Raw genomic sequence first — 230,686 nt, 5'->3', positions numbered from 1 at the left:
CCAGATACATATAAGGTAACTATCTCGATGGGGGATGGTGGTCGCGAAGTGGTTGGGTTTACTCTGGTTTTTAGTTCGCAAGCATACAGTGAATGGGTGGACTTGCTTGAAGGCTCAAGGCTGATGGCGACTAACACTGGTTTTTATGATGGTGACTATGATTTCTATACTTTTAACTCTTCAGGAGATGCACTTTCAAAACTTATTGTTGATTGGGGGGGCGGGATAGATTTACAGTTGATAAAACTCCTTCAGGAGGGTCTGTTGCACTCAGTCGTAAAGCTATACACAGATCAACGTTAGAAATCCTGCTGCAGGATCCAACACGCCTCGTTTTAAAAAGATTGGTCCGGTTTGATGACCACTTTGGAGGAAATAAACCTCCAGATTATTTAACTCTTGATCACATTGCAGTTGACGTTGATGGGCCTTTTGCATATCAGCAAGTCATTATGCATCCCATGGATGTTATTAATCTTCCCAGCAGATTTGAACAGTTGCGTCCACTAAAACAGGCGGCTATTGATTCGGAAGTTCGCGAAAGCGATGAGTTAGCTCTGCGGATCTTTATCAATCAGGAAACTCATCAGCCCGACTCTTGGCCGGTTACCTGGCCATCAGGTCATAATTCAATTCCGCTGATCCACGGTGTGTTAATCTATAAAAAGCATTCTTCTTTCCGTGAATATTTGGGTGGGGCGCTTAAAATGGTTTCGGTGGGCTGGAGAGAAACTCCCGACGCCACTCCACAGATCGCGCCGATGATTAAACAGATGGAAAGTTTTACGTTGGGTAAGGCCGAGTTTATTGACTTTGTTGGATCCGCCATCCAGTACAACGATGCGACCAACGATGTGGATATCAGTGTCCAAAAGATCAATCGTGCCCCTATTCGCATGAATACCACTTTTGCCAGAAATCTGATTCAACGTGCTGAAATGGGTATGGATGAATTATTGTCGTGGGAAACCCAGCATCTGAATGAACCGCCTATGTCGTTACATGCGGGAGAGGAGGCAATGGATTTTTCAGGTGCCTACTACCTGTATTTTCTTGAATTGTTTCTGTACCTGCCCTGGCTCGTCGCCCATCGTTTGAACCTGGAGCAAGAGTACGACGGAGCGCAACGCTGGCTCGCCTATGCCTTCGATCCTATGCGGAATAAAGGTGCAACAGGCCATCCACCGTTCTGGAACGTAGTGCCCTTAGTACCGGATTTACTGAATACGCCCGAACAGTTGAGCCACGCCACCTGGCGGCCGAACGACCCTCAGCAGATTGCTCTCAGTCACCCGGTACACTTGCGCAAAGCGCTCTATCTGCTGTATTTGGACATCCTGTTGAACCGGGCGGACAGCGCTTATCGCAAACTGACCCCCGATGGACTGGCCGAGGCCAAGCTCTGGTATGTGCGGGTACTGGACCTCTTGGGCCCGCGTCCGAATATTCAACAAATCGACTCTTGGTTGCCGATCACCCTCAAGACGTTGAGTGACGCGACAAATCCTGAAATTCGTGAGTTCGAGCAACGGCTACTCACCCAACAACAGCAACGCCTCGACCACCCTTCGCCGGATTTTGGCGGGACACACCCGCAAGTCGTACCACAGTTGTGCTTGCGTCCGTATGGCGATGACTCGTCATTACCGACGGTCGACAACCCTTACTTGCGTCTACCCTTCAACCCCGAGCTGATCCAGCGCTGGGACCAGGCCGAAAGCCGCCTATATAACCTGCGGCATAACCTCGACATGGCTGGCAATGCCTTGAACCTGCCGCTTTTCGCTACATCGCTGGACCCACGTGCGCTGCTCGCTGCCTGGGGCCAGGGCTTGTCCGGCGCGGCGCTGAGTCGCCTGCTGAGCCCGCAGATTCCTCATTACCGCTTCAGCTTCATGTTTGCCCTTGCGCAGAATGCCGTAGAGAGCGTGATCCAGTTTAGCTCGACCCTCTTGTCATTGATCGAACGCAAAGAGCAGGCGCAGTACCTGGAACTGCAACAGCAACAGGCCTGGAACCTGGCGAAAGTGGCCGTGGATATACAGGTTCAGGCCGGGAATATCGATGAAGCCAACAAGCAAGCGCTAGAGGCCAGTAAGGCCGTCATTGCGGGTCGGGTCAGCTATTACGAGCAGTTGGTCGACGAAGGAGTGAGTCGAGGAGAAAAGGCTGCCGGTGCCTTGCACCTTTATGGCCGTCTATTGGAGGGCGAGATGGGGGCGTTGGGATTTGCCGGCGAAGTCGCCAAGGTGCTACCTAACATATATGGACTTGTGATCGGTGGTCATCGCTTAGAAGGGGTGTTCCAGGCGCCCATGCACTTGCTTCAGGCCGTGGCCACCGCTTCCCATGGTGCAGGCGAAGCCATCGGGCTCTATGAACAATATCGCCGCCGCGCTGTGGAATGGGCACAGGCCCTTGACCAGTCAAAACTCGAAGCCAAACAAATCGAAGCCCAACTCGCCGTCTACGAAGCCCAACACAAAGCGACCCAACTGCAACTGCGCCAGGCGCAAACCGCACTGGAGCAGGCCAAGGCCACCCATGACTTCCTGCTGAGCAGCAACCGCTTCAGCAAATCCCAGACCTATGACTGGCTCAACAGCAAGTTCGCCAGCTTCTACTACACCGCCTACACCACCGCACAGTCGTTGTGCCAGGCGGCCGAAGCCTGCTGGCAATACGAAATGGGCGATTACCGGCAGACCTTTATCCAGGCGGGGGCGTGGAACTCGTCCTACCGTGGCCTCGGTGCCGGTGAACAGCTGAAAACCAGCCTGCAGCAGATGCACCGTGAATACCTGCAAAACAACAAACGCGAACTGGAAATCCGCAAGACCGTGTCACTGAGAAATCTGAAAGCCAAAGATTCCACTTCGACGATCAATAAGGAATGGGATGGGACTGGGGGCTTCCACTCCCAGTTGAAGGCCGGGACCTGCACCTTCGAATTGACACAGCCAATGTTTGACGATGATTACCAGGGACAAAACCATTACCTGCGGCGGATCCGCAGCATCAGCGTGTCATTGCCGAATGTTCGCGGGCCCTATGAGGATATTTGCGCGGTACTGGAGCAGACCTACAGCAAGGTCGAGATGTCGGCCACGAAGGGGGCCAACCCCAAGGACGACCTGCGTCCCCACCAACAGATTGCCCTCTCCACCGGCTTGGATGACAACGGGTTGTTCCAGCTGAACTTCCAGGATGAACGTTACCTGCCCTTCGAATTCTCCGGGGTCGTTTCAAAATGGACACTGACCTTTCCCAACCCCGAGGCGCAGAAAGGTCTGCTTGAGAACCTTAACGACGTCATCATTCACATCCTCTATACCGCCAGGCGCGGTGGGGGTACGCAATGAACGAACAACCCAAACTCGAAATCAACCCACCCTCCCTCCCCAAGGGCGGCGGCGCCATCCAAAGCATCGGCAAAGGCTGGGGCGCGGTGGGCACCGATGGCGGTGCGTCGCTGGAGTTGCCCTTGCCGATTTCCCCTGGGCGTGGTTTTTCCCCGCCGCTGGGGCTGGGTTACCGCAGTGGCGTGGGCAACAGCCCTTGCGGTATCGGCTGGACGTTCAGGACCAACGCCATCACCCTGCGCACCACCAAKGGGGTGCCGACCTACGACGGTAAAGACCAGGTGGTCGGCCCCAGCGGCGATGTGTGGATGCCGGAGCGGTATGACGACGGCAAGGTCATTTCCAGAGAGGTCAAGGAGTACAACGGTACAGCGTTCGATGAACCCTACCTTGTCGTGCGCCATTGGCCCAGGGTCGAAGGCGGGTTCGACCTGATCGAGCACTGGTCCACCACCAAAGACCCCGCAGGGTTCTGGCTGATCCATGGCGCCGATGGCAGCTTGCATATCTATGGGAAAACCAGCGACTCGCGCCGGGTCGACCCGAATGAGCCAACGCATGTCGGTGTCTGGATGATCGAGGAAAGCCTCGACACCCGGGGCGAACATATCGTCTACGAGTACAAGGCGGAAGAGGACGACCCGGCACCGCCGCAGTTGCGCGACTACCGCGCTCAGCGCTACCTCAAGCGCGTGTGCTATGGCAATGAAAAGGCTAATCCCCATCTGTATGCCTGGGTCACCGACAGCTGGAAAGCCCAGCACTGGCACTTTCACCTGGTGTTCGATTATGGCGAACGCAGCACCGATCTCGAACAGGTGCCGACCTTCGACGAACAGCAGCCATGGCCTGAGCGTAGCGACCCATTCTGGAACTTCGCCTACGGCTTCGGGCTGGGCACCCGGCGCCTGTGCCGACAGGTGTTGATGTTCCATCACTTCGTCAAGGAGCTGGGGGACAAACCGGTGCTGGTCCAGCGCCTGTTACTGGAACACCGGCAAAGCCCGTTGGGCTACAACCACCTGACGGCCGCTCACGTCCAGGCCTATGACAGCCTGGGTCAGGTAGAGAGCCGCCCACCGATGGAGTTCAGCTACAACGATTTCGAACTCGATTCGCGCCACCCGGATTGGATGCAGTTCCCGGACATGCCCGGGCTTAACGACGGGCAGCGTTACCAACTGGTGGACCTGTATGGCGAAGGCATGCCGGGGGTGTTGTGTCGCTATGACGATGCCTGGTATTACCGCGAACCGTTGCGCGCTGAAACCGGGAGGGATGGTGTGCGCTATGGCGACTGGCAACTGCTGCGGTACATGCCGCACGCCGACAGCGGCAACCCGATCCGTCAGACCCTCACGGACCTGACCGGTAACGGCAAGCTGGATTGGGTGGTAGCCAAGTCTGGGATGTGCGGTTTCTTCACCCTCGGTCCGGACCGAAACTGGTCGAATTTCGTGCCTTTCGAGGCCTTCCCCATTGAATTTTTCCACCCTATGTCGCAAATGGCCGACCTGGTGGGCGATGGCCTGAGCGACATGGCGCTGATCGGCACCCGCAGCGTGCGCCTCTACGCGAACCGTCGCGAGGCAGGGTTCGCCGACGGCATCGATGTGCAACACAACGAAGATGATCTGCCACTGCTGAGCAACACCCCGACCGAACTGGTGGCCTTCGCCGATGTGCTCGGCAGTGGGCAAGCGCACCTGGTGCGCATCCGTCACAACGAGGTCAAGTGCTGGCCGAACCTGGGTCATGGGCGCTTCGGCAAGGGCTTTGTGTTGTGTGCCTTGCCGTTCGATTACGCCACGTTCAATGCCTCGCAGGTGCTGCTGGCCGATCTCGACGGCTCGGGGGCGGCCGACCTGATCTACCTGGAGGCTGAGCACTTTCTGGTGTTCATGAACCACGCCGGTAACGGTTATCAACGGGACCCGGATGAAACACTGCCCTGGCCAGACGGGGTGCGTTACGACTCACTCTGCCAGGTCAGCACCGCCGACCTGCAGGGGCTGGGTTGCTCCAGCCTGGTCCTGACCGTGCCGCACATGGAGCCACGGCATTGGCGCTACGATTTCGTCAAGGCCAAGCCCTACCTGGTTAACGGGACCTGCAACAATATGGGCGCCAGCAGCCGCGTGACCTACCGCAGCTCGGCCCAGGAATGGCTGGATGAGAAGCAGGATCAGCACAAGGCCGGGGTGGAAAATCCCGAATCTCAGCTGCCGCTTACCATCTACCTGGTGAGCCAGCAAATCCAGATCGATGACATCACCGGTAATCGGCTGACCCAGGGCTTCAAGTACCGAGGCGGTTATTACGACCGCTTCGAACGAGAATTCCGCGGCTTTCGCCTGCTGGAGCAGACCGACACCGAAGCCACTCAGGCTGAACGCGCAACTGCGGGCTTCAGTGCGCCTATCCGCAGCATGACCTGGTTCCACACGGGCAAGTCCATCGACGCGTCGAGGGAGGGTTATTACGTTCGCGATCTGCGGGCCGTTCCCCTCGAACCCACCCTGCTGCAGAACTACCACTTCAACGACCGCGCGGCGCAGCCACTCGGCCTGCCGGACGAAAACACTGCCCGAGAAATAGCCCGCTGCCTGAGCGGCAGGGTCGTGCGTTCGGAGGTTTACGCGGCGGACGACGACAGGGACAGCGCCGTGCCCTACGTCGTTCAGGAGAACCGCGCACTGGTGCGGGTATTACGCCCCAAAGGCGAGCATCAGCCTTACGCGGTACTCCAATCCATGGAGCTGGAATCGATCAGTTACCAGTATGAGCCGCACATCGCGGACGATCCGTTGTGCCAGCACACGATCAATCTGGAGTGGGACGAGTACGGTAGTCTCGTTCACGGCTTCACCGTGCATTACGCTCGTCGCAAAACTCCCGGCGACTCACCGCCCTTCACCGATGAACATGAAATACGCTACTGGACGGACGCCCATGACCCTGCTCAGCAATGCTGGTACCTGACACAGGTCAAGGCATTGCCCATCCACCATATGGGTAATGACCAGCCGAACCCTGAGGCCTGGCGCCTGGGCCTGCCTTATCAGCAGCGCAGCAATGCCCTGGTGCTGGAAAAATCAGAGCTGAGCGCCGAGGAGATCAACCATGAAAGCTTCCTTGATAAGAGCAAGGACGATGGCGACTGGGCGAAACAGTCGGTGCTGACCGGTTTGTCGTTGCAGCGCTACATGGACCCGCTCAGTGGTCAACCCCTGACGCCGGGCAAAGCGACCTTCGAAGGATTACCGGCCTATGCGGAAACGGCGGAACTTGATGAAGTCGCCCTGAGCGCTTACGACAAACTCAAGGATGAGCAGGGCAACATGCCCTTCAATTTGAAGGAAAAACTCGAATCGCCCGAGGTCGGTTACCACATCATGGAGCTGTTCTTGCCCGCGGTTAAAAAGGAATCGGTTCCGGACCCGGAGGACGCGAAAAGTTATTTGTGGTCCGTGCACCGGGGCTTCCCGACCTACCATGGGCTGGATGGTTTTTATAACGTCAAGGAGTACCGGGAGACGCAAAGCCACGGCATTACCCGGATGACCTACGACAACTACTGGTGTGTGATCACCGCCGTCACATTGCCGGACGGTTGTACCACCCGCAGCCTTGACATTGACTACCGCTCATTCCTGCCAGCGGCTATCGAGGATGCCAACCGCAATATCCAGGAGGCGCGTTACAGTGCATTCGGCGAGCCGATGGTGACCAGTTTCCACGGCACAGAACTGGGAAAAGCCGTAGGCTTCGATCCTCTGGAGACCTATGTGGCACCTTCAGACCGCGACCCTGCTATCGCCATTGCCGAGCCGAAAGACGCCATTGGCAATTTCGCCAGTGCCGGTTTCTGGGACACCTTCTGCTGGATGGGCCGCGTCTCCCGCGTATCGCCACGGTCCGCTGAATGGCTGGCCTGGGCCAGAGCCGAAGGTTTTATTCTGCCCAGCGGACATATCTGCGAAAGGGCTCGACAGCATCTTCAAGGCTTGGAAAGCCCTGATGCGAACGAGCAGATCCTGAAGAACGAGATCGATGCGGCACACCGTGAGCCGGTGTACGCCGCCACCCTGCGGGCCGATCGCTACCCCGGTGATAAAGAGATGCAAGTGAGGGTGAGTATCAAGTGCCTGGACGGTTTCGGTCGGCCGTTGCAAACCAAGGTGGAGGTCGAATCGGGCAAGTCGTGGCTGGTCGATGCAAAGGGCGAGTTGATCCTCAAGGGCGACGGCACACCGGAAGAAGCCGAGGTGTTGCGCCGTTGGCGGGTCAGCGAACCGGTCGAGTACAACAACAAGGGCGAGAAGGTGCGGATCTACCGACCGTATTTCGCCGACCAACCGCGCTACATCAATGATCAATCGATGCGCCAGCATGCCTATCACGATCAGCAGTTCTACGATGCGGCAGGCCGACCGACCGAGACCGTACTGGCGAAGAAAATGCTGCAAGGCACCCCGCCGCAATTTCAACCGTTGCGCCGGGAGATCTGGTACTGGATCTGGTGCAACGTGGTCTTTGATGAGAACGATCTGTTTGTAGCACCCTCTGAACAACCACGAACGAGCAGGACGCTTCATTGAACCCCGGTACTCATTCACATACCCCACAGCTATCGATCATCGACAGCCGTGGTTTGCTGGTGCGCCAGGTGGCGTACTGTCGGCGGGACGTCAGCGAGCTTGTCCCTGAGGCACGGGTTACGGTCCAGCAGCATGATGCCGTCGGGCGGTTGGTGACGCAGCGTGATCCACGGTTTCTGGCACCCACGGCCCGGCCAAACCTGACCACGATTTACAGTCTGTCTGGCGCGGCGTTGTTCAGCCGGTTGTTCGGAGGCTGACTATTCGGCTGTCGATCAGTGCCGTTGATCGACACTGTAATTTCTGACAGTAGCCAAACGCAGTGTTTCAGCATTAGCTGTTGTGAACCTCAAGGATGACCACAGGCCATGCCGGTTCAGGCGTTCACCGTACACAGCCACTCCCCGACGCTGACCGTTACCGGCTCGCGTGGTTTGACGCTGCGTTCAGTCGGCTACTGCCGCCGTACCCTCGCAGAACCTGCCGAAGTGCGCATCAACCACACCACTTATGACCCTGCCGGGCGAGCGATTGAGCAGCGGGATCCACGGTTGGTAAAGGACGCTTCGGCCCTTGCCAACCTGAGCACGGTTTATTCCCTGTCCGGCAAGGTGTTGAGCACAACCAGCGTCGACGCCGGGTGGCGCGTCAATCTGTCGGGCGAAGCGGATCAGTCCGTGCACAGCTGGGATGGCCGGGGCAGCCAGCGCTGGACGGAATACGATGACCAATTGCGCCCGCTGGCAGTGTTCGAGCAGGCCAAGGGTGAGCCATCGTTCTGCGCGGAACGTTACGGCTATGGCGGTGCTGATTTGGCATCCGTTGCACACAACCAGTGTGGGCAACTGATTCGTCACGATGATCCGGCGGGTCGGTTGTTGTTCGCGGAGTTTGGCTTGAGTGGCGGGCTGCTGGAGCAGACCCGGGATTTTCTGCGGGAGCTGAAGTCCCCTGACTGGCCTGAGCTTGTGGCAGATCGTGACAAGCTGCTGGAATCGGTGGCGGGTGCAACCACCCGCTCGCGCTTCAATGCGTTGGGCGAGACGCTCGAACAGACCGACGCCAAAGGCAACCGGCAGTTGTTCAGCCAGACCGTCGCCGGCCAGTTGCGCGAGGTGCGCCTGCAACTGGCGAAAGACAGTGCGCCAACCCCCCTGGTCAGCGCCATCCAGTACAACGCCCACGGCCAGACCGAGCGGGAAGCGGCGGGCAACGGGGTGATCACCGCGCTGGAATACGCGGCCGAGGATGGTCGTTTGACTCGGCTTCAGGCCGCACGCGGCAACACCACGCTGCAAGACCTGCGCTATGCCTATGACGCGGTGGGCAACGTACTGAGCATCGAAGACGCCGCCTTGCCGATTCGCTTTTTCGCCAACCAGCGCATCGAGCCGATCAGTTGGTATGACTACGACAGCTTTAATCAGTTGATCGCAGCCACCGGCTGGGAGGCGGGTGGTGCCAATCGAGGCCCGCACTTTTCGACTTTCGACGATCCCGCCCCGTGTGCCAATTACCGCCAGACCTATCGCTATGACGCGGGCAACAACCTGCTGAAACTGACTCACTTCGGCCCGCAAAGCCACGGCCACCGGCTGGTCGCGGCGGCGCACAGCAACCGTTGTTTGCCGGTGCGCGAGGGCGTGGAGCCAGGCGAGGAGGACTTTCGTAAGGGCTTCGACGCCAACGGCAATTTGCTCAACCTGCAACCGGGGCAGTCGTTGAGCTGGGACCTGCGCAACCAGTTGCGCGAAGTGCGGCCGGTAGCGCGCAATTCCAGAGCCGACGATAGCGAGCGCTACGTCTACGGCGCCGACGGCATGCGCGTGCGCAAAGTCCGTTCGACGCAAACCAATGCCCAAACGCTGATCGCTGAAGTGCGTTATCTGCCGAATCTGGAACTCCGTACCCACAGCGGCACCGGCGAAGTGCTGCAGGTAATCAGCGTCCAGGCCGGGCGCAGCAACGTGCGCGTGTTGCACTGGGAGTCGGCACCGCCCAAGGACACGGCCAACGATCAATACCGGTACAGCCTGAATGATCATCTGGGCTCCTGCACCCTGGAACTCGACAGTGCGGGGGAGGTGATCAGTCAGGAGCGTTATCACCCCTTTGGCACCCCCGCGTGGTTTGCCGGCCGGGGAGAGGTCGAGGCGAGTTATAAAACGGTGCGGTATTCGGGGAAAGAGCGGGATGCGACGGAGCTTTATTATTATGGGTTCAGGTATTACGTGGCGTGGTGGCAGCGGTGGTTGAATCCGGATCCGGCGGGTCAAGTTGATGGACTTAATATTTATAGGATGGTTGGAAATAATCCGCTGGGTTACACAGATGCAAATGGGTTGGGGTTAGAGCCTACTAATAAAAAAGCAGACCGTTTTGTTTCAAAAAACGCCAAGGAAATGGTAGTGGAGGTGGATATTTTTAAAAGGTTTTTCTTTAGTGCTAGATTGTCGCAAACAAGGGTAAAGGCATTGGATGGTGCGTCGGGTGTATATGAGGCTAGTAATGATTTTGAGGTTGTCGAGGTTGGGGTGGGTTCTAGGGAAGAGCTTCTTAGGCGAAATAGAAAAGGGGTCGTGGCCAGCGATGAGGTGAGAGATACGTTAAAGAGTTACAAGAAAAAATATACAAGCTTAATGAGCTCGTCTGGCCATAAGTGGTATGAGTGGGGTGGTGACGCTGCGAAACAGAGAAGGAATTTTACGGCTGGAGAGTATGTTTCTCGGCAATTTGAAACGTGGTTTATTCGGGGTGAGCAAACGCGGCAGATGGAGGTGGATTTTGGTGGGGCGCCGAATAATAGACTGTTTGCGTTAATCAAAAAGGCTGATCGGATTAAAGATCCAGCTGATCGAAAACTATATGGGCTCACGCTGATATCTTTGAGTCGTGAAGGTGAGGATAATAATGATACTGATTTGACGGTAGACTTCACTATTGTTGATCCTGATTCGCAACTAGGTAGTACGCAATTGCATGATGCAGTGAACGAAGTGGGTACTCCGGAAAGCGAATTGAGGCTCCGTGGAGCAGGGACGTTCTTGACAATGAACGCTTTGAATCAGGTCAGTAAAACTGTAAACATGAAAACAATTAGAACAAACGCTATAAACCCTCGATCGGCAGCTATTGCCATGGGGTGGGGAGAAAGCTCGCCCTACTAAGCCGAACACCAATTCCTCTTCCAGCAAAAGCCCCTCACCCAACCCACTGCGGACAGGGCGCGCAGTGGGCTGGACAGGGGCTTCTTGTATTACCCATCAATCACTGCGCAATAGTCTTCACCGACACCCCTCTTTCAATAGGCGTAGACCGACCATAAATATCCTCAAACCGCTCGATATCGTCCTCCCCCAGATAACTCCCCGATTGCACTTCGATAATTTCCAACGGAATCTTCCCCGGGTTGCGCAGGCGATGAACCGAGGCGATCGGGATGTAGGTCGACTGGTTCTCACAGAGCAGGAACACGTTTTCGTCGCAGGTCACTTCGGCGGTGCCGCTGACCACGATCCAGTGTTCGGCGCGGTGGTGGTGCATCTGCAATGACAGGCAGGCGCCCGGTTTGACCGAGATGTGTTTGACCTGGAAGCGACCGCCCATGTCCACCGAGTCGTAGGAGCCCCACGGACGATAGACCTCGCAGTGGTTCTGGGTTTCGCTGCGGCCCTGTTCGTTGAGGGTGTTGACCATCTGCTTGACGCCTTGGACCTTGTCCTTGTGGACGATCATCATGGCGTCCTTGGTTTCGACCACCACGATGTTCTCAAGGCCAATCACCGACACCAGTTTGCCGTTGCCGTGGATCATGCAGTTGCGGCTGTCCTGGATCACCACGTCGCCTTTAGTGACGTTGCCGTTGGCGTCTTTTTCATGCACGTCCCACAGCGACGACCAGCAACCGACATCGCTCCAGCCAGCGGACAGCGGCACCACGCAGGCGCGTCGGGTTTTTTCCATGACCGCGTAGTCGATGGAATTGTCCGGGCAGCAGGCGAAGGTGGCTTCGTCGAAGGTGATGGTGTCGGCGTCCTGTTCGCTGCGTTCCAGGGTCAGCAGGCAGGTGTCGTAGATGTCCGGATCGTGCTTTTTCAGCTCTTCGAGGAAGCGGCTGGCGCGGAACAGGAACATGCCGCTGTTCCAGAAATAACCGCCGGCCTCGACGAACTCGGTGGCGCGTTTCACGTCAGGTTTTTCGACGAAGTGCGAGACCCGGCTGACGCCTTCGGGCAGCAACGCATCGTTGGCGGACTTGATGTAGCCGTATCCGGTTTCCGGTTTGGTTGCCGGTACGCCGAACAGCACCATTTCACCGCGTTCGGCAGCCACGGTGGCCAGGGCCAGGGCACGTTGCAGGGCTTTCTGGTCTTCCAGTACGTGGTCAGCCGGCAGCACCAGCATCAATTCGTCACGACCTTCATTGACCAGCATCATCGCGGTCATGGCCACCGCTGGCGCGGTGTTACGGCCAAAGGGTTCCATGAGGATGCGCTGGGCTTCCAGTTTACGGTTGCTCAGTTGCTCGTTGACGATAAAGCGGTGGTCCTTGTTGCAGACCACGATGGGGCTGTCCATGCCTTCGAACACCAGGCGTTCGAGGGTTTGCTGGAACAGCGTTTGTTCCCCCGTCAGGGCGAGAAATTGCTTGGGGAACTGCTTGCGCGAAAGCGGCCAAAGACGTGAGCCGCTACCACCTGACAAGATCACTGGAATCATGGTGTTACTCCTTCAAAATCGTAATGGGTTAGAGCGACGAAGTTCTGTCGTTTCACTCTTGTTCTTATTCCGTGTCGGGCCGGCATACACAGTCCCCGTAGCAGCTGGCGTAGCCTGCGTTCGGCCGCGCAGCGGTCGTAAACCCAGACAACTCGGTCTTACTGAATGACCGCATTCATCAGATTTACGACCGCTTCGCGGCCGAACGCAGCCTCGCAGGCTCGGCAGCTGCTACGGGGGGCTTGTGTGGCGCCCCGACAAATTCATTAGCGCGTCGAAACCGGGCGTTTTACCCAGACTGGCGACAGGCTGCTGCCGTTTCCGGTGACGTAGAGCACTGCCGCTTCACCACGCTCCAGGGCGACCGGCTTCACGTCGCCGACCTTCTTGTCGCCTTCGAACAGCGCCAGGCTGACTTTCACCGGGTTGATTTCACGCTCGCCACGGCTCTTGGCAGCGACGGCCTGGACCACTTCGGTCTTGCCGTCGGCGGTCTTCAGGGTCAGTGCCTTGTCGCTGAGGTTCTGCACGCGGACCAGGGATTTCTGCTTGTTCTTGAACGGTGGTTCTTCGATCAGTAGCGGCTGGCCGCTGGCGTTGTTGACCAGGGTGTAATAGTGGTCGGCGGCGAGTTTCAGCGGCAGGCTCTGGCTACCGACCTTGGCGCTGTAGTCGCCACCGGGCATGAAGCTGAAGTCACTGCTGCCCAGTGGCGCGACATCGCTGATAGCGGTGCTGCCGACACTGGCGCTGACTTCGGCATTACTGGCGTTGTAGATGCGCACAAAGGTTGAGCCTTTCGGCGCGACTGGGCCGTAGAGCGCCGCGTCGCCGCCAGCGAAGGCCTGGGACAGCAGACCCATACCGGCTACGAGGACGAAGGTCTTGGCGAGACGACGAGGAGTTTTGGTGAAAGTCATAGGAGTTACCTCTTTCAGTTTTGCGCCCGGTCGGGCGTCTCGGATTTGCGGTTAATTGCTACGTTTTGCTGGCGGGCACCGGCTTGTTTGAGCTCTGCGACCCACTGCGGGTCGGCGTCGCCGATTTCGTTGTTCACAGGCAGATAGCGTTCAGGAAACTCCCAGATCAGCACCTGTGGCGGGCTGTTCTTGAAGGCGTCGCTGTTCAGGTAGCTGAGCATCGGCAGGATCGGGCCATGGCCGTCTTCGGCGTAATTGACCACGTCGCTGTGCAGCGCTTGCTTGAGCGCGCCGACGAAGTTCCAGTTCGGGTTGGCGCTGTAGCTGGTGCCGATCAGCGCTACCGGTACTTCGTTGTTGGCGAACAGGGCGTCGTCACCGGCAGGCTGGTTTTCAACGGCATGGGTGTTGCGCTTTTGCAGGGGCTCTGGCGCCGGCATCAGGTTTTCGAACAGTGGGTCCAGTGGCAGGAACAATCTCAGGTCGCCCTTGTGGCTGACTTGCTCCGCCGGCTCGGTGACAAAGCGCTGCGGTTGGCCGCTGAGCGGGGTTTTGTCGGCGATGGTTTTGGCCAGTTGTTCGGCGGCAATTTGCGCGCCCTCTGGCGTCCAGTGCGTGTCGGTGCGCAGGAACACTTGCTGGCCGTTCTGCTTGGCTTTTTGCAACGGGCCGAGCAGATCGGGGGCGAGGATTTTGTCGGCGGCGACACGGGCGTGAAAATCCTTGTAGAGGTCGGCATGGATGCGCGCCGGTTTTACTTCACCCAGGTGTTCCGGGTACAGGCGCGTCTTGGCCGGGACAATCGCCATCACCAGTTGCACGCCTTTGGCTTTCAGGGTTTGGCGTACACCTTCGACCAGCGCGTAGTTGCCTTGCAGGTTCAGCTCTTCATTGACCACCGGGTTGAATTCTTCATCGCTGTACAACCACTGATCGCGACCGAGCACCACGCCCGGACGACCTTCGTTGAACAGTTTGAAATCAAGTAGCGCCCAGAGGTTGGTGCCCAGGCGCTTGATCGGGAAATGGTCGTCGTAGTGAGTCTCTACGGCTTTGCTCCAGCGGCCGTTGAGCACGGTTGCATCGGCGTTGGAGCTGAAGCCAAAGAAGCTGCGTACCGACCACAGGCCCAGGACCAACAGGGTCACGAGGAACAGGGCGATGTAGAACATGCGTAATGAGCGGGTCATGGTCAGATCCCTCAGAACTGGAAGTAAAGGAACGGCGAGAAGCTTTGTGCCGAGAGTTTCAGGATTGAAGCGATGAACAGCAGCAGCACCAGCGCACGCATGGCATAACGCGGCCAGTCCGCGACCCAGTAGGCCGGTTGCACTTGGGCATCAACGCCCACGCTGTAACCCGGTGTATGGAGGCTGTCGGGGTTGTCGCCCGGGACGGCCTTGATCAGACCTGGTTGCGCAGTGGCTGGACCGTCAGCTTCGACAGGCTTGCTCTTGACGGCTGGCCGATTGCTGTAGAAATCGCGCAGGCCGAAGAACGCCAGCGTTGCGTACGCCACCACCAAAGTCGCGACTTGCAGGCCGGTGAGGCTGGCGCGGTTGAGTTCCGACAGCGACCACTCGCTGAAGCTGAACATCGCGCCATACATGCGGCCGGCAACGTGCAGGTTTTCCGCACGGAAAATCACCCAGCCCATCACCACCAGCAGGAAAGTCAGCGCCCAGCGGATCGGGTTGAAACTGCGTGGCGAGGTGTTCAGGCCGATGGCTTTTTCAATCGCCAGCCACATGCCGTGCCACGCACCCCAGACGATGTAGGTGATGTTCGCGCCGTGCCACAGACCACCGAGCAGCATGGTCAGGAACAGGTTGCGGTAGGTGATCAGCGTGCCTTTGCGGTTACCGCCCAAGGTGATGTAGAGGTAGTCGCGCAGCCAGGTCGACAGGCTGATATGCCAGCGGCGCCAGAACTCGGTGATCGACTGGCTGATGTACGGCTGCTTGAAGTTTTCCATGAAGCGAAAACCCATCATCAGGCCCAGGCCGATGGCCATGTCGCTGTAGCCGGAGAAGTCGAAATACAGCTGCGCGGTGTAGGCGAGGGCACCGAGCCAGGCATCGCCCGTGGTCGGGTTTTGCAGGGCGAAGCAATGGTCGGCGACCACCGCCAGGGTGTCGGCGATGAACACCTTCTTGATGAAACCCTGCATGAACCGCGTCGCGCCCTCGGAGAATTTGTCGAGGGTGTGGGTACGGTTGTTGAACTGATCGGCCAGGTCGCGAAAGCGCAACACGGGGCCGGCGATCAGGTGCGGGAAGATCGCCACGAACGCCGCGAAGTCGATCAGGTTGCGGGTCGCCGGGGTGTCGCCACGGTAGACGTCGATGATGTAGCTGATGGACTCGAAGATGTAGAACGAGATACCGATCGGCAATAGCACGTGGGTCAGGATGAACGGCGACAGGCCCATGGAGGTCATGATCGCGTTGAGGCTGTCGACCCCGAAGTTGGTGTACTTGAAGTAGCCGAGGATGCACAGATCCACCGCTACGCCGAGCAACAGCCAGCGCTGCGCCGGTTGGGTCCGCACGCCGGCGGCACCGACTTTCAGGCCGATCCAGTAGTTCCATAACGTGACGCCGGCGAACAGTGCCAGGAAGTCCACGCGCCACCAGGCATAAAACACATAGCTGGCGATCAGCAGCAACAGGTTGCGATAGCGTTGCCCGCTCAAGTAGTACAAGCCGAGAAAGATCGGCAAGAACAAAAACAGGAACACATTGGATGAAAACACCATCCTGATCTCTCCTTGTGTAACCAACAGTCAAGGGCCAACGGCCCCCCCAAACCCCCCGTGAAATTCTGGGGGCATATCACTCGACTCACGTCTTGCACTGACCCTGTGGGAGCGAGCCTGCTCGCGATTGCGGTTCAACATTCAGCGTCGATGTCGACTGACACTCAGTCATCGCGAGCAGGCTCGCTCCCACAGGGGTTTTGTGTTCGGCTTATGAACCTTTATTGCCCTTCTCATGCGAAGGGTCGTAGACCTTGGTCAAATCCCCGCCCAGTCGAAAACTCTTGAACGGCTGCATCGCATGCTTGCGTTCCAGTACGTCCGCCGGGCAGGTGTAGAGCGTGCAGAAGGGTTCGAGCCAGGCGAATTTCGAGTCGACTTTGAGGTCGGTCATGTCCTGTTCCTTGCCGTTCTTCTGCTCGAACGTTTGCGGGTCTTTCACCCCGGCGAGCACCCGGTCAGCGAGGCGTTTCAGCGCGCCGTTGTTTTCCTGGCGCAAGTCGACACCGTTGACCTGAGCAAAACTGGCGATCATCGCCAGCGGTGGCAGGGCGTAGTTGTGATAGGCCAGTGCCCGTTGCTGGCGCTTGAGCTCGTTGGGCAAGAAGCCCTGGGCGTCGACCTGATTGGCGCCGACCTTGTATTCCTTCACGGCCCAGTCGAACAGGTCGCGGCGGTTGGTCGCGACCGACGTCGCCATCACCGACCAGGCGGCCCAGTACGAGTGGTTGTTGGTTTGTTCGAGCGGCAGGTTGTCCCAGTCGCTGACCACCTGATCGGCCATCTTGCTGAACCAGGCCTCGATCACCTGTGCTTCCTGCTGATGCGTTGCCAGCGGATGGGAGTCGGAGAACTTCAGGCGGATGTAGGCCGAGGCCATGCTGCCCAGCGCCCATTTGCGCATCGACTTGCCGGTGTGGTTGAAGTCCCTGGACATCAGCGCATCGGCCCTGGCCCAGGCGGTGAGCCAGTTGAGCGTGCATTCCAGCTGTTCCGGACGACCGTCGCGCATGAACTGCATCACCCGTTTGCTGGTGCCGCGTTCGAGTGTGGTGATGTCGGATGTGGTGTCGCGGAAGGCTTTTTCCGACGCAACGTTCAGGGTCGAGCGCGCCTTGTCGGAGCCTTCGTATTTGCTGCGAAATTGCAGGGCGCCGGTGTACGGCGTCGGCATCGCATCGCAATCGTTGCTGTCGTCGCCGTTCTTGAATTTTTCCACAGGCGCAAAATAACCCTGCGGCGGGCGTAGCGGTGCAGCGGCTTGAGTTGCCCCGGCAAACATCGCCAGGCTCAAGAGCGAAGGAGCAAGCAGGGTTTTCAGTTTCGAGTTTCGCATGACTGACCTCATTGCCCGACCTGAGCGGTACGTTGCTCAGCGCCCGGGAACACGTTGCGTTTGCAGATTTTCGCTTCGACTTTTTGTGGCGCAGCACCCGCTTCCGGGCCCTGGATTTCGACCGCCAACAGGTTCTGCGTGGCCCAGTCTTCATCGGTGCGCAATTCAAAGGCGAAACGTCCGTCGGTATCTGCGGTGTGGGGTTTGTCGATCTTGATGTCTTCGTGGCGACCGTTCATGTACCAGAGCGTGGCTTGCAGGGTTTTCACCGAGGGATCGGCGAAACGGATGTCGACCTGATGGTCGCTGTTGCGCAGGTCCATGTTCTTGCTGTTGACCATCAACTCGTTTTTTCCCGGCTTCAACGTGGTGCTGCCGGACATCCGTGCCTCTTTGCCTTCGCAGCCGTTATCGAGCAGCGCCATCATCTGGCGGTAGATGGTTTGCTGGTCGAGGCGATAGAGCGGCGAGAATTCCCAGATGAGGATTTTCGGCGGCTTCTTCTGGAAGTCTTCACTGCCCAGGTACTGCAGCATCGAACCTTCCAGACCACCGCCGGGGAAAGCGACGTTGAGAATGTCGGCACCGATGGCCTCTTCGAGGAACCCGGCGAAGTTGTAGTTCTTGCCACTGTGGCTGGTGCCGACCAGGGTAATTTCCGGGTTGCCGGAATCGCCGAACAGGTCGCCATCTGCTGCTTCGCCTTTGGGCTCGGTGGTGAACTGGTCCATGTACTGGATCGCGTAACTGGTACCGCAGAGCTGCCCGGCCATGTTGTGCAGGGTGCCGGTCTTGCCCATGCGCCCGGACCTTTTGGTCTCGAATTCGCGCTTGGGAATGCCGGCGAAGGCCGGGAGCTGCTTGACCTTCTCGGCGACGATTTTCGCCGTGCGCTGGGCACCGTAAGGCGTCCAGTGCTGGTCGCCACGGAAGTAGAAATCGTGGGCGGGCAGGGTGTCTGGCAGCGATTCGTTGGTCAGTGGCGACAGGTCCGGCACCACGTAGCCCATTTCGGCGAAACGCCCGAGCATGCCCTGGTAATTTTTCAGCGCCTTGTCGTAGTCGAACGCGGCTTTCTCTTGCGGGTTGAGCTTGTTGCGATTCACCAGACCACGGGTCGGCTGATACACCACCACCAGTTCAACACCTTTGCTCTTGAAGGCGTCGTGCAGTTGCTTGAGCCGGCGATAGCCTTCGGGTGTTGTATTGAATTCGGTGCGCAGGTCTTCCTGGGTGCGGAACAACCAGTCGCCTTGCGCTTGCACCAGGGTGGTGAAGTTTTGCTGATAACGCGTGGTGTAGTTCTTCGCGTCGTGCGCTTGCGGGCACAGGTTGCAGCACGGTTCGGCGCTGAAAGTCGGCGCCTTGGAGTCGTCTGCACTCGCCGTAAAGCTTGCGGCAGACATCGCGGCAGTCAGGCCGGCGAGGCTGAACAGTTTGATCAAATGGGGTTTCATGAAAGTCATCCTCAGTCGCGCATTTCGGTCTGGCGTTCGACGGGGTCGATCAGCACGGCTTTCTGTTGGCGCACCAGCAGGTCGAGGATTTCGTCCTGGCGCTCGCCAAGGATTCCCGAGAAGCTGATACCACTGGATTTGGTCGGGGCGAGCATCGACACCCGGTACAGCTCGACGCTCAATGGCGAGTCGATGGACAGCGGTCCGCTGCCGTTGGCTGCCAGTTCGCCGCCGACGACGATCAGCGAGACCTCGGCATCGAACGGGTCGAGCTTGATGTCGCGGTCGGTGTCGGTGAGGTCCTTGATGTGCCCGTAGACCCCGGTCAGGCCGTTGTTCATGGCGACGTTTTCGTAAAGGCGAATGTTCACGCTGTTACGAATGCGGATGCCGTGGCGCTGGTTGCTGATCACCTTGTTGCCCCACAACAGGTTGTCGGCACTCTCGTAGAGGGTGATGCCGTCGGTGTGGTTGCGGTAGATCTCGTTGTAGGCGATCAGGTTGTTGACGCTGTTACGGTCGATCACCAGCCCCGAGAGGTGGTTGTCGTAACTGCGGTTGTTGAAGATGAAGCTGTCGTTCACTTCGCGGGAAATGATGATGCCGTGCTTCTTCTTCGTTCCATGCACCGTGTTGTCGGCGATGATCAAGCCGTGGGAACGGTCGTGAGGGTCGATGCCGTAGACGATGTTGTCGCGGTAGGTGTTGCCCTTGACCACGAAGTCGCGGGTTTCATAGCAGTAGAAGCCGTACCACATGTCCGAGAACTCGGAGCCGATGATCCAGCCGGTCGGTTCCGGGCGCTTGAGCACCTTGGCCATGTTCGGCGTGTACTGGGAAATACTCACGCCGTAGGACTTACTGTTGGAGTAACCGAAACTGGCCAGCTTGCTGTTGACGATGTAGGTCTGCGTGCCGCCCCAGGACAGCAGGAACGGGCGGAAATCCTTGGGCGAACGGAAGGTCGCCGGGCCGTTGTCCTTCTCGCGCCAGCCAGTGATTTTGCTGTCACGCACAAACAACTGACCGTCGTTGATCATGAACGAGCCGGCCTCTTCGGAGAGGCGCAACTCCTGGGTCTGTTGGTCGATTTCGAGGATGCCTTTTTGCCCGACCACAATCGGCAGCCTGGCGAGGAACACGCCCGGTGAGGTCTCGCTGAAGTACTGCTTGGGCAGCTTCTGAGCCAGGTCCTTGAGGTTGATGTAACCGTCGTCGATGAAGATCGCCTGAGGAATGCCGTGTTGACGTACCACCCATTCAGCCATCTTGTTATCGCCGCCGATGAAGTCCTTCAAGGCGTCTTCCTGCATCATCCGGCGCACGCTGACTTTGCCGGCCTTGCTGCGCACGATCTTCGCCGCGACAGCTTGCGCGGTGTAGCCGGACAGGTCGGGCAGTTTTGGAGTCGCCAGTTCCAGTGACGCGGTCGGCGCGCTGCTGACGGTGTAGGTCTTGGCCTGTTGCAGTCCTTTGGCCACAGTCGCCTGCTGCCCTTTTGGGACAGGTGCTGGCGGCTCGACGTTGGCGAACACCGCTGAGCTCGCCAGCAGCATCGCGCCGACCAGCAGGCTGAGCGAGCCTTTGAGCGCTGGGTTGTTCATCTGGGGCACTCCCTTGGCGGCTCGCATCAGAAGCGCCAGATCACGTCGATGAACGCACGGTGCATGTACGAGTCGACCTGTTTGCCGTAGGCGTCGCCCGGCTTGAACACGCCGCCACGAAAGCGCACCAGCGCCGAGGGTTCATCGATCGACTGACTCAGGCCGGCCGGCAGCAGGCCTTGCTTGAAGTACTTGGTGACCACCAGATCCACTTCCTGGCCGAGATCGGTCTTGCCATCGACCAGCGGCAACGAGGTGCTGGACAGCAGTGCGCCGGTGACGTCGTCGAAGTTGTTTTCCACCGCGTTGATGCCGTTGCTGCCGACGGGCTTGTTGCCGTCGACGCGCCAGAACTTGTGGTAGACCAGGCTGGCGTCGTAATCGTCCTGCAGCATCCAGGAGCCGAACAGGCTGGCGCTCTGCATGTTGTTCATTTCGCCACGGAAGGCTTCGCCGAAACGGTGAATCCGCGAGCGCGTACCGGTGTAGTTCGAACGGTTGCTTTGCAGGCCGTTTTGCTCGTAGTCAGCGCTTGCACGGGCGTAAGCTGCACCGACTTGCCATTGCGGATCGAGGCGCAGACGCACGCCGAGGTCGGTGGCCCAGCCGCTGACGTCGCGGTTTTTCGAGGCATCGATCGGGCGGCTGCCATCGGCATTCAATGGGTTGACGGTGTCACGGTTGCCGCTCATGCCGGTGACGCTGGCCCAGTAGTTGACCGTGTTGGTGTTGCGCCAGTTGTAGGCGTCGCTGTTGGCTTCGACGCCGAGCCAGCTCAGGTCACCGTTCTGTTTCTTGGCGAGCGAGTCAGGCGCTTCGCCGGGTGTCGGGAAGTCGAGCTTGCCGTCATCATGGGTGTGATGGGCACGCAGCCCGACCCATTGACCGGGCGTCCATTGGGTTGCGATATCGCCGAACACGTGCAGGCGATCCTTGTCCTTGGGCGCCAGTTCGGTGAGGTCGGTGCGGTACTCGCTGAAGCGTTCGGCGACGCCGACGTTGGCCCGCAACAGGGTGGTGTCGAAGGTCCAGTTCAACGCTTCGATGTTGGTGTCGCGCCATTGGCCATCGTCGTTGCGCAGGCGTTGGCGACCGAGTTTCAGCTGCTCGCCGGGGTAGGGCGTCAGGCCGCTGTAGCCGATCCAGAACTCACGCATCGCCAGGTAGTTTTTCTTGCTCTGGCGACCGTTGTTGCCGCTGCTCTGGGCGTCTTGCGTATCGGACTGCAAGGTGTCGGTTTCGATGATGTCGGTCGCGGTCACGGCCTGGCCCATTGCGTAGGCACTCCAGTTGCCGCTTTCACCGTAGACCCATGGACGCAGGTCCAGGCCCACACCGTTGACGTCGCCGCCGGGCTTGGTGCCAAGGTCGCTGTCGTCTTCGGACTGGCCAGTGACTTTCACTTCCAGGCCGTAGTTCTTGGTGTCAGTCATCGCGGCCAGTGTCGGGCAGGACCACAACAGGGCGAAGGTCAGGCCGATTCCGGCTTGAACGAATGGATTGAGCTTCATAGGGATTCCTCGCCGTCTTTTTCTTGCAGGGCCTCGACTTGCAACGTGCTATGGCTCAAGGCGCCACGTGTGGCCTGTTCCTGTTTCAACAGGCGTTGGGCCTCGGCCAGCTGCGCAGGCGGCAATTGGGCTTCGAGTGTTTGCGCAAGCTCAGTGGCTTGCGGGGTGTTTTGTGTCTTGGCCAATTGGCTGAAGACATAGGCGTTGAGCGGGTTGGGCTTGGTGCCCTTGCCTTGGGAAAACAACTGGGCGATGGCGAAGTCGGCACTGTTCTGGCCGTTGCGCGCAGCGGTCAGCAAGTGGTCCAGGGCTTTTTGCGAATAGACCTTGCCCAGGTAGCCACGGCGGTAGATCTGGCCGAGGTAGTAATCGGCGGCGACTTCCTTGCCCACGGCTTTCTGGAAATGTGCTTCGGCGACCTTGGCGTCGGCCGGCACCCACTTGCCTTCGTAGTAGAGTTTGCCCAGCAACAGTTCGGCGCGCGGCTGATCGGCGGCTCGGCCGTTTTCGAGGTATTCCATCATCTTGGCGACGTCACCCAGTTCGGGGAAGTCGTAGAGCAACTGTGCCAGGCTGACCCAGGACGCCGGGTAGCCGGGGGCGATTTGCTCGAGCATGGCTTGCGCGGTTTTTTCGTCCGGTTTGCCAAGGCTGGCATCGCCGAGCACGCGGGCCACGCTGTCCATGCGTTGGGCGGACACTTTGCCAAGGCTGTAGCTTGCTTGCAGTTGCTTGAGCAGTTGCGCCTGTTGTTCCGGTTGGGCACGTTTCTGATAGACCGTGGCCAACTCGACGTAGCAGATGTCGGTGGTGTTCAGCGACGCTTTGCAGATGCGTTCGACGTCATCCAGGTGCTGGTCATAAGTGCCTTGTGTGCGATACAGCAGCACTTGCGCCAGGCCGGCTTCCGGGTAGCGGGCGGCGCGCCATTGGTTGATCTGCTGCTGGGCGTTGATGTTCGGGAAGCTGTGGGGATATTGCAGGTACAGCATGGCCAACGGGATCAGGGTGTTGCCCTCGCCATTGGCAAAGGCTTTCTTCAGCAGGCCTTCGGCCTCGTGTTGCTCGGCTTCGGTCGATCCCGGTTTGGCCACCAGCAGACGGCCCAGGCGCGCTTGCGCTCGCGGCGAGGTATCGGCGGCAGCGCGGTAGGTCGCTTCGGCGGCTTTGATCTGCGCCGGGTCGCGGCTTTCCACTTGAATATCGGCCAGCCCGACCTGTGCTTCGCTGTAACCCAGGTCGGCCAGTTGTTTGTAGTTCTGCTGCGCGAGCGCGGTGTCGCCGCGCTTCAGGGCTTCATTGGCCAGACGCTGGTCGGGCAGGCCGGCGCAACCGGCCAGGCTCACCGCAAGGGCGACTGCGCACAATGTTCCCATGTGGGAGCGAGCCTGCTCGCGATGCGGGCGACTCAGTGCATCAGACAGACCGCGCTGATCCCATCGCGAGCAGGCTCGCTCCCACAGGGATTGCGGTGTGTTGAGGAGAGGTGGAGTGGTCACAGGCATGTCCTCCGCTTAAAGACCTGCGGCCATGGCTTTGTCGATCAGCCAGTTCAAGGAAGGGCCGCGGTTGCTGCTGACTTCTGCCGGGCGACCGGCGAAGGTGCTGTCCAGCGGCGCATCAGGTTTGATCTGCACGCGGATGTCGGACGACAAGTCTTCGCTTTTCAGGCTGGTGCTGCTGACGATGGTGCCGGTGCGCGTAGTGTCTTCGCCGGCGATCTGGAAGCTCACTTTCGTACCCGGGCGCACGTCAGCGAACTGGCGATAGGAGAAACGCGCTTCGACACTGGCCTGGCTGCCCTGTGGCACCAGTTTGAAGATCACGTCGCCTTTGCTGGCGTACTGACCGTCGGCGACCATTTGTTGGGCCACGGTGCAATCGCACGGCGAGGTGAGGGTGCCGGTCATCTGCTTACCGAACAGCTCTTCAACCTTGGCCGGTTGCAACTGGTTTTCGTCCAGATGCCCTTTGAGTACATCGAGCATGCTGGTGCTGAACGTCGCCAGTGGCGCACCCTTGGCGGCAATGCCATCGGTCTTGATCAGGCTTTGTACGGTGCCGTCGCGGGGCATGGTGACGTTCATGCCGGAAACGCTGACCAGACCGGCCTGGGCGTGGCTGACGAAGTACATGCCATACACCGATTTGAGAACGAACCCGAACGCTGCGAGGCCGACGACGAAAATCCCCAGGCTGAAGGTCACTGCCCGCAAGCGCCCGAAAGCAGTCATGCCGTGACCGCCGTCCTTGACCTTGCGCGCCTTGGTGAAGTTGTCCCGTTGCAGGGTCGCCAGCACATCGCCCATGGTCACGATGTCACCAGACAGGTGCGAAGTGATCAGGTGGCGCAGGGTCGAGATGTCCTGCGGTTCGAGGTTCTGGAACTGGCAGCCGGTGCGACCGGTCTGGCGGTCGAACGAGCGAATCAGTATCTCGACGTCCATGGCCAGGCCGAGGTTGTCGATCAAAAATTGCAGTCGACCCTTGTGCACGTCGCCGACCTTGAGCGGTATCTGCCCGGCATTGAAGCTCAGGCCTCCGGCGGACAGGTCGATGAGCCGTGCGTCCACAGGCGTACGGTCGGGTCCGAAGAAGCGCAGCTTGGCCGGGATTTTCACGCGGGCGTGTTGGCGTTGGGCTTCGGATTCATGCACTACGTTGATGTTCGCGGCGGTATTCATAGGGGGTATTTCCTCGTTAATTCAGGCAAGGCAGGTCAGACCATCAACAGCAGCACGGCGACGAAAATGCTGCCGGCGGAGAAGGTCATGGTCCGAGACGACCAGGTGTTGAACCAACGTTGAAAGCTGGCCAGATCACGGGTCAATTTGGTGTCCTGACGGGTCCAGGACTGTTGGTCGAGGCGGAAGAACACGTAGATCTTCACCAGCGCGCCAACGATCTGGTTGTAATAAAGAATCGCCGGGTAGGCCGGGCCGATCTTGTGTCCCGAGCAGGAGAGCAACAGGGTCAGGATCAGGCGGGTGATGCCGATCCACAGCAGGTACACGAGGATGAAGGCGGTGCCGTATTTGAAGCTGGCGATCAGTGCCACGGTCAGGCCCAGCAGCGAGGTCCACATCGACACGCGTTGGTCGAACAGCACCACCGAGGTGAACAGGCCCAGGCGTTTCATCCCCAGGCCCAGTGCCCGGGAGTTCTGCCGCAGGTTGTTGCCGTACCAGCGGAACATCAGTTTGCGGCTGGCCTTGATGAAGCTCTTTTCCGGCGGGTGTTCAACGGTGTTGATCGCCGCATCCGGCACGTAGAAGGTGTCGTAACCCAGGCGCATCAGGCTGAACCAGCTGGACTTGTCGTCGCCGGTGAGAAACTTGAAACGGCCCAGGCGCCAGTGTTGCAGCGAGTCGCTTTCGACGTCGGCGATGAAGTCCGGGTTGGTGACCACGCTGGCACGGAATACCGACATGCGTCCGGTCATGGTCAGCACGCGCTTGGACAGGGCCATCGAGCACATGTTGATGTGACGCTGGGCGAAGCGCAGCTTGTGCCATTCGCTCATGATGTAGCCGCCGCGCACTTCGCAAAATTCGTTGGTGGTCAGGCCGCCGACATTGCCGAACAGCTGGAACCACGGCACGGTTTTGCGCACTACGCCTTCGGCGAGCACGGTGTCGCCATCGATCACCGCCACGACCGCGCGGTCGTCTGGCAGGTGGCGCGAGATGGCGCGGAAACCGAAGGCCAGGCCATCGCGTTTGCCGGTGCCGGGGATGCGCACGAAGTCGAGCTTGACCCGGTCCGGCGGGTTCATTTTGGCCCAGAGGCTTTTCACCAGCAGTTCATCGGACATTTCCACGATCGAGCAGACCACGGTGGTCGGGAGCTCGCACTCGATCGCTTCGCGAATCACCGAGCTGTAGACCTGCGCGGTGGTCAGCGCGTCGATACGAAAACTGGTGACCATCAAAAAGACATGGGACGGGTCTGCCGCCTTGCCGAGCTTGCGCACTTTGCGCCGCAGGTGCGGGTAGACCACGTAGAGAAACAGCATGCCGCGCAGAAAGTGCGTGGCCCCCATCGAATAGCGCCAGATACCGACGACACCAATCAGGAAAATGAAGTCCTTGGACTGCGAGTCGAAGGTGGTCACAGGCAGCGCCATGGCGATGCCCATCAATAAACTGAGGTAAAACAGCCAACCGGCAGCCTGAAGTAGGCGGTGCTTTAGCCTGTGCATAATCTGCATCCATTGTGTTTCGGCGATGAGCAGTCCGTGGGCGCTGGCGCAGCCTGCGCCCACGGGGAACGGCGGTTACCAGCAGATACCTTCGGTGCGGCCACTCACGCTGGTGGCTTTGGACATGAACCCGACCAGGTCGACCACTTGCTTGCCGTGTGGCGCGGTCTCGGCCAGGGCGCGGAACTTCTCGTCACGGTTACCGAGGATGATCACGTCGGAGTTGTTGATCACCGAGTCGAAGTCCGCGTTGAGCAAGGACGAGACGTGAGGGATCTTCGACTCGATGTAATCCTTGTTCGCACCGTGGACGCGGGCGTATTCGACGTTGCTGTCGTAGATGCTCAGGTCGTAACCCTTGCCGATCAGCATTTCCGCCAGCTCCACCAGCGGGCTTTCGCGCAGGTCATCGGTGCCGGCCTTGAAGCTCAGGCCGAGCAGGGCGACTTTGCGTTTGTCGTGACTGGAAACGATGTCGAAGGCGTTCTGCACCTGGGATTCGTTACTGCGCATCAGCGAATTGAGCAGTGGCGCTTCGATGTCCAGGGAGCTTGCGCGGTAGGTCAGGGCGCGCACGTCCTTCGGCAGGCACGAGCCGCCAAACGCGAAGCCCGGGCGCATGTAGTACTGGGACAGGTTGAGGGTCTTGTCCTGGCAGACCACTTCCATCACTTCGCGACCATCGACACCGACCGCTTTGGCGATGTTGCCGATCTCGTTGGCGAAGGTCACTTTGGTGGCGTGCCAGACGTTGCAGGTGTACTTGATCATCTCGGCGACTTCGATGTCCTTGCGGATGATCGGCGCGTCGAGTTCTTCGTACAGCGATTGCAGAACGTCACCGCTGGCCTTGTCGAACTCGCCGATGACGGTCATCGGTGGCAGGTCGTAGTCCTTGATCGCGGTGCTTTCACGCAGGAACTCAGGGTTCACGGCAACGCCGAAATCGACGCCGGCCTTTTTGCCCGAGCAGTCTTCGAGGATCGGAATCACCACGTTCTTCACGGTGCCCGGCAACACGGTGCTGCGGACCACGATGGTGTGGCGGGTGGTTTTGTCACGCAGGACAAAGCCGATCTCGCGGCACACCGATTCGATGTAGTTGAGTTCCAGATCGCCGTTCTTCTTGCTCGGCGTACCGACGCAGATCATCGACAGGTCGGTGTCACGGATGGCTTCTGCGAAGTTGGTGGTGCCGCGCAGACGACCGGTCTGAATGCCCTGGGTCAGCAGTTCGCCCAGGCCCGGTTCAACGATCGGAGATTTACCGGCATTGATCAGGTCGATCTTGTCTTTGGAAATGTCCACGCCAACCACTTCGTGGCCTCGTGCAGACAGGCAACCGGCACACACTGCGCCGACGTAACCCAAACCAAATATGCTGATGCGCATCGTAATTACCTCTGTATTGATCACGCCATTAAAGGCGCGAAGTTAATAGTGTTCAGCGGTCGAAGTGCACTCGGAAGTGTGGATGGCAGGCGCCACAATACCGTGTGCAGGCATACTCAATTCCGAGTGTCTAAATAAGTGCACTCAAGGTGTGCGAAACTTGGCCTGATGATGATGGCGTGCCCTGAACTGCAGCCGGCATTTCTTCTGAATACCGTGGTGCAAAAGGCTTGTGGTACTTGAAAGTTTGCATAAAGCCAGCAATATCAAGCACTCAGGTGCTCAGGTGAGCACGTTTACAGGGGGGCAGCCTTGGCCTTGTAGGGGATAGTAATGGTGCGTTATCTCCTGTTACTCCTAGTAAGTGGCCTGAAAGCAAAGTTGAGCATGACAACTTGGCGATAGGGTCGGCACGCTGTGTAAGTTATCTCGTACACGCTCAGAGATAATCGTTACCGGTGGTATGAGCGGTGTATTTTCAGATAGTTCATGGCGGCTTATCCCGATTTTTGAAATTTCCTGAAATATTGCAAAAGATGGCACTGCTCTCATATTGATAGCACTTGCCGTTTCGGCCTTTATTAATGGGGAGTTAATTAACGTAAATAGTTTTTTGCCACTACGCTTGAAAAAAATGCGTGCCACTACTGAAAAAATTCACGCTTGTCGAGTGAAAGAAATTTCATAAATTGAAAAGATGTATTTTTGGCGCCAAAAAAATGACGAATTGGGTGGGGAGATGTAGGGGGGAAACCACGTTTCGGCGCACGCACATTGATCAATGCCGTGCGCCATCGTGATGCGTTATTCGGGGGCGTGGTCGCGCAGGAAAACCAGGTTGTCGGGTTTCGACTGTTCGGCGCTGTAGCGGTAACCCTGCACGTCAAATTGCTTGAGCGCAGCCGGGTCGTTGATGCGTTCCTGGATCACGAAACGGCTCATCATCCCGCGGGCCTTCTTCGCGTAGAAGCTGATGATCTTGTACTGGCCGTTCTTCAGGTCCTTGAACTCGGTATTGATGATCCGGGCGTTCAAGGCGCTGCGTTTGACCGCCGAGAAGTACTCGTTGGAGGCGAGGTTGAGCAGCACGTCATCGCCTTGCTCGGCCAGGGCTTCGTTCAGCCATTCGCTGATTTGTGTGCCCCAGAAGGCGTACAGATCCTTGCCGCGGGCATTGGCCAGTCTGGTGCCCATTTCCAGCCGATACGGCTGCATCAGGTCCAGCGGGCGCAGCAGGCCGTAGAGGCCCGAGAGCATGCGCAAGTGTTGCTGGGCGTAGTCGAAATCGGCTTCGCTGAAGGTCTGGGCATCCATGCCGGTGTACACGTCGCCCTTGAACGCCAGCAGCGCCTGCTTGGCGTTGGCTGGCGTGAACGCCGGGGTCCAGCTGCCGAAGCGCGCAGCGTTGAGGCCGCCGATCTTGTCGGAAACGTGCATCAGCTCGCTGATCTGTGCCGGGCTCAGCTCGCGCAATTGCAGGATCAGCTCCTGGGAATGGTCCAGGTATTGCGGTTGAGTGAAACGCTGGGTGGCCGGCGGTGTTTCGTAATCGAGGGTCTTGGCGGGGGAAATCACCATCAGCATGAAGTCGTCTCCTTTAATCGTGCGGGGATTCTAGGGGGTTGTCCCGGTTGACTCCAGCTATGGAAGTGATAGCTGATCGGTGGTGTCGAGTCCTTTGTGGCGAGGGAGCTTGCTCCCGCTCGATCGCGAAGCGGTCGCAAAGCCAGCGACCACGATTTGCCTGACATGATGAAGTTGCAAGCCTCAGGGCCGCTTCGCAGCCCAGCGGGAGCAAGCTCCCTCGCCACATTGGGTACGCAGGCGCAGCGGGGAAGGTCGCGAGATCAGCTATAGTGCCGCGCGGGTTTTGTTATGGAGACATCCCTTTGCGTATCGCTTTACTGTTTTGTGCCTGGTTGTTCAGCGTGAGTGCCTATGCCGCGCCCAACGACCCCGCCACGCTGGACCGCAGCACGTGGCCGGAGCAACTCGGCAACCCGACCCTGTTCGATGTCGCTTCACGCGCGGAAATCCTCACCTTCGCTCGGGCCTTGCTCGCCAGTGAAGCGCTGGATGAGGCGGCTTTAAAGCAGCGCCTGGGGTTGCGGATGATCAACCTGGAGTCGATCAACACGCTGCGCGCGCGCATGTGGCAACGCTTGCTTGCCAACTATAATTTTGCCCAGCGCAGCTGCGATCAGGATGCGTCCTTCTGTTTTCTGGTCGAAGACATGGACACCCTGCGCGAGCAGGCCGCCAAGTTCGAACTCGGCGAAGATTCCTATTACGCCCGATGGGCCGAGCCGAGCCGGCGTTTTCACGAGCGCTATCTGGACGAACAATTGCGCAAGGCCGCGCTGTTTCCGCAGACCAGCAGCGAAGTCGAACTGTTCGGCGACCACGAGCGTAATGGCGATGAACTCAACGATCGGCTGTTTGTGCTGAGCTTCGACAGCGCCGCCAACCTCGCGCCGGACAACACCGCGTGGCTGGCCGAGTACCTGCGCAAGGCGAACCTGAGCGGGACCTTCTTTGTGCTGGGCAGCGATATCCAGAACCGCCTGGCACAGCATTCGGTGGCCGAACTGCAAGCGTTGTACTCAAAGCAATGCATTGGCGTGCAGGGCTGGGAATTCCGCTCCCACAGCCATTGGCAGGATTGGCAGTACTCAGTGACTCGCAGCGTCGAACTGGTGAAGAGCAAACTGCCAGAGAACTTCGTGCCGTTGTTCCGTCCGCCCAATGGCCAGCGTCGCGCCGATGCGCAGGGTTTCTTCAAGGCTCAGGGGGTGCAGGTTGCGCTGTGGGACATCGATCCTGCGGATGGCAGTCGGCAGCTCACGGCTGAGCAGAGTGCGCAGCGGGTGCTGACCTTGATGCTGTTGTGGCGCCATGGGGTGATCAATTTCAACGCCAAACAGGACGTGGTGAAAACGGCAATGCCCTGGCTGCTGATGCACACCGCGCAAAGCGGGATCGGCTGGGAAGATTGTCAGGATGCTTTTCGCTGAAACGGGCCCTTCCCCAAAAAAAGCCGGAAACACTGGGGCAGGGGAGTATTTCAGGAGGGATTTCGATACAGACGGACTTCCGACTTTAACGGTGCCGGCGCGGCGCGCCAAGGGCTTTTCGTCACTCTGAAAAATAAACTTCAAAAAAGCGTCAAAGTGCTTTTTTCTGTCATGGGTTTTGGAGTATTACGAAGACAGACCGCCGAAACCTGCAACACAGGTGGCGTCTTCCAAGACCCCGTGTGTGCAGTTCACTTGAGTCGTGCAGTTCATTTCAGTACGGCAGGTGAATTCGGTGGCCACTTCGAGGCGCAGCACTGTCATGGTATTGCGTCGACTGGCTCCCACAAAGGTGACCGAGTATGGATGATCACGGACGTAGCCCCTCCAACCTGCCAATCCTTTATGTACTCGATACCAACGTATTGATCCACGATCCAAACGCGCTCCTGAACTTCGAAGAACACCACGTTGCGATCCCGATGACCGTCCTTGAAGAGCTGGACAAGCTCAAGAGCGGCCATCACAGCGTTGCGGCCGAATGTCGCCAGGCCATTCGCCTGATCGACAACACGCTGGGCGATGCCTCTCCCGAAGACGTTGAACTGGGTGTACCGATCCAGCGCGGAAAAAGCGGGCCCAAGGGTTTGCTGTCGATTCTGATGAGCAAGCGTACCGAGCCGAACATCGTTCTGCCCGAACACCTGAACGACAACATCATCATCAACCAGTTGATCGACCTGCACACGCGTGACAAGGAACTGCGTGTGGTACTGGTGACCAAAGACATCAACATGCGCCTCAAGGCTCGAGCCTGCGGGATTGCGGCCGAGGACTACAGCACTGACCAGTTGGTTGACGACGTGTCGTTGCTGCCCAACGGTTATCACAACATGACGGGCTCGTTCTGGGACCGTGTGAGCAAGGTCGAAACCCGTCAGGACCATGGCCGCACCTGGCATCAGGTGCAACTGATCGACAACCTGCCGGCCGTGCATATCAACGAGTTCATCATCGACGAACAGGGCTTTGTTGGCTGGATCAAGGAAATCCAGGTCGACAAGCTGCTGATTCTCGACCTGCATCAGGAACCCCTGTTGCACCAGGAAGCCTGGGGCCTGAAACCACGCGACATCTATCAGAGCCTGGCGCTGTATGCCTTGCTTGACCCGGACATTCACCTGGTCAACCTGTCGGGTGCTGCGGGTTCGGGTAAAACCATCCTGGCGCTGGCTGCGGCAATCGAGCAAACCATGGTCAGCAAGCGCTACCGGCGCATCATCGCCACTCGTAGCGTGCAGGGGCTGGACCAGGAGATCGGTTTCCTGCCGGGCACCGAAGCAGAAAAAATGGAGCCTTGGCTGGGCGCCATCACCGACAACCTCGAAGCCTTGCACATGGATGACGAAAGCACCCATGGCAGCGTCGACTACATCCTCAGCAAAGTGCCGTTGCAGTTCAAATCCCTCAACTACATACGGGGCCGCAGCTTCCAGCAGAGCCTGATCCTGATCGACGAATGCCAGAACCTCACACCGCACCAGATGAAAACCATCATCACCCGTGYCGGCGCCGGTTCCAAAGTGGTGTGCCTGGGCAACCTGGCGCAGATCGACACCCCTTACCTGTCCGCGACCAGCTCCGGGCTGACTTACCTGACTGAACGCTTCAAGGACTTCCCTAACGGGGTGCACATCACCCTGCAAGGGGTACCACGTTCGATTCTGGCCGAATACGCCGAATCGCATTTGTAACCTTCACCCAAACCGGGCGGCCCCAAAGCCGCCCGGTTTTTTATTGCACAGCGAATTCCCCTGTAGCAGCTGGCGAAGCCTGCGTTCGAGCGCGCAGCGGTCGCCATCCGGAACCCCCGTTGTTTCTGAAGGAACGCAGCGACTGATTTACGACTGCTGCGCCCGAACGCGGACCGAGCCGAACGCAGGCTTCGCCAGCTGCTACGAGTACGTGGACGGCCTTAATAATCAAACTCGCGAAAATTTGACCCACGGGTTTACAATCGGTGCTCCTGATCAGGAGTAAGGCTGTGCTGACTCATCTCGATTCCCAAGGTCGCGCCAATATGGTCGACGTCACCGAAAAAGCCGTGACGTTCCGTGAAGCCACGGCCGAAGCGCTTGTGCGTATGCTCCCTGAAACCCTGCAGATGATTGTCAGTGGTGGTCACCCCAAAGGTGATGTATTCGCTGTGGCGCGCATTGCCGGCATTCAGGCAGCGAAGAAAACCTCCGATCTGATCCCGCTATGCCATCCGTTGATGCTCACCAGCGTCAAGGTCGAGCTCAGTGCCGAAGGCCTCGATGCGGTGCGCATCGTCGCCCGCTGCAAACTGTCCGGGCAGACCGGGGTTGAAATGGAAGCACTGACCGCGGCCAGTGTCGCTGCACTGACGATCTACGACATGTGCAAGGCCGTAGACCGTGGCATGGTCATCGAAACCGTGCGCCTGCTGGAGAAGCTCGGCGGCAAGAGCGGGCATTATCAGGTGGCCGATCAATGAAGCTGACAGTGAGGTTTTTCGCCCGTTACCGCGAGGCACTGGGCGTTGATTGGTTGAGCGTCGAAGGTGATTTCGCGTCAGTCGATGATGTGCGCTTGCTGTTGGCGCAACGTGAGGGCGCCGAGGTGCTGAGCGAGCAGAACCTGATGTGCGCGCGTAATGAAGACTTGTGCCAGCTCGACGAACCGCTCGTTGATGGTGATGAAGTAGCGTTTTTCCCCACCGTTACCGGAGGCTGATCCATGGCGATTCGCGTGCAGTCCACGGCGTTCGACCCTGGCGCTGAAGTCAATGCGATGCACGCAGCGAATGTCGGCGTCGGTGCGGTGGTGAGTTTTGTCGGTTATGTTCGCGACTTCAACGATGGACTCGATGTGGCCGGGATGTTTCTTGAACACTACCCGGGCATGACCGAAAAGGCCCTCGGCAAGATTGCCGTCGAGGCCGAGCAACGCTGGCCGCTGCTCAAACTGGAAGTGCTGCATCGCATCGGCGCATTGGAGCCGGGCGAACCGATCGTCTTCGTCGGTGCGGCAAGTGCCCATCGCCAGGCAGCATTCGACGCCTGTGCCTTTGTCATGGACTACCTGAAAACCCGTGCACCGTTCTGGAAAAAAGAAAACACCAGCGACGGCCCGCGTTGGGTGGAAGGGCGCGACAGTGATCATGCGGCGGCTGATCGCTGGAAGAAGTGAACATCCGTTGTTTCTTCATTGACGGTTAGTCCGCTATCGCGAGCAGGCTCGCTCCCACATTGAATTATCGTCGTACACAAAAATTGTGTCTGATGGAGACCAACTGTGGGAGCGAGCCTGCTCGCGATAGGGTTATCAACAACACCGAATTTTTCCCTGATTCGCCTCCTGCCGACCAGAGGCTGAAAGAACTGCGCACGCCCGATTGACGGGAAATACATAAAAGTCCAGTATGGAATTATAAGTACAAAAAAGCCGTTTCTCGTTTCACTTTCTTCTGTCTTGCCAAACCAACAACAACCCGCGAGAAAAATAAACATGAAGAAGCTCCCCCTGATCGGTGGCCTGGCCCTGAGCCTGTTGGCGTGCAGCAGTCTGTTTGCCGCCGAGAAAACCCTGCGCATCGGTATCGAAGCGGCGTATCCGCCGTTTGCCTCCAAGACCTCGGATGGAAAAATCACCGGTTTCGACTACGACATCGGCAACGCGTTGTGCGCGCAGATGAAGGTCAAGTGCGAGTGGGTCGAGGGTGAGTTCGATGGTCTGATTCCTTCCCTCAAGGTGAAGAAAATCGACGCCGCGCTGTCGTCCATGACCATTAACGAAGACCGTAAAAAATCGGTGGACTTCACCCACAAGTACTACTTCACCTCATCGCGGCTGGTGATGAAGGACGGTGCGGTGGTTGATGACCAGTACGCAAGCCTCAAGGGCAAGACTATTGGTGTGCAGCGGGCAACCACCACGGACCGTTACGCCACGGAAGTCTTCGAGCCCAAGGGCATCAAGGTGGCGCGTTACGGCAACAATGAAGAAATCTACATGGACCTGGCCGCCGGGCGTCTGGACGGCGTTTTCGCCGATACCATTCCGCTGAGCGACTTCCTGTCGATGCCTCGCGGCAAGGGCTACGCGTTTGTCGGACCGGAGCTCAAGGACCCGAAATACGTGGGCGAGGGCGCCGGGATTGCAGTGCGCAAGGGCAACACCGAATTGGTTAGCCAGCTGAACAATGCCATCGACGGCATTCGCGCCAACGGTGAATACCAGAAGATCGAAGCCAAGTACTTCAAGTCGGATATCTACGGCGATTGATTGATCGCCATCGTCGGAACGCCGCCCGGAGCAGGCTCGCTCCCACATTTGATCTCCACAAGACACAGATTTTGTGATCGATACAGAACCAGTGTGGGAGCGAGCCTGCTCGCGATGAGGCCCTACCAGCCAACACACCTCTCAGGTCAGGTTTCAGCCTTTCAACTCCTTCAAATGCTTGTACACCGTCGCCCGTCCCATGTTCAGCACGTTGGCCACATAGTTGGAGGCGCTTTTGCCTTTGAAGGCGCCTTCGGCGTGCAACGCCAGCACCAGTTCGCGCTTGTGCTCGCGGGTCAGCATATTCAGACCCAGTTGCCGCTCTCGCAGCCAGTTATGCAGGAAGGTGTTGATGCGCTCCTGCCAGTCGTCGCGAAACAGCGCGTCAGGTTGCGGGATCAACTTGCTCGGTGAGAGAAACAGATCCAGCGCCGCCTTGGCGTTTTCAAACAGCGAAATATTCAGGTTGATGCACAGCACGGCAATCGGACGCCCTTCGCTGTCGCGCAGCACGCTGCTGAGGCTGCGGATCTTTTGCCCGTCCCAATTGAGCTTTTCGTACGGACCGATATTCCGCTCGCTGATTTCTTCGCTGAGCATGTCTTCCAGCGCGGCATCGTCACCGACTTCACGCTTGGACAGGTTGTTGGCGATGTAGTCGATTTTCTGCGTGCGCAGGTCGTGCAGCACCACCTCGGCGTGGGGGAAAAACAGCGTGGCAATGGCGTCGGCGATCGCCCGGTAGTTATCCAGTGCAGGATCTTGAAGAGGTGGGGTCATGGGTGTTGCTCCAGGCAATCAGCGCCCTGTAGAAAAAGGGCGCTGGGAGTTTGCCGTAATCGGGGGCAGACGTCACCCCGCAGGCCGGTTCAGCCAAGGCGGGAAGGGGAGAGCATCGCAGCGCTGAGGCCAAAGCGGCTGAGTTGCTCCGGCAAGGCTTCGCCACATACCAGCGCGGCACTGGCCTGGCCCATGGCGGGCGAGGTCTGAATGCCGTAACCACCCTGCGCGGCCACCCAGAACAGACCCGGCACGTGCGGATCGAAGCCGCTGATCAGATCGCCGTCGCCGACAAAACTGCGCAAACCCGCCCAGGTGCGGGTTGGTCGGCGGATGCTCAGGGTGGTGGCTTCTTCGATCTGGTAAATGCCCATGGCGATGTCCAGCTCTTCGGGCTGCACGTCATGCGGCTCGACCGGGTCGGCATTGGCCGGTGAACCGAGGAACATTCCGGCATCGGGCTTCATGTAGAACGATTCGTCGAGGCTGACCAGCATCGGCCAGTCGTGGATATCCACACCTTCGGGGCCGGCGAAGATGAAGGCTGCACGACGCTTCGGGATCAGCCCAAGAGGCTTGGCGCCGGCCATCTCACCGAGTCGGTCAGCCCAGGCACCGGCCGCATTGATAATGACCGGTGCGCTGAAGGTCTGCTCGGCGGTTTTCACTTGCCAGAGATTGTCGGCATCGCGCGTCAGGCTCAGGACTTCGCTGTCGGTGTGCACTTCGCCCTGGTTGCGGCGGATGCCGCGCAGGTAGCCCTGATGCAGGGCGTCGGTGTCGATGTCCGAGGCGGTGGGGTCGTAGATCGCTCCGTGAACCTTCTCGCGACGCAGGATCGGCATGCGGGCACAGGCGTCGTCGGCGCTGAGCAGTTGCATCTGCGGCACGGTCGCCTTGGCACTCAGGTACTGATTGTTCAGCTCGTCCGGGTCGCCAGTGAAGTCGACTGTCATCTCGCCGCGCGGGGTCAGCAGCGGGTGTTCGCAGAAACCGGCCGGGGGTGCATCGAAGAAGTCCCGGCTGGCCTGGGTCAGTGCGCGCACTTGCGGCGTACCGTAAGCGGCGGTGTACAAAGCGGCCGAACGCCCGGTGGAGTGATAGGCCGGGTGGGATTCGCGTTCGAGCACGATTACCCGACCGTGTCGTGACAGCCAAAAACCGGTGGAAGCACCGGCAATGCCACCGCCGATGATGATGAAGTCTGCCTGGGTCATGAACGTCTCCTGATGGGCGTAAATGCCGAAGTTGTAGAGGTCCCCTGTGGGAGCGAGCCTGCTCGCGATGCAGGCGCCGCAATCCGTCAGGCGAACAGCGGTGACGCAATCGCGAGCAGGCTCGCTCCCACAAGGGAAAGCGTTTCGTTTCAGTTCTGCTGTTGCAACTGATAAAGGGCATTGGCCAAGGCGATGTCTTCCAGGCCCAGACCGATGGAACGGAAGAACACATGGCGATCATAAGCCGGACGGGGCGTCTGTTCGCTCAACAGTTCGGCCAGGTCGCCGGCAATCGAGTTTTTGTCCCAGCCGTGTTGCTCTCTGGCGATCAGCATTTCGCCGGCGGAATCTGGAGTAGTCAGGCGGTAGTCGCAATAGACCTGCATTTCGCTGAGCGTTGCAGGCGGCACCTCGTGGGCACGCACTGCGTTGGTACTGATGGAGGTGATCAGTGTCGGTTTGCTCAAGGTCCGTGGGTTAATCACAGGTCCCGCAGACGAGGTGCAGAGCATGATCACGTCGGCGTCCTGGATCGCGGCTTCGCGGCTATCGAACACCTTCAGGCGCGAGTCGATGGCCGTCAGTTGGGCGAGCAATTGCGGATCCCGGCTCGCCAGATTCGGTGAATAAAGGCTGATGCTTTGCCATTCCCGTACGTTCCTCGCGTAATGCAGGTGAGCCTGGGCGACCGGGCCGCTGCCGATGATTGCCAGATGCCTGGCGTGCGGCAGGGCGAGGGCATCAATAGCAACGGCAGTGGTCGCGGCGGTGCGCGCGGTGGTCAGTTCACCGGCATCGCAGAGCAACAGCGGCTGGCCGGTTTGCATTGACATCAGCAGCGTCCAGGCGGTCACCAGCGGGCCTTCCTGGCGCACGATGTAGGGCGAGGTTTTAATGCCGTACACACCGTCTTCGGCCAATACCCCGAGGTAATTGATGAAGTCTCCGGCACCTTGCGGAAACTCCACCAGTTGCTGCGCCGGTTGTACCGCCTGACCCGCGGCCAGGTCGCGGAACAGCTTGCGCAGGATCTTCGGCACGTCGACTTGCTCAAGCAGTTCGCGGGCCTGGGGTTTGGCGATCACATAAGGTGTGCTGGGCATGCGGGTGCTCCGTGGATTCGCAAGTAAACTAATTTGTCCATTGTGGACTTATTGTTCCGTTTGGCAATATCCAGGCGTAAAAAAAGCGCAGTCCGTTTCCGGCTGCGCCTTCTTTTGGGGGAGAGCTGTGTGACCGAAATTTACGGACGCTTGCGCTCTACAGGGCGTAACAGATGAGTCGGCGGGGTTTCGCAACTGATCTTGCGACCCAGCAATGCCTCGATGGACGGTAACTGGTAGGAATCGTCTTCACCGGCGAAGCTGATGGACACGCCTTCGGCACCCGCGCGACCGGTACGACCAATGCGGTGGACGTAATCGTCCGGCACTTCCGGCAGGGTGAAATTGATCACATGGCTGATACCGTCGATGTGAATCCCGCGACCGGCAACATCGGTGGCCACCAGCACGCGGATCTTGCCTTCGCGGAATCCTTCCAGGGTCTTGATGCGCTTGTGCTGCGGAACGTCGCCCGACAGTTGGGCCGCGTTGACGCCATCACGCACCAGGCGTTCTTCGATGCGCCGCACTTCGTCCTTGCGGTTGGCGAAGACCATCACCCGCTCCCAGCCGTTGTCGGTGACCAGGTTGTAGAGCAGCTTGTACTTATCGGCGCCGGCAACGGCGTAGATGTGTTGTTCGACGTTTTCGCTGGCAACGTTCTCGGATTCGATTTCAACGATGGACGGGTCGGTGGTCCATTGCTTGGCCAGGTTCATCACGTCTTCGGTGAAGGTGGCGGAGAACAGCAGAGTCTGACGTTCGCTTTTCGGTGGCGTCTGGCGAATGATCTGACGCACTTGTGGGATGAAACCCATGTCGAGCATCCGGTCAGCTTCGTCGAGCACCATCACTTCGACCATGTCCAGGTGCACGTCGCCGCGCTGGTTGAAGTCCAGCAGGCGGCCCGGGGTCGCAACGAGGATGTCGCAGTGGCGGGCTTCGAGGTGTTTGAGTTGCTTGTCGAAGTCCATGCCGCCAACGAAGGTCATGACGTTGAGACCGGTGTACTTGGTCAGGTCGGCTGCATCCTTGGCGATCTGCACCACCAGTTCACGGGTGGGTGCAATGATCAGCGCCCGCGGTTCGCCCATGTAGCGCTCTTTCGGCGGCGGGGTTTGCAGCAGCTGGGTGATGATCGAGATCAGGAATGCGGCGGTTTTACCAGTGCCGGTCTGGGCGCGACCGATGGCGTCTTTGCCGGCCAGGGTAAAACCCAATACTTGCGCCTGGATCGGCGTGCAGTACGGGAAACCCAGGTCCTGGATGGCGTGCATCAGTTCCGGGGCCAATTTGAAATCATGGAAACGGGTTTTGCCTTCCTGGGGTTCGACGACGAAATCTTCGAGTTTCCAGGCGACTACGGGCGGTTTCGGCGCACGTTCACGGCGCGGTTGTGCAGGTTTTGGCGTCTCGCTGCGCGGTTTGTCCGCAACAGGCTCGGTGGCCGGTGTGTTCGCGGGCGTATGTTTCGGTGCCGCGACTGCTGCGGTCCGGCCAGGCTGATGACCGTCGGTGCGGCTGCCGGGTGTGTGGGAAGGTGCGCTGGAGCTGGGCGCGAGCTGCTCAGCCTCGCTTTTACCGAACATTTTTTTGAGTGCTTTGAGCACGGTCATCTCATCAATTGGTTAAGGAATGTACGCCGGCCAGTGTAATGCAAGAAACCGGCGCGGCGTAGTGTGTTGCTCATACAGCTACAGGAAGTTTCTGTATTAGCGCAAGCGGTCCGCGAGCCAGACGCCAATATCGCGGATTTCTTCGGGTAACACTTCGTGACCCATTGGGTATTCCTGCCATGTCGCGGTGACACCACGGGTCTTCAAATGCTCGTACGCACTGCGTCCCATGGCGTTCTGGACGACATCGTCGTATTGACCATGCAGGCACAGCACCGGGATCCGCTGTTGGCTGGCTGAAAGCTCCAGTTCATCGCTGAATGTCGGCGCATAGGTAGAGAGGGCAAGTACGCCACCCAGCGGTCCCTGCCATTTCAGGAAAGCGCTGTGCAGCACGACGGCGCCGCCTTGGGAAAACCCTGCAAGAAATATCCGCGAGGCGTCTATTCCGCTGGCTCGCTGCTCTTCGATCAGCGTTATGACGGTTTGGGCCGACACCTCCAGCTCTTCATGATTGATGCTCCGGGCGGGGCTCATGGCCTTGATGTCGTACCAGCTCGGCATCTCGTAACCACCATTGATGGTCACTGCGCGAGTCGGCGCCTGGGGCAGGACGAAGCGGGTGGTCAACAGGTTTTCCTGCAGGGCTTCGGCCACCGGCAGGAAGTCGTAGCGGTCGGCGCCCAGGCCGTGCAGCCATATAACGCAGGCATCGACAGGCTTGCTGGGCTGAAGAATCAAGGGCTCGGTCATGGTTGCTCCATTGTGGTGCGCATACTCCCGTGCGGTGCGAGAAGATGGGGCGCGGCTGGTTGATTGGTTAATAAAATGTCGTAAATCTATAAATTTTTCTATTGATCTGTGGCTGAAACGCTTAAGCCGCAACTGTGGTACGGGCCTTGCTATGGGGAAGGCGAAGTGATTGCTCTCAGCCACGGCGGTAACACTATCAGTCACTGTCGGCTGTGGGATAGCAAGAATCCGGTGATGGATGTTCGCCAGTGGCCGTTACGGGCTTCGCGAACGTAAAAGGGGCTACAGCCCGTTCGGCCGATTGGTGAGAAGCGAGTTTTCCATTATGTGGATTTTCTCCTACTAGACTCATAGCTAAGGTCTTACGCCGCTTGACCCAAAGAAATGCCAACACGGGTCAACAGCGCCTCATAAGGGTGCGGCAGGACTCAAGCTCCGACACAACAAGAGCAAAACTGGAGGTTTGAATGAAGATGTTGAAATCCACCCTGGCAGTCGTGACTGCGGCCGCAGTACTCGGTGTCAGTGGGTTCGCTCAGGCGGGTGCAACCCTGGATGCGGTACAGAAGAAAGGCTTTGTGCAATGTGGCGTGAGCGACGGTTTGCCAGGTTTTTCGGTTCCGGACTCCACCGGCAAGATTGTCGGTATCGATGCTGATTACTGCCGCGCCGTTGCCGCTGCCGTATTCGGCGACGCGACCAAGGTCAAATTCAGCCAGTTGAATGCCAAGGAGCGTTTCACCGCGCTTCAATCCGGCGAAATCGACATGTTGTCGCGTAACTCCACCATGACCAGTTCCCGTGACGCGGGCATGGGCCTGAAATTTCCTGGCTTCATTACTTATTACGACGGCGTAGGCTTCCTGGCCAACAGCAAGCTGGGCGTGAAAAGTGCCAAGGAACTGGATGGTGCGACTATCTGTATTCAAGCCGGTACCACCACCGAGCTGAACGTGTCCGACTACTTCCGTGCCAACGGCCTGAAGTACACCCCGATTACTTTCGACACCTCCGATGAAAGCGCCAAGTCGCTGGAATCCGGTCGTTGCGACGTATTGACCTCCGACAAGTCCCAGTTGTATGCACAGCGCAGCAAACTGGCTTCGCCTAAAGATTACGTAGTTCTGCCGGAAACCATCTCCAAAGAGCCTCTGGGTCCAGTCGTACGTAACGGCGACGACGAGTGGCTGGCGATCGTTCGTTGGGTTGGCTACGCCATGCTCAACGCCGAAGAGGCCGGTATCACCTCGAAAAACGTCGAAGCTGAAGCCAAGTCGACCAAGAACCCGGACGTTGCCCGTCTGCTGGGTACAGACGGCGAGTACGGTAAAGATCTGAAGCTGCCGAAAGACTGGGTGGTGAAAATCGTCAAGCAGGTCGGTAACTACGGCGAAGTCTTCGAGAAAAACCTCGGCAAGAGCACTCCGCTGGAAATCGACCGTGGCCTGAATGCGCTGTGGACCAACGGCGGCATTCAATACGCACCACCAGTGCGCTGATGGTTCTATCACCCGGTGGGCCAACCACCGGGTGATGTTCTGTTCCATTATTTCTGGGGCACTTCATGCAAAATTCAATCGGCGCACCAAAGCAGAGGCTCAGCCTCAGCGATCCGCGAGTGCGTGCGTGGCTGTTTCAGATCATCACGATTGTCGCGGTGATCTCGATGGGTTGGTACCTGTTCAACAACACTCAAACCAACCTGCAACACCGGGGCATTACCTCCGGTTTCAGCTTTCTGGAGCGCAGCGCCGGGTTCGGCATCGCGCAACACCTGATCGACTACACCGAATCGGACAGCTATGCCCGGGTGTTTGTCATCGGCTTGCTCAACACCTTGCTGGTGACCTTTATCGGCGTGATCCTGGCGACGATTCTCGGGTTCATCGTTGGCGTAGCGCGGCTGTCGAAGAACTGGATCATCAATAAGCTGGCGACGGTTTATGTTGAGACTTTCCGCAACATTCCGCCGCTGCTGCAAATCCTGTTCTGGTATTTCGCGGTGTTCCTGACGATGCCAGGGCCGCGCAACAGCCATAACTTCGCCGATACCTTCTTTGTCAGCAGCCGTGGCCTGAACATGCCAGCCGCACAGATGGCGGGTGGGTTCTGGGCGTTTGTGATCAGCATCGTGGTGGCAATCGTCGCTATCGTGCTGATGTGCCGTTGGGCCAACAAGCGTTTCGAGGCGACCGGCGAGCCGTTCCACAAGTTCTGGGTCGGCCTGGCGATGTTTCTGGTGATTCCAGCCTTGTGCGCGCTGATCTTCGGTGTGCCACTGCATTGGGAAATGCCGAAGCTGCAAGGCTTCAACTTTGTCGGTGGCTGGGTGCTGATTCCGGAACTGCTGGCTCTGACCCTGGCCCTGACGGTGTACACCGCGGCGTTCATCGCCGAGATCGTGCGTTCTGGGATCAACTCGGTCAGCCACGGCCAGACCGAAGCGGCGCGTTCGCTGGGACTGCGCAACGGCCCAACCCTGCGCAAGGTCATCATCCCGCAAGCGTTGCGGGTGATCATTCCGCCGCTGACCAGCCAATACCTGAACCTGGCGAAGAACTCCTCGCTGGCCGCCGGTATCGGTTATCCGGAAATGGTTTCGCTGTTTGCCGGCACGGTGCTGAACCAGACCGGGCAAGCGATCGAAGTTATTGCCATCACCATGAGCGTGTACCTGGCGATCAGTATCAGCATTTCCCTGCTGATGAACTGGTACAACAAGCGCATTGCGCTGATCGAGCGGTGAGGAAACGCGCATGACGACTCATATTTTCAAACCTGACATGCCACCGCCAGGTACCAGAATCGGTATCGTGGCGTGGATGCGCGAGCACATGTTTTCCAGTTGGATCAACACGCTGCTCACGCTGTTCGCGTTCTACCTGATTTATCTGGTAGTGCCGCCGATCCTGCACTGGGCGATTCTGGACGCCAACTGGGTGGGCACCACGCGTGCCGACTGCACCAAGGAAGGCGCTTGCTGGGTGTTCATTCAGCAACGCTTCGGCCAGTTCATGTATGGGTATTACCCGCCTGAACTGCGCTGGCGTGTCGACCTGACCGTGTGGCTGGCGATCATCGGCGTGGCACCGTTGTTCATCTCGCGCTTCCCGCGTAAAGCGGTGTACGGGCTGAGCTTTCTGGTGCTCTATCCGATTGTTGCCTACATCCTGCTGCACGGTGACATATTTGGCCTGACCAACGTTGCGACCAGTCAGTGGGGCGGCCTGATGCTGACCCTGGTGATCGCCACTGTCGGTATTGTCGGCGCGTTGCCGCTGGGGATCATGCTGGCGCTGGGGCGTCGCTCGAACATGCCGGCGATTCGTGTGGTCTGCGTGACCTTCATCGAGTTCTGGCGCGGCGTGCCGTTGATCACGGTGCTGTTCATGTCCTCGGTGATGCTGCCGTTGTTCCTGCCAGAAGGCATGAACTTCGACAAGTTGCTGCGGGCCTTGATCGGGGTGATCCTGTTCCAGTCGGCCTACGTGGCCGAAGTGGTGCGCGGTGGTCTGCAAGCGATTCCCAAAGGTCAGTACGAAGCCGCAGCAGCGATGGGCCTCGGTTACTGGCGCAGCATGGGCCTGGTGATTCTGCCGCAAGCCCTGAAGCTGGTGATTCCGGGCATCGTCAACACCTTCATTGCGCTGTTCAAGGACACGAGCCTGGTGATCATCATCGGCCTGTTCGACTTGCTCAACAGCGTCAAACAAGCCGCCGCCGACCCGAAATGGCTGGGCATGGCCACTGAAGGCTATGTATTCGCGGCCCTGGTGTTCTGGATTTTCTGTTTTGGTATGTCCCGCTATTCCATGCATTTGGAACGCAAGCTGGACACAGGCCACAAGCGTTAGGAGCGTAGTTTATGAGTGAAGCGATCAAACAGCCTGTGAGCCCTGAAGGCATTATTCAGATGCAGGGCGTGAACAAGTGGTACGGCCAGTTCCACGTACTGAAAGACATCAACCTGAACGTCAAGCAGGGCGAGCGTATCGTTCTGTGCGGGCCGTCGGGTTCCGGCAAGTCGACCACAATTCGTTGCCTTAACCGACTGGAAGAGCACCAGCAGGGCCGCATCGTGGTTGATGGCGTAGAGCTGACCAACGACCTGAAACAGATCGAGGCGATTCGTCGCGAAGTCGGCATGGTGTTCCAGCACTTCAACCTGTTCCCGCACCTGACCATCCTGCAGAACTGCACGTTGGCACCGATGTGGGTGCGCAAGATGCCCAAGCGCAAGGCGGAAGAAATTGCCATGCATTACCTGGAGCGCGTACGCATTCCAGAGCAGGCGCACAAGTTTCCGGGGCAATTGTCCGGTGGTCAGCAACAGCGTGTGGCGATTGCCCGCGCGCTGTGCATGAAGCCGAAAATCATGCTGTTCGACGAACCGACTTCGGCACTCGATCCAGAGATGGTGAAAGAGGTTCTGGACACCATGATCGGCCTGGCCGAAGACGGCATGACCATGCTCTGCGTGACCCACGAAATGGGCTTTGCCCGGACCGTGGCCAACCGCGTGATCTTCATGGACAAGGGCGAAATCGTCGAACAGGCTGCACCGAACGACTTCTTCGACAACCCGCAGAATGATCGCACCAAGCTGTTCCTGAGCCAGATCCTGCATTGATCGAAGTCAGGCAGTGAAATAAACCCGGACCTGTTCCGGGTTTATTTTTGTCCGGGGTTTAAGGCGTGGTAACACCTTCGTGTTCTTGATCCCTCATTTCCAGCCGTTGGCGCAGATCCTGACCTTCGTTCAGCGATTGCACTTCAGCCATCAGGTGAGGGTGACGATCAAGCAGACGCATCAGCATGAACAGCGGCTGAGGAGGAGCGATTTCGCCACGCTCGTAGCGGGAAAAGGCATTGTGCCCACCGCCTGACAGCAATTTCACTGCCTCCTTTTGCGTAAGGTGCAGTTTGCGGCGGATGCGTTTCATCTCGGCTGCCATGAGCTGCCGGGAGTCCTCGAGCAATTGATCACTCGCCTCGGAGTAACGTTCTGCACTGCCGTCGTCGAATTCGATTTCACTACAGGCTTGGCATTCCCATCCGGAAATATCGTGCACCTGACGTGTCAACTGTCTGAAGTCGATGGTGAAGCTTCGCCCGTCGAAATGCTGCATCCCGTCCTGGGTACCGCAGCTGAAGCATTGCCGTGTTTTCATGTGTCTCTCTCCTTGAAGGAGATTACCGGCGGGCCACCGCCTGGGCGGCACGTCACCTTGAGGTAAATCTCCCTATCACGAATTCTTGCGTGGTAGACGTCCTGCCATATCTGATAGTCCGCGTAAGTTGTCATGGATTTGTAGAGCATCTTCTGCTCCAGGGTGCAGACGATTTGCTGCATTTGGGCAAGGCTCAAATCGAGCCTTCGACCACCATCCCGTGCACTCCCGGTAAACGCTTTTGGACCTAGCCTTACTACCTCCGCCTTGACCACTGACAGGTCGTAATGAGGTGTGTTCTTTTCCATAAGAGACCTTTCACCTTGAAATTCAAATTACCCTTAAAGGGTAATTTTAACAATCGAAAATCCCGCTCCATTTCCTGCCTCCTAACCCTAGAAGCTTGTCCTCTCGGACAAACCTGACTAACATGTCAGAAAATTCATCCTATGATTGGATGAAAGGGCGAATTCAATGACAGACACATCCCCACTGGTGAAGCGTTCTCTGGTCGATCAGGCCCTGGAGCAGTTGCGCCTGCGCATCAACAACGGCACCTGGTCAGTCGGCCAACGCCTGCCCACTGAACCTGAACTGGCGACCGAGCTGGGTATCAGCCGCAACACCGTGCGCGAAGCCATGCGGGTGTTGGCGTTTTCCGGCTTGATCGAGATCCGGCAGGGCGACGGCAGTTACCTGCGGGCGGTCGTCGACCCGCTCGACACGATGAAAGCCTTGTCCCGCTGTTCCCATGAGCAGGCTCGGGAAACCCGTCACATCCTCGAAGTCGAGGCCATCGGTCTGGCGGCGTTGCGTCGTACCGATGAAGACCTCATCGCACTGCGTGAAGCCTTAGGTGTCAGCGGCAGTCACTACCACGGCGATCTTGATAGCTACATTGCCTGCGACCTGGTGTTCCATCGTCGTTTGGTGGACGCCGCGCATAACCCGACGCTCAGCGAGTTGTACCGCTATTTCTCCAGCATCATCGGCGCGCAACTGCGCCAGACCCTCAACATCACTCCCAGGCGTCAGGAGGTGTTCGACCTGCATATCGAACTGCTTGATGCCGTCGAGCAGCGCGATCCGGAACGGGCCAAAGCCATTTCCCGGCAGTTGATCAATGAACCTTGAAACCGAGAACCTCATGTCCAGCCAGCAGGCGAATACCCACAGCACGACCCCACTCAAACGCACGGCTGAGCTCGAAGAGCTGTTGATCGATGCCGAAGCTGATGACGAACAGGTCCAGCAAAGTCATCCGGTTTTGCGTCGCCCGTGGTTATTGCTGCTGGGGCTGATTCTGGTGGCGCTGAACTTGCGTCCGGCGCTGTCGAGCATGGCGCCGCTGCTTAGCGATGTGTCGAAAAGCCTCGGGCTGTCGGCAGCTCAGGCGGGTTTGCTGACCACCTTGCCGGTGCTTTGCCTTGGGCTGTTCGCGCCGCTGGCACCGCTGCTGGCGCGGCGCTTTGGCGCCGAGCGAGTGGTGCTGGGGATTTTGCTGGCGCTGGCTGGCGGGATCATTCTGCGCAGTTCGTTCGGTGAGATCGGCCTGTTTGCCGGCAGCGTTCTGGCAGGCGCGAGCATTGGCGTAATCGGTGTGCTGCTGCCGGGCATCGTCAAGCGTGATTTTGCCAAACACGCGGGCACCATGACCGGCGTTTACACCATGGCCCTGTGCCTGGGCGCGGCCATGGCGGCGGGTGCGACGGTGCCCTTGAGCCAGCATTTCGACGAAAGCTGGGCGCTCGGCCTGGGCTTCTGGGTGATTCCGGCGCTGGTCGCGGCGCTGTTCTGGTTGCCGCAAGTTGGCCAGAAACACGGCGCGCACAATGTGGCGTATCGGGTACGCGGTTTGCTGCGTGATCCACTGGCCTGGCAAGTGACCCTGTACATGGGCCTGCAATCCTCGCTGGCCTACATCGTTTTCGGCTGGTTGCCGTCGATCCTGATCGGCCGCGGCCTGACCCCGACCCAAGCCGGGCTGGTGCTGTCCGGTTCGGTGATCATCCAGTTGGCCAGCTCATTGGCCGCGCCGTGGCTGGCGACGCGCGGCAAAGATCAGCGGCTGGCAATCGTCATCGTCATGCTCCTGACCCTCGGCGGTCTGTTCGGCTGCCTCTATGCACCGATCGAAGGCCTGTGGGGCTGGGCGATTCTGCTCGGACTGGGGCAGGGCGGTACGTTCAGCCTGGCGCTGACCCTGATCGTACTGCGTTCGCGCGATGCCCATGTGGCGGCCAACCTGTCGAGCATGGCCCAGGGGTTCGGTTATACGTTGGCCTCAATGGGTCCGTTTGCAGTCGGTTTGGTACATGACTGGACTGGCGGCTGGACTGCGCTGGGCTGGATCTTCGGGGTTATTGGCCTCGGCGCGATCATTGCCGGTCTCGGTGCCGGGCGTTCGCTGTACGTACAGGTCGAAAGCGAGCGCGTTTGAAGTCTGCGCAGTACCGGTATTCCTGGTGCGAATGTCAGTAGTTTTCCCTGCATTGGCAGATTATCGTGCAGGCATCTTTCGAAGCCATTTTTACCAATGCAGGGAGCCTGCTCATGAGTGATGCCAACCGCGTCTTGATCACCGAGTTCTATCAAGCTTTTCAGCGGCTGGATGCCGAGGCCATGAGCGCCTGCTACACCGACGACGTGGTGTTCAGTGATCCGGCGTTCGGCGAACTGCGTGGACGCGATGCCGGCGATATGTGGCGCATGCTCACGACTCGCGCCAAAGACTTTTCCCTGACCTTCGATAACGTCCGCGCCGACGAGCGCACGGGCGGTGCGCATTGGGTGGCGACCTACCTGTTCAGCCAGACCGGCAACACGGTGGTCAACGACATTCAGGCGCGATTTGTTTTCCGTGACGGCAAGATCTGCGAGCACCACGACCATTTCGATCTGTGGCGCTGGTCGCGTCAGGCGTTGGGTTTCAAAGGTCTGTTGCTGGGCTGGACACCATTGGTGGGCAACGCTGTGCGCGCGCAGGCCTTGAAAGGCTTGAAGGCGTTCCAGGCCAGTCGCTGATAAGATCGCGGCTTGTTTCCTACAAGTCTTGATCGTCACGTGAACACCTTGAGCGAAGTCTCCGTCAGCGAACCTGCAACCCCAGCCACGCAGAGCAAACCCTGGTTTGTCTATCTGGTTCGTGCGGCCAATGGTTCGCTGTACTGCGGGATCAGCGACGATCCCGTTCGGCGTTTTGCCACTCATCAAAGCGGCAAAGGTGCGCGTTTCTTCCTCTCCAGCCCAGCTGTCGCATTGGTGTACACCGAAGCCTGCCGCGATAAGAGCGAAGCGCTGCGTCAGGAGCGCCTGATCAAAAAACTCAAAAAAAGCGCCAAGGAGTGCCTGGTGGCGAGCGCCTCTGCAGGTTTATCAATCTGACTGATAAGTGCCCATCAGGCAGATGGGTAGGCCGCTATTCGATTGCGCGCTAAGCTGCTGACATCTAACACCAGCGGCGGGCCCAGCATGCCAGAGTTGATTCTTCACCATTACCCGACTTCCCCCTATGCGGAAAAAACCCGTCTGTTGCTCGGTTTTAAAGGCTTGTCCTGGCGTTCCGTGATGATCCCGCGAATGATGCCAAAACCCGATTTGACCGCACTGACCGGTGGTTACCGCAAGACCCCTGTGTTGCAGATTGGCGCCGATATCTACTGCGACACAGCGTTGATTGCCCGCCGTCTGGAACAGGAAAAGGCTTCGCCTGCATTGTTCCCGGAAGGTCGGGAGATGATTACTGCGAGCTTCGCTGCCTGGGCTGATTCGGTGATGTTTCAGCACGCGGTGAGCCTGGTGTTCCAGCCAGAATCGGTGGCGGTGCGTTTTGCCGGGTTGTCTCCAGAGGCGATCAAGGCTTTTGTTGCTGACCGTGCCGGGTTGTTCAGCGGTGGCAGCGCTGCGCGGTTGTCAGTCGAGCAGGCCAGGCATCAATGGCCGACGATCATGGCGCGGCTTGAGCAGCAGTTAGAGCGCGAGGACGGTGACTATCTGTTTGGTGAACCTTCGATTGCCGACTTCGCCATGGCTCACCCGTTGTGGTTCCTCAAGGGCACATCGGTGACAGCGCCGTTGGTCGATGTTTATCCGGCGGTGTCGGCGTGGTTGGCTCGGGTCATGGGCTTCGGGCACGGGGCGTTCAGCGAGATGACCTCTGAAGAGGCGCTGGAGGTTTCGCGTCATTCAACACCGGCGGCCCTGCCGGATGAACAATTCGATGAGCCCAACGGCTTCAAGGCCGGCCAGCAAGTAGTCATTGCGGCGATTGACTATGGCGTTGATCCGGTCGCAGGCGAGTTGCTGTTTGCGGGGCGCGAAGAACTGATCCTGCGCCGCGAAGATGAGCGCGGCGGGCGGGTGCATGTGCACTTCCCGCGGTTTGGTTTTCGCATCGAAAAAAATTGACATGCAAATGTGGGAGCAGCCGGTCGAAGCTCGACTGCTCGCGATGGCGGCGGCACATTCAACATCAATGTGACAGACACACCGCTATCGCGAGCAGGCTCGCTCCCACAGTAGTTATTTCAGGGCCGTGAGGATCGCGTCAGGCTCATAACCGCGAATCAATGTGCCGTTCACGTCCAGCATCGGAATCCCGCGTCCGCCCAACGCTTCATAAGCCTTGCGCGCTTCGGCATCTTTCTCGATGTCGAACTCGCGGTAAGGAATGCCTTTCTGGTCAAGAAAGCGCCGGGTCAGTTTGCAGTAACCACACCAGTCGGTGGCGTAGAGCACAACCCTGGCATTGGCCTGGGTCTGCTCGGACACCACTTGCGAGGGGTTGAACACCCGCTCGATCTTGCCCCAGTTCTGGTAGGCCACAACCACCAGCAGGATCAGCAGGAATTTCTTCAGTACGCCGTTCAGCATCAGTTGCGGCGCTTCAGCTGATCGGTCAGCTGGGTCGGCAGGCCCTTGATGATCAGCGTGCCGGCTTCTTCGTCATATTCGATCTTCGAGCCCAGCAGGTGTGCTTCGAAACTGATGGACAGGCCTTCGGCGCGACCGGTGAAGCGGCGGAACTGGTTCAGGGTGCGTTTGTCTGCCGGGATCTCTGGCGACAGGCCGTAATCCTTGTTGCGGATGTGATCGTAGAAAGCTTTCGGGCGTTCTTCGTCGATCAGTTCCGACAACTCTTCGAGGCCCATCGGCTCGCCGAGCTTGGCCTGGCTGCTGGCGTAGTCGACCAGGGTTTTGGTTTTTTCGCGGGCGGACTCTTCCGGCAGGTCTTCGCTTTCGACGAAGTCACTGAAGGCCTTGAGCAGGGTACGGGTTTCGCCCGGACCGTCGACGCCTTCCTGGCAGCCGATGAAGTCGCGGAAATACTCCGAAACCTTCTTGCCGTTCTTGCCCTTGATGAACGAAATGTACTGCTTGGACTGCTTGTTGTTCTGCCACTCGGATACGTTGATCCGCGCTGCCAGGTGCAACTGGCCAAGATCCAGATGGCGGGACGGTGTCACGTCGAGCTGGTCAGTCACCGCCACGCCTTCGCTGTGGTGCAGCAGGGCGATGGCCAGGTAGTCGGTCATGCCTTGCTGATAGTGCGCAAACAGCACGTGGCCGCCGGTCGACAGGTTGGACTCTTCCATCAGCTTTTGCAGGTGTTCCACGGCAACGCGACTGAACGCCGTGAAGTCCTTGCCGCCGTCGAGGTATTCCTTCAGCCAGCCGCTGAACGGATGCGCGCCAGACTCGGCATGGAACAAACCCCAGGCCTTGCCTTGTTTGGCGTTATAGCTTTCGTTGAGGTCGGCGAGCATGTTCTCGATGGCCGTGGACTCAGCAAGTTCGGAGTCGCGGGCGTGGAGAACTGCAGGAGTGCCGTCGGGTTTTTTGTCGATCAGGTGGACGATGCAATGACGGATCGGCATGGGCTTCTCGGCTGATTGAAGAGAGGAGGGCGTGCTCCCCCAAAAAAGTGCCCAGTGTACCGCACCTGCTGGTTTTGGCGGTGCTTGAAGGGGATTCGAGGCGTGTCTGACCGGGCTTATGCGCTTTTTTCCGGATTTAGAGCAATAAAGCTGACCAAATGGGTAGGTAGAGGCGGATATTTCCCCGTCTCTGTGCTAGTTTTGCCCGGTCTTACGCGAAGTCACTGCGTTAAGCGTGCATTCAGCATTTGTCAGGTCGAACCAAACCCTGATTTCGGCATCTATAACCCCGACCCGTCGGTGTTGTAGCCGAGGGTGCCAGATCCAGAAGATCGGGCTCGATGGCTGACACTGCACTCTGCAATCCATATGAATTTGATAGGGAAGGAACACCACATGGCTCTTACTAAAGACCAACTGATCGCCGATATCGCTGAAGCTATCGACGCGCCAAAAACCACCGCGCGTAACGCTCTGGACCAACTGGGCCAAATCGTTGCTGATCAACTGGAAAACGGCGGCGAAATCACTCTGCCAGGTATCGGTAAGCTGAAAGTGACCGAGCGTCCTGCCCGTACCGGCCGCAACCCTTCGACTGGCGCTGCCATCGAAATCGCTGCCAAGAAAGTTATCAAGCTGGTCGTGGCTAAAGGCCTGACTGACGCTGTTAACAAGTAAGACCGCAGTAAAAAAAACCGTGCGCCGGGACAGCCCGGGCACGGTTTTTTTGTGCCTGCGATTCAGCAAATGCTGCAAACCAATGTGGGAGCGGGCTTGCCCGGCCCTTCCCACAGTTGATCTGCGTCGGTCAGTTACTCAGCTTTTGCGAACCCAGCGTTCGCGCCAGACCTGCTGCTCGGATTTGGTCTGGAAGGTCCAGGCGACAAAACGGCTTTGCTTTTGCCCCTGAGACATTTCCACGACCTGGCTTTCCAGTACGCCGGCCTTTTTCAGTGCGGTCTGGATGGCGGGCAGGTTTGAGGCTTTCGAGACGAGGGTGCTGAACCACAGCACTTTGTGCTGGAAGTGCGCGCTCTCGGCGATCAGTTGCGTCACAAACCGTGCTTCGCCGCCTTCACACCACAGTTCGGCCGATTGACCACCAAAGTTCAGCACCGGCAGCTTGCGCTTCGGATCGGCGCGGCCCAGTGCGCGCCATTTACGCTCGCTGCCCTTGGTAGCCTCGTCCATCGAGGCGTGGAACGGCGGGTTGCACATGGTCAGGTCAAAGCGTTCGCCGGGTTCGAGCAGGCCCAGCAAAATGTGCTTGGGATTGCTTTGCTGGCGCAACTGGATGGCTTTGTTCAACCCGTTGGACTGCACGATGGCTTTGGCGGCGGCCACGGCGGTCGGGTCGATTTCCGAGCCGAGGAAGTGCCAACGGTAGTCGCTGTAGCCGATCAACGGATAGACGCAGTTGGCGCCCATGCCGATGTCGAGCACCTTGACCGGTGCGCCCCGAGGGATCTCGCCATCGTTGACGCTAGCCAGCAGGTCCGCGAGGAAGTGCACATAGTCGGCACGCCCCGGCACTGGCGGGCACAGGTAATCGGCTGGAATATCCCAATGGGCAATGCCGTAGAACGCCTTGAGCAGCGCCCGGTTGAACACCCGCACCGCATCCGGGCTCGCGAAGTCGATGCTCTCTTTGCCATAGGGATTGATGATCACGAACTTCGCCAGCTCAGGCGTGGTCTTGATCAGCGCCGGGAAGTCGTAACGGCCCTGGTGGCGGTTGCGTGGGTGCAGGCTGGCCTTCTCACGCGGCTCGACGGCTTTGGCCGGGGTCGCAGGCTTTGGCTTTTGGCGCGGGGCTTTGGGTTTGCTAGGGGCGGTCATGGGAAGTCGATTCAGGGTTTTGGCTCAAAGTGGCGGGTATTGTCCCACATCTTCGGCTGGAAAACGGGACTCCACTTCTGGAAATGCGAGGCGCGGTAGTGGGCGCTCCTTTTCCTGGAATAGCATAGTTAGGATTGAGGTTATTTCTTATTGGTCTAATTGGCTGTTAGTTCTGACAGTAGACGATATTTTTAGCGGTGTTAAATTTTTGTTGAGGAACAATAGTTGCCTCTCTCGCATGTTAGATGACTAATAAGGATGTTGGATATGAACAGATTTTTTTTACTGGCTGGAGCAATGTCATTGTCAATGAGCGCACTGGCCATTGACGGTTCTCCCAAAGAGAACAATCCTCCAGGCACCGTAAAGACAGAGTCAGGCGCGGGGACCAATATTTACTCTCTGGGTGATGAGTGGAGTGGTTATACCAACCCGCTTACTATTGAGGCAGGCAAGCCAACGTACATCGTTGGCACCATCCTTCAAATCGAGAATAAAGGAGAAAAGCCTACGATTGTTAAATCGGTTAATACTAATTTGAATGCTGATGTCGAATTGCCCGGAAAAGCGAATCTGCAATTTAAGTTTGATGGGAAAAAGTGGGTGTCTCAAGGGGTGCGTAAATACAGTGAACCTCTTCCTCCTGGCGCTCAGCCTAACGGTCAGCAGAATACTCCTCCGTCAAGCGCGGGTTGAGTAGAGTTGATTAGCACTATTAATCGACCTGATTAATGTGCTGGGCCCTGAAATAGATACAAATCTGTTTCAGGGGCCGACACGCTCAACCGGTCGGTGCAACAAGATATTGCAATCTATCAGCCGGTGTTTCGAAATCCAAGGTATTGCGTGGCCATTGATTTATTTGTAATGCGACGGCATTGAGATCGGACTGAGAATACTCACTAAAATTGGTGCCGATGACTTCATGCTGTGCACCATTGACGCTACCGGAATATTGTTAGGGGTGTCAGTTTTTTATAGTTGAATACCATATGAAATTTTCAATAAACAACCATTTGTATTTAAAGTCGTCTGTCCAGAAAGTCCTGAATCTATAAGGAATCCATGCAGTCGAACCTGGGACGGGACAAGGCTCATAAAAAAGGGAGGCCTGAACAGGCCTCCCTTCTTTATTTCATTGTGCCTTTTACAAACTGGCAATCCGCGCATGCTGCTCGGCCAGCTTGCCCAAAGCCTGTTCAGCTTCAGCCAGTTTGGCGCGTTCTTTCTCGATGACTTCGACCGGAGCCTTGTCAACGAAACCGGCGTTGGACAGCTTGCCGCCAACCCGCTGCACTTCGCCTTGCAGGCGCTGGATTTCCTTGTCCAGGCGCGCCAGTTCGGCGTTTTTGTCGATCAGGCCGGCCATCGGCACCAGCACTTCCATCTCGCCCACCAGTGCGGTAGCAGACAGCGGTGCTTCTTCGCCTGCAGCCAATACAGTGATCGACTCGAGCTTGGCCAGCTTCTTCAGCAGGGCTTCGTTCTCGGTGAGGCGACGCTGATCTTCGGCACTGACGTTCTTCAGGAACAGCGGCAGTGGCTTGCCCGGGCCGATGTTCATCTCGCCACGAATGTTGCGTGTGCCGAGCATCAGGCCCTTGAGCCATTCGATATCGTCTTCGGCGGCCTGATCGATGCGTGCCTCAACGGCCACTGGCCAAGGTTGCAGCATGATCGTCTTGCCTTGAATACCGGCCAGCGGCGCAATGCGCTGCCAGATTTCTTCGGTGATGAACGGCATGAAAGGGTGAGCCAGGCGCAAGGCGACTTCCAGCACGCGAACCAGGGTGCGACGGGTGCCGCGTTGACGCTCTACGGCTGCGTTTTCGTCCCACAGCACAGGCTTGGAGAGTTCCAGGTACCAGTCGCAATACTGGTTCCAGATGAACTCGTACAAGGCTTGCGCCGCCAGGTCGAAACGGAACTGGTCGAGTTGACGGGTCACTTCGGCTTCGGTGCGTTGCAGCTGCGAAATGATCCAGCGATCCGCCAGCGACAGCTCATAGGCTTCGCCGTTCTGGCCGCAGTCTTCGCCCTTGTCCAGCACGTAGCGCGCAGCGTTCCAGATCTTGTTGCAGAAGTTGCGATAGCCTTCGACGCGGCCCATGTCGAACTTGATGTCGCGGCCGGTCGAGGCCAGCGAGCAGAACGTGAAGCGCAGGGCGTCGGTGCCGTAGCTGGCGATACCGTCGGCGAACTCGTCGCGGGTCTGCTTCTCGATCTTTTTCGCCAGTTTCGGCTGCATCAGGCCCGAGGTGCGTTTCTGCACCAGCGCTTCAAGCTCGATACCGTCGATGATGTCCAGCGGGTCCAGGACGTTGCCCTTGGACTTGGACATCTTCTGGCCCTGGCCATCACGCACCAGACCATGCACATACACAGTCTTGAACGGAACCTGCGGCGTGCCGTCTTCGTTTTTCATCAAATGCATGGTGAGCATGATCATCCGGGCAACCCAGAAGAAAATGATGTCGAAGCCGGTCACCAGCACGTCGGTGGAGTGGAACTTCTTCAGGAACTCAGTCTGCTGCGGCCAGCCGAGCGTGGAGAAGGTCCACAGGCCCGAGCTGAACCAGGTGTCGAGCACGTCGTTGTCCTGTTGCAGTGCAACGTCCGGGCCGAGGTTGTGCTTGGCACGTACTTCGGCTTCGTCGCGGCCGACGTAGACCTTGCCCGACTCGTCGTACCAGGCTGGAATCCGGTGGCCCCACCACAGCTGACGGCTGATGCACCAGTCCTGGATGTCGCGCATCCACGAGAAGTACATGTTTTCGTACTGCTTGGGCACGAACTGGATGCGGCCGTCTTCAACAGCAGCAATCGCAGGCTCGGCCAGCGGTTTGGTGGACACGTACCACTGGTCGGTCAGCCACGGCTCGATGATGGTGCCCGAGCGATCGCCTTTCGGTACTTTCAGGGCGTGATCGTCGACGCTGACCAGCAGGTCGGCGGCTTCGAACGCGGCGACGATCTGCTTGCGTGCTTCGAAACGGTCAAGGCCGGTGTATTCGGCCGGGATCCTGGCGTCGATTTCGGTATTCAGCGTACCGTCCAGATTGAACACCTGGGCCGCTGGCAGAACGTGGGCGTTCTTGTCGAAGATATTCAGCAGCGGCAGGTTGTGGCGCTTGCCGACTTCGTAGTCGTTGAAATCGTGGGCCGGGGTGATTTTCACGCAGCCAGTGCCGAATTCAGGGTCGCAGTAATCGTCTGCGATGATCGGGATGCGGCGGCCAACCAGTGGCAGCTCGACATACTTGCCGATCAGGGCTTTGTAGCGTTCATCGTTCGGGTTAACCGCCACGGCGGCGTCGCCGAGCATGGTTTCCGGGCGAGTGGTCGCGACGATCAGGTAATCGTTGCCTTCAGCGGTCTTGGCGCCGTCGGCCAGTGGGTACTTGAGGTTCCACAGGAAACCTTTTTCGTCGTGGTTTTCCACTTCGAGGTCGGAAATCGCCGTGTGCAGCTTGGTGTCCCAGTTGACCAGACGCTTGCCGCGGTAGATCAGGCCGTCTTCGTGCAGGCGCACGAAGGCTTCCTTGACCGCTTCCGAGAGGCCGTCGTCCATGGTGAAGCGTTCGCGGCTCCAGTCGACGGACGAGCCGAGGCGGCGGATTTGACGGCTGATGTTGCCGCCGGACTCATCCTTCCACTCCCAGACTTTCTCGAGGAATTTTTCGCGGCCCAGATCGTGGCGATTCTGGCCCTTGGCTTCGAGCTGACGCTCCACCAGCATTTGCGTGGCGATACCGGCGTGGTCGGTGCCCGGCTGCCACAGGGTGTTGCGACCCTGCATGCGGCGGAAACGGATCAGGGCGTCCATGATCGCGTTGTTGAAGCCGTGACCCATGTGCAGGCTGCCGGTGACGTTCGGCGGCGGGATCATGATGGTGTAGGACTCGCCCGCGCCTTGCGGGGCGAAGTAATTCTCTGACTCCCAGGTGTTGTACCAGGAAGTTTCAATGGCGTGCGGCTGGTAGGTCTTATCCATGCGCGGCGGGACCCTATTGGCATTTATTCAGGAAAAGCCGGGAAGTATAGCGGGGCGGGGGGCGAAGGGCGAGTGACGTGATGACCCGGCTACCCCTTCATGAGGGTATTGGGTCTGAGCATGATTTTAGCCTGATGGGGAAGGGGAAAGACTTGCTCATCTTGCTATAAGACTTCTCAAGGAGCGTTGAGAAGATATTGGTTTGGTTATTACGCGTTGTTAAGTTATTTCTAATTGTTCTGTCGGACTGTTATTTCTGACAGTAGTCGTCGATTGTGGCGGTTGGTAGTGTTGAAGGTGATCGGGTTTCAATAAAACTTGATTGAGTCTTTTCGAAGGATAAAACTATTTAATGCAAGGAGTCTGGTTATGAAACGAATGATTATGATTGCCGCTTGTATGATTTTTGCTGTAGGTGCGTATGCTGCCGAATTGACAGAAAGAGAAAAAATAGACGTTATGCTTCAAGCGAGGATGGCTGAGTATTATCTGACCGATGCGGATTGGCGACCAGAAACAGTCTTGCCGAGCGAAGACAAAATGGGTCCGACTTATAATCTTGTTACTGTTAGTAATGCTTCATCAAAAAGCACCTTTATTGTTGGTCAGAGCTTTGAACGGCTTGAGGTAAAGCCTGGGCAGCGTATTTCAGTATCGTTTAACAAGGGTCTGAAGAAGTGGGAGATTTACAGAAATCAAAAACTAGAAAGTGAAAGTGGTATGGTGACTGTGTCACCTCCCCAGTAAATAATTATCTTTACTGTTTTTGGTTGCCGGGTAAACCATGTGTCTAAGCCAGGAATAAATGTTCGCTTGTTTCGCCCGGCGCCCGATGTATTGCATTGGGCGTTTTAAAGTCTGTGGTGGTAGAAGCTAGCGAGTCAATGTTGGTGATTTTCAATCAGCTGTGCTGAAGTGTTACAGGCTATGCTCTCCCTTTTCCTCTCAAATATAGACGGTGGCGTTGGCGGCATCCTTTCCCGTGAGTTCAAGGTATCGGGGTTGATGATGGTAGGGGGGCTCATGATATTTCTCCAAGTACAGGAAGTGTTATGTGAGCGTTATTTTTTGGGGGGGCGTGTAACTACTATCAGAAATGGCAGTTACGACAGGCGGTGTCAGAGGGGCATCGCAATAGCATTGAATGCGAAGGAAGCAGGGAGCGAAGTTTAAGAGGGGCGCACGGCAGCGAGCTGCCGTGGGTACTTAAAGCCAGCCGAGCTCAGGAGTGATATTGACTGAGCAGCCGCTCCATCCGTGCATCCAGCCGACGTTTGATTTCGGTTTCGATGTGCGGGGCGAAGTCGTCGATCACGTCTTGCATGATCAATTGCGCGGCGGCACGCAGTTCGTCGTTCAGGTGCAGCATGACATCGGCGCCTTGCTGGACGGATGATGCCGGAGCCGGAGCCGGAGCCGCGACAGGTGCAGGTGTCGGTCTTGGAGCAGGCGGTTCGATGATTTCAGCCTGCGGTTTGCCGCCGACCTGATCGAACAACATCGGAATTTGGCCCTCATCACTGCCTTGCTCGACGGTGTCGGTCAGCAGGGGGGGTTGAAGGTTATCATCGCCGAGCAACTGGCGGATCGACTCAAGGTCGTCCAGCAGATGCGCGGACTTTTGCAGCTGGTTTGACGTGTCCATCGTATGCTCAGAGTCGCTGTAAACGGTGATCTTGCAGAGGATAGCCCTGTTCGCGGTAGAAACGGAAACTCTCCCGCGCGGCCTGACGAATAGTCGGGTCTTCAACCACCACTTCGGCCACACGGGCAAAGCGTTGGGCAAAAGACGGGACTTTGAGGTCGAGATTGACCAGCAAGTCCTGGTGTTGTCCTGGATCGTCTCCCAGGCCGAGCACTACCAAACCGTCCGGTTCGTTTTCGGCGGGGCCGTGAGGCACGAAACTTTCGCCTTTGAATGCCCACAGGCGTGCATCGAGATCGTCACGCTGGGCGGCATCGCTGCAATGCAGGTAGATACGGTGGCCCATGCGCCAGGCTTTTTCGGTGAGTTTGCAGGCAAAATCCAGCCGCGCTGAAGGATCGGCGCTGGGCAGGATATAGAAGTCGACTTTGGTCATTGCGGTTCCTGATGCCTGCGCGGCGTCATCCGCGGATGACGCCGTTCAGGATCTTCAGTTTCAGGCTTTGGCGCGGTCCAGCAGGTATTGGGTCAGCAATGGAACCGGGCGGCCAGTGGCGCCCTTGTCCTTGCCGCCGCTGGTCCAGGCCGTGCCGGCGATGTCCAGGTGCGCCCACTTCAGGTTCTTGGTGAAGCGCGACAGGAAGCAGGCTGCCGTGATGGTGCCGGCTTTCGGGCCGCCAATGTTGGCGATGTCGGCGAACGGGCTGTCCAGCTGTTCCTGGTACTCATCGAACAGCGGCAGTTGCCAGGCGCGGTCGTCGGCCTGTTGGCCTGCACTCAGCAGTTGGCCGATCAGTTCGTCGTTGTTGCCCAGCAGGCCCGAGGTGTGGGCGCCGAGGGCGACGACGCAGGCACCGGTCAGGGTCGCGATGTCGATCACGGCCTGTGGCTTGAAGCGTTCGGCGTAGGTCAGGGCGTCGCACAGCACCAGGCGGCCTTCGGCGTCGGTGTTGAGGATTTCCACGGTCTGGCCGCTCATGGTGGTGACGATGTCGCCAGGACGGGTCGCGCCGCCGCTTGGCATGTTCTCGGCGCAGGCCAGGATGCACACCAGGTTGATCGGCAGTTTCAATTCGAGCACTGCGTGCAAGGTGCCGAAGACGCTGGCCGAGCCGCCCATGTCGTACTTCATTTCATCCATGCCGGCACCCGGCTTGAGGCTGATGCCGCCGGTGTCGAAGGTGATGCCCTTGCCGACCAGCACGTAAGGCTTCTCGGATTTCTTGGCGCCGTGGTATTGCATGACGATCAGGCGTGGCGGTTGATCGCTACCCTGGCCCACGGCGTAGAACGCGCCCATGCCCAGTTCCTTGATCTTCTTCTCATCGAGGATCTCGACCTTCAGGCCTTTGTTGGCCTTGCCCAGGTTCTTGGCCTGTTCAGCGAGGAAGCTTGGGTGGCAGATGTTCGGCGGCAGGTTGCCCAGGTCGCGGGTGAAGGACATGCCGTTGGCGATTGCAGTGGCGTGAGTCACGGCGCGTTCGACTTCAGCCTGCGCAGCCTTGATGGTCAGCAGGGTGATTTTCTTCAGGGCGCGCGGATCGGACTTCTGGCTCTTGAACTGTTCGAAGGTGTATTCGCCGTCGACCAGGGTCTCGGCCAGCAGGCGGGTCTTGCCATAGCTGTCACGTCCTTTGACCGCGACTTCGTCCAGCGCCAGTGCGGCATCGTTGCCACCCAGGCCTTTGAGGGTGTTCAGTACGCCGGCGATGATTTTGCGGAACGGACGGTCGCCCAGTTCGGCGTCTTTACCCACGCCAACCAGCAATACGCGTTCGGCCTTGAGGTTTGGCAGGCTGTGCAGCAACAGGCTCTGACCCACTTTACCGGCCAGGTCGCCACGCTTGAGGACTGCGCTGATCGCGCCACCGCAGAGCTCGTCGAGCTGTTTGGCGACAGTGCCGAGTTTGCGGTCTTCGCCGACGGCGACCACCAGAGTGGCGGTTTTCAACGTTTCTGGGCTAACGCTTTTTACAACCAGTTCCATGTCCGGGTCCCTGAATAAATGGTCAAAGTGCAGCGTGTTACGCGATGCGCGCACACGTTTGCCTATCTATAGAAAGACGCTGGTGCAGGCCAGCGACAAAGGCCGCAGTTTGAACCTCGCTTCGTGCGCCTGACAACCCTCGCGCAGGTGATCTTTACGCCATTGCACGGCTGCTTGAGCGTGCGCAGTGACAGGCGCGTTCAATCACAGGATAATGCGCCATCTTTTTTGGCGGCTCAGCCCTGCGGGCCGCCCGATATGTTTGCTTGTTTGGCCGCCTTAGCCTGACAGCCCTGGAGTGTCTGGTTTGATTGTCTTCCGTTACCTGTCCCGCGAAGTCCTGTTGACCTTGAGCGCCGTCAGCGCTGTGCTGCTGGTCATCATCATGAGTGGGCGCTTCATCAAGTTCCTGGCCCAGGCCGCTTCGGGCGCCCTGGACCCAGGCTCGCTGTTCCTGATCATGGGCTTTCGTCTGCCGGGTTTCCTGCAACTGATTCTGCCTTTGGGGCTGTTTCTCGGGATCCTGCTGGCCTACGGTCGCCTGTACCTTGAAAGCGAAATGACCGTGCTCTCCGCGACCGGCATGAGCCAGCAGCGTCTGCTGGGCATGACCTTCTTTCCAGCTGCGCTGGTGGCCGTGATCGTGGCCTGGCTGAGCCTGAGCCTGGCACCGCAAGGCGCCAATCAGTTCCAGTTGCTGCTGAACAAGCAGGATGCCATGACCGAGTTCGACACCCTGGTGCCGGGCCGTTTTCAGGCGTTGCGCGATGGTTCGCGGGTGACATATACCGAGCAGATGTCCGATGACCGGATCAATCTGGGCGGTGTATTCATCTCGGAGAAGCGTCTTTCCGCCGATCAGAAGGATCGCGGCATTTCCGTATTGGTGGCCGAGAAGGGCCGTCAGGAAATCAAGGAAGACGGCAACCGCTACCTGATTCTCGACAATGGCTACCGTTACGACGGTCAGCCTGGGCTGGCCGACTATCGGGCCATCAAGTACGACACCTATGGCGTGCTGCTGCCCAAGCCGGATGTCAGCGACGAGGTGACCGATCGCGATGCGATGCCGACCCGCACCCTGCTGGACAATCCGGATATTCGTGCACGTGCCGAGCTCGAGTGGCGTGTGTCGCTGCCGTTGCTGGTGTTTATCGTGACGTTGATGGCGGTGCCGCTGTCGCGGGTCAATCCGCGCCAGGGACGTTTCCTCAAGTTGCTGCCGGCGATTCTTCTATATATGGCTTATCTGACGATCCTGATCGCCGCACGCGGTGCTCTGGAGAAAGGCAAGATCCCCCCGGCACTGGGTCTGTGGTGGGTTCACGCAATATTCCTGGCCATTGGCCTGGGGCTGCTCTATTGGGAACCGTTGCGTTTGAAAATGGCGAGTCGCCGCAGTGCGCTGGAGGTGACCCGTGGTTAAGCTCGATCGCTACATTGGTGGCAGTGTTTTCATGGCGATCCTGGCGGTACTGGGGATCATTCTGGGCCTGGCGACCTTGTTTGCCTTCATCGATGAGATGAGTGATGTCACGGATACCTATACCCTCACCGACGTATTGAGCTACGTGGCGCTGACAGCGCCACGTCGGGTCTATGACATGCTGCCGATGGCGGCACTGATCGGTTGCCTGATTGGCCTGGGTAGCCTGGCCAGCAGCAGTGAATTGACCATCATGCGCGCCGCGGGCGTGTCCATCGGTCGAATCGTCTGGGCGGTGATGAAGCCGATGCTGGTGTTGATGCTGGCAGGCGTGCTGGTCGGCGAGTACGTTGCGCCCGTTGCGGAAAACGTGGCCCAGGCCAATCGCTCCCTGGCTCAGGGCATTGGTGATGCGCAGAGCGCCAAGCACGGTATGTGGCACCGCCAGGGTGATGAGTTCATTCACATCAACTCGGTGCAGCCGGATGGCATTCTGTACGGTGTGACTCGCTATCGTTTTGACCGCGAGCGTCACATGCTGACCTCGAGCTTCTCCAAGCGTGCGCAGTTCGAAACGGATCATTGGCAGCTCAATGACGTCACCACCACGGTGTTCCACGATGGCAGTACCGAAGTGGTCACAGCCCCGCAAGAACGCTGGGAAGTCCCGTTGAGCCCGCAACTGCTGAACACCGTGATCATGGCGCCGGAGTCGTTGTCGATCAGTGGTTTGTGGGGTTACATCCACTATCTGGCGGATCAGGGCTTGAACAATGGCCGTTACTGGCTGGCGTTTTGGGTCAAGGTGTTGCAGCCACTGGTCACTGTTGCCCTGGTGCTGATGGCGATTTCCTTTATTTTCGGCCCGCTGCGCTCGGTGACCCTGGGGCAGCGCGTATTCACGGGTGTACTGGTCGGTTTTACCTTCCGTATCGCTCAGGATTTGCTCGGGCCTTCAAGTCTGGTCTTCGGCTTCTCGCCGTTGTTCGCGGTGCTGGTTCCGGCCGGTATCTGTGCGGTGGCCGGTCTCTGGATGCTGCGCCGAGCCGGTTGATCGCAGGTATTTCCTGCCCCGGCTGACACTCAAACGCCCCGTTCGCAAGAGCGGGGCGTTTTTGTATCCAATACCGTTGACCTGCGAACGTGACGCTTGCGTCGTGTATCAGGTACAATTCCCGGCTATTTTTCGGCGGGCTATGCCTGCAGCCTTTTTGAGTGTTGATCCGTGAGTGATTTGAGTCATATCCGCAATTTCTCCATCATCGCCCACATTGACCATGGCAAGTCGACTCTGGCCGATCGCTTCATCCAGATGTGCGGCGGCCTGGCCGAGCGCGAAATGGAAGCCCAGGTACTGGACTCCATGGACCTTGAGCGTGAACGCGGGATCACCATCAAGGCTCACAGCGTTACCCTGTATTACATCGCCCGTGATGGTATCAAGTACCAACTGAACTTCATTGACACCCCTGGCCACGTTGACTTCACCTACGAAGTCAGCCGGTCGCTGGCGGCCTGTGAAGGTGCCTTGTTGGTGGTCGATGCCGGTCAGGGAGTCGAGGCTCAGTCGGTTGCCAACTGCTACACGGCGATCGAGCAGGGCCTGGAAGTGATGCCGGTCCTGAACAAGATCGACCTGCCACAGGCCGATCCGGACCGCGTCAAAGAAGAAATCGAAAAAATCATCGGCATCGATGCCACCGATGCGGTCGAGTGCAGTGCCAAGACCGGCCTGGGCGTCGATGAAGTGCTCGAGCGCCTGGTACACACCATTCCTGCGCCGACCGGCAACATCGAAGATCCGCTGCAAGCGTTGATCATCGACTCCTGGTTCGACAACTACCTGGGCGTTGTTTCCCTGGTTCGCGTGCGCCACGGCCGCGTGAAAAAGGGCGACAAGATTCTGGTGAAGTCCACCGGCAAGATCCACCTGGTCGACAGCGTCGGTGTGTTCAATCCGAAGCACACTGCCACCGTTGATCTGAAAGCGGGTGAAGTGGGTTTCATCATCGCCGGCATCAAGGACATTCATGGCGCGCCGGTAGGTGACACCCTGACCTTGAGTTCGACGCCGGACGTTGACGTGCTGCCAGGTTTCAAACGCATCCAGCCGCAGGTGTATGCCGGTCTGTTCCCGGTCAGCTCTGACGACTTCGAAGACTTCCGCGAAGCGCTGCAAAAGCTCACCCTGAACGATTCGTCGCTGCAATACACCCCGGAAAGCTCCGATGCCCTGGGCTTCGGCTTCCGTTGCGGGTTCCTCGGCATGCTGCACATGGAGATCATCCAGGAGCGCCTGGAGCGCGAGTACGACCTGGACCTGATCACCACCGCGCCGACGGTTATTTTCGAGCTGTTGCTGAAAACCGGTGAAACGATTTACGTCGACAACCCGTCCAAGCTACCGGACCTGTCGTCTATTGAAGACATGCGCGAGCCAATCGTTCGGGCAAATATTCTTGTGCCGCAGGAGCACCTGGGCAACGTCATTACCCTGTGCATCGAGAAGCGTGGCATTCAACACGATATGCTGTTCCTCGGTAGCCAGGTCCAGGTGACCTACGATTTGCCGATGAACGAAGTGGTCCTGGACTTCTTCGATCGTCTGAAATCCACCAGTCGCGGCTATGCTTCGCTGGATTACCATTTCGATCGTTATCAATCAGCTAATCTGGTGAAGCTGGATGTATTGATCAACGGTGAAAAAGTCGACGCCCTGGCGTTGATCGTGCACCGTGACAACGCGCACTACAAAGGTCGTGCGTTGACCGAGAAGATGAAAGAACTGATTCCGCGGCAGATGTTCGACGTGGCAATCCAGGCCGCCATTGGCGGGCAGATTGTGGCGCGGACAACCGTCAAGGCACTCAGAAAGAACGTATTGGCCAAATGCTACGGTGGTGACGTTAGCCGTAAGCGCAAGCTGTTGGAAAAGCAGAAGGCCGGTAAAAAACGCATGAAGCAGGTCGGCAACGTGGAAATTCCACAAGAAGCCTTCCTCGCTGTGCTCAGGTTGGATAGTTAGGTCCTATGTCACTAAATTTCCCGCTGTTGCTGGTCATCGCCGTTTTCGTCTGCGGTCTGTTGGCGTTGCTCGATCTGATCTTTCTGGCGCCGCGTCGGCGTGCTGCCATTAGCTCTTATCAGGGCAGCGTCGGCGAGCCGGACATGATGGTGGTCGAGAAACTGAACAAAGAACCGATGCTGGTCGAATACGGCAAATCGTTCTTTCCGGTGCTGTTCATCGTGCTGGTCTTGCGTTCGTTCCTGGTGGAGCCGTTCCAGATTCCGTCTGGTTCGATGAAGCCGACCCTGGACGTTGGCGACTTCATTCTGGTGAACAAGTTTTCCTACGGGATCCGCTTGCCGGTGCTCGATACGAAAGTCATCCAGGTCGGTGATCCTCAGCGCGGCGATGTGATGGTGTTCCGCTACCCAAGCGACCCGAACGTCAACTACATCAAGCGTGTAGTGGGCTTGCCGGGTGATCAGATTCGTTACACCGCCGACAAGCGCCTGTTCGTCAACGGTGAGTCGATCGCCGAGCTGCTGGTAGGCTCCGAGCCGGGTACGTTGGGCAGTGCCGAGCTCTACAAGGAAAAACTCGGCGCCGTCGAGCACCTGATCCGCAAGGAAATGAGCCGCTACCGCGCAACCCCGGACCATCAATGGACCGTGCCTGCCGGGCACTACTTCATGATGGGCGACAACCGCGACAACTCCAACGACAGTCGCTACTGGGATGATCCAACTATTCCCAAGGATCTGCTGGGCATGGTTCCCGACAAGAATATCGTCGGCAAGGCCTTCGCGGTCTGGATGAGCTGGCCGGAACCCAAACTCAGTCACCTGCCGAATTTCTCGCGGGTTGGCCTGATCAAGTAATCACCCACGGCGCTGTTGAACACAGCGCCGAATGCATTTCTGGAGCCTGCAGAAGGTCACCGCAGATGCATGAAGCCAACGATATTCAGGATGTAATTTTTGAACACAGCGTTAATTGTCCAAGAGCCTAACAGCGTTGCTGTGATGGGCGTCGACCACGAACTCAGCGTGGGTAAACCGTGAGCGTCTCTTTAAGCCGTCTCGAGCGTCAGCTCGGTTATACCTTCAAGGACCAGGAACTGATGGTCCTGGCCCTGACGCATCGCAGCTTTGCCGGGCGCAACAACGAACGCCTGGAATTTCTCGGTGATGCCATTCTCAACTTCGTCGCCGGTGAAGCGCTGTTCGACCGCTTTCCGCTGGCTCGCGAAGGCCAGCTGTCGCGTTTGCGCGCACGCCTGGTCAAGGGTGAGACGCTGGCAGTGTTAGCGCGTGGCTTCGACCTGGGCGAGTACCTGCGCCTGGGGTCCGGTGAGTTGAAGAGCGGCGGTTTCCGCCGTGAATCGATCCTGGCCGATGCCCTCGAAGCGCTGATCGGTGCGATCTACCTGGATGCCGGCATGGACATGGCGCGCGAACGCGTGCTGGCCTGGCTGACGTCCGAGTTCGACAGCCTGACGCTGGTCGACACCAACAAGGATCCAAAGACCCGCCTGCAAGAGTTCTTGCAGTCGCGTGCCTGTGAACTGCCGCGTTACGAAGTGGTGGATATCCAGGGTGAGCCGCATTGCCGGACGTTCTTCGTCGAATGCGAAATCACCTTACTGAACGAAAAAAGCCGAGGTCAGGGTGTGAGTCGTCGTATTGCCGAACAGGTAGCGGCCGCCGCAGCACTGATTGCCCTGGGCGTGGAGAATGGCCATGACTGATTCAACTGCAACTCGCTGTGGCTATGTCGCCATCGTCGGCCGTCCGAACGTGGGCAAATCCACGCTGCTGAACCATATTCTGGGTCAGAAGCTGGCGATCACCTCGCGCAAACCGCAAACCACTCGTCACAACATGCTCGGTATCAAGACCGAAGGCGATGTGCAGGCGATCTACGTCGACACCCCTGGCATGCACAAAGGTGGCGAGAAAGCCCTCAATCGCTACATGAACAAGACCGCCTCGGCCGCGTTGAAAGACGTCGACGTGGTGATCTTCGTGGTTGATCGCACCAAGTGGACCGAAGAAGACCAGATGGTGCTCGAGCGCGTTCAGTACGTGACCGGTCCGTTGATCGTGGCGCTGAACAAGACCGACCGCATCGAAGACAAAGCCGAACTGATGCCGCACCTGAGCTGGTTGCAGGAACAGCTGCCGAATGCGCAGATCATTCCGATTTCAGCGCAGCATGGGCACAATCTCGACGCGCTGGAGCGGGTGATCGCCGATCACCTGCCGGAAAACGATCACTTCTTCCCGGAAGACCAGATTACCGACCGCAGCAGCCGTTTCCTCGCCGCCGAACTGGTACGCGAGAAAATCATGCGCCAGATGGGCGCCGAGCTGCCGTACCAGATCACCGTGGAAATCGAAGAGTTCAAGCAGCAGGGGAAAACCCTGCACATCCATGCATTGATCCTCGTCGAACGTGACGGTCAGAAGAAAATCATCATTGGCGACAAGGGTGAGCGGATCAAACGCATCGGCACCGAAGCGCGCAAGGACATGGAGCTGCTGTTCGACTCCAAGATCATGCTCAACCTTTGGGTCAAAGTGAAAGGCGGCTGGTCCGACGACGAACGCGCCCTGCGTTCGCTGGGTTACGGCGACCTGTAATCGCTTGATCCTGGATGCGTAAATTCCACTGTGGGAGCGAGCCTGCTCGCGATAGCGGTCTGTCAGTCAACATCTATGTTGAATATCAGGCCCTCATCGCGAGCAGACTCGCTCCCACAGTGGTTTAGGGCTGTCAGTAAAACTGCGCTTACCCATAGAGAGCTGCGATTTCCATGTCGACCACCGCTCCAACCGGCCAACCCGCCTACGTGCTCCATAGCCGCGCCTACCGCGAAAGCAGCGCGTTGGTGGATTTCCTCACGCCGCAAGGTCGGCTGCGGGCGGTGTTGCGCAGTGCGCGAGGCAAGGCCGGAACGCTGGCGCGGCCATTCGTGCCGCTGGAAGTCGAGTTTCGGGGGCGGGGCGAGTTGAAAAACGTCGGACGCATGGAAAGCGCGGGCGTTTCCACCTGGCTCAACGGTGAAGCGCTGTTCAGCGGTCTCTACCTCAACGAACTGCTGATCCGCCTGCTGCCGTCCGAAGATCCTCACCCTGCGGTATTCGATCATTACGCCGCGACCTTGTTGGCGCTGGCCGAAGGGCGTCCGTTGGAGCCCTTGCTGCGTTCGTTCGAATGGCGGTTGCTGGATGACCTGGGCTACGGCTTTGCGCTGAACGCGGATATCCATGGCGAACCTATCGCGCCCGACGGCCTGTATCGCTTGCAGGTCGATGCAGGTCTGGAGCGGGTTTACCTGTTGCAGCCCGGTCTGTTCAACGGCACCGAACTGCTGGCGATGGCCGACGCCGACTGGAGCGCCCCGGGTGCCTTGTCGGCCGCCAAGCGCTTGATGCGCCAGGCGTTGGCCGTTCACTTGGGCGGTCGCCCATTGGTCAGTCGCGAGTTGTTTCGAAAGCCGTAAGCCTGACGTGTATGCTGTGCACCGAACTTTCTCTTCTTCTGGAGCGCTTCCGTGACCACCAGCAATCGCATTCTTCTTGGCGTGAACATCGACCACGTTGCCACCCTGCGTCAGGCCCGGGGTACGCGTTACCCTGATCCCGTGAAAGCAGCGCTGGACGCGGAAGAGGCGGGCGCTGACGGCATCACTGTGCACTTGCGTGAAGACCGCCGGCACATTCAAGAGCGTGACGTGCTGTTGCTCAAGGACGTGCTGCAAACCCGCATGAACTTCGAGATGGGCGTCACCGAGGAAATGATGGCGTTCGCCGAGCGCATTCGTCCGGCGCACATTTGCCTGGTCCCGGAAACCCGTCAGGAACTGACCACCGAAGGCGGTCTGGATGTGGCGGGGCAGGAAGCGCGGATCAAGGCAGCGGTGGATCGCCTGGCGAAAATCGGCTGCGAAGTGTCACTGTTCATCGACGCCGACGAGCGCCAGATCGCAGCCTCGAAGCGCGTTGGCGCACCGGCCATCGAATTGCACACCGGCCGTTATGCGGACGCCGAGACGCCGACTGCGGTGGCTGAAGAACTGAAGCGCGTGGCGGATGGTGTGGCGTTTGGCCTGACGCAAGGCCTGATCGTCAACGCCGGCCACGGTCTGCACTACCACAACGTTGAAGCGGTTGCGGCGATCAAGGGCATCAACGAACTGAACATCGGCCACGCGCTGGTGGCGCATGCACTGTTCGTCGGGTTCAAGTCGGCCGTTTCGGAAATGAAAGCGCTGATCCTGGCCGCTGCAAAAGCCTAAGCACCAAACCCAAAACCCATGTGGGAGCGAGCCTGCTCGCGATGGCGTCTTACCATTCAACGAAGATGTTGGCTGAAGGACTGCTATCGCGAGCAGGCTCGCTCCCACATTTGATTGGGGGTTGTCCTGATTAAAGCGGTGGGTTTTCTTCAGGCGGCTTGGTCTTGTCGATGCCCGGCACATGCAGGTTACCTTGCACAACCTGCTCGCCCTCAAGCTGCGGCTGCGTGACCCACGTCAGGATGTCGTAGTAGCGCCGGATGTTCGCCACAAAATGCACCGGCTCACCGCCGCGGGCGTAGCCATAGCGGGTTTTGCTGTACCACTGTTTCTGCGACAGGCGCGGCAGGATCTTTTTCACGTCCAGCCACTTGTCCGGATTCAGCCCTTCCTTGGCCGCAAGTTTGCGTGCGTCATCCAGGTGACCGCTGCCGACGTTGTAGGCTGCCAGCGCAAACCATGTGCGATCCGGCTCCTGGATCGAGTCGTCGAGTTGATCCTTCATGTAAGCCAGGTACTTCGCGCCGCCCATGATGCTTTGCTTGGCGTCCAGGCGATTGGACACGCCCATGGCCTGCGCGGTGTTCTGGGTCAGCATCATCAAGCCGCGAACGCCGGTTTTCGAGGTGACCGCCGGTTGCCACAGCGATTCCTGATAACCGATTGCGGCGAGCAGCCGCCAGTCGACTTTCTCTTCCTTGGCCGAGGCCTTGAAGTGCTTCTCGTACTTGGGCAGTCGTTGCTGCAAGTGCTGGGCGAAGGTGTAGGCGCCCATGTAGCCAAGTACATCGACGTGCCCGTAATAGCGGTCTTTCAGCCGTTGCAGGGTGCCATTCTTCTCGGCCTTGTCGAGGAAGTCGTTGATCTCGTTGAGCAGGCTGTTGTCATCACCGGCGGCCACTGCCCAGCTCTGATTGCTGGCGTCGCCCAGGTCGAAGGCGACCCGCGCGTTAGTGAAGTACACCTGGTTCATCGCGACTTCGTTGGAGTCGACCAATGTCAGGTCGATCTGGCCTTCATCGACCATGCGCAGCAGGTCAACGACCTCAACCGCGTCGGATTCTTCGTATTCAATGCCGGGGTATTTCTTTTTCAGCGCGGCCAGTTGGTCGGCGTGGGTGCTGCCCTTGAGCACGATGATCTTCTTGCCGACCAGATCGGCTGCCGAGGTCGGCCGGGACTGACCGTTGCGGTAGATGATCTGTGGGGTGACTTCCAGATACGAGTGGGAAAACCGCACTTGCTGTTTGCGTTTCTCGCTGCTGACCAGACCGGCAGCAGCCAGCACCGGGCCGCCAGGTTTGCCTAGCTGACCGTAAAGGTCGTCGAGGTTGTCCGCGGTTTCGATCTTGAGGGTTACCCCCAGATCGTCGGCGAAGCGCTTCACCAGCTCGTATTCGAAGCCGGTTTCACCGTTGCGATCCTGAAAGTAGGTAGCGGGGCTGTTGCGGGTAACCACACGCAGCACGCCATCCTCCTTTACGCGCTCCAGTGTGTTGGGTTTATCAACACAGCCACTGAGCATCAGGAAGAGTCCGGTTGCGATGAGCCATTTGGCGAATCGCGGACGCAAAGCCGTTGGGGAAAACATCTGCGCAGTATACGCAAAGGACCACGACCGCCATATCTCGACAGTAGAGGGCTTGTCTGCTAGAGCGTGCACAACCCGGCGCAAGCCCGCAAGAACAGGCATTCGGGCCTGACTGTGACAACAAAAATAACCCCTGGCGCGCACCTTGATGGGCATGGGTTATAGGCTTTGAGCCCCGGACCGACGTTCGGACAATACCGGGTGTAGCGTTTCGGGTGCTGTCGCGGGCGGTTTAGGCTAGAATGCACGGCCTCAAAGCACACCCCCTTCCGAGGCTGTCCCGAAGATGTTGATCCTGCGCGGCGCTCCTGCCCTTTCTGCCTTTCGCCACAGCAAACTCCTTGAGCAACTGAGCCAGAAGGTTCCGGCTGTCAGTGGCTTGTATGCTGAATTCGCTCACTTCGCCGAAGTCACCGGCGTCCTGACCGGCGACGAACAGCAGGTGCTAGCGCGCCTTCTGAAGTACGGCCCTAGTGTTCCGGTACAAGAGCCGACCGGCCGTCTGTTCCTGGTGTTGCCACGTTTCGGCACCATCTCGCCCTGGTCGAGCAAGGCCAGTGATATCGCACGCAACTGTGGCCTGGCGAAAATCCAGCGCCTGGAGCGTGGTATCGCTTTCTACGTGACCGGTGAATTCACCGACGCACAAGCACAGCTGATCGCCGACGGTCTGCACGACCGCATGACCCAGATCGTGCTGGAAAACCTTGAACAGGCGGCTGGCCTGTTCAGTCACTCCGAACCGAAGCCGTTGACGGCGATCGACGTTCTGGGTGGCGGTCGCGCTGCACTGGAAACCGCTAACGTCGAGCTGGGCCTGGCCCTGGCGGAAGACGAGATCGACTACCTGGTCAACGCCTTTATTGGCTTGAAGCGCAACCCGCACGACATCGAACTGATGATGTTCGCCCAGGCGAACTCCGAGCACTGCCGTCACAAGATCTTCAACGCCAGTTGGGACATCGACGGCGAGAGCCAGGAAAAAAGCCTGTTCGGCATGATCAAGAACACCTACGTGATGCACAGCGAAGGCGTTCTGTCGGCATACAAGGACAACGCTTCGGTGATCGTCGGCTCTGTCGCCGGCCGTTTCTTCCCGGACCCTGAGACCCGCCAGTACGGCGCGGTGCAGGAACCGGTGCACATCCTGATGAAAGTCGAGACGCACAACCACCCGACCGCGATTGCCCCGTTCCCGGGTGCTTCCACCGGCTCCGGTGGCGAGATCCGCGACGAAGGCGCTACCGGTCGCGGCGCCAAGCCAAAGGCTGGCCTGACCGGTTTCACCGTGTCCAACCTGCAAATCCCTGGCTTCGAACAGCCGTGGGAAGTGCCGTACGGCAAGCCTGAGCGCATCGTTACCGCGCTGGACATCATGATCGAAGGCCCATTGGGCGGCGCTGCATTCAACAACGAATTCGGCCGTCCGGCGCTGACCGGTTATTTCCGTACCTTCGAACAATCCATCACCACCCCGCGTGGCGATGAAGTGCGCGGTTACCACAAGCCGATCATGTTGGCCGGCGGCATGGGCAACATCCGTGAGGAACACGTCAAGAAAGGCGAAATCCTCGTGGGCTCCAAGCTGATCGTGCTGGGCGGCCCGGCGATGCTGATCGGTCTGGGCGGCGGCGCGGCTTCCTCCATGGCCACCGGCACCAGCTCGGCCGACCTGGACTTTGCTTCGGTACAACGCGAAAACCCGGAAATGGAACGCCGTTGCCAGGAAGTCATCGACCGTTGCTGGCAACTGGGCGACAAGAACCCGATCAGCTTCATCCACGACGTGGGTGCAGGCGGTCTGTCCAATGCCTTCCCGGAACTGGTGAACGATGGCGACCGTGGTGGCCGCTTCGAACTGCGCAACATTCCAAACGACGAGCCGGGCATGGCCCCGCACGAAATCTGGAGTAACGAATCCCAGGAACGCTACGTCCTGGCGGTCGGCCCGGCCGACTTCGAACGCTTCAAGGCAATCTGCGAACGTGAGCGTTGCCCGTTCGCCGTTGTCGGCGAAGCGACTGCCGAGCCGCAACTGACGGTCACCGACAGCCACTTCGGCAACAGCCCGGTCGACATGCCACTCGAAGTGCTGCTGGGCAAAGCCCCGCGCATGCACCGTTCAGCTGTTCGTGAAACCGAACTGGGCGACGATTTCGATCCGTCGACCCTGGCCATTGCCGATTGCGTCGAACGCGTTCTGCATCACCCGGCCGTGGCCAGCAAAAGCTTCCTGATCACCATCGGCGACCGCACCATCACCGGCCTCGTGGCCCGTGATCAGATGGTCGGCCCGTGGCAGGTTCCAGTGGCTGACGTTGCCGTCACCGCCACCAGCTTCGACGTCTACACCGGTGAAGCCATGGCCATGGGCGAGCGCACTCCGCTGGCCCTGCTGGACGCTCCGGCGTCGGGTCGCATGGCCATCGGCGAAACCCTGACCAACATCGCGGCCTCGCGCATCGGCAAGATCTCCGACATCAAACTGTCGGCGAACTGGATGTCGGCTGCCGGTCACCCGGGCGAAGACGCGCGTCTGTACGACACCGTGAAAGCGGTCGGCATGGAACTGTGCCCGGAACTGGGCATCACCATTCCGGTGGGCAAGGACTCGATGTCCATGGCCACGCGCTGGAATGACGAAGGCGTCGACAAGACGGTGACTTCGCCAATGTCCCTGATCGTGACCGGTTTCGCGCCAGTGACTGACATCCGTCAGACCCTGACCCCGCAACTGCGCATGGACAAAGGCACCACCGACCTGATCCTGATCGACCTGGGTCGTGGCCAGAACCGCATGGGCGCTTCGATCCTCGCTCAGGTTCACGGCAAGCTCGGCAAGCAGGCACCGGACGTCGATGACGCCGAAGACCTGAAAGCCTTCTTCGCGGTGATCCAGGGCCTCAACGCCGACGGTCACCTGCTGGCTTACCACGACCGTTCCGACGGTGGTCTGCTGACCAGCGTGGTGGAAATGGCCTTTGCCGGCCACTGTGGCCTGAGCCTGAACCTCGACGGTCTGGCAGAAACTTCTGCCGACATCGCCGCGATCCTGTTCAACGAAGAACTGGGTGCTGTCATCCAGGTTCGTCAGGACTCGACACCGGACATCCTTGCTCAATTCAGCGCCGCAGGTCTGGGTGACTGCGTGTCGGTGATCGGCCAGCCGATGAACAACGGCGAAATCAGCATCACTTTCAACGGCGACACCGTGTTCGAAGGTCAGCGTCGTCTGCTGCAACGTCAGTGGGCTGAAACCAGCTACCAGATCCAGCGTCTGCGTGACAACGCCGACTGCGCCGAACAAGAGTTCGACGTGCTGCTGGAAGAAGACAACCCGGGCCTGAGCGTCAAGCTGAGCTACGACGTGAATCAGGACGTTGCCGCGCCTTACATCAAGAAAGGCATTCGCCCACAGGTTGCCGTACTGCGTGAGCAGGGCGTCAACGGTCAGGTGGAAATGGCTGCAGCGTTCGACCGCGCCGGTTTCAACGCGATCGACGTGCACATGAGCGACATCCTTGCTGGCCGTGTCGACCTGAACGAGTTCAAAGGTCTGGTGGCGTGCGGTGGCTTCTCCTACGGTGACGTACTGGGTGCCGGTGAAGGCTGGGCGAAATCGGCGCTATTCAACAGCCGTGCTCGCGACGCGTTCCAGGGCTTCTTCGAACGTACCGACAGCTTCACCCTCGGTGTGTGCAACGGTTGCCAGATGATGTCCAACCTGCACGAGCTGATCCCGGGCAGCGAGTTCTGGCCGCACTTCGTGCGTAACCGTTCCGAGCAGTTCGAAGCCCGTGTGGCAATGGTTCAGGTTCAGGAATCGAACTCGATCTTCCTGCAGGGCATGGCCGGTTCGCGTATGCCGATCGCCATCGCTCACGGTGAAGGTCATGCCGAGTTCGCCAGCGAAGAAGCGTTGCTGCAAGCCGATCTGTCGGGTTGCGTGGCGATGCGTTTCGTTGACAACCACGGCAAGGTTACCGAGCGCTACCCGGCTAACCCGAACGGCTCGCCGCGCGGGATCACCGGTTTGACCAGCCGTGACGGTCGCGTGACGATCATGATGCCGCACCCGGAGCGGGTGTTCCGTGCCGTGCAGAACTCGTGGCGCTCGGAAGAGTGGAACGAAGACGCGCCGTGGATGCGTATGTTCCGTAACGCTCGTGTGTGGGTGAACTAAGCGCTGTGTACAAGCTCAGTTTTTTTGTTCCTCAGAGCCATGTGGAAGTGGTCAAGAGTGCTGTGTTCGCTGCCGGTGGTGGGCGGATCGGTGCTTATGATCACTGTTCGTGGCAGGTGCTTGGGTTGGGTCAGTTTCGGCCTTTGGACGGTAGTCAGCCGTTTATTGGTCAGGCGGGGCTGGTCGAGCAGGTTGAGGAATGGAAGGTTGAGCTGGTGGTCAGCGATGAGTTGATGGGTGCTGTGGTGGCGGCTCTGAAGCAGAGTCATCCCTATGAGACGCCGGCTTACGAGGTATGGCGGTTGGAGGATTTCTGATCGTCCCGCCGTTGAAATGAGAAACCCGCTGAAGTGTTTTCAGCGGGTTTTTTATTGCCCGGGATTCCATGAATGCACTCGTTCCACTGTGGGAGCGAGCCTGCTCGCGATAACGGCCTGATAGCCGACCCATCTCCCGCAGATGTACACCAATCAAAAGTGTGACAGCTGGCTTGCCTGCAAAGGCGGCCTGACAGCCGACCAATCTCTCGCAGATGTACCCCAATCAAACCTGTGGGAGCTGGCTTGCCTGCGATGGCGGCCTGACAGCCGGCCTATCTCCTGCAGATGTACACCAATCCATTGTGGGAGCGAGCCTGCTCGCGATGGCGGCCGGACAGCCGACCAACCTCTTGCAGGTGTACATATCCATTYCTGCGGTAACGGCGGCTGGCGGTTTCGCCCTTACGGCGACTCACTTTTTTTACAAGCGCCTAAAAAAAGTAAGCAAAAAAACGCTCGCCCCAAGCGTACGGCACCTCGCCTAGGCTCGGCGTTCCCTCAYTCCGGTGTCCATCAGGGGGCATCGCCTACGGTCTGCTKCGCGACGACCTCCTCTCGATGTGTCCGGCTGCGCCGTACGGCGCTGCGCGCCCACCCCCTGATGAACACCTCCACTCGGCCTCCCGAAGGGGCGGGTGGATCAAGATCAAAAGCCACAGCACGGCGGCCTGACAGCCGGCCTGAGTGGTAAGAGCGCGTACGGCTTAGATCTCGTTCCCACGCGCAGCAAAGGAATGCCGCCAGGGACGCTCCGCGCTCCGCTTCGCGAATGGACACTGAGTGTGGGGAATGACTGTAGGAGCAAGGCTTGCCCGCGATGGCGGCCTGACAGCCGACCTGAGCGGTTGGATGCTGCGCTTGGGAATGGCACTTGTGTAATGCCCGTAGGAGTTGAGTCGAACTCGCCGACAGCATCACGGGAAACACAGAAATCTCCGACAAGTCTTTAGGGTTGCCCCTCGGAAGCACGGCCTCTAGCCTTTGAACGTCGCTGCCTATTCAGCGATCGGGACTGCAAGCCCGCAAAATTCGTTAGGCGCTTACAGGCGCCGCATCTACAACGGATGTCGGTCGCTCCAATATTTCTCAGGAGCTCCACAATGATCAAAGACAACTCCAACCCTCCCGAACACGACGACGTCTCCCCCTACGAATCCCTCGATTCAAAAAAGCTCCACGACGCCGCCCACCGCGCCCTCGATCATTACCTGAAACCCACCCTCGCCAAACTGCGCTTCAGCGATCTGCGCTCAGACCGCTTGTTCAGCGTTTCACCCGATGTGGGCCTCGAAAGCCTGTTGGCCAATGCCTCGGAAGATCTGGCCTCGGTCAAGGTGATGGCCGCCGACCTGGCATTCGAGATCGAAGGTTCGCGACGTAGCGTGGCGTTGGCGATTTGCCGGATGGTCGATGGTGCTTTGTTGTTGGTGGACAAGGCGCTGGATGATTACAACCCGTCGGAGTCGGACCAGTTTTACGTCAAGGAATAGCGGCGCAGCAGGTCATTCATGCGGCGTAAAACAAAAAAACCGCTGAACCGGAAACGGTCAGCGGTTTTTTATATTGGGAGAGAGTCAGGCCTACCGCTGGTCTGATTTATGTAGCTACCTGTAAGTTCTGACAGTTGTGGGCGGTGGGTGGATCAGGCTTTATAAAAATTCATAACCGCACATCCAAAAGGAAGTACCACCATGACTTCAGCGCAAATATTGGGAAATACATTTTTGATTTCTGACGCTAACGGAGAGCCTATTCCTGACGGTGGAATAACCAAAGCAGGACTAGTGATGTTTAAGGGGACGACAGAACCGGGTCACAAGGTCGAAGTATCTGATGATAAAGGTCTTAGATTTAGCGTTACGGAGCCTAACTCTAAGCATTGGGGGCCAATAGGACTACATTTTGCGGTAGGAGATTATAAGATCAAGATTAAGTTCTATCATGGAGACGTGACTCATACTTGGTCCTTTACTGTGAAGTAATTGCAAGTAATAGCTGAATCGCTTTCTATTACCTGAATAAATGAAAAAACCGCTGAACCGGAAACAGTCAGCGGTTTTGAATCGCGTCCAAAGGCTCGCAGCCTGCGGCAGTTCCTGCATTAACCACACTCCCCCGAATGTGGGAGTTGCCTCAGACTGCGATCTTTTAAAGTGCTAAACCTTCGCACTCACCTCACTACGATTCACCAACCCCTCCAGCGCCTCACTCAAACTCAACGCCTTGTCACCAATCAACAGATGCCACACGCCACCGTCCAGTGCACTCACACCCTGGCAACCCAAGTCCCTGAGCTGACACTCCGACAGTGCTTTCCCGTCCGCCAGTTGCAGGCGAATCCGGGTCATGGCCACGCAATCGAGTTGCAGCACGTTGTCGCTGCCACCCAGGGCGTTCAGCCATTTCTGCGCTTCTGGTGTCTCCACAGGTCCTGCTTTTGGAGTTTCTTCGACCACCACAGCAGCCGCTACCACCGCAGCACCCGCCGTCGGCATGGCCTGGCGAATTTCATCGGCAATGCTGTCGGCCAGCGGTCCGACTACTACCTGCAAGCTGCCGCCCTTGCCGGGGCGAACCACGGCCATGGCGCCGAGGGCTTTCAATTCGCTGTCCGAGGCTTTGTTGCGGTCGACCATTTCCAGGCGCAATCGCGTGGTGCAAGCGCCGACGGTGATCAGGTTGTCAGCACCGCCCAAGGCTTGAATATAGGCCCCGGCGCGTTGATTTTCGCTCAGCACCACCTTCTCACCGACGACGACACCTTCACGCCCCGGGGTTTTCAGGTTGAAGCGGCGGATGCAGAAGTCGAACACCACGTAGTAGATCACCGCGTACGCCAGGCCTACCGGGAACACCAGCCAGCCGTTGGTGGACTTGCCCCAGCCCAGCGCCATGTCGATGGCGCCGCCAGAGAAGGTGAAGCCCAAGTGAATGTTCAACGCATTGGTGATGGCCATCGCCATGCCAGTCAGCAGCGCGTGCAGTAAATACAGCAGCGGTGCGAGGAACATGAAGGCGAATTCGATCGGTTCGGTGACGCCCGTCAGGAACGAGGTCAGGGCCATCGACAGGAAGATCCCGCCCATGACTTTGCGGCGTTCCGGCAGGGCGTTGCGGTACATCGCCAGGCAGGCGGCGGGCAGGCCGAAGATCATCATCGGGAACATCCCGGTCATGAACTGGCCGCCCTTCGGGTCGCCGGCAAAATAGCGTGCCAGGTCGCCGGTGACGATGGCGCCGGTGGTCGGGTCGGTGAAGCTGCCGAAGATGAACCACGCCATGTTGTTGAGGATGTGGTGCAGGCCGGTGACGATCAGCAAGCGGTTGAACACGCCGAAGACGAAGGCACCGATGCTGCCGCTTTCCAGCAGCAGTTGGCCGAAGCTGTTGATGCCGTGCTGGATCGGTGGCCAGATCAAACCGAAGATCACGCCCAGGCCAACGGCGCTGAACCCGGTGGCAATCGGCACGAAGCGTCGGCCGCCGAAGAACGCCAGGTATTCCGGTAGCTTGATGTCCTTGAAGCGGTTGTACAGCGCGCCGGCCATCAAGCCGCTGATGATCCCGGCGAGCATGCCCATGTTGATGCTCGCATCCAGCACTTTCAGTGTGGAGACCATCACCAGGTAACCAATCGCACCGGCCAGCCCGGCGGTGCCGTTATTGTCCCGGGCGAACCCGACGGCGATGCCGATGGCGAAGATCAGCGCCAGGTTGGCGAAGATCACTTGCCCGGCGTCGTGGATGATCGCAATGTTCAGCAAGTCGGTGTCGCCCAGACGCAGCAACAGGCCGGCAATCGGCAGGATCGCGATGGGCAGCATCAGTGCCCGTCCGAGGCGCTGCAAGCCTTCGATGAAGAGTTGGTACATGGCGTATCTCCCTGTGTTCTTGTTGTTCTAGGCTCTGTACGAAAACTGCCTGCGTGTCGATCATGCTGCGTTAAAAACAGGCTCGGAATGCTCATTTACAACCCGTAAACTCCGCTTCCTCGCCTGTTTTTGCCTTGCCTGATCGCCACTCGGCGAGTTTTCGTACAGACCCTGGTCGCTGTTGTTTTCAGCTCAGAGGCCAATGTTGATGACAGGCGTGACGCACCGCCGTGGCGCTGCTCAGGTTGAGCAGGGTGGCGCTGAAGCGCTGGCAGTCGGCGGCGTCCAGTTGGCGGACGCGTTCCTTGATTTCACCGACTTGCGGCGGGCTGACGGACAGCTCGCGGATACCCAGGCCAATCAGCACCGGGGTCGCCAGTGGATCGGAGGCCAGTGCACCGCAAACGCCGACCCAACGCTGATGCTTGGCGGCACCGATGCAGGTCTGGGCGATCAGCCGCAGCAGCGCCGGGTGCAGGGCATCGACCCGTGCAGCGAGACCGGCGTGGTCGCGGTCCATGGCCAGGGTGTATTGGGACAGGTCGTTGGTGCCAATGGACAGGAAGTCCGCGTGTTCCGCCAATTGCTCGGCGAGAAGCGCTGCGGCCGGGACTTCGATCATCACCCCCAGTTCAGGACGCTGCGTGAGCGCAAGCTCGGCGCACAAGGCATCGAGGCGTTGGCGGATGTACAGCAATTCGTCGACCTCGGTGACCATCGGCAGCAAAATCCGGCAGCGCTGCAACGGGCTGACTTGCAGCAGCGCACGTAATTGCTGGTCGAGCAGTTCCGGGCGTACCTGGGCCATGCGGATGCCGCGCAGGCCGAGCACCGGGTTGGCTTCGGCCGGCAGCGGCAGGTAGTCGAGTTGTTTGTCGCCGCCGACGTCGATGGTGCGGATGATCACTGACTTGTCGCCCATGGCATCCAGCACCGCTTGATAGGCCTGACGCTGTTCCTGTTCATCCGGCGCGGTCTGCCGATCGACGAACAGAAACTCGGTGCGCAGCAGGCCAACGCCATCGGCGCCGCCTTTCAACGCATCAGCCGCCTCATTGCTGGAGGCCACGTTGGCCGCGACTTCGATCCGCAGGCCATCGCGGGTGTGTGCCGGGTTGTGGGCTTGCGCTTGTTGGCGTTCGCGGCGTTGCAGATGTTCACGCTGGGCCTGGGCGACTTGCTCCAGGCGTTGGCTGTCCGGCGTCAGCTCCAGGCGTCCGCCGTCGGCGTCCAGCACCACCGACTGGCCTTGCGGTTGATGGAGCAGTGAGGCGCTGAGGGCAACCAGGCACGGCAGGCCTTTGCCACGGGCAAGAATTGCCACATGGGAGGTCGCGCCACCTTCGGCCATGCACAGCCCGGCGACGCCTTGCTGGCTCAGTTGCAGCAAATCGGAAGGGGTCAGTTCATGCGCGGCGACGATAGCGCCGGCCGGTACGTCGTAGTGCCAATCCTGACCGAGCAGGGCGCGCAGCACCCGTTGCCTGAGGTCGCGCAGATCATTGGCACGTTCGGCCAGCAGCGGGTTGCCGAGCTGTTGCAACACCTCACATTGCACCTCGATTGACTGGCTCCAGGCGTGAGTGGCGGCGCTGCCCTGATCGATCGACTGGATGGCCGCTTCAAGCAGCGCCGGGTCTTCGAGCAGCGCCAGGTGGGCGGCGAAAATCTGTTCCTCCTCGGTGTGTTTGTGCTTTTTGGCGTGGGACAGGGTTTCGCGGATTTCGCTGCGAACCCGTTCCAGCGCACGGTCGAGGGCTTGCAGTTGTTCTTCGGCGTTATGCTTGCCGGTGTCTTCCGGCAGAGGGATGGCCGCCAGTTGGAACAGCGGGCCGCCGACCAGGCCCGGCGCGGCACAGACACCATTGAGCACGCCGGCTTCGGCGGTACGGGTACGCTGGGCAATCGGTGTCGGTGCGGTCGCGTGGCTGTCGTCGTTGACCGCCGTGGACAAGGCGTTCAACAAGGCTTGCAGCGCCGCCTTGGCGTCCGCGCCCTTGCAACTGACTTGAACCTCGTCCTGCTCGCCAATCCCCAGGCCCATCAGCCCGATCAGGCTGTCGCACGACGCCGATTTACCGGCGAAATGCAGCTGCGATTTACTGTTGAACAGGTGCGCGGTCTGGCGGATCAGCGCTGCTGGCCGTGCATGCAGGCCGCCGCGATGGATGATGCGAATGTGCCCGTGAACCTCGGCACCTGAGCTGTCCGCCTCGGCCTGTGCGCTGTGGGTGGTTCTTGGCACGATGTGCAACAACGGCTCGCCGACCTTGACCGATTTGAGGGTGATCGGCAGCACCTGAAAGTCTTCGCTGTTGGTCAGGATCAACAGACTGATCAGGCTTGTGCAGCCTTGCGCGACCTGGTCCAGATCAAAGCGCAGCAGCGCCTGGCCATTGCTGACGCGGGTGCCTTCCTTGACCAGCATCGAGAACCCTTCGCCCTGCAACTCGACCGTGTCCAGGCCCAGGTGCAGCAGCAGTTCGGCGCCGTTGTCGGCGCGCAGGGTTACGGCATGGCCGGTGCGGGCAACATGCACCACCACACCGGCACACGGAGCGTGAAGGGTGTTGTTCAGCGGGTCGATGGCGATCCCGTCACCCATGGCGCCACTAGCGAACACCGGGTCCGGAACCTTGACAAGCGTGAGCACCGGGCCGCTGAGCGGGGCGCTGAGGGTCAGGTCTTTATTGTTGTTATGCATGGCGCGGTACTCGATTCGGGCGTGTTAGTGGGTGCGGGTCACTTTGCTCAAGTGACGCGGCTGGTCCGGGTCCATGCCACGGGCGACCGCGAGGCCGGCCGCCATGACGTAGAAACTCTGGATGGCGAGAATCGGGTCCAGCGCCGGGTGCTCGGCGCGGCTCAGCGTCAGGTCGCGTTCGCTGAAATCATCCGGGGCGGCCAGCAATACGCGGGCACCACGTTGACGCATCTCGGCGGCGAGGCTCAGCAAGCCAGCCTGTTCGGCGCCGCGCGGGGCGAACACCAGCAGGGGGTAGTTGTCGTCGATGAGTGCCATGGGGCCGTGTTTGACTTCGGCGCTGCTGAAGGCTTCGGCCTGGATCGCCGAGGTTTCCTTGAGTTTCAGTGCCGCTTCCTGAGCAATCGCGAACCCGGCACCACGGCCGATCACCATCAAGCGTTGGCAGTCACGCAGTACGTCGACCGCCAGGCTCCAGTCCTGCGTGGCGGCGTCGCGCAATCCTTCTGGCAGCGCGAGGCCGGCTTGCAGCAATTCGGCGTCCTGCTTCCAGTGGGCGATCAGCCGCGCGCTGGCGCTGAGGGTGGCGATGAAACTTTTGGTCGCGGCGACGCTGCTTTCGGTACCGGCGCACAGCGGCAGGCTGAATTCACAGGCGGCCTCCAGTGGCGAGTTCTCGGCATTGACCATCGCAATGCTCAGGGCGCCCCGTTTGCGCAGCAGACGCAGGCTGTTGACCAGATCCGGACTTTGCCCGGACTGCGAGAACGCGAATACCGCCTGACCGCTGACCTTCAGCGGCGCTTGCTGCATGGTCACCACCGACATCGGCAACGATGCCACCGGAATACCCACGTGCTGCATGGTCAGGTAGGCGAAGTAGTTGGCGGCGTGATCGGAACTGCCGCGTGCAACCGTCATCGCCACTTGCGGCGGCTGACGGTTCAGGCGCCCGGCGATCTCGATCATCTGCGGATCCAGTTGCTGCAACTGAGCGTCGACCGCCTTGTACGAGGACAGCGCCTCTTCAAGCATTTTTGAAGTCAATGTCTTCTCCTTCGACCATTACGGCGGTCAGTGTGAGTGAGCGATCCAGACGCACGCAGTCAGCCCAGGCGCCGGGTTGCAGGCGGCCGCGCTCATGGATGCCGAGATAATCGGCGGGGAATTGCGACAGCCGTTGCGAGGCCTCGGCCAGTGGCAGGCCGATCTTCACCAGGTTGCGCAGCGCCTGATCCATGGTCAGGGTGCTGCCGGCCAGCGTGCCGTCGGGCAGGCGCACGCCGCCCAGGCATTTGGTCACGGTGTGGCTGCCGAGCTTGTATTCGCCGTCCGGCATGCCGGCGGCGGCGGTGGAATCGGTGACGCAATACAGGCATGGGATCGAGCGCAGGGCCACGCGGATGGCGCCGGGATGCACGTGCAGCAGGTCGGGAATCAGTTCCGCGTACTTGGCGTGGGCCAGTGCCGCGCCGACGATTCCCGGTTCGCGGTGATGCAGCGGGCTCATGGCGTTATAAAGGTGGGTGAAACTGCTGGCGCCGGCCTCCAGCGCTGCGACACCTTCTTCGTAGCTGCCCAGGGTGTGGCCGATCTGCATGCGAATGCCACGGTCACTGAGGGCGCGAATCAGTTTGTCGTGACCGGCGATTTCCGGGGCAATGGTGATCACCCGGATCGGCGCCAGCGCCAGGTAGGCTTCGACTTCGGCCATCAGCGCGGTGTGGGCAAAGTTCGGTTGTGCACCGAGTTTTCCAGGGTTGATATACGGGCCTTCAAGGTGCACGCCGAGTACCCGGGCGCAGCCTTTCGGGCGCTGTTCGCAGAACTCGCCGACCTCGGCCAGTACCCGGGAAATTTCTTCCGGCGGCGCGGTCATGGTGGTGGCCAGAAGCGAGGTGGTGCCGAAACGCACGTGGGTTTTGGTGATGGTGTCGAAGGCCGGCGTGCCTTCCATGATGTCCTTGCCGCCACCGCCGTGAACGTGCAGGTCGATGAAACCCGGCAGCAGGTAAGGCAGGTCGTTGTCTGCCGGATCGCACGGCTGACCTTCGATGCGCACGATCTTGCCGTGTTCATGGATCAAGCGACCGCGGATCCAGCCTTGGGCGGTGAGGATGTTGTCTTCGGACATCAGTAATTCTCCGGCGTCGTGGCGCAGGGCTTAGCGACGCAGTTCTGCGACAAAGTCGTAGTAGTCATTGCGGCAATAGGTGTCGGTGACTTCGATCGGGGTGTTGTCTTCGAGGTAACCGACCCGGGTCATCAGCAGCATGGCGGTGCCGGGGGCGATGCCGACCAGCGCGGCGAATTCGTCCGAGGCGTTGATCGCCTGAATGTGTTGCAGGGCGCGCACCACCGGTTTGCCGATGCCGTCGAGGTATTCGTAAAGCGAATCACCGACCGCTTGCGGCTGGGCGATGATCGAGGCGGGCAGGGTGCTCATCTCGATGGCCATCACGGTGTCGTCGGCTTTACGCAAACGCTTGAGGCGCGCGACTTTGTCGTAGGGCGAGAGCGCGAGGCGGATCAGTTCTTCGTGGGTCGGCTGGGTGATTTCCCGCTCCAGCCATTGCGAACTTGGCACGAAACCTTTGAGGCGGAGCATTTCGCTGAAACCGGACAGCCGGGACAGCGGTTGTTCGAGGCGTGGAGTGATGAAGGTGCCGGAGCCTTGGCTGCGCCGGATCAGGCCTTGCTCGAACAGCACTTCCAGCGCCTTGCGGGCGGTCACGCGGGAGATGTTCAGCATTTCGCTGAGGTTGCGTTCCGACGGCAATGCCTGTTCGGCTTTCCACTGGCCGGCATGAATCGCCGCTTCCAGGTTGCGCGCCAGTTGCAGGTACAACGGCGTTGGCTGGGTGTCGTCAGGGCGCAGGGCCAGGATGTGATTCATGGGTGCAGGTCCGATGGGGATAGTGGAGTGTTGTTGCCCCGGTCATGGCGCAAAACTAATACCACTTAAATACCATGTCAACGCCAGTGGTCCACTAGGGGCGAGCGAATAAGCGCTGCGCTGGAGGGCACGGCGGTATTGGGCTTCAAGTGGTATTGGAGGTGGCGGTGGTAGTGGATCAGATCACTGTCTGCGCCGGTGCTTCAGGAGGGAAGTGGTATTGCAGGTGGAGGCGTGGTTCGGGAGGAATATTTTTATTTTTTTTGATGACTCTGGAGCATTACCCCTGTGGGAGCGAGCCTGCTCGCGATAGCGGCGTAACAGTCAACATAGATGTTGGATGTAATACCGCTATCGTCGGAACGCCGCCCGGAGCAGGCTCGCTCCCACAGGTTTTGGTCCCCACGCCGCAGCTCAAATCAGGGGCGGATTTCGATCATCGTGCCGTCTTTGACCAGCCCCCAGACTTCGCGCATGTCGACGTTGCGCATGCCGATGCAGCCGTCGGTCCAGTCCAGGGTGTGGAACAGCTCTTCAGGGTTTTCTTCAGTGTCCGGGGTGCCATGGATCATGATCATGCCACCGGGCTGCACACCTTCGCGGCGCGAACGAACGGAGTCGCTGATGTTCGGGTAGGAAATGTGCATGGCCAGGTTGAAGCGATCGCTGACCTTGCGCCAGTCCAGCCAATACAAACCTTCTGGCGTGCGCCGATCACCCTCCATCAGTTTTGGGCCCTTGGGGTTTTTGCCCAGCGAGATGCGATAGGTCCGCAGTGGCTTGCCATCATTGATCAGCTGCAACTGATGGGCAGATTTGAGCACCAACACTTTTTCGATGATTTTGCCGTCCAGGGTCTCCGTGGTGGCAGCGTGGGAAACCATGACAAACGACAGGCAGAAAGCGGCAAGCAACCAGCGCATTAAAACGATATCCCTGAGAGTACGGCGTACTTTTATAGTTTAAGTGATCGCAGGCTGAGCAAGCGGAGGAATGGACTCGGAACGCACAGGAAAATGTTCTATCCGACGGTCTGCATAGAAGCATTCTAGGGTACGGCCGACCGTGCGGAAAGCCAGCTCCGACCACGGGATGTCAGCTTCTTCGAAAAGCCTCACCTCCAGGCTTTCTTCGCCCGCGGCAAAGTCCAGGTCCACCAGCTCTGCGCGAAAGAAAACGTGCACCTGGCTGATGTGCGGCACATCGATCAGTGTATAGATGTTCAGGTTGCGCACCCGTGCACACGCTTCTTCGGCGGTTTCGCGAATGGCCGCCTGTTCGATGGTTTCACCGTTTTCCATGAAGCCGGCCGGCAAGGTCCAGTAACCGCGGCGCGGTTCGATGGCGCGCCGGCATAACAGCACCTGAGTGCCCCAGGTTGGCAGGCAACCAGCGACGATATTCGGGTTCTGATAATGGATGGTCTGGCACTGGTCGCAGACGTACCGCAGGCGCGAGTCGCCTTCGGGAATGCGTTGGGTGACCGGGTTACCGCACTGGCTGCAGAATTTCATGCTGGGCTTCCGAAAATGCTGCGCCTATCTTGGCGTGCGGCGGTATCTGTCGGCAAGTTGTCGTTTAGCGACATGCCATGGTTCAGGGGGTTGGGCGGTCGATGTGTTTGGTGCATGATGCAAGGTAGCTAACAAATCGAGAGCACTCATGCTGGATGAGCTACTGCATCGGGTAAGCAACCACACGCCGCGCACGCTGGAAACCGACCTGCGTTTTCCGGAGGCCGCGGTCCTGGTGCCTATCACCCGCAGTGATGAACCGGAGCTGGTTCTGACCCTGCGCGCCAGCGGGCTCTCGACCCATGGCGGTGAAGTGGCCTTTCCTGGCGGGCGACGCGATCCGGAAGACCCGGACCTTATTTTCACCGCGTTGCGTGAAGCCGAAGAAGAAATCGGCCTGCCACCCGGCCTGGTGGAAGTGATCGGTCCGTTGAGCCCGTTGATCTCCCTGCATGGGATCAAGGTCACGCCTTACGTCGGGGTGATTCCAGACTTCGTCGAGTACCGGGCCAACGATGCCGAAATTGCCGCGGTGTTCAGCGTACCGCTGGAGTTCTTCCGCAAGGACCCGCGTGAACACACGCACCGCATCGATTACCAGGGCCGCAGCTGGTATGTGCCGAGCTACCGTTTCGGCGAATACAAGATCTGGGGCCTGACGGCGATCATGATCGTCGAGCTGATCAACCTGCTCTATGACGCGCAGATCAGCCTGCATCAACCCCCGAAAAGCTTTATCAATATTTGAAACCATCGCGCGTATGGCGTGAACCCTGCGTTGTGCAAGTGAGCCTGCCTGGCCTTGAGGACAATAAGATGAAATACCGCCTGGGCGACGCCCGCGTCGAAACCCACCCGCAGAGCTGGGTCGCACCTAATGCCGTGCTGGTGGGCAAGGTCAAGCTGGAAGAGGGCGCCAACGTCTGGTTCAACGCGGTGTTGCGCGGCGACAACGAGCTGATCCTGATCGGCAAGAACAGCAACGTGCAGGATGGCACGGTGATGCACACCGACATGGGCTACCCGCTGACTATCGGCACTGGTGTGACTATCGGCCACAACGCCATGTTGCACGGCTGCACGGTGGGCGATTACAGCCTGATCGGCATCAACGCGGTGATCCTCAACGGCGCGAAAATCGGCAAGAACTGCATCATTGGCGCCAACTCGCTGATCGGCGAAGGCAAGGAAATCCCTGACGGTTCGCTGGTCATGGGCTCGCCGGGCAAGGTAGTACGTGAACTGACCGAGCCGCAGAAGAAAATGCTCGAAGCCAGCGCCGCCCACTATGTGCATAACTCGCAGCGCTATGCCCGCGATCTGGTCGAGCAGGAACAATGAACGACAGCGAAAGACCCGTACGCTCACCGTGCGTGAACATTTGCGCACTGGATGAGGACGATATCTGCACCGGCTGCCAACGCACGGTGGAGGAGATCACCCGCTGGAGCCGCATGGACAACGACGAACGCCGCAAGGTGCTGGGGTTGTGTCATGAACGGGCCAAATCGAGTGGGTTGCTTTGGATGATTGGGGCAAAACCGGGCAATTGAGCTGTACTTTGAAAGTGCTGCGCACTTTATCGCGAGCAGGCTCGCTCCCACACTTGATCGATGTTGCCGCATTGTTGTGATCGACACTGAATTAATGTGGGAGCGAGCCTGCTCGCGAAGAGGCCATCACGGGCAATACCTCACTTGGCCCAACCCCATCCCCTAACGTACCCTGTGCACAAAATTGACAGGTATCTCCGCGCGCCATGTTCTTCCTGATCGCTTACATCAGCAGTGTCGTGCTGATCAACTACGCCTTTTCCACTGCCCCGCACCTGGACATCATCTGGTCGGCCTGGGGTGGCCTGGTATTTGTGCTGCGCGACATGGTGCAAACCCGTTTCGGTCACGGCGCGCTGGCAGCGATGCTGGCGGCGCTGGTTCTGTCCTACCTCACCTCCGATCCCTCCATCGCCCTGGCCAGCGCCATTGCCTTCGCCGTTTCGGAGTGCATTGACTGGCTGGTGTTCAGCATCACCAAGCGTCCGTTGCACGACCGTCTGTGGATAAGTTCGGCGCTGAGCATTCCGCTGGATACCTTCATTTTCTTCGGCATGATCGATGCCCTGACGCCGGGTGTGATCCTCACCGCCCTGGGCTCGAAATTCGCCGGTGTGACCATCGTCTGGCTGGCCATGGCCTGGCGTTTGCGCAAGAACGCGCTGGCAAGCTGAGCCAAACCCTCAGGTTCATGTAAAATGCCGCGCTTTCTCCCTAAGGGATGCGCGCCTGGCGCCGCATCCCTCGATGATCCGCTCCTTTGAGGACCTGAGATGACCCGTATCGGAACTCCATTGTCGCCAACTGCGACCCGCGTATTGATGTGTGGCTGTGGTGAGTTGGGCAAGGAAGTGGTGATCGAGCTGCAACGCCTGGGCGTTGAAGTGATTGCCGTGGATCGTTACGCCAACGCGCCGGCGATGCAGGTGGCGCATCGCAGCCACGTGATCAACATGCTCGACGGCGCGGCCTTGCGTGCCGTGATCGAAGCCGAGAAACCGCACTTCATCGTGCCGGAAATCGAAGCCATCGCCACCGCCACGCTGGTCGAGCTGGAAGCCGAAGGCTTCACCGTGATCCCGACCGCTCGCGCCGCGCAATTGACCATGAACCGTGAAGGCATCCGTCGTCTGGCCGCTGAAGAGCTGGACCTGCCGACCTCGCCGTACCACTTCGCCGATACCTTCGAAGATTACCGCAAGGCGGTCGACGACCTGGGCTTCCCATGCGTGGTCAAGCCGGTCATGAGTTCCTCGGGCAAAGGCCAGAGCCTGCTGCGCAGCGTCGATGACGTGCAGAAAGCCTGGGATTACGCGCAGGAAGGTGGTCGTGCCGGTAAAGGTCGGGTGATCATCGAAGGCTTCATCGACTTCGACTACGAAATCACCTTGCTCACCGTTCGCCACATCGGCGGCACCACATTCTGTGCACCGGTCGGCCATCGTCAGGAGAAGGGCGACTATCAGGAGTCCTGGCAGCCGCAAGCGATGAGCCCGATTGCGCTGGCGGAATCCGAGCGCGTGGCCAAAGCCGTGACCGAAGCCCTGGGTGGCCGTGGTCTGTTTGGTGTTGAGTTGTTCATCAAGGGAGATCAGGTGTGGTTCAGCGAAGTCTCGCCGCGCCCGCACGACACCGGTCTGGTGACCCTGATTTCTCAGGACCTGTCGCAGTTCGCCTTGCATGCACGGGCGATTCTCGGCCTGCCGATCCCGTTGATCCGTCAGTTCGGCCCGTCGGCGTCGGCAGTGATTCTGGTGGAAGGGCAGTCGACCCAGACCGCTTTCGCCAACCTGGGTGCCGCCCTGGCCGAGCCGGATACGGCACTGCGCCTGTTTGGCAAGCCGGAAGTCAACGGCCAGCGCCGGATGGGCGTTGCCCTGGCTCGTGACGAGTCGATCGAGGCCGCCCGGGCCAAAGCGACCCGCGCTTCCCAAGCTGTCGTTGTAGAGCTGTAAACCGAGGCGCGTCTATCGCGAGCAGGCTCGCTCCCACAGGATTTTCGGTTGGGCACAGATTGTGTGTAGACCCGAAATCTAATGTGGGAGCGAGCCTGCTCGCGATGCTCTTGCTTTAAGAGACCTGATTCAGGTCGTTATGCCGCGTCTCTTTCAGGCACAGCACCGCGATCAGGCTGATCACCGCTGCCACTGACACATACCCGCCAACCCAACTCAATCCACCCATCGCCACCAGCTTCTGCGCGAAGAACGGTGCCGCCGAAGCGCCAACAATGCCGCCCAGGTTGTAGGCCGCCGACGCGCCGGTATAACGCACGCGGGTGGGGAACAGCTCTGGCAGCAACGCGCCCATCGGGGCGAACGTCACGCCCATCAAGAACAGCTCGATGCACAGGAACAGTGCCACACCCCAGGTCGTACCGTGGGTCAGCAGCGGTTCCATGGTGAAGCCCGAGAGAATCGCCAGCACGCCACCGATGATCAGCACCGGTTTGCGCCCGAAACGGTCACTGGCCCACGCCGACAGCGGTGTGGCTGCGGCCATGAACAGCACGGCGAAGCACAGCAGGCCGAGGAAGGTTTCGCGGCTGTAACCCAGGGTCGAAACACCGTAACTCAGGGAAAACACCGTCGAGATGTAAAACAGCGCGTAGCAGACGACCATCGCCGCTGCACCCAACAGCATCGGTGCCCAGTATTGGCTGAACAGCTCGACCAGCGGGATCTTCACCCGTTCCTGACGTGCCATCGCGTTGGCGAAGACCGGCGTTTCATGCAGTTTCAGGCGCACATACAGGCCGACCATCACCAGCACGGCGCTGAGCAGGAACGGAATCCGCCAGCCCCAGGAGCGAAATTGCTCGTCGTTCAGGGTCATCGCCAGGGTCAGGAACAATCCGTTAGCCGCGAGAAAACCGATAGAAGGGCCGAGTTGCGGGAACATGCCGAACCAGGCGCGTTTGCCCTTTGGTGCGTTTTCGGTGGCGAGCAATGCTGCACCGCCCCATTCACCGCCCAGTCCAAGGCCCTGGCCGAAGCGCAACACACAAAGCAGGATCGGTGCCCAGGCGCCAATGCTCTCGTAACCCGGCAGCACGCCGATCAGCGTGGTGCAGACGCCCATCAGCAGCAAGGACGCGACCAGGGTGGATTTGCGCCCGATACGATCGCCAAAGTGGCCGAACAGCGCCGAGCCCAAGGGGCGGGCCAGGAACGCGATACCGAAGGTCAGGAAGGCCGAGAGCATCTGGGCGGTGCCGGAGGTCTGCGGAAAGAACACCGGGCCGATCACCAGCGCGGCGGCGGTGGCATAGACGTAGAAGTCGTAGAACTCGATGGCGGTGCCAATAAAACTGGCCGTTGCGACTCGCGTAGTGGAGTTCGTCGGTTGGGCAGGCACAGCGTCGCTGTAAGTGGTGCTGGTAGTCATGCGGTAATCCCTGACAGTCATGTGCTCCTGTGGAGCGAATTATTATGGTTGAAACACCCAGGGATGTGGGTTCTACAGCGGTTTTGCCATCGAGCGCAGGCTTGTGGCCTCGCCAGCGGCTACGTGCCAGATCAATACCCGGCTGACGCGGTTGTCTTCGGTTTCGAGGATTTCCAGGCGATAACGCCCGATTTTCAGGCACACCGCGCTGTCTGGAATGGTTTCCAGTGCCTCGGTGACCAGCCCGTTGAGGGTTTTCGGGCCGTCGCTCGGCAGGTGCCAGCCGAGGCTCTTGTTCAGTTCGCGAATCGAGGCTGCACCCTCGATCACCAACCGGCCGTCGGCCTGCGGGTGAATGTGCGGGTTGTCGAGGCTGTGCTGGCTTTCGAATTCGCCGACGATTTCTTCGAGAATGTCTTCCAGGGTGACGATGCCTTCTACTTCACCGTATTCGTCGACCACCATGCCCAGGCGGCGCTGCTGCTTGTGAAAATTCAGCAATTGCAGTTGCAGCGGGGTGCTTTCCGGGACGAAGTAAGGTTCGTGGCACGCCGCCAGCAAGGCGTCTTTGGTCAGACTGGCGTCGGGCAGCAAATGGCGGATCTGTCGGGTATTGAGTACCGCTTCGACCTGGTTGATATCGCTGTGAAACACCGGCAGGCGCGTGCGTTTGTTGGCGCGCAGCTGTTCGATGATTTCCTCGATCGAGTCGTCCAGATTGATCCCGTCGACTTCGCTGCGCGGCACCAGGATGTCGTTGACGGTGATGTTATCCAGCGCATGAATGCCCGACAGCGCGTGTGGTCGGCAGGTCGGGTGTTCGTGGTCGGTGTCGTTGTTCTGCAGGGCAGGTGGCTCGTCTTCGCTTTGCTGGACGACCTTGACCTTGCGTGCGAACGGCTTGAGCAGTAATTGGCTGATGCCGCCGAGCAGCCAGGCGGCCGGGTAAATTATTTTCAGCGGCACGCCGAGCAGGGTGTTGCCCAGCGCCAGAATGGCGTCCGGATAACGGCTGGCGAGGGTGCGTGGCAGGTATTCGGCAAATACCAGTAGCGCAGCAGTGGCACTCAGGCAGGCGAGCCATGGACCTTTTTCAGCCCAGCCGAAAATCGCCAGCAGCGTGCTGATGACCACCACCAGTGCGCGGCACAGGGTATTGCAGAGGATCAGGCTGTTGAGCGGGAAGTTGAGTTTTGCCACCGGCTTGTCGCCGGAGCGCGAGGCGGTCCGCTGGGTCAATAGATGCTGCTGTGCGGCTTCGATGGCGGTGAACAGCCCTGACCATAAGATCAGCAGGGCCAGCACGGCGAGCAGCGGCCCTATGGGCAGGTTATCCATAGCGAATACCCGTCAGATGTGCAGGATGAATTCGCGGACCAGCTTGCTGCCAAAATAGGCCAGCATCAGCAGGCAGAAACCGGCGAGGGTCCAGCGAATGGCCTTGTGGCCGCGCCAGCCAAGACGATTGCGGCCCCACAGCAACACACTGAACACGATCCAGGCCAGGCATGCCAGCAGGGTTTTGTGCACCAGATGCTGGGCGAACAGGTTTTCGACGAACAGCCAGCCGGAGATCAGCGACAGCGACAACAGGGTCCAGCCGGCCCAGAGAAAACCGAACAGCAGGCTTTCCATGGTTTGCAGTGGTGGAAAATTCTTGATCAGGCCGGACGGGTGCTTGTGCTTGAGCTGGTGGTCCTGGACCAACAGCAGCAAAGCCTGGAACACCGCGATGGTGAACATGCCATAGGCGAGGATCGACAGCAGGATATGCGCAAGAATCCCAGGTTCTTCGTCGATCACCTGCACGGTGCCCGAGGGTGCGAACTGCGCCAGCAGCACCGTGGTCATCCCCAGCGGGAACAGCAACACCAGCAGGTTTTCGACCGGGATCCGTGAGCAGGCCAGCAGCGTCAGCGCGATGACGGCTGCGGCGATCAGGCTGGCGGCACTGAAAAAGTCCAGGCCCAGGCCAGTCGGCGTCATCAGGTGGGTGAGGAGGCTCGCGCTGTGGGCCAGCACGGCAAGGATGCCGAGCGAGACCAGCAGGCGTTTGTTCGCCTTGGCGCCTTGGGCCAGACGAGTGCCTTGATAGAGAGTCGCAGCGGCGTACAAGCAAGCGGCGGCGAGGGTGCTGAGCAAACTGGGTGACAAAGGGAGCATAAATCCTGTTAGGCAAGCCCGAAAGAGGCTGAGTTTGGCATACAACCGACATGACACGAAAGACCACTCAACCAGACGGCGGGTGTGCGCCAGACGCAGTCTTCGCTATAATCCGCGACCTGCCCACGCCGCAGGCTCGCCGAGCACATGTTTTTCACGGTCTGGGCCGCCATTACCTCGGTCTCCATAGGGCCTGAAAGGATCGCGCATGTTTGAAAACTTAACCGACCGTCTCTCGCAGACGCTGCGCCATGTCACTGGCAAGGCCAAGCTGACCGAGGACAATATCAAAGACACCCTGCGCGAAGTGCGCATGGCGTTGCTCGAAGCCGACGTCGCCTTGCCGGTGGTCAAAGACTTCGTCAACTCGGTGAAGGAGCGTGCTGTCGGCACCGAGGTGTCGCGCAGCCTGACGCCGGGCCAGGCCTTCGTGAAGATTGTCCAGGCCGAACTCGAAAGCCTGATGGGCGCAGCCAACGAAGACTTGAACCTGAGCGCCGTGCCGCCTGCCGTCATTTTGATGGCTGGTTTGCAAGGTGCCGGTAAAACCACCACCGCTGGCAAGCTGGCGCGCTTCCTCAAAGAGCGCAAGAAGAAGTCGGTCATGGTGGTGTCGGCGGACGTTTACCGCCCGGCCGCGATCAAGCAGCTGGAAACCCTGGCCAACGACATCGGTGTGACGTTCTTCCCGTCCGACCTGAGCCAGAAGCCGGTCGACATCGCCGAAGCGGCCATTAAAGAAGCGAGACTGAAATTCATCGACGTGGTCATCGTCGATACTGCCGGTCGCCTGCACATCGACGAAGAGATGATGGGCGAGATCAAGGCCCTGCACGCCGCGATCAAACCGGTCGAAACGCTGTTCGTGGTCGACGCCATGACCGGCCAGGACGCCGCCATCACGGCCAAGGCCTTTGGCGACGCGCTGCCGCTGACCGGTGTGATCCTGACCAAGGTTGACGGTGACGCCCGTGGCGGTGCCGCGCTGTCGGTACGTGCGATCACTGGCAAGCCGATCAAGTTCATCGGTATGGGCGAGAAGACCGAAGCCCTCGAACCGTTCCACCCGGAGCGGATCGCTTCGCGCATCCTCGGCATGGGCGACGTACTCAGCCTGATCGAGCAGGCCGAACAGACCCTCGACAAGGAAAAGGCCGACAAGCTGGCCAAGAAGCTGAAAAAGGGCAAAGGCTTCGACCTCGAAGACTTCCGCGATCAGCTGCAACAGATGAAGAACATGGGCGGCCTCGGCGGGCTCATGGACAAACTGCCGAACATCGGCGGGGTCAATCTGGCGCAAATGGGCAATGCCCAGGGTGCGGCAGAGAAGCAATTCAAGCAGATGGAAGCCATCATCAACTCCATGACCCCGGCCGAGCGCCGCGACCCTGAGCTGATCAGCGGTTCGCGCAAGCGTCGGATCGCCATGGGTTCCGGCACCCAGGTGCAGGACATCGGGCGCTTGATCAAGCAGCACAAGCAGATGCAGAAGATGATGAAGAAGTTCTCCGCCAAAGGCGGAATGGCCAAAATGATGCGCGGCATGGGCGGTATGTTGCCCGGCGGCGGCATGCCCAAGATGTAAAAAATTCGCGTCGGCATTCATGTCGGCGCGGCCCCACACGGACGTGGGACCCACAGCAAGCCCGCATTGGCGGGAGCTGACTCGCCGTTGTTCGCAACGGCTCTATAGCAAATCTGGATGGCACACTGACAGGTGCCGGAAAAAGACATTTGCAAAAGTCCGGATATTCCTTAGAATATGCGGCCTTTCGGGCACCTATGCCCGCTGTGCATTTAGATTTGCAGCACCGACTACAGGAACTATGTTCACATGCTAACAATCCGTCTTGCCCTTGGCGGCTCCAAAAAGCGCCCGTTCTACCACTTGACCGTGACCGACAGCCGCAACCCACGCGACGGTTCGCACAAAGAACAAGTTGGTTTCTTCAACCCGATCGCTCGTGGTCAAGAAGTCCGCCTGTCCGTGAACCAAGAGCGCGTAGCCTACTGGCTGAGCGTTGGTGCACAACCTTCTGAGCGCGTTGCTCAGTTGCTGAAGGACGCTTCTAAGGCTGCGGCCTGAGCGATATGAACGCGACGCCAGCAATCGCTGATGATTTGATCGTTATCGGCAAGATTTATTCTATTCATGGCGTTCGCGGCGAAGTGAAGGTCTTTTCCTTTACTGATCCGATTGGAAACCTGTTGGACTACAAAACCTGGACGCTCAAGCGCGAAGGCGATGTACGGCAGGTAGAGCTGGTCAGCGGCCGCGTACAAGGCGGCAAGTTTCTGGTCACAAAGCTCAAAGGTCTCGATGACCGCGAAGAAGCTCGTCTTCTGGCCGGTTTTGAAATCTGCGTGCCGCGTAACCTGTTTCCTGATCTGACCGACGGCGAGTACTACTGGTACCAGCTGGAAGGTCTGAAGGTCATCGACCACCTCGGGCAATTGCTCGGGAAGATCGATCACCTGCTGGAGACTGGCTCGAACGATGTCATGGTGGTCAAGCCTTGCGCTGGCAGCCTGGATGATCGCGAACGCCTGTTGCCCTATACGGAGCAATGCGTGTTGGCCGTCGACCTCGCAGCGGGCGAGATGAAGGTGGATTGGGACGCGGACTTCTAAGCGTGGCTAACTTGCGCGTCGAAGTGATCAGTTTGTTTCCCGAGATGTTTTCCGCCATCAGCGACTACGGCATCACCAGTCGTGCGGTGAAACAGGGGCTCTTGCAGCTGACCTGTTGGAATCCGCGAGACTACACAACGGATCGACATCACACTGTGGACGATCGCCCATTTGGCGGTGGTCCGGGCATGGTGATGAAGATCAAGCCCCTGGAAGATGCTCTGGTTCAGGCCAAGGCAGCAGCCGGGGAGGCGGCGAAGGTGATTTACCTGTCGCCCCAAGGCCGTCAACTGACTCAGTCGGCGGTACGCGAGTTGGCGAATGAGGAAGCATTAATCCTGATTGCCGGCCGCTATGAAGGCATTGACGAGCGTTTTATTGACGCTCATGTCGATGAAGAGTGGTCGATTGGCGACTATGTACTGTCTGGCGGCGAGCTGCCGGCGATGGTCCTGATCGATGCGGTTACACGACTGCTGCCTGGAGCTTTAGGGCATGCGGACTCCGCCGAGGAAGATTCCTTTACGGATGGTCTGCTGGATTGCCCGCACTACACCCGACCTGAGGTGTATGCGGATCAGCGTGTTCCCGACGTGTTGCTGAGTGGCAATCACGCGCATATCCGGCGTTGGCGTTTACAGCAGTCCCTTGGTAGGACCTTTGAACGACGCGCCGATCTTCTGGAAAGCCGCTCGCTTTCTGGAGAAGAGAAGAAGCTGCTCGAGGAATACATCCGCGAGCGGGACGATAGTTAACAACGTATCGATGGTAGATCCGACGATTTACCTTAGGAGCACAGCATGACTAACAAAATCATCCTTGCACTCGAAGCAGAGCAGATGACCAAAGAGATCCCTACCTTTGCCCCGGGCGACACCATTGTCGTTCAGGTGAAAGTGAAGGAAGGCGACCGTTCGCGTCTGCAAGCGTTCGAAGGCGTAGTAATCGCCAAGCGTAACCGTGGTGTGAACAGTGCTTTCACTGTTCGTAAAATCTCCAACGGTGTTGGCGTAGAGCGTACTTTCCAGACCTACAGCCCGCAAATCGACAGCATGGCTGTCAAGCGTCGCGGTGACGTACGTAAAGCCAAGCTGTACTACCTGCGCGATCTGTCGGGTAAAGCAGCCCGCATCAAGGAAAAACTGGTTTAAGTCCAGCTTCCGATGCAGAAAAAAGCAGCCTACGGGCTGCTTTTTTGTTGCCCGTCATTTATTCCTCTCCCTGAAAGTGCAATGGTTTCGCGAGCGGCCATGCTATGAAAGACTGTTCGCCACCTTCCCGTTGTTGCCTGTCTTGCTTGAGCCTTTATGCCTGCCATCGACCATCCATTGATAGACCAGTTTCTCGACGCCCTGTGGTTGGAGAAAGGCTTGTCCGATAACACCCGTGACGCTTATCGCAGCGACCTGGCCCTGTTCAACGGCTGGTTGCAGGAGAAGGGCCTGGAACTGCTCAACGCCGGGCGCGAGCTGATCCTCGATCACCTGGCCTGGCGCCTCGAACAAAACTACAAGCCCCGGTCTACTGCCCGGTTTCTTTCAGGTGTGCGTGGGTTCTATCGCTATTTGCTGCGTGAAAAGCTGATCGCCGTCGACCCCACACTGCGTGTCGATATGCCGCAACTTGGCCGGCCATTGCCCAAGTCGTTGTCGGAAGCGGACGTGGAAGCCTTGCTCGCCGCACCAGACCTGAGCGAAGCAATCGGCCAGCGTGATCGCGCCATGCTGGAGGTGCTATATGCCTGCGGCCTGCGGGTCACCGAGCTGATCAGCCTGACGCTCGAGCAGATCAATCTGCGCCAGGGCGTGCTGCGGGTCATGGGCAAGGGCAGCAAGGAACGACTGGTGCCGATGGGGGAGGAGGCGATTGTCTGGGTCGAGCGCTACCTGCGTGACGGGCGTAGCGAATTGCTGGGGGGGCGGCCCAGCGATGTGCTGTTTCCGAGTCTGCGTGGCGAGCAGATGACCCGCCAGACCTTCTGGCATCGCATCAAACACCAGGCCAAAGTCGCCGGGATCGGCAAGTCCCTGTCGCCGCACACCTTGCGCCACGCCTTCGCCACACATCTGCTCAACCACGGCGCCGATTTGCGGGTGGTGCAGATGTTGCTCGGCCATAGCGATCTCTCGACCACCCAGATCTACACCCACGTTGCGCGTGCCCGTTTGCAAGACCTGCACGCCAAACACCACCCACGCGGTTGAGCATATCTCTGTAGCAGACGCCGCGGTGTTTCAGTCACACCCCGGATACAGAATTGACGACTGCTGCGCAGCCGAACGCAGGCTGCGCCAGCTGCTACAAGAGCGGTTCTGCACTGATTGGCAAATGTGTGACTTGTGTCAGGCGCATTCGGCCACGCGGGCCTTATGTGGTAGGCTTTGCTGGTTTGCACGATGGGCGGTTATGACCCAGTGTTTCAGTACCGGCGTTCTAGTCGACCCATTTGCCCGCCTTCAGGAGTCCCCATGCGTCTGACCCAGATTTTCGCCGCCGCAGCCATTGCGTTGGTCAGCACCTTTGCCATCGCCGATGATGCGGCTGATAAAGCCATCCGTAAAAGCCTGGAAACCCTCCAGCTCGACACCCCGATCGAGTCCATCAGTGCCAGCCCGTTGGCCGGTCTCTACGAAGTCAAGCTCAAGGGCAGCCGCGTGCTGTACGCGAGCGCCGACGGCCAGTACATCGTTCAGGGCTATGTGTTCCAGCTCAAGGACGGCAAACCGGTCAACCTCACCGAAAAGGCCGAGCGTCTGGGTATCTCCAAGCTGATCAACGGTATTCCGGTTGCTGAAACCGTGGTTTACCCGGCGATTGGCGAAACCAAGACCCACATCACCGTATTCACCGACACCACCTGCCCGTACTGCCACAAATTGCACGCCGAAGTGCCTGCATTGAACAAAATGGGCATCGAAGTGCGCTATGTTGCTTTCCCGCGCCAGGGCCTCGGCTCGCCGGGTGATGAGCAACTGCAAGCGGTCTGGTGCTCGGCTGACAAAAAAGCGGCGATGGACAACATGGTCAATGGCAAGGAAATCAAGGCTGCCAAGTGCGCCAACCCGGTTTCCAAACAGTTCGCCCTGGGCCAGTCGATTGGCGTGAACGGTACACCGGCCATCGTTTTGGCCGATGGCCATGTGATTCCGGGCTACCAGCCAGCACCACAAGTCGCCAAACTGGCACTGGATGCGAAATAATCCTGCGTCGTCACGGTAAGCCTTTGACGATCATGGAGCGGCGACAGCAGTCGGCGTTCCATTAATAGAGAGCCGCACGCTGTGCGGCTGTTTTCCACGGCCGGCCTTGAGTCGGCCGTTTTATGGGGAGTTCACAGTGAAACCGGTCAAAGTAGGCATCTGTGGGTTAGGGACCGTCGGTGGCGGTACCTTCAACGTACTTCAGCGCAACGCCGAGGAAATTGCTCGTCGTGCCGGGCGTGGAATCGAAGTGGCACAAATTGCCATGCGCACGCCAAAGCCTCAGTTCCAGACGACCGGTATTGCGATTACCAACGATGTCTTCGAAGTGGCCACGAACCCTGAGATCGACATCGTTATAGAGCTGATGGGCGGCTACACCGTTGCCCGCGAGCTGGTACTCAAAGCCATCGAGAATGGCAAGCATGTGGTCACCGCGAACAAGGCACTGATTGCCGTTCACGGTAATGAAATTTTCGCCAAGGCCCGCGAGAAAGGCGTGATCGTCGCGTTCGAAGCCGCGGTAGCCGGTGGCATTCCGGTGATCAAGGCGATCCGCGAAGGCCTGTCGGCCAACCGCATCAACTGGGTCGCCGGGATCATCAACGGCACCGGCAACTTCATCCTCACCGAAATGCGTGAGAAAGGCCGGACCTTCGAAGACGTACTCGCCGAGGCGCAAGCCCTGGGTTACGCCGAAGCCGATCCGACGTTCGACGTCGAAGGCATCGATGCGGCGCACAAGCTGACGATCCTGGCGTCCATCGCGTTCGGCATCCCGCTGCAATTCGACAAGGCCTACACCGAAGGCATCACCAAGCTGACCACCGCTGACGTGAATTACGCCGAAGCGCTGGGCTATCGCATCAAGCACCTGGGCGTGGCGCGTAGCACCGCTGCCGGCATCGAACTGCGTGTGCACCCGACGCTGATCCCGGCCGATCGCCTGATCGCCAACGTCAACGGCGTGATGAACGCGGTGATGGTCAACGGCGACGCTGCCGGTTCGACCCTGTTCTACGGGGCGGGCGCCGGTATGGAGCCGACCGCTTCGTCGGTCATCGCCGACCTGGTGGATGTGGTTCGCGCCATGACCAGCGACCCGGAAAACCGCGTACCGCATCTGGCTTTCCAGCCGGATTCGCTGTCGGCCCACCCGATCCTGCCGATCGAAGCCTGCGAAAGCGCCTACTACCTGCGCATCCAGGCCAAGGATCATCCGGGCGTGCTGGCTCAGGTTGCGAGCATTCTGTCGCAGCGTGGTATCAACATCGAATCGATCATGCAAAAGGAAGTCGAAGAACACGACGGCCTGGTGCCAATGATCCTGCTGACCCACCGTGTGCAGGAACAGCGCATGAACGATGCGATCGCCGCCCTCGAGGCCCTGGCGGACGTGGTCGGTCCGGTGGTGCGGATCCGCGTCGAGCACCTGAACTAAGTCGTTATTGTTCACCGGGCTCGTGCGCGAGCCCGGGTTTGCGAACTCTGAATTGTGGAGCCAGTCATGCGTTATATCAGTACCCGCGGCCAGGCACCGGCCCTGAATTTCGAAGACGTGCTGCTGGCCGGTCTGGCCAGTGACGGCGGCCTGTACGTGCCGGAAAACCTGCCACGTTTCACCCAGGAAGAAATCGCTTCCTGGGCCGGCCTGCCATATCACGAGCTGGCTTTCCGGGTGATGCGCCCGTTTGTCACCGGCAGTATCCCGGATGCCGACTTCAAGAAAATCCTCGAAGAAACGTACGGCGTGTTCTCTCACAGCGCCGTGGCACCGTTGCGTCAGCTGAACAGCAACGAATGGGTGCTGGAGCTGTTTCACGGCCCGACCCTGGCGTTCAAGGACTTCGCCCTGCAATTGCTCGGTCGTCTGCTCGACTACGTGCTGGAAAAGCGCGGTGAGCGCGTGGTCATCGTTGGCGCCACTTCGGGCGATACCGGTTCGGCCGCCATCGAAGGCTGCAAGCACTGCGAAAACGTCGACATCTTCATCCTGCACCCGCACAACCGCGTGTCCGAAGTGCAGCGTCGACAGATGACCACCATCTTCGGCGAGAACATCCACAACATCGCCATCGAAGGCAACTTCGATGACTGCCAGGAAATGGTCAAGGCGAGCTTCGCCGACCAGAGCTTCCTCAAAGGCACGCGTCTGGTGGCGGTGAACTCGATCAACTGGGCGCGGATCATGGCCCAGATCGTCTACTACTTCCACGCAGCCCTGCAGTTGGGCGGCCCGGCGCGCTCGGTGTCGTTCTCGGTGCCAACCGGTAACTTCGGTGACATCTTTGCGGGCTACCTGGCTCGTAACATGGGTTTGCCGATCAACCAGTTGATCGTCGCCACCAACCGCAACGACATCCTGCACCGCTTCATGAGCGGCAATCAGTACGTCAAGGAAACCCTGCACGCGACGCTGTCGCCATCGATGGACATCATGGTCTCGTCGAACTTCGAGCGCTTGCTGTTCGACCTGCACGGTCGCAACGGCGCCGCGATTGCCGGCCTGATGGACACCTTCAAGCAAGGTGGCGGTTTCAGCGTCGAGCAAGAGCGCTGGACCGAAGCGCGCAAACTGTTCGACTCGCTGGCCGTGGATGATGCGCAAACCTGCGAGACCATCGCTGAAGTCTTTGCACAAACCGGTGAGCTGCTCGATCCGCATACCGCCATCGGCGTCAAGGCTGCGCGTGAATGCCGTCGTAGCCTGGATATTCCGATGGTGATTCTGGGAACGGCCCATCCGGTCAAATTCCCTGAAGCCGTCGAAAAAGCCGGCGTAGGAAAAGCGCTTGAACTGCCTGCCCATCTTTCTGATTTGTTTGAGCGAGATGAGCGCTGCACAGTTTTGCCAAATGACCTGAAAGCCGTGCAGGCCTTTGTCAGTCAGCATGGCAACCGCGGCAAGCCACTCTGACAGGATTTACCTGTCACATTTTGAAGCCCGTCTCCTGACGGGCTTTCTCATTTCTGCATGGCACACTTGTCGTCGTTTCGCCCCTCAAGGATGGGTGAGTGGACGTGAAGGAAGTGGGCATGTGGTTTTTTAGTGGATTAAAACCGGCCTTGTGCTGGATATTTTTATTGAGTGCCATGGGGCCTGGGCATTGTGCATTGGCGGCTCAACTCGGCGCTTTGGACGTAAGGTCTGCCGACAGTCATGACCGTCTCAAGCTTGAGGCTCACGAGCTCAAATGGATTGCCGAGCACCGGCGAGTGATCGTCGCGTCGGTGCAGTTCCCGTTGTACTTGTTCAAGGATGAGCACGGTCAATGGAGCGGTCTGAACAACGACATTCTTCAGCGTCTTTCGCGGATGACCGGGCTGGAGTTTGTTCATGAAGAGTCATTCTCGACCGAACACCTGCTCGGACTGCTGGAAAGTGGCAGGGCAGACATGAACACGACACTGGCGGTGAACGATGAACGCAAAGGCTTTCTGGATTTCAGTCATGCCTTTGGCGGGGCTGGCTGGGTGTTCGTCGGGCGGGCCGGAGCTGCTTCGGTCGATTCGCTGGAGGATCTTTCAGGCAAGGTTCTGGCGCTGCCGGCCAGGCATGCGCTGGAGGCCGGTATCCGCCGTGACTACCCGCAGATCGAGCYGCGCTCGGTCAAAACCTACGCAGAGGCACGCGCCCTGGTCGAAAGCGGCGAAGCCGACGTCACCATTGAAAATGAAACGGGCGCCCACCTGTACCCTGCAGGCCGGCTGGCGATCGGCCCAAGTATCGAAGGTATGTGGGAGGCCGACCATCTTGCACTGCGCAAAGGGCAGCCACAGCTGTTGAGCATTCTCAACAAGGCGCTCGAGGCTTTTCCTCCGGCCGAGTTGCGGGCGATCCGTTCGAAGTGGCTCAGCGGCGTGGTGCCCGGTCAGCCACCCTCGCTGTGGCAGAGGTTCTACCAGTGGGGGTGCTGGGGAGTATTTTTCGCGAGTCTGTTCGGGCTGATTTCACTGCTGTGGAACCAGCGGCTGAGCATGCAGATCAAGCAGCGACTGAAAGCCGAACAAGGGCTTGGTGACCAATTGGCGTTCCAGCATGCCTTGATGGATGCCATGCCTGATCCGGTGTTTGTACGGGATCTGGAGGGGCGGTTGATCATGTGCAACAAGAGCTATGAAGAACACTTGTCGACCCGCTTCGACCAGATGCAGGGAAAACGCCTGACAGAGGTCGACGTTTTGCCTGCTTCGACGGCCGAGCTTCTGCACGCGGAAATCATGGATCAACTCGGCAGTCGGAAAACCCGATTTACCGAGCGCCAACTGACGTTCAAAAGTGGTGTGAGGGATGTTTATCAGTGGACGGTGCCGTTTTATAGCGCCGAGGGTTTGCTGCGAGGTGTCGTGGGCGGCTGGGCCGATAGCCATGGCCGGCGGCGTTATGAGCCTGATTGACGCGGTTGAAACCCACTGTTTTTTTCTTGTCATCTTTCCCATGCATGCTCTGAAGACTCAGGGTAAAGCGACATACCGTCAGTCGAGTTCAGAACTTTCTTCTCGGGCCAGTGGTAATTTATCACGCCCTTGGCACTTTGTTTTCGGACTATTGAATGGTGATCGAGATGGAAAGTATCAGCCTATTGCTGGGTGAGGCATTGAGCCCGTATCAGGTAACACTGACCCCGTCAGGTGCCCATGGCGAATGCCTGGTGACATTGAAGAGTACCGCTGGCGCTATCGTGGTCGAGCGTGAGTTCAATCAGGCGCAGTTCACGGACAAACGGCTGCTGACAGACGTTGTCGACGGTTTGCACCGCGACTTGCTGATCGCCGAGGGACGGCTTGAGCCCAGCGTGATTGCGGCTCTGCGCAATGTTGCGCAAGACAAACGTCTGGCTGGCAGAAGCTGATTTGTTTTTTGCGGGAACCTTCGCGCAATCAGGTTAGTCAGACCCTGTATCAACAAGAGCAGGCATTGTGCTCCGGTGTTTGTCGCTTGTTGTACGGGTCCTTGTAGGCCACGTTTAACCCCGAGTCGTTTCCCCACTTCTCGGGGTTTCTTTTGCCTGGCGTTTGGTCAGCGTGTCTCATTCTGGAAAAACCTCTTGGCATCTTCCAGGTACTCGCTGCGCATTTTCGGGTCGAGCCATTGGGCATAAAACTCGACCAGCCTGGTCTGCCCCGAGCCGCGCAATATTTTGTTGATGTGAGCGATGGCCTGGCGGCCCTGCTCGGTATCCGAGCACGCAATATGAGTCGACTGGTACTTGTCCGTGCCGCGAATCGGGAAAAACTCCAGCTCATCGGGCGAGATGCCTTGCTGTTGCGCCTGATAACGAATTTCCGACCAGTACCCCAGCAGGGCGGTCAAACGACCCAGGCGCTGCATTTGCAGCAGACTGCCAAGGGCATCGTTACCGTAATGGGCTGCCAGACTGTTGCTCGGTGCCTGTTGCAGCAGGCGGTCAACGACCTGGCCGTAACTGCGTTCGGCGACCACTCCCAGTTTCTTGTCCTGATGAGCCAGCAAGCGCTCCAGATCGACGCTGTTACCGGTGATGAAGGGTGCAAGTGCTTTGCGGTCAGCATGGCGTATCACAATGCCGTTGCCAGGGACTCGATAAGCCTCGATGGAGTAGACGATCCGTTTTGCCCGTTCCGCGCTCCACAGCAGCGAAGGGTCGCAGGTGAAGCTGGGTTCCAGGAGCATTTGCATGCCGCGTGCGCGGTTGACCTGAAATGTCGTGTGTTGGTACTCGGGCATGCTGGCGATCAATAGCGGTAAATACCGGTCGATCACGCCCTGGTTTTTTTGCGGCCCGTCGACAATCGTCAGCGGCGGTAGATCGCGCAGCAACCAGATCAACGTGTCCTTGGCTTGAGCGGCCGAGGGGATTGCCAGCAGGCATGAAAGCGTTGTGCCGAAACCCAGCACACGAAGGTAGTGCGCCGCGCCTCTGCGAATGGCTGACAACCCTTGCAGTTTAGATAGCCCCATCTGCACGCAGTTGCGCGATCTGTTCCACGTCATAGCCAAGCTCGCTCAACACCTGCACGTTATGTTCACCCAGTTCCGCTCCAACCCATTCGCAAGCGCCCGGTGTTTCCGAGAGTTTCGGCACGATGCCCGGCATCTTGAAGTCTTTTCCATCGGGCAGCTTGGCTTGCAGGAACATTTCCCGCGCAAGAAATTGCGGATCGCTGAACATGTCTTCGGCGCTGAAGATCCGGCTGGCTGGCACTTCGGCCTGGTTCAACTGATCGATCACCGCATCCAGCGGCAACGAACTGACCCAGCGATCAATGACCCCATACAGCTCATCGCGACGGCTATCGCGGCCGTCGTTGCTGGCAAGCGCTGGATCGTTGGCCAGGTCGTCGCGGCCAATGGTCTGCATGAAGCGCTTGAAGATCGCATCGCCATTGGCACCGATCTGCACGTGCTTGCCGTCGGCGCTGGTGTGGATGGAGGAGGGCGTGATGCCGGGCATGATGTTGCCGGTGCGCTCGCGGATAAACCCGAACACATCGAATTCCGGGACCATGCTCTCCATCATGGCGAAGATCGCTTCGTACAAGGCCACGTCCACCACTTGCCCCTGACCACCGTTGACCTCGCGGTGACGCAAGGCCATCAGCGCGCCGATCACGCCCCAGAGCGCGGCAATCGAGTCACCGATGGAAATTCCGGTGCGCACCGGCGGTCGATCCTCGAAGCCGGTGATGTAACGCAAACCACCCATGGACTCGCCTACCGCGCCGAAGCCCGGTTGATCCTTCATCGGCCCGGTTTGGCCAAAGCCGGACAGACGGACCATCACCAGTTTCGGGTTCAGCGCATGCAGCACTTCCCAGCCCAGGCCGAGTTTTTCCAGCACGCCGGGGCGGAAGTTTTCGATCAGGATGTCGGCTTCGCCGAGCAATTGCTTGAGGATTGCCAGGCCGTCGGGGTGCTTGAGGTTCAGCGTCAGGGACTTCTTGTTGCGCGCCTGGACGAACCACCACAGCGAAGTGCCCTCGTAGAGTTTGCGCCACTTGCGCAACGGATCACCGCCGTCCGGAGATTCGATCTTGATCACTTCGGCGCCGAACTCGGCACAAATACGCGAGGCGAAAGGCCCGGCGATCAAAGTACCAAGTTCGATGATTTTCAGGCCGGCAAGGGGTTTGGCAGTGAGCGGCATGGGTAATCCTGTAGGACAAAGACTGAATCAATACAGCGTTTTAGCATAGCCCGAGCCGCATCGCCCACGCTTGATGGCGGTCATGATTCGTTGATTGACCCGGCATCGGTTAGACTTGCCGCCTTTCCTCGTATCAAGAAGCCCGTTCATGGCCCAGCCGTCCACGACTTACAAGTTTGAACTGAACCTTACCGACCTCGACCGCAGCGTGTACGAGAGCGTCAAGCAGACCATCGCCCGCCACCCTTCGGAAACCGAAGAGCGCATGACCGTGCGGCTGTTGGCCTACGCCCTCTGGTACAACGAGCAGCTGTCCTTTGGCCGTGGTCTGTCAGAAGTGGATGAGCCAGCCCTGTGGGAAAAGAGCCTGGATGACCGCGTGCTGCACTGGATCGAAGTCGGCCAGCCAGACGCCGATCGCCTGACCTGGTGCTCGCGTCGTACCGAACGCACCAGCCTGTTGGCCTATGGCAGCTTGCGCGTCTGGGAAGGCAAAGTGGTGCCTGCGGTAAAAAACCTGAAAAACGTCAACATTGCCGCGGTGCCTCAGGAAGTCCTGGAAACCCTGGCCAAGGACATGCCCCGCGTTATCAAATGGGACGTGATGATCAGCGAAGGGACGATCTTCGTCACCGACGACCGTGGTCAACACGAAGTCCAGCTGCAATGGTTGGCCGGCGAGCGCGGCTGATTTTTCGCCGCAGGATCGCATCACCCGGTTTTATCCTACGTATTCAAGAGAAGCACCTGTCACCCCATGCGCATTGAACCTCGCCTATTGCCCGACACCCTGCCATTCCTCGGTGATATTCCACCCCTGCTGACCCGTTTATACGCGGCGCGGGGCGTGCAGTCGGAGGCGGAACTGGACAAGAGCCTGGCGCGCTTGATCCCTTATCAACAGCTCAAGGGCATTGAGGCGGCGGTGGACTTGCTGGTGGTGGCGCTGGAGCAGCGTCAGCGGATTCTGATCGTTGGCGACTTCGATGCCGATGGTGCTACCGCGAGCACCGTTGGCCTGTTGGGACTGCGTCTGCTCGGCGCGGCTCACGTCGATTATCTGGTGCCCAACCGCTTTGAATACGGCTACGGCCTGACCCCGGAAATCGTCGCGGTGGCGTTGCAGCGCGAGCCACAACTGCTGATCACCGTGGACAACGGCATATCCAGCGTCGAGGGCGTGGCGGCGGCGAAAAAGGCCGGGCTCAAGGTCCTGGTCACCGATCACCACTTGCCCGGTGACGAGCTGCCGTTGGCCGATGCCATCGTCAATCCGAACCAGCCCGGTTGTGAGTTCCCGAGCAAGGCACTGGCCGGGGTCGGGGTGATTTTCTATGTGCTGATGGCGTTGCGTGCACGCTTGCGTAGCCTGGGCTGGTACGAGAGCAGGCCGCAGCCGAACATCGGTGAGTTGCTGGATCTGGTGGCGCTGGGCAGCGTCGCCGACGTGGTGCCACTGGATGCCAACAACCGGATCCTGGTGCATCAGGGCCTGGAGCGGATTCGCGCCGGCCGGGCTCGGCCGGGCATCAAGGCGATTCTCGAAGTGGCCAAGCGTGATCACTCGCGCATCACCTCGACCGACTTGGGGTTCATCCTTGGTCCGCGCCTGAACGCGGCGGGGCGTCTGGACGACATGAGCCTGGGCATCGAATGCCTGCTCACCGAAGACGTGGCGCTGGCCCGTGAGATGGCCGCGCAACTCGACGGCATGAATCAGGATCGCAAATCCATCGAGCAGGGCATGCAGCGCGAAGCGTTGGCCCAGCTCAAGGACTTGCCGCTGGAGTCGATGCCGTTTGGCTTGTGTCTGTTCGATCCCGAGTGGCACCAGGGTGTCATCGGAATCCTCGCATCGCGTATGAAAGAGCGTTATTTCCGTCCGACCATCGCCTTTGCCGATGCAGGCGACGGCATGCTCAAGGGCTCGGGCCGTTCCGTGCAGGGCTTTCACATTCGTGACGCCTTGAGTGTGGTGGCGGCGCAGCATCCGAATCTGATCAGCAAGTACGGTGGTCACGCCATGGCGGCGGGCCTGACGTTACCGGAAGCGAGTTTTCCATTGTTCGCCGAGGCTTTCGACGCTGAAGTTCGCCGGCAAATGCGTGAAGAAGACCTGACCGGGCGATTGTTGTCGGACGGCACCCTGGCCGTCGAAGAGTTTCACCTGGAACTGGCTCGCGCCCTGCGCCATGCCGGTCCCTGGGGCCAACACTTTCCGGAACCGCTGTTTCACGGGGTGTTCCAGTTGGTCGAGCAGCGCGTGGTCGGTGAACGCCACCTCAAGGTGGTGCTAAAAAGCGAATGCGGTTCGGTGAAACTCGACGGTATCGCGTTTGGCATCGACCGCGACGTCTGGCCGAACCCGACCATTCGCTGGGTCGAGTTGGCCTACAAGCTCGACGTCAACGAATTCCGCGGCCAGGAAACCGTCCAGCTGATGATTGCCCACATCGAACCGCGCTGAAAGATCGCAGCCTCATCCCCCGATGTCGACTAGGCTCTAATCACTGCTTGATTGGCCTTGTGACGTTTTGTCCATTTTTTTTACCCGCGGGGGCGGGTGCCGCATCCTTTCCTGTCACTCGTCGACTATTCAAACAGAACCCTGGAGCCTGCCCACTGATTTGAGAGGTGCCCCATGAGTCTGCTGCTTGAACCGTATACCCTTCGTCAATTGACCCTGCTCAACCGCATCGCGGTATCGCCAATGTGCCAGTACTCCAGCGTCGATGGACTGGCCAATGACTGGCACCTGGTCCACCTCGGCAGCCGTGCCGTGGGCGGGGCCGGACTGGTTTTTACCGAAGCCACGGCAGTCACTGCCGAGGGTCGGATCACCGCTCAGGACCTGGGCCTGTGGAACGATGAACAGATCGAACCGCTGCAACGCATCACCCGCTTTATCACTGCCCAAGGCGCCGTCGCCGGCATTCAACTGGCCCACGCCGGACGCAAGGCCAGCACTCACCGGCCGTGGCTGGGCAAACATGGCAGTGTCAAACCGGCGGATGGCGGCTGGACTCCGGTCGGCCCCTCGCCGATCGCCTTCGACCCTCAACACACGTCCCCCACACCACTGACCGAGGCGCAGATCGCCGAGGTGATTCAGGCGTTCGTCGAGTCGGCCAAGCGTGCACTGACCGCAGGCTTCAAAGTGGTTGAAGTGCATGCGGCTCACGGCTATCTGCTGCATCAGTTTTTGTCACCGTTGAGCAATCAGCGCCGTGATCAGTACGGCGGGTCTTTCGAAAACCGCATTCGTCTGGTGCTGGAAGTGACCGAGGCGGTGCGTGCGGTCTGGCCTGAAGAGTTGCCATTGTTCGTTCGCGTATCGGCCACCGATTGGGTCGAAGATGGCTGGAACCCGGATGAAACCGTGGAACTGGCGCGGCGCTTGAAAGCGTTGGGGGTCGATCTGATCGACGTGTCATCAGGCGGCACTGCGGCGAATGCGGAGATCCCGACCGGGCCGGGTTATCAGACGCGGTTTGCCGAGCGCGTGCGCAAGGAGTCAGGGATTGCCACCGGCACCGTCGGATTGATTACCGAGCCGGCGCAAGCCGAACACATTCTGCGCACCTGTCAGGCCGACATCATCCTGCTGGCTCGCGAATTGTTGCGCGACCCGTACTGGCCATTGCACGCCGATGATGACTTGGGCGGTCGCAAAGCCATCTGGCCGGCGCAGTATCAACGGGCGACGAGCCGCGATCAGCCGATTCATGAGTCGGATTTGCGGGACTGAGTGAAGCTGCAAAAACCAAAAGCCCCGGTTGTTTGGCCGGGGCTTTGTTTGTCTGACGGATTCTGCGCGGCTGTTCTGTCGTCATCGCGAGCAGGCTCGCTCCCACGTTGAATGGTGTGAACACAGATTTTGTGTACACCCAAATCCAATGTGGGAGCGGGCTTGCTCCGGGTGGCGATCCGACGATGGGGCCGGCCTGGACGTCACTTATCTCAAGTTGCCGGCCAATCCGGGTACTTGCGCTTGTCCGGCGCAGGCGGGAAATACTGATACAGCCAGGTTTCACTCAACGTCCGGTCATGAGTGCGGATGAACAAGCGCAGTTCTACCGGTGCCACGCTGTCATCGGTCGGGACCCAATCGAAGGTGATTCGATAGCCTTTGATGTCATCCAGCGCCAGCACGTTGAAATCCTTGACCTGACCACTCGACGCCGTGACCACCGGTTCGATGCCGGTGCCTTCAGGCAAGCGATCCAGTCCGCCGCCGGTGAAGTCGACCGCAAAACGCCGCGCCCAGATTTTCGGATAGTGCTCGCCGGGGGCCCAGCCTTCGACGAAACCGCCCATGCCCGAACGCGTGGCATTGACCCGTGCCAGCGGCGTGCCAACGGGTGGCAGGGCGCTCCAGTAGAGCTTGTAGCCGTAACTCAGCGAGTCGCCTGCGGCCACCGGTTTTTTCGGGGTCCAGAAGGCCACGATGTTGTCCAGGGTTTCGCCTGTGGTCGGGATTTCCAACAGATCGATAGAGCCTTCGCCCCAGGCGGTGGTCGGCTCGACCCACAGGCTCGGGCGCTTGCTGTACCAATCGACGGTGTCCTGATAGCTGTCGAACTCATGGTCGGTCTGTACCAGACCAAAGCCTTTCGGGTCCGTGTCGGCGAAGGCGTTGAATTGCAGGGTCGCCGGGTTATTCAGCGGGCGGCAGATCCACTCGCCGTTGCCGCGCCACATGGCCAGCCGATCCGAGTCGTGGATCTGCGGGTGAAGGGTGTCGCACATGCGCCGCTCGTGAGTGCCGCAACTGAACATGCTGGTCATCGGCGCGATACCGAGTTGCTCGATGGCCGTGCGCGCGTTGACGTGCGCGTCGATGGTCATCACCACCTGATTGGCCTGGCAGTCGATGTCAAAGCGGTAGGCACCGGTGGCACTCGGTGAGTCGAGCAGGGCATAGACCACGAAACGGGTGCTGTCCTTGTCCGGGGTTTCGAACCAGAACTTGGTGAAGTCYGGAAACTCTTCACGCTTYTTGGCRTAGGTRTCGATTGCCAGGCCRCGGGCCGACAAACCGTACTGGCCGGTGTTATCCACCGCACGGAAGTAGCTGGCRCCGAGGAACGACACCACGTCATGTTTATCCAGCTCCGGGGCCTTGAACAGCTTGAACCCGGCAAAGCCCAGGTCGCCCTTGAGCTGCGCGGTATCGACGCCGCTGTTCTGGTAATTGAACAGCGACGGGTGGAAATGCACCTCCCGCGCTTGACGGGTCTTGGGGTCGACGCTGTACATGCGCACCGGTTGCTTGAAGCCCATGCCGACGTGGAAGAACTGCACGTCGAGTTGCCCGTTCAAGTCATTCCACAGCGAATGTCTGGCGTCGTACTGAATCGCGTTGAATTGCTGCGGCGTCATGTTCGCCAGCGTCGGCGGCAACACCTGTTTGGTGTCGGCATAACCACTGCTGGCCAGTTGCTTGGCTTGTGCCTGCAACGCCTCGAAGTCGAAGGTCTGGGCCTCGCCATCGGCCGTACCGGCCCAGGCCCGCGCGGCCAACAATCCAGTGGCCGAAAGGCCGGTGTAGGCAGCGATGGCCATGGAGGCTTTGAGCAAATTCCTGCGGTGCATAGGACAACCTGTCGTGGACGATCCCGCGGCGTTCCTGGCTGCGATTCGGATCAAAATGTGAGGTTCGGACAAGCCTTCGGCCAAACGCATCGGATTTTAAACAGATGCCGAATAAGATAAAGCGTTCGAAATAACTCGAAAATGATGAGTGTGCGCTTCATGGAAAATACCCGCAGATCATTCAGGAGAACCCGCAGGCTCAGCGAGCGGCGCCTTGTTTCGGGCGATATTCGTCTGCTCAAACACATTGATCGACGCGAAGTGATCGATGAGTTCTACCGCGTACAGGACGGCCAATTGTTGCTCTATCCGCAGCATGAGGTGGTCAGTGGCTGGCCTGCGGGCGAGGCCGAGCGTGACGAAGAGATTTTGCAGGCATGTTACGAACGCGGTGGCTGGCTGTATGGCGTGTTCGATGGCGAAACGCTGGTGGCCGCTGCTGTTGTCGACTGCGAGATTATCCACAACGCCGGGCTGTCGTTGCTGCAACTGAAGTTCTTGCACGTCAGCCGCGATTACCGTGGCCTGGGACTTGGGCAGCGGTTGTTCCGCCTTGCATGCCAGCAGGCTATGGCAACGGGCACCGAGGCGCTTTATGTATCAGCCACGCCGTCACGCAATACCGTGGACTTTTATCGGCGTCAGGGTTGCGCGCTGCTCGACACGCCGGACCCGCAGCTGTATCAGCTGGAGCCCGAGGATATTCATCTGTTTTTCAAATCAACATAGCGTTTCAAATAAGTGTTTTCATTTATTTGACTAATTACTCTAAAAACAGCTCGCAAACGTTTTTTTGTTCCTATTCTTAGGCTCATGACCGGTCTTTGCCCTTGAGGCCGGTGAACGTTCAGCCGGACTCACGCAAGTGCCATAGATGGTTGAAACAGGAACAGGGCGATGAGGTATCTGAAGTTTCAGTTCACGTGCAGAGGGACATCGTCCATGGAAAAAGCGCAAGGCAGCATCGGGTTTTTAGGGATTTTCTCAGGCTTGAGCCTCTCGCGAAGGTCGCGCCGGCTCAGCTCGGAGGAGGTGAAACTCGTCGAGCAGTATCGAGCGTTATCGGAGAATGACCGGATTGCAATGCGCTATCTGGCGGATGCGATGCACCGTGTTTCGCGGTTTTGAGGCGGGTTGACGGCCCCTCCCATGTTCGCTTATGGGAGGGGCTGTTTGTCTTGTGCACCCGCTCCGATTGCATAGAGTGTCACCACTCCTGATTACGCTCGGTTCGTTCATGCAATATTCGCAGGATCTGCACTTGGCCGAGTGCCAGGCGATAAGGTGCAACAAATGGAAGCTGATTCAGAACAAGTTCACGTATATCCGGTACCAGTGAAGGACGCCCGGAGCCGGGGAACAGTTCAAGTTGGCCAAAGGTGTTGAGGATGCTTGTCACCACATCGTTGGCAGCGGTTGTGCCAATCAGCCCGCAATAGTGTTCATGAATGGCGTCCAGGTCACTCTCAGCTCTCTCGGTCAGTGCGACTCTCGGCACGATTTGCCCACTTAGCCTTCACGGCGTCCAGATCGGTCAATTTTCCAGCATCGGCATCGGCAATACCTTCGCTGATTGCTTGCAGGTGCCAGGATTCGGCTTCTACATAACGCACCAGTGCGCGCTTGAGGTGGTACTGACGGTCACGATCGGTCGCTGCTGCAAGCTGATCCAGTTGCTGGGCAAGATTCTCTTCGACTCGAAAGGACAAAACGGGCGAGGCCATCGCGGCTCTCCTGTGAAGGTGTATACATTGTAAACGACGTAAACACCCTAGGCCCCCACAAGATTTCAGTCAATCACCGTTGTGCGCGCGGTGTCAGGAAATCTTAGCGGGGCAGGTGCTGGAGGGAGTGAGCGATGTGTTGCCGAATGCTTGCTCCTTGGCGTGGCGATTGAACAGGCTGATGCCAGGGAGAAGACCCGTTACTGGCTGCATCCTTGCAGCCAGTTCCGAAGGGTCGATGTTACGCATTGTTCAATGCGGCTCCCGATCAAGTCGCAGTGAGTCAGGCGCGGATATCTCGATCATATCCACAACGTGTTTGTTATCGAATTCAAACCCGGTGCCTGAAGGCCCTATATTGCTTCGATACTATTTCAGCGTTACATCAATCATCGGGGGAATGTAACCATAGTCATATTCGGCCACCACGAAAGTCTGCTGCCCTTTCACCTTGATGCCCACTGTCGGCGCTTCAGTGCCGCCGACCCGGTACTGCATTCCGGTGTCGCTTTCCTTTGTGGGTACGGTGTCGATGAACGAAGTCACCAGGCCGTTAGGCATCACGTAATGTGAATAGGTTTGAAATGGCTGGGAAGAGGGGTTGCCCAGCACCAGACCGGAACCGTTCAGTGGCACGTAAGGGCCGAAGAGCGAATCCGCGACGAAACCGTACACCCCGTCCGGACCGGTCACACCGTCGGCATAAGTGAATTTATGGCTGATGGTGAACAAATAGTATTTGCCGTCCTGAAACAGGAAGTGTGGACGTTCGGTCTGGTCATTGACGCCTACTGCAGTCAGCAGTGGCGGCAACATTTCCCAGTCGTCGCCATCTTCGTCATTTGCTACGGCGATACCGACACAGGCCGTTTGGAAGCGCGAGTTACCGACATCTTCATAGCCCGGCGGTACGTCGCCGATTTCAGCTTCGCCGACCTTGTGCGAACCACGCTCACCGGCCACGTTGCCCTCAAACAGCATGTACAACTTGCCGTCTTTCGGATCGCGGAACGGCCATGGATCACGGAAGCCCCAGTACGGATTCTGCGCTTCGGTCTGATAGATCTCGCCGTCAGCCTCGAACAGCGATGTAACCTTTTTGAAGCCCACCATCTCGACGCCATGCTCGGTAGTGACCACGCGGCCACGCACCTTGACGATCGTGGCGCCCGGCGTGACGGCGGTGTAATACAAATCCACATCGCCCTGGTCGTTCAACAGAATCGGGGAGCCAGCCCATTCACGCGTGGTTGGAGACACACCTTGCGCCATCACGCGACCACCAAACTGCCAGTCTTTACCGGTGCGGGAAAACCAGTAGTACATCTTTGCCCGACCATGACGATCGTTCCAGTCTCGGATGATGTCGTAATTACCGTTCTCGTCGATGTACTCCGGATCATTCGGGTGGCGATCTGCCGTCAAGGTGAAAATGACCGACCAGCCGTTGACAGAAGCCACGTTACCGTCGATATCGCGCAGCGGCATGGTGTCCCAGATGAACACCTCGTTGCTCAATACCGGGAAATCCGCACTGACCAGAGGCTGGGTAGTGGTCGGATCATCCGCGTGAACTTTCAGCGCGTCGGCGCGGGTCCACAAGCTGGGTTGACGGGGAAGTTGACCAAGTTTTTCAGTGTTGCTTTTCATAGGGAGTACCTCATCCATGAATATATTTAAATGAATCTTCGTTAATGACTGTATATCCATACAGTAATTTCACTGTAAGTCAGCGAGTTTTCAAGATCAAGGAAAAATTCCATTTTTTTCAATTTATGGGTTTTTTGTTGCTAGCTGATACGTTTCATCAGATGATTTTTTGCACAAAAAAGGCCTACCTCTCGGTAAGCCTTTGGTCGTCCTCTGTGCGGCTTGATGTGATTTTGAAGTGAAAAGATCTTTTTGGACCGTTACGCAGCCCAACGGAGGGCACGCTCCGCTCGGCACAAACCAGTGCGCAATTTCTGATCTGTTTATTCTTTCCCCAAAGCCTCGGTCCGAGGCTACGTTACCTTGCGTCGCTGCCTACACCTGCGCCAGAATCCGCCGGCTTGTGCGTCTTGGGCCTGGCTCCTATTGTTTCCGTGTCGCTGCCCATTCAGCGACCGGGTTTCGCAGCCCGGGTAATCTCTAGACGCACAACGTCCCCGTTCGTGAGCAGGTGTCCTCTATGCCTGTCAGTTCATGTTATGGCGGTTGTGCGTGGGAGACCTTCGGGTCTGCCGGTTCTAGAGTCCCGGTCTGCGAACCCGCGTACAGCTGCCACCTCCCTTTGCTTCGCAGCGAATCGTGGCAGCTCCATGACTCTAGGAGCATCAGCATGTTCAAAGCCACGCCCAATCCGCCCGAAACCGACCCCGTCTCTCCCTACGTCTCCCTCGATTCAAAAGAACTCCACGCCGCCGCGCACCGTGCGCTCGATCATTACCTGGTGTTGCCAGAGACCAAGCAATTGTTGGCCGACCGACGCCCCGGCTGCATTTTTGTCATTGCCCCCGACATCGACAGCGAAACCCTGCTGGCCCACGCCTGCGAAACCCTCGCCTCGGCGAATGTCATGGCCAGCGATCTGGCGTTCGAACTCGAAGGCCCCAAACGCAATACCGCGCTGGCGATTCAGCAGATGATTTCCCTGGCCGAGCTGGCGGTGAATCGCGCGCTGGATCACCTCGACCCCCCGGAGTAAGAGCGCCCGTAGCAGCTGTCGAGCCCGCGAGGCTGCGTCCGAGGACGCAGTCCTCGCAAATCCTGCATACGCGGTTTTCCTGAAGGAACGCATTGCCTGATTTCACGACTGCTTCGCCCGAGCGCGGACCGAGCCGGACGCAGCCTCGCGGGCTCGGCAGCTGCTACAAACTTTTGTGGCCCCAAAACCAGCGAATGAGATCCATCTGAAAAATTGTCATCGCCAGTATTGGGAGCGCTACGCGCTCCAGCGGAAGCAAGCTCCCTCGCCACACGTGTTTCGTTGCTACTTGAGATGCAGCGCTTATAAAACGCAGCGAGCCCTCGGCTATACTCCCCCCATTTGAACGGCCCCGAGGACTGACTGTGAAGAACTGGACGTTGCGCAAACGCATTTTGGCGAGCTTTGCGGTAATTATCGCCATCATGCTGCTGATGGTCATGGTCTCGTTCTCGAGTCTGCTGAAGATTGAGTCCAGCGAGGAAACGGTTCAGACGGATGCCGTTCCGGGGCTGTATTACAGCTCGATGATTCGCGGCGCCTGGGTCGACACTTACGTCTTGACCCAACGGATCGTTGGCCTCTCGGAACATCGCGACATGAGTGCCGCTGACCTGGAGCTGTACAAGGGCGCCGAGGCGCACCTGAAAGACGAGATGGTCAATTATCGGAAGACGATCTTCACCACTGAGGATCGGGTCGATTTCGAAGCGTTCGAGACTCGTTATCAAACGTACAACCAAGCGTTGGCTAAAGTCGTCGGTCTGTATCAGCAAAAACAATACGAACAGGCTCGTCTGGCGCTGGAGCAGGAATTGACGCCCGCGTGGGTCGATGGCCGCAAGCAGTTGAATGTTGTGATTGATAGCAATCGTGATCAATCCAATGCCTCCACCGATGCCATCCGCCAAGCAGTCACCGCGGCAAAAGTCAGCATGGGCGTGTCTTTGCTGGTGGCGATCATCGCTGCCGGCCTCTGCGGCCTGCTATTGATGCGCGCGATCATGGCGCCGATGAACCGCATCGTGCAGATCCTCGACATCATGCGCACCGGCGATCTCAGCAGCCGCTTGAACCTTGATCGCAAAGACGAATTCGGCGCGGTGGAAACCGGCTTCAACGACATGATGACCGAGCTGACCTCGCTGGTGTCCCAGGCGCAGCGTTCCTCGGTACAGGTCACCACCTCGGTGACCGAAATCGCCGCCACCTCCAAACAACAGCAGGCGACCGCCACTGAAACGGCGGCCACCACCACCGAAATCGGCGCCACTTCGCGCGAAATCGCCGCGACCTCGCGGGATCTGGTGCGCACCATGACTGAAGTTTCCACCGCTGCCGATCAGGCCTCGGTGCTGGCCGGTTCCGGTCAGCAGGGGCTGGCGCGGATGGAGGAGACCATGCACTCGGTGATGGGCGCGGCTGACCTGGTCAATGCCAAACTGGCGATCCTCAACGAGAAGGCCGGCAACATCAATCAAGTGGTGGTGACCATCGTCAAGGTCGCGGACCAGACCAACCTGCTGTCGCTGAACGCCGCCATCGAAGCGGAAAAGGCCGGGGAGTACGGTCGCGGTTTTGCCGTGGTCGCCACCGAAGTTCGCCGTCTGGCAGACCAGACCGCCGTCGCCACCTACGACATCGAGCAGATGGTTCGCGAGATCCAGTCGGCGGTGTCGGCCGGCGTCATGGGCATGGACAAATTCTCTGAAGAAGTCCGCCGTGGCATGTCCGAAGTGCAGCAGGTCGGTGAGCAACTGTCGCAGATCATCCACCAGGTTCAGGCGCTGGCGCCGCGGGTGTTGATGGTCAACGAGGGGATGCAGGCCCAGGCCACGGGCGCCGAACAGATCAACCATGCACTGGTGCAGTTGGGTGATGCCAGCAGCCAGACGGTCGAGTCCTTGCGTCAGGCCAGTTCCGCCATCGACGAGCTGAGCCAGGTGGCCGTAGGGCTGCGCAGCGGCGTCTCGCGATTCAAAGTCTGATGAGCGAACTCGTGGCGAAACGCGGCGCAGGCATGGCGCCCAGGCAGTCATTGTTTCTGGTGTTTCGTATCGGTGACGAGCGTTATGCATTGCAAGCCATTGAAGTGGCCGAAGTGCTGCCGCGCCTGCCGCTCAAACCGATTGCCGGGACACCTTCATGGGTCGCGGGGGTGTTTGCCTATCGCGGCGCGGTGGTGCCGGTAATCGATGTCGGCGAGCTGGCATTCGGTCAGCCGGCCCAGGCGCGCACCAGCACCCGATTGGTGCTGGTGCATTATCAGCCGGATGGCGCCACGTCCGGGCAATTGCTCGGGCTGATTCTCGAGCAGGCCACCGACACCTTGCGTTGCAACTCGGCGGACTTCCAGCCCTATGGCCTGGATAACCACCAGGCGCCGTATTTGGGGCCGGTGCGTGAAGACGCACAAGGCCTGCTGCAATGGGTTCGTGTCGCAGACTTGCTGGACGCCCAGGTGCGGGCGCTGCTGTTCCCGTCGCCGCCGCTGGACCTGGCGATGCTTGAGGAGCGCCTATGAGCTGCGACCAGCGCTTTTTCGATTTCCTCAAAGAGCGTATCGGCCTGGACGTGAACTCGGTCGGCCCGGCGATCATCGAGCGGGCCGTGCGCCAGCGCATGACCGCGCAGCAGGTGAAAACGGCTGATGAGTACTGGTTGCGGCTGCAAGTCTCTGCAGATGAGCAACAGGCGTTGATCGAAGGCGTGATCGTCCCGGAAACCTGGTTTTTCCGTTACCCGGAATCCTTTGCCACGCTGGCCAGGCTGGCGCTCAAGCGCCTGGCGGAGATCAAGGGTATGCGCGCGCTGCGGATTCTCAGCCTGCCGTGCTCGACTGGCGAAGAACCGTATTCGATTGCCATGGCGTTATTCGATGGCGGGCTTGCGCCGCACCAGTTCAAGGTCGACGGGGTGGACGTCAGCCCGCTGTCGGTCGAACGGGCCAAGCATGCGCTGTACGGCAAGAACTCCTTTCGTGGGCAGCAAACCGATTTCCGCGAGCGCTACTTCAACGCCGAAGACGACGGCTATCGCGTCAGCGATCGGGTGCGCGAGCAGGTGCGTTTGCAGGTGGGCAACCTGCTGGACCCGACCTTGCTGGCCAGTGAGCCAGCCTATGACTTTGTATTTTGTCGCAACCTGCTGATCTATTTCGATCAGCCTACCCAGAAGCAGGTTCTGGAAGTGCTCAAGCGCCTGACTCACGTGGACGGCGTGCTGTTTATCGGCCCGGCCGAAGGCAGTTTGCTCGGCCGCCTGGGGATGCGTTCGATCGGTATCCCACAATCCTTCGCTTTCAGCCGTCACAGCGAGCCTGAACCCGCACCGCCCCCCGTGTTTATTGCACCGCCGTTGCCGGTGAGTTTGCCGCTGCGCAACGTTCCAGCACCGCCGGTGCGCAACCGACCTTTTTCCGCCGTTGTACCTGTGCAACGGGCGAACCTGGAGAAAGTACCGAATACCGATGCCGCCGCGCTGCTGGCAAGCATTGCAAGCCTGGCCAACGAAGGTAAAAGCCTCGAAGCGCAGGCCGCCTGTGAGGAATACCTGCGCCACCATGAGCCGGTGGCGCAGGTGTTTTACTGGCTGGGGTTGCTCAGTGATGTCGCTGGCAACGTGCTGGAGGCCCAGGGTTTTTATCGCAAGGCGCTGTATTTGCAACCGCAGCATCCTGAAGCGCTGATGCACCTGTCGGTGTTACTGGCGTCCCAGGGGGATGCGTCCGGCGCCCGTCGATTGCAGGAACGCGCCGCTCGTAATGAGCGCACCGCTGACAGTGAGCGTAAACGATGACCGGTTCTGTTTCGCTGAACGTAACCCATGAAGATGCCCAGGCGATTGACGACTGCTGGAACCGTATCGGTATCCACGGCGACAAGTCCTGCCCGCTGCTGATCGAACATATCCACTGTCGCAATTGCGCGGTGTATTCCGCAGCGGCGACGCGTTTGCTGGATCGCTATGCCTTGCAGCAGGACGACCGCGCGCAAGCATCCATTGCCGTTGAAACGGACGTGGTCACGCGCTCGCTGTTGATGTTCCGCCTCGGCGAAGAGTGGCTCGCCCTGGCGACCCGCAGCCTGGTGGAGGTGGCGCCGATGCAGGCGATTCATTCGCTGCCGCATCAGCGTTCGCGAGCGCTGCTGGGGGTGGCGAATGTGCGTGGCGCGCTGGTGGCGTGCCTGTCGCTGGTGGAATTGCTCGGGCTGGACGCGACCACCGGTGTCGTCTCTGGCGTGAGGGTTATGCCGCGCATGTTGATCATTGCTGCAAACGGCGGCCCGGTGGTGGTGCCGGTGGATGAGGTGGACGGGATTCACGCCATTGATGAGCGGATTCTCGACGCCGCGTCCCGTTCAGGCGAGCAGGCCAGTGCCAAGTACACCCGTGGCGTCCTGCAATTCAGAGGTCGCAGCCTGCGTTGGCTGGATGAAGAGCAGGTATTGTCCGCCGTGACCCGGAGCCTGACATGACCCCCGATCAAATGCGCGACGCGTCACTGCTGGAACTCTTCAGTCTTGAAGCCGAGGCCCAGACCCAGGTACTCAGCGCCGGGTTGCTGGCGCTGGAACGTGACCCGACCCAGGCCGATCAGTTGGAAGCCTGCATGCGCGCCGCGCATTCGCTCAAGGGCGCGGCGCGGATCGTCGGTGTGGATGCCGGAGTCAGCGTTTCTCATGTGATGGAAGATTGCCTGGTCAGCGCGCAGGAGGGTCGACTTTTTCTGCACCCCGAACACATTGATGCGCTGCTGCAAGGCACGGACTTGCTGATGCGCATCGCCACGCCAGGCAGTGCCAACGTGGGGCCGGGCGATATCGAAGCCTACGTGGCGCTGATGGGGCGTTTGCTGGATCCATTGGCGGCGGTTGCAGCACCTGCCGTGGCACAGCCCTCATTGCCGCCCGAGCCACCGGCACCGCAAGTCGAGCCACCGGATCTGGTGTCAGAACTCGAGTCGTCGCTGGCGGCCTCGGTCGAGGCGTCGCGTAAAGCCAAGCGCGTCACCGAAGGCGGCGAGCGGGTGTTGCGGGTAACCGCCGAACGCTTGAACAGCCTGCTCGATCTGTCGAGCAAATCGTTGGTGGAAACCCTGCGACTCAAGCCTTACCTGGCGACGATGCAGCGTCTCAAACGTACGCAGAGCAACAGTTTGCGAGCCCTGGAAAACCTCAACGTTCACCTCAAGGGGCAAGACCTGAGCCTTGAGGCGCTGGAGGCGCTTGGTGATGCGCGGCGGTTGTTGGCCGAATCGCAACAATTGCTGGCTGAGAAAACCGCTGAGCTTGATGAATTTGCCTGGCAGGCGAGTCAGCGTGCTCAGGTGCTGTATGACACGGCGCTGGCCTGTCGCATGCGGCCGTTTGCCGATGTGCTGACCGGGCAGGCGCGGATGGTTCGCGATCTGGGACGTAGTCTGGGCAAACAAGTGCGGTTGGAAATCGAGGGTGAAAAGACCCAGGTCGACCGCGACGTGCTGGAGAAACTCGAAGCGCCGCTGACCCATTTGTTGCGCAATGCCGTGGACCACGGCATCGAAACGCCCGAGCAACGCCAGTTGGCCGGCAAGCCTGCCGAAGGGCTGATTCGCCTGCGCGCGTCCAACCAGGCCGGGCTGCTGTTGCTGGAGTTGAGCGACGATGGTCATGGCGTGGACCTGGAACAAGTGCGCGCCAGTATCGTCGAACGTCAATTGTCGCCGGCCGAGACCGCGGCGCAGTTGAGCGAAGAAGAGCTACTGACGTTCCTCTTCCTGCCGGGCTTCAGCCTGCGCGACAAAGTTACCGAGGTGTCCGGTCGTGGCGTCGGCCTGGATGCGGTTCAGCACATGGTCCGCCAGTTACGCGGCGCCGTGGTGCTGGAGCAGAAGGCCGGTGAGGGCAGTCGTTTCCAGCTCGAGGTGCCGTTGACGTTGTCGGTGGTGCGCAGTCTGGTGGTGGAAGTGGGCGAGGAGGCGTATGCCTTTCCACTGGCGCACATCGAGCGCATGTGCGATTTGGCGTCGGACGAAATCGTCCAGATTGAAGGTCGTCAGCACTTCTGGCACGAAGGTCGACACGTTGGTCTCGTCGCGGCCAGCCAGTTGCTCAACCGCCCGGCGAGTCAGAACAACCCGGCGACACTCAAGGTCGTAGTCATCCGTGACCGCGACACGGTGTACGGTGTGGCTGTCGAGCGCTTTATCGGCGAGCGCACGTTGGTGGTGCTGCCGCTGGATGAGCGCCTGGGCAAGGTTCAGGACATTTCTGCCGGCGCCTTGCTCGATGACGGGTCGGTGGTGTTGATTGTCGACGTCGAAGACCTGCTCCGCTCGGTGGACAAACTGCTCAATACCGGTCGCCTGGAGCGGATCGCCCGGCACAGCCAACAGGCCGCCATCGTTGCGCGCAAACGTATTCTGGTGGTCGATGACTCACTGACGGTTCGTGAGTTGCAGCGCAAGCTGTTGCTCAATCGGGGTTATGACGTGGCCGTTGCGGTTGACGGCATGGACGGCTGGAACGCGCTGCGTGCCGAGGATTTCGACCTGCTGATTACCGATATTGATATGCCGCGCATGGACGGGATCGAGCTGGTTTCGTTGTTGCGACGTGATAACCGGCTGCAATCGTTGCCGGTGATGGTGGTGTCCTACAAGGATCGTGAAGAAGACCGTCGTCGTGGACTGGACGCTGGAGCCGACTACTATCTAGCCAAGGCCAGCTTTCATGACGATGCGCTGCTCGATGCAGTGGTTGAGCTCATAGGAGGAGCGCGGACATGAAGATCGCTATCGTCAACGATATGCCCATGGCCGTGGAGGCCCTGCGTCGAGCCTTGGCATTCGAGCCGGCGCACGAGGTGGTCTGGGTCGCCCGCAATGGCGCCGAGGCGGTGCAACGTTGCGCCGAGTTCACCCCCGACCTGATCCTGATGGACCTGATCATGCCGATCATGGATGGCGTTGAAGCCACGCGCCGGATCATGGCCGAGACCCCATGCGCTATCGTCATTGTCACGGTGGACCGGCAGCAGAATGTCCACCGGGTGTTCGAGGCCATGGGCCACGGCGCGCTGGACGTGGTCGATACTCCGGCCCTCGGCGCGGGCGATCCGAAAGAGGCCGCGGCGCCACTGCTGCGCAAGATCATGAACATCGGCTGGCTGATCGGCGAGCGCGGTAACCGTGTGCAATCGGCGCCGGCCCTTCCTCGTGTTCTCGGGCAACGCCAGAGCCTGGTGGCCATCGGTTCTTCTGCTGGCGGGCCGGCGGCGCTGGAAGTCTTGCTCAAGGGCCTGCCGCGCGATTTTGCGCCGGCCATCGTGCTGGTCCAGCACGTTGACCAGGTGTTTGCGGCCGGTATGGCTGAATGGCTCGGCAGCGCCAGCGGTCTGGACGTGCGCCTGGCTCAGGAAGGCGAGCCGCCGCAAAGCGGGACGGTGTTGCTGGCGGGCACCAATCACCACATTCGTTTATTGAAGAACGGTACGCTGGCCTACACCGCCGAGCCGGTCAACGAGATCTATCGACCCTCGATCGACGTTTTTTTTGAAAGCGTGGCCACTTACTGGAACGGAGATGCAGTCGGTGTGCTGCTGACCGGCATGGGGCGCGATGGCGCCCAGGGACTTAAATCGATGCGCCAGCAAGGCTACTTGACCATTGCTCAGGATCAGCGCAGCAGTGCGGTATATGGCATGCCGAAAGCCGCCGCCGCCATCGACGCCGCTGTAGAAATTCACCCGTTGGACAAGATAGCGCCACGATTGCTGGAGATCTTTGCAAAATGACTCATCATTGCAGCTGTACTTGCCTTATTCAGGTGCCCGCACATGGATGATTTACAGCTCGACGCCTTTAAAACCGATGAGAACGCCGCGATGGTGCTGCTGGTCGACGACCAGGCGATGATCGGCGAAGCCGTACGCCGCGGGCTGGCGAACGAGGAGAACATCGACTTCCATTTCTGCGCCGATCCGCACCAGGCCATCGCCCAGGCGATTCGCATCAAGCCGACGGTGATCCTGCAGGACCTGGTCATGCCCGGTCTGGACGGCCTGTCGCTGGTGCGCGAATACCGCAACCACCCGGCGACCAAGGACATTCCGATCATTGTGCTCTCGACCAAGGAAGACCCGCTGATCAAGAGCGCGGCGTTTGCTGCGGGGGCCAACGATTACCTGGTCAAGCTGCCGGACAACATCGAACTGGTCGCGCGCATTCGTTATCACTCGCGCTCCTACATGACGCTGATCCAGCGCGACGCGGCCTACCGGGCGCTGCGGGTCAGTCAACAGCAGTTGCTCGACACCAACCTGGTGCTGCAACGCCTGATGAACTCCGACGGCCTGACCGGCCTGTCGAATCGTCGCCATTTCGACGAATATCTCGAACTGGAATGGCGTCGGGCCATGCGTGACCAGGCGCAACTGTCGCTGTTGATGATCGATGTCGACTACTTCAAGTTGTACAACGACAGCTTCGGCCATCTTGAAGGCGACGAAGCCCTGCGCAAAGTCGCCGCAGCGATCCGCGATGCCAGTAGCCGGCCTTCCGATCTGCCGGCGCGGTATGGCGGTGAAGAGTTCGTCCTGGTATTGCCCAATACCTCGCCGGGCGGGGCACGCCTGGTTGCGGAAAAACTCCGGCAGACCGTGGCCGGAATGAAAATTCCGCATGTTGTTCCGGCCGAAGGTGCAAGCCTGACCATCAGTATCGGCCTGTCGACCATAACCCCGCAGTCGGGCAGTGATTACCGTCAACTGATCTCGGCAGCGGACAAGGGGTTGTACCTGGCGAAGAACAATGGACGCAATCAGGTGGGGATCGAATGAACCAACACGTTCATTCGCCCCTAAAGCCGCCAGGCGGGCTGCCGTGACAGCTTGATTACGTTATACTCGCCGGCTTTCAAAAGTTCGCCAACGAGTGCTGCCCGCCATGGAAATCAACCCGATCCTTAACAGTATCAAGGACCTGTCCGAGCGCTCCGAAACTATTCGGGGGTATCTTTGACTACGATCAAAAGCATGAGCGTCTGACTGAAGTCAATCGCGAGCTTGAAGATCCGAATGTCTGGAACAACCCGTCGTACGCTCAGGAGCTGGGCCGCGAGCGGTCCTTGCTGGCGCAGATCGTCGAAACCCTCGACCAGATGCACAGCGGCCTTGCCGACGCCAAAGACCTGCTGCTGATGTCCGCAGAGGAAGAAGACCAGGCCGCCGTCGATGACGTCGCTGCCGAAGTCGAGCGTCTGCGCGAGGCCCTGGAAAAACTCGAATTCCGCCGTATGTTCAGCGGTGAGATGGACGCCAACAACGCCTACCTGGACATCCAGGCCGGCTCCGGCGGTACCGAAGCCCAGGACTGGGCGAACATCCTGCTGCGCATGTACCTGCGCTGGGCGGACAAACGCGGTTTCGACGCGACCATCATGGAACTCTCCGCCGGTGAAGTCGCCGGGATCAAGGGCGCAACCGTGCACATCAAGGGTGAATACGCCTTTGGCTGGCTGCGGACCGAGATCGGTGTGCACCGTCTGGTGCGCAAGAGCCCGTACGACTCCGGTAACCGTCGCCACACCTCGTTCTCGGCGGTGTTCGTGTCGCCGGAAATCGATGACAACATCGAAATCGACATCAACCCGTCGGACCTGCGCATCGATACCTACCGCTCCTCGGGCGCCGGTGGTCAGCACGTAAACACCACCGACTCGGCCGTACGTATCACCCACGTACCGACCAACACCGTGGTCAGCTGCCAGAACGAACGTTCCCAGCACGCCAACAAAGACACCGCGATGAAAATGTTGCGGGCGCGCTTGTACGAGCAGGAAGTGCAGAAACGCAATGCTGCCTCCCAAGCCCTGGAAGACACCAAGTCGGACATCGGCTGGGGTCACCAGATTCGCTCGTATGTGCTCGACCAGTCGCGAATCAAGGATTTGCGTACTAACGTCGAACGCAGCGACTGCGACAAGGTGCTCGACGGCGACATCGACGAATACCTGGTGGCGAGCCTGAAGCAAGGCTTGTAAACCGCCAGTCAAGACCTTAAGTCCCCTGCCATCGGTGGGGGCAACGAACCTGTGATGGAAAATTTAAAGACATGAGCGACCTAGAACTCGATTCGCAAGCCCTGCAACAGGAAGAAAACTCCCTGATCGCCCTGCGCAAGGAAAAGCTTGCTGCCGAGCGCGCCAAGGGCCAGGCCTTCCCGAATGACTTCCGCCGCGACGCCTACTGCGAAGACTTGCAGAAACAGTACGCTTCCAAGACTAAGGAAGAGCTGGCAGAGGCTGCGATCCCGGTCAAGGTCGCCGGTCGTCTCATGCTCAACCGTGGCTCGTTCATGGTGATCCAGGACATGTCCGGGCGCATTCAGGTTTACGTCAACCGTAAAACCCTGTCCGAAGAAACCCTGGCCGCCGTGAAAACCTGGGACCTGGGCGACATCATCGCCGCCGAAGGCACCCTGGCCCGTTCCGGCAAGGGCGACCTGTACGTTGAAATGACCAACGTACGTCTGCTGACCAAATCCCTGCGCCCGTTGCCGGACAAGCACCATGGCCTGTCCGACACCGAGCAGCGCTATCGCCAGCGTTACGTTGACCTGATCGTCAACGAAGACGTGCGCCAGACCTTCCGCGTGCGTTCGCAAGTGATTGCGCACATCCGCAGCTTCCTGATGAAGCGTGACTTCCTGGAAGTCGAAACGCCGATGCTGCAAACCATCCCGGGCGGTGCGGCGGCCAAGCCGTTCGAGACTCACCACAACGCGCTGGATATGCAGATGTTCTTGCGTATCGCGCCGGAGCTGTACCTCAAGCGTCTGGTGGTAGGTGGTTTCGAGAAAGTGTTCGAGATCAACCGCAACTTCCGTAACGAAGGTGTTTCGACTCGTCACAACCCAGAATTCACCATGTTGGAGTTCTACCAGGCCCACGCCGACTACGAAGACAACATGGACCTGACCGAAGAACTGTTCCGCGAGCTGGCGCAACTGGTTCTGGGCAGCACCGACGTGCCGTACGGCGAGAAGGTGTTCCACTTCGGCGAGCCGTTCGTGCGTCTCTCGGTGTTCGACTCGATCCTCAAGTACAACCCCGAGCTGACCGCTGACGACCTGACTGACATCGACAAGGCCCGCGCCATCGCCAAGAAGGCCGGCGCCAAAGTGCTGGGCTTCGAAGGTCTGGGCAAGCTGCAGGTAATGATTTTCGAAGAGCTGGTCGAGCACAAGCTGGAGCAGCCGCACTTCATCACCCAGTACCCGTTCGAAGTATCGCCGCTGGCCCGCCGCAACGACGAGAACCCGAACGTCACCGACCGTTTCGAGCTGTTCATCGGTGGCCGCGAAATCGCCAACGCCTACTCCGAGTTGAACGACGCGGAAGACCAGGCCGAGCGCTTCATGGCTCAGGTGGCCGACAAGGACGCCGGTGACGACGAAGCCATGCACTACGATGCTGACTTCGTACGCGCGCTGGAGTACGGCATGCCGCCGACCGCCGGTGAAGGTATCGGTATTGACCGACTGGTGATGCTGCTGACCAACTCACCGTCGATCCGCGATGTGATCCTGTTCCCGCACATGCGGCCACAAGCGTAAATGTTTCAATTAAAAAGCCGCCTATAACAGGCGGCTTTTTATTGCCTGTCTGGTACAAACGTATCAATTGGTTACTTTTGACGTTAGAGAGGAATATCTGTCGTGAATCGTGCATTGGCTCAAGAAGGAGCAGCTGGCATCGCCACTGCGGTTGCTGAAAGCGTTCAGTATCAGGGACGCAAAGCCAGCCGACAGGGAAGCGAGCAGCGTCGACAGGAAATTCTCGATGCAGCGATGCGCATCGTCGTACGCGACGGTGTTCGTGCGGTACGTCACCGCGCCGTGGCCGCCGAAGCGGGTGTGCCGCTGTCGGCGACCACTTACTATTTCAAGGATATCGATGACCTGCTCACCGATACCTTCGCTCAATACGTCGAACGTAGCGCCGCCTACATGGCCAGGCTATGGGCCAACAACGAAGGCCTGTTGCGCGAGATGGTCGTCAGCGGCGACGGCAGCCCCGAGTGCCGCTCCCGGTTGGCTGACGATATAGCACGGCTGATGGCGGATTATGTTCACCGGCAATTGATCAACCGCCGCGAGCACCTGATGGCCGAGCAGGCCTTCCGCCAGGAAGCGTTGCTCAACCCGCGCCTGGCGCTGCTGGTGCGCTCGCATCAGCAAATCCTCCTGCAGGGCACCTGCCAGCTTTTTCAGGTATTGGGTTCGCGAGAGCCGCAGCAGGATGCCAAAGTGTTGACGGCGATTATTGGCCGGATGGAATATCAGGGTCTGCTCAACGACGCAGAGCCTGAGGCCGAACAAGAGATGCTCGGCATTCTGACGCGATATATGCACCTGGTGCTGGCGTCGGCCTGATCAAAACACGCAATACGCAACGGTTATCAACAGGAGCACCGGGTGGACGAATACCAGCAGACGATACGCACCTTGTCCGATCGCATAGTGCTGGCGCAGACGCCGATTCGGGTACTCGATGCGGTCAAGTGGGACRACAACATCCGCAAGGGTTTCCTCAAGGCCAAAGGCAAGGAAATGCCGGCGGTGGACCGCGACTACTACCTCAACCGGCCACTGTCCTTTGACTCCAGCAAAGTGAAGCTGGAGTTCCAGAACATCGAGCGCGACATCACCCGTCAGCTCGGTCAGTTCAACCCGGTCGGGCAGATCATGCGCCGCATGTGCAAGGAATACCGCATGGTGGTGCGGATGCTCGAAGCGCGTGGCACTGAAGATTTCGGGTTGATCTCCCAGGAACTTTACGGCGCCGCGTCCGATGCGTTCCACGCCGGCGACCCGACCCTGGCCGACCTTGGCCTGATGATGTCCGATTACCTGAACAACATCGATGGCCGGGGCGACCTCAAGGACGAGCCGAAGATTCTCACCGCCAAAGAGGCCGTGCACCTGCTGCAAACCCGCTTGAACAAGGTCTTTGGCGAAGCCGAGGAAACCATTCGGGTGTTCGAATCCGACGGTATTGTCGCGGATGCGGCGGCCGGTGCCGACTACATCAAGATCCGCGCTGATGCGATGTTCAACGAACGTGACGTGCGCGCCCTGGAAGTCCATGAAGGGCTGGTGCATGTCGGCACCACGCTTAACGGTCTGAACCAGCCGATCTGCACTTTCCTCTCCAAAGGTCCTCCGTCGTCGACCGTGACCCAGGAGGGGCTGGCGATCCTGATGGAAATCATCACTTTTGCGTCCTACCCGAGTCGCTTGCGCAAACTGACCAACCGTACCCGGGCGATTCACATGGCCGAGGAGGGCGCGGACTTCTTGCAGATCTTCGAGTTCTTCCGCGCTCAAGGTTTCGAGATGGCTGAAAGCTATAGCAATGCCAGCCGGGTTTTCCGTGGTTCGATACCTGATGGCCTGCCATTCACCAAAGACTTGTCCTACCTCAAGGGCTTTATCATGGTTTACAACTACATTCAGTTGGCCGTGCGTAAAGGCAAGCTTGAGCAGATCCCTTTGCTGTTTTGCGGCAAGACCACCCTGGAAGACATGCGCACCCTGCGTCAGTTGGTGGATGAGGGGCTGGTGGAACCACCCAAGTATTTGCCGGACCAGTTCCGTGACATGAACGCCTTGTCGGCCTGGATGTGTTTCTCCAACTTCCTCAACCACCTGAGCCTGGACCGGATCGAAGCGGATTATTCGAACATTTTGTAATGTCGTCGAAAGATCTTCTAAACAAAAGCCCCTGAATCGTGAGATTCAGGGGCTTTTGTTTAGCCGGATTACCGATCAGGCCGCTTCGATCTTGCTGCGGTTCTGCTTGAGCTTGTTCAGGTACAGCTGGACGTTCTCTTGCTCTGCCTGGGTGGTGAACAAACCCAATTTGCTACGACGCCAGAGTATGTCCTGAGCACTGGTGGCCCATTCTTCGCTGCACAGGTAATCGACTTCGCGGGTGTAGAGACCGCCACCGAGATGTTCGCCCATGTCCTTCAGGCTCTGTACACCTTCAAGCAGGCGCCAGGTGCGGCTGCCATAGGTGGTGGCCCAGCGTCGGGCAATTTCCGTCGGCAGCCAGTCGAACTTGTCGCGAATCAACGCGCTCAAGGCCTGCGGCGTGGTCATGTCTTCGCCGCCCGGCAGGGTTGCTTGCGCGGTCCAGCTCGGCTTCATGTTCTTGAAGTACGGTGCCAGCTGCGCCATGGCCGACTCGGCCAGTTTGCGGTAGGTGGTCAGTTTGCCTCCGAACACCGACAGCAGCGGAGCTTCTTCTGCGCTGCCAGACAGCGCCAGGGTGTAATCGCGGGTCACGGCTGAAGGATTGTCGGATTCGTCGTTGCACAGCGGACGAACGCCGGAATAGGTGTGCAGGATGTCGCTGCGGCTGGTTTGTTTCTTGAAGTGCGCGTTGACCACTTTCAGCAGGTAATCGGTCTCGCCTTCGGTGATGGCGACTTTCGCTGGATCGCCGGTGTACTCACGGTCCGTGGTGCCAATCAGGGTGAATTGATTGAGGTATGGAATGGTGAACACAATGCGCTGGTCTTCGTTCTGCAAGATATGCGCGTGTTCGCCTTCGTACAGTTTCGGCACGATCAGGTGGCTGCCCTGAATCAGGCGGATACCGTAAGGCGATTCCATCTTCAGGTCATCACGAATGAACTTGGCGACCCATGGGCCGGCGGCATTCACCAGCGCCTTGGCGCGGATCGAGAACAGGCGGCCATCGGCGCGTTCCAGGTTCAGTTCCCACAGGCCTTTGCTGCGACGGGCGCTGACACAGCGGGTCTGGGTGTGAACGTGGGCGCCTTTTTCGCGGGCGGCCATGGCATTGAGCACCACCAGGCGGGCATCGTCGACCCAGCAATCGGAGTATTCGAAGCCTTTGGTGATTTCGCTTTTCAGTGCGCTGTCGGCACCGAACTTCAGGCTTTTGGAGCCGGCAAGTTTTTCCCGCTTGCCGAGGTGGTCATAGAGGAACAGGCCTGCGCGGATCATCCACGCCGGGCGCAGGTGCGGACGGTGCGGCAACACGAAGCGCATTGGCTTGACGATATGTGGGGCCTTGGCCAACAGCACTTCACGCTCGGCCAAGGCTTCACGCACGAGGCGGAATTCGTAGTGTTCGAGGTAGCGCAGGCCGCCGTGGATCAGCTTGCTGCTGGCGGACGAGGTATGACTGGCCAGATCGTCCTTTTCGCAAAGGAACACCGAAAGACCGCGACCGGCGGCATCCGCTGCAATCCCCACACCGTTAATCCCGCCACCAATGACGGCGATATCGTAGACCTCGGCAAGAGGGGGCATGGGCAAGGTTGAAGTGGGCATCGGCTGGCCTCGGGGTACTTTCTATATTTGAATTCGAACATTAATGTTCATTTGCGAAAATAGTAGCGCATAAATCCAGGCACAACCAGCTGGCTTCGATTGAAAATTCTGATCGAAGAGAGGGGAAAGGAAAATTTTCGAACATTACGGTCTTCGGCTGGGCGCGGAAGGTATGGTGAATGGGCGGCCGTATTCGCGAGCAGGCTCGCTCACAGGGTCCGTGCAAACCCTGTGGGAGCGAGCCTGCTCGCGAAGGCGTCGGTACTGACGACGAATATGTCGGGGGGGGTTAAACCACTTCCAGCCGGATCTTGTGCTGGCTCAGCAGTTGCGCCAGTGCCGGAACCGGCGCGTGGTCGGTCACCAGGCAGTCGATCAGGCTGATCGGCCCCAGGCGGACCATGGCGTTGCGGCCGAACTTGCTGGAGTCTGCTGCCAGCAGGACTTGTCGGGCGTTGGCGATGATCGCCTGGGAGACCCGCACTTCCTGGTAGTCAAAGTCGAGCAGGCTGCCGTCTTCATCGATACCGCTGATGCCGACCAGTGCAAAGTCGACCTTGAACTGGTTGATGAAGTCGACGCAGGCCTGACCGACTACGCCGCCATCACGGCGCACGTTGCCACCGGCAAGCAGGACTTCGAAGTCATCCTTGGCGCTGAGGATCGAGGCGACGTGCAGGTTGTTGGTGATCACCTTGAGATGGCTGTGATTGAGCAGCGCCCGGGCGATGGATTCGGTGGTGGTACCGATATTGATGAACAACGAGGCATGATCGGGGATTTGTGCGGCGATGGCTTCGGCGATGCGTTGTTTCTCATCGCGCATCTGATCGGCACGCATGGCATAGGCGGTGTTTTCGACACTTGAATCGTAAGCGGCGCCGCCATGATAGCGGCGCAGCAAATTCACTTCCGCCAATTGATTGATATCGCGGCGGATGGTCTGCGGTGTAACAACAAATAGCTGAGCCATTTCCTCGATGCTGACGTAGCCGCGTTCGCGGACCAGTTCGAGGATTTGCTGCTGACGGGGAGGCAGATTCATAGGGCTTCCTTTGGGCTGCCGTGCAAAATTTGCCCATGATGCCGTACGAATCACCTCCCTACCAGTTACATACCGATACGAATCCGCTACTTGGCTTATTCAGCGCCTTCGTGCGGCTCCCAGTCGCGGGTGCGGCTGACGGCTTTTTTCCAGCCGGCGTAGAGTTTTTCCTTCGCTGTTTCGTCCAATTGCGGGTCGAACTCGCGCTCGATCACCGCCTTGCCGCGCAGTTCGTCCAGGCTGCCCCAGAAACCGCAGGCCAGGCCGGCCAGGTAGGCGGCGCCCAGTGCAGTGGTTTCACGCATTTGCGGGCGCTCGACCTTGGTGCCGAGGATATCCGCCTGGAATTGCATCAGGAAGTTGTTGGCGACCGCACCGCCGTCTACGCGCAGAGCCTTGAGTCGTTCGCCGGAGTCGTGTTGCATGGCGTCGAGTACGTCGCGAGTCTGGTAGGCAATCGACTCCAGTGCTGCGCGAATGATGTGATCGACGCGTACGCCGCGAGTCAGGCCGAACAGCGCGCCACGGGCATACGGGTCCCAGTACGGGGCGCCGAGGCCGGTGAAGGCGGGTACCAGGTACACGCCGTTGCTGTCCTTGACCTTATTGGCGAAGTATTCGGTGTCGTGAGCGTCGTTGATGATCTTCAGCTCGTCGCGTAGCCACTGAACGGTGGAGCCGCCGTTGAACACTGCGCCTTCCAGTGCGTAGGCCACTTCGCCGCGTGGGCCGCAGGCGATGGTGGTGAGCATGCCGTGCCGGGATTTAACCGCTTTGTCGCCGGTGTTCATCAGCAGGAAGCAGCCGGTGCCGTAGGTGTTTTTCGCTTGGCCCGGTTCAACGCACATCTGGCCGAACAACGCGGCCTGCTGGTCGCCGGCAATACCGCCGATGGCGATGCCGCTCTTGGTGTGGCCATAGATTTCCGATGACGACTTGACCTCCGGGAGCATCTCGCGCGGGATGTCCAGCACTTCGAGCATCTTCGCGTCCCACTCCAGGGTGTGGATGTTGAAGAGCATGGTGCGCGAGGCGTTGGTGTAGTCGGTGACGTGGGTCTTGCCGCCGGTAAATTTCCAGATCAGCCAGCTGTCGACGGTGCCGAACAGCAGTTCGCCTTTGCGTGCGCGTTCGCGGCTGCCTTCGACGTTGTCGAGGATCCACTTGAGTTTGGTGCCGGAGAAGTACGGGTCGGTGACCAGGCCAGTGGTTTCGCTGATGTACTGCTCATGCCCGTCGCGCTTGAGTTGCTGGCAGATCTCGGTGCTGCGGCGGCACTGCCAGACGATTGCGTTATAGATCGGCCGACCGGTGGTCTTGTCCCAGACCACGGTGGTTTCACGCTGGTTGGTGATGCCGATGGCCGCCACCTGATCATGATGCAGGCCGGCTTGCGCCAGGGCCTCGACCATCACGGCGCTTTGGGTAGCGAAGATTTCCATCGGGTCGTGTTCGACCCAGCCGGCCTGCGGGTAATGCTGGGCGAATTCACGTTGCGCAGTGCAGACCACGTTGGCGTCACGGTCGAAAATGATCGCCCGGGAGCTGGTCGTACCCTGATCAAGGGCAATGATGTAGTTCTTATTCTGAGTGTCGGTCATGTCGATTGCCTTGGACGAAATAAGGGAATGGGTCGGGGCGCGTGATCAATAGTGGGCAGGATCACGCGCTACCGCGTTCAGGAAATTCGTGCTTTGCCGTCAATGGCCTGTACTGCATCCTTTGTAGCAATTACGGGGCTTGGCAGGTGACGGGCAATCAGCCCGCGGTACGCTGCTGCGCCGAGGCAAGCACCCAGGATCGGTGCAAAGATCGGAATCAGGAAGTACGGAATATCACGGCCGCCAGTGAAGGAAATTTCACCCCAGCCGGCGAAGAAAGTCATCAGTTTAGGGCCGAAGTCTCGCGCGGGGTTCATTGCAAAACCGGTCAGCGGGCCCATCGAGCTGCCAATGACGGCGATCAGCAGGCCGATCAACAGTGGTGCCAGCGGGCCTTTAGGCAGGCCATTGTTGTCGTCGGTCAGGGACATGATCACGCCCATCAGGATGGCGGTGATGATCACCTCTACCAGGAACGCCTGGGCTGTCGACAGGGCAGGGTTCGGGAACGTGGAGAAGACCGAGGCCAGTTCGAGGCTGGCTTGTGTGCCACGAACCATCTGGTGAGTTTGTTCGAAATCGAAGAACAGGTTGCTGTAAAGCGTGTAAACCAACAATGCTGCGCAGAAGGCGCCAGCGACCTGGGAGAAGATGTAGAGCGGCAGTTTACGCTTCTCGAAATCGGCGAATATGCACAGCGCGATGCTGACGGCCGGGTTCAGGTGAGCGCCTGAAACGCCCGCGGTCAGGTAGATCGCCATGCTGACACCGATCCCCCAGATGATGCTGATTTCCCATAGCCCAAAGCTGGCACCCGCGACTTTGAGCGCGGCAACACAGCCAGTACCAAAAAAAATCAATAAGGCAGTACCCAGGAACTCGGCCATGCATTGGCTCGAGAGCGATGGTTGTTGCGATGCAGTTGTCATTGAAAACCTCGTTTTTGTTGTTGTTGGGCGCTCTTCTCGAAATGGTCAGGGCGCGATTTTCACCGAGGCAGGATCCCCATCCAGGTCTCGGCCTACTGCCGGGTACTACGCAGAAACGTTTATGCATTATTCAGATTCGAAAAAATATAGACAAGAAATGCTGATGTCAAAGGTCGAAAGTGAACTATCAGTCATATTTAAACTATTAATCAGGTGAGTGATCATTTGGATGGCCCCGGGAAGCGGCTGGATTTTGTCCCACGCTTGGCTGTTCCTGGGCGGGAAGGAGCAGGTAATAGAGCCTTTTGCTCGGTGATGGCCTAGAATCCAGCGCAGTATTTTTCTGCTACCGCCAGGCTTGGAGCTGCCATGACCCCCGCATTGGATCTGTTGAAAAAAGTTCGTGCCGAACATCGCGTGCACAGTTATGAACATGATCCGAAGGCTGCGTCCTACGGTCTGGAGGCAGCGGAAAAGCTCGGGCTGGATCCGGCGCAAGTGTTCAAGACGCTGCTGGCGGCGAGTGAGAAGGGTGAGTTGCTGGTGGCCGTTGTACCGGTCGTCGGAAGTCTGGATTTGAAAGCGTTGGCGCATGCCGCCGGGGTGAAGAAAGTCGAAATGGCTGATCCCGCCGCGGCGCAACGGGCGACCGGTTACTTGCTGGGGGGCATCAGTCCGTTGGGGCAGAAGAAGCGTTTGCGCACGTTCATCGATAACAGTGCTCAGCCTTTCGCGAGTATTTACGTCAGTGCGGGCCGACGTGGTCTTGAGGTCGAATTGGCGGCGACGGTGCTGGCCGAGCACACCCAGGCCACATTCGCCGATATCGGCCGGGCCTGACTGCCGCGCTGTATGGTGAAAATCGGCAGGTTCTGTCTCTGGTAGCCGGGTAGTGGCCGTTGCATGCTCGCCTTCGCCTAACAAGAGGGAGAACACTCATGCAGCTAGCGTTTCATCAGGTCGACGCGTTCAGTGATCAACCGTTCAGTGGCAATCCGGCAATGGTCTATCGGCTCGAGACCTGGCTCGCCGATGACTTGATGCAAAAAATCGCCGCCGAGCACAACCTTGCCGAAACCGCGTTTGTGGTGCGTGAGGCGCAAGGCTGGCGTATCCGCTGGTTCACGCCGACCACCGAAGTGCCGTTGTGCGGCCATGCAACGCTGGCCAGCGCTTATGTGTTGTTCGAGGTCTATAAAGAACCGGCCGAGCGCCTGGACTTCATCAGCAAGTCCGGCCCCTTGAGTGTGAGTCGGGAAGGTGAGCGGCTATGGCTGAACTTTCCGGCGATTGAACTGCGCGAAGTCGGCGTGACCCTCGATGTGGAGCGGGCGCTGGGTGTGCAGGCGGTGGATGTACTGGGTTCCAACGAATTGTTCGTAGTGCTGGAGTCGGAGCAGGCGGTGCTCGATTGCCAGCCGGACATGGCCGCGCTGGCGAAGCTGCCTTGGCCCGGCGCGATCGTGACTGCGTCGGGTTCGCGGCATGATTTCGTCTCGCGGTACTTCGCACCGGCCATCGGTATCAACGAAGACCCGGTCACCGGCTCGACTCATTGCAGCCTGATTCCGTACTGGTCGCAGCGTTTGGATAAATCGAGCCTGACGGCGTATCAGTGTTCGGCGCGGGGCGGGGCATTGTTCTGCCGCCTGGAAGGGGATCGGGTGAAGATCGGGGGACATGCGACGCTGGTGGCCAGCGGAACCTTGATGCTCGGCTGACGAAGGCCTACTGGAGTATCAGTCGACATCATCGTTAACTGACGCGCAGCCATCGCGAGCAGGCTCGCTCCCACATTGGTCTGCAGTGTTCAACTGGCGGTGCTGTACCGACGAACCCCGGACTCTACCGCTGGAATGTGCGCCACCGTGCTGCCGGCTGCCTGGAACAGCACCAGGTGTTCGGCGGCCACGCGAATGCCGACATCGGCGCCGACCAGATGATCGGCATGGCTCGGGAAGATCGACTCCAGTTGGCAGCCGGTCGGTAACTGCAGTCGATACAACGTCGATGCACCCAGAAAGGTCTTGCCAACGATCCGTGCCTTCAGTGGGCTGTCGGGCGCGTAAACGATATCGTCCGGGCGCAGCAACACATCCACCGCGCCGCCTGCTGGCCAGGTGTACGCGCGATTACCACGCAGCACACCGAGTTCGGTCTGCACCGATTCCGGGGTCTGCAGCTGACCGCGAATGAAATAACCCTGACCGATAAAGCTCGCCACAAACGGTGTTTGCGGCTCGTGGTAGAGGTTGTAAGGGGTGTCCCACTGCTCCAGTCGACCCTCCTTGAACACACCAACCTGATCGCTGACGGCAAAGGCTTCTTCCTGGTCGTGAGTCACCAGAATTGCACTGGTACCACGGGCCTTGAGGATGTCCCGGACTTCATGGCTGAGCTTGCGGCGTAATTCGCCATCGAGGTTGGAGAACGGTTCATCGAGCAACAGCAGTTGCGGCTCCGGTGCCAACGCCCGGGCCAGTGCAACACGTTGTTGCTGGCCGCCAGAGAGTTCGTGCGGGAAGCGCTTGCCGAGGTGCTTCAGGTTGACCAGCTCAAGCATCTCTTCGGTGACCCGATCCTGCTGCGGATGCTTGCGAATGCCGAAGGCGATGTTCTCGGCTACGCTCAGGTGCGGAAACAGTGCGTAGTCCTGGAACACCATGCCGATCCGGCGTTTCTCCGGCGCGAGGGTGAAACCGGCGCTGGAGATAGTTTCACCGGCCAGCTGGATTTCCCCTTCGTGAACCGGTTCAAAGCCTGCAATCGCCCGCAGGGTGGTGGTCTTGCCGCAGCCGGAAGAACCGAGCAGGCAACCGATGTCACCGGCATTGAGGTGCAGGTTGAGGTTCTGGACGACCCGCTGGTCCTGATAACCACAGGCCAGATTACGCAGGTTCAGCAGTAATGGATGACTCATGCGTGGTGGTACGAAGGCTCAACGAGAAACTCGAGCAAGGCCTTTTGCGCATGCAGACGGTTCTCGGCCTGATCCCAGGCAACCGAACGCGGGTCGTCGAGCAGATCGAGGCTGATTTCTTCACCGCGGTGGGCGGGCAGGCAGTGCATGAACAACACGTCCTCGGCGGCCAGATCGAGCAGGGCACGATTAACCTGGAACGGTGCGAACAGCTTGAGGCGCTTGGCGGTTTCTTCTTCCTGGCCCATGGAGGTCCAGACGTCGGTGCTGACCAGATGAGCGCCGCGTACCGCTTCCCGAGGATCGCGGACGATGGTCACCCGATCGCCGGCCTTGGCCACGAACTCAGGGTTTGGTTCATAGCCTTCAGGGCAGGCGATGCGCAACTGGAAGTCGAACTGGATCGCCGCTTCTATATAGCTGTTGCACATGTTGTTGCCGTCACCGATCCAGGCCACGGTCTTGCCCTGGATCGAGCCGCGATGTTCGAGGAATGTCTGCATGTCGGCCAGCAACTGACACGGGTGCAGGTCATCGGACAGGCCGTTGATCACGGGCACGCGCGAGTTGGCGGCGAATTCGGTCAGGGTGCTGTGGGCGAAGGTACGGATCATCACCGCGTCGAGCATGCGCGACATGACGATGGCGCAGTCGCCGATCGGTTCGCCGCGACCCAGTTGGGTGTCACGGGGCGACAGGAAAATCGCCTGGCCGCCAAGCTGGATCATGCCGGCTTCAAACGACAGTCGGGTGCGCGTGGAGGATTTCTCGAAGATCATCCCGAGCACGCGATTTTTCAACGGCTCGAACAGTACGCCGCGGTTACGCAGGTCTTTGAGCTCAATGCCTCGACGGATCACGCTGACCAGCTCTTCGGGCGTGCAATCCATCAGGGAGAGAAAGTGCCTTGCGCTCATCATTGACTACCTTTTTGCAACAGACCGCAGATACTCAAAGCCTTGTTTAACTGAAAAACGGGCGAGACCYGCGGCGAAAGCCGCACGGGGCGACGAAATAGGGGAAGACGCGATATTGACATTAAATGTCGCGTCTTACCAATAGGCTACGGTTTTTGGGGAATTTCAGAGGGGCTACGGGATGACCGCAGTCGCGCTTTTAAAGCCTGTTTCCTGACAGCCGCGACCTCTTTGTACACTGCCCTTGCGCGCCTTGGCAATCAAGCGGGGCGGGCTAAGCACAGTCTCGGTCGGTTTCTGACCTATCGGCCGAGGGTGGTGGCAGGCAGGATCCAGCCTGCCTTCGCTTGAAACATTTGCTAATGCAAAGTGCTGGGTTATAACTAAGTCACGAGTGACACAGGAAGCCTTTGGAATGGAATCGAAAGAACAGCAATTGTTGGAGCTGCTGGGCCTCACGGCACGCACCTTGACTCACCTGACCGCTTCCATGACCTCAATGTCCTTTGAGTTGATGCGCAGCGAGGATGAGGTGACCAAGGCAGCAGGTCGACGGATGATCGACCGCATGGCCACTGTCAGCGCCGGGCTCGACGAGCACTGGCGCCTGATCGGTGAACTCACGGGTGTGTACATTGCCCAGGAGCAGATCGAAACCGTCCAGGAAATCCAGCTTCAAGCGCCCTCCAGGCTTCCCCAGGGCTAATATCGGCGGGCCTGATGGGGCTCGATTCACAAGACGAACGTCGCTGGCGCAGCGCTCGGTCACAGCCCATAGTTTTGTTCCCGCAACCTGATACAGGTTGCCTCGAATAAAACAGAGAATGGCCATGACCAAGACTCTTCATCACCGTGCCTGCCACCTGTGTGAAGCCATTTGCGGCTTGACCATCGAAACCACTGCAACCGAAGACGCTGGCGTGCAAATCACCTCGATCAAGGGTGATCCGCAGGACAGCTTCAGTCGCGGCCATATCTGCCCCAAGGCAGTGGCGCTGCAAGATATCCAGAACGACCCCGACCGCCTGCGACAGCCGATGCTGCGGGTCGGCAGCGAGTGGAAAGCGATTGCCTGGGACGAGGCTTTCGCTCTGGTAGCTGAACGCCTGTCGGCGATTCAGGAGCGCCATGGCCAGAACGCCGTCGCGGTTTATCAGGGCAACCCCAGCGTGCACAACTATGGGTTGATGACCCACAGCAATTACTTCCTCGGCTTGCTCAAAACCCGCAATCGTTTCTCTGCAACTTCAGTCGATCAATTGCCTCAACATCTCACCAGCCATTTGATGTACGGCCATGGTTTGCTGCTGCCGATCCCGGACATCGATCACACCGATTTCATGCTGATCCTGGGCGGTAATCCGCTGGCCTCCAACGGCAGCATCATGACCGTGCCGGATGTCGAAAAACGCTTGAAGGCGATTCAGGCCCGGGGCGGCAAAGTGGTGGTGGTCGATCCGCGTCGCAGCGAAACGGCAGCGATTGCCGATCAACATATATTTGTCCGTCCAGGCGGTGATGCGGCGCTGTTATTCGGGTTGCTCAATACCGTGTTCGCCGAAGGCTTGAGCCGTGACAGTCATTTGCCGGTAGACGGGCTGGAGGAGGTTCGTCAGGCCGTCGCATCCTTTAGTGCCGAGGTCATGAGCCCGCTGTGCGCCGTGCCGGCCGAGCAGATCCGTCAGTTGGCGCGAGACTTCGCCAAGGCGAAGACCGCCGTGTGTTATGGCCGTATGGGTGTTTCGACCCAGGCGTTCGGCACTTTGTGTCATTGGCTGGTGCAACTGATCAATCTGGTCACCGGCAACCTGGATCGGGTCGGCGGCGCGCTGTGCACCGAGCCTGCGGTCGATCTGGTGGCGTCCACCTCGGGCGGGCATTTCAATCGCTGGCAAAGCCGCGTGTCTGGCCGTCCGGAATACGCCGGTGAGTTGCCAGTCTCGGCGCTGGCCGAAGAGATGCTCACCGAAGGCGAAGGGCAGGTGCGGGCGTTGATCACCGTAGCCGGTAACCCGGTGTTGTCGACGCCTAATGGCCGGCAACTGGAGCAGGCGCTGGATGGGTTGGAATTCATGCTCAGCATTGACCTGTATATCAACGAGACCACGCGTTATGCCGACCTGATTCTGCCGTCGACCTCGGCGCTGGAAAACGACCACTACGACACCACGTTCAATATGTTCGCGGTGCGCAACGTCAGCCGTTTCAACCGGGCAATCCTGCCCAAGCCCGAAGGCGCGCTGCACGATTGGGAGATTTTCGTTGGCCTGGCCCAAGCCTTTGCGGCGAAAACCGGCAAAGAGCTGAAGCCGACGATGCCTCCGGCGAAGATGATCGACCTCGGTTTGCGAGCCGGGCGCTATGGTGATGCGTCGCCGCACAAACTGTCGGTGGCGACCTTGTTTGATCATCCTCATGGGGTCGATCTGGGCGCTCTTCAGGCAAACCTGGCACCGCGACTGAAAACCGCCAACCAGCGCGTGCAGGCGGCGCCACCGGCGATCCTGGCTGATCTTGCGCGGTTTGCCGCATTGCAGGCACCGGTAGCCGATGAGCTATTGATGATCGGCCGCCGCCATGTGCGCAGCAATAACTCATGGATGCATAACTACCACCGTCTGGTGAAAGGCAAACCGCGTCATCAGTTGCTGATGCACCCGGACGATCTTTCCAGTCGCGGGCTCAGCGATGGACAGCGGGTGCGGGTCAGCTCGCGGGTCGGGGTAATTGAAGTCGAAGTGCTGAGCAGCGTGGAGATGATGAAAGGCGTGGTCAGCCTGCCGCACGGTTGGGGGCATGCCCGGCCGGGCGTGCAGATGACCATTGCCATGGGGCAGCCAGGCTCCAGCGCCAATGACCTGACCGATGAGCGCCAGCTCGATGAGTTGTCCGGAAATGCAGCGCTTAATGGTGTACCGGTGACCGTCGCGGCAGCGTAAGTGTCTGTCGGGGAGACCGAGCATGGCGCTCGGCTTTCCGTTACAATGCGTCACCGTGCCGACAACTGAGTCGGAAAGTTCAGCCGAGGTGCTTCATGGATATCATCGAAACTATTAAAGAGCAGATTGCTAACAACACCATTCTGCTTTACATGAAAGGCTCGCCGAATGCCCCACAGTGTGGCTTCTCCGCGAAAGCCGCTCAGGCCGTCATGGGCTGTGGTGAGAAGTTCGCTTATGTGGACATCCTGCAGAACCCGGAAATCCGTGCCAACCTGCCAAAGTACGCCAACTGGCCAACCTTCCCGCAATTGTGGGTTGCTGGTGAGCTGGTCGGTGGTAGCGACATCATGACTGAAATGGCCGCTGACGGTTCGTTGCAGGCCCTGATCAAAGACGCTGCGGCCAAAGCTGCTGCTGGCAAGACCGAAGCCTGATTTATAGGCAGAAGCGGCCGTCCGGCCGCTCCTGCTGGTAATAAAAAGCCCCGCCTCTCGTAAGAGGGCGGGGCTTTTTATTGAGTCGAGATCAGCGCCGTAGAAGTTATTCGTCGCCCATCTGCGATTGCAGATAGTTCTCCAGACCGACTTTATCGATCAGGCTCAGTTGAGTTTCCAGCCAGTCGATATGTTCTTCTTCGGATTCGAGAATATCTTCGAGCAGTTCACGGCTGCCGAAGTCCCCGACTGTTTCGCAATGAGCGATAGCCTCTTTGAGGTCGGCATGGCCGGTACGCTCGATGCGCAGGTCACACTCAAGCATTTCCTTGGTGTGCTCGCCGATGTGCAGCTTGCCCAGGTCCTGGACGTTTGGCAGGCCTTCCAGGAACAGGATGCGCTTGATCAGCTTGTCCGCGTGTTTCATCTCGTCGATGGATTCGTGGTACTCGTGCTTGCCGAGCTTGTTCAGGCCCCAATCTTCATACATGCGTGCATGCAGGAAATACTGATTGATTGCGACCAGCTCATTGCCAAGAATCTTGTTGAGGTGCTGGATAACCGTGATGTCGCCTTTCATGTGGGGTCCTGCCCTTTAATTACCCTGTAGACGGCGAAGTCTGAGCTTGGCAGTTGTTAGTGTCAAACCTAAGTTATTGAATACTATATGAAAATTAATCGGAATAAGAATGTTTGTGTTCCGCATCCTAACGCTAAGCGATTGAATTACAGGCATAAAAAAACCGGACGCTAAGTCCGGTTCTTTCGAATGTTCTATTTACGCTGCCGAAAATTCTACAGGGTAGGGGATCGCCGCCTGGCTCAATTGCAATTCGGCCAGGGTCTCGCGTACCACTTGCTTGGCAAGGCAGGCGCATTTTCCACATTGGCCGGCAACGCCGGTAGCCTGGCGTACCTCGCGGTAGCTGCAGCAACCTTCATAGATCGCATCGCGGATTTTTCCGTCGGTGACACCAGTGCAAAGGCAGACATACATAAATTGAGAACCGTCGTGGGTTATGGCTCGGTTGCGACGGATCTTAATGTTAACGAGAATGATTGTCAAAGTGGTTTCGGCACGCTTTGCGCCAGAACAGCGACAGCCTGACGAACGGCATAATGCGGCCCGGGATGGTGTCATTACGCCTGCGCCGAGGTTTTTGATGTCGTTGTAAAAAGCGCTAAGGACAGGCGAAAAACGCGGTGTATGATGTGCGGTCTTTGCGAAGGGCACTCGAGTCATGAACCTGTCGTTTATTGGCGACAGACTGGTTCGATGCCGTTCTTCACGCCACCACACCAGGAGATATCCAATGAGCGTACTCGTAGGCAAACAAGCCCCTGACTTCACCGTACCGGCCGTACTCGGCAATGGCGAGATCGTTGACAGCTTCACCCTGTCCTCGGCCATCAAAGGCAAATACGGCCTGGTGTTCTTCTATCCACTGGACTTCACCTTCGTTTGCCCGTCCGAGCTGATCGCTCTGGACCACCGCATGGCTGACTTCAAGGCTCGCAACGTTGAAGTGATCGCTGTTTCGATCGACTCGCACTTCACCCACAACGCCTGGCGCAACACCCCGATCAATGCCGGCGGCATCGGTCAGGTTCAGTACATCATGGCTGCTGACATGAAGCACGACATCGCCAAGGCCTACGACGTTGAGTCCGAAGGCGGCGTGGCTTTCCGTGGCGCATTCCTGATCGACGACAAGGGCGTTGTTCGCTCGCAAATCGTCAACGACCTGCCACTGGGTCGTAACATGGAAGAGCTGATTCGCCTGGTCGACGCCCTGCAATTCCACGAAGAGCACGGCGAAGTTTGCCCGGCCAACTGGAAAAAAGGCGACAAGGGCATGACCGCTTCGCCAGAAGGCGTTGCTGCTTACCTGACCGAGAACGCTGGCAAGCTGTAAGCCACGCGTCAGGCATAAAAAAACCGGCCGCCAAGGCCGGTTTTTTTATGGGCGGGATAAATCCTGCGACTGAATCAGTCGTTGAAATCTTCCCAGCCGCCCATTTGTTTCCAGCGATTGACGATGCCGCAGAACAGCTCGGCAGTCTTCTCGGTATCGTAGCGAGCCGAGTGGGCCTCGCGACCGTCGAAGTCGATATCGGCAGCCTGGCACGCTTTGGCCAGGACCGTTTGACCATAAGCCAGACCGGCCAGTGTCGCGGTGTCGAAGCTGGAGAACGGGTGAAACGGATTGCGCTTCATGTCCAGGCGCGCAACGGCGGCATTGAGGAAGCCCAGGTCGAAGCTGCTGTTATGGCCGACCAGGATCGCCCGTTTGCAGCCGTTGGCTTTCAGCGCCTTGCGTATGCCACGGAAGATGTCGGTCAGTGCCGCTTCTTCACTCACGGCCATGCGCAGTGGGTGATCGAGCTTGATCCCGGTGAATTCCAGCGCCGCGGCTTCGATGTTGGCGCCTTCGAACGGTTCTACACGGAAGAAATAGGTGTGATCGGGGTACACAAAACCTTTTTCGTCCATGCTGATAGTCGTGGCGGCAATTTCCAGCAAGGCGTCAGTGGCACAGTTGAAACCACCGGTTTCAACGTCGACGACAACGGGCAAGTATCCACGGAACCTGGCTGCCATCGGGTGACGTGAACCACCTCCGCCTGAACTTTCCTGTTCGTCGTCGAAATGGTCTTCACTCACGCGTGTTCCTCCAGCAGGCGCCAGCGCAGTTTTTCACCGGCGCGCAGCGGGATGACAGTCAGCTCGCCGAACGGCAGGCTGGTTGGGGCGGTCCATTCTTCGCGGACCAGGGTAATGCGGTCGGTGTTCGCCGGCAGGCCGTAGAAGCGCGGGCCGTTGAGGCTGGCGAAGGCTTCGAGCTTGTCCAGCGCATTGCGCTGTTCAAAGGCTTCGGCGTACATCTCGATCGCGGCATAAGCGGTGTAGCAACCGGCACAGCCACACCCGGCTTCTTTTGCGTGTTGGGCGTGCGGGGCCGAGTCTGTGCCCAGGAAGAACTTCTCGCTGCCGCTGGTAGCGGCGTCAAGCAGGGCGACCTGATGGGTATTGCGCTTGAGAATCGGCAGGCAATAGAAGTGCGGACGAATCCCGCCCACCAGCATGTGGTTGCGGTTATACAGCAGGTGGTGAGCGGTGATGGTTGCGCCAACGTTGGCCGGAGCCTCGTTGACGAACTGCACGGCATCGCGGGTAGTGATGTGTTCGAACACCACTTTGAGCGTTGGGAAACGCTCCACGACCCGACGCATGTGCTCGTCGATGAAGACTTTTTCGCGGTCGAAGACATCGACGTCGCCGCGGGTGATTTCACCATGAATCAGCAAGGGCATCCCGACCTCGGCCATGGCCTCGATCGCGGGGAAGATCTTGTCGATGCTGGTAACACCGGAATCCGAGTTGGTGGTCGCGCCAGCCGGATACAGCTTGGCAGCGTGAACGAAACCGCTGGCCTTGGCCTCGCGAATTTCATCGGGTGTAGTCCGGTCGGTCAGGTAAAGCACCATCAGCGGTTCGAAACGGCTGCCGGCCGGGCGCGCAGCGAGAATACGCTGGCGATAGGCGTCGGCTTCAGCGGCGTTACGCACCGGTGGTACCAGGTTAGGCATGATGATCGCGCGACCAAAGGTGCGCGCGACATCCGCGACAGTATTGGGCAACACAGCACCATCGCGAAGATGAATATGCCAGTCGTCGGGACGCAGCAGGGTCAGGCGGTCGGACATTGGGGATTCCAGGCGGGTCAAACTCAAGGGAATGCTACCGGAAAAGACTCATCCAGGCACTCGCTATCAAGTTTTGCAGCAAGCTTCCGATATCACAAAGGTATGCCGTAATTATATGTATCGGTCTTTTTGTTGTAGAAGCCAGTGGAGCCTCCCGTGCGCCAGCGTTATTTAGCCTTGCTCAGCGTGTTTGCCAGCCTTCCTGCCATGGCGCTCACTTTCCAGACGCGTCTGGAGAGCATCGAGTGGACGGTCGAAGGCGACAAATTCGAATGTCGCCTGAGCCAGCCGATTGCCGATTTCGGTTCGGGCGAGTTCGTGCGGCGCGCAGGCGAGCAGGCCACCTTTCGTCTGAAGGCCTACAACCCGATGATCACCGGCGGCTCGGCGACGTTGCTGGCCGCCGCTGCGCCTTGGCAGCCGGGGCGCGGCGATATCAATCTGGGGTCGGTCAAGGTTGGCAGCGGTGATGTGCTGTTCAACAGCTCGCAACTCCAGGCCGGACGCCTTATCGGCGGTTTGATGGACGGTCGCAGTCCGCTGATTCGGCATTATTCGCGCGATGGCGGAGTGTCGGAAGTCCGTTTGTTGCCGGTCAGTTTCAGCAAGGCCTACGCCGATTATCAGGCGTGTGTCGCCAAGTTGCTGCCGATGAATTACGAGCAGGTGAAGCAGGCTGAGGTTGGTTTTCCGGGCGGTGGTATCGATCTGGACGCGCAGGCCAAGGCCAAGCTGCAGGTCATGCTGACCTTCATGAAGGCCGACCCGACGGTCAATCACATCGAACTCGACGGTCATTCCGATAACAGTGGCAATCGCCTGACCAACCGTGATCTGTCCCGGCGCAGAGCGCTGGCGGTGATGGACTTCTTCAAGGCTAATGGCATTCAGGAGTCGCAAATCACGATGCGCTTTCACGGCGAGCGTTATCCGTTGGCCCCCAACACCAACACCGCCAATCGGGCGAAGAATCGCCGGGTCAACGTTCACCTTGAGCGCGTTGCACCCACCGATAAACCGGCGCCGCAAGTCAGCTCGGCAAGCAGTGCCGCAACGACCTCCTGAACTGGCTGAAATAGTCGCCCGCTCGACATAATCTGTCGCTTCGTCATCATAAGCTGTCGCGCCTCTGTAATTTATCCTCTCACGGCGGTAGACTTCTCGGCTTTCCGTAGAACCCCGTGGAGTGATGGCATGGCGGACGTAAACAAGGTCGTTCTGGCGTATTCCGGCGGCCTGGACACTTCGGTGATCCTCAAGTGGCTGCAGGATACTTATAACTGTGAAGTGGTGACCTTTACCGCTGACCTGGGTCAGGGTGAAGAGGTCGAGCCGGCCCGCGCCAAGGCACAAGCCATGGGCGTAAAAGAAATCTACATCGACGATCTGCGCGAAGAATTCGTGCGTGATTTCGTTTTCCCGATGTTCCGCGCCAACACCGTTTACGAAGGCGAGTACCTGCTGGGTACTTCCATCGCTCGTCCGTTGATCGCCAAACGCCTGATCGAAATCGCCAACGAAACCGGCGCAGATGCCATTTCCCACGGTGCGACCGGCAAGGGCAATGACCAGGTTCGTTTCGAGCTGGGCGCTTATGCACTCAAGCCAGGCGTGAAAGTGATCGCCCCTTGGCGCGAGTGGGACCTGCTGTCCCGCGAGAAGCTGATGGATTATGCGGCGAAGCACGCGATCCCGATCGAACGTCACGGCAAGAAAAAATCCCCGTACTCGATGGACGCCAACCTGCTGCACATTTCCTATGAAGGCGGCGTGCTGGAAGACACCTGGACCGAGCACGAAGAAGACATGTGGCGCTGGACCGTCTCCCCGGAGAACGCTCCCGACAAGCCGCAATATCTGGAGCTGACTTACCGCAACGGCGACATCGTTGCACTGGACGGCGTCGAAATGACTCCGGCTACCGTGCTGGCGACCCTGAACCGTATCGGTGGCGAACACGGTATCGGCCGTCTGGACATCGTCGAGAACCGTTACGTGGGCATGAAGTCCCGTGGCTGCTACGAAACCCCTGGCGGCACCATCATGCTGCGTGCTCACCGGGCGATCGAGTCGATCACTCTGGACCGCGAAGTGGCTCACCTCAAAGACGAGCTGATGCCTAAATACGCCAGCCTGATCTACACCGGTTACTGGTGGAGCCCTGAGCGTCTGATGCTGCAACAGATGATCGATGCTTCCCAGGCGCATGTGAACGGTGTGGTTCGCCTGAAGCTGTACAAAGGCAACGTGATCGTCACCGGTCGCAAGTCCGATGAGTCGTTGTTTGATGCCAACATTGCTACCTTCGAAGAAGATGGCGGCGCCTACAACCAGGCTGATGCAGCCGGCTTCATCAAGCTGAACGCTTTGCGTATGCGCATCGCCGCAAACAAAGGCCGCAAGCTGTTCTGATGCGGTTGGCATGATCGACGATTGTGGCCCCGTTTGTAACGGGGCCACAATGTGATCGAGGAATTCGTGTGTGGCTGTTTGCCTTCTGAGTCCGTGTCACCAGGACTTTGTTTTTAACTTCCTGGATTGTCTATCCCCCCCCTTTCTGTTCTGTCTCTGTCAGAGACTATTTACCCGGCCACTGTACTGGGTCGGTGTCAGTGCCGGCTGACGACGGTCACCGCCAATGTGCTCAAGTTATAACTCATGTAAAAAGACTCTTTGGGCTCCAACGCTTTTGCATCTGATTTTTTGAGTGCTCTTTCGTTAATCAAATGTTCCGACTCGCCGCTTGTCAGAAAGACGATCACTTCACGGTGGTGGTGTTTCCTTGAATAGAGTGCGTTCATCAAATTGTCGACATCTTTCTTTTTGCGAATCCATCGTGCATCAATAATTCGCATGCCGTGTATCGACGCAGGTAAAGACACCGGGTGTTGAGTCGAAAGGTTCGCGATGAAGGTTATATAGGCGGGTGGAGCGGGCGCGCTCTGAAGAAGATAGTCGGGTTTACGTCCTTTGATTGAGTTGGGGTGATTGTCCTCTTCAACAGGGTCGTTGATGGAGGTGCTTCCGTTTTTTTCTGGTCGAGAAGCATCGTCGATGACTTTTACAAACTGCTTGCTCTTTTGGAAATCAGAAGGTGCATACAGTGATTTGTAGTTAAAGTTTAGTGTGATGAAAAATAAAAAGAGCAGGTAAAAAGGGAAGCTGATCAAAAACCAGATGTAAGTCTGGCGCTCCTCGTTGTCAAGAAAAGGCAACGATACGGCTGCCGACGTTTCGGAGAGCGTCGCGAATATTGCAATTATGGTCATCGGGTTGGATATTTTTTTTTGAGTTTTTGTCATTTTGATTACTCGTTAAATAGTGATCTATAGTGGATTCCTTGTGGGTGAAAATATTAAGTGGTAGTGGTTGTCGGGTATTGATTTATTACTTTTTGTAAAGGCTTTGTGGATCGGTCTGCTTTGCAGTTTTATCACTATTTTTAACGGATCAATAGCCTTGTTTTTGTGTGATTAATGTAGGTGGGTGAAAACGGGTTGTTTTGATAATAGACTCATGTTTCATGAATGGCCGGGATGGCGTGTGTATCGTCAGCTGTTTTTTTTTTGATGTCCGCAGAAAAAATACAGATGACCGGAGGAGGGTAAAGCCTCGAATAAACTTTAAGCGACATTGTTTTCTATGAAATCCTGTAGGGAAAATCCTTGTTGTTTGTAGGGATTGTCTCTCGGTGTAGGTGGTTGGGCTGGGCAGCATCCCAAGGTCGAAACGACTACGCTATTGTGCGGGCTCTAAAAATTCGAACAGCGAAAATTGGACTTGCCCATGAATAAAGTGCTGATCGTGGATGATCACCCCGTCATTCGTCTTGCTGTACGTATGCTAATGGAGCGTCATGGCTACGAAGTCATTGCCGAAACGGACAATGGTGTCGATGCCTTGCAACTTGCCCGTGAACAGATGCCGGATATCGTGATACTGGATATCGGTATTCCGAAACTGGATGGCCTGGAAGTTATTGCACGCTTGACCTCGACGACCATGCCTTTGAAAGTGTTGGTCTTGACGTCGCAGGCCCCCGGTCACTTTTCAATGCGTTGCATGCAGGCAGGGGCTGCCGGGTATGTCTGCAAACAGCAGGACCTCACCGAGTTGCTCAGTGCAATCAAGGCTGTATTGTCAGGATATAGCTACTTTCCGAATCAGGCGTTGCACTCGGTTCGCTCAAGTTTGGGAAACGCGAGTGAAGCAGACATGGTGGATCGGCTGTCAGGAAGGGAGATGATGGTTTTACAACAGTTGGCCCGAGGCAAGACCAACAAGGAAATTGCCGATGGAATGTTTCTCAGCAATAAAACCGTCAGTACTTACAAAACGCGTCTGCTATTAAAGCTCAATGCTCGCTCGCTGGTAGACCTGATCGAGCTTGCGCAGCGTAATGGTCTGGTTTGAATCTCTCGGGGCGAGTAGTGCTTTGTGCACGGAAAGCGTCTGAAGGTAAGCGGAATCTGATCGGTTTTTGAGTCGCCGGATGGCTTGCCCTGATGTCCCCGCCGCGCCGGACTCATTGAATCAGAGAGCATTGCCCAGCGCTTGAGGGAGTGCTGAAAAGCCTCCATTTCGGGAGGCTTTCAGGTGTTAAAGGTCAAAGTCGTAATCGGCCAGTTGCTTTTGCAAGCGGCGCTCCTCCAGGAGATTATCGATGGTGCGACGTTTGCTCAGGTTGGTCTTCGCTACCTCTACCACAGGCTCGGCATCATCGGCCTCAACGGAGATGAAGTCGTCTTCTGTGTCCAGTTGTTCTTTGCCAGTGCTCATAAGGTTAACTCCAGGCTAAGACTGCCATTGGCGCTTCTTATATCGACATTCTCCCGGCGGGTAAAAAAGATTTTTTCAATCGGTAAATCAATAAAGGTAATAGAGCCTCAATCGTCGGAGGTCTTTTGCTTGTATTCGCACAGGTCTTCGATACGGCAGCTGCCACAGCGGGGCTTGCGAGCCAGGCAAACGTAGCGCCCGTGGAGGATCAGCCAGTGATGGGAGTCGAGCAGATACTCCTTGGGCACAAACTTCATCAGTTTCTTTTCCACCTCGACGACATTCTTGCCTGGCGCTAACCCTGTGCGGTTGCTGACCCGGAAAATATGCGTGTCAACGGCCATGGTCAGCTGACGAAAAGCCGTGTTGAGCACCACGTTCGCGGTCTTTCTACCGACCCCGGGCAGCGCTTCCAGCTCCTCGCGGGTTTGCGGTACTTCACCGCCATGAAGCTCTACCAGCATTCGGCAGGTTTCGATGACGTTTTTTGCCTTGCTGTTGTACAGGCCGATGGTCTTGATGTACTCGGACAATCCTTCTACACCCAGCGCATAAATCGCGGCCGGAGTATTGGCTACCGGGAACAGCTTGGCGGTGGCCTTGTTGACGCCCACGTCGGTGGACTGCGCAGAAAGGATCACGGCGATCAGCAATTCGAAGGGTGACGAGTAGGCCAGTTCGGTTTTCGGTTCCGGATTGTCTTCGTGAAGCCGGCGGAAAATTTCCAGGCGTTTTGCGGCATTCATGAGTAGAGCAGTTCCTTGAAGGCGGTCAGTGTGAGGTTGAGGCACCAGGCCAGGCTTGTTTGGCGGCTATGAGCAGTCCCAGCAGGATAAACCCGCCGGGGGCGAGGACGGCCAGTCGTATGCCGCCATCAGCGGTAAACAGCCAGCCTTGCCCGCTGTAATCAATAATTCCGGTCAGCCAGGACACATGGCTGGCGAATGACCCATTGCCAAGAGCTTCTCGCAACACGCCCAGAACAACCGTCAGCCCGAAAAACAGGCTGGACAGGCGAATCCGGTCGCTCATGCTGGCCTGGGTAAAAAAGCCGTTGTGCTCCAGCACAATGCACTGCAGGGCAATCAGTCCTGCATACATTCCCAATTGCTGATGCAGTTCAAAGGCCCAGGCCTGTAATGCCAATGTTGCCAGGCTGGTCAATGTGGCGGCGAGCGCAATGCAGGTGATCAACTGCATGGACGGGACGATGCGCGGTCGCAATACGCTCATCTTCAGGCCGTAAACACCAATGACCAGCAGCGATAACAACGACAGGCCCAAGGCTTTTACCAAGGCGTCACTGGCGCCGATCAACGGGGTCAATATCAGCGAGTTCTGCAGCATCGAGGACTGGTTCATTGTCTGCTCCCGATCAGTTGTGGCTGATGCTCGTCGAAATAGCGTAACGCATCATGGATCGCGCTGATCACCGCCCTGGAAGTGACGGTTGCGCCGATCAACTGGTCGAATTGCCCCTGATCTTTTTTCAGCGCCCAGCCACTGTCACCAGGGTCGTTGCGCGACTTGCCGAAAAAGCCCTGAAGCCAGGGATTGGGCTGGTCGGCGATTTTTCCTCCCAGCCTGGGTGTTTCCGATTGCTTGAGGGTTTTGACCCCCAGCAACTTGCCGTTGATGTCGATCACGATCAGCAGTTCGATCGCGTTTTCGTAACCCGTCACCTGGCTGCGTAATATCACTGCACTGGGTTTTCCGCCTGCTGTGGCCAGGTAACCGCCCAACAAGGTGCTGTTGCTCAGCGCGATATCCTTGAGTTCGAGTGGCTGGTCCAAAGGCTGATTGTCGTAGCTGCCGGCTGGCAGCATGTCGAACAGCTTGTGGCTTTCAATCAAGCGCTGTTCAGCCGAGATCCGCGGTGCGGCGGCGTGTTGCAGGAAAAATGTCGCGCCTGCGCCCAATCCGGCCACGACCACCAGCATCAGCACACTGAAATTCCGGTTCATGGCGTACGAGGCTCTGGTTGTGCAGCGGCGAGGCGTTCCAGGGCCGGTACGCAGAGATTCATCAGCAGCACCGCAAAGGCCACCCCGTCGGGATAGCCGCCCCAGGTTCGAATCAGGTAGGTCAGCAGACCGACGCCCGCGCCGAACATCAAGCGGGCTTTGGGACTCTTCGCTCCCGATACCGGTTCGGTCACGATAAAGAATGCCCCGAGCATGCTCGCACCCGTCAGCAAGTGAAAGAGCGGCGAGCCGTGGGAGTCCGAACCGGAGCCGTTCCAGCACAGCAGGCTGATGACGAACAGACTGCCGAGCATGCCGACCGGCGCATGCCAGCTGAACATCCGCTGCTGTAACAGGAACGCGCCGCCGGCGAGGAAAGCCAGATTCACCCATTCGATACCGTTACCACCCATGTGGCCAAACGCCGGGTTGCCGGCGAAGAGTTCGTCCATGGTCAGGCTTTTGTTGATTCGCAGGCTATCCAGCGCCGTGGCCGTCACCCAGGCGTCGGGCTGCTCGGCGCCGCTGAAATTGAAACCGAAAACCTGTTGCAGGCCGGCGAGCAGATTTATCCCGTGGGACGTTGGCCAGTGGGTCATCTGTCGCGGGAAACACACCAGCACCAGCGCAAAACCGAGCATGGCCGGATTGAACGGGTTTTTGCCAACGCCACCATAAAGGTGCTTGCCGAAAAACATCGCGAATGCCGCAGCGCTGACCGTCAGCCACCATGGACAGTAAGGCGGTAGCGCCAGTGCGAGCAAGGTGGCGCTGACCAATGCGCTGCCGTCGTTCAACGCAGGCTTGAGTGGGTACTTGCGCAAGCGCAACACCAGCGCTTCAACCGCTAACGCGCTGCCGCAGGCTAGCAGCAGATTGATCAGAACGCCCCAGCCAGATAACCAGAACAACACCAGCATGCCTGGCACGGTGGCCAGTAACACCCGCTTCATCGCCTGTTGCAGGCGATCATCGACCGGTTCAAGGGGCGACATAGGCGTTTACCTGGCGCTCGGCTTCGCAGAGCCGTTCGCGGGCCTTGGCCAAGAGCTCCGCCGGCGTATCAGGATGCCGCTCGAGCTTGCTGACATCGGCGCGGGCATAAGCCAGTTCGGTTTTCAGTTGCCGCAGTTGAGCGTCGATGGGACGTTTTTCGACGCGTAGCAGATCGGGGGCCGGTTTTTCGCTGGCGCCTTCGGCAGCGTGCAGCGCCTGTTCCGCTTGAGCGAGGGCCACGCCGAGTGCTTCCAGTTGCTCGGCGGGTACTTCGCTGGCCTGGGCTTTTTTCAGCTCAGCGCGACGCATCGCCAGCTGGATTTTTGCGCGTTTGAGTTCGGCATCGTTGGCCGGCGCCGTCGATTGCACGGGTACTGGCGGCACCGTGCTTTCGAGCTGCGCCAGGACCTGCTCGGCGGCTTCGAATTGCTGCTGCAAAATGATCAGCTGCGACTGTTGTTCAAAGGTCGGTGGATGCCCGAATGCCTTCAATGATTTGTTCAACTGCGCGCGGCTCATCGCCACATCGATCTTGGCTTTTTTCAGCGCGGCATCGGCGGCAGCGGTTTTTTGTGCCTGAACCCGGGCAATGGCGTCCTGCAGCGGAGTATTGCTGGCGTCGCTGTGCTGTGCGGCTTTTTGCGCGCGGGCCAGTCGTTCAGCGTGCTTTTGCTCTTCCTCACGACGCAGGCGCGCATTGCGCTGTTCGAAGCGTTGTCGGGCGTGATCGCGTTTAGCCGTGCGTGCCCGCAGTTCTTCGGGCGTGAATGCCAGACCACCGACAATCGGCAGCACTTTGTCCGAGGGCAATGGATGCATTTCGATGCAATCCACCGGGCAGGGTGCTACACAAAGATCGCAGCCGGTGCATTCGTCGATCAGCACCGTGTGCATCAGTTTTGCCGCGCCGACAATCGCGTCTATCGGGCAGGCCTGAATGCACTTGGTGCAGCCGATGCATTCGGCTTCACGGATAAATGCAATTTGCGCCGGTGCCGAGCCACGGCTGGTGTCCAGTTCCAACACCGGGATTTTCAGCAGTTCGGCCAACGCTGAAATGGTCTCGTTGCCGCCCGGCGGGCACTTGTTGATTGCCTCGCCATTGGCGATGCCTTCAGCGTAGGGCTTGCATCCGGGGTGGCCGCATTTGCCGCATTGGGTCTGCGGCAGGAGTGCGTCGATACGTTGAATCAGACTCATGTTTTGATCAGTCCGCTGAAGCCGAGAAATGCCACTGCGATCAGTCCGGCGCTGATCAGGTCGATCGGCAGGCCACGAAAGGGCAGGGGCACATCGTTATTGAGAATGCGCTGGCGCAGGTCGCTGAACAGACTCAGCACCAGCCAGAAACCCAGCCCGGCGCCAAGACATAGCGCTGCGTGATAGCCAAAGCCTTTGTCGCCCTGCATGCCGAACAGGCTCAGCCCCAGCACGCCAGCGTTGCCGAGCAACAACGGCCACAAGCCGTCGAACGGTAACTGCGGCAGGGCACGCGTCAGCAGATTCAGCACCGGGGTAATCAGCAGTACGCTCAAGGGCAAAAACACAAACAGGTACAAGGACGTCAGCCCAAGCGGTATCAGCAACCAGTGATAGGCCGCGTAACCCAGAACGCCGCTGAGCAACATCAGGCAGGTGGTTGCAATGCCCAGGGCATGAACCTGACGCCGTTCGATGGCAGGCTCACGCGTCGATTTCATCAACGGATCGACACCCAGCGGCCAGTGCACGATGAAGTTATTGATCAGGGCGGTGCTGATGAGCGTGAGCAGAATGTCGGTCATGGGCGTGCCGGGTTGAGCGAACGGGCCTGTGCATAAAGATTAGGCATTATCCGGCAAGCAGATATGAAAATCCCACCGCCGCGAGTMAACGCGACGGTGGGATCGGTTCAGTCAGGCAACTTACTTGATGCGCTGACCCGGCTTGGCGCCGCTGTCCGGGCTCAACAGGTAGATTTCTTGGCCGCCAGGGCCTGCCGCCATGACCATGCCTTCGGAGATCCCGAAACGCATTTTGCGTGGCTTGAGGTTGGCGATCATCATCGTCAGACGACCTTCAAGCTTGGCCGGGTCCGGATAAGCGCTCTTGATGCCGGAGAACACGTTGCGTTGCTCGTCACCGATATCCAGGGTCAGGCGCAGCAGCTTGTCCGCGCCTTCCACGGCTTCGGCCTTGAGGATCAGGGCCACCCGCAGGTCGACCGCGGCAAAGGTATCGAACTCGATCTCTGGCGACAGCGGATCCTTGGCCAGCTCGCCATTCCCTTGTGGGGCGGCATCGCCGGTGTCGGTCTGGCTGGCGGCCAGGTCTTCTTTCGAAGCGTCGGTCATGGCTTGTACCTTGACTGGGTCGATACGGGTCATCAGCGGTTTGAACTCGTTCAGTTGATGGTTGCTGAGCAGGGTTGCGTGATCGTTCCAGGTCAGCGGTGCGACGTTGAGGAACGTCTCGGCATCGGCGGCCAGCAACGGCAGCACGGGCTTGAGGAAGATCACCAGTTGGCGGAACAGGTTGACGCCCAGGGCGCAGATCGCCTGGACTTCGTCTTGCTTGCCTTCCTGTTTGTTCAGCGACCATGGCGCCTTGTCGRCGATCCAGGCGTTGGCACGGTCGGCCAGGCCCATGATTTCACGCATGGCACGGGCGAAGTCGCGAGCCTCGTAAGCCTCGGCGATGCTTGGCGCAGCAGCCAGGAACGCTTCGGTCAGTTCTGGCGCGGCATTACCGGCCACCAGCACACCGGCGTTGCCTTTGTGGATGAAGCCTGCGCAGCGGCTGGCGATGTTGACGACTTTGCCCACCAGGTCGGAGTTGACCTTCTGCACGAAGTCTTCGAGGTTCAGGTCCAGGTCGTCGACGCCACGGCCGAGTTTGGAGGCGTAGTAGTAGCGCAGGTATTCCGGCGACAGGTGGTCCAGGTAGGTCCGGGCCTTGATGAAGGTGCCGCGGGACTTGGACATTTTCTGGCCATTGACGGTCAGGTAGCCGTGTACGTTGATACCGGTCGGCTTGCGGTAGCCCGCGCCTTCGAGCATGGCTGGCCAGAACAGCGCGTGGAAATTGACGATGTCCTTGCCGATGAAGTGGTACAGCTCGGCGGTGGAGTCTTTGGCCCAGTACGTGTCGAAGTCCAGTTCAGGACGACGTGCGCAGAGGTTCTTGAAGCTCGCCATGTAGCCGATTGGCGCGTCGAGCCAGACATAGAAGTATTTGCCTGGCTCGTCGGGGATTTCGAAACCGAAGTACGGCGCATCGCGGGATATGTCCCACTGTTGCAGGCCGACATCCAGCCATTCGGCGATCTTGTTCGCAACCGCGTCTTGCAGGGTGCCGCTGCGGGTCCATTCCTGCAGCATCTGCTGGAAGTCCGGCAGCTTGAAGAAGAAGTGCTGGGAATCCTTGAGTACCGGCGTGGCGCCCGAGATCGCCGACTTCGGATCCTTCAGGTCAGTCGGCGCGTAGGTGGCACCGCATTTTTCGCAGTTGTCGCCGTACTGGTCTTCAGTGCCGCACTTCGGGCAGGTGCCCTTGATGAAGCGGTCGGCCAGGAACATTTTCTTTTCCGGGTCGAAATACTGGGTGATCGAACGCGTGGCAATGTGCCCGGCGTCACGCAGCTTCAGGTAGATCTGGCTCGACAGCTCACGGTTTTCTTCGGAGTGAGTGGAGTGGAAATTGTCGAAGTCCACCAGGAACTCGGCAAAGTCGGCGCTGTGTTCAGCCTGGACGTTGGCGATCAGTTGTTCCGGGGTGATGCCTTCTTTTTCTGCGCGCAGCATGATGGCCGAACCGTGGGCGTCGTCCGCGCAGACATACGTGCATTGATTGCCGCGATGCTTCTGGAAGCGCACCCACATATCGGTCTGGATGTACTCAAGCATATGGCCAAGGTGGATTGAACCATTGGCATAGGGCAGGGCGCTGGTGACGAGGATCTTGCGTGGCTCGGACATGGGGCTCGGCTACTTGATGAAACGGAGGTCGGCCACTATAAAGCGCCGGCGCATATTTTTCACCCTTCAGGCCTGTTTCCCGATGCATCGCTGCGAATATCTGTGGCGAGGGAGCTTGCTCCCGCTGGGTGGCGAAGCCGCCCCAAATCAGGCGACACCGAGCTGTCAGTATCACCGCGTCGATAAAGTTACGGCTGCTGCGCACCCGAGCGGGAGCAAGCTCCCTCGCCACAAATGAGTGTCCGGCGTAGGATACCCGTCTGATTTTCCAGCCTTGTTATCGGAGTTGCCCATGAGCGCCGTCAATCGCGCAGCGGTGGAAGCCGTCCTTCGTCAGTACACCGACCCTTACTTGAACCAGGATCCGGTCAGCGCCGGTTGCCTGCGCAGCATCGACATCCAGGGCGACCGCGTCAGCGTTCAGCTGGAACTGGGCTACGCCGCCGGCCTGTTCAAGAGTGGCTGGGCGCAAATGCTGCAAATGGCGATCGAAGGCCTGGATGGCGTGACCTCGGCCAAAGTCGACATCACTACTGTGATTGCCGCGCACAAGGCGCAGGCGCAGATTCCAGGCCTGGCCAACGTCAAGAACGTGGTCGCCGTGGCGTCCGGCAAGGGCGGCGTGGGCAAATCCACCACCGCCGCCAACCTTGCGTTGGCGCTGGCCCGTGAAGGCGCCAAGGTCGGGATCCTCGATGCTGATATCTATGGTCCGAGCCAGGGCATCATGTTCGGCATCCCGGAAGGCACCCGACCGAAGATCAAGGACCAGAAGTGGTTCGTGCCGATCGAGTCGCATGGCGTTGAAGTCATGTCCATGGCGTTTTTGACCGACGACAACACGCCGATGGTCTGGCGTGGCCCGATGGTTTCCGGCGCCTTGCTGCAACTGGTGACGCAGACGGCCTGGAGCGATCTGGATTATCTGGTGATCGACATGCCGCCGGGCACCGGTGACATTCAGTTGACCCTGGCGCAAAAAGTCCCGGTGGCCGGTGCGGTGATCGTCACCACGCCGCAGGATCTGGCATTGCTGGACGCCCGCAAAGGCGTGGAGATGTTCCGCAAGGTCAACATTCCAGTGCTCGGCGTGGTGGAAAACATGGCCGTGCACATCTGCTCCAACTGCGGTCATGCCGAGCACCTGTTCGGTGAAGGCGGCGGCGAGAAGCTGGCCAGCCAATATGGTGTCGAACTGCTGGCATCACTGCCGCTGTCGATGTTGATTCGCGAGCAGGCTGACGGCGGCAAGCCAACGGTGATCGCCGAACCGGACAGCCAGATCGCCATGGTCTACCAGGAACTGGCCCGTCACGTCGGTGCGCGGATTGTCTTGCAGGAAGCCGCCACGCCAGCGATGCCGAACATCACCGTCAGCGACGATTGATATCTGTCAAATTGACGCTGATTAAATGTGGGAGCGGGTTTGCTCGCGAATGCGGTCAATCAGTCAACTTATCGGTTGAATGACACACCGCTTTCGCGAGCAAGCCCGCTCCCACAGTTGTTTTGTGTACGGCTTAAATCCGCAAACCGCCATCCATCTCCAGGATCCGGCCGGTGTAATAGTCGTTCTCGAAGATGTACGCCGCCGAATGGGCGATCTCTTCGGGCTTGCCCATTCGCTTGAGCGGAATCCCGGAGGTCATTTTCTCCAGCGCTTCAGGCTTCATGCTCAGGGTCATTTCGGTTTCGATGAAGCCCGGCGCAATACCGGCCACGCGAATGCCATAGCGTGCCAGTTCCTTGGCCCAGGTCACGGTGGCCGCAGCAACCCCGGCCTTGGCGGCGGAGTAGTTGGTCTGGCCGACGTTGCCGGCGCGGGAGATCGAGGAGATGTTGACGATCGCGCCGCTGGTCTTCAGCTCGATCATTTTCGCCGCCACTTCACGGGTGCACAGGAATACGCCGGTCAGGTTGACGTCGATCACGGCCTGCCACTGTGCCAGGCTCAGCTTGGTCATTTCGCCATCCTTGACCTTGATCAGCAGGCCATCGCGCAGAATCCCGGCGTTATTGATCAGGCCGTGGATCACGCCGAAGTCTTCGGCAACCTGGGCGACCATGTGCGTCACCTGTTCTTCATTGGCGACGTTGCACAGATAAGCGCGAGCCTCGACACCGGCGGCTTTACAGGCGGCGACGGCCTGGTCGAGTTTTTCCTGGTTGAGGTCGACCAGCGCCAGTTTCGCGCCCTTGGCGGCGAAATACTCGGCCATCGAACGGCCTAAACCCTGGCAACCGCCTGTGATAATGATTACTTTGTCAGTGAGTTTCATTCGCATGCCCCCAATGGCAGGTCAGAGTGGTTTCCTTCAGAGAGCCTCTCGATCTGCACCTGATGTGGCCTGGCTGCACATGAGAACTGCCCGATGGCATTGCTGGAACTTTGTCCCAGGTACCTGTCCGTTTTTTTGACGGATTCTATATAAGGAGTCATAAATTGAGCGTTGAAGCTGCCAAGCATGCCCGAGAATTGCTGCTCAAGGAATACCGCGGAGTGCTCTCGACACACTCCAAGGCGATGCCCGGTTTCCCGTTCGGCTCGGTGGTTCCTTATTGCCTGGACGAGCAGGGCCGGCCGCTGATCCTGATCAGCCGGATCGCCCAGCACACCCACAATCTGCAAAAAGACCCCAAATGCTCATTGCTGGTGGGTGAGCGCGAGGCTGAAGACGTACAGGCCGTTGGTCGCCTGACCTACCTGGCCGAAGCGGAAAAAATCCAGGATCAGGCCGCCATCGATGCCGCCGCCGAGCGTTATTACCGCTATTTCCCGGATTCGCAGAATTATCACAAGGCGCATGATTTCGACTTCTGGGTACTCAAACCGATACGGCATCGCTACATCGGCGGTTTTGGTGCGATTCACTGGGTCGACCAATTGACCCTGGCCAACCCATTCGCCGGCAAGGCCGAAGCGAGCATGATCGAACACATGAACGCCGACCACGCCAAGGCCATCGCCCATTACGTCGAGCTGGCCGGCCTGCCGAAAACCGCACCCGCTCAGTTAGCGGGCATCGACGCCGAAGGCATGCACCTGCGCATTGGCCAGGGGCTGTACTGGTTACCGTTCCCGGAAGTGTGTAATACGCCGACACAAGTACGCGAAGCCTTGGTTTTATTGGCTCACGCCGAGCAATGGCCGAAAAATGCGACAGCCGACGCTTGAAATCACGAAACGGCGACGTCATCTACGTTCTACTTGCAAGGCATTCTTGCGTTGAGGAACCATTTGATGCGCCCTTTTTTATTGCTCTTTCTGCTGTTCCCGGTGTTGGAGCTGTTCGTATTCGTCAAGGTCAGCGCGGCCATCGGGTTTTTCCCGGCGCTGCTGCTGATCATTCTCGGCTCGATGTTCGGCGTGTTTGTGCTGCGCATCGCCGGACTGGCTACCGCATTGCGCGCTCGTGAGAGCCTGAACCGCGGCGAGTTGCCAGCGCAGACCATGCTTGAAGGCCTGATGCTGGCCTTGGGCGGCGGTCTGTTGATCCTGCCAGGTTTCATCAGCAGCGTGATCGGTCTGATCATGATAGTGCCGATCACCCGCCGGCTGCTGGCCAACGCGATGCGCAAGCGCGCCGAAGAGCAGGCAATTCGTCAGCGTGCCTTTGCCGATGATCTGCAACCGCGTGGCGGCCCGGCTCCGCGTCAACCGTTGGGCCGTGAGCCAAACGTGATCGAAGGCGAGTTCGAGCACCGCGACTCCAAGTAACCGCTTCATTCACACGGCACCTTCGCTCGCTGCGTTTTCACACAACCTGTGCGGTGCCGTGTTCGTTTCTGTGGTCGGTGCCGTAAAAAATTTCACTGCCCAGCCCTTGTAATAAGCTTATGCGCCCTTATGTAACGGTCACCGCAAGGTTTCTGGTGAAGATCACCAGACAGACTTCCGCGGTTCGCTTGACGAGCCGCAACCGGCAACGCCGGAATTTAACCCGCCGGGATTACACCGGCCGCTGAAAACCACAATTAGGAGAGATCGACAATGAAGCTTCGTCCTCTGCATGACCGCGTCGTCATCCGTCGCAGCGAAGAAGAAAAGAAAACCGCTGGCGGTATCGTTCTGCCAGGTTCGGCTGCCGAAAAAGCCAACAGCGGTGAAGTCCTTGCTGTAGGTACCGGCCGCGTGCTGGACAACGGTGAAGTGCGTGCGCTGGCCGTGAAAGTGGGTGACAAGGTTGTGTTCGGCCCGTACTCCGGCAGCAACACTGTGAAAGTCGACGGTGAAGACCTGCTGGTAATGGCTGAGAACGAGATTCTCGCTGTTATCGAAGGCTGATTTGCGCTCAATTTCCCGCTACTACAAAAGTATTTAAGGAATATCGATCATGGCTGCTAAAGAAGTTAAATTCGGCGATTCCGCCCGTAAGAAAATGCTCGCCGGTGTCAACGTCCTGGCTGACGCAGTGAAAGCGACCCTGGGCCCTAAAGGCCGTAACGTGATCATCGAGAAGAGCTTCGGCGCTCCGACCATCACCAAGGACGGCGTTTCCGTAGCCAAAGAAATCGAGCTGAAAGACCGTTTCGAAAACATGGGCGCGCAGCTGGTCAAAGACGTTGCCTCCCGTGCCAACGATGACGCAGGCGACGGCACCACCACCGCGACCGTTCTGGCTCAGTCGATCGTCAACGAAGGCCTGAAAGCCGTCGCTGCCGGCATGAACCCGATGGACCTGAAACGCGGTATCGACAAAGCGACCATCGCTATCGTCAAAGAGCTCAAAGCCCTGTCCAAGCCATGCGCTGACACCAAGGCAATCGCTCAGGTCGGCACCATCTCGGCCAACTCCGACAGCTCCATCGGCGACATCATTGCCGAAGCCATGGAAAAAGTCGGTAAAGAAGGCGTGATCACCGTTGAAGAAGGCTCGGGCCTGGAAAACGAACTGTCGGTTGTAGAAGGCATGCAGTTCGACCGTGGCTACCTGTCCCCGTACTTCGTCAACAAGCCAGAGACCATGACCGCCGAACTGGACGGTCCGCTGATCCTGCTGGTCGACAAAAAGATCTCGAACATCCGCGAAATGCTGCCAGTACTGGAAGCCGTTGCCAAAGCCGGTCGTCCTCTGCTGATCGTTGCCGAAGACGTTGAAGGCGAAGCCCTGGCGACTCTGGTTGTGAACAACATGCGCGGCATCGTTAAAGTGGCTGCCGTCAAAGCCCCGGGCTTCGGCGACCGTCGCAAGGCCATGCTGCAGGACATCGCTGTTCTGACTGGCGGTACCGTTATCTCCGAAGAGATCGGCCTGAGCCTGGAAAGCACTACCCTGGAACACCTGGGTAATGCCAAGCGCGTGATCCTGTCCAAAGAAAACACCACTATCATCGACGGTGCTGGCGTTGAGGCTGACATCCAGGCTCGCGTTGTTCAGATCCGTCAACAAGTGGCTGACACTTCGTCCGACTACGACCGTGAAAAACTGCAAGAGCGTCTGGCCAAGCTGTCCGGCGGTGTTGCAGTGATCAAGGTTGGCGCGGGTTCCGAAGTTGAAATGAAAGAGAAGAAAGCCCGCGTTGAAGACGCCCTGCACGCCACCCGTGCAGCCGTTGAAGAAGGCGTGGTACCTGGCGGTGGCGTGGCACTGGTTCGCGCTCTGCAAGCGATCTCCGAGCTGAAAGGCGACAACGATGACCAGAACGTCGGCATCCAGTTGCTGCGTCGCGCTGTTGAAGCGCCACTGCGCCAGATCGTTGCCAACTCCGGCGACGAGCCAAGCGTTGTCGTCGACAAGGTCAAGCAGGGCAAGGGTAACTACGGTTACAACGCTGCTACCGGCGAATACGGCGACATGATCGAAATGGGTATCCTGGACCCGGCTAAAGTGACTCGTTCGGCTCTTCAAGCGGCTTCGTCGATTGCCAGCCTGATGATCACCACCGAAGCCATGATCGCCGAGATCAAGGAAGACGCACCAGCTGGCGGCGGCATGCCAGACATGGGCGGTATGGGCGGCATGGGCGGCATGATGTAAGCCAGCCTTACCCCGTACGAAAAAACCCCGCTGGCGTAAGCCGGCGGGGTTTTTTATTTTCTGTGAAGATGATCGTTCACGCGCAGAGCGTGGGAACGATCAAACCCGACAGGCATTCTGACAGGGCGGATAATCAGACAGCCCTATCCCTGAGTCATTCTTGGCCTTAAGCTGCGCGGTCCAAGACGGCCGTAACTGTGTACGGAGCAAGTGCCCATGCGAATTCTATTGGTTGAAGACAACCGCGACATCCTCGCCAATCTGGCCGATTACCTGGGGCTTAAAGGCTATACCGTGGATTGCGCGCAGGACGGGTTGTCAGGTCTGCACCTGGCGGCCACCGAGCATTACGACCTGATCGTGCTCGACATCATGCTGCCCGGCATTGATGGTTACACCCTGTGCAAACGCCTGCGCGAAGATGCCCGGCGCGATACCCCGGTGATCATGCTGACCGCCCGTGACCAATTGGATGACCGGCTGCAGGGTTTCAAATCCGGTGCCGATGATTACCTGGTCAAACCGTTTGCCCTGTCTGAACTGGCGGCGCGCATCGAGGCGGTCATGCGCCGTACCCAGGGTGGCGGTCGCCGTGCCCTGCAGGTTGGCGATCTGAGCTACGACCTCGACACGCTGGAAGTGACCCGCGAAGGGCGCCTGCTGAAGCTCAACCCGGTAGGGCTCAAGTTGCTGGCGGTGTTGATGCAGAAAAGCCCGCACGTCTTGCGTCGCGAAATACTCGAAGAAGCCCTCTGGGGTGACGACTGTCCGGACAGCGACAGCCTGCGCAGTCATGTCCATCAGTTGCGTCAGGTGATCGACAAGCCGTTCGCCAAACCCTTGCTGCAAACCGTGCACGGCGTCGGCTATCGCCTGGCCGAGGGGCGTGATGGAGTTTAAGCAGAGCCTTGCTCAGCGGATCATTATTGCCTTTGCCTTGATGAGTGCGTTGGTGGCGGGGGCATTCGCCATAGGCATCGTGGCGACCGTGCATCTGGTCGAAGAAAAGCTGATTTCTGCAGGCCTGGGTGGCGATTTACAGCGTTTGCTGTTGATGGACAGTATGGCCGACTGGAGTCATCGTCCCGAACCCGATCAGTTGTTCTACTTCAGTGGCGGCCCTGGCGACTTCGACTTGCCCAGGGACCTGCGGCATCTGAATGCGGGCTTTCATGAAGTATTTCGCGAGCAGCTGTCATACCACGCGCTCGTCGAGATCGTTGACGGCCGACGCTACGTCCTGCTGCAGGATCAAAGCGATTTCGAAGAGCGCGAACGGGTGTTGTTTGCCGTGGTGCTGGTGGGGTTTGTATTAAGTCTGGCATTGGCGGTGTTCCTTGGCTGGGTTCTCGCGCGCAAGGTCATGGCACCGGTGGTCCGGCTGGCGCGCCAGGTGCGTCACCGCGATCAACTGCTCGGCCTGGCACCGCCCTTGGCGCCAGACTATGCCGCCGATGAAGTCGGTGAGCTGGCCGTCGCCTTCGACGCCACGCTGGGCCGATTGCGCCAGGCGCTGAGTCGCGAACGGCTATTCACCAGCGACGTCAGTCACGAACTGCGCACCCCGTTGATGGTTTTGGCCAGCTCCTGCGAACTGTTGCTGGAGAACCCGGACCTCGATCAGCGCAGTCGCAACCAGGTCGAGCGGATCGCCCGTGCCTGTGAAGAGATGCGCGAACTGGTCCAGACCTTCCTGATGCTCGCCCGGGCCAAGCGCGAAGATGCCAGCATGTCGCCGCAACAGACCCTGGGGCGGGTGGCCGAGGACTTGCTCGGCCTGTGGCGCGAGCCGATCGAGGGCAAGGGGCTCATACTGATCTATGAACCCGGTAACCCGACGGACACGCGCTATAACGCGACATTCCTGCACGCGGTCATGGGGAACCTGTTGCGTAATGCCTTGCACTACACCGACAGCGGGTTTATTCGCCTGACCATTCTGCCCCGCGGTTTTCTGGTCGAAGACAGCGGTGTCGGTATTCCTGAAGAGAAGCGTGAAGCGATGTTCGAGCCGTTTGTACGCGGTGGCGAGAAGCGTGGGGACGGGCTTGGGCTGGGCCTGTCGCTGGTGCAGAGGATTTGTGAAAACCAGGGCTGGAGCGTCAGTCTCAGCACCATGGAGCCCAACGGCTGCCGCTTTCATGTCGAGCTGGGCAAGCCGGACGCCTGACGCCTCGGTCACTACCGTAGACGCAGAGTTCAAGCAGGCGGATTTTCGGGTTCAGGAACATTTGGGCTTTATCCCGTTCTATGGTATGCGGCGCGTTTATATATTACGAAAGAGGTAGAAGGATGGCAGTTGAACAGGCATCGGAAATGGAAGTCGCTCCTGCAGACCGCTTCAATTATTTCTGGAATCAGCGCGGTGAATGGGTAGAAGAGCCCAACGTGCGTAGAGGCGGGGAAAGTGGCGTACAGCGTATTCATGCCACCAATGGTCGGCTGTTCTATGCCAAGCGCCAGACAGGGCATATTTATCGTAGCTGGTTGCACCCGTTGGGGCGTCCGACGGTGTTACGTGAGCTTGATGCGCTGAATGGTCTCCGTTCGCTGAATGTTCGAGTGCCTGAGCTGGTGTTCTGTGGCGCCCAGCGTGATCCGGTGCATCAATGGCGAGCGCTGTTGGTGACGGCTGCACTGKATGGTTTTGTCGAGATTGAAGACTGGTATGCCAGCGGCGGGCGCGAACGCCACGGTGAGGCGTTGCATGAGCGGGTGCTGCAAGACCTGGCCGAGAACCTGGCGCGGATGCACAAGGGGCGCTGGCAGCATAGCTGCTTGTATATCAAACATGTTTTTGTGCGCGTCACCGGTGAAGGTGACGCCGCCAGGGCCGAAGTGGCATTGCTCGATCTGGAGAAGTGCCGCCAGCGTCTGACCCGTCGGCAAGCAGCTTCACATGACATGAAACAGCTACGCCGCCACTCGTCGTGGGGCTCGGCAGATTGGGCGAAGCTCATCTACTTTTATAAGAAGGCGTTTGGCAGCTCCATCAAAGGTTTGTAGCCATGAAACTAGAAATTGCTAGGGGGCTATTTTTGGCAGGAGCCTTGGCAGTTGTTTCATTGGCGGTGGTCGGCCTGGAGCAACCACGTACGCAAGTTCTCAGTGCAAAGAATAGCGGCGCGCATTGCCCGCTACCACGGACTGCGAAGTCATCATCCACGGTGACCCATTCCGAAAATGATGAGTTGTTATTGTTCATGCTCGGCATGACTCAGGGAATGAAACACCAGAGTTGACCCCCCTCAGCCCACATCAAAGGCCTCGTATACGCGAGGCCTTTTGTTTTTGAACCCAAATCTTCAATTTGCCGCCATCCCCTGTGGGAGCGAGCCTGCTCGCGATGACGGCTTAACATTCAACAATGATGCCGGCTGTCAGTGAGCTATCGCGAGCAGGTTCGCTCCCACAGGAATAGCTTATGGCGGTMACTTCAGGTCCTGTCGGGTTTGGCCAGCAACGTGTAGATGCAGGGCAGCACGAACAGGGTGAACAGGGTCCCGATCGACATGCCCGTGGCGATCACCATCCCGATATCGTAGCGGCTGACGGCTCCCGCGCCGGTGGCGATGATCAACGGCACCATGCCGAAGACCATGGCAGCGGTGGTCATCAATACCGGACGCAGGCGAATGGCTGCCGCTTGCTCCACGGCTTCGCGGGGTGTCAGGCCCTTGTCCTTGCGCAACTGGTTGGCAAACTGGACGATCAGGATCCCGTGTTTGCTGATCAGTCCGATCAAGGTCACCAATCCGACCTGGGTATAGATATTCATGCTCGACCAGCCCAGGAACAACGGGATCAGTGCGCCGCAAATCGACAGCGGCACGGTCACCAGAATCACCAATGGATCGCGGAAACTTTCGAACTGCGCCGCCAGCACCAGGAAAATGATCGCCAGTGCCAAGGCAAAGGTCACCCACAAGGCGCTGCCTTCCTGAACGAACTGCCGCGAGGCGCCGCCGTAATCGAAGGCATAACCCGGTGGTGCTTCCTCTTTGGCGATTTGGCGCACGGTATCGATTGCCTCACCCATGCTGACCATCGAAACGCCGGAAAGAATCGCTGAGTTGAGTTGCTGGAACTGATTCAGCTGTCGCGGTCGTGCGCGGTCACTGATGTTGATCAAAGTCGACAGGGGCAACAGTTCACCCTTGGTGTTTTTAACGTAGTAGCTGCTCAACCACTCGGGATTGTCCCGGTAAGGCCGTTCGACCTGGGCGATGACCTTGTAACTGCGCCCCTCGATGGTGAAGCGGTTGATCTCGGCTTCCGCCAGCAACGTCGACAGTGTCACGCCCAGATCCTCCATCGAGACGCCCATTTGAGCGGCCTTGGCACGGTCGATATCAACCACCACTTCGGGCTTGTCGAAGGCCAGGTCGATGTCGAGGAACGCGAACTTGCCGGACTCCAGGGCACGCTTCTTCACCCGATTGACCAGCTCCAGCAATGGCTCGTAGTCATTGGCGGTGTTGATCACAAACTGGAACGGCAAACCTTCACCCGTGCCCGGAAGAGAGGGCAGGTTGAAGCCGAAGATTTGCAGGCCGGCGATGCTCGAAAGCTTTTGCTGCACCTCTGGCAGAATCTGCATCTGGGTTCGTTTGCGCTCATTCCAGGGTTTGAGCAGGAAACCGCCAATACCTGACTGTACGCCGTTGAATCCGTTGATCTGGAAGGACGAGTAGTACTCGGGAAACGCCTTGAATATCGCGAGGAATTCGTCGGTGTAGGTATTCAGGTAATCCAGGTTGGCCGTTTGCGGGGCGTTTGCCATCATGAAAATGACGCCCTGGTCTTCATCCGGTGCCAGTTCCGACTTGGTGAACTTGAGCAACACCGGGATCAGGCACAGCACGATCACGGCAAACACCAGCACCACCGGCCGGGTATTGAGCGTGCCGTGCAGGACACTTTGATAACGACGCTTGAGCCCTTCGAAAATCAGATCGAGACGATGCGCCAGGCCTGACGGGTTTTCATCGTGACGCAAGAGCAGCGCACACATCATCGGCGACAGCGTCAGGGCAACGATCCCGGAGATCACCACGGCGCCGGCCAGGGTCAGCGCGAACTCCTTGAACAGAGCACCGGTCAGGCCCGTCAGAAAACCGATGGGCGCATAGACCGCCGCCAGGGTGATGGTCATCGAGACCACCGGCATGGCGATTTCCCGGGCGCCTTCGAGGGCGGCGCTCAGCGGTGTTTTACCTTCTTCTATGTGTCGGTGAATGTTTTCGACCACGACGATGGCGTCGTCCACCACCAGGCCGATGGCCAGCACCATCGCCAGCAACGTCAGCAGGTTGATCGAGTAGCCCATTAGTTGCATGAAGAACATCACGCCGATCATCGACAGCGGAATGGTCACCACCGGGATCAATACCGAACGCAGCGCACCCAGGAACAGGAACACCACGACAATCACGATCAGCACGGCTTCGAAGAGAGTTTTAACCACTTCGTTGATCGAGGCCTGAATGAACAACGTGGCGTCGTAGGCGATTTCAGCCTTGAGGGTAGGGGGCAGTTGGGATTCCAGCTCCGGCATGAGCTTGCGCACTTCCTTGATCACGTCCAGCGGGTTGGCGGCTGGTGTGGCCTTGATCCCGATGTACACCGACGGCGTACCGCCAAAGGAGCTGACGGAGTTGTAGTTCTCGGCGCCCATTTCCACGCGCGCCACGTCGCTGAGCAGTACCCGGCTGTCGCCGTCGATTTTCAGCGGAATGGCGGCGAAGGCTTCGGCGCTCTTCAATTCGGTGTTGGCATTGATGCTGGTGACGACGTACTCACCTTTGACTTCACCGGCAGCGGACAGAAAGTTGTACTGGCGCACTGCGTTACCGACATCACTGGCGCTCAAGCCGAAACCGGCGAGTTTTACCGGGTCGAGCCAAAGACGCATGGCAAACACCTGGTTGCCGAGAATGGCCGCTTCAGCCATGCCGGGAAGAGTGGCGAGCTTGGGCTGGATCACCCGCGACAGGTAGTCGGTGATCTGCGGGTTGCTCAATTCCTTGCTGTAAAAACTCATGTACATCAGCGCCGAGGCCCCTGCGGCCTCCTTGCTCAGCACCGGGTCTTCAGCGTCTTTGGGCAGCTTGTTCTTGACCTCGTTGGCCTTGGCCAGCAGTTCGGTGAACAGTCGGTCGCTGTTGGAGCCGATGCGTGCATAGATTGAAATCACCGAGAAGTTCTGGCGGCTGACCGAGGTCATGTAATCGATGCCTTCGGCACTGGCCAGGCTTTGCTGCAAGGGTTGGGTGATGTAGCCCTGAATGGTTTCGGCGTTGGCGCCGGGGTAGGCCGTGGTCACCGTGATCAGCGCGTTCTCCATTTGCGGATATTGGCGCAGCGGCAGTTTGCTCCAGGCCTGGAAGCCCAGCAGCACAATCAGCAGGCTGACCACGGTGGCGAGCACCGGGCGGCGAATGAACGGATCGGTAAAAGCCATGGGAATTCCTTGATCAGTTCGTGCGCGGTTGGCTGGTCTGCACGGCTGGCAGGTTCTTGTCGGGGCTGACGACAATGTGCGTGCCGTTGTCGAGTTTGATCTGGCCGGCACTCACCACTTGCTCGCCGTTCTGCAAGCCTTTGTTGATCGTCACCAGGCCTTCGCGACGCTCGCCGGTTTCGATGAAGCGCCGTTCGGCGATCAGGATCGGCTGGCCCTGGTCGTCTTTCTCGACGTTGCCGTTCGCGTCCTTCTTCTGGGCGACCACGTAGAGCGAGTTGCCATAGAGGGTGTAGGTGATCGCGCCTTCCGGTACGACGATTCTGGGTTGCGGGTCCGGCAGTATGACCTGCAGGCTGGCGAACATGCCCGGCAGCAATTTGTCGTCAAGGTTGGCGAGAGTGGCACGTACCAGCACGTTGCGGGTGCTGCTCTCGACCTTGGGGTTGATCGCGCTGATGACACCGGGGAAGTTCAGGGTCGGGTAGGCTGGGACCGTGATTTGAACCGCCTGGCCGAGGGCGATTTTCGGCACCGATTGTTCCGGCACGAAGAAGTCGACGTAAAGGCTGCTCAAGTCCTGCAGGGTGGCGATGACCGTGCCGCTGGGCAGGAAGTCGCCGACATCCACCTGACGAATGCCGATGGTGCCGCTGAAGGGCGCGACGATGTGTTTCTTCGCCAGCGCAGCCTTGAGCTGATTGACGGTGGCCTTGTTCTTGGCGAGCACTGCGGTGAGCCGGTCGAACTCGCCCTTGGAGATCGCCTGACTGCCGACCAGTTGACTGCCACGGCCGTAATCCAGTTGCGCCAGGCCAAGGTCGGCCTGGGCGGTTTCCAGAAAGGCACTTTCAACGGCGCTGTCGAGCTGCACGAGCGGTTGGCCGGCCTTGACCTTCTGCCCGGATTCGAACTGCACGTCCTTGACCGTACCGGCAATCTCCAGGCTCAGGTTGACCCCTTGCAGCGCCTTGAGGGTACCGACCGTGGGCAAGCGCGACTGCCAGGGCCGTTCGGTGGCCGTGGCCACGGCAACGCTCACCGGTGGTCTTGGCACAGCGAAGGTCTGGATCATCTTGTAGATGGAGAAGGCCTTGTAGCCTCCCAGCATCAGGACGATCAACAGCACGACACCCAACATGATCAGCATGCGGCGACGCAGCATATTCCACTTCCTTGGAAAAAATCAGGCGAGACAGACCGAACATTACTCCGTGTATGCAGGTGATTCCAGACAGCATTCTCTCGGCGGTCACACCTGACCCGTAGCAGCTGCCGAAGGCTGCGTTCGGCTCGGTCCGCGCTCGGGCGCAGCAGTCGTAAAATCATGCGCCGCGGTGTGTCAGGCTCAACCGTGGCTGCAGGATTTACGACCGCTTCGCGCTCGAACGCAGGCTGCGCCAGCTGCTACAGGGGGTATCAGGCCAGATTGAGCGTGGGAACGATCAATTTGGCAGCGCGGGTTTCAAACCAGATGCAGGTGGTTATCCCAAAGCCCTGCGGGGAGTTCGAGGGGTTTTGCCATCAGCGGTGTCTGCCGGCAATCATAGAAACGGCAACGCCCTTGCCCCGAGGTCACGACAAAGCCATCGGCCACTGCCCCGACACCGGCACAGTCGGGCAGTGGTGCATCGAGGCGCACTTCGCCGCTGTCCAGGTCCCAGATGAAAAAGCGGTTGCCGCGCGGCGCGGTGAGCGCCACCAGCCGCAAGTCACTGTGCACCGCGACGCTCGCGGTGTAGTGCCCCATGGCCTGCAACTGGTGCTCGGCCACCGGGAACGCGACAAAAGGCTGGCCGGGACGCTTGATCGCCAGCAGCTCGGATGATTCGTGCGCGGCGCCCATGAACTGCTGGCCGGTGACGATGGTGCCGTCGCTGGCGATCCCCATGTGACGCACGCTGTTCATCTGCTGGGCCAGGATTTCCTTGCTCAGCAGGCTGCCATCGCGCTGCATCAGCACCAGGCTGGGTTGCATGGCGTCGAGGTTCATCTCGACCCGGCTTTCGGCTTCGGTACGAATCCCGCCATTGGCCACCACCAGGGTTTCACCGTCGGGCATCCATGACACCTGATGCGGGCCGATGCCGTGGGTGGAAATCTCACCGCTGTAAACCAACCGCTGACCCTCGAAACGGTATACCCCGAGCAGGCCGCGCCCCGGGTCGCTGGTGTCGTTTTCGGTGGTGTACAGCCAGTCGCCGCTTTTATGAATAACCGCGTGACCGTAGAAGTGCCGGTTCGGTTGCGACACCACGGTTTGCAGCAGCGTACCGTCACGCAGATCGACCAGATAACTCTCGGTGCCCGGTCGCCGCGCGACGAACAGGGCTATCGGCAGAGCAGGGTGGTTGATGATGTCGTGGCAGCGCTGGCCGACTTCGGTGGCGAACACCCGAGTGCCGTCCAGCCGATAGCCGACGGCGTAATGTTTGCCGTCGCTGTCGTCGCGCGCCGAAAGCAGCAAAGGACCGTGGTCCTTTTGCTTGAACAGTTTCCAGCCGCCCAGCGTCACGGCGCCCAGCAACAAACTGCCTAATGTCAGAGCCTGACGTCGCAGCATGGCGCTACCCCTCATCAGTCACCGTCGTTGGCGTTGAAGCCGAGTTGGATGCCCAGCGCCTTGGCCAGTTCACCTTCGTGCAGGCGATGGACGACGTTGAGGCTGTCGTAAAGGTCGTTGAGTTGCTGGCGACCGGCATCGTCGGTGAGCATTTCGGTCAGCGAGCGCTGGCTGCTTTCGAACAGTTTCAACGACGCGGTATAGGCGGCATCGATCTTGTCCGCCAGCGGCTTTTGCTCGACCGGCAACAGGCCACGCAGGCCCTTGTTGTCGACACCGACCCAGACCGTTTGGGCGGCAGCCAGACTCGATTCCATACTTTGCAGCGACGACTGACTGCGCCATGCATCGGCCTGGAACGGCTGTGGAATGCCCTTGGTCTGACGACCCATCGGCGTGCCGAGTTTTTTCTTCAGGGTATCCAGTGCCGTCACTTGAGCGCGCAGCAAATCGGCGATCGCTTCGTGGGAATCGGCGTAACGCTGGTTCGGGAATTTGCTCATCTGGGCCAGCATGCCGTCGGTGCTGTTCCAGCTCGCGAGGATCTCTTCGGCCAGCTGTTTCTGACGCTCGCCGATGGCCGTCAGCAGTGGGCAGTAACGGGCTTTTTGCGCGGCGTCGGCCACGTTGGTTTTTTCGTCGAACAGAATGTACTCATAGGCCGAGAGGCCCTGCACGACAACGCTGGATTTGGCCAGCGCAGCGGCATCGATCTGCGGTTGCGCGGTGACCAGTTGCTCGACCTGACGGCCGACCAGGTTTTTCTTGTCCGGCCAGAACTGCACCTGCCAGGAGCGATTGCCTTCGGCCAGTGGGCCGACCAGCAACGGTTGCAATTGTGCCCAGGCTTTTTGTGCATGGAGGAAATCGGCGCGAGCCGTTGCAAGGTCCACCTTGCCTTCGCAGTAGGCCAGCGCACTGACGGCCAATTGGCGGTCGGCTTCAACCCAGCGACTGTAGGTCGGCAGGATCACTTGCTTGGCGATGGCAGCAGAGGTAACAGCTTGAGGGTCCTGGGGCGAGCAGGCACCCAGGACGAGTGCGGCAAGGCTGGTGAACAACAGCTTGGGGCGGAACATGTCGGGCTCCCTTTTTATGGGCAAAAACGTAGGGGAAAGGCGTCAAAGAGAATTCAAAAAGGCCAGCAACGCAGCGCGCTGCTCGGCATTGAACGCTAAAACCTGCTGCTGCGCCGCGCGCGCTTCACCGCCGTGCCAGAGCACGGCTTCAAGCAGGTTGCGGGCGCGGCCGTCATGCAGAAACTGCGTGTGGCCACTGACCGCTTGCGTCAGGCCAATGCCCCACAACGGCGGGGTGCGCCAGTCGCGGCCTGAAGCCTGGAATTCGCTGCGGTTATCGGCCAGCCCTTCGCCCATGTCATGCAACAGCAGGTCGCTGTAGGGGCGAATCAGTTGATTGGCCAATTCCGGTTCTGCGGAATTCGCGGCGGTGGTGAATTTCGGTGTGTGGCAGGACTGGCAACCGGCCTGATAGAACAGGTTTTTACCGGCCAGGACTTGCGAGCCGTTGACGTGACGGCGGGCCGGGACAGCCAGGTTACGGCTATAGAACAGCACCAGGCGCAGGATGTTGTCGCTGACTTCCGGCTCGCCATCCGGGCCATTGCCGTTAGGCGCCTGCAGGCAGTCAGTCTGGGCCTGGGTGCAGTCATCGAACGGTCTCAGACGGGTGGTAAGGCCCATATCGCCGGAAAACGCGTGAACGTTTTGCTGATTGAGATTCGGTTGCCCGGCTTTCCAGCCAAAACGCCCCAAAACGGTCTTTTGCTGCGCGTCATCCCACACCAGGTTTGGACGTCCGGCGATGCCGTTTTTGGCTTTAGCCTGGGCGTCGGCGTTGGCCAGGATATCGGCGTCAGAGATGGCTTCGAGCAGTCCGAGGCCAATCATCGGCGGGGCGACTCGAGCGGAAAAAAGCGTGTCGGGATGCATCGGGCCGTAGCCCAGTTGGGTGATCAGCAGCCTGGGTTTGCGCAGTTCGATTTCAGTGCCGTCGGTAAAGCGCACCGGGACCGGATCATAGTCGACGCGAACCTTGCCTTCGGGGGCGACGCCGGGCACGGCCATGTCCTGAAGCTGCCCGCCGTAGACTGGCTCAGGCACCACACCCATGTGCTCGATGACCTTGGCGTAGGCAGGGGCGTTGGGGATCGACAGACGCACCAGCATCGACACGGCATTATCGGAATCGACCGTTGGCGGATGACCGCGACCGTCCTTGATATGGCAGTTCTGGCAGGCGTTGGTATTGAACAGCGGGCCGAGGCCGTCGCGGGCGGTGGTGGTCGAGGGGGCGATCACCCAAGGGCTGCGGAAAAAACTGTTGCCGACGCTGAAGTCCAGGCGCCGGGCCGGCGAGAGGTTGGCTGAAGGCAGGGAGAACGCATTCCGGTCGGTCTTTCTGACAGTCGCTGCGCCACCGGAGCGGGCTTCACCGGGTTCGGCCTTGGTAAAACGCGGGGCGTCATCGCAGGCACTCAGGCCCAGGGCCAGAAGCAGTGCAGACAAGCGAAGAGGCAGCGAGGGCATCGGCAATCCTGAAAGACGAGCCAAACAAGGGCGCAAAGTCTAACAGGGCAACGGAGTTTGAATAAGAGGAATTATCGTTCGCTCTCACAGGATGATCGCGATTCCCTGTGGGAGCGAGCCTGCTCGCGATGGGGCCATCATTGCCAATATTTATTTTGAACTTGCTACCGATATCGCGAGCAGGCTCGCTCCCACAGGGTATTGCGTTCAGGCAGGTATAAAAAAGGCGACCCGAAGGTCGCCTTATTGGTCGGTCAGTGTTGATCAGAAATCGTGATCAGCGTTGTCCGGGTTCAGGTCGCTGATGCCCAGTTTGCCGGCAGCCAGTTCGATTGCACTGGTCTGCTTGACCAGTGCCGCAATGGCGTCACGCACGATCTGGTTGCCCGCGGTATTACCGGCAGCGATCAACTGGTCGTAGTGCTCACCCTTGTTGGCGTGATCAACCATGACCTGGATTTTGGCCTCGGTGGTGGCCAGGTCAGCCTTGAGCGCAGCATCGGCAGCCGGGTCGGCTTTGGCCACCAGTGACGACAGGCTGGCGCCGGTCATTTTGGTGCCGTCGGTGCGGGTGTATTCGCCCAGGTACACGTTACGAATGCCTTTGGCATCGTAGAAGTGCGAGTTGTGGGTGTTGTCGCTGAAGCAGTCCTGTTCGTCTTCAGGGGAGTTGGCTTCCAGGGAAACTTTCATGCGCTCACCCGCCAGTTCGCCCAGCGAGAGGCTGCCCATGCCGAAGAGCATTTTGCGCAAACCGCTTTCAGCCGGTTCTGCTTCCAGCTCGGCGCGGTAGTTGTCAGGCACGTTCGGCTTCCAGTTGCCGACCATTTCTTCCAGGTCGCTGACCAGCAACTGGGTCACGGCTTTCAGGTAAGCGCGACGGCGGTCGTTGTGGCCACCGGTAGCCCCGGCGCCTTCCAGGTAGTCCGACGCCGGACGATTGCCAGCACCAGGGCCGGTGCCGTTCAGGTCCTGGCCCCAGAGCAGGAATTCGATGGCGTGGTAACCGGTCGCGACGTTCGCTTCGGAACCGCCCAGCTCGTTCAGGCTGGCGAGTTTTTCCGGCGTGATGTCAGTCACGTCGATCTTGTCTTCACCCACCTGGATGATCGGGTTGGCGATGATGTTGGCGTTGCCCCCCGGGTTACCCAGTGCGTGCTCGTAGCTCTTGTCGACGTAGTCGATCAGGCCTTCGTCGAGCGGCCAGGCGTTAACCTGACCTTCCCAGTCGTCAATGATGGTGTTGCCGAAGCGGAATACTTCACTCTGCAGGTAAGGCACGCGTGCAGCAACCCAGGCCGCGCGAGCGGCTTTCAGGGTCTCGGCATTCGGCTTGGCGAGGAAGGCATCGATGGCCGTTTGCAGGGTTTTCGCAGTGGATTCGGCATCGCTGAAGACCGCAAAAACCATGTCGGCGTAGTGCGCGACGACGGCTTTGCCAGCGGCTTCATCGACTTTTCCGGTGGCAGCAGGCGCAGCAGGTGCCGCAGTGCTGGTGGCCGGAGTAGGCGCTTGAGGAGCAGCAGCCTTGTCTTTACCTTCGCCGCAACCGGCGAGGGAAATAGCGATAGCCAGCAAACTGGCGGTAGCCAGAGGCATACGAATCATGGCGAACATCCTGCTTCGGTAAATAATGGACAGGCGCGGGGTGCGCAAAACTGGCGACATAATGCAAATCTTTCGCATTATGTGTAAAGGGCCGCGGATGGAAATATGTCTTGTTTACGAGGTGGTTGCGCCTGCACATGACCTGCACATCACCTGTAGCAGCCGGCGTTCGGCTGCGAAGCAGTCGTAAATCCTGACGCCGCGATTAGCCTGACACAACGCATTGCCTGATTTCACGACTGCTGYGCAGCCGAACGCCGGCTGCGCCAGCTGCTACAAGGTCCGAGGTGAGATCAGCTGCGTACTTACAGGATCAACGCGTTACTGCGTTGGGCCTGTTTCAGATAAGCGGCCAGCTCCCGGGCAGGCAACGGTTTGCTGTAGAGATAGCCCTGACCTTCGTGACAGCCTTCAGAGATGATATAGGCCTCTTGCTCGACCGTTTCCACCCCCTCGGCGATCACCTGCATGCCAAGGCTTTTGCCGAGCTGGATGATCGCGCGAACGATGGTTGCATCGTCGTCGTCATCGAGCAGGTCCTGAACGAAGCTCTTGTCGATCTTGATCTTGTCCAGCGGCAGGCTCTTCAAATAGCTCAGCGATGAGTAGCCGGTCCCGAAGTCGTCGATAGCGATCAAGGCTCCCGAACGGCGCAGGCTGAGCAGGTGTTGCGCGGCGGTGCTGATGTCTTCCATCAGGCCGGTCTCGGTGACTTCCAGCTCAAGGCTGCGCGGTGGCAGGCGATGCATTTGCATCTGGTTGTTGACGACCCGTGGCAGCTCGGCGTGGTGCAGTTGCACGGTCGACAGGTTGACCGCCATGCGCAAGTCGCTGAACCCCAGGTCATGCCATTCACGCAGCTGTCGGCAGGCCTGGTCCAGCACCCATTCGCCGATGGCGATGATCGTGCCGTTCTGCTCGGCCAGCGGGATAAACAGGTCCGGCGGCACCAGCCCGTGTTCCGGGTGTTGCCAGCGAATCAGCGCCTCGACACCGACCACCCGGTGATCGCGGTAGCTGATCTGCGGTTGGTAGACCAGGTAGAACTGATTGCGGGTGAGGGCGTCGCGCAGGTCTTTTTCCAATTCGCGGCGCCGGCGCATTTCGCTGTCGACGCTGGCGATATAGAACTGATAGCGGTTACGCGAACGGGTCTTGGCCAGGGTCATGGTCTGTTCGGCTTTCTGCAACAGCTTCTCGGTGCTGTCGCCGTCTTCCGGGAACAGGGTGATGCCGATAGTTGCGCGCAGGCGGATTTCCTGATGATCGAGGGCAAACGCCGCTTCCAGGTCGTCGAGGATGCTTTGCGCCAGTTCGGCGGCTTCGTAGGGTTGCTCGATATCGGCCTGAACCAGCGCGAACTGATCGCCCCCCAGGCGGGCGAGCGCGCCGAGACGACCACTGTGGGCACGCAGACGGTCGGCCAGGGCCAGGAGCAACTGGTCGCCGGTCTGGTAGCTGAACTGCTCGTTGATGCCTTTGAAATCATCCAGGCCCACACACAGCACGGCGACCCGGCGTTGCAGGCGACCGGCGTCTACCAGGATCTTGTCCAGTTGCTGCTGCAATTGCTGGCGATTCGGCAGGCCGGTGAGGAAATCGTATTGCGCCATGCGCAACAGGCTGTTCTCGGCTTCGTGGCGCAGGTGGGTATTGCGTTCGATGGACTCAAGCAACTGGTTGGCGGTGTTGATCCAGATCCCCAGTTCGTTCTTTTCATGACCCTTGAGCTGCGGAATCTTGTGTTCGCTGGGACGGTCGGGATTGACGTTGGTCAGGTGTTCGATGATCCGCGACAACGGTTTGGTCAGCAGCCAGTGATAGACCAGGTACAGCACCAGGCCCATGGCCATGGCCCGCAATACACYGGAGATGAAGATGATCACCGAGCTGACAATAAAGCCCTGACCGTAGGTGGCGGTGTCGAGGGTGATGCTGAGGTCGCCGTAATACTCGCTATAGGGGCCGCGCCCCACCAGTTGGGTGGTGAACGTGCGTTCCTGGCCCAGAATAAGGTCGGTCAGCCAGCGGCTGTGGGAATGCTGCAAGTCACGGGTTTTTTCCGCAAGCATCGCTTCATTGGGGTGGCCGATGGAAGCCATGCGCACGGCGTCGTCCTGGAACAGGCCTTCGATAACCTGCATACCCATTTCCCGATCAAGGCTGTACACCGCCTGGGTCGAGGGATCGCGGAACATGTCGAGGATGCGCTGGGCATCATTGGCCACGGCCTGGCGTGTTTTATAAGCATCGAAAACGATCTGCGCACAGCTCAACACCACGCCGACGATCAATGCCGACAGGAGCACGACCCGGAGCAACTTCACCGACAAGCTGTTTTTGAGTTCCAGCTTCAAAGGGTAATTCCTTGTTCCGTGCGGGTAACGTCAAGTTGCCATGAGTATTGGCAATCCCGTGATGGCAGTCAAAGGGACAATCAAGCCATGCGAATTTTGTCCGCGGGCTTGGCCTCAATGCCGTGGTAGCTGGCAAGTGGAGCCCATTAGTAGTGTTTCGGTAGGCACCTCCTGCAACTTGAGGGGGAGGGGCGAATATTTGTGTCTGGTTGATGGTAGACGGCTGTGGCGTTGGGGCAAGGGAACCTTTGTTTTCGGTGGTGTTGCAGGTGGATTTCACATTGCCCGGGCATAAAAAAACCCGGCAATGCCGGGTTTTTTTGACTGCAAGCAGACTTAAGCGGTGAAGGTTTTGCCTTCGAACTGCTCAGCCACGAACTTCCAGTTAACCAGGTTCCAGAACGCTTCAACGTACTTCGGACGCAGGTTGCGGTAGTCGATGTAGTAAGCGTGTTCCCAGACGTCGCAGGTCAGCAGCGGGGTGTCGCCGCTGGTCAGCGGGTTGCCGGCGCCAATGGTGCTGGCCAGGGCCAGGGAACCGTCAGCTTTTTTCACCAGCCAGCCCCAACCGGAACCGAAGGTGCCGATCGAAGTCTTGGTGAACTCTTCTTTGAACTTGTCGAACGAACCGAAAGCCGCGTTGATTGCGTCAGCCAGTGCGCCGGTTGGTTGACCGCCAGCGTTTGGCGCCATGCAGTTCCAGTAGAAAGTGTGGTTCCAGACCTGAGCGGCGTTGTTGAAGATGCCACCCGAAGAAGTCTTGACGATTTGTTCCAGGGTCTTGCCTTCGAACTCGGTGCCTGGCACCAGGTTGTTCAGGTTCACGACGTAGGTGTTGTGGTGCTTGTCGTGGTGATATTCCAGAGTTTCCTTGGAAATGTGCGGCTGCAGTGCATCGTGTGCGTAAGGCAGTGGCGGCAATTCGAAAGCCATGGTGATTCTCCTAATCAGGTCAGTTGCGGTGAGCGCAAGGCCGATCACGGGCGGCCAGACAAGCGCCGGGGAGTTTGTACTCTTTGCGGCGCAGGTGTCGGATCATAGCACCGGGGGTGCGGCTTAACCACGCAACAACTGTGTGGGATAGAGGTTCCAGAGCCGTTTGTAATATTCAGGCGGCGCTGATCAGTTGAAAGGCCACGGTAAACATCATCACCGCCACCAGCAGGTCGAGAATCCGCCAGGTGCTCGGGCGTGCCAGCCACGGTGCCAGCCACGCGGCGCCCAGCGCCAGGGTGAAAAACCACAGCAATGACGCACTGGCCGCGCCCACCACATAAGCGCTCGGCACTGTTTGCTGGGCCCCGAGCGAACCGATCAGCAACACGGTGTCCAGATACACGTGGGGGTTGAGCAGGGTCACCGCCAGTGCACTGAGCAATACCGCTCTTAATGAACGCACGGTCTGGTTTTCACCCTGTTGCAGACTTTGCCTGGAACAGGCGCGACGCAGGGCCAGGCTGCCGTACCACAGCAGGAAGGCCGCGCCGCCCCAACGGGCGATTGCCAGCAACAGTGGATTTTGCGCGAGGATCGTCGCCAGCCCGAACACCCCGGCGGCCACCAGCAACGCATCGCAGGTCACACAGAGCGCCGCCACCGGCAGGTGATGTTCGCGGCGCAGGCTTTGCGCCAGCACGAACGCATTTTGCGTACCGATCGCCATGATCAGTCCCGCAGCGACCAACAGGCCGTTCACATAACTTTGCCACATAAGGTTTACTCCGCGTTGGCCGCGAGTTGCCGCAGTACCGACATCGCGCGCTTGGCGTCGGCCTGGCCGACAAACAAATGGTCGTGGTAATAGCCGGCAATCACGTTGCAGCTGATTCCGGCCTGGCCGAGGGCTGTGGCAAAGGCCGCGGTCAGGCCAACGGCTTCGAGGGCCGAATGCACGTTGAGGGTGATCCACGCCGCCAGATAGTCGAAACTCAACCCGGCCTTTTCGGCTTGCGAGCGCTCAAGGATCACCGTCAGGCCTTCCTGCTCGCGGAAGCTGCCGATGATTTCGCAGTCCTTCGGCAGACGGCCGTCGCGTATTGTGCAGAACACGTATTCGCCGTCGTTGAGCTGCGGGCTCATGCTGCGCAGCAGGGTGTTCAGTGAGGTTTCGCCAGCCATGTTGCTGATCCTTGTTGAGGAGTTCTTGCTCAGGCTGTGTGAAAACTACTGCGCTCGACAATCCTGCGTTAAAAACAGGCTCGGAATGCTCATTTACAACCCGTAAACTCCGCTTCCTCGCCTGTTTTTGCCTTGTCTTGTCTTCGCTCGCTACGTTTTCACACGGCCTGTGCTGGTCATTCTCCTGTTCCAGGCTGTATAAGAAAAACCAATATTGCTGATCGCTCATTAGGAAAACTGATGTTCGACTATAAATTGCTGTCCGCCCTTGCTGCGGTGGTAGAGCAGGCCGGGTTCGAGCGCGCCGCTCAGGTGTTGGGGTTGTCGCAATCGGCGATTTCCCAGCGCATCAAGTTGCTCGAGGCGCGCATCGGCCAGCCAGTGCTGGTGCGGGCTACACCGCCGGCGCCGACCGAAATTGGCCGGCGTTTGCTCAACCATGTGCAGCAGGTGCGTTTGCTGGAGCGCGACCTGCAAAGTCTGGTGCCCGCTCTGGATGAAGAAGGCTTGCCGGAACGCCTGCGCATCGCCCTCAATGCCGACAGCCTGGCCACCTGGTGGGCCGAGGCGGTGAGTGACTTTTGCGCCGAGCAACATCTGTTGCTCGACCTGGTGGTGGAAGACCAGACCGTTGGCCTCAAACGCATGCGCGCCGGTGAAGTGGCGGCGTGCGTGTGTGCCAGTGAGCGCCCGGTGGCGGGCGCTCGCAGTGTGTTGCTGGGCGCCATGCGTTACCGCGCCCTGGCCAGCCCGGCGTTTATTGCCCGGCATTTTCCCCAAGGGGTCAGGGCCGATCAGTTGGCCCGCACACCGGCGCTGGTGTTTGGCCCGGATGACTTTTTGCAGCACCGTTATCTGGCGTCATTGGGCGTGGAGGGTGGTTTCGAACATCATTTGTGCCCGTCATCCGAAGGTTTTATCCGCCTGACCGAAGCTGGCCTGGGCTGGGGGCTGGTGCCGGAGTTGCAGGTGCGCGAACAACTTGAGCGCGGTGTGCTGGTGGAGTTGTTGCCAGATAAACCGATTGATGTGCCGTTGTACTGGCATCATTGGCGCAATGGTGGCCAGTTGCTGGGGTTACTCACCGAGCATCTGGTACGTTTATCCAGGCAGTGGCTGGTGCCGTTGGACTGACGGGCAGCGTCAAGAGCACACGAAATCTGTAATGCGACACGCATGAAAAACGAAACACATCGGAGCAAGTCATGAAAATTCTGGTCACCGGCGCAAGCGGCTTCATTGGCGGGCGCTTTGCGCGATTCGCCCTGGAGCAGGGCCTGGACGTGCGAGTCACCGGCCGCCGGGCCGAAGGCGTCGAACATCTGGTTCGACGGGGCGCAGAGTTCGTCCAGGGCGATTTGAGTGACCCGGAACTGGTTCGCGAGCTGTGCGCAGACGTCGAAGCCGTGGTGCATTGCGCGGGTGCGGTGGGGCTTTGGGGGCGTTATCAGGACTTCCATCAGGGCAACGTGCTGGTCACCGAAAACGTCGTCGAAGCCTGCCTGAAGCAAAACGTCCGGCGGCTGGTGCACTTGTCGTCACCCTCGATCTACTTCGATGGTCGCGACCACCTGGGGCTGACCGAAGAGCAGGTGCCCAAGCGCTTCAAGCATCCTTATGCGGCGACCAAATACCTGGCCGAGCAAAAAGTCTTCGGCGCCCAGGAGTTTGGTCTTGAAGTACTGGCCCTGCGTCCACGCTTTGTCACCGGAGCGGGTGACATGAGCATCTTCCCGCGCCTGCTGAACATGCAGCGCAAAGGGCGTTTGGCAATCATCGGCAACGGCCTGAACAAGGTCGATTTCACCAGCGTGCAGAACCTCAACGAAGCAATGCTCAGCTGTTTGCTGGCGACGGGATCGGCGCTTGGCAAGGTCTACAACATCAGCAACGGTGCACCGGTGCCGCTGTGGGATGTGGTCAATTATGTCATGCGCCAGATGGACGTCCCGCAGGTGACTCGTTATCGCTCCTACGGTTTGGCCTACAGCATTGCGGCGCTGAACGAGGGCTTTTGCGCACTCTGGCCGGGGCGTCCGGAACCGACCCTGTCACGTTTGGGCATGCAAGTGATGAACAAAAACTTCACCCTCGATATCAGCCGCGCCAGGCATTATCTGGACTACGATCCCAAGGTCAGTCTGTGGACGGCGCTCGATGAGTTTTGCGGCTGGTGGAAGGCTCAGGACCCGGGCGCAAAATAAACTCTGAACCGAGCCAACTGATCACGGTCGATCAATGCGGCGAATTCAGGGTTTATACTCGTCGCATTTAGCCATCACTGTGGTTCAGAAAGGTTGCCTCATGTCCATGCGTAACGATGCCAACGACGACTTCGATGATGTACCGAGCCTGCGTGCCGACCCTCACGATGTCGATGATTTTCCAACCGCCGCCGCTGCCCGTGAACACTCCGGCGTACATGCGCGAAGCGCGAGCAGGGGCAAAGTAAAAGTCCCGAGCACCGGCCCGTTGTGGGCCTTGGTCGGGGCGTTGCTGTTTGCCTTTGCCGGCCTTGCCTGGTGGAGTTTTCAGCAGATCTCGCTGATGGAGCAGCAACTGGTTGCGACCCAGGAAAGCTTTGCCCGCATCAGCGAGGAAGCCGCCGGGCGCTTGCAGGATATTTCCGGCAAAGTGGTCGCCAGCCAGTCGAACGTCACGAGCGACAGCGAAGCACTGAAACTGAAAATCAAGCAACTTGAAACCAGGCTGGTGGAGCAGAACCAACAGCAGCAAGGCGTGGTTGGCCAGGCGTCGGACCTGGACAAGCGGCTGGCACAGATCGCTGCGCAAAGCGTCGAGCAACATGCGGTCAATGTTCAGTTGCAGACCGATCTGAAAGCCCTGAGCTCTGAGGTGGCGACCCTGAAAAATACCCCGAGCGACACCAGCAAGTTCGAGGCCCAGCTGAAAAGCCTGGGTGCCGAAATCGCCGCCTTGAAGAAACAAGGCAACCCGAGTGCGGCGATCGAACGCCTGGAGCAAGAAATGGTGGTGATCAAAAGCCAACAGGACAACCGCCCGGCCGCCGCTCAAGGCAGCAACGCGAATGTCGCCGAGTTCGACGCCTTTCGTGGCCAGGTCACGCGCAACATCACCACCTTGCAGAGCCAGATCCAGAACCTGCAACAGCAGCTCAACGCTCGCCCTTGATGTTGTGATCCCTGACCGACCGCTTTCGCGAGCAAGTCGACTCGATCTTTCTACCGAACCTTGTCTTCCCGCCCGCGCAACACCTTGTTCGGCATCGCAATCGCCGCCGCCAGACCCAGCAACGACACCGCTGCGCTGACCATCAGCAAATGCCTGAAGGTCAGCAGCAGCTCGGCGCGCAAGGCGTTTTGAGTCTCGCCCGGTGCGGCGTTCAGGCCATCAAGCAAAACGTTTCCGGAACTGCCCTCGGCAATCAGCGACGAGCCGGTCAAGTGGGCGAAACTCGAATCCTGCAGCAGCGCCAGCAACAACGCCGACATCAAGGCCACGCCGACCGCGCCACCGAGTGAGCGAAACAGGTTGGTGGTGCTGGTGGCGACGCCAATGTCGCGTTGCTCTACCGAGTTCTGTGTGCCGACCAATGAGGTCGGGAACTGCATGCCGGCGGCAATGCCGCAGAGCAACATGAAGGCGCTGCTGATGATCATCGCCTGCGGCGGGCTGAACGCCATGCCGAGAATCGCGATCGGGGTGAGCAGGGCGCCTGTCAGGATCATCGGTTTGTAGCGACCGGTCACCGAGGTCCGGCGACCAGCGAAGTAGGCGCCCATCGGCAACCCCATCGCCAACGGCAACAGGTGCAGCGCCGCACTGTCGGCTCCGGCCCCGGTGACGCTCTGGAAGCGCAGCGGCATCAGCACGATCAGCGAAATCGCCTGGAAACTGGTGAAGAAAATCGTGCACCAGCAAAGGAGCGCATTGCGGTTGGCGAACAGGTGCATCGGCAGCAACGGTTCGCGCGCCCGCCGCTCATGCCAGACGAACAACGTCAGGGTCAGCACCGCACACGCCAGCAACCCGAGCACTTCGTTGCTGCGCCACGAATGCCCTTGGCCAATCTGAGTGATGCCCAGCAGCAACGCGGTCAGGCCGATGATCATCAGCAGCGTGCCCAAATAATCGATGATCGGCTTGCGCTGCGGCACTGGCAAACCCACCAGCGTACGGTTGGCCACCAGCCAGGCGCCGAGGCCCAGCGGCAGGTTGATCAAAAACACCCAGCGCCACGACAGGTACTCGGTCATGTAACCGCCGAGCACCGGTCCGGCCACGCTGGCTACTGCGTACATGCTGCTGAAGTAACCCTGATAACGCCCGCGCTCGCGGGGCGGCACGATGTCGCCGATGATCGCCTGGCTGACCGAAATCATTCCGCCGGCGCCGATGCCCTGAATGATCCGGGCGAGGACAAGCTGCTCCATGCTCTGGGCCATGCCGCAAAACACCGAGGCCAGCGTGAACAACCCCATGCCGAACAGCATCAGTCGCCGACGGCCATAAAGGTCGCCGAGCTTGCCGTAGATCGGCACCGCCACGGTCATCGCCACCATGTAGCCTGCGATGACCCAGGCCAGCAGGCTGAAATCCTTGAACTGGGCGGAAATGGCCGGCATCGAGACGGCCACGATGGTTTGATCCAGCGCCCCGAGAAAGATCGCCAGCATCAGGGAGACCAACACGCTGCGGATGGCCGGTTTGGTGGAGTCAGGCTGGTTCAGATTAGTCACGGGGCAAACCTGCGGGCGGTGATTAACCCGCAAGAGGCAAGGCGAGCGGGGATGCTCGCCAGTGTAAGTCGATAGCAGGCTATTCGATAGCCTCATACGGAAGCCCGACGTAATTTTCTGCAATGGTTTTTCGACCGGCTTCGGAGTCGACGAAGTACTCGAGCTCCGACTCGCTGATGCGCTGGCTGAAGGCATCGCTGCCTTCGAACGTGTGCAGCATCGAGGTCATCCACCAGGAAAACCGTTCGGCCTTCCAGACTCTCCGCAGGCAGATTTCCGAGTACTTCTCCAGCAGCTCGGTGCGGCCGTCGCGGTAGACCTTGAGCAGAATGTTGAACAAGGTGCTGACGTCGCTGGCGGCCAGGTTCAGGCCTTTGGCGCCGGTGGGCGGGACGATATGGGCCGCGTCGCCGACCAGGAACATCCGCCCGTACTGCATGGGCTCGACCACAAAACTGCGCAGCGGCGCGATGCTTTTTTCAATCGACGGACCGGTGACCAGCGTGTCGGCAAGCGCCTGCGGCAGCCGCGATTTCAGCTCCTCCCAAAAGCGCTGGTCGGACCAGTTCTCGACCTTTTCGTCAGCGGGCACCTGCACGTAATAGCGGGTACGCGTGGTCGAACGCATACTGCACAGAGCGAAGCCGCGAGCATGTCGGGCGTACACCAGTTCATCGTGGACCGGGGGGGTGTCGGCAAGAATGCCGAGCCAGCCGAACGGGTAGACCCGTTCGAATATTTTCAGCGTGTCGGCGGGAATCGATTGCCGTGCAACACCATGAAAACCATCGCAACCGGCGATGTAGTCGCAGTCCAGGCGCCAGGTTTCACCGTCCTTTTCAAAGGTCAGGAACGGCTCGGCGGATTTCATCCCGTGAGGCATCACGTTGCTGGCCTCGTAGAGGGTCGATGCCCCCGCCGACTGACGGGCAGCCATGAGGTCGCGGGTGACTTCGGTCTGACCGTAGATCATCACGGTTTTGCCGCCGGTCAACGCGTGTAGATCGATGTGCACCTGGCGTCCATCGAGGGCCAGCTGGAAGCCGCCGTGCACCAGACCTTCAGCGTCCATGCGCTGGCTGACGCCGGCCTGGCGCAACAGATCGACCATGCCCTGTTCCAGGACCCCGGCGCGGATTCGCCCCAATACATAGTCGGGTGTCTGGCGTTCGACAATGACCGTGGCGATGCCGGCGTTGTGCAACAACTGGCCGAGCAGCAGGCCAGAGGGGCCGGCGCCGATAATGGCGACTTGGGTTTTGAGAGTTTTCATTGTTGTTAGGACTCGCAAGCTTCACGCGGACAAAGTCGGTGAATGGTTTTTATGAATCGAGTACTTGCATTTTTCGCTTGTGAGTCGGTCAATTGAAGGTGAAAACTGCGCCGAAACCTGTACATTTCGCCAATCGGGGCGATTACCGCCCGTTACGCTGAGGCCTGGACTGAAGTTATGAACAAGCCTGCCCTTCCTTCGATTCCTGTATTCAAACTCTATGGCGAGAGCCTGGACTGGCCGACCCCTGACTTGTTGCATTGCGAAACCATTTCCAAACGCAGCCGGGAACATCAATGGGAAATCAAACCCCATCGGCATGCCGATTTATGTCAGTTACTGTTTGTGTACAAAGGTCAGGCGGAGCTTGAGATCGAGGGGCAGCGTACGCAACTGAGCGAAACCGCGATCCAGATCCTGCCACCGCTGTCGGTACATGGTTTTCGATTTTCCGAAGACGTAGAAGGTTTTGTGGTGACGCTGGCGGCACCGTTGGTGGCTCATCTTCAGACGCAGTTGGGCAGCTCGGTGAATGCCCTGGCTGTGGCGCAGAGTTACTCGGCGGGTACCGACGCGGACTACCTCAACAGCCTGTTTACGGCCTTGCAGAATGAGTACGTCGGGCACCAGCCTGCCCGCGAAATGCTCATGCATGCGCTGGTCAGCGTGATCATGGTGTGGGTCAGCCGCCAGGCGATCCAGCGCCGCGCCGCCAGTCAGCGACCACAGCGTGCACAGGAATACCTCAACGGGTTTATTCAACTGGTGGAAGAGAATTATCGCCAGCACGTGAAGGTCGAGGATCTGGCACACCGGCTGGGGATTTCCGTGTCCCACCTCAACGGCACCTGCCGTGAGCTGGCGGGGCAACCGGCATTGCAGATCATGCACGAGCGTCAGTTGCTGGAGGCCAAGCGACTGTTGACCTACACCAGCATGACCATTTACGAGATGTCGGATGTATTGGGTTTCTCCGACCCGACCAATTTCACCCGGCTGTTTCGACGCCGCGTGGGGATCTCGCCGAAGGCGTTTCGGGATCGCTTGAAAGCTGATCAGGATAGCGAGGGCTAAGCGCCCTCGTTACTTGAGGTTCAGGGTCGCGGTGTGTGGAATGCACCGTTCAAAGTTGCAGCTGGCGTACTCACGTGGCAGCTGCCGGGCCTGTTCAACGCGGTAGGCGGCGGTGCCATACAACGCCAGCGCGGCGGTGCAGGTGATGAAGATCGCGAGATACCTTCTGGTCTTGACGTTCATGGCGCTGACCTCTGAACCGGTACCCCTTATTTTTTAAGGGGTACTGATATCAGCATAGGTCAGCGGTGGTGAGTTGCCATAAGCCCCCTCGCCACAAGGTAGGTGTTCTGCCTTTAAAGCCCCGTATCCCACGCAGGTGTTTCAGGAAATCTCGATACCAGAAAATCCAGCATGCTGCGCAGTGCTGCGGGCATGTGTTTGCGTGAGGCGTACACCGCGTACATATTCATCTGCCGTGKTTCGGCGTGAGGCAGCAGGCGCACCAGTTCGCCGCTGTGGATATGCACGCCGGCCTGGTAGCTGGGCAGCATCGCCACGCCGGCACCGGCCATTGCTGCGCGCAGCAGAGTGCTGGCTTCGTTGGCGCTGATGTTGCCCTGCACCGGCACCGAAACCTGCTCGCCGTCCTGTTCGAAATGCCAGAGGCTTTTGCCGAAGTAAGAGTGGGTCAGGCAATTGTGCTGGCTCAAATCCTCTACCCGTTGCGGCGTCGGGTGTTCGCGCAGGTAGGCGGGGGAGGCGCAGATCACCGAACGGCAGACGGTCAGCTTTCGGGCAATCAGGTTCGGGTCCAGGTCGTTGCTGGTGCGGATCGCGAGGTCTATGCGCTCGTCCACCAGGTTCACCGTGCGGTCGAGCATTTGCAGGTCGATGCTGACGCCGGGAAAGCGTTTGACGTATGCCGCCATGGCGTCCGCCAGTTGTGCCTGGCCGAACGAGGTGCTGACGCTGATCCGCAGCAAGCCGCGTGGCGCATCGTCCGGCTCGCTGACGGCGGCCTGCATGTCGCTCGACAGATCGAGCATCTGTCGGCACCGCGGCAGGATCTCGGTGCCGGCGGCGGTCAGGCTGAGTTTGCGCGTGGTGCGGTGCATCAAGCGCGCCCCGACCCAGTCCTCCAGTTCGGCCAGATAGCGCGACACCACCGGGCGCGACAGGTCCAGATGATCGGCCGCGGCTGACTGGCTGCCGAGGTCGACGACGGTGACGAACACCCGCATTGCTTGGAGACGATCCATGATTTGCCCGCTTTCAGAAACAAACTATGTTCAAGCATCGCATTTTTTGTAGCGAGTCAGGCAACTAAGCTCTGTCCCATCGCCAAACACGGCTTATGCACAACGGAGCAGCACCATGATCGGCTTCACTTCTTTCAAGCGTCTTTTACTCGCCACCGCCACCCTGGGTTTTGCCGCTCATGCGGCAGCCGCCACGCCGGCACTGACCCTGGACGTCTACAACCCGGGCGCCGCTGCGATTTTTCCGGTGACCTCGGTACTGGTCAGCGGCKAGAAAGAAGCGATTCTGGTGGACGCGCAATTCGGCAAATCCCAGGCCGAGCAGGTGGTGGAAAAAATCCGCGCCAGCGGCAAGCAACTGACCACCATCTACATCAGCCACGGTGACCCGGATTACTACTTCGGCCTGGACACCCTCACTGCTGCTTTCCCGAAAGCCAAGGTGCTTGCCTCGCAACCGACGGTTGATCACATCAAGGCCACCGTTGAAGGCAAAGTAGCGTTCTGGGGACCGAAACTGGGTGCCGATGCACCGGCAAAAACCATTGTGCCGGGTGTGCTCAAGGGCCACAGCCTGACCCTGGAAGGCAAGCAACTCGACATCATTGGCCTCGACGGCAAACAACCGGACCGGACCTTCGTCTGGATCCCGTCGATCAAAGCGGTGGTCGGTGGTGTGGTCGTCGCGGAAAACATCCACGTGTGGATGGCCGATACTCAAAGCGCGCAGTCCCATGCCGATTGGTTGACTACGCTGAAGACCATCGACAGCCTGAAACCGAACACCATCGTTCCAGGTCATTACCTGGGTGACAGCGCACGTTCGCTGGCCGCTGTGCACTTCACCGCCGACTACATCAAGGCGTTCGACGCTGAAACTGCCAAGGCCAAAGATTCGGCCGAGCTGATCGCCGCGATGAAAAAGCGTTACCCGAACCTCGGCGAAGAAAGCTCGCTTGAACTGAGCGCCAAAGTCGCCAAAGGCGAGATGAAGTGGTAAGTCGTTTAACCCCTTGTGGCGAGGGAGCTTGCTCCCGTCCAGCGCGAACAAGCTCGCTCGCCACAGGTCACACCTAATCAACTGGAGCACTGTTCATGAGCAAGATCGCAATCATTGGCGCCACCGGTCGTGCCGGTAGCCAACTGCTGGAAGAAGCCCTGCGTCGCGGCCATAGCGTCACCGCCATCGCCCGCGACACCTCGAAAATCAGCCCGCGTGCCGGTGTTGTCTGCAAAAATTTCGACGTTGCCGATAGCGCAGCGCTGCAAGCGGCGGTTGCAGGGGCTGATGTGGTGATCAGCGCGGCACACTTTTCGACGATCCCGGCCAGCGCGATTATCGAGCCGGTCAAAAAGGCCGGCGTGAAACGTCTGCTGGTGGTCGGCGGTGCCGGTTCGCTGTTGGTGCCGGATGGCAGCAAAGTCATCGAATCCCCGAACTTCCCTGAAGAGTACAAGGCCGAGGCTACTGCCGGTGGCGTCTACCTCGACACCTTGCGTCAGGAAAAGGATCTGGACTGGACCTTCCTTTCACCGTCGGCGCTGTTCGTCGAAGGTGAGCGTACCGGCACCTTCCGTGTGGGCAAGGATGATCTGCTGGTGAGCGCCGAAGGCAAGAGCTGGATCACCTTCGCCGACTACGCGATTGCGATGCTCGATGAAGTCGAGAAGCCAGCGCATAGCCGCCAGCGGTTTACTGTCGGCTACTAATCCACAGGACACCACGCGCTCCCTGTAGCAGCTGGCGCAGCCTGCGTTCGAGCGCGTAGCGGTCGTAAAACCTGCACACGCGATTCTTCAGGTAAACCGCATGTGCCGGATTGCGAGCGCTGCGCACTCGAACGCAGGCTGCGCCAGCTGCTACGGGGGGAAGCGTTTGAGGTCAGATTCACCGCGCCTGCGCCTGCACCACCAGCCATTCCATCAATTCACGCAACTGCGGCGACGGTCCCGGTTTCTGCGGGAACACCAGGTAATACCCCAGCCCCGTTTTCACCTTCAAATCAAAGGGCATGACCAGCCGTCCGGCACTCAGGTCATCGCCGATCAACGACCAATCCCCAATCGCCACCCCCGTCCCTTGAGACGCCACGGACATCGCCAGGTCCAGGGTTTCGAAATGCTGACCCTTGCCGAGTGTGCTGAGGTTGACGTCCGCCGCTTTCAGCCAGGCCTTCCAGTCCCGCTGATCGCGCGTTGGATGCAGCAGCAAATGTTGGCTCAGGTCTGACGGGCTGTGCAGCGGCACCGGGCCGTCGAGCAGTGGCTGCGAACAGACTGGCGTCAGTTGCTCGTCAAACAGGTGCAGCGACGCCAGTGAACTGTCCGGCGGTGCGCCATACATGACGGCGGCGTCGAACTGTTCGCGATGAAAATCCACGCCATGTTGCACCGTGGTGGTCAGCTCCACCGGCACGTCCGGGCGTTCCTTTTGCCATTGCAGCAAACGCGGCAGCAGCCAGCGCATGACACAGGTCGGGGCCTTGAGCTGCAAGGTTTCGCGGTGTGCGCCGACCTGTTCCACCGCCTCATCGATCAAGCCGAACACTTGCTGAATCCGTGGCAACCACTCAAGCCCTTCGGCCGTCAGGCTCAAACCGCGTGCCTGACGGTGGAACAGCGTGTAGCCCAAATGTTCTTCCAGCCCGGCGATCTGCCGGCTCACCGCGCCCTGAGTGATGTGCAGCTGCTCGGCCGCCCGGGTGAAATTGCAGCACTGGGCCGTGATCAGGAACGTGTGCAGCGCGGGAAGGGGGGGAAGTCGTTTCATGGGACGCCAAGGCATGAGGTGAGGACATGGCGAGTATGACTTTTTATCGATTGTTGCGGCTACCCGCTGACCGTTCCAATAACGCCATGACTGAGCACCGCGGCGCGCCATCCAATGCCGCGCGGGGCCAGCGTCTCAACGAACAAGAAGGGTAAAGATATGGCGACGTGCGGCGAAGTATTGGTCAAGTTACTCGAGGGTTACGGGGTCGAGCAGGTGTTCGGCATTCCCGGCGTGCATACCGTTGAGCTGTATCGCGGGCTGGCCCGTTCGAGCATCAACCACGTTACTCCGCGACACGAGCAGGGTGCCGGCTTCATGGCCGACGGTTATGCCCGCACCAGCGGCAAACCGGGTRTGTGCTTCATCATCACCGGCCCCGGCATGACCAACATCACCACGGCGATGGGCCAGGCCTACGCCGATTCGATCCCGATGCTGGTGATCTCCAGCGTGCAATCGCGCAACCAGTTGGGCGGTGGACGCGGCAAGCTGCACGAGCTGCCGAACCAGGGCGCACTGGTGGCTGGCGTTGCGGCGTTCTCCCACACGCTGATGTCCGCTGCTGAATTGCCGGGCGTGCTGGCCCGTGCCTTCGCCTTGTTCCAGGCCGGTCGTCCGCGTCCGGTGCACATTGAAATTCCGCTCGACGTGCTGGTCGAAGACGCCGATGCCTTGCTCACCAGCCAACCGGTGAACATCACTCGCGCCGGCGCAGCACCGTCGGCCGTGGCGCAAATGAGCGAACTGCTGGCCAACGCCAAACGCCCATTGATCCTCGCCGGTGGCGGTTCGATCGATGCAGCGGCCGAGCTGACCCGACTCGCTGAATTGCTTGATGCACCGGTGGCGCTGACCATCAATGCCAAAGGCATGCTGCCGTCGGCTCACCCGTTGCTGATCGGTTCGACCCAAACGCTGGTGGCCACCCGCGCCCTGGTGGCTGACGCCGATGTGGTCCTGGCCATCGGCACTGAACTGGCCGAGACCGACTACGACGTGACCTTTGCCGGTGGCTTTGAAATTCCTGGCACTTTGTTGCGGGTCGACATCGACCCGGACCAGACCGTGCGCAATTACCCGCCGAAGGTGGCGCTGGTCTCCGATGCGCAAAGCGCGGCCCAGGCCTTGCTCGACGGCGTGGCCAAACATTCGCTGGCCGAGCGTTGCAGCGACTGGGGCCAGGCTCGCGCCGCCAGCTTGCGTGCCGAACTTGAAACCATCTGGGATGCACCAACCCGCGCGCAGACGCTGTTCCTGCAGACCGTGCAGGATGAGTTGCCGGAAGCGGTATTTGTCGGCGACTCGACCCAACCGGTGTACACCGGCAACCTGACGTTCAACCCGGAGCGCCCGCGTCGCTGGTTCAACTCGTCGACCGGTTACGGCACCCTCGGCTATGCCTTGCCGGCGGCCATTGGCGCGTGGCTCGGCGGTGGTCAGGAACGCAACAGTCGTCCACCGGTGGTGTGCCTGATCGGCGACGGCGGCCTGCAATTCACCTTGCCGGAACTGGCCAGCGCGGTGGAAGCACGCACCCCGGTCATCGTCCTGCTGTGGAATAACCAGGGCTACGAAGAGATCAAGAAATACATGGTCAACCGCGACATCGAACCGGTTGGCGTGGACATCTACACCCCGGATTTCATCGCCGTGGCCAAAGGCCTGGGTTGTGCGGCACACGCCGTCAGCGGCGTTGAAGAACTGCGCGCGGCACTGCGTGCAGCCACTGATCGCCAGGGCCCGACCCTGATCGAAATCGATCAGACCCAGTGGATGAAGGCGGTGTCGGCATGAGCTTTCCAATCATCCAGGACGGTTTGTATATCGATGGCCAATGGTCGGCTGGCGACGAGCATTTGCGGGTCATCAATCCGGCGACCGAAGCGCTGTTGACCACCGTCAAGGGTGGCGATCAGCGCGCGGTTGATCAAGCGGTCACAGCGGCCAGTGCGGCGTTTGTGCAGTGGTCGAAAACCACCGGTGCCGAACGCGGCGCGGTGCTGCGCAAGATCGCCGATGGAGTGCAGGCACGCCGTGAACGCTTGATGCACTTGCAGTCGAGCAACAACGGCAAGCCACAGTTCGAAGCGGGCATCGACGTCGATGACGTGATCGCCACGTTCGAGTATTACGCGGGTCTCGCTGAAGCGCTGGACGCCGGCCAGGACCGCGTTGTGGAACTGCCGAGCGAAGACTTCGCCGCCCGCGTGCGCCGTGAAGCGTGCGGTGTGGTCGGATTGATCGTGCCGTGGAACTTCCCGATGGTCACCACTGCCTGGAAGCTCGCACCAGCCTTGGCAGCGGGCTGCTGCGTGGTGCTCAAGCCTTCGGAAGTCACGCCGCTGCCGGAGCTGGAACTGGCGGCGATCATCGCCGAGAGCGGCTTGCCCAACGGTGTGTTCAACCTGGTCTGCGGTACGGGGCTGGCGGTCGGTGCACCGCTGTCGGCCGATCCGCGGGTGGCGAAAATTTCCTTCACCGGCAGCAACGCGGTGGGCGTTCAGGTCATGCAGCGTGCGGCGGAAACCGTTAAGGGCGTGAGCCTGGAGTTGGGTGGCAAATCCTCGCTGCTGGTGCTGGCGGATGCTGATCTCGACCTGGCCGTGGAGCTGGCCAGTGGCGGTGGTTTCTTCAATGCCGGGCAGATGTGTTCGGCCACCAGCCGAGTGTTGGTCGCCGATGAACTGGCGGATGAATTCCTGCTGCGCCTGACGGCGCGGGCCAATGCGATTCGCGTGGCCGACCCGTTTGATCCCGAGGTTGAAATGGGCGCGTTGGTCAATCAGGCGCAATACCAGCGCGTGCTGGGCCACATTGATCGCGGCTTGAGCGTGGGCGCGCGGCTGGTCTGTGGCGGTGACCGGCCTGCCGATCTGCCACACGGCTATTTTTTGCGGCCGACCATTTTCACCGAAGTGCCCCTCGACAGTGCGTTGTGGTGCGAAGAGATTTTTGGCCCGGTGCTCTGTGTCCGCAGTTTTGCCACGGAGCAAGAGGCGATCGAGCTGGCCAACGACAGCCAGTTCGGTCTGGTGGCCAGCGTGGTCAGCGGTGACCCGCTGACCGCCGAACGGGTCGCCAACGCCTTGCAGGCCGGGTTGGTATGGATCAACGCGCCGCAGGTGATCTTCCCGCAGACGGCCTGGGGCGGCTACAAGCAGAGCAGCATCGGCCGCGAGTTGGGGCCGTGGGGCTTGCAGGCGTTTCAAGAAATAAAGCATGTGATTCGCGCCGTCTGACAGCACGAAAACGGCCCACGCATGCCTCGTAACGAGGCATGCGCCAGGGACATGGCACCAATGATTTTTTTTCGATTGTTGCGCGTTTTGCGTGACCTCAGGATGAACCCGCAGACCTCGCTACAGCCCTTGTAACACGGGGCTGGCAGCGGATCGAAGAGCGCGGGCGCAAGGGATGCTCCTAACTCATACCTACAACAATAAAGGGAGTCCTTCATGGGCGATCATGATCTGAACAGAAGACAATTCATCAAGACCGTCGGTGTTGCATCGGTTGCGGCGGCGGCCATGAGCATGCCGTTCATCCGCGCCAACGCCAGTGACACACGTTTTCAGGGCAAGACCCTGCGGCTGTTGACCTGGTCCGATGACACCGGGCTTGCGGCGCTGCGCAATATCGCCGCGACCTTTGAAGCCAAGACCGGCGCCAAGGTCATTGCGGACCGTACCGGCAGTACTTCGGAAATGGTCGCCAAACTGAAGGCCGGTGGTGATCGCCCGCAATACGACGTCATCACCCTGGCTGGCGTCGGCGCTGAAGGTCTGGCCGCTGCCGGGTTGCTGGAAAAGCCGGACCTGAACCGCATTCCCAACCTGATCGACATACCGGAGAAATACCGCACCGGGGCCAACGGTCACGGCATCGGTTATCTGCTCTGGTGCAACAGCCTCGTCTACAGCAGCCGCACTCAGAAAGAAGCCCCGGATAGCTATGCGGCCCTGTGGGACGCGGACCTGGCGCCGAACATCTTCCTGCCGCCGCCGAACTGGACCGAGGCCATGGACCTGATCATCATCGCCGCCAAACTGGCCGGTGGTGACGAACACAACATCGAGCCCGGCTTCAAGAAACTCGCCGAGCTCAAGAGCCGCGTGGTGACTTTGGGGGAAAACCCGAACCAGATCGCCGAACTGTTCCGCACCGGCTCCCTGGACATGGGTGGGCTGTACGCTCCAGCGTTCTTCCCGAAACAGATCCGCGATCCGAACTACGGTCTGAGCGCAACCTTTGGCATGAAGGAAGGTTTCTACACTGACCTGATGCAGTCGGTCATGCCGAAGAACCGTCCGGGCGATACCGACCTGGCCTATGCCTTCATCAACCACTCATTCGATCCGCTGGTGCAGGGCAAGATGGCCGAAGACATCTACAACGGTCCGGTCAACGCCAAGGCAATCATCTCTGCCGAAGCGCGCAAGAGCCCGTACATCCTGACGCCAGAGCAGATTGCCGAGAAGGCGATCATGCACGACAACGCCTTCCTGGCGACTGTGCATGACCAATGGATTCGTCGCTACACGGAAATCTTCTCTTCCTGATCGAGTGCCGAACACAGGCCCTTCAATCACCGAAGATCCCCTGTGGGAGCGAGCCTGCTCGCGATAGCGATCTGTCAGTTACATCAATGTCGACAGGCAGGCTGCAATCGCGAGCAGGCTCGCTCCCACATGGGGTCAATAGGTCTTGGAAATCCTGTGTTCACTCAGCTGCTTTCCATTGACGAGACCATTGCTATGGAACACCAACCTCTGACCCAAACGGTCAGCCCCGTTGCCGTACGCCCGAGCTTCGGCGTTTCGCCGACGACGCGCGCCTGGTTATTTCTTTCGCCATCGATGCTGTTTCTCGGTGTGCTGATTGCTGCCAGCCTGCTGGTGTTGCGCATGAGCGTGGGCACCAAGGGCGCGGAATGGAGCGGTTTCAGCCTGGCCAGTTATGCCCAGCTGCTGGAACCCTATTACCTCAAATCCCTGCTGCTGACCTTGCGTCTGGCATTGATCAGCGCGGTGATTGCCGTACTGCTGGCAATCCCGGTGGCGTACACCATGTCGCGCCTGACTTCTCCGTTGCTACGTCGAGTGTTTCTGGCCGCCGTGCTGTTGCCGTTGCTGGTCAACCTGTTGCTGCAAAGCTACGGCTGGCTGGTGATCCTGGGGCCTGGCGGGATGCTCAATCAGGCGCTGATGGGCCTGGGCCTGATCAAGCGTCCGATCATGCTGCTCTACAACCAGAACGGCGTATTGATGGGCCTGGTCCAAACCGCTTTCCCGTTGGCCGTGTTGCCGATTGCCAGCGCCATGCGCGGCGTTGCCCGCACTTACGAGGAGGCCGCAGCGACCTTGGGTGCGAGCCGCCTGAAGGTGTTTTTCCAGGTGGTGCTGCCGATGAGCATGCCGGGAATCATCACCGGCGCGACCCTGGTTTTTGCCTATAACGCCAGCAGCTTTGTGGTGCCCTTGCTGCTCGGTGGTCGGCGCGTGCCGATGCTCGCGGTGATGGTGCATGACCAGATCGCCCCGCTGATGAACTGGCCAGCCGCTTCCGCGGCGGGTGTGGTGCTGATCGTCACCACGCTGGCCATCATGACCTTGTCCGAATACAYCACTGGCCGTCGTCGGCGCATGCTGGAGGCTTCGCAATGAGCACGTTGAGCAAGAAGCGCCTGTCGCTGTTACCGGGCGATACCGGTAAATTTGCCGGGATCCTTTCAGGCGTCATCCTGTTTCTGGCGGTGTTGCCGATCCTGACCATGATTGTCATGTCGTTCAGTGGTTCTTCGAACCTCGACTTCCCACCCAGCAGTTACAGCCTGCAATGGTACAAGGCCGCCTGGCACACCTTTGCGTCCCCGGACGCCAGCGATGTGCTGAGCCTGGGCAAAGCCATGACCACCAGCCTGATGGTGTCGTTCATGGCCATGATCTTCGCGACCCTCGTTGCGGTGCCGGCGGCTTATGCGCTGACCCGCCTGGAGTTTCGTGGCAAAGCCGTGGCACTGCAGTTGATGTCACTGCCATTGGTGTTTCCGATGGTGGTACTGGGCCTGGCGTTGCTGCTGGTGTTCGACAGCCTGCCGTTCCAGATGACGGTGTCGCGACTGGTGATTGCCCACGTGATCCTGGCCTTGCCGTTCGTGGTGAAAAACTGCACGGCGGCGATGCTGTCCATCGGCAGCGAAGTCGAAGAGGCCGCACAAATGCTCGGCGCTTCGCCGATGCGGGCGATTGTCGATGTGGTCGTGCCGTTGATGAAGTCGGGGATCCTCGCCGGGATGCTGCTGGCGTTCATTGTCTCGTTCAACGAGTTCACCGTGACGTACTTCCTGTACACCATCGATGTCATGACGGTGCCTATCTGGATGTTCAGCCGCACCGTGTCGTCGCTGGACCCAACCGTATTCTCGTTTGCCGTGCTGATCGTGCTGATCGACTTCGTCCTCATTTGGGCGTTGGAGAAGCTGGTCGGTGAAGGTGGCGTTTCCTTTTGATTTGAGGTGAGCAACATGACTGGTTTGATTCTGGAAAACGTCGAGAAGCGTTACGGCACGGCGTGTGCGGTCAAGGACGTCAACCTGCACCTGCCTGAAGGCAAACTGGTGTGTTTTCTTGGCCCTTCGGGCTGTGGCAAAACCACCTTGCTGCGAATGATCGCCGGCCTGGAAACCCTTTCCGACGGCGAGATTCGTCTGGACGGTGAAGACATCGGCAACACGCCGGCGCACCTGCGTAACTTCGGCATGGTGTTTCAGTCGCTGGCGCTGTTCCCGCACATGACGGTCGGCGAGAACATCGCCTATCCGCTGAAACTGCGTGGCGTGAGCAAGGCCGATCAGCAGGCGCGGGTGGTGGAGTTGCTGGAACTGATTCAGCTGCAAGAAATGATTGATCGCCCGGTTGCGAAACTCTCCGGTGGTCAGCGTCAGCGCGTGGCGATTGCCCGGGCGATTGCCTCACACCCGAAAATCCTCCTGCTCGACGAACCGCTGTCGGCCCTCGATGCCAAGCTGCGCGAATCGATGCAAGTGGAGATTCGCCAGCTACAGCAACGCCTGAACATCACCACCATCATGGTCACCCACGACCAGCGCGAAGCCATGACCATGGCCGATATCGTGGTGGTGCTGGGGCAGAATCGGGTGCAGCAGGTCGGCACGCCGATCGAGATCTACCGGCATCCGGCCAACGAGTTCGTCGCTGACTTTATCGGCTCGGGGAACATTTTCCCAGCCACCGCATTGGGTGACGGCAAAGTCGGTTTGCCCGGTGGCGATGCGCTTCAGGTGCCGATTTGCAGCAGCATCGTGGTCGGCGAAAAGGTCAAGATGCTGGTGCGTCCGGAAGACCTCCAGCTGTCGCACCCTCAGGCAACCGCAGGCAATCGCTTGCTGGGCAGGGTGACGTTCGTGCGCGATATCGGCGCGACCATCGAAACCACGGTCGAGTGTTCCGGGGTGACGCTGACAGCCTTGAGCACGCCGTGCCAGGGCATCGGCCTGAGCATCGGCAATCCGGTGTCGGTGACCATTCCGCCCGAAGCCTGCCGCGTACTCGCCGCCTGACTTACTGGCCCTATCGCGAGCAGGCTCGCTCCCACACTGGATCGTATGTGTACACAAGATTTGTGAACACTTCAGATTAAATGTGGGAGCGAGCCTGCTCGCGATGAGGCCGGCACAGCCTGCCGAAAAGTCAGATCAAACAGACATCCGCAACCGTGCCAGATCCCGCAACGGCGGCGCGCCAAACAGCCGGCTGTACTCGCGGCTGAACTGCGAGGGGCTTTCATAGCCCACGCGGTAACCTGCCGCCGAGGCATCGATGCCCTCGGCGAGCATCAAGCGCCGCGCCTCTTGCAGGCGAAGTTGCTTCTGATACTGCAGTGGACTCATCGCCGTCATCGCCTTGAAGCGATGGTGCAGGGTCGACACGCTCAGGTTCACTTCCCTGGCCAACTCATCAATGCGCAACGGCTGCTCATAGTTGCCGTTGAGCCATTTGATTGCCTGGCCGATGCGATGGCTCTGGCTGTTGGCAACGGCGATCTCATACAGCCGGTGCCCCTGCTGGCTGCGCAACAAGCGATAGAGAATCTCCCGACGAATCAGCGGCGCGAGCATGGCGATGTCTTTCGGGGTGTCGAGCAAGCGCGCCAGGCGCAGCACGGCATCGAGCATCGGCTGATCCAGTTGTTCGACATACAGGCCGCGCCCGGCAGGGCGGGTGGGCACGCCAATGGGCCCGGCGTCGGCAATCAATGCGGTGATTTCCGCCGGGTCGATATCCAGGCGCAAGGCGAGGATCGGCTTATCTGGCGAGACATCGACCACTCGTCCGCTGAGCGGCATCGAGACCGAGACCACCAGATAGTTGAGCGGGTCGTAGTTGAAGACGTCGTCGGCCAGCCGAACTTCCTTGCGCCCTTGGGCCATGATGCACAGTGCCGGCTGCGCGAGCACCGGGGCGAAGTCATGGGACTGGCTGTGACGCGACAAAAACAACGAGCCGATGGCGGTCGCGTAGCTGCCATCTTCGCAGGTATTACGTCGAATGATTGCCGAGAGCTCCACACGCTGTTTTTCCATGTTGGCGTCCAGCGGGGCGTGAGTGGAATCCAGAGATGACATGCAAAACATCCTCGGCAAGGAGATGGAATGAGCACAGCTTAAATTTGTGCAAGTCCAGGCGGTAGGCGAATCCTGCGCAAAACTTGCCTGATCCTGCTGTGTGGTCGGATTCAGCATAGAGAACGTGAATAGAACGCGGGAAAACTTGCTTGAAACCCCTTTGTCACATTCCAGGATCAGAGCTTGCCATGGCACGGCGATAACTCTGTTTGCGTGCAGGATTGTGCAACAAGCCGGCAGGAATCGACTAACGGGCCTAACCCCCGTCGCTTAATCTCTGTTCCTGTCGCAGCTTCTCTCAGGCTGCCGATCGTCTACATCAGGGAGAGTCGAACATGTCCACGCAGATCCCCGTCAGCCATATGGCTTTTGTCCGCGCCCGTGCAGGCCGCTCGATGGAGTTGGGCGCGCGTTTGAGCAGCCTGATCGAACCGTCACGTCAGGCCAATGGTTGCCTGCACTTTGCCTTGCAGCATTCGTTGTGCGATCCCGAACTGTGGCTGGTGTCCGGTTTTTGGGTCGATCAGCAGGCCATGACCGCCTATTTCGGCACCCCGGCCATGCAGATCTTTGCCGAGCTGGTGCAAGAGTTGGTGGTCAACAGCCTGGATTTTCACACCTTCAGCGAAGTCTCGGCGGCTCAGGCCCACGGCGAATATCCGCAGTTGAACAGCGCCTCACTTCACCAGTTGGCCAGCTGACGGTTTAGAATGGCCGACTTTCCATTGGCCAGGATCCGCGACATGGCACGTAAAGAGTTTGCACAGTTCGAAGCTGTTTCCGCCGTAGTACCGGGTGAGGGAGGTTACAGCGCCGCCATCGCCGTCAAAGCCCTGGGTGGCTCAGGCGCCCCGCGTTTTCACAAAATCCTCGATGAACAGAAATTCAAGACCGCCTTCGAAGCCGATCAGGCTGCCGAGCAGAAGCTTGAGCAGTTGACCGACGTCGCTGAAGACGGCGAACTGGTCTGGTAACGATTTGACCTATGCCTTGGTGGCCCCCGGGCGGAACATCTTGAACAAGGCCTCAGGCCCCAGCTGGAAATAATCCGCCGGCCCGCCGCCGCGCAGAATCGGTTCTGCCGCGGCGGTGTCGTACACCCCATCCTTGAGCAGCCACTTGGCGATATGCACGGCGACCACTTCGCCGAGGATCAGCCAGCTCGGCACCACCTCTTTGTTTGCGCGTTGCAACTGAATGATCTGCGTGACCTTGCATTCGAAGGACACCGGGCTTTCAGCGACGCGTGGCACCTGAATGATTTTCGAGGTCGCTGGCGTCAGCCCGGCCAGTTCGAATTCGTTGACGTCGGCCGGGACCATCGCGCAACTCTGGTTCATCTGCTCGGCCAAAGGGCGGGTGGCCAGGTTCCAGGCGAATTCGCCGGTCTGCTCGATGTTGTTCAGGCTGTCTTTACGGCCGACGCTTGAAAACCCGATGATCGGCGGAATGTAGTTGAACGCGTTGAAAAAACTGTACGGCGCCAGGTTCGACCGACCTTCGGCATCCTGTGAGGAAATCCAGCCGATAGGCCGCGGGCCGACGATGGCGTTGAACGGGTCGTGGGGCAGGCCATGGCCCAGGGCAGGTTCGTAGTAGTGAATGTCGTCGGGCATTGCGCGGGTTCCTGTATGCAAGGCTTGGAGGGATGAAGGCCATAGTGCAAGGGCTGATGGCTTATTTCCAGCTGTTATGGGGCATCAAAACAATGAGCGTTCCTGTGGGAGCGAGCTTTTGTGGGAGCGAGCCTGCTCGCGATGACGGCTTATAATTCAACATTGCAGTTGACTGTCAGACCGCTATCGCGAGCAGGCTCGCTCCCACAGGGACTGTGTGGCTTCAGACATTTCTTGTCCCCCCTAAAACAACTAAGCCCGGCCGAGGCCGGGCTGTGAAGTCTGCCCAAGGTTCAGCTGATAGCGGCGGCAGTACCGGTGCGATCAAAACCGTCGGCGGCGATAGCGTCGGCGGTGCCGGTGTGATCAAAGCCGTCAGACGCAACCTTGGCCGAGCCGGTGCGATCGAAGCCGTCAGCAGCGACTTTGGCCGAGCCAGTGCGGTCGAAGCCATCAGCGGCGAAAGACGCCGAGCCTGTGTGATCGTAACCATCAGCCGCCACAGCGGCAGAACGTTCAGCGGTGAAAGCGCCTGAACCGGTGCGGTCATAACCGTCGGCAGCGAAGGTGTTGGCGGCCAGTACGGAGAGGGTCAGGGCGAAGATCAGTTTGGTTTTCATGATGTGTTCTCCAAGTGTGTTTGCGTGTTGTGCGTTGGGTATGGAGCTCATACTACGCAAGTAAATTTGATTAAAAAGCGCAAATAAATGCTAAAAACAATCGATTAAGTAGATGTTAAGGCCGTAGAAGAGTATTTCCAGACACTGCTTCGAGGCCTGCATTGTGTATACGCACGAGACGTCGATATGGATTCAAGCGGCGACAGAACCAGAGTGTCGGCAGGGCATTAACGGATCGTTATCGGTTCGTCGCGGGTTTGGCGGGGGGGATTGGTGGTGTGCAGTACAAGTACGCGAGTCGTGGGGCTGCCGAGGTGTCTTGATCGGCTCGGGGCCGAGTAGCGGCCATCGCGAGCAGGCTCGCTCCCACACTGACCGAGTCAGACACAGATTTTATGTCTGACATCGATCTAATGTGGGAGCGAGCCTGCTCGCGATGGGGCCAGTACTGCCAGCCTCGATGTAATGGTCAGTCAGTTTCGATCCGCGAGTGTTTGCGGGTGTCCTTCATAGTCACATACACCAGCAACGACACCGCGATGCAGGCCGTGACATACCAGTAATAACCGGTTTCCATGCCGATGCTTTTGAACCAAAGGGCGATGTATTCAGCGGTCCCGCCGAAGATCGACACGGTCAGCGCATACGGCAGGCCGACGCCCAGCGCGCGGATTTCAGTCGGGAACAGCTCGGCTTTGACCACCGCGTTGATCGAGGTGTAGCCGCTGACGATGATCAGCGCCGCCATGATCAGGAAGAACGCGCCCCACCAGGTCTGGATGGTGTGCAGGGTGGTGAGGATCGGCACGGTGAACAGGGTGCCGAGAATGCCGAAGGCAATCAGGATTGGCCGCCGTCCGACTTTATCCGACAGGCCGCCGATGACCGGTTGCAGGCACATGAACAGGAACAGCGTGGCCGCCGAAATGGTGGTGGAGTCGGAGATGCTCATGCCGACCGTGTTCACCAGGTATTTCTGCATATAGGTGGTGTAGGTGTAGAAGGCCAGGGTGCCGCCCATGGTCAGGCCAACCACGGTCATCAGTTCCTTGGGATGACGCAGCAGGGTGCGCATCGCGCTTTCTTTGGACTTCTCTTTCTTGGCGAATGACTCGGTTTCTTCCATCCCGCGACGCAGGTACAACGCGACGATGGCACACAGTGCGCCGATGCCAAACGGAATCCGCCAGCCCCAGTCGTACAGTTGTTCGGTGGTCAGGGTTTGCTGCAGCACGATCAGCACGCCGAGGGCGATGAGCTGGCCGGAGATCAGCGTGACGTACTGGAAGCTCGAGAAGAAGCCGCGACGTTCCTTGGTCGCCATCTCGCTCAAATAGGTGGCCGAGGTGCCGTACTCGCCACCGACCGACAGGCCCTGCAGCAAGCGGGCGAATACCAGCAGAATCGGTGCGCCGACGCCGATAGTTTCATAACCCGGGCTCAAGGCGATGATCAGCGAGCCGAAGCACATCAGGTACACCGACGCCATCAACGCCGCTTTACGTCCGGCGCGGTCGGCATACAGGCCCATCAGCCAGCCGCCGATCGGGCGCATCAAAAAGCCCACGGCGAAAATCGCAGCGGTGTTCAGCAGTTGAGCGGTGGTGTCGCCTTTGGGGAAAAAGGCTTTGGCGAAATACAGCGAGAAGGCGGCGTAGACATACCAGTCGTACCACTCGACCATGTTGCCGACAGAGCCGCTGAAGATCGATTTGATGCGGCTGGCCGTGGTCTTTTCTTTGGCAGGCACAGCGGCCGACCCAAGAGGCAGGGTTTGTGAGTTATCCATGACGGATCCTTCATTTAATTGTTTTTGTGGAGCGCGCGTAAGCGCAGCCTGGGAGGGCTATAGCAGGAGCTGTGCCAAGGGGGAGAGGGCCGGTTTAGAGGGGGTGGCGGGAATGAGTGAGCGGAAATCCGCTTATTCAGATTGGGTGGTAGGCGAAAAGCCGCTTATCCAGTTCATTGATTTGCGTTGTCTGTACCTGCCTCATCGCGAGCAGGCTCGCTCCCACACTTGATCCAGGGTGTACATAAATTTTGTGTAATACGCCGATCCACTGTGGGAGCGAGCCTGCTCGCGATGAGGCAGGTACAGACACTACAAAAACTCAGCTTTCTCGCAGGAACATCTCTCGGCTCAGCCCATGCCGCTGCATCTTTTCATTGAAGGTCCGGCGCGGCAGTTGCAGTTCTTCCAGCACGGCTTTGATATCGCCCTTGTGCCGGGTCAGCGCGGCGCGCAGGCAGTGGGCTTCGAAGGCTTCCTGCTGGGCGGCGAGGGACTGGCCGGGTTCGATGCCGACCGGTTCCGGCTCACCCAGGCCCAACACCTGGCGCTCGGCGACGTTCGCCAGTTCGCGCACATTGCCCGGCCAGTCGTGGCTCAGCAACCGACTCAACTGCGGGCCGCTCAGAGGCGGGAAGCTGCGTCCCAGCCGCTGGGCGGCGGCGTGAGCGAAGTGTTCGAACAACAACGGAATGTCCTCACGCCGCTCGCGCAACGGCGGCAGGCGCAACTCCGCGACATTCAGCCGATACGCCAGGTCTTCGCGAAAACGCCCGGCTCGGGCTTCATCGAGCAGGTCGGGTTTGGTTGCGGCAATGATCCGCAAGTCCACGTGAATGCTCTGGTTGGAGCCCAGTCGCTCGAGCTTTTGCTCCTGCAACACCCGCAGTAATTTGACCTGCTGAGCCAGCGGCATGCTTTCGATTTCATCGAGGAACAAGGTGCCGCCATCGGCGTATTCAAGCTTGCCGATGCGTTTGCCCTGAGCGCCGGTGAAGGCGCCGCTTTCATGACCGAACAACTCGGCTTCGAACAACTGCTCGGGGATTGCCGCACAGTTCAGTGCCACGAACGGCTTGTCGGCGCGCGGGCCGAAATCATGCAGACAGCGGGCGACCAGTTCTTTGCCGCTGCCGGTTTCGCCGCGGATCAGCACGTTCACCGGCAGCGCCGCGAGGTCCAGCACTTGTCGGCGCAGGGTCTGCAAACCACGGGAGACGCCGAGCAGGCTGGCGTCGAGTTTGCTGCGGTTATCGGCCTGTTCGTGCAGGGCGCGGTTTTCCAGTACCAGCCGACGTTTGTCCAGCGCCCGGCGCAGACTGCTGAGCAAGGTTTCCGGGCTGAAGGGTTTTTCGAGGAAGTCGTAGGCGCCATCGCGCATGGCTTCAACCGCCATCGGCACATCGCCGTGGCCGGTCAGCAGGATCACCGGCAAATCGGCGTCCCGCTGTTGCAGCCGGGCCAGCAGTTCCAGGCCGGTCATGCCGGGCATCCGCACATCGCTGAGGATCACCCCCGGGAAATTCGCCGGTAACTGCGCCAGGCATTCATCGGCACGGCTGAACAGTTTGACCTCGAATCCCGAGAGGCTCAGCCACTGTTCGACGGCATCACGAATACTGCTCTCATCGTCGACCACGATCACTGCGTTCAACATTGAATGTGCGCCTCCAGATCGATGGGCAAGGTGAGGGTGAAGATGGCGCCGTCGCCGTGATTGTCGGCGCTCAGGCGACCGCCGAGTTCATGCACGATGGCGAACGATACCGCCAGCCCGAGGCCCAGGCCATCACCCACCGGTTTGGTGGTGAAGAACGGATCAAAGACTTTCGGTAGATCCTGCGGCGCAATACCGCCACCGCTGTCGGAGACCGTCAGGCGCCATAGCTGCTGATCGGCTTCAAGACGGATTTCCAGGCGCTTGACGGGTTTGTCACGCATCGCATCGAGGGCATTGCGCAGCAGATTGATCAGCACCTGTTCCAGGCGAATCGCATCGCCGCGAACCCAGGCCGGGCGACTCAGGTGCAACACACTGTCGATCTGTTCATCGCGCAGCCGAGCGTCAAGCAACTGCAAGGATTGATCGACCACCGCTGCCAGGTCCAGCCGCTCGCGCAAACCGCAGGGGCTTTTACGGGCGAATGTCTTGAGGTGACTGGTGAGGGCGGCCATGCGCGTCAGCATCTCATCCACCGGCTTCAGCGCTTTATACGCGTCGTCGATCCGGCCGTGATCGAGCAACAGGCGCAAGGTCGCCAGCTGCATGCGCTGGGCAGTGAGTGGCTGGTTGATTTCATGGGCCAGGGCCGCCGACATTTGCCCCAGCGCCGCGAGTTTGGCTGATTGCACCAGACCGTCCTGAGCGGTGCGCAGCTCGCGGGTGCGCTCTTCGACCAAGCGTTCAAGCTCTTCGCGGCTGCGCTGACGCAACCTGGCCAGACGCCAACGCTGGTTGAGAAACAGCAATAAAAACACCAGCGTCAGCCACACTCCGGCAGCGGCCAGCCCGGCGTTTCGCACATCTTCGAAGGCCACCTGCGGGCGCCGCAACAGGTGTAACGTCCAGCCTTCGGTGCTCAAGGGCAGCGATTCCCAGAGGTAATCCGCTGTGCCGTCGGGGCCGTCGACGCGGGCCAGATAACTGTTCTGGTCAAAGCGCCGAATCGGTTGATGGTCGAGCGGGGTCAGCGGTTGCCTGTCGTATTGGCGGGTGGTTTTAAGCTCGGCGCGATCAGTGTCCGACAGCGTGCCCAGCAACCGATAGCGCCATCCCGGCTGATTGGCGATAAACACAATGCCTCGCGCATCGCTGACCAGCAGGGTGTCGCTGCCCTGACGCCATTCGCGCTCCAGTTCCGGAAACTCGAGTTTCACCACCATGGCGCCGAGAAACTCGCCGTTGTCCGCCGTCACCGCACTCGACAGAAAATAGCCGGGAATCCCGCTGGTCACGCCCACCGCGTAAAAGCGCCCGGCGCCCTGGCTGCGGGTTTGGCTGAAGTAGGGCCGAAAGCCGTAGTTGTGGCCGACGTAACTGCTGGGCAAGCGCCAATTGCTGGCGGCCACCGCAAGGCCGGTGTGATCCAGCAGTTCCAGGGTGGACGACTGGGCCGCGCCGTTGATCTTTTCCAGTTTTCGGTTCAGCGCATCCTGCTGCTGCGGGCTGACCGGGCCATCGAGCGCCAAGCGCAGTTCCGGGTCCAGCGCCAGTACGGCGGGCAGGGCACGGTAACGTTCGATCAGCGTGTGCAGGGAATTGGCGTACAGCGCCAGTTGCTGATTGGCGCGGGCGGCATCGTCCACCTCGGCCTGGCGTTCGGCGTGGCGCATGGCCAGGCCGGCTGCCAATGCAGCGCCAGCAAGGATCAGCAGGGTATACAGCGTCAGGCGTAGTGGACGAGCGATCGCAAGCATGGCGTAAGAAACAGTCAGCAATACGGGCGCGCACCATAGCATGCAGTGGTGCAGGAGGGCTTGACCAAAGGCACCGTTGGCGAGTCGTTATGGAGAATAAAAAAAGCCGCGCTGTCTTTGCAAACAGCGCGGCTTTTTTTTCCAGCGGTTAAAGGCTTATTGCACTTCTACCGCCAGGCTTTCACTGATTTTCTTCTGCCAGATGGCAGGTCCGGTGATGTGCACCGACTCGCCCTTGCTGTCGACCGCAACGGTCACCGGCATGTCTTTGACGTCGAACTCGTAGATCGCTTCCATGCCCAGTTCGGCGAACGCCACGACGCGGGATTTCTTGATCGCTTGCGCCACCAGGTAAGCCGCGCCGCCCACTGCCATCAGGTAAACAGCCTTGTGGTCCTTGATCGCTTCGATCGCGGTCGGGCCACGTTCGGATTTGCCGATCATGCCCAACAGGCCGGTTTGCTCGAGGATCTGGCGAGTGAACTTGTCCATCCGCGTAGCGGTGGTCGGGCCGGCTGGGCCCACCACTTCTTCGCGCACCGGATCGACCGGGCCGACGTAGTAGATGAAGCGACCCTTGAGGTCCACCGGCAGGGTTTCACCCTTGTTCAGCATCTCGACCATGCGCTTGTGCGCGGCGTCGCGACCGGTGAGCATCTTGCCGTTCAGCAGGACGGTTTCGCCCGGCTTCCAGCTCTGCACTTCTTCCGGGGTCAGGGTGTCGAGGTTGACGCGGCGAGCCGACGGGCCGGCTTCCCAGACGATTTCCGGGTAAGCGTCCAGCGGTGGCGCTTCCAGCGACGCCGGGCCAGTGCCGTCGAGCACGAAGTGCGCGTGACGGGTGGCGGCGCAGTTGGGGATCATGCACACCGGCAGGGAGGCGGCGTGGGTCGGGTAATCCATGATCTTCACGTCGAGCACGGTGGTCAGGCCACCCAGGCCCTGGGCGCCGATGCCCAGTTGGTTGACCTTCTCGAACAGCTCCAGGCGCATCTCTTCGATACGGTTCTGCGGGCCGCGCGCTTTCAGCTCGTGGATGTCGATGGACTCCATCAACACTTCCTTGGCCATCACTGCGGCTTTCTCGGCGGTGCCGCCGATGCCGATGCCGAGCATGCCCGGTGGGCACCAGCCAGCGCCCATTTCCGGAACGGTTTTCAGCACCCAGTCAACAATCGAGTCAGACGGGTTGAGCATGGCCATTTTCGACTTGTTCTCGGAACCGCCGCCCTTGGCTGCCACGTCGACTTCCACGGTGTTACCCGGGACGATCGAATAGTGGATCACCGCCGGGGTGTTGTCCTTGGTGTTTTTCCGTGCACCGGCCGGGTCGGCCAGGATGGAAGCACGCAGGACGTTTTCCGGCAGGTTGTAGGCGCGACGCACGCCTTCGTTGATCATGTCGTCCAGGCTCATGGTCGCGCCATCCCAGCGCACGTCCATACCTACGCGCACGAACACGGTGACGATGCCGGTGTCCTGGCAAATCGGACGGTGGCCGGTAGCGCACATGCGCGAGTTGATCAGGATCTGCGCCATCGAATCGCGGGCTGCCGGCGACTCTTCACGCAGGTAGGCCTCGTGCATCGCCTGGATGAAATCCACGGGGTGGTAGTAGGAAATGAACTGCAGGGCGTCAGCAACGCTCTGAATCAGGTCGTCTTGCTTGATCACGGTCATGAGTCGCGCTCCTCTAAAAGACGGGAACATTCAATAAGGTGCTTGCAGTTGGGGTGCATCGGTCGGCTGCAAACACCTTTACAAGGCACGCCGGGGTTGCTGGCGCGACGCTAAAAAGGCGCGGCAGTATAACGCGCCTCGAAGCCGGGCACACCCGCCGGCAGTCAAACCTTGGTCGCATGAACAGGAACATGGCAAGAGACGAAAGCTTCACACAATCATGTAGCAGCTGCCAAAGGCTGCTACGAAGTGGGTGATGTATCACCTTAAAATTGAATGGTCATTCTTGAGGTGCAACACTAAAGTGGCATCCGGCATTTCAGGGTAGGACACTGTTATCAGCCCCCTTCGCACGGTGAGCCAACGATTGACCCATAACGCTATCCAGAGTCTGTTGCTCAAGCGCTTTATTCTGGCGACGGGCACCTATGCGCTGGCGTTATTGCTGCTGTGGCTGGCGATTCTCAGCGGTCACTATCAAGGGCCGGTGCGCGGTGCGGTGATCGGCACGCTGCTGGTGATACTCAGCCAGTCGGTGCTGTTCGCGGTGTTTTCCTCCGGGCGCAATCTGCGCTTTGCCGACCCGAGCCTGACCGAAGTTCAAGTGCTGCTGGGGCTGGGCTGGCAGACCTGGCTGATCGCTCATCTGGACTCGGCTCGCGGCGCCTTCCTGGTGTTCTACCTGCTGATTCTGTTATTCGGCCTGTTCCATCTGCCGCGCCGGGCGTTCATCCGATGTGCGGCCTTGGTCTTTTTCAGCTTCGCGGGCCTTAACCTCTGGGAAGGCTATCACCTTGAACTGGTCGACCCGGTGCTGGCGGCGCTGCAAGTCTGCGTGTTGTTTATCGTGCTGGTCTGGCTGACGCTGTATGCCAGCTACGTTCAGACCTCGCGCCAACGCATGCGCAAGCGGCGGTTTGCCTTGCAAGCGCATCAAGACACCTTGCGCGGGATGATGCGCCAACTCGAAGACCTTGCGACCACCGACGAACTCACCGGGCTGTTCAACCGCCGGCATTTTCTACGCCTGGCCTCGCGCGAACTGCGCAGCATGGAAGAGGGCGTGGTGCATGGCCTGGCACTGATTGACCTCGACTATTTCAAACGTATCAATGACAGGTATGGCCATGCGGCCGGCGATCAGGTGTTGCAGGCGTTCGCCGGTGTCGCCACCGCCTGCCTGCGTGAAGACGATGTACTGGCGCGTTATGGCGGTGAGGAGTTTGTGTTGTTGCTACCCGATTGTGATCCCGAGCGCCTGACCTCTTGCTGCGAGCGGCTGCGCATTGCCTTTACCGAGGTCGAACTGGTCGGTCTGCAGGTGCAGGACCTGAGCCTGTCCGCCGGCATGACCTTGCTTGAGTCGGGCGACGATCTGGATGGCGCCTTGCAGCGTGCCGATCAGGCGCTGTATCGCGCCAAGCGTGACGGTCGCAATCGCTGCGCCGCCGCCTGGGAAAACGCCGATGCCTGATCTAAGGGTGGGCGAACTTCAGTGGTCGGTGGCTGCGGGCAGCAACCTGCTCGACGCGCTGAACCAGAACGGCATGCACGTGCCTTACAGCTGCCGCGCCGGCAGTTGCCACGCGTGTCTGGTGCAGTGCCTCAAAGGCGAGGTGAGCGACCGCCGTCCCGATGCGCTGAGTGCCGAGCAACGTGAGCGAGGTTGGCGGCTGGCCTGTCAGTGCGAGGTCGTCGATGACCTGCAGGTGGCGGTGTTCGATCCGCTGCGCGACGGCTTGCCGGCCACCGTTGAGGCTGCCGATTGGTTAAGCCCCAGCGTGTTGCGCCTGCGCTTGCAGCCCGAGCGTCCGTTGCGTTATCAGGCCGGGCAGCATCTGGTGCTGTGGGCCGGCAACGTGGCACGGCCGTATTCGCTGGCCAGCCTGCCGCAGGAAGATCGCTTTCTGGAGTTTCACCTCGACTGCCGCTTGCCGGGCGCATTCAGCGATGCGGCACGCTTGCTGAAAATCGGTGACCCGATTCGCCTGGGCGAGTTGCGCGGCGGTGCGCTGCATTACGACCCCGACTGGCAAACCCAACCGCTGTGGCTGCTGGCGGCCGGCACCGGATTGGCGCCGTTGTTCGGTGTCTTGCGTGAGGCGTTGCGCCAGGATCATCAAGGTCCCATCCGGGTGATTCACCTGGCCCATGATGCCAGCGAGCATTACCTGGCCAAACCCTTGGCGGCGCTGGCGGCACAGCGTCCCAACCTTAGCGTCGAGCTGTTGACGGCGGCTGAGCTGACCGTGGCTTTGGCGCAATTGCGCCTTGTTTCCCGGCAAACCCTGGCTTTACTCTGCGGGCACCCCGACAGCGTCGACGCCTTTGCCCGACGCCTGTACCTGGCAGGGCTGCCGCGCAATCAACTGCTGGCCGATGTTTTCGTGCCGCGGGGTTGAACGCGAAATCACTTTCACGAGACTCACCATGACGAACGCCATCCTGCTGGAACGTGAGCGCGGGCTGCTGACCTTGCGCCTCAACCGCCCGGACAAGAAAAACGCCCTGACCCGCGCGATGTACAGCCAGTTGGCGGACGCCTTGCTACAGGCCGACGCCGACCCCGAGATCAACGCCATACTGATCACCGGCACCCGTGAATGCTTTACCGCGGGCAACGACATTGCTGATTTCCTTGAAGAACCGCCGAGCGACCTCGCCAGCCCGGTGTTCCAGTTCATGCGCAACCTGCTGGAATGCCGCAAACCGGTGATCGCGGGCGTGGCTGGCGCTGCGGTGGGCATTGGCACCACCTTGCTGCTGCATTGCGACCTGGTGTACATCAGCGCGGATGCGAAGTTGCGCATGCCGTTCGTCAACCTCGGGCTGTGCCCGGAGTTCGGTTCCAGCCTGATCCTGCCGCGCTTGCTCGGGCAGGCCAAAGCCGCCGAACTGTTGCTGCTGGGCGAAGGTTTCAATGGTGAACAAGCCGCCGCCTGGGGCATCGCGACCCAAGCGTTGCCCACAGGTGAGGCTGCACTGGCCAAGGCGCGCGAGATGGCATTGCGCTTCGAAACACTGGCGCCCGAAGCGGTGCGCATCAGCAAACAGCTGATGAAAGCCCCGGACCGCGAGCAACTGCGCAAAGTGATCGAGGAGGAGGGCAACCTGTTTGTCCAGCGGTTGCGCTCGCCGGAAGCGATTGCGGCGTTGTCGGGGTTTATCAACAGATCCTGAATCGTTGTTGGCTGGGCCGAAGCTATCGCGAGCAGGCTCGCTCCCACAGAGTTAAGGGTTGAATACAACATCTGTGAACACCACAGATCAACTGTGGGAGCGAGCCTGCTCGCGATAGCGGTAGCGCAGGCACCGCAACTGCCAGATTGGAAACCAAAAAGCCCCGCCATTCACATGACGGGGCTTTTGCGTTTCAACGGTCGGTGACTCAGACCCTCTTGTCGCCAACGTGCAGGATCTTCATGCCGTTGGTGCCGGCGAGGCTGCGGGGTTCAGGAAGCGGGCAAGTAGCGCAGCAGGGCTGAGACCGTTTGCCCAATCGCCCACGATCAGCACATTCCCGTCAGCTTGTAAGGTCATGCGGTGTGCGACGGTGTATTGGTTCTCGAATTGGGTGGCGTTCCAGCCTTTCCCTTCGTGGCCAAAGCCCTCATCCAGCATGCCGTTTAGGTGATAGCGAACTACCAAAAATGAAGGGCTACCGTTTTCCTGTGCCAATCTCCCGGACGCGATGATTTTCCCGGCAAACAGTCCAACATCCCAAAAACCGACATGTTTTTCGAGGGATTGAAACAGTACCTTACCGTCATTGAATGTTGGTACAAGTTCACCTTGGTCGTTGACGCAAGCCAGCACGCCCTGTGACGGAGACGACGCCGAACCGGCTGCAAGAACAGCGCCTTCGGAATACTGGACAAGCTTTCTGAGCGCGAGACTGGGGTTCTCGAACAGTTTGAAACCTTTGTCGGCGAAGGCTTGGTCGAAAGAACCATCCTCATTCACACGAGCCACCATGCCATGACCTGCCAATGTTCCGCACACCGTGATTTTTCCGTTATGCACCAAAATGTCCTCGATGGTGCTATTGCCCCAGTGTTGATTGGTAACGGCGACATAACCGGTGTTGTTGAAGGTGGTGTCAAACGAGCCGTCACTGTTGAGGCGGATCAGTAGCGCGACCTGGGCAATCCAGATCGGCATGTACATTCGCATGACCACATAGATTTTCCCATCCGCCACCGTGCAAGGCCCCGAGGCGTCCATGCTGGTGGTCGCCTGCGGTGTAAAATCCAGTCCAAGGTCTTTGGCAAGGATTTCAGGCAGTTTGACCGTCAGCTGACCGTCCACGCAAAACGCCCTATCCAAACGCCCGTCGAGATGAAGGCGAGCGAGCACAACGTCACCCTTTTTCGTATCGATACCGGACAGCAGGATTCTGGGTTCACCCCCGACGGTGGGAAAAAGGATCTGGCGCAGATGGGTGTCTTGCGTGGGGCCAAAACGCACGACTACAAATCCATCCTTGCCGAATGCCCTATTTAAAGTTCCATCTTTATGCAGGCAGGCGACACCTAGCTGATGGAAGATGTCAAAGCCGTCGACGTTGGCGTCGACGCCGCCGCCAACGTAGATATTGCCCTCATATTCGGCAATACATTCGCCTGAAGTATCTCGTGCACCGGGAAAACGCAGAATGACTTTACCGTCTTTGTTTTCACCAAATTCCGGGTCTAGACCATCGGCGGCTCGAGCGGTCAACTCTGTGTACTGGCTCATCGTTCTAATCCTTTAATCGGAGAGGGTTATCCGTAGAAAACTTCCAATGACGAGCTGCAACAGCCAAGCGCGAGTAGCCTTGATGACAGCGATAGCAGCAGTGGACGGAAACGATTAAAGGGGCTGAACGCAAGGGCGTCTACTGTCAAACCTGACAGGTGGGGTGTTGGATCGTCAGCGGTTGTGCACTGTGATCGAGGAGGAGGGCAGCCTGTATGTCCAGCGGCTGCGTTCGCCGGAAGCGATTGCGGTGTTGTCGGGGGTTATCAACAGGTCCTGAATCTTTGTTGACTGGGCTGACGCTATCGCGAGCAGGCTCGCTCCCACAGGGGATTTGTGGTGGACACAAAATGTGTGAACACCTCCGATCAAATGTGGGAGCGAGCCTGCTCGCGATAGCGGTAGTGCAGGCACCGCAACTGCCAGATTGGAAAACAAAAAGCCCCGCCATTCACATGGCAGGGCTTTTGCGTTTCAACGGTCGGTGACTCAGACCATCTTGTCGCCAACGTGCAGGATCTTCATGCCGTTGGTGCCACCGATGGTGTGGTAGCTGTCGCCCTTGGTCAGGATGACCCAGTCGCCTTTCTCGACCACACCGAGTTTGAGCAACTCGTCGATCGCAGCCTGGCTGACTTGTTCAGGCGGCAGCGATGCCGGGTCGAACGGTACGGTGTAGACGCCACGGAACAGGGCCGCGCGGGCCTGGGTTTCGCGGTGCGGGGAGAACGCGTAGATCGGCACCGACGAACGAATGCGCGACATGATCAACGGCGTGTAGCCACTTTCGGTTAAGGCGATGATCGCCTTCACGCCCGGGAAGTGGTTGGCCGTGTACATGGCGGCCAGGGCGATGCTCTGGTCACAGCTTTCGAAGACTTTACCGATACGGTGGCTGGAGGTTTTGCTGGTCGGGTGCTTTTCAGCGCCGATGCAAATCCGCGCCATGGCCTGGACCGCTTCGAGCGGGTATTGGCCGGCGGCGCTTTCTGCCGAGAGCATCACGGCGTCGGTGTAGTCGAGCACGGCGTTGGCCACGTCGGACACTTCAGCGCGGGTCGGCATCGGGTTCAGGATCATCGACTCCATCATCTGGGTCGCGACGATCACCGCTTTGTTGTGACGGCGTGCGTGCAGGATGATCTTCTTCTGAATCCCCACCAGCTCGGCGTCGCCGATTTCCACGCCGAGGTCACCACGGGCGACCATCACGGCGTCCGAGGCCTTGATCAGGCCGTCGAGGGTTTCGTCATCGGCCACGGCTTCGGCACGCTCGATCTTCGCCACCAGCCAGGCAGTACCGCCGGCTTCGTCGCGCAGTTGGCGGGCGTATTCCATGTCGGCGGCATCGCGCGGGAAAGACACGGCGAGGTAGTCGACTTCCATTTCGGCAGCGAGCTTGATGTCGGCCTTGTCTTTTTCAGTCAGGGCCGGGGCCGTCAGGCCACCACCGCGACGGTTGATGCCTTTGTGGTCCGACAACGGGCCGCCGATGGTCACGGTGCAATGCAGTTCGGTAGCGGTGGCGGTATCGACGCGCATCACCACGCGACCGTCGTCGAGCAGCAACTCGTCGCCCACGCCGCAATCCTTGACCAGGTCCGGGTAGTCGATGCCGACCACTTGCTGGTTGCCTTCGGTCAGCGGATGGCTGGTGGAGAAGGTGAATTGATCACCGATCTTCAGCTCGATGCGCTTGTTGGCGAACTTGGCGATACGAATTTTCGGGCCTTGCAGGTCACCCAGCAGGGCGACAAAGCGGCCGTGCTTGGCGGCGAGGTCGCGCACCAGCTTGGCGCGAGCCTTGTGCTCGTCGGGGGTGCCGTGGGAGAAGTTCAAGCGGGCGACGTCCAGGCCAGCCAGAATCAGCTGTTCGAGAACTTCCGGCGAGTTACTGGCCGGGCCAAGGGTAGCGACGATTTTGGTACGACGGACGGACATGCAAAGACTCCTGAGTTCAAGCGCTGAGTGAGGCTACTATGGTCCGATGCTGTAGTCATTGTTCGTTTGCACTACTTTTTGTGAAGCGCTTTGTTATTCGTTTGTTTCTTTAAACGAACAATCCTGAAGATTTTCACCAACGGGTCGATACAGAGCACAAGACAGGAGAACCCCCATGCGATTCGTGCTCATTGCCGCCCTTGCCCTCAGTGCCACGGGTTGCACCCGTTGGTCGATGGACCATCATTTGAACAACGCCTACCGCGCTTATGACCGAGGCAATTGCGAGGACGCGATGCTCGAATTGTCCCAGGTCGATCGCAATAGCCGGGCGCGGCGTTATGTACAGCCGGAAGTGTCGATGCTGCGCGGTCAGTGCCTGGAACGTCAGAAGCTCTATGTCGATGCGGCCCAGACTTATCAGTTCATCATCGCCCAGTACCCGGACAACGAGTACGCGTACCGTGCCCGCGCGCGCCTGGAAACCTTGCAGTCGCTGGGTTGGTATCCGCCGCGCAGCAGCGCCAAAGCCATTCCCGCGCCTTTGTAATGCGGCTTTTAATTTGAAGCAAACATTGAAGTACGCTGCAGGACACCTTCGTAGCAGCTGTCGAGCCCGCGAGGCGGCGTCCGGCTGCGAAGCAGTCGTAAAATCAGGCGGCGCGTTTGTTCTGGAAAACCGCGTACGCAGGGTTGGCGAGGACTGCGTCCGAACGCGGCCCGCCTCGAACGCAGCCTCGCAGGCTCGGCAGCTGCTACAGGGGGTAGAGCAGAAAAATGTGTCGATACCCGGACATTTAAAGGCTGGGCGTGTGCCCGCCTTGAGCTAATCTTCGATTAGCGTGTTTTAGAATGTTCAACCTAAACCATGTTGATACCTGTGACCGGCAACGGAATCGGGGAGAGCGCTCCTGTCTGGCAGGTACGTTCCGAAGTATGAGTACGACCCTGCTCAAGGGGCTTAATCGTGATAAACAGCCTGTTCACTGACCGCCGTATCGAGCGGCATCAACTGCCGTATTTTCTGAGAGTGTTCAACAGCATCACCGACAAGCCTGTCGGCTTTATCGGCAATGTCTCCGATGATGGCCTGATGCTGATTTGCCCATTACCGATGATGGTCGGCGCAGCGTTCGACCTGCGCCTGAAAATCCCGGCCAGCGAAGGTAGTGTGCAGGTCATCGACTTGCGTGCCCGTTGCCTGTGGTGTCGTGAAGACGTCACCCCCCACCATTACGACGCCGGTTTCGAGGTGCAACGCGCACCGCCTGAATACGGGCAACTGGTGAGTGCCTTGCACCAGTACTTCAGTTTTTACCCGGTGCCGGCTTCGGCCTGATCCTTCTTCGCACCTTCACTGCCAAAAACACAGGCCCGTAGCAGCTGCCGAGCCTGCGAGGCTGCGTTCGAGGCGGGCCGCGTTCGGACGCAGTCCTCGTAAATCCTGTGTACGCGGTTTCCAGAACAAACACGCCGCCTGATTTTACGACTGCTTCGCCCGAGCGCGGACCGAGCCGAACGCTGCCTCGCAGGCTCGACAGCTGCTACGGATGTACCTCGCGCCGAGTTTCAAGGTTTTACGGGCGTGTTTTGCGCCGAGTTTCAAGGTTTTGCGGATGTGCCTTGCGCCGTGTTTCAAGGTTTTTGCGGGCGTGTTTTGCGCCGTGTTTCAAGGTTTTGGGTGGAGGCCGGGAAGCCAGCCTCCACCCAAGATGCTTACAACTGCAACCCATACTCGATCGGCTGGATCGGGTACTCGTTATCCAGCGCCTTCTCCACCAGCAACAACCCGTGCTCGGTCAATTGATGGATCGCCAGCGCCAGGTTGCGGTGCTTGTCTTCCAGGTCGTCGGACAGGTCGAGGATCAATGTGCTCACCGAGCAGAACGTCTCGTAGGTGTAGGCCATCAAGGCTTCGTTGTTGATGTCGGGGAGCACGGCGAAGAATTTCAGCGAGCGCCGTTCATAGTCACGCGGGTTACCGGTGCCGGGTTTGAGGTAGTGGTCCAGCGCCTTGTGCGCGGCGGCGTGGAGCTTTTTCGAGTCGGGGGAATCGTAGGGGGAGACGTTGTCGTATTCGGGGGGATTCGGTGTGGCTTTGAACATGTTTATTACTCCGTGGTGGAGCTGCCACCGCCTCGCGACTAAACGAAGGGTGGCGGCTGAACGCAGGTTAGTCGACCGGACGGAGTACGAAAACCGGCGCGCCCGAGGGCGCCCTGCGCACAGCCACCATAACGTTCAGGGATAGGGAATACCTGAGCATTTGGTGTGCAGTACACCTTCGTACAACGTCCGAGCGACTAAACCCGATCGCTGATGGGCAGCGACACGAGAACAGTAGAAGCCAGGGCCAAGGTGCACAAGCCGGCGGATTCTGGCGGATCTGTAGGCTGCGGCGCAAGGATTTGTAGCCTCAGGCCGGTGATGTGATTGTGGTGAGTTTTTTAGAGCACTCCGGCTTTTTTCCAGCTCAAATACCGCGTCACCAACTCCGCGCCCAGTTCACTGGGCCGCACATCCAGCACTGGTACTCCATGGGCGCTCAACCGCTCATGGAGTTCGGCTCTGGCGTTTAAATAATCCACCGTGCCGCAATAGGCGAGCGCTTCGTCCAGGGTTTGCACCGGTGTTTGGCGCACCGTGTCGAGTACCTCTTCGCGCAAACTGGCGACCAGTACACGATGCTGTTTGCCCAGGCGTTTGACGGCGCTCAGTAGTTCTTCATCGTCTTCATCACGCAGGTTGGTGATCAGCACCACCAACGCCCGACGTTTCTGCCGGGCCAGCAATTGGCTGGCGGCGGCCTGGTAGTCGGCCGGGCGTTGGCTGCTGTCGAGGTCATAAACAGTGTTGAGCAGCACGTTGAGCTGGCCGGTGCCTTTGACCGGGGCGAGGTAGCGCGGGTGTTCGTTGGCAAAAGTACTCAGGCCGACGGCGTCACCCTGACGTAACGCCACGTAGCTGAGCAGCAGGCAGGCATTGAGCGCATGGTCGAAATGCGCCAGTTCACCGTCCTGGCTGCGCATGTGACGGCCGCAATCGAGCAGGAAGATGATCTGCTGGTCGCGCTCGTCCTGGTACTCCCGGGCAATCGGTGTGCGCTGGCGGGCGGTGGCTTTCCAGTCGATCTGGCGCAGGCTGTCGCCTTCGCGAAATTCGCGCAGTTGATGAAATTCCAGACCCAGCCCGCGCCGTTGCCGCTGGCGCACGCCGAGCTGGCTCAGCCAGTTGTCGACGGCCAGCAACTGCGCGCCGTACAGACGGGCGAAATCCGGGTAGACGCGGGTGCTGTCGGTGACGTTCAGGTAGCGCCGGGCGGACCATAAGCCGAAGGGGCTGGGCAGGTTGATTTCGCAGCGCTCGAAGCTGAAATGGCCGCGCCGCAGAGGACGCAGGCGATAGTTGGTCAGGCTGTGCTGGCCGGGTTGCAGTTCGACCGATTGCGGCAGGTGTTCGAAACTCAGGCCGTCGGGGACGTGGTCGAACAGTTGCACGTTCAGTGGCTGCGAATAGTCGTGCGCAATCTCCACATGGACTTCACTCCAGCGTCCGAGCGCGAGGCTGCCGGGCATCTGACGTTGCACGCGGGGCGACGGCAGACGCATGAGCCGTACGGCATCGAGCAGCGCCAGCATTAGAAGCGCCAGCAGCAAGCCCCAGTTGATCGACAACAGGCTCGGTGCAACGCTGAAACCCAGCGCCCTTAATGTGCCGAGCGCGATGCTCAGGCCCAGCAGGGCGACGAGCCAGATCAGCAAGAGGCGGGTGGGTTTCATGGCATGGGATTCTTCAAAGGGCGGCCCACCTGTTTGCAAGACCTACCCATTGTGGCGAGGGAGCTTGCTCCCGCTGGGCTGCGTAGCAGTCCTGAAACCGGCCAGCGCATTTTTTCAGGCATTGCGCATTAGCTTGATTGCGACCGCTTCGCGCTCGAGCGGGAGCAAGCTCCCTCGCCACAGGGGGCGGTGACAGCAAGATCGCGATACTCATATCCTTGGCGCCGGAACCTGATCGAGCAGTTGCCTGAGCACCTGATCGACCTCCAGCCCTTCGATGTCCAGCTCCGGGGCGATGCGCACGCGATGGCGCAACACGGCCAGCGCGCAGCCTTTGATGTCATCCGGAATCACGAATTCGCCACCGCGCAGCAGCGCCCGTGCCCGTGCGACCCGCACCAGGGCAATCGTCGCCCGTGGGCCGGCGCCGAGGGTCAGGCCGGGCCAGTTGCGGGTGGTGCGCGCCAGGCGTACGGCGTAGTCCAGCACCTGTTCATCCAGCGGCAGGTCACTGGCGATCCGTTGCAAGGCCAGTACATCCTTGGCTTGCAGGACGGTGCGCAGCGGTTGCACATCGAGCATGTCGGCGCGGGTCGAGCGGCTGACCTGACGGACCATGTTCAGCTCCTGAGCAGCATCGGGGTAGTCCATGCGCACCTTGAGCATGAATCGGTCGAGCTCCGCTTCGGGCAAGGGGTAAGTACCTTCCTGTTCGATGGGGTTTTGCGTCGCCAGCACCATGAACGGTTGCGCGATGGGCAGGGCGCGGCCTTCAAGGGTGACCTGGCGCTCCTGCATGGCTTCGAGCAGCGCGGCCTGGGTTTTCGCCGGTGCGCGGTTGATTTCGTCGGCCAGCAGCAGGTTGGTGAACAACGGGCCTTTGCGCAGTTTGAACTGCTCGGTTTGCAGGTCGTACACCGCATGCCCGGTGACGTCGCTGGGCATCAGGTCCGGGGTGAACTGAATGCGCGCATACTCGCCACCGAAGCAGCGGGCGAGGGCGCGTACCAGCAAGGTCTTGCCCAACCCTGGAACGCCTTCGAGCAGCACATGTCCGCCAGCAATCAGTGCGCTGAGCACATCGTCAATGACCACGTCCTGGCCGATGACGGCCTTTTGCAATTCAAGGCGCACGGCTTGCGCCAGTTGGCTGGCGCGCTGGCGCTGTTGGGCGGCATGGGTCTGGCCGGCAGGTTCGATGGAGTCATTCATAAGGCATTCCTGAGGGTTTGCAGGTGGGCGACCAGACGGCTGAACTCAGCGCGGGACAACTGCTGTTCGGGCCGCGGGCCAAGTGCCTGGCTGATGGCGCGGGTCGGTTGGCCGGTCAGGCGCGCGAGCACCTGCCATTGTTCGGCAACGCCGAGTTGTTCGAAGCCTGGGTGACGGTGTCGGGCGCGGCGCAGCACATCGTGTTGCAGCGCCAGCAGCAGGCTGTGCTGACCGTTGCGCCGCAGCATGAAGTCTGCACTGGCCCGCAAGTGTTCCTGTAGTTGTCGGCGGGCTTTGGAGGCTGGAGCCTGCATGGGGCCCTGACGTAACCCGGCATGCCAGATCCACAGGCCGATCAACGCGACGAGCGCCACCAATGCCTGCGGGAAATAACGCAGCAGCAAGGTCAGCAGGTTGTCGTGATCGATATTGAAGAGCAAGGTCACGCCGGTGTCCGAATACAGGTACCAGAGCAGCCAGGCATTGTCGTATTGGCCGATGTTCGGGTTCTTCCACAGTTCGGCGTCGGTGACCACGGTGATGGAACCGTGGCCATAACCGAGTTGCATCATGTGAGTGGCCAACGCGCTGTTGGCCCACGACTGCGCGAGGTTTTTCGGGTCTTCAAGATGGTACTGCGGATCGAAGCTGGCGTAGGCCGGAGCGTCTTCGTCTTCGAGATAGAGTTTGGTCAGGTTCGGGTACGGATCAGGCTCGGCATCAGGCGGCGGGGCCTTGAGGTCCTTGCTCATGGATTGATGCAGTTGCACCCGGTCGAGCAGCAGGTCGCCGCTCTTGCCGGTTTTTTCATTCCACAAGGCTTCGGCCACAAACAGCAAACGTCCACCGGCCCGGGTCCAGTTCAGCACCTGATCGGCCTGGCGCGGGGTCATGTTGGTGCGATCACCGAGCAGTAACAGGCTCTGCTGATGCGGTTCCAGATACGGCAGGATGTCGAGGCTGTTGGCGTGAGTCACGGTCAGCCCTTGTTGGCGCAAAAAGTGTTCGGCCGCCAGGTACGGGTTGGCTCGGGCTTCCGGGGAAGGACCGTGGTCGATGACTTCCTGATAGGGCGTGGCCTGCTGGTACAGATAAACAGCCAATGCAGCGAGCAGCCCGGCAATCAGCAGGCCAGGGATCAGGCGCCGATTCAACGCGAAGCTCCCGGGCCGAACAACGCCCGCCAGCCATCACACAGTTCCTGTTGCAGGTGCGCCGGTGGCAAGCGATGCCCATAGGCCATGTTCTGCCAGTGCACCGTCAATGTGCTGCTGAAGGTTTGCAGAGCCGGTTCCTGTAGCTGTTGGACCCGTTCCAGCACCTGGCCCTCGGTGTCGGCGGTTTTCAGCGGGAGGTTGAAGTCGTGCAGCAAACGGCTGAGCAAGGCCCGGTAGAGCAACCCGAGGGCTTCGCGGGGCTGGGTCGGCCAGAGGCTTTCGACACTGGCGGCGATATCGTCCGGCAGGGTTTCCCGGCCGAGATCAAGGCCGAACAGCTGGGTCGGCGCCGGGTGTGCGGGCGTTTGGTGCTGTTTTGGACGGCGGCTGACCAAGGTCCGCAACCCGCCGCGATAGCGCCAGATCAGCAGCGTAAGGGCGCCGATGACGCTCGCCCACAGCAGCACCTCGATGACCTGCGCCAGGCCGGCGAAGCGCTGGCTGTCGAACAGTGCGAAAAACGCTTTGAGCCAACCCGGTGTTTCCGTGTCGGCAGGTTGATCGGGCGTGTCTTTACCAAAACGATAGTGGGTAACGGTCTGCGGGTTCTTGAACGGTGGTGTGTCGAGTATGGCCTTGATGCGGTTACTGGCGGCCTGGCTGGTCAGCGGTTGCTGGAGCAGGCGCGGGCTGTCGGGTGCGTCGGCGGGTTCGGCGGCCCAGAGTGGCTGCGTGGTGGGCAACCACAGTAGTCCGAGCATCAGCAGGCAGGCGGCGACGCTGCTCAGGCGCTGGCGCAGACGGCGGAACACCAGTTCGATATCCCAGGCTTCGAGTCGGGTACGACGGTTCAGGTACAGGCTGAAACCGCAGGCGACGTAGATCGGTTCCCACAGGATCAGGATCAGCGCGTAGAGCGCATTGATCAGGTGGTCCAGCCAAAGCCAGTCTTGCTCTGCGGTGGCGATCAGCGTTTGCCAGTTCCAGTTCAGTTTGATTTGCGTGGGCAGCAAAAGATAGAACAGCACCATCAGGCCGATCCACAGGGCGGCTTCCAGATGTGCACCAATCAGCGTCAGCCAGCGTGCTGCGCCGCGATCGCGTTGTTGTAGCACGGCCAGGCGCTGCTGGCGTGCCAGACCGCTGAGCGCTTCAAGCTGCACGACCGGCATGATGAAACTGCGACTCAGGTCAAAGCGCCGCCATGTCAGGCTGGCCAGCAGCTGCGGTTTGAGCAGTCGCGGCCATTGGCGCAGCGCTTGCCTCAAGGTCGGGGTTTCGCCGAACAGGGCGCTCGAGAGGATGTACAGCGGCAACCGTTCGAACGCCGGTTTCAACCACCAGAACAGCAGCACGGCCGTTGAGGGCGAGTCCCACAGCAACAGGGTCAGCAGGGCAAACACCGGCAGCGTGACAATCGCCCAACTGGCCATCAGCAGACGGCGATGTTGCTGGCTCAGCAGAACGCCGAGGTCCATGGCTTCCCAGGAGGTACGAGGGCGAATGACCACGCTGGCGTCACTCAGGCGCATGGCGTGTACGTCCGGCAACGATCAGGTAAGTCGCCATCACTAACCAGAGGGCTGCGCCCACCAGGTATTTGACCAGCGGGGCAAGCCCGCTGCGGGATGACCAATAGGCCTCGATGAACGCAGCAAGCAGTAGAAACAGCATGACACCGCAGATCATCAAGACGCTTTTATGAGCCGCCAGGCGCAGGGCTTCACCGCGTGGCAAGCGGCCGGGGGCGATCAGCGCCCAGCCCAGTTGCAGGCCAGCCGCACCGGCCAGGGCGATGGCGCTGAGTTCGAAGGCACCATGGCCGACGACGAACGACCAGAAGTTTTCGCCATAGCCGATGTGCGTCAGGTGACCGGCAACCGCACCGATCATCAAACCGTTGAAGAACAGGAAAAACACGCTGCCCAGGCCAAACAGCAAACCGCTGGCATAGGTCTGAAAGGCGATGCCGATGTTGTGCATGATGTAGTAACCGAACATGACCCAGTCATCGCTGGCTGCGCGTTCACCCAGGCGCCCCAGGTGACCGGCTGCCGGGTCATACATGCCTTGTATCTCGGCAACCTGTTCGGCCGGGACCAGGCTGTAGATCAGCTCGGGGTGCAGGTACACCAGCAAACCGATGCCCACCAGCGAGCCGAAAAACAGCAGGCTTGAAGCCAGCACGAAAGGCCATTGCTCACGGACCAGTCGAGGGAAACCGGCGAGGACAAAGGCCAGCAGATGGGCGCCGACCCGGCCACGATGCCGGTAAAGCTGTTGGTGCCCGCGCAGTACCAACTGTTGCAAAGGGTCGATCAGGTAGCTGCTGTAGCCGCGTTCCTGTGCCAGCGCGAGGTGCTGGCACAACCGCCGGTAATCCTTGGGGAACGTGGTGCAATCCTCGACATTGGCTTTGCCGCGTTCGAGCGAATCGAGCCGTTGGGCAAATTGATCCCATTCGGTCCGATGGCGATTTTCGAAAAGTCTCTGCTTCATGCCGGCCCCAGTAAACCGCGCGCGATGCCATTGAGTTCGGCAACCGCGTGGGACGGTGAAACGTGGAGCGGCTCGGCGAGGATGCTGGCCAGTTCATTGACCCGTTCGCTGGAGAGTTCCGCCTGACGCTCGGCGAAACCCAGCACCGCGCGTTGCTCATTGAGGGTCAGCGCAAAGGGCGGGTGCAGTGCCGGCGCCTGCGGGATCTGTGGTCGGGTGACCACTTGTTCGCGGTAGATCACCAGTGTGCCGGCCGCAATATCGCCCAGCCGTTTGAAGGTCGGATGCTGCAGGCAACTGATGGCACCGAGGCTGTAGCCGAAGGGCAGCATGTCGACGAACCGCAGCAGGTTGCGGATCAGCGAGGCCGGCCAGCCAACGGGCGTTCCATCGTCATGCACGACGCGCAGCCCCATCAGCTGTTTACCCGGCGAGCGGCCCTGGTTGAGGACCTCGAACAGCACCATGTACCACCAACTGACCAGAAACAGCAGCACCGAGCCCAGCCCGATGCCGACGCTCCCCAGCAAGGCCAGGACAATAAACAGTAAGCCCAGCACCAGCCCGCGCACCCCAAGGTCAATGGCAAACGCCAGCACACGGGGCATCAACCCGGCCGGTCGCAGCGGCAGGTCGATGCCTTCCGGCGTTTCAACCTGATACCGCGTGTCCAGTGGCGGGGGCAGCGTTGCTATCCTTGGCAGTGCTGAAGTTTTGCGCATGATCAACCTGATGGTTGGGATTCAATACTGATTCGATGCTAGCAGCCTTCGCAGCGCTAACGACATAACTATGTATGACAAGGTATCGGCGAGAAATGCTTGAATAGCAAGATTGCTGGTCGGCGCCGCGCTTGAGCGCCTAGACTTCGCCCGTCTCAAGTTCAGGAACGCCCCGTGACCTCCATCTTCTGGTACGACTACGAAACCACTGGCATCTCACCGCGCTGCGACCGTCCGCTGCAAGTGGCCGGGATTCGCACTGACCTCGACCTCAACGAGATCGACGAACCGGTCAATCTCTACTGCCAGCCGAGTGACGACATCCTGCCTCACCCGGCGGCGTGCATGATTACCGGCATCACTCCCAGCCGCCTGGCCGAGCAAGGCCTGAGTGAGGCCGACTTCATGACCCGGGTTCATGCGCAGCTAGCAGCCCCCGGAACCTGTGGTGCCGGTTACAACACCTTGCGCTTCGATGATGAAATGACCCGTTACAGCCTGTACCGGAATTTCTTTGATCCGTATGCGCGGGAGTGGCAGGGCGGCAACAGTCGCTGGGATCTGATCGATGTGGTGCGCGCGGCGTACGCGTTGCGCCCGGACGGTATCATCTGGCCTGAAGAGGACGGTCGCGTCACGTTGAAACTCGAACGCCTGACTGCCGCCAATGGCATCGACCATGGCCAGGCTCACGATGCGTTGTCCGATGTGCGCGCGACGATTGCCCTGGCGCGGTTGATCCGCGACAAGCAGCCAAAACTCTACGACTGGCTGTTCAAGCTGCGCAGCAAGCAGAAGGTCATGGATCAGATCCGCCTGTTGCAACCGATGGTGCATATCTCGGGGCGTTTCTCGGCAGCTCGCAGCTATGTCGGGGTGGTCTTGCCGTTGGCCTGGCACCCGCGCAATCGCAACGCACTGATTGTCTGCGACCTGCATCTCGACCCGCAGGGGCTACTCGACCAGGACGCCGAGACCTCGCGTCAGCGTTTGTACACCCGCCACGAGGATCTGGCCGAAGGCGAATTACCGGTGCCGCTCAAACTGATTCACATCAACCGTTGCCCGGTGGTGGCACCGTTGTCGGTGTTGCGCGCCGAAGACCGGCAACGACTGCAACTGGACATGGCGCAGTATGAAGCGCGCGCACTGCGTCTAAGTGACGCACAAGAAGTATGGCGAGATAAAGTTCTGGCCATTTATGCCCACGAGGATTTCACGCCAAGCGAGGACCCTGAACAACAGTTATACGACGGCTTCATTGGCGATCGGGACCGGCGTTTATGCGAACAAGTCCGACATGCGGACCCGATGCAATTAGCGCAAGAGCAATGGCCGTTCGATGATGAACGTTTGCCGGAATTATTATTTCGTTATCGTGCGCGTAACTTTCCCGAGACCTTGAGTCACGAGAAGCACGAGCGCTGGAGATTATTCTGTCAGCAACGTTTGTCAGACGCCGGATGGGGCGCGCCGAATACCTTGCAGGGGTTTAATGAGGCAATGGCGCAATGCTCGCTTAGTGCTACAGCGATTCAGCAACAGGTACTGGACGAGTGGCGCGAGTATGTCGACTCATTACGCAAGCGTTTGGAGCTTTGAAACAAGCTGTACAAATACCTGAAGGCGGGGCATAAAAAAACGCCAGCGGACGCTGGCGTTTTTGGGTGCTCGCAAATGAACCTGCGAAGCGGGTTGCGGCTTAGCCCAGCAGGGTAGCCCAGCCTTCAACCACGTCACCGCCCCACTTGGCTTTCCACTCTTTCAGAGTCTTGTGGTTGCCACCTTTGGTTTCGATGACTTCGCCGTTGTGCGGGTTCTTGTATTGTTTAACCTTGCGAGCGCGCTTGGTGCCGGTAGTTTTTACAGCGCCGCGTGGCGCTTTAACTTTGGACTCTGGATCCAGCAGGGCGATGATGTCGCGCAGGGACTTGGAGTATTCGCCCATCAGGGTACGCAGTTTGCCTTCGAATTCCAGCTCGGTTTGCAGTTTGTCGTCTTGGGACAGGTTCTTCAAACGGGCTTGCAGCTCTTTGATAGCTTCTTCGGTGGCACGGTATTCGTTGATCAAGGACATGAGGACTACCTTATGTTGGGCGCTGGATGACAGGGTACAGTGGCGCAATAATAGTCAGGGTGTTTCATCAAGTAAACATTTAAGCCGGCTTTTATTTAATTTAATTAGAGTGCTCAGCGAAAAAAGCCTCATGCCGCTGTTAAAACTTGTCAGGGTTTCATCACAGATACTCACAAAAGCCCGCTTGCGTATTTCGCCAATAGAACATTGTTGAGCGTTCAGAGGCCGCCAATCGGTAGGGCGAGGCCGTGCATTACCGGGCTTGGTGTCAGGAATACTGCAGTTTTGCTGCGCAATCGCTAGAATAGCGGCCTTTGCGAAGTTCTGGAGTTTTCCCCCCATGCGCACTTTTCGGCTAGTGATTGCTTGCCCGGACCGCGTCGGTATCGTTGCTAAAGTCAGTAACTTTCTGGCGTCACACAATGGCTGGATCACTGAAGCGAGCCATCACTCGGACACGCTCAGTGGCTGGTTCTTCATGCGTCACGAAATTCGTGCCGATTCGCTGCCGTTCGGCCTTGAGGCGTTTCGTGAGGCCTTTGCACCGATCGCCGAAGAGTTCTCGATGGACTGGCGCATCACCGACACCGCGCAGAAAAAACGCGTGGTATTGATGGCCAGCCGCGAATCCCACTGCCTGGCTGACTTGCTGCACCGCTGGCACAGCGACGAGCTGGACTGCGAAATCTCCTGCGTGATTTCCAACCATGACGACCTGCGTAGCATGGTCGAGTGGCATGGCATTCCTTATTATCATGTGCCGGTGGACCCGCAGGACAAAGAGCCGGCATTTTCCGAAGTGTCGCGCCTGGTCAAACAGCACGACGCCGAAGTGGTGGTGCTGGCGCGTTACATGCAGATCCTGCCGCCGGAACTGTGCACCGAGTACGCCCACAAGGTGATCAACATTCACCACAGCTTCCTGCCATCGTTCGTCGGTGCCAAGCCGTACCACCAGGCGTCGATGCGTGGCGTGAAGCTGATTGGCGCGACCTGCCACTACGTGACCGAAGAGCTGGACGCCGGTCCGATCATCGAGCAGGACGTGGTGCGCGTGAGCCACAGCGACAGTATTGAAGACATGGTGCGTTTCGGCCGTGACGTCGAGAAGATGGTGCTGGCCCGCGGCCTGCGCTATCACCTGGAAGACCGCGTGCTGGTGCATGGCAACAAGACCGTGGTGTTCTGATTGATCGGTACTGATTGAAAAAAAACAGGGCCTGAGCGTTCAATCGCTTCAGGCCCTTTTTTTCAGCATGAGGTAAGGAAGATGGCTGATCCACTGGATAAGGCAACATCCAAAGCCCCCGCGACGTTGGGCGAGGGGTGCCTGAGTCGGTACGACCCGGATGAGCTGAGCCCTGAAGACGGCACGGAGTTTCCCGGTGCCGCGCAATTGTGGGAGCAGTTGAAGCCAGACGCTGACGATGAAACTGCGAGCCCTGAAAAGATTCCGAGCGCAACACATAACCTGTAGCAGCTGTCGAGCCCGCGAGGCGGCGTTCGGCTGCGCAGCGGCCGTAAATCCTGCCTC

Annotated in this window: 205 protein-coding genes and 1 pseudogene (1 of these 206 only partly in view); 109 read left to right on the top strand and 97 right to left on the bottom strand. The window is 59.2% G+C overall.

From position 1 onward, the window contains the following. The 5 genes from AC1DHT_RS23065 to AC1DHT_RS23045 all read left to right on the top strand — a co-directional run. Positions 1–303: the 3' end of a neuraminidase-like domain-containing protein gene (locus tag AC1DHT_RS23065; RefSeq protein WP_442114418.1), read on the top strand. Its footprint begins 1,473 nt before the window's first position; only the last 303 of its 1,776 coding nucleotides appear in the window; the start codon falls outside the window, past its left edge; it ends in the stop codon at positions 301–303. 149 nt (positions 304–452) lie between these two features. Continuing rightward, positions 453–3,362: a Tc toxin subunit A-related protein gene (locus AC1DHT_RS23060; protein WP_442114419.1), complete on the top strand. Its 2,910-nt coding sequence runs from the start codon at positions 453–455 to the stop codon at positions 3,360–3,362. Then, the gene (locus AC1DHT_RS23055; RefSeq protein WP_477761479.1) at positions 3,359–7,963 is read left to right on the top strand and encodes a SpvB/TcaC N-terminal domain-containing protein; all 4,605 of its coding nucleotides are present in this window, start codon (positions 3,359–3,361) and stop codon (positions 7,961–7,963) included. Before AC1DHT_RS23060 ends, AC1DHT_RS23055 begins: the two co-directional genes overlap by 4 nt. Then, a complete protein-coding gene (locus AC1DHT_RS23050; protein ID WP_427544226.1) occupies positions 7,960–8,223 on the top strand; it encodes a hypothetical protein in 264 nt (87 codons plus the stop codon). The genes AC1DHT_RS23055 and AC1DHT_RS23050 overlap by 4 nt, the downstream gene beginning before the upstream one ends. 108 nt (positions 8,224–8,331) lie before the next feature. Continuing rightward, positions 8,332–11,130, top strand: a complete 2,799-nt coding sequence (locus AC1DHT_RS23045; RefSeq protein ID WP_427544223.1) for an RHS repeat domain-containing protein — start codon at positions 8,332–8,334, stop codon at positions 11,128–11,130. 100 nt (positions 11,131–11,230) lie between these two features. On the opposite strand, the gene AC1DHT_RS23040 is transcribed toward AC1DHT_RS23045, so the two are convergent. From AC1DHT_RS23040 to yaaA, 13 genes are all read right to left on the bottom strand, one after another. After that, positions 11,231–12,682 (bottom strand): mannose-1-phosphate guanylyltransferase/mannose-6-phosphate isomerase, encoded by a 1,452-nt coding sequence (locus AC1DHT_RS23040; protein ID WP_427545233.1) that lies wholly within the window; start codon positions 12,680–12,682, stop codon positions 11,231–11,233. 266 nt (positions 12,683–12,948) lie between these two features. Continuing rightward, complete coding sequence (locus AC1DHT_RS23035; RefSeq protein ID WP_427545231.1) at positions 12,949–13,602, bottom strand: alginate O-acetyltransferase AlgF; 654 nt, start codon at positions 13,600–13,602, stop codon at positions 12,949–12,951. Between the two features lie 14 nt (positions 13,603–13,616). Continuing rightward, on the bottom strand, positions 13,617–14,792 hold the full coding sequence (locus tag AC1DHT_RS23030) for an alginate O-acetyltransferase (protein ID WP_427545229.1): 1,176 nt from the start codon (positions 14,790–14,792) through the stop codon (positions 13,617–13,619). 11 nt (positions 14,793–14,803) lie between these two features. After that, positions 14,804–16,360, bottom strand: coding sequence for an MBOAT family O-acyltransferase (locus tag AC1DHT_RS23025; RefSeq protein ID WP_427545227.1), 1,557 nt, complete (start codon positions 16,358–16,360; stop codon positions 14,804–14,806). Positions 16,361–16,571: 211 nt separating this feature from the next. Next, positions 16,572–17,696 carry a mannuronate-specific alginate lyase gene (locus tag AC1DHT_RS23020; protein ID WP_427545225.1) on the bottom strand — a complete coding sequence of 375 codons (1,125 nt, stop codon included), beginning with the start codon at positions 17,694–17,696 and terminating at the stop codon, positions 16,572–16,574. Between the two features lie 8 nt (positions 17,697–17,704). Then, positions 17,705–19,153: an alginate O-acetyltransferase gene (locus AC1DHT_RS23015; protein WP_427545223.1), complete on the bottom strand. Its 1,449-nt coding sequence runs from the start codon at positions 19,151–19,153 to the stop codon at positions 17,705–17,707. A gap of 11 nt (positions 19,154–19,164) precedes the next feature. Further along, a complete protein-coding gene (algG, locus tag AC1DHT_RS23010) occupies positions 19,165–20,757 on the bottom strand; it encodes a mannuronan 5-epimerase AlgG (protein ID WP_427545221.1) in 1,593 nt (530 codons plus the stop codon). A gap of 26 nt (positions 20,758–20,783) precedes the next feature. Further along, on the bottom strand, positions 20,784–22,268 hold the full coding sequence (locus AC1DHT_RS23005; protein WP_427545219.1) for an alginate export family protein: 1,485 nt from the start codon (positions 22,266–22,268) through the stop codon (positions 20,784–20,786). Further along, positions 22,265–23,773 (bottom strand): alginate biosynthesis TPR repeat lipoprotein AlgK, encoded by a 1,509-nt coding sequence (algK, locus tag AC1DHT_RS23000; protein ID WP_427545217.1) that lies wholly within the window; start codon positions 23,771–23,773, stop codon positions 22,265–22,267. The genes AC1DHT_RS23005 and algK overlap by 4 nt, the downstream gene beginning before the upstream one ends. A gap of 9 nt (positions 23,774–23,782) precedes the next feature. Further along, positions 23,783–24,952: a PilZ domain-containing protein gene (locus AC1DHT_RS22995; protein ID WP_427545215.1), complete on the bottom strand. Its 1,170-nt coding sequence runs from the start codon at positions 24,950–24,952 to the stop codon at positions 23,783–23,785. Between the two features lie 35 nt (positions 24,953–24,987). Further along, positions 24,988–26,469 carry a mannuronan synthase gene (gene alg8, locus AC1DHT_RS22990; RefSeq protein ID WP_427545213.1) on the bottom strand — a complete coding sequence of 494 codons (1,482 nt, stop codon included), beginning with the start codon at positions 26,467–26,469 and terminating at the stop codon, positions 24,988–24,990. Between the two features lie 75 nt (positions 26,470–26,544). Then, the gene (locus tag AC1DHT_RS22985) at positions 26,545–27,861 is read right to left on the bottom strand and encodes a nucleotide sugar dehydrogenase (protein WP_427545211.1); all 1,317 of its coding nucleotides are present in this window, start codon (positions 27,859–27,861) and stop codon (positions 26,545–26,547) included. Between the two features lie 804 nt (positions 27,862–28,665). Beyond that, on the bottom strand, positions 28,666–29,445 hold the full coding sequence (yaaA, locus tag AC1DHT_RS22980) for a peroxide stress protein YaaA (RefSeq protein ID WP_427545209.1): 780 nt from the start codon (positions 29,443–29,445) through the stop codon (positions 28,666–28,668). A 305-nt stretch (positions 29,446–29,750) separates the two neighbouring features. Between yaaA and AC1DHT_RS22975 the strand changes: the two genes are divergently transcribed. The 5 genes from AC1DHT_RS22975 (at position 29,751) to moaE (ending at position 34,088) form a co-directional block, all read left to right on the top strand. After that, positions 29,751–30,875 (top strand): polysaccharide deacetylase family protein, encoded by a 1,125-nt coding sequence (locus AC1DHT_RS22975; RefSeq protein WP_427545207.1) that lies wholly within the window; start codon positions 29,751–29,753, stop codon positions 30,873–30,875. A gap of 362 nt (positions 30,876–31,237) precedes the next feature. Next, positions 31,238–32,629: a PhoH family protein gene (locus AC1DHT_RS22970; RefSeq protein ID WP_477761478.1), complete on the top strand. Its 1,392-nt coding sequence runs from the start codon at positions 31,238–31,240 to the stop codon at positions 32,627–32,629. Between the two features lie 290 nt (positions 32,630–32,919). Then, on the top strand, positions 32,920–33,393 hold the full coding sequence (gene moaC / locus AC1DHT_RS22965) for a cyclic pyranopterin monophosphate synthase MoaC (protein WP_054593900.1): 474 nt from the start codon (positions 32,920–32,922) through the stop codon (positions 33,391–33,393). Next, positions 33,390–33,632 (top strand): MoaD/ThiS family protein, encoded by a 243-nt coding sequence (locus AC1DHT_RS22960; protein ID WP_427545203.1) that lies wholly within the window; start codon positions 33,390–33,392, stop codon positions 33,630–33,632. The genes moaC and AC1DHT_RS22960 overlap by 4 nt, the downstream gene beginning before the upstream one ends. A 3-nt stretch (positions 33,633–33,635) precedes the next feature. Continuing rightward, the gene (gene moaE, locus AC1DHT_RS22955) at positions 33,636–34,088 is read left to right on the top strand and encodes a molybdopterin synthase catalytic subunit MoaE (RefSeq protein WP_007965204.1); all 453 of its coding nucleotides are present in this window, start codon (positions 33,636–33,638) and stop codon (positions 34,086–34,088) included. Here the strand turns inward: moaE and AC1DHT_RS22950 are convergent. Further along, the gene (locus AC1DHT_RS22950) at positions 34,058–34,408 is read right to left on the bottom strand and encodes a hypothetical protein (RefSeq protein ID WP_427545201.1); all 351 of its coding nucleotides are present in this window, start codon (positions 34,406–34,408) and stop codon (positions 34,058–34,060) included. The two genes, moaE and AC1DHT_RS22950, sit on opposite strands and share 31 nt — an antisense overlap. Between AC1DHT_RS22950 and AC1DHT_RS22945 the strand changes: the two genes are divergently transcribed. Beyond that, a complete protein-coding gene (locus AC1DHT_RS22945) occupies positions 34,407–35,183 on the top strand; it encodes an ABC transporter substrate-binding protein (protein WP_427532032.1) in 777 nt (258 codons plus the stop codon). The genes AC1DHT_RS22950 and AC1DHT_RS22945 overlap by 2 nt on opposite strands. 153 nt (positions 35,184–35,336) lie before the next feature. On the opposite strand, the gene AC1DHT_RS22940 is transcribed toward AC1DHT_RS22945, so the two are convergent. The 5 genes from AC1DHT_RS22940 to AC1DHT_RS22920 form a co-directional block, all read right to left on the bottom strand. Then, positions 35,337–35,963: a helix-turn-helix transcriptional regulator gene (locus tag AC1DHT_RS22940; RefSeq protein WP_019691959.1), complete on the bottom strand. Its 627-nt coding sequence runs from the start codon at positions 35,961–35,963 to the stop codon at positions 35,337–35,339. Between the two features lie 89 nt (positions 35,964–36,052). Next, positions 36,053–37,180 (bottom strand): NAD(P)/FAD-dependent oxidoreductase, encoded by a 1,128-nt coding sequence (locus AC1DHT_RS22935; protein WP_427545199.1) that lies wholly within the window; start codon positions 37,178–37,180, stop codon positions 36,053–36,055. Between the two features lie 149 nt (positions 37,181–37,329). Then, positions 37,330–38,283 carry an ornithine cyclodeaminase family protein gene (locus AC1DHT_RS22930; RefSeq protein ID WP_427545197.1) on the bottom strand — a complete coding sequence of 318 codons (954 nt, stop codon included), beginning with the start codon at positions 38,281–38,283 and terminating at the stop codon, positions 37,330–37,332. Positions 38,284–38,423: 140 nt separating this feature from the next. Continuing rightward, the gene (rhlB, locus tag AC1DHT_RS22925; RefSeq protein ID WP_427545195.1) at positions 38,424–39,899 is read right to left on the bottom strand and encodes an ATP-dependent RNA helicase RhlB; all 1,476 of its coding nucleotides are present in this window, start codon (positions 39,897–39,899) and stop codon (positions 38,424–38,426) included. A gap of 96 nt (positions 39,900–39,995) precedes the next feature. Continuing rightward, the gene (locus tag AC1DHT_RS22920) at positions 39,996–40,652 is read right to left on the bottom strand and encodes an alpha/beta hydrolase (protein WP_427545193.1); all 657 of its coding nucleotides are present in this window, start codon (positions 40,650–40,652) and stop codon (positions 39,996–39,998) included. 467 nt (positions 40,653–41,119) lie between these two features. Here AC1DHT_RS22920 and AC1DHT_RS22915 point away from each other — a divergent pair, with 467 nt between their 5' ends. The 4 genes from AC1DHT_RS22915 (at position 41,120) to AC1DHT_RS22900 (ending at position 45,282) form a co-directional block, all read left to right on the top strand. Then, positions 41,120–42,151, top strand: a complete 1,032-nt coding sequence (locus AC1DHT_RS22915; protein ID WP_019691964.1) for an amino acid ABC transporter substrate-binding protein — start codon at positions 41,120–41,122, stop codon at positions 42,149–42,151. 65 nt (positions 42,152–42,216) lie between these two features. After that, positions 42,217–43,398: an amino acid ABC transporter permease gene (locus tag AC1DHT_RS22910; protein ID WP_427545191.1), complete on the top strand. Its 1,182-nt coding sequence runs from the start codon at positions 42,217–42,219 to the stop codon at positions 43,396–43,398. 10 nt (positions 43,399–43,408) lie between these two features. Next, positions 43,409–44,506 carry an amino acid ABC transporter permease gene (locus tag AC1DHT_RS22905; protein ID WP_427545189.1) on the top strand — a complete coding sequence of 366 codons (1,098 nt, stop codon included), beginning with the start codon at positions 43,409–43,411 and terminating at the stop codon, positions 44,504–44,506. Positions 44,507–44,517: 11 nt separating this feature from the next. Continuing rightward, entirely contained in the window at positions 44,518–45,282 is a 765-nt protein-coding gene (locus AC1DHT_RS22900; RefSeq protein WP_003171943.1) for an amino acid ABC transporter ATP-binding protein, read from the top strand. Positions 45,283–45,340: 58 nt separating this feature from the next. On the opposite strand, the gene AC1DHT_RS22895 is transcribed toward AC1DHT_RS22900, so the two are convergent. Both AC1DHT_RS22895 and AC1DHT_RS22890 read right to left on the bottom strand, forming a co-directional pair. Next, positions 45,341–45,823 (bottom strand): type II toxin-antitoxin system MqsA family antitoxin, encoded by a 483-nt coding sequence (locus tag AC1DHT_RS22895; RefSeq protein WP_427545187.1) that lies wholly within the window; start codon positions 45,821–45,823, stop codon positions 45,341–45,343. After that, a complete protein-coding gene (locus AC1DHT_RS22890) occupies positions 45,820–46,131 on the bottom strand; it encodes a type II toxin-antitoxin system MqsR family toxin (protein WP_427545185.1) in 312 nt (103 codons plus the stop codon). The genes AC1DHT_RS22895 and AC1DHT_RS22890 overlap by 4 nt, the downstream gene beginning before the upstream one ends. A gap of 166 nt (positions 46,132–46,297) precedes the next feature. Here AC1DHT_RS22890 and AC1DHT_RS22885 point away from each other — a divergent pair, with 166 nt between their 5' ends. The 5 genes from AC1DHT_RS22885 to AC1DHT_RS22865 all read left to right on the top strand — a co-directional run bounded on the left by AC1DHT_RS22885 (position 46,298) and on the right by AC1DHT_RS22865 (position 50,230). Next, positions 46,298–46,957 carry a FadR/GntR family transcriptional regulator gene (locus AC1DHT_RS22885; RefSeq protein WP_103315706.1) on the top strand — a complete coding sequence of 220 codons (660 nt, stop codon included), beginning with the start codon at positions 46,298–46,300 and terminating at the stop codon, positions 46,955–46,957. Further along, the gene (locus AC1DHT_RS22880; RefSeq protein WP_427545183.1) at positions 46,947–48,263 is read left to right on the top strand and encodes a CynX/NimT family MFS transporter; all 1,317 of its coding nucleotides are present in this window, start codon (positions 46,947–46,949) and stop codon (positions 48,261–48,263) included. The genes AC1DHT_RS22885 and AC1DHT_RS22880 overlap by 11 nt, the downstream gene beginning before the upstream one ends. Before the next feature lie 113 nt (positions 48,264–48,376). After that, the gene (locus AC1DHT_RS22875) at positions 48,377–48,847 is read left to right on the top strand and encodes a nuclear transport factor 2 family protein (protein WP_427545181.1); all 471 of its coding nucleotides are present in this window, start codon (positions 48,377–48,379) and stop codon (positions 48,845–48,847) included. Positions 48,848–48,886: 39 nt separating this feature from the next. Beyond that, positions 48,887–49,207 carry a GIY-YIG nuclease family protein gene (locus AC1DHT_RS22870; RefSeq protein ID WP_427545179.1) on the top strand — a complete coding sequence of 107 codons (321 nt, stop codon included), beginning with the start codon at positions 48,887–48,889 and terminating at the stop codon, positions 49,205–49,207. Between the two features lie 87 nt (positions 49,208–49,294). Next, the gene (locus AC1DHT_RS22865) at positions 49,295–50,230 is read left to right on the top strand and encodes a glutathione S-transferase family protein (RefSeq protein WP_427545177.1); all 936 of its coding nucleotides are present in this window, start codon (positions 49,295–49,297) and stop codon (positions 50,228–50,230) included. Positions 50,231–50,344: 114 nt separating this feature from the next. On the opposite strand, the gene AC1DHT_RS22860 is transcribed toward AC1DHT_RS22865, so the two are convergent. Both AC1DHT_RS22860 and yejK read right to left on the bottom strand, forming a co-directional pair. Then, positions 50,345–50,695, bottom strand: a complete 351-nt coding sequence (locus tag AC1DHT_RS22860) for a glutaredoxin family protein (RefSeq protein WP_427545175.1) — start codon at positions 50,693–50,695, stop codon at positions 50,345–50,347. After that, positions 50,695–51,699 (bottom strand): nucleoid-associated protein YejK, encoded by a 1,005-nt coding sequence (yejK, locus tag AC1DHT_RS22855; RefSeq protein WP_054593883.1) that lies wholly within the window; start codon positions 51,697–51,699, stop codon positions 50,695–50,697. The genes AC1DHT_RS22860 and yejK overlap by 1 nt, the downstream gene beginning before the upstream one ends. Before the next feature lie 396 nt (positions 51,700–52,095). On the opposite strand from yejK, the gene AC1DHT_RS22850 reads away from it, so the two are divergent. Then, positions 52,096–52,377 carry an HU family DNA-binding protein gene (locus AC1DHT_RS22850; protein WP_007905514.1) on the top strand — a complete coding sequence of 94 codons (282 nt, stop codon included), beginning with the start codon at positions 52,096–52,098 and terminating at the stop codon, positions 52,375–52,377. A 138-nt stretch (positions 52,378–52,515) separates the two neighbouring features. On the opposite strand, the gene rlmF is transcribed toward AC1DHT_RS22850, so the two are convergent. Beyond that, positions 52,516–53,538: a 23S rRNA (adenine(1618)-N(6))-methyltransferase RlmF gene (rlmF, locus tag AC1DHT_RS22845; RefSeq protein WP_216745027.1), complete on the bottom strand. Its 1,023-nt coding sequence runs from the start codon at positions 53,536–53,538 to the stop codon at positions 52,516–52,518. A 267-nt stretch (positions 53,539–53,805) separates the two neighbouring features. On the opposite strand from rlmF, the gene AC1DHT_RS22840 reads away from it, so the two are divergent. Further along, entirely contained in the window at positions 53,806–54,234 is a 429-nt protein-coding gene (locus tag AC1DHT_RS22840) for a hypothetical protein (protein WP_427545172.1), read from the top strand. Positions 54,235–54,685: 451 nt separating this feature from the next. Here the strand turns inward: AC1DHT_RS22840 and AC1DHT_RS22835 are convergent, their stop codons facing one another. Then, positions 54,686–57,532, bottom strand: a complete 2,847-nt coding sequence (locus AC1DHT_RS22835; protein ID WP_427545170.1) for a valine--tRNA ligase — start codon at positions 57,530–57,532, stop codon at positions 54,686–54,688. 369 nt (positions 57,533–57,901) lie between these two features. On the opposite strand from AC1DHT_RS22835, the gene AC1DHT_RS22830 reads away from it, so the two are divergent. Continuing rightward, positions 57,902–58,279 (top strand): hypothetical protein, encoded by a 378-nt coding sequence (locus tag AC1DHT_RS22830; RefSeq protein ID WP_427545168.1) that lies wholly within the window; start codon positions 57,902–57,904, stop codon positions 58,277–58,279. Positions 58,280–58,754: 475 nt separating this feature from the next. Here the strand turns inward: AC1DHT_RS22830 and AC1DHT_RS22825 are convergent, their stop codons facing one another. Genes AC1DHT_RS22825 through AC1DHT_RS22815 form a run of 3 tightly spaced genes read right to left on the bottom strand, consistent with a single transcriptional unit; the run spans position 58,755 to position 61,164 of the window. After that, on the bottom strand, positions 58,755–59,177 hold the full coding sequence (locus AC1DHT_RS22825) for a DNA polymerase III subunit chi (protein WP_477761477.1): 423 nt from the start codon (positions 59,175–59,177) through the stop codon (positions 58,755–58,757). Positions 59,178–59,184: 7 nt separating this feature from the next. After that, entirely contained in the window at positions 59,185–59,613 is a 429-nt protein-coding gene (locus AC1DHT_RS22820; protein WP_123585119.1) for a DNA polymerase III subunit chi, read from the bottom strand. 60 nt (positions 59,614–59,673) lie between these two features. Next, positions 59,674–61,164, bottom strand: a complete 1,491-nt coding sequence (locus tag AC1DHT_RS22815) for a leucyl aminopeptidase (protein WP_427545164.1) — start codon at positions 61,162–61,164, stop codon at positions 59,674–59,676. A gap of 307 nt (positions 61,165–61,471) precedes the next feature. On the opposite strand from AC1DHT_RS22815, the gene lptF reads away from it, so the two are divergent. The 8 genes from lptF to pdxJ all read left to right on the top strand — a co-directional run bounded on the left by lptF (position 61,472) and on the right by pdxJ (position 69,897). Then, positions 61,472–62,590 (top strand): LPS export ABC transporter permease LptF, encoded by a 1,119-nt coding sequence (lptF, locus tag AC1DHT_RS22810; protein ID WP_427545910.1) that lies wholly within the window; start codon positions 61,472–61,474, stop codon positions 62,588–62,590. Further along, positions 62,583–63,644, top strand: coding sequence for an LPS export ABC transporter permease LptG (lptG, locus tag AC1DHT_RS22805; RefSeq protein ID WP_427534417.1), 1,062 nt, complete (start codon positions 62,583–62,585; stop codon positions 63,642–63,644). Before lptF ends, lptG begins: the two co-directional genes overlap by 8 nt. A 171-nt stretch (positions 63,645–63,815) precedes the next feature. After that, a complete protein-coding gene (gene lepA / locus AC1DHT_RS22800) occupies positions 63,816–65,615 on the top strand; it encodes a translation elongation factor 4 (RefSeq protein ID WP_427545912.1) in 1,800 nt (599 codons plus the stop codon). Between the two features lie 5 nt (positions 65,616–65,620). After that, positions 65,621–66,475, top strand: coding sequence for a signal peptidase I (gene lepB / locus AC1DHT_RS22795; RefSeq protein WP_427545914.1), 855 nt, complete (start codon positions 65,621–65,623; stop codon positions 66,473–66,475). A gap of 179 nt (positions 66,476–66,654) precedes the next feature. After that, the gene (gene rnc, locus AC1DHT_RS22790) at positions 66,655–67,344 is read left to right on the top strand and encodes a ribonuclease III (protein WP_019691997.1); all 690 of its coding nucleotides are present in this window, start codon (positions 66,655–66,657) and stop codon (positions 67,342–67,344) included. After that, positions 67,337–68,239: a GTPase Era gene (era, locus tag AC1DHT_RS22785; protein WP_427545916.1), complete on the top strand. Its 903-nt coding sequence runs from the start codon at positions 67,337–67,339 to the stop codon at positions 68,237–68,239. Before rnc ends, era begins: the two co-directional genes overlap by 8 nt. 173 nt (positions 68,240–68,412) lie before the next feature. After that, positions 68,413–69,102: a DNA repair protein RecO gene (gene recO / locus AC1DHT_RS22780; RefSeq protein WP_427545918.1), complete on the top strand. Its 690-nt coding sequence runs from the start codon at positions 68,413–68,415 to the stop codon at positions 69,100–69,102. Between the two features lie 51 nt (positions 69,103–69,153). Continuing rightward, on the top strand, positions 69,154–69,897 hold the full coding sequence (gene pdxJ / locus AC1DHT_RS22775) for a pyridoxine 5'-phosphate synthase (RefSeq protein WP_427534426.1): 744 nt from the start codon (positions 69,154–69,156) through the stop codon (positions 69,895–69,897). Positions 69,898–70,027: 130 nt separating this feature from the next. On the opposite strand, the gene mltF is transcribed toward pdxJ, so the two are convergent. Then, positions 70,028–71,488, bottom strand: a complete 1,461-nt coding sequence (gene mltF / locus AC1DHT_RS22770; protein WP_427545920.1) for a membrane-bound lytic murein transglycosylase MltF — start codon at positions 71,486–71,488, stop codon at positions 70,028–70,030. A 286-nt stretch (positions 71,489–71,774) separates the two neighbouring features. On the opposite strand from mltF, the gene purL reads away from it, so the two are divergent. The 4 genes from purL (at position 71,775) to AC1DHT_RS22750 (ending at position 77,973) form a co-directional block, all read left to right on the top strand. Next, positions 71,775–75,671 carry a phosphoribosylformylglycinamidine synthase gene (gene purL / locus AC1DHT_RS22765; RefSeq protein WP_427545922.1) on the top strand — a complete coding sequence of 1,299 codons (3,897 nt, stop codon included), beginning with the start codon at positions 71,775–71,777 and terminating at the stop codon, positions 75,669–75,671. A 5-nt stretch (positions 75,672–75,676) separates the two neighbouring features. Beyond that, a complete protein-coding gene (locus AC1DHT_RS22760) occupies positions 75,677–75,988 on the top strand; it encodes a YqfO family protein (protein ID WP_427545924.1) in 312 nt (103 codons plus the stop codon). A gap of 1,103 nt (positions 75,989–77,091) precedes the next feature. Further along, positions 77,092–77,481, top strand: coding sequence for a DUF6124 family protein (locus AC1DHT_RS22755; protein ID WP_427534180.1), 390 nt, complete (start codon positions 77,092–77,094; stop codon positions 77,479–77,481). Between the two features lie 201 nt (positions 77,482–77,682). After that, the gene (locus AC1DHT_RS22750; RefSeq protein WP_427545925.1) at positions 77,683–77,973 is read left to right on the top strand and encodes a hypothetical protein; all 291 of its coding nucleotides are present in this window, start codon (positions 77,683–77,685) and stop codon (positions 77,971–77,973) included. Between the two features lie 174 nt (positions 77,974–78,147). On the opposite strand, the gene nagE is transcribed toward AC1DHT_RS22750, so the two are convergent. The 7 genes from nagE to AC1DHT_RS22715 form a co-directional block, all read right to left on the bottom strand. Then, positions 78,148–79,863, bottom strand: a complete 1,716-nt coding sequence (gene nagE / locus AC1DHT_RS22745; protein ID WP_427545927.1) for an N-acetylglucosamine-specific PTS transporter subunit IIBC — start codon at positions 79,861–79,863, stop codon at positions 78,148–78,150. Between the two features lie 187 nt (positions 79,864–80,050). Beyond that, positions 80,051–82,567, bottom strand: coding sequence for a phosphoenolpyruvate--protein phosphotransferase (gene ptsP, locus AC1DHT_RS22740; protein WP_427545929.1), 2,517 nt, complete (start codon positions 82,565–82,567; stop codon positions 80,051–80,053). 24 nt (positions 82,568–82,591) lie between these two features. Further along, positions 82,592–83,602 carry an SIS domain-containing protein gene (locus tag AC1DHT_RS22735; RefSeq protein WP_477761482.1) on the bottom strand — a complete coding sequence of 337 codons (1,011 nt, stop codon included), beginning with the start codon at positions 83,600–83,602 and terminating at the stop codon, positions 82,592–82,594. Beyond that, the gene (nagA, locus tag AC1DHT_RS22730) at positions 83,595–84,701 is read right to left on the bottom strand and encodes an N-acetylglucosamine-6-phosphate deacetylase (protein WP_427545931.1); all 1,107 of its coding nucleotides are present in this window, start codon (positions 84,699–84,701) and stop codon (positions 83,595–83,597) included. The genes AC1DHT_RS22735 and nagA overlap by 8 nt, the downstream gene beginning before the upstream one ends. A gap of 30 nt (positions 84,702–84,731) precedes the next feature. Then, complete coding sequence (locus tag AC1DHT_RS22725; protein ID WP_071551701.1) at positions 84,732–85,463, bottom strand: GntR family transcriptional regulator; 732 nt, start codon at positions 85,461–85,463, stop codon at positions 84,732–84,734. A 419-nt stretch (positions 85,464–85,882) separates the two neighbouring features. Then, positions 85,883–86,386, bottom strand: coding sequence for a L,D-transpeptidase family protein (locus tag AC1DHT_RS22720; RefSeq protein ID WP_054593860.1), 504 nt, complete (start codon positions 86,384–86,386; stop codon positions 85,883–85,885). A 39-nt stretch (positions 86,387–86,425) separates the two neighbouring features. Beyond that, on the bottom strand, positions 86,426–86,977 hold the full coding sequence (locus AC1DHT_RS22715; protein WP_427534186.1) for an NUDIX hydrolase: 552 nt from the start codon (positions 86,975–86,977) through the stop codon (positions 86,426–86,428). Positions 86,978–87,125: 148 nt separating this feature from the next. Between AC1DHT_RS22715 and AC1DHT_RS22710 the strand changes: the two genes are divergently transcribed. From AC1DHT_RS22710 to purT, 5 genes are all read left to right on the top strand, one after another. Then, entirely contained in the window at positions 87,126–87,725 is a 600-nt protein-coding gene (locus tag AC1DHT_RS22710; protein WP_103319612.1) for a CoA pyrophosphatase, read from the top strand. A gap of 68 nt (positions 87,726–87,793) precedes the next feature. Continuing rightward, positions 87,794–88,318, top strand: coding sequence for a gamma carbonic anhydrase family protein (locus tag AC1DHT_RS22705; protein ID WP_007936184.1), 525 nt, complete (start codon positions 87,794–87,796; stop codon positions 88,316–88,318). Next, on the top strand, positions 88,315–88,530 hold the full coding sequence (locus AC1DHT_RS22700) for a DUF1289 domain-containing protein (RefSeq protein WP_427545933.1): 216 nt from the start codon (positions 88,315–88,317) through the stop codon (positions 88,528–88,530). The genes AC1DHT_RS22705 and AC1DHT_RS22700 overlap by 4 nt, the downstream gene beginning before the upstream one ends. Before the next feature lie 206 nt (positions 88,531–88,736). Then, positions 88,737–89,204, top strand: coding sequence for a preQ0 transporter (locus AC1DHT_RS22695; protein WP_427545935.1), 468 nt, complete (start codon positions 88,737–88,739; stop codon positions 89,202–89,204). A gap of 99 nt (positions 89,205–89,303) precedes the next feature. Next, positions 89,304–90,485: a formate-dependent phosphoribosylglycinamide formyltransferase gene (gene purT, locus AC1DHT_RS22690; protein ID WP_054593855.1), complete on the top strand. Its 1,182-nt coding sequence runs from the start codon at positions 89,304–89,306 to the stop codon at positions 90,483–90,485. 115 nt (positions 90,486–90,600) lie between these two features. Here the strand turns inward: purT and AC1DHT_RS22685 are convergent, their stop codons facing one another. The 3 genes from AC1DHT_RS22685 to AC1DHT_RS22675 form a co-directional block, all read right to left on the bottom strand. Beyond that, positions 90,601–91,917, bottom strand: coding sequence for an MFS transporter (locus tag AC1DHT_RS22685; RefSeq protein WP_427545937.1), 1,317 nt, complete (start codon positions 91,915–91,917; stop codon positions 90,601–90,603). 72 nt (positions 91,918–91,989) lie between these two features. Then, positions 91,990–93,255 carry a transporter associated domain-containing protein gene (locus tag AC1DHT_RS22680; RefSeq protein ID WP_427545939.1) on the bottom strand — a complete coding sequence of 422 codons (1,266 nt, stop codon included), beginning with the start codon at positions 93,253–93,255 and terminating at the stop codon, positions 91,990–91,992. 12 nt (positions 93,256–93,267) lie between these two features. After that, complete coding sequence (locus tag AC1DHT_RS22675) at positions 93,268–94,080, bottom strand: cytochrome C assembly family protein (RefSeq protein ID WP_216744780.1); 813 nt, start codon at positions 94,078–94,080, stop codon at positions 93,268–93,270. A 208-nt stretch (positions 94,081–94,288) separates the two neighbouring features. On the opposite strand from AC1DHT_RS22675, the gene ffh reads away from it, so the two are divergent. The 11 genes from ffh (at position 94,289) to AC1DHT_RS22620 (ending at position 104,764) form a co-directional block, all read left to right on the top strand. Next, positions 94,289–95,665 (top strand): signal recognition particle protein, encoded by a 1,377-nt coding sequence (gene ffh, locus AC1DHT_RS22670; protein WP_427545941.1) that lies wholly within the window; start codon positions 94,289–94,291, stop codon positions 95,663–95,665. Positions 95,666–95,914: 249 nt separating this feature from the next. Further along, positions 95,915–96,166, top strand: coding sequence for a 30S ribosomal protein S16 (gene rpsP, locus AC1DHT_RS22665; RefSeq protein ID WP_003209587.1), 252 nt, complete (start codon positions 95,915–95,917; stop codon positions 96,164–96,166). A 5-nt stretch (positions 96,167–96,171) separates the two neighbouring features. Then, the gene (gene rimM, locus AC1DHT_RS22660; protein WP_054593851.1) at positions 96,172–96,711 is read left to right on the top strand and encodes a ribosome maturation factor RimM; all 540 of its coding nucleotides are present in this window, start codon (positions 96,172–96,174) and stop codon (positions 96,709–96,711) included. 2 nt (positions 96,712–96,713) lie between these two features. Beyond that, positions 96,714–97,466: a tRNA (guanosine(37)-N1)-methyltransferase TrmD gene (gene trmD, locus AC1DHT_RS22655; RefSeq protein ID WP_019692017.1), complete on the top strand. Its 753-nt coding sequence runs from the start codon at positions 96,714–96,716 to the stop codon at positions 97,464–97,466. Between the two features lie 45 nt (positions 97,467–97,511). Continuing rightward, a complete protein-coding gene (gene rplS / locus AC1DHT_RS22650; RefSeq protein ID WP_054593850.1) occupies positions 97,512–97,862 on the top strand; it encodes a 50S ribosomal protein L19 in 351 nt (116 codons plus the stop codon). Positions 97,863–98,018: 156 nt separating this feature from the next. After that, complete coding sequence (gene xerD, locus AC1DHT_RS22645) at positions 98,019–98,915, top strand: site-specific tyrosine recombinase XerD (RefSeq protein WP_347927917.1); 897 nt, start codon at positions 98,019–98,021, stop codon at positions 98,913–98,915. A gap of 264 nt (positions 98,916–99,179) precedes the next feature. Further along, entirely contained in the window at positions 99,180–99,911 is a 732-nt protein-coding gene (locus tag AC1DHT_RS22640) for a DsbC family protein (RefSeq protein ID WP_427534697.1), read from the top strand. A gap of 136 nt (positions 99,912–100,047) precedes the next feature. Beyond that, the gene (locus tag AC1DHT_RS22635) at positions 100,048–101,352 is read left to right on the top strand and encodes a homoserine dehydrogenase (RefSeq protein WP_054593847.1); all 1,305 of its coding nucleotides are present in this window, start codon (positions 100,048–100,050) and stop codon (positions 101,350–101,352) included. Positions 101,353–101,418: 66 nt separating this feature from the next. After that, positions 101,419–102,828, top strand: a complete 1,410-nt coding sequence (thrC, locus tag AC1DHT_RS22630; RefSeq protein ID WP_216744776.1) for a threonine synthase — start codon at positions 101,419–101,421, stop codon at positions 102,826–102,828. 119 nt (positions 102,829–102,947) lie between these two features. Next, on the top strand, positions 102,948–104,309 hold the full coding sequence (locus AC1DHT_RS22625) for a transporter substrate-binding domain-containing protein (protein WP_477761476.1): 1,362 nt from the start codon (positions 102,948–102,950) through the stop codon (positions 104,307–104,309). 167 nt (positions 104,310–104,476) lie between these two features. Then, positions 104,477–104,764 (top strand): DUF3509 domain-containing protein, encoded by a 288-nt coding sequence (locus AC1DHT_RS22620; RefSeq protein WP_427536302.1) that lies wholly within the window; start codon positions 104,477–104,479, stop codon positions 104,762–104,764. Between the two features lie 167 nt (positions 104,765–104,931). Here the strand turns inward: AC1DHT_RS22620 and AC1DHT_RS22615 are convergent, their stop codons facing one another. Then, a complete protein-coding gene (locus tag AC1DHT_RS22615) occupies positions 104,932–105,885 on the bottom strand; it encodes a TIGR02285 family protein (protein WP_427536300.1) in 954 nt (317 codons plus the stop codon). Beyond that, a complete protein-coding gene (locus tag AC1DHT_RS22610) occupies positions 105,839–107,038 on the bottom strand; it encodes a CaiB/BaiF CoA transferase family protein (protein WP_427536298.1) in 1,200 nt (399 codons plus the stop codon). The genes AC1DHT_RS22615 and AC1DHT_RS22610 overlap by 47 nt, the downstream gene beginning before the upstream one ends. A gap of 148 nt (positions 107,039–107,186) precedes the next feature. On the opposite strand from AC1DHT_RS22610, the gene AC1DHT_RS22605 reads away from it, so the two are divergent. The 3 genes from AC1DHT_RS22605 to AC1DHT_RS22595 all read left to right on the top strand — a co-directional run bounded on the left by AC1DHT_RS22605 (position 107,187) and on the right by AC1DHT_RS22595 (position 110,786). Beyond that, positions 107,187–107,729, top strand: a complete 543-nt coding sequence (locus AC1DHT_RS22605; RefSeq protein WP_054593842.1) for a YaeQ family protein — start codon at positions 107,187–107,189, stop codon at positions 107,727–107,729. Between the two features lie 66 nt (positions 107,730–107,795). After that, entirely contained in the window at positions 107,796–109,505 is a 1,710-nt protein-coding gene (gene recJ, locus AC1DHT_RS22600) for a single-stranded-DNA-specific exonuclease RecJ (protein WP_427536296.1), read from the top strand. Between the two features lie 174 nt (positions 109,506–109,679). Further along, complete coding sequence (locus AC1DHT_RS22595; RefSeq protein WP_427536294.1) at positions 109,680–110,786, top strand: NADH:flavin oxidoreductase/NADH oxidase; 1,107 nt, start codon at positions 109,680–109,682, stop codon at positions 110,784–110,786. Positions 110,787–110,998: 212 nt separating this feature from the next. On the opposite strand, the gene AC1DHT_RS22590 is transcribed toward AC1DHT_RS22595, so the two are convergent. Beyond that, positions 110,999–112,633 carry a glucan biosynthesis protein D gene (locus AC1DHT_RS22590; protein WP_427536292.1) on the bottom strand — a complete coding sequence of 545 codons (1,635 nt, stop codon included), beginning with the start codon at positions 112,631–112,633 and terminating at the stop codon, positions 110,999–111,001. 159 nt (positions 112,634–112,792) lie between these two features. Between AC1DHT_RS22590 and AC1DHT_RS22585 the strand changes: the two genes are divergently transcribed. Next, positions 112,793–113,362 carry a GNAT family N-acetyltransferase gene (locus AC1DHT_RS22585; protein WP_427536290.1) on the top strand — a complete coding sequence of 190 codons (570 nt, stop codon included), beginning with the start codon at positions 112,793–112,795 and terminating at the stop codon, positions 113,360–113,362. A gap of 213 nt (positions 113,363–113,575) precedes the next feature. After that, complete coding sequence (locus tag AC1DHT_RS22580; protein WP_427532999.1) at positions 113,576–113,761, top strand: hypothetical protein; 186 nt, start codon at positions 113,576–113,578, stop codon at positions 113,759–113,761. Between the two features lie 79 nt (positions 113,762–113,840). Here AC1DHT_RS22580 and AC1DHT_RS22575 read toward each other — a convergent pair whose 3' ends face one another. From AC1DHT_RS22575 to AC1DHT_RS22565, 3 genes are all read right to left on the bottom strand, one after another. Beyond that, entirely contained in the window at positions 113,841–114,131 is a 291-nt protein-coding gene (locus AC1DHT_RS22575) for a type II toxin-antitoxin system RelE/ParE family toxin (RefSeq protein ID WP_427536288.1), read from the bottom strand. After that, complete coding sequence (locus AC1DHT_RS22570) at positions 114,100–114,357, bottom strand: CopG family ribbon-helix-helix protein (RefSeq protein ID WP_054593838.1); 258 nt, start codon at positions 114,355–114,357, stop codon at positions 114,100–114,102. Before AC1DHT_RS22570 ends, AC1DHT_RS22575 begins: the two co-directional genes overlap by 32 nt. Positions 114,358–114,726: 369 nt before the next feature. Then, a complete protein-coding gene (locus AC1DHT_RS22565) occupies positions 114,727–116,007 on the bottom strand; it encodes a glycoside hydrolase family 68 protein (protein ID WP_427536285.1) in 1,281 nt (426 codons plus the stop codon). A gap of 670 nt (positions 116,008–116,677) precedes the next feature. On the opposite strand from AC1DHT_RS22565, the gene AC1DHT_RS22560 reads away from it, so the two are divergent. The 12 genes from AC1DHT_RS22560 to AC1DHT_RS22505 all read left to right on the top strand — a co-directional run bounded on the left by AC1DHT_RS22560 (position 116,678) and on the right by AC1DHT_RS22505 (position 130,778). Then, positions 116,678–117,043: a DUF6124 family protein gene (locus AC1DHT_RS22560; protein WP_427536283.1), complete on the top strand. Its 366-nt coding sequence runs from the start codon at positions 116,678–116,680 to the stop codon at positions 117,041–117,043. Positions 117,044–117,468: 425 nt separating this feature from the next. Continuing rightward, entirely contained in the window at positions 117,469–119,031 is a 1,563-nt protein-coding gene (locus AC1DHT_RS22555; RefSeq protein ID WP_427536323.1) for a methyl-accepting chemotaxis protein, read from the top strand. Further along, the gene (locus AC1DHT_RS22550; protein ID WP_427536281.1) at positions 119,031–119,567 is read left to right on the top strand and encodes a chemotaxis protein CheW; all 537 of its coding nucleotides are present in this window, start codon (positions 119,031–119,033) and stop codon (positions 119,565–119,567) included. Before AC1DHT_RS22555 ends, AC1DHT_RS22550 begins: the two co-directional genes overlap by 1 nt. Beyond that, positions 119,564–120,841, top strand: a complete 1,278-nt coding sequence (locus tag AC1DHT_RS22545) for a CheR family methyltransferase (RefSeq protein ID WP_427536279.1) — start codon at positions 119,564–119,566, stop codon at positions 120,839–120,841. Before AC1DHT_RS22550 ends, AC1DHT_RS22545 begins: the two co-directional genes overlap by 4 nt. Next, a complete protein-coding gene (locus AC1DHT_RS22540) occupies positions 120,838–121,521 on the top strand; it encodes a chemotaxis protein CheW (RefSeq protein ID WP_427536277.1) in 684 nt (227 codons plus the stop codon). Before AC1DHT_RS22545 ends, AC1DHT_RS22540 begins: the two co-directional genes overlap by 4 nt. Next, positions 121,518–123,812, top strand: coding sequence for a hybrid sensor histidine kinase/response regulator (locus AC1DHT_RS22535; protein ID WP_427536275.1), 2,295 nt, complete (start codon positions 121,518–121,520; stop codon positions 123,810–123,812). Before AC1DHT_RS22540 ends, AC1DHT_RS22535 begins: the two co-directional genes overlap by 4 nt. After that, a complete protein-coding gene (gene cheB / locus AC1DHT_RS22530) occupies positions 123,809–124,819 on the top strand; it encodes a chemotaxis response regulator protein-glutamate methylesterase (protein WP_427536273.1) in 1,011 nt (336 codons plus the stop codon). The genes AC1DHT_RS22535 and cheB overlap by 4 nt, the downstream gene beginning before the upstream one ends. A 42-nt stretch (positions 124,820–124,861) precedes the next feature. Continuing rightward, positions 124,862–125,863, top strand: coding sequence for a diguanylate cyclase domain-containing protein (locus AC1DHT_RS22525; RefSeq protein ID WP_427536270.1), 1,002 nt, complete (start codon positions 124,862–124,864; stop codon positions 125,861–125,863). 106 nt (positions 125,864–125,969) lie between these two features. Then, positions 125,970–127,065, top strand: a protein-coding gene (gene prfB, locus AC1DHT_RS22520; RefSeq protein ID WP_102667242.1) for a peptide chain release factor 2 whose coding sequence is annotated in 2 segments (ribosomal slippage) — positions 125,970–126,041 and positions 126,043–127,065 — 1,095 coding nt in all. Because the reading frame shifts where the segments join, the coding sequence is not laid out codon by codon here. 71 nt (positions 127,066–127,136) lie between these two features. Then, positions 127,137–128,639, top strand: a complete 1,503-nt coding sequence (gene lysS / locus AC1DHT_RS22515) for a lysine--tRNA ligase (protein ID WP_427536268.1) — start codon at positions 127,137–127,139, stop codon at positions 128,637–128,639. A 114-nt stretch (positions 128,640–128,753) separates the two neighbouring features. Next, positions 128,754–129,458 carry a TetR/AcrR family transcriptional regulator gene (locus AC1DHT_RS22510; RefSeq protein WP_427536321.1) on the top strand — a complete coding sequence of 235 codons (705 nt, stop codon included), beginning with the start codon at positions 128,754–128,756 and terminating at the stop codon, positions 129,456–129,458. A gap of 42 nt (positions 129,459–129,500) precedes the next feature. Continuing rightward, positions 129,501–130,778 (top strand): flavohemoglobin expression-modulating QEGLA motif protein, encoded by a 1,278-nt coding sequence (locus AC1DHT_RS22505; protein WP_477761475.1) that lies wholly within the window; start codon positions 129,501–129,503, stop codon positions 130,776–130,778. A 75-nt stretch (positions 130,779–130,853) separates the two neighbouring features. Here the strand turns inward: AC1DHT_RS22505 and glpD are convergent, their stop codons facing one another. The 4 genes from glpD to AC1DHT_RS22485 all read right to left on the bottom strand — a co-directional run bounded on the left by glpD (position 130,854) and on the right by AC1DHT_RS22485 (position 135,967). Continuing rightward, positions 130,854–132,392 carry a glycerol-3-phosphate dehydrogenase gene (gene glpD / locus AC1DHT_RS22500; protein ID WP_427536264.1) on the bottom strand — a complete coding sequence of 513 codons (1,539 nt, stop codon included), beginning with the start codon at positions 132,390–132,392 and terminating at the stop codon, positions 130,854–130,856. A 289-nt stretch (positions 132,393–132,681) separates the two neighbouring features. After that, positions 132,682–133,437 carry a DeoR/GlpR family transcriptional regulator gene (locus tag AC1DHT_RS22495; protein WP_054593817.1) on the bottom strand — a complete coding sequence of 252 codons (756 nt, stop codon included), beginning with the start codon at positions 133,435–133,437 and terminating at the stop codon, positions 132,682–132,684. 95 nt (positions 133,438–133,532) lie between these two features. After that, positions 133,533–135,038 carry a glycerol kinase GlpK gene (gene glpK / locus AC1DHT_RS22490; protein WP_427536262.1) on the bottom strand — a complete coding sequence of 502 codons (1,506 nt, stop codon included), beginning with the start codon at positions 135,036–135,038 and terminating at the stop codon, positions 133,533–133,535. Positions 135,039–135,115: 77 nt separating this feature from the next. Continuing rightward, complete coding sequence (locus AC1DHT_RS22485; protein ID WP_427536260.1) at positions 135,116–135,967, bottom strand: MIP/aquaporin family protein; 852 nt, start codon at positions 135,965–135,967, stop codon at positions 135,116–135,118. A 369-nt stretch (positions 135,968–136,336) separates the two neighbouring features. Here AC1DHT_RS22485 and ybaK point away from each other — a divergent pair, with 369 nt between their 5' ends. Beyond that, entirely contained in the window at positions 136,337–136,807 is a 471-nt protein-coding gene (ybaK, locus tag AC1DHT_RS22480; protein ID WP_019693367.1) for a Cys-tRNA(Pro) deacylase, read from the top strand. Between the two features lie 98 nt (positions 136,808–136,905). After that, entirely contained in the window at positions 136,906–137,688 is a 783-nt protein-coding gene (locus tag AC1DHT_RS22475) for a PhzF family phenazine biosynthesis protein (protein ID WP_427536257.1), read from the top strand. A gap of 89 nt (positions 137,689–137,777) precedes the next feature. Here AC1DHT_RS22475 and AC1DHT_RS22470 read toward each other — a convergent pair whose 3' ends face one another. Together AC1DHT_RS22470 and argF are read right to left on the bottom strand one after the other, a co-directional pair. Continuing rightward, entirely contained in the window at positions 137,778–138,887 is a 1,110-nt protein-coding gene (locus tag AC1DHT_RS22470; RefSeq protein WP_427536255.1) for an ABC transporter ATP-binding protein, read from the bottom strand. Further along, positions 138,884–139,804: an ornithine carbamoyltransferase gene (gene argF / locus AC1DHT_RS22465; RefSeq protein ID WP_427536253.1), complete on the bottom strand. Its 921-nt coding sequence runs from the start codon at positions 139,802–139,804 to the stop codon at positions 138,884–138,886. Before argF ends, AC1DHT_RS22470 begins: the two co-directional genes overlap by 4 nt. A 415-nt stretch (positions 139,805–140,219) precedes the next feature. Between argF and AC1DHT_RS22460 the strand changes: the two genes are divergently transcribed. The 3 genes from AC1DHT_RS22460 to grxD all read left to right on the top strand — a co-directional run bounded on the left by AC1DHT_RS22460 (position 140,220) and on the right by grxD (position 143,180). Then, positions 140,220–140,510, top strand: a complete 291-nt coding sequence (locus AC1DHT_RS22460) for a hypothetical protein (RefSeq protein WP_427536251.1) — start codon at positions 140,220–140,222, stop codon at positions 140,508–140,510. 124 nt (positions 140,511–140,634) lie between these two features. Further along, positions 140,635–142,743, top strand: a complete 2,109-nt coding sequence (locus tag AC1DHT_RS22455) for a molybdopterin oxidoreductase family protein (protein ID WP_427536249.1) — start codon at positions 140,635–140,637, stop codon at positions 142,741–142,743. Positions 142,744–142,838: 95 nt separating this feature from the next. Further along, positions 142,839–143,180, top strand: coding sequence for a Grx4 family monothiol glutaredoxin (gene grxD, locus AC1DHT_RS22450; RefSeq protein WP_019693361.1), 342 nt, complete (start codon positions 142,839–142,841; stop codon positions 143,178–143,180). A gap of 106 nt (positions 143,181–143,286) precedes the next feature. Here grxD and bfr read toward each other — a convergent pair whose 3' ends face one another. Further along, the gene (gene bfr / locus AC1DHT_RS22445; protein WP_427532978.1) at positions 143,287–143,760 is read right to left on the bottom strand and encodes a bacterioferritin; all 474 of its coding nucleotides are present in this window, start codon (positions 143,758–143,760) and stop codon (positions 143,287–143,289) included. A gap of 198 nt (positions 143,761–143,958) precedes the next feature. After that, a complete protein-coding gene (locus AC1DHT_RS22440) occupies positions 143,959–144,177 on the bottom strand; it encodes a bacterioferritin-associated ferredoxin (RefSeq protein WP_019693359.1) in 219 nt (72 codons plus the stop codon). Positions 144,178–144,493: 316 nt separating this feature from the next. On the opposite strand from AC1DHT_RS22440, the gene AC1DHT_RS22435 reads away from it, so the two are divergent. After that, positions 144,494–145,096 (top strand): peroxiredoxin, encoded by a 603-nt coding sequence (locus AC1DHT_RS22435; RefSeq protein ID WP_019693358.1) that lies wholly within the window; start codon positions 144,494–144,496, stop codon positions 145,094–145,096. A gap of 74 nt (positions 145,097–145,170) precedes the next feature. Here AC1DHT_RS22435 and rnt read toward each other — a convergent pair whose 3' ends face one another. Next, positions 145,171–145,845 (bottom strand): ribonuclease T, encoded by a 675-nt coding sequence (rnt, locus tag AC1DHT_RS22430; protein WP_054593807.1) that lies wholly within the window; start codon positions 145,843–145,845, stop codon positions 145,171–145,173. Beyond that, positions 145,842–146,888, bottom strand: coding sequence for a dihydroorotase (gene pyrC / locus AC1DHT_RS22425; protein ID WP_427536247.1), 1,047 nt, complete (start codon positions 146,886–146,888; stop codon positions 145,842–145,844). The genes rnt and pyrC overlap by 4 nt, the downstream gene beginning before the upstream one ends. A 156-nt stretch (positions 146,889–147,044) precedes the next feature. Here pyrC and AC1DHT_RS22420 point away from each other — a divergent pair, with 156 nt between their 5' ends. After that, complete coding sequence (locus tag AC1DHT_RS22420; protein ID WP_427536245.1) at positions 147,045–147,953, top strand: flagellar protein MotY; 909 nt, start codon at positions 147,045–147,047, stop codon at positions 147,951–147,953. A gap of 129 nt (positions 147,954–148,082) precedes the next feature. Further along, positions 148,083–149,300, top strand: a complete 1,218-nt coding sequence (locus tag AC1DHT_RS22415; RefSeq protein ID WP_019693354.1) for an argininosuccinate synthase — start codon at positions 148,083–148,085, stop codon at positions 149,298–149,300. Positions 149,301–149,497: 197 nt separating this feature from the next. On the opposite strand, the gene AC1DHT_RS22410 is transcribed toward AC1DHT_RS22415, so the two are convergent. Beyond that, a complete protein-coding gene (locus AC1DHT_RS22410; RefSeq protein WP_427536243.1) occupies positions 149,498–150,190 on the bottom strand; it encodes a hypothetical protein in 693 nt (230 codons plus the stop codon). Positions 150,191–150,674: 484 nt separating this feature from the next. Between AC1DHT_RS22410 and AC1DHT_RS22405 the strand changes: the two genes are divergently transcribed. Further along, positions 150,675–151,301: a response regulator transcription factor gene (locus AC1DHT_RS22405; protein WP_054593803.1), complete on the top strand. Its 627-nt coding sequence runs from the start codon at positions 150,675–150,677 to the stop codon at positions 151,299–151,301. A 186-nt stretch (positions 151,302–151,487) separates the two neighbouring features. Here AC1DHT_RS22405 and AC1DHT_RS22400 read toward each other — a convergent pair whose 3' ends face one another. The 8 genes from AC1DHT_RS22400 to metG all read right to left on the bottom strand — a co-directional run bounded on the left by AC1DHT_RS22400 (position 151,488) and on the right by metG (position 158,583). Continuing rightward, positions 151,488–151,667, bottom strand: coding sequence for a PA3496 family putative envelope integrity protein (locus AC1DHT_RS22400; RefSeq protein WP_019693351.1), 180 nt, complete (start codon positions 151,665–151,667; stop codon positions 151,488–151,490). 107 nt (positions 151,668–151,774) lie between these two features. Beyond that, positions 151,775–152,413 carry an endonuclease III gene (nth, locus tag AC1DHT_RS22395; RefSeq protein WP_427532975.1) on the bottom strand — a complete coding sequence of 213 codons (639 nt, stop codon included), beginning with the start codon at positions 152,411–152,413 and terminating at the stop codon, positions 151,775–151,777. A 25-nt stretch (positions 152,414–152,438) separates the two neighbouring features. After that, positions 152,439–153,029, bottom strand: a complete 591-nt coding sequence (locus AC1DHT_RS22390) for an Rnf-Nqr domain containing protein (RefSeq protein ID WP_427536241.1) — start codon at positions 153,027–153,029, stop codon at positions 152,439–152,441. After that, complete coding sequence (locus AC1DHT_RS22385; protein ID WP_427536239.1) at positions 153,026–153,631, bottom strand: RnfABCDGE type electron transport complex subunit G; 606 nt, start codon at positions 153,629–153,631, stop codon at positions 153,026–153,028. The genes AC1DHT_RS22390 and AC1DHT_RS22385 overlap by 4 nt, the downstream gene beginning before the upstream one ends. Next, complete coding sequence (locus AC1DHT_RS22380; protein ID WP_427536237.1) at positions 153,628–154,626, bottom strand: RnfABCDGE type electron transport complex subunit D; 999 nt, start codon at positions 154,624–154,626, stop codon at positions 153,628–153,630. Before AC1DHT_RS22380 ends, AC1DHT_RS22385 begins: the two co-directional genes overlap by 4 nt. Beyond that, positions 154,613–155,827, bottom strand: a complete 1,215-nt coding sequence (rsxB, locus tag AC1DHT_RS22375) for an electron transport complex subunit RsxB (protein WP_427536235.1) — start codon at positions 155,825–155,827, stop codon at positions 154,613–154,615. Before rsxB ends, AC1DHT_RS22380 begins: the two co-directional genes overlap by 14 nt. Then, positions 155,824–156,411 carry an Rnf-Nqr domain containing protein gene (locus AC1DHT_RS22370; RefSeq protein WP_427536233.1) on the bottom strand — a complete coding sequence of 196 codons (588 nt, stop codon included), beginning with the start codon at positions 156,409–156,411 and terminating at the stop codon, positions 155,824–155,826. Before AC1DHT_RS22370 ends, rsxB begins: the two co-directional genes overlap by 4 nt. A 120-nt stretch (positions 156,412–156,531) precedes the next feature. Continuing rightward, positions 156,532–158,583, bottom strand: a complete 2,052-nt coding sequence (metG, locus tag AC1DHT_RS22365) for a methionine--tRNA ligase (protein ID WP_477761474.1) — start codon at positions 158,581–158,583, stop codon at positions 156,532–156,534. Positions 158,584–158,875: 292 nt separating this feature from the next. Here metG and apbC point away from each other — a divergent pair, with 292 nt between their 5' ends. Further along, complete coding sequence (gene apbC / locus AC1DHT_RS22360; RefSeq protein ID WP_427536228.1) at positions 158,876–159,970, top strand: iron-sulfur cluster carrier protein ApbC; 1,095 nt, start codon at positions 158,876–158,878, stop codon at positions 159,968–159,970. Between the two features lie 133 nt (positions 159,971–160,103). Here apbC and AC1DHT_RS22355 read toward each other — a convergent pair whose 3' ends face one another. Beyond that, positions 160,104–160,862 carry an SDR family oxidoreductase gene (locus tag AC1DHT_RS22355; RefSeq protein ID WP_427536226.1) on the bottom strand — a complete coding sequence of 253 codons (759 nt, stop codon included), beginning with the start codon at positions 160,860–160,862 and terminating at the stop codon, positions 160,104–160,106. A gap of 164 nt (positions 160,863–161,026) precedes the next feature. Here AC1DHT_RS22355 and AC1DHT_RS22350 point away from each other — a divergent pair, with 164 nt between their 5' ends. The 8 genes from AC1DHT_RS22350 (at position 161,027) to AC1DHT_RS22315 (ending at position 167,803) form a co-directional block, all read left to right on the top strand. After that, a complete protein-coding gene (locus tag AC1DHT_RS22350; protein WP_054593793.1) occupies positions 161,027–161,758 on the top strand; it encodes a HugZ family pyridoxamine 5'-phosphate oxidase in 732 nt (243 codons plus the stop codon). A 66-nt stretch (positions 161,759–161,824) separates the two neighbouring features. Next, positions 161,825–162,301: an FxsA family protein gene (locus AC1DHT_RS22345; RefSeq protein WP_427536223.1), complete on the top strand. Its 477-nt coding sequence runs from the start codon at positions 161,825–161,827 to the stop codon at positions 162,299–162,301. 273 nt (positions 162,302–162,574) lie between these two features. Further along, entirely contained in the window at positions 162,575–162,868 is a 294-nt protein-coding gene (locus tag AC1DHT_RS22340; RefSeq protein ID WP_008032125.1) for a co-chaperone GroES, read from the top strand. A gap of 49 nt (positions 162,869–162,917) precedes the next feature. Then, positions 162,918–164,561: a chaperonin GroEL gene (groL, locus tag AC1DHT_RS22335; protein WP_054593791.1), complete on the top strand. Its 1,644-nt coding sequence runs from the start codon at positions 162,918–162,920 to the stop codon at positions 164,559–164,561. A gap of 216 nt (positions 164,562–164,777) precedes the next feature. Next, a complete protein-coding gene (colR, locus tag AC1DHT_RS22330; protein WP_054593790.1) occupies positions 164,778–165,461 on the top strand; it encodes a two-component system response regulator ColR in 684 nt (227 codons plus the stop codon). Then, positions 165,451–166,731 carry a sensor histidine kinase gene (locus AC1DHT_RS22325; protein ID WP_427536218.1) on the top strand — a complete coding sequence of 427 codons (1,281 nt, stop codon included), beginning with the start codon at positions 165,451–165,453 and terminating at the stop codon, positions 166,729–166,731. The genes colR and AC1DHT_RS22325 overlap by 11 nt, the downstream gene beginning before the upstream one ends. Positions 166,732–166,853: 122 nt before the next feature. Next, the gene (locus AC1DHT_RS22320) at positions 166,854–167,567 is read left to right on the top strand and encodes a lipopolysaccharide kinase InaA family protein (RefSeq protein WP_477761473.1); all 714 of its coding nucleotides are present in this window, start codon (positions 166,854–166,856) and stop codon (positions 167,565–167,567) included. Between the two features lie 2 nt (positions 167,568–167,569). Next, positions 167,570–167,803: a hypothetical protein gene (locus AC1DHT_RS22315; RefSeq protein ID WP_427536215.1), complete on the top strand. Its 234-nt coding sequence runs from the start codon at positions 167,570–167,572 to the stop codon at positions 167,801–167,803. A 194-nt stretch (positions 167,804–167,997) separates the two neighbouring features. Here the strand turns inward: AC1DHT_RS22315 and AC1DHT_RS22310 are convergent, their stop codons facing one another. The 10 genes from AC1DHT_RS22310 to AC1DHT_RS22265 form a co-directional block, all read right to left on the bottom strand. Next, a complete protein-coding gene (locus tag AC1DHT_RS22310) occupies positions 167,998–171,024 on the bottom strand; it encodes a multidrug efflux RND transporter permease subunit (RefSeq protein WP_427536213.1) in 3,027 nt (1,008 codons plus the stop codon). A 13-nt stretch (positions 171,025–171,037) separates the two neighbouring features. Then, positions 171,038–172,189 carry an efflux RND transporter periplasmic adaptor subunit gene (locus tag AC1DHT_RS22305; RefSeq protein ID WP_427536211.1) on the bottom strand — a complete coding sequence of 384 codons (1,152 nt, stop codon included), beginning with the start codon at positions 172,187–172,189 and terminating at the stop codon, positions 171,038–171,040. A gap of 300 nt (positions 172,190–172,489) precedes the next feature. Continuing rightward, positions 172,490–173,587, bottom strand: coding sequence for a DUF1513 domain-containing protein (locus tag AC1DHT_RS22300; RefSeq protein ID WP_427536209.1), 1,098 nt, complete (start codon positions 173,585–173,587; stop codon positions 172,490–172,492). Positions 173,588–173,601: 14 nt separating this feature from the next. After that, the gene (locus AC1DHT_RS22295; RefSeq protein WP_427536207.1) at positions 173,602–174,666 is read right to left on the bottom strand and encodes an imelysin family protein; all 1,065 of its coding nucleotides are present in this window, start codon (positions 174,664–174,666) and stop codon (positions 173,602–173,604) included. A 42-nt stretch (positions 174,667–174,708) separates the two neighbouring features. Next, positions 174,709–176,136 (bottom strand): di-heme oxidoreductase family protein, encoded by a 1,428-nt coding sequence (locus AC1DHT_RS22290; protein ID WP_427536205.1) that lies wholly within the window; start codon positions 176,134–176,136, stop codon positions 174,709–174,711. A gap of 264 nt (positions 176,137–176,400) precedes the next feature. Next, a complete protein-coding gene (locus AC1DHT_RS22285) occupies positions 176,401–177,744 on the bottom strand; it encodes an imelysin family protein (RefSeq protein WP_427536203.1) in 1,344 nt (447 codons plus the stop codon). Positions 177,745–178,049: 305 nt separating this feature from the next. Next, positions 178,050–180,101, bottom strand: coding sequence for a putative bifunctional diguanylate cyclase/phosphodiesterase (locus AC1DHT_RS22280; RefSeq protein ID WP_477761472.1), 2,052 nt, complete (start codon positions 180,099–180,101; stop codon positions 178,050–178,052). 336 nt (positions 180,102–180,437) lie between these two features. Beyond that, a complete protein-coding gene (locus AC1DHT_RS22275) occupies positions 180,438–181,034 on the bottom strand; it encodes a superoxide dismutase (RefSeq protein ID WP_054593772.1) in 597 nt (198 codons plus the stop codon). 175 nt (positions 181,035–181,209) lie between these two features. Beyond that, positions 181,210–181,812: a LysE/ArgO family amino acid transporter gene (locus AC1DHT_RS22270; RefSeq protein WP_103315072.1), complete on the bottom strand. Its 603-nt coding sequence runs from the start codon at positions 181,810–181,812 to the stop codon at positions 181,210–181,212. Between the two features lie 5 nt (positions 181,813–181,817). Next, complete coding sequence (locus AC1DHT_RS22265; protein WP_427536199.1) at positions 181,818–182,219, bottom strand: ACT domain-containing protein; 402 nt, start codon at positions 182,217–182,219, stop codon at positions 181,818–181,820. 240 nt (positions 182,220–182,459) lie between these two features. Between AC1DHT_RS22265 and AC1DHT_RS22260 the strand changes: the two genes are divergently transcribed. The 3 genes from AC1DHT_RS22260 to AC1DHT_RS22250 all read left to right on the top strand — a co-directional run bounded on the left by AC1DHT_RS22260 (position 182,460) and on the right by AC1DHT_RS22250 (position 185,372). Beyond that, a complete protein-coding gene (locus AC1DHT_RS22260) occupies positions 182,460–183,353 on the top strand; it encodes a LysR family transcriptional regulator ArgP (protein ID WP_054593769.1) in 894 nt (297 codons plus the stop codon). Positions 183,354–183,424: 71 nt separating this feature from the next. Then, complete coding sequence (locus AC1DHT_RS22255; RefSeq protein ID WP_427531817.1) at positions 183,425–184,423, top strand: NAD-dependent epimerase/dehydratase family protein; 999 nt, start codon at positions 183,425–183,427, stop codon at positions 184,421–184,423. A 106-nt stretch (positions 184,424–184,529) separates the two neighbouring features. Then, positions 184,530–185,372 (top strand): ATPase, encoded by an 843-nt coding sequence (locus AC1DHT_RS22250; RefSeq protein WP_427536319.1) that lies wholly within the window; start codon positions 184,530–184,532, stop codon positions 185,370–185,372. A 50-nt stretch (positions 185,373–185,422) separates the two neighbouring features. On the opposite strand, the gene AC1DHT_RS22245 is transcribed toward AC1DHT_RS22250, so the two are convergent. Further along, entirely contained in the window at positions 185,423–186,940 is a 1,518-nt protein-coding gene (locus AC1DHT_RS22245) for an MDR family MFS transporter (protein ID WP_427536197.1), read from the bottom strand. Between the two features lie 79 nt (positions 186,941–187,019). Then, positions 187,020–188,213: a 4-hydroxybenzoate 3-monooxygenase gene (pobA, locus tag AC1DHT_RS22240; protein WP_427536195.1), complete on the bottom strand. Its 1,194-nt coding sequence runs from the start codon at positions 188,211–188,213 to the stop codon at positions 187,020–187,022. Positions 188,214–188,390: 177 nt separating this feature from the next. Between pobA and AC1DHT_RS22235 the strand changes: the two genes are divergently transcribed. Next, complete coding sequence (locus AC1DHT_RS22235; protein WP_427536193.1) at positions 188,391–189,287, top strand: helix-turn-helix domain-containing protein; 897 nt, start codon at positions 188,391–188,393, stop codon at positions 189,285–189,287. 9 nt (positions 189,288–189,296) lie between these two features. On the opposite strand, the gene AC1DHT_RS22230 is transcribed toward AC1DHT_RS22235, so the two are convergent. Beyond that, positions 189,297–189,470, bottom strand: a complete 174-nt coding sequence (locus tag AC1DHT_RS22230) for a hypothetical protein (protein ID WP_020723547.1) — start codon at positions 189,468–189,470, stop codon at positions 189,297–189,299. A 113-nt stretch (positions 189,471–189,583) separates the two neighbouring features. Continuing rightward, positions 189,584–190,489, bottom strand: a complete 906-nt coding sequence (locus AC1DHT_RS22225; RefSeq protein WP_477761471.1) for a LysR family transcriptional regulator — start codon at positions 190,487–190,489, stop codon at positions 189,584–189,586. Positions 190,490–190,604: 115 nt separating this feature from the next. Here AC1DHT_RS22225 and AC1DHT_RS22220 point away from each other — a divergent pair, with 115 nt between their 5' ends. Together AC1DHT_RS22220 and AC1DHT_RS22215 are read left to right on the top strand one after the other, a co-directional pair. Next, a complete protein-coding gene (locus tag AC1DHT_RS22220) occupies positions 190,605–191,489 on the top strand; it encodes an MBL fold metallo-hydrolase (protein WP_477761470.1) in 885 nt (294 codons plus the stop codon). A 95-nt stretch (positions 191,490–191,584) separates the two neighbouring features. Next, positions 191,585–192,199 carry an NAD(P)-dependent oxidoreductase gene (locus AC1DHT_RS22215; protein ID WP_427536187.1) on the top strand — a complete coding sequence of 205 codons (615 nt, stop codon included), beginning with the start codon at positions 191,585–191,587 and terminating at the stop codon, positions 192,197–192,199. A gap of 178 nt (positions 192,200–192,377) precedes the next feature. Here AC1DHT_RS22215 and AC1DHT_RS22210 read toward each other — a convergent pair whose 3' ends face one another. Next, positions 192,378–193,259 (bottom strand): LysR substrate-binding domain-containing protein, encoded by an 882-nt coding sequence (locus tag AC1DHT_RS22210; RefSeq protein ID WP_103315063.1) that lies wholly within the window; start codon positions 193,257–193,259, stop codon positions 192,378–192,380. A 159-nt stretch (positions 193,260–193,418) separates the two neighbouring features. Here AC1DHT_RS22210 and AC1DHT_RS22205 point away from each other — a divergent pair, with 159 nt between their 5' ends. The 6 genes from AC1DHT_RS22205 to AC1DHT_RS22180 all read left to right on the top strand — a co-directional run bounded on the left by AC1DHT_RS22205 (position 193,419) and on the right by AC1DHT_RS22180 (position 200,841). Continuing rightward, complete coding sequence (locus AC1DHT_RS22205; protein WP_477761469.1) at positions 193,419–195,056, top strand: 5-guanidino-2-oxopentanoate decarboxylase; 1,638 nt, start codon at positions 193,419–193,421, stop codon at positions 195,054–195,056. Next, the gene (locus AC1DHT_RS22200) at positions 195,053–196,501 is read left to right on the top strand and encodes an aldehyde dehydrogenase family protein (RefSeq protein WP_427536183.1); all 1,449 of its coding nucleotides are present in this window, start codon (positions 195,053–195,055) and stop codon (positions 196,499–196,501) included. Before AC1DHT_RS22205 ends, AC1DHT_RS22200 begins: the two co-directional genes overlap by 4 nt. A gap of 216 nt (positions 196,502–196,717) precedes the next feature. Beyond that, entirely contained in the window at positions 196,718–197,821 is a 1,104-nt protein-coding gene (locus tag AC1DHT_RS22195; protein ID WP_477761468.1) for an extracellular solute-binding protein, read from the top strand. A gap of 195 nt (positions 197,822–198,016) precedes the next feature. Continuing rightward, positions 198,017–198,925, top strand: coding sequence for an ABC transporter permease (locus AC1DHT_RS22190; protein ID WP_477761467.1), 909 nt, complete (start codon positions 198,017–198,019; stop codon positions 198,923–198,925). Continuing rightward, positions 198,922–199,770, top strand: coding sequence for an ABC transporter permease (locus tag AC1DHT_RS22185; protein WP_216742091.1), 849 nt, complete (start codon positions 198,922–198,924; stop codon positions 199,768–199,770). The genes AC1DHT_RS22190 and AC1DHT_RS22185 overlap by 4 nt, the downstream gene beginning before the upstream one ends. Positions 199,771–199,785: 15 nt before the next feature. Further along, positions 199,786–200,841, top strand: coding sequence for an ABC transporter ATP-binding protein (locus AC1DHT_RS22180; protein ID WP_427536179.1), 1,056 nt, complete (start codon positions 199,786–199,788; stop codon positions 200,839–200,841). Positions 200,842–200,976: 135 nt separating this feature from the next. Here the strand turns inward: AC1DHT_RS22180 and AC1DHT_RS22175 are convergent, their stop codons facing one another. After that, on the bottom strand, positions 200,977–201,906 hold the full coding sequence (locus tag AC1DHT_RS22175; protein ID WP_427536177.1) for an AraC family transcriptional regulator: 930 nt from the start codon (positions 201,904–201,906) through the stop codon (positions 200,977–200,979). A 335-nt stretch (positions 201,907–202,241) separates the two neighbouring features. Here AC1DHT_RS22175 and AC1DHT_RS22170 point away from each other — a divergent pair, with 335 nt between their 5' ends. Continuing rightward, positions 202,242–202,607 (top strand): putative quinol monooxygenase, encoded by a 366-nt coding sequence (locus AC1DHT_RS22170; RefSeq protein ID WP_427536175.1) that lies wholly within the window; start codon positions 202,242–202,244, stop codon positions 202,605–202,607. Positions 202,608–202,616: 9 nt separating this feature from the next. Continuing rightward, positions 202,617–202,880, top strand: a complete 264-nt coding sequence (locus AC1DHT_RS22165; protein ID WP_054593752.1) for a hypothetical protein — start codon at positions 202,617–202,619, stop codon at positions 202,878–202,880. A 9-nt stretch (positions 202,881–202,889) separates the two neighbouring features. Here the strand turns inward: AC1DHT_RS22165 and AC1DHT_RS22160 are convergent, their stop codons facing one another. The 6 genes from AC1DHT_RS22160 to AC1DHT_RS22135 form a co-directional block, all read right to left on the bottom strand. After that, on the bottom strand, positions 202,890–203,522 hold the full coding sequence (locus tag AC1DHT_RS22160) for a flavin reductase family protein (RefSeq protein WP_427536173.1): 633 nt from the start codon (positions 203,520–203,522) through the stop codon (positions 202,890–202,892). A 293-nt stretch (positions 203,523–203,815) separates the two neighbouring features. Next, complete coding sequence (locus tag AC1DHT_RS22155) at positions 203,816–204,142, bottom strand: hypothetical protein (protein WP_427531778.1); 327 nt, start codon at positions 204,140–204,142, stop codon at positions 203,816–203,818. 469 nt (positions 204,143–204,611) lie between these two features. Further along, positions 204,612–205,931: an MFS transporter gene (locus AC1DHT_RS22150; protein ID WP_427536171.1), complete on the bottom strand. Its 1,320-nt coding sequence runs from the start codon at positions 205,929–205,931 to the stop codon at positions 204,612–204,614. Positions 205,932–206,253: 322 nt separating this feature from the next. Beyond that, on the bottom strand, positions 206,254–207,588 hold the full coding sequence (locus AC1DHT_RS22145) for a sigma-54-dependent transcriptional regulator (RefSeq protein ID WP_427536169.1): 1,335 nt from the start codon (positions 207,586–207,588) through the stop codon (positions 206,254–206,256). Further along, positions 207,582–209,348 carry an ATP-binding protein gene (locus AC1DHT_RS22140; protein ID WP_427536317.1) on the bottom strand — a complete coding sequence of 589 codons (1,767 nt, stop codon included), beginning with the start codon at positions 209,346–209,348 and terminating at the stop codon, positions 207,582–207,584. The genes AC1DHT_RS22145 and AC1DHT_RS22140 overlap by 7 nt, the downstream gene beginning before the upstream one ends. A 156-nt stretch (positions 209,349–209,504) precedes the next feature. After that, complete coding sequence (locus AC1DHT_RS22135; RefSeq protein ID WP_429539195.1) at positions 209,505–211,028, bottom strand: fumarate hydratase; 1,524 nt, start codon at positions 211,026–211,028, stop codon at positions 209,505–209,507. A gap of 367 nt (positions 211,029–211,395) precedes the next feature. Here AC1DHT_RS22135 and AC1DHT_RS22130 point away from each other — a divergent pair, with 367 nt between their 5' ends. Genes AC1DHT_RS22130 through AC1DHT_RS22120 form a run of 3 tightly spaced genes read left to right on the top strand, consistent with a single transcriptional unit; the run spans position 211,396 to position 214,208 of the window. Then, complete coding sequence (locus tag AC1DHT_RS22130) at positions 211,396–212,502, top strand: GGDEF domain-containing protein (RefSeq protein WP_427536167.1); 1,107 nt, start codon at positions 211,396–211,398, stop codon at positions 212,500–212,502. Continuing rightward, positions 212,495–213,430 (top strand): iron-sulfur-binding ferredoxin reductase, encoded by a 936-nt coding sequence (locus tag AC1DHT_RS22125; protein ID WP_427536165.1) that lies wholly within the window; start codon positions 212,495–212,497, stop codon positions 213,428–213,430. Before AC1DHT_RS22130 ends, AC1DHT_RS22125 begins: the two co-directional genes overlap by 8 nt. A 28-nt stretch (positions 213,431–213,458) precedes the next feature. Beyond that, positions 213,459–214,208: an enoyl-CoA hydratase gene (locus AC1DHT_RS22120; protein ID WP_427536163.1), complete on the top strand. Its 750-nt coding sequence runs from the start codon at positions 213,459–213,461 to the stop codon at positions 214,206–214,208. A 240-nt stretch (positions 214,209–214,448) separates the two neighbouring features. Here the strand turns inward: AC1DHT_RS22120 and AC1DHT_RS22115 are convergent, their stop codons facing one another. Continuing rightward, positions 214,449–215,765: a hypothetical protein gene (locus AC1DHT_RS22115; protein ID WP_427536161.1), complete on the bottom strand. Its 1,317-nt coding sequence runs from the start codon at positions 215,763–215,765 to the stop codon at positions 214,449–214,451. A 166-nt stretch (positions 215,766–215,931) separates the two neighbouring features. Here AC1DHT_RS22115 and AC1DHT_RS22110 point away from each other — a divergent pair. Next, positions 215,932–216,045 (top strand): annotated as a pseudogene (locus AC1DHT_RS22110) (enoyl-CoA hydratase); the annotation flags it as partial. 209 nt (positions 216,046–216,254) lie between these two features. On the opposite strand, the gene pyk reads toward AC1DHT_RS22110, so the two are convergent. After that, positions 216,255–217,706 carry a pyruvate kinase gene (gene pyk / locus AC1DHT_RS22105; protein ID WP_427536159.1) on the bottom strand — a complete coding sequence of 484 codons (1,452 nt, stop codon included), beginning with the start codon at positions 217,704–217,706 and terminating at the stop codon, positions 216,255–216,257. Positions 217,707–217,881: 175 nt separating this feature from the next. On the opposite strand from pyk, the gene AC1DHT_RS22100 reads away from it, so the two are divergent. Next, positions 217,882–218,256 (top strand): tetratricopeptide repeat protein, encoded by a 375-nt coding sequence (locus tag AC1DHT_RS22100; protein ID WP_427531747.1) that lies wholly within the window; start codon positions 217,882–217,884, stop codon positions 218,254–218,256. 429 nt (positions 218,257–218,685) lie between these two features. Further along, positions 218,686–219,045, top strand: coding sequence for a PilZ domain-containing protein (locus AC1DHT_RS22095; RefSeq protein ID WP_427536315.1), 360 nt, complete (start codon positions 218,686–218,688; stop codon positions 219,043–219,045). A gap of 377 nt (positions 219,046–219,422) precedes the next feature. Here the strand turns inward: AC1DHT_RS22095 and AC1DHT_RS22090 are convergent, their stop codons facing one another. From AC1DHT_RS22090 to AC1DHT_RS22060, 7 genes are all read right to left on the bottom strand, one after another. Then, positions 219,423–219,812, bottom strand: a complete 390-nt coding sequence (locus tag AC1DHT_RS22090; RefSeq protein ID WP_123584189.1) for a DUF6124 family protein — start codon at positions 219,810–219,812, stop codon at positions 219,423–219,425. Positions 219,813–220,153: 341 nt separating this feature from the next. After that, entirely contained in the window at positions 220,154–221,485 is a 1,332-nt protein-coding gene (locus AC1DHT_RS22085; protein ID WP_427536157.1) for a DUF58 domain-containing protein, read from the bottom strand. A gap of 210 nt (positions 221,486–221,695) precedes the next feature. Continuing rightward, the gene (locus tag AC1DHT_RS22080) at positions 221,696–222,697 is read right to left on the bottom strand and encodes an AAA family ATPase (RefSeq protein WP_427531736.1); all 1,002 of its coding nucleotides are present in this window, start codon (positions 222,695–222,697) and stop codon (positions 221,696–221,698) included. Next, complete coding sequence (locus tag AC1DHT_RS22075) at positions 222,694–223,851, bottom strand: DUF4350 domain-containing protein (RefSeq protein WP_427536155.1); 1,158 nt, start codon at positions 223,849–223,851, stop codon at positions 222,694–222,696. Before AC1DHT_RS22075 ends, AC1DHT_RS22080 begins: the two co-directional genes overlap by 4 nt. Next, positions 223,848–225,386, bottom strand: coding sequence for a DUF4129 domain-containing protein (locus tag AC1DHT_RS22070; protein ID WP_427536153.1), 1,539 nt, complete (start codon positions 225,384–225,386; stop codon positions 223,848–223,850). Before AC1DHT_RS22070 ends, AC1DHT_RS22075 begins: the two co-directional genes overlap by 4 nt. Next, positions 225,373–226,353 (bottom strand): stage II sporulation protein M, encoded by a 981-nt coding sequence (locus tag AC1DHT_RS22065; protein WP_442114427.1) that lies wholly within the window; start codon positions 226,351–226,353, stop codon positions 225,373–225,375. The genes AC1DHT_RS22070 and AC1DHT_RS22065 overlap by 14 nt, the downstream gene beginning before the upstream one ends. After that, a complete protein-coding gene (locus AC1DHT_RS22060; protein WP_427531721.1) occupies positions 226,350–227,075 on the bottom strand; it encodes an RDD family protein in 726 nt (241 codons plus the stop codon). The genes AC1DHT_RS22065 and AC1DHT_RS22060 overlap by 4 nt, the downstream gene beginning before the upstream one ends. A gap of 174 nt (positions 227,076–227,249) precedes the next feature. Between AC1DHT_RS22060 and sbcB the strand changes: the two genes are divergently transcribed. Continuing rightward, positions 227,250–228,677 carry an exodeoxyribonuclease I gene (gene sbcB, locus AC1DHT_RS22055; RefSeq protein ID WP_427536149.1) on the top strand — a complete coding sequence of 476 codons (1,428 nt, stop codon included), beginning with the start codon at positions 227,250–227,252 and terminating at the stop codon, positions 228,675–228,677. A gap of 100 nt (positions 228,678–228,777) precedes the next feature. Here sbcB and mvaT read toward each other — a convergent pair whose 3' ends face one another. Beyond that, the gene (gene mvaT / locus AC1DHT_RS22050; protein WP_005790963.1) at positions 228,778–229,152 is read right to left on the bottom strand and encodes a histone-like nucleoid-structuring protein MvaT; all 375 of its coding nucleotides are present in this window, start codon (positions 229,150–229,152) and stop codon (positions 228,778–228,780) included. A 340-nt stretch (positions 229,153–229,492) separates the two neighbouring features. On the opposite strand from mvaT, the gene purU reads away from it, so the two are divergent. Both purU and AC1DHT_RS22040 read left to right on the top strand, forming a co-directional pair. Continuing rightward, positions 229,493–230,341 carry a formyltetrahydrofolate deformylase gene (gene purU / locus AC1DHT_RS22045; protein ID WP_427536147.1) on the top strand — a complete coding sequence of 283 codons (849 nt, stop codon included), beginning with the start codon at positions 229,493–229,495 and terminating at the stop codon, positions 230,339–230,341. Positions 230,342–230,422: 81 nt separating this feature from the next. Next, positions 230,423–230,629, top strand: coding sequence for a hypothetical protein (locus AC1DHT_RS22040; RefSeq protein WP_427536145.1), 207 nt, complete (start codon positions 230,423–230,425; stop codon positions 230,627–230,629). Positions 230,630–230,686: the final 57 nt, after the last annotated feature.

The sequence above is a fragment of the Pseudomonas sp. 05N432 genome, assembly GCF_056396945.1.
This window is presented reverse-complemented; position numbering and strand designations above follow the sequence as displayed.

Coding starts and splice junctions, on each gene's coding strand:
- AC1DHT_RS23060 (WP_442114419.1), top strand. CDS start 453: ATGCATCCCATGGATGTTATTAATCTTCCCAGCAGATTTGAACAGTTG.
- AC1DHT_RS23045 (WP_427544223.1), top strand. CDS start 8,332: ATGCCGGTTCAGGCGTTCACCGTACACAGCCACTCCCCGACGCTGACC.
- AC1DHT_RS23040 (WP_427545233.1), bottom strand. CDS start 12,682: ATGATTCCAGTGATCTTGTCAGGTGGTAGCGGCTCACGTCTTTGGCCG.
- AC1DHT_RS23035 (WP_427545231.1), bottom strand. CDS start 13,602: ATGACTTTCACCAAAACTCCTCGTCGTCTCGCCAAGACCTTCGTCCTC.
- AC1DHT_RS23030 (WP_427545229.1), bottom strand. CDS start 14,792: ATGACCCGCTCATTACGCATGTTCTACATCGCCCTGTTCCTCGTGACC.
- AC1DHT_RS23025 (WP_427545227.1), bottom strand. CDS start 16,360: ATGGTGTTTTCATCCAATGTGTTCCTGTTTTTGTTCTTGCCGATCTTT.
- AC1DHT_RS23020 (WP_427545225.1), bottom strand. CDS start 17,696: ATGCGAAACTCGAAACTGAAAACCCTGCTTGCTCCTTCGCTCTTGAGC.
- AC1DHT_RS23015 (WP_427545223.1), bottom strand. CDS start 19,153: ATGAAACCCCATTTGATCAAACTGTTCAGCCTCGCCGGCCTGACTGCC.
- algG (WP_427545221.1), bottom strand. CDS start 20,757: ATGAACAACCCAGCGCTCAAAGGCTCGCTCAGCCTGCTGGTCGGCGCG.
- AC1DHT_RS23005 (WP_427545219.1), bottom strand. CDS start 22,268: ATGAAGCTCAATCCATTCGTTCAAGCCGGAATCGGCCTGACCTTCGCC.
- algK (WP_427545217.1), bottom strand. CDS start 23,773: ATGCCTGTGACCACTCCACCTCTCCTCAACACACCGCAATCCCTGTGG.
- AC1DHT_RS22995 (WP_427545215.1), bottom strand. CDS start 24,952: ATGAATACCGCCGCGAACATCAACGTAGTGCATGAATCCGAAGCCCAA.
- alg8 (WP_427545213.1), bottom strand. CDS start 26,469: ATGCACAGGCTAAAGCACCGCCTACTTCAGGCTGCCGGTTGGCTGTTT.
- AC1DHT_RS22985 (WP_427545211.1), bottom strand. CDS start 27,861: ATGCGCATCAGCATATTTGGTTTGGGTTACGTCGGCGCAGTGTGTGCC.
- yaaA (WP_427545209.1), bottom strand. CDS start 29,445: ATGCTGATGGTGATTTCCCCCGCCAAGACCCTCGATTACGAAACACCG.
- AC1DHT_RS22960 (WP_427545203.1), top strand. CDS start 33,390: ATGAAGCTGACAGTGAGGTTTTTCGCCCGTTACCGCGAGGCACTGGGC.
- moaE (WP_007965204.1), top strand. CDS start 33,636: ATGGCGATTCGCGTGCAGTCCACGGCGTTCGACCCTGGCGCTGAAGTC.
- AC1DHT_RS22945 (WP_427532032.1), top strand. CDS start 34,407: ATGAAGAAGCTCCCCCTGATCGGTGGCCTGGCCCTGAGCCTGTTGGCG.
- AC1DHT_RS22950 (WP_427545201.1), bottom strand. CDS start 34,408: ATGTTTATTTTTCTCGCGGGTTGTTGTTGGTTTGGCAAGACAGAAGAA.
- AC1DHT_RS22940 (WP_019691959.1), bottom strand. CDS start 35,963: ATGACCCCACCTCTTCAAGATCCTGCACTGGATAACTACCGGGCGATC.
- AC1DHT_RS22935 (WP_427545199.1), bottom strand. CDS start 37,180: ATGACCCAGGCAGACTTCATCATCATCGGCGGTGGCATTGCCGGTGCT.
- AC1DHT_RS22930 (WP_427545197.1), bottom strand. CDS start 38,283: ATGCCCAGCACACCTTATGTGATCGCCAAACCCCAGGCCCGCGAACTG.
- rhlB (WP_427545195.1), bottom strand. CDS start 39,899: ATGACCGTGCTCAAAGCACTCAAAAAAATGTTCGGTAAAAGCGAGGCT.
- AC1DHT_RS22920 (WP_427545193.1), bottom strand. CDS start 40,652: ATGACCGAGCCCTTGATTCTTCAGCCCAGCAAGCCTGTCGATGCCTGC.
- AC1DHT_RS22915 (WP_019691964.1), top strand. CDS start 41,120: ATGAAGATGTTGAAATCCACCCTGGCAGTCGTGACTGCGGCCGCAGTA.
- AC1DHT_RS22910 (WP_427545191.1), top strand. CDS start 42,217: ATGCAAAATTCAATCGGCGCACCAAAGCAGAGGCTCAGCCTCAGCGAT.
- AC1DHT_RS22905 (WP_427545189.1), top strand. CDS start 43,409: ATGACGACTCATATTTTCAAACCTGACATGCCACCGCCAGGTACCAGA.
- AC1DHT_RS22900 (WP_003171943.1), top strand. CDS start 44,518: ATGAGTGAAGCGATCAAACAGCCTGTGAGCCCTGAAGGCATTATTCAG.
- AC1DHT_RS22895 (WP_427545187.1), bottom strand. CDS start 45,823: ATGAAAACACGGCAATGCTTCAGCTGCGGTACCCAGGACGGGATGCAG.
- AC1DHT_RS22890 (WP_427545185.1), bottom strand. CDS start 46,131: ATGGAAAAGAACACACCTCATTACGACCTGTCAGTGGTCAAGGCGGAG.
- AC1DHT_RS22885 (WP_103315706.1), top strand. CDS start 46,298: ATGACAGACACATCCCCACTGGTGAAGCGTTCTCTGGTCGATCAGGCC.
- AC1DHT_RS22880 (WP_427545183.1), top strand. CDS start 46,947: ATGAACCTTGAAACCGAGAACCTCATGTCCAGCCAGCAGGCGAATACC.
- AC1DHT_RS22875 (WP_427545181.1), top strand. CDS start 48,377: ATGAGTGATGCCAACCGCGTCTTGATCACCGAGTTCTATCAAGCTTTT.
- AC1DHT_RS22865 (WP_427545177.1), top strand. CDS start 49,295: ATGCCAGAGTTGATTCTTCACCATTACCCGACTTCCCCCTATGCGGAA.
- AC1DHT_RS22860 (WP_427545175.1), bottom strand. CDS start 50,695: ATGCTGAACGGCGTACTGAAGAAATTCCTGCTGATCCTGCTGGTGGTT.
- yejK (WP_054593883.1), bottom strand. CDS start 51,699: ATGCCGATCCGTCATTGCATCGTCCACCTGATCGACAAAAAACCCGAC.
- AC1DHT_RS22850 (WP_007905514.1), top strand. CDS start 52,096: ATGGCTCTTACTAAAGACCAACTGATCGCCGATATCGCTGAAGCTATC.
- rlmF (WP_216745027.1), bottom strand. CDS start 53,538: ATGACCGCCCCTAGCAAACCCAAAGCCCCGCGCCAAAAGCCAAAGCCT.
- AC1DHT_RS22840 (WP_427545172.1), top strand. CDS start 53,806: ATGAACAGATTTTTTTTACTGGCTGGAGCAATGTCATTGTCAATGAGC.
- AC1DHT_RS22835 (WP_427545170.1), bottom strand. CDS start 57,532: ATGGATAAGACCTACCAGCCGCACGCCATTGAAACTTCCTGGTACAAC.
- AC1DHT_RS22830 (WP_427545168.1), top strand. CDS start 57,902: ATGAAACGAATGATTATGATTGCCGCTTGTATGATTTTTGCTGTAGGT.
- AC1DHT_RS22825 (WP_477761477.1), bottom strand. CDS start 59,177: ATGGACACGTCAAACCAGCTGCAAAAGTCCGCGCATCTGCTGGACGAC.
- AC1DHT_RS22820 (WP_123585119.1), bottom strand. CDS start 59,613: ATGACCAAAGTCGACTTCTATATCCTGCCCAGCGCCGATCCTTCAGCG.
- AC1DHT_RS22815 (WP_427545164.1), bottom strand. CDS start 61,164: ATGGAACTGGTTGTAAAAAGCGTTAGCCCAGAAACGTTGAAAACCGCC.
- lepB (WP_427545914.1), top strand. CDS start 65,621: ATGTCACTAAATTTCCCGCTGTTGCTGGTCATCGCCGTTTTCGTCTGC.
- era (WP_427545916.1), top strand. CDS start 67,337: ATGACTGATTCAACTGCAACTCGCTGTGGCTATGTCGCCATCGTCGGC.
- recO (WP_427545918.1), top strand. CDS start 68,413: ATGTCGACCACCGCTCCAACCGGCCAACCCGCCTACGTGCTCCATAGC.
- mltF (WP_427545920.1), bottom strand. CDS start 71,488: ATGTTTTCCCCAACGGCTTTGCGTCCGCGATTCGCCAAATGGCTCATC.
- purL (WP_427545922.1), top strand. CDS start 71,775: ATGTTGATCCTGCGCGGCGCTCCTGCCCTTTCTGCCTTTCGCCACAGC.
- AC1DHT_RS22755 (WP_427534180.1), top strand. CDS start 77,092: ATGATCAAAGACAACTCCAACCCTCCCGAACACGACGACGTCTCCCCC.
- AC1DHT_RS22750 (WP_427545925.1), top strand. CDS start 77,683: ATGACTTCAGCGCAAATATTGGGAAATACATTTTTGATTTCTGACGCT.
- nagE (WP_427545927.1), bottom strand. CDS start 79,863: ATGTACCAACTCTTCATCGAAGGCTTGCAGCGCCTCGGACGGGCACTG.
- ptsP (WP_427545929.1), bottom strand. CDS start 82,567: ATGCATAACAACAATAAAGACCTGACCCTCAGCGCCCCGCTCAGCGGC.
- AC1DHT_RS22735 (WP_477761482.1), bottom strand. CDS start 83,602: ATGCTTGAAGAGGCGCTGTCCTCGTACAAGGCGGTCGACGCTCAGTTG.
- nagA (WP_427545931.1), bottom strand. CDS start 84,701: ATGTCCGAAGACAACATCCTCACCGCCCAAGGCTGGATCCGCGGTCGC.
- AC1DHT_RS22725 (WP_071551701.1), bottom strand. CDS start 85,463: ATGAATCACATCCTGGCCCTGCGCCCTGACGACACCCAGCCAACGCCG.
- AC1DHT_RS22720 (WP_054593860.1), bottom strand. CDS start 86,386: ATGCGCTGGTTGCTTGCCGCTTTCTGCCTGTCGTTTGTCATGGTTTCC.
- AC1DHT_RS22715 (WP_427534186.1), bottom strand. CDS start 86,977: ATGAAATTCTGCAGCCAGTGCGGTAACCCGGTCACCCAACGCATTCCC.
- AC1DHT_RS22710 (WP_103319612.1), top strand. CDS start 87,126: ATGCTGGATGAGCTACTGCATCGGGTAAGCAACCACACGCCGCGCACG.
- AC1DHT_RS22705 (WP_007936184.1), top strand. CDS start 87,794: ATGAAATACCGCCTGGGCGACGCCCGCGTCGAAACCCACCCGCAGAGC.
- AC1DHT_RS22700 (WP_427545933.1), top strand. CDS start 88,315: ATGAACGACAGCGAAAGACCCGTACGCTCACCGTGCGTGAACATTTGC.
- AC1DHT_RS22695 (WP_427545935.1), top strand. CDS start 88,737: ATGTTCTTCCTGATCGCTTACATCAGCAGTGTCGTGCTGATCAACTAC.
- purT (WP_054593855.1), top strand. CDS start 89,304: ATGACCCGTATCGGAACTCCATTGTCGCCAACTGCGACCCGCGTATTG.
- AC1DHT_RS22685 (WP_427545937.1), bottom strand. CDS start 91,917: ATGACTACCAGCACCACTTACAGCGACGCTGTGCCTGCCCAACCGACG.
- AC1DHT_RS22680 (WP_427545939.1), bottom strand. CDS start 93,255: ATGGATAACCTGCCCATAGGGCCGCTGCTCGCCGTGCTGGCCCTGCTG.
- AC1DHT_RS22675 (WP_216744780.1), bottom strand. CDS start 94,080: ATGCTCCCTTTGTCACCCAGTTTGCTCAGCACCCTCGCCGCCGCTTGC.
- ffh (WP_427545941.1), top strand. CDS start 94,289: ATGTTTGAAAACTTAACCGACCGTCTCTCGCAGACGCTGCGCCATGTC.
- rpsP (WP_003209587.1), top strand. CDS start 95,915: ATGCTAACAATCCGTCTTGCCCTTGGCGGCTCCAAAAAGCGCCCGTTC.
- rimM (WP_054593851.1), top strand. CDS start 96,172: ATGAACGCGACGCCAGCAATCGCTGATGATTTGATCGTTATCGGCAAG.
- rplS (WP_054593850.1), top strand. CDS start 97,512: ATGACTAACAAAATCATCCTTGCACTCGAAGCAGAGCAGATGACCAAA.
- xerD (WP_347927917.1), top strand. CDS start 98,019: ATGCCTGCCATCGACCATCCATTGATAGACCAGTTTCTCGACGCCCTG.
- AC1DHT_RS22640 (WP_427534697.1), top strand. CDS start 99,180: ATGCGTCTGACCCAGATTTTCGCCGCCGCAGCCATTGCGTTGGTCAGC.
- thrC (WP_216744776.1), top strand. CDS start 101,419: ATGCGTTATATCAGTACCCGCGGCCAGGCACCGGCCCTGAATTTCGAA.
- AC1DHT_RS22620 (WP_427536302.1), top strand. CDS start 104,477: ATGGAAAGTATCAGCCTATTGCTGGGTGAGGCATTGAGCCCGTATCAG.
- AC1DHT_RS22615 (WP_427536300.1), bottom strand. CDS start 105,885: ATGACGTGGAACAGATCGCGCAACTGCGTGCAGATGGGGCTATCTAAA.
- AC1DHT_RS22610 (WP_427536298.1), bottom strand. CDS start 107,038: ATGCCGCTCACTGCCAAACCCCTTGCCGGCCTGAAAATCATCGAACTT.
- AC1DHT_RS22605 (WP_054593842.1), top strand. CDS start 107,187: ATGGCCCAGCCGTCCACGACTTACAAGTTTGAACTGAACCTTACCGAC.
- recJ (WP_427536296.1), top strand. CDS start 107,796: ATGCGCATTGAACCTCGCCTATTGCCCGACACCCTGCCATTCCTCGGT.
- AC1DHT_RS22595 (WP_427536294.1), top strand. CDS start 109,680: ATGAGTCTGCTGCTTGAACCGTATACCCTTCGTCAATTGACCCTGCTC.
- AC1DHT_RS22585 (WP_427536290.1), top strand. CDS start 112,793: ATGGAAAATACCCGCAGATCATTCAGGAGAACCCGCAGGCTCAGCGAG.
- AC1DHT_RS22580 (WP_427532999.1), top strand. CDS start 113,576: ATGGAAAAAGCGCAAGGCAGCATCGGGTTTTTAGGGATTTTCTCAGGC.
- AC1DHT_RS22570 (WP_054593838.1), bottom strand. CDS start 114,357: ATGGCCTCGCCCGTTTTGTCCTTTCGAGTCGAAGAGAATCTTGCCCAG.
- AC1DHT_RS22565 (WP_427536285.1), bottom strand. CDS start 116,007: ATGAAAAGCAACACTGAAAAACTTGGTCAACTTCCCCGTCAACCCAGC.
- AC1DHT_RS22560 (WP_427536283.1), top strand. CDS start 116,678: ATGTTCAAAGCCACGCCCAATCCGCCCGAAACCGACCCCGTCTCTCCC.
- AC1DHT_RS22555 (WP_427536323.1), top strand. CDS start 117,469: ATGCTGCTGATGGTCATGGTCTCGTTCTCGAGTCTGCTGAAGATTGAG.
- AC1DHT_RS22550 (WP_427536281.1), top strand. CDS start 119,031: ATGAGCGAACTCGTGGCGAAACGCGGCGCAGGCATGGCGCCCAGGCAG.
- AC1DHT_RS22545 (WP_427536279.1), top strand. CDS start 119,564: ATGAGCTGCGACCAGCGCTTTTTCGATTTCCTCAAAGAGCGTATCGGC.
- AC1DHT_RS22540 (WP_427536277.1), top strand. CDS start 120,838: ATGACCGGTTCTGTTTCGCTGAACGTAACCCATGAAGATGCCCAGGCG.
- AC1DHT_RS22535 (WP_427536275.1), top strand. CDS start 121,518: ATGACCCCCGATCAAATGCGCGACGCGTCACTGCTGGAACTCTTCAGT.
- cheB (WP_427536273.1), top strand. CDS start 123,809: ATGAAGATCGCTATCGTCAACGATATGCCCATGGCCGTGGAGGCCCTG.
- AC1DHT_RS22525 (WP_427536270.1), top strand. CDS start 124,862: ATGGATGATTTACAGCTCGACGCCTTTAAAACCGATGAGAACGCCGCG.
- lysS (WP_427536268.1), top strand. CDS start 127,137: ATGAGCGACCTAGAACTCGATTCGCAAGCCCTGCAACAGGAAGAAAAC.
- glpD (WP_427536264.1), bottom strand. CDS start 132,392: ATGCCCACTTCAACCTTGCCCATGCCCCCTCTTGCCGAGGTCTACGAT.
- AC1DHT_RS22495 (WP_054593817.1), bottom strand. CDS start 133,437: ATGAATCTGCCTCCCCGTCAGCAGCAAATCCTCGAACTGGTCCGCGAA.
- glpK (WP_427536262.1), bottom strand. CDS start 135,038: ATGACCGACACTCAGAATAAGAACTACATCATTGCCCTTGATCAGGGT.
- AC1DHT_RS22485 (WP_427536260.1), bottom strand. CDS start 135,967: ATGACAACTGCATCGCAACAACCATCGCTCTCGAGCCAATGCATGGCC.
- ybaK (WP_019693367.1), top strand. CDS start 136,337: ATGACCCCCGCATTGGATCTGTTGAAAAAAGTTCGTGCCGAACATCGC.
- AC1DHT_RS22475 (WP_427536257.1), top strand. CDS start 136,906: ATGCAGCTAGCGTTTCATCAGGTCGACGCGTTCAGTGATCAACCGTTC.
- AC1DHT_RS22470 (WP_427536255.1), bottom strand. CDS start 138,887: ATGAGTCATCCATTACTGCTGAACCTGCGTAATCTGGCCTGTGGTTAT.
- argF (WP_427536253.1), bottom strand. CDS start 139,804: ATGAGCGCAAGGCACTTTCTCTCCCTGATGGATTGCACGCCCGAAGAG.
- AC1DHT_RS22460 (WP_427536251.1), top strand. CDS start 140,220: ATGGAATCGAAAGAACAGCAATTGTTGGAGCTGCTGGGCCTCACGGCA.
- AC1DHT_RS22455 (WP_427536249.1), top strand. CDS start 140,635: ATGACCAAGACTCTTCATCACCGTGCCTGCCACCTGTGTGAAGCCATT.
- grxD (WP_019693361.1), top strand. CDS start 142,839: ATGGATATCATCGAAACTATTAAAGAGCAGATTGCTAACAACACCATT.
- bfr (WP_427532978.1), bottom strand. CDS start 143,760: ATGAAAGGCGACATCACGGTTATCCAGCACCTCAACAAGATTCTTGGC.
- AC1DHT_RS22440 (WP_019693359.1), bottom strand. CDS start 144,177: ATGTATGTCTGCCTTTGCACTGGTGTCACCGACGGAAAAATCCGCGAT.
- AC1DHT_RS22435 (WP_019693358.1), top strand. CDS start 144,494: ATGAGCGTACTCGTAGGCAAACAAGCCCCTGACTTCACCGTACCGGCC.
- pyrC (WP_427536247.1), bottom strand. CDS start 146,888: ATGTCCGACCGCCTGACCCTGCTGCGTCCCGACGACTGGCATATTCAT.
- AC1DHT_RS22415 (WP_019693354.1), top strand. CDS start 148,083: ATGGCGGACGTAAACAAGGTCGTTCTGGCGTATTCCGGCGGCCTGGAC.
- AC1DHT_RS22410 (WP_427536243.1), bottom strand. CDS start 150,190: ATGACAAAAACTCAAAAAAAAATATCCAACCCGATGACCATAATTGCA.
- AC1DHT_RS22405 (WP_054593803.1), top strand. CDS start 150,675: ATGAATAAAGTGCTGATCGTGGATGATCACCCCGTCATTCGTCTTGCT.
- AC1DHT_RS22400 (WP_019693351.1), bottom strand. CDS start 151,667: ATGAGCACTGGCAAAGAACAACTGGACACAGAAGACGACTTCATCTCC.
- nth (WP_427532975.1), bottom strand. CDS start 152,413: ATGAATGCCGCAAAACGCCTGGAAATTTTCCGCCGGCTTCACGAAGAC.
- AC1DHT_RS22390 (WP_427536241.1), bottom strand. CDS start 153,029: ATGAACCAGTCCTCGATGCTGCAGAACTCGCTGATATTGACCCCGTTG.
- AC1DHT_RS22385 (WP_427536239.1), bottom strand. CDS start 153,631: ATGAACCGGAATTTCAGTGTGCTGATGCTGGTGGTCGTGGCCGGATTG.
- AC1DHT_RS22380 (WP_427536237.1), bottom strand. CDS start 154,626: ATGTCGCCCCTTGAACCGGTCGATGATCGCCTGCAACAGGCGATGAAG.
- rsxB (WP_427536235.1), bottom strand. CDS start 155,827: ATGAGTCTGATTCAACGTATCGACGCACTCCTGCCGCAGACCCAATGC.
- AC1DHT_RS22370 (WP_427536233.1), bottom strand. CDS start 156,411: ATGACCGACATTCTGCTCACGCTCATCAGCACCGCCCTGATCAATAAC.
- apbC (WP_427536228.1), top strand. CDS start 158,876: ATGAGCGCCGTCAATCGCGCAGCGGTGGAAGCCGTCCTTCGTCAGTAC.
- AC1DHT_RS22355 (WP_427536226.1), bottom strand. CDS start 160,862: ATGAAACTCACTGACAAAGTAATCATTATCACAGGCGGTTGCCAGGGT.
- AC1DHT_RS22345 (WP_427536223.1), top strand. CDS start 161,825: ATGCGCCCTTTTTTATTGCTCTTTCTGCTGTTCCCGGTGTTGGAGCTG.
- AC1DHT_RS22340 (WP_008032125.1), top strand. CDS start 162,575: ATGAAGCTTCGTCCTCTGCATGACCGCGTCGTCATCCGTCGCAGCGAA.
- groL (WP_054593791.1), top strand. CDS start 162,918: ATGGCTGCTAAAGAAGTTAAATTCGGCGATTCCGCCCGTAAGAAAATG.
- colR (WP_054593790.1), top strand. CDS start 164,778: ATGCGAATTCTATTGGTTGAAGACAACCGCGACATCCTCGCCAATCTG.
- AC1DHT_RS22325 (WP_427536218.1), top strand. CDS start 165,451: ATGGAGTTTAAGCAGAGCCTTGCTCAGCGGATCATTATTGCCTTTGCC.
- AC1DHT_RS22315 (WP_427536215.1), top strand. CDS start 167,570: ATGAAACTAGAAATTGCTAGGGGGCTATTTTTGGCAGGAGCCTTGGCA.
- AC1DHT_RS22310 (WP_427536213.1), bottom strand. CDS start 171,024: ATGGCTTTTACCGATCCGTTCATTCGCCGCCCGGTGCTCGCCACCGTG.
- AC1DHT_RS22305 (WP_427536211.1), bottom strand. CDS start 172,189: ATGCTGCGTCGCCGCATGCTGATCATGTTGGGTGTCGTGCTGTTGATC.
- AC1DHT_RS22300 (WP_427536209.1), bottom strand. CDS start 173,587: ATGCTGCGACGTCAGGCTCTGACATTAGGCAGTTTGTTGCTGGGCGCC.
- AC1DHT_RS22295 (WP_427536207.1), bottom strand. CDS start 174,666: ATGTTCCGCCCCAAGCTGTTGTTCACCAGCCTTGCCGCACTCGTCCTG.
- AC1DHT_RS22290 (WP_427536205.1), bottom strand. CDS start 176,136: ATGCCCTCGCTGCCTCTTCGCTTGTCTGCACTGCTTCTGGCCCTGGGC.
- AC1DHT_RS22285 (WP_427536203.1), bottom strand. CDS start 177,744: ATGATTCGTATGCCTCTGGCTACCGCCAGTTTGCTGGCTATCGCTATT.
- AC1DHT_RS22275 (WP_054593772.1), bottom strand. CDS start 181,034: ATGGCTTTCGAATTGCCGCCACTGCCTTACGCACACGATGCACTGCAG.
- AC1DHT_RS22270 (WP_103315072.1), bottom strand. CDS start 181,812: ATGTGGCAAAGTTATGTGAACGGCCTGTTGGTCGCTGCGGGACTGATC.
- AC1DHT_RS22265 (WP_427536199.1), bottom strand. CDS start 182,219: ATGGCTGGCGAAACCTCACTGAACACCCTGCTGCGCAGCATGAGCCCG.
- AC1DHT_RS22260 (WP_054593769.1), top strand. CDS start 182,460: ATGTTCGACTATAAATTGCTGTCCGCCCTTGCTGCGGTGGTAGAGCAG.
- AC1DHT_RS22255 (WP_427531817.1), top strand. CDS start 183,425: ATGAAAATTCTGGTCACCGGCGCAAGCGGCTTCATTGGCGGGCGCTTT.
- AC1DHT_RS22250 (WP_427536319.1), top strand. CDS start 184,530: ATGCGTAACGATGCCAACGACGACTTCGATGATGTACCGAGCCTGCGT.
- pobA (WP_427536195.1), bottom strand. CDS start 188,213: ATGAAAACTCTCAAAACCCAAGTCGCCATTATCGGCGCCGGCCCCTCT.
- AC1DHT_RS22235 (WP_427536193.1), top strand. CDS start 188,391: ATGAACAAGCCTGCCCTTCCTTCGATTCCTGTATTCAAACTCTATGGC.
- AC1DHT_RS22230 (WP_020723547.1), bottom strand. CDS start 189,470: ATGAACGTCAAGACCAGAAGGTATCTCGCGATCTTCATCACCTGCACC.
- AC1DHT_RS22215 (WP_427536187.1), top strand. CDS start 191,585: ATGAGCAAGATCGCAATCATTGGCGCCACCGGTCGTGCCGGTAGCCAA.
- AC1DHT_RS22210 (WP_103315063.1), bottom strand. CDS start 193,259: ATGAAACGACTTCCCCCCCTTCCCGCGCTGCACACGTTCCTGATCACG.
- AC1DHT_RS22200 (WP_427536183.1), top strand. CDS start 195,053: ATGAGCTTTCCAATCATCCAGGACGGTTTGTATATCGATGGCCAATGG.
- AC1DHT_RS22195 (WP_477761468.1), top strand. CDS start 196,718: ATGGGCGATCATGATCTGAACAGAAGACAATTCATCAAGACCGTCGGT.
- AC1DHT_RS22185 (WP_216742091.1), top strand. CDS start 198,922: ATGAGCACGTTGAGCAAGAAGCGCCTGTCGCTGTTACCGGGCGATACC.
- AC1DHT_RS22180 (WP_427536179.1), top strand. CDS start 199,786: ATGACTGGTTTGATTCTGGAAAACGTCGAGAAGCGTTACGGCACGGCG.
- AC1DHT_RS22175 (WP_427536177.1), bottom strand. CDS start 201,906: ATGTCATCTCTGGATTCCACTCACGCCCCGCTGGACGCCAACATGGAA.
- AC1DHT_RS22170 (WP_427536175.1), top strand. CDS start 202,242: ATGTCCACGCAGATCCCCGTCAGCCATATGGCTTTTGTCCGCGCCCGT.
- AC1DHT_RS22165 (WP_054593752.1), top strand. CDS start 202,617: ATGGCCGACTTTCCATTGGCCAGGATCCGCGACATGGCACGTAAAGAG.
- AC1DHT_RS22160 (WP_427536173.1), bottom strand. CDS start 203,522: ATGCCCGACGACATTCACTACTACGAACCTGCCCTGGGCCATGGCCTG.
- AC1DHT_RS22155 (WP_427531778.1), bottom strand. CDS start 204,142: ATGAAAACCAAACTGATCTTCGCCCTGACCCTCTCCGTACTGGCCGCC.
- AC1DHT_RS22150 (WP_427536171.1), bottom strand. CDS start 205,931: ATGGATAACTCACAAACCCTGCCTCTTGGGTCGGCCGCTGTGCCTGCC.
- AC1DHT_RS22145 (WP_427536169.1), bottom strand. CDS start 207,588: ATGTTGAACGCAGTGATCGTGGTCGACGATGAGAGCAGTATTCGTGAT.
- AC1DHT_RS22140 (WP_427536317.1), bottom strand. CDS start 209,348: ATGCTTGCGATCGCTCGTCCACTACGCCTGACGCTGTATACCCTGCTG.
- AC1DHT_RS22135 (WP_429539195.1), bottom strand. CDS start 211,028: ATGACCGTGATCAAGCAAGACGACCTGATTCAGAGCGTTGCTGACGCC.
- AC1DHT_RS22125 (WP_427536165.1), top strand. CDS start 212,495: ATGCCTGATCTAAGGGTGGGCGAACTTCAGTGGTCGGTGGCTGCGGGC.
- AC1DHT_RS22120 (WP_427536163.1), top strand. CDS start 213,459: ATGACGAACGCCATCCTGCTGGAACGTGAGCGCGGGCTGCTGACCTTG.
- AC1DHT_RS22115 (WP_427536161.1), bottom strand. CDS start 215,765: ATGAGCCAGTACACAGAGTTGACCGCTCGAGCCGCCGATGGTCTAGAC.
- pyk (WP_427536159.1), bottom strand. CDS start 217,706: ATGTCCGTCCGTCGTACCAAAATCGTCGCTACCCTTGGCCCGGCCAGT.
- AC1DHT_RS22100 (WP_427531747.1), top strand. CDS start 217,882: ATGCGATTCGTGCTCATTGCCGCCCTTGCCCTCAGTGCCACGGGTTGC.
- AC1DHT_RS22090 (WP_123584189.1), bottom strand. CDS start 219,812: ATGTTCAAAGCCACACCGAATCCCCCCGAATACGACAACGTCTCCCCC.
- AC1DHT_RS22085 (WP_427536157.1), bottom strand. CDS start 221,485: ATGAAACCCACCCGCCTCTTGCTGATCTGGCTCGTCGCCCTGCTGGGC.
- AC1DHT_RS22080 (WP_427531736.1), bottom strand. CDS start 222,697: ATGAATGACTCCATCGAACCTGCCGGCCAGACCCATGCCGCCCAACAG.
- AC1DHT_RS22070 (WP_427536153.1), bottom strand. CDS start 225,386: ATGCGCCTGAGTGACGCCAGCGTGGTCATTCGCCCTCGTACCTCCTGG.
- AC1DHT_RS22065 (WP_442114427.1), bottom strand. CDS start 226,353: ATGAAGCAGAGACTTTTCGAAAATCGCCATCGGACCGAATGGGATCAA.
- AC1DHT_RS22060 (WP_427531721.1), bottom strand. CDS start 227,075: ATGCGCAAAACTTCAGCACTGCCAAGGATAGCAACGCTGCCCCCGCCA.
- mvaT (WP_005790963.1), bottom strand. CDS start 229,152: ATGTCCTTGATCAACGAATACCGTGCCACCGAAGAAGCTATCAAAGAG.
- purU (WP_427536147.1), top strand. CDS start 229,493: ATGCGCACTTTTCGGCTAGTGATTGCTTGCCCGGACCGCGTCGGTATC.
- AC1DHT_RS22040 (WP_427536145.1), top strand. CDS start 230,423: ATGGCTGATCCACTGGATAAGGCAACATCCAAAGCCCCCGCGACGTTG.